Here is a 230,686-nt window from a genome sequence, read left to right as displayed (position 1 = left end):
CACGCGTTCCAGCTCTTCGGCGGACGGTGCGGTGGTTTTCAGTTGTTCCAGCAGCTTCCAGAGACCGGCCTCGGCTTGCGCCATGGTCTTTTTCTTCTGGGTGTTCGGCGTCGCCGACAGGGTAAACAGACTGTCGCCACGGGTGTAGGCGTCGTAGCTCGACGAACCGCCGGACACCAGCTCTTCGCCGCGCTCCAGTTGGGTCGGGATGCGACCGCTGTAACCGCCGTCGAGCAGTGCCGAAATCAGGCGCAGGGCGTTGACCGAACGTTTGTCTTCAGCAGTGGCGATGCTTGGCACGTTGAAGCCGAGCATCAGGCTAGGCAGTTGCGTCTGCACATGCAGGGTGATCTGCCGTTCGCCGGGTTCGGCCAGTTCCAGCGGTTGTTTTGCCGGTGGCACGTCGCGTTTGGCGATCGGTCCGAAGTAACGCTGGGCAAGGGTTTTAACTTCATCCGGCGTGACGTCGCCAACCACCACCAGTGTGGCGTTGTTTGGCACATACCAGGATTGATACCAGTGGCGTAGCTCTTCGACCTTCATCCGGTCCAGGTCAGCCATCCAGCCGATGGTCGGCGTGTGGTAGCCGCTGGCCGGGTAAGCCATTGCCTTGTAACGCTCGTAGGCCTTGGACATCGGCTTGTCGTCAGTGCGCAGGCGGCGCTCTTCCTTGATGACTTCGATTTCCTTGGCGAACTCGTCGGCCGGCAGGCGCAGATTGGCCATGCGGTCGGCTTCCAGTTCAAAGGCCACACCCAGACGGTCGCGGGCCAGTACCTGGTAATAAGCGGTGAAGTCGTCGCTGGTGAAGGCGTTCTCTTCGGCGCCGAGGTCGCGCAGGATCAGCGAGGCTTCGCCGGGGCCGGCTTTCTCGCTGCCCTTGAACATCATGTGCTCAAGGGCGTGGGACAGACCGGTCTGGCCCGGGGTTTCGTAGCTGGAGCCGACCTTGTACCAGACCTGCGACACCACCACCGGCGCGCGATGGTCTTCGCGCACGACGACCTTCAGGCCGTTATCGAGGGTGAATTCGTGAGTCGGTTGCGGGTCGGCCGCCAGGGCCGAAAGTGGCAGGCAGACTGTGCTGAGCAGCAGGCCTGCAGCGCGGCGGGCTAGAGCATTCATTCGTTTTTTAACCTGTTGGGCTGCCCGCTTGGTCTTAGCCTAGGCGGGCGAGGAGGTGCTAGGATACTGATCCGTTTTACTGGCGGCCACGCCTATCAGGCCTTTGATCAGTCGATAGGTTGTATGGGTTTCCGGCAGAAGCTTTGAGTTTGTCAGCTAAACTCTGCGTTTTCGCCGACGATGCCGTTCCAGTCCTTCGTAATAATCGACCTTTGAGGTGCCTTTGGCGCCTCGACAAAATGTTGCGCGTGAACAAGCTGGGTGAAACACAGTCTGTTCTGCATCGAATATTTATTTGCCGGGGCGCCCTTATGGCGCGTCGCTACCGTGAGATAGCCGTCCTCCATGTTTGGTTCCAACGACGACAAGAAGACCCCAGCTGCGGCTGGTGAGAAGAAAAGCCTGTTCGGATGGCTGCGTAAGAAACCGCAGGAACCCGTCGTCGAACAGCCGCCCGCGATTCCTGAGCCGGCCCCTGCGCCTGCTCCCGTAATAGAAGAAGAGCCGGCGCCGATCGTTCTGCCGATTGCCGAGCCGGTGCTGCAACCGGCGGCCGAGCCTGAGACTGAAATCCCGGTGGCTGCCGAATTGCCGCTGACCCCGGCCGCCGAACCGTGGCTGACTTTGCCAGTGGCGGAAGAGCCGGTGGCGCTGGTGGAAGAGGCCGCGTCCCATGTGACACCGCCAATTCCTGCGCCTGCCGCGTTCGTTGCCGAGGTTGCTCCGGCGCCTTTGGTTGAGCCGGTTGTCGAGCCTGCGCCGGTTGTGGCAGCGCCTGTTGCGCCAGTGTTTGCCGAGCCGGTTGCTCCAGTTGCGCCAATCATCCAGCAACCAGAGCCAGAGCCAGAGCCAGCACCCGCGCCGGTTGTCGCTGCGCCAATCGTTGCGGTCGAAGCTGCGCCCGTCGAAGTTCCGGCCGAAGCCCCGCGTACCGAGGAGACCAAAGCCGGTTTCTTCGCCCGCCTCAAGCAAGGTCTGTCGAAAACCAGCGCCAGCATCGGCGAGGGCATGGCCAGCCTGTTCCTAGGCCGCAAAACCATCGACGACGACTTGCTCGACGACCTCGAAACCCGTCTGCTGACTGCCGACGTCGGCGTCGAAGCCACTACGCAGATCATCCAGCGCCTGACCCAGAAGGTCGCTCGCAAGGAACTGGCCGACGCCGACGCGTTGTACAAATCCCTGCAGGCCGAGCTGGCTGCGATGCTCAAACCGGTCGAGCAGCCGCTGAAGATTGTTTCGCAGAACAAGCCATTCGTGATTCTGGTGGTCGGCGTCAACGGCGCCGGCAAGACCACCACCATCGGCAAACTGGCGAAGAAGCTGCAACTGGAAGGCAAGAAAGTCATGCTCGCCGCCGGTGACACCTTCCGCGCCGCCGCTGTAGAGCAATTGCAGGTCTGGGGTGAACGCAACAAGATCCCGGTGATCGCCCAGCACACCGGCGCTGATTCGGCTTCGGTGATCTTCGACGCCGTGCAAGCCGCCAAGGCCCGTGGCATCGACGTGCTGATCGCCGACACTGCTGGCCGTCTGCACACCAAAGACAACCTGATGGAAGAACTGAAAAAAGTTCGCCGGGTAATCGGCAAGCTCGACGCCGACGCGCCGCACGAAGTGCTGCTGGTGCTCGATGCCGGCACCGGCCAGAACGCCATCAACCAGGCCAAGCAATTCAACCAGACCGTCGAACTGACCGGCCTGGCGCTGACCAAGCTCGACGGCACCGCCAAGGGCGGGGTGATTTTCGCCCTGGCCAAGCAGTTTGGCTTGCCGATCCGCTACATCGGCGTCGGTGAAGGCATCGACGATTTGCGTACTTTTGAAGCCGAACCCTTTGTCCAGGCACTGTTTGCCGAGCGGGAGCGTTCATGATTCGTTTCGAACAGGTCGGTAAACGGTATCCGAACGGTCACGTCGGCTTGCATGAGCTGAGCTTTCGAGTCCGTCGTGGCGAGTTCTTGTTTGTCACCGGCCATTCTGGCGCCGGCAAATCAACGCTGTTGCGCCTGTTGCTGGCGATGGAACGTCCGACCAGCGGCAAATTGCTGCTGGCCGGGCAAGACCTGAGCACCATCAGCAATGCACAGATTCCGTTCCTGCGCCGGCAGATCGGCGTGGTGTTCCAGAATCACCAGTTGCTGTTCGATCGCACGGTGTTCAACAACGTCGCGTTGCCGCTGCAGATTCTCGGGCTGTCCAAGGCCGAGATCGCCAAGCGTGTCGACTCGGCGCTGGAGCGCGTGGCGCTGTCGGATAAAACCGATCTGTACCCCGGCGACCTGTCCACCGGTCAGCAACAGCGCGTCGGCATTGCCCGCGCCATCGTCCATCGCCCGGCCTTGCTGCTGGCGGACGAACCGACCGGTAACCTCGACCCGCGTCTGGCGGCCGAGATCATGGGCGTGTTCGAAGACATCAACCGGCTGGGCACCAGCGTGCTGATCGCGAGTCACGACCTGGCACTGATTGCGCGCATGCGTCACCGTATGCTGACCCTGCAACGTGGCCGATTGATCGGCGACGGGGAGGCTGGCGAATGAGTGCGACTCGTAGCCCCAAGGTTTCCGAGCGCGTGGCCCCCAAGGCCGCCGATCCGCAGCCGCAAAAGAAGAAAAAGCACGACGATGACGACGGCCCGGATTTCGCCACGCTGTTCCGCGCCTGGGTCGAAAGCCATCGTGCCAGTTTGCTCGACAGCCTGCGTCGTCTCGGCAAGCAGCCGATCGGCAGCTTCTTCACCTGCATGGTGATGGCCGTGGCGCTGAGCCTGCCGATGGGGTTGTCGCTGCTGCTCAACAACGTCGAGCGTCTCGGCGGTTCGTGGCAGCGGGCGGCGCAGATTTCGCTGTACCTGCAACTCGACGCCAGCCCGGAGCAGGGCGAATCGTTGCGCGAGCAGATCAAAGGCATGCCCGGCGTAGCTGATGCTGAATATGTCGGCCGCGATCAGGCGCTGGAAGAGTTCCAGCAGCAGTCCGGATTGGGCGAAGCCCTGCGCGAGCTGCCGGAAAACCCGTTGCCGGGTGTGGTGCTGGTGACCCCGAACGAGGTCGACAAGCCGACCCTGGAAGCATTAAGACAAAAACTTTCCGAGCTGCCCAAGGTACAACAGGCACAACTTGATCTAGTCTGGGTCGAGCGTCTGGCCGCCATCCTCAAGCTCGGCGATCGTTTTGTCTTCGGTCTGACGGTGTTGTTGGTTTCTGCATTACTTTTGGTGATAGGCAATACCATTCGTCTTCATATTGAAAACCGCCGCACCGAGATAGAAGTGATTAAACTCGTCGGCGGCACCGACAGCTATGTACGTCGTCCCTTCCTTTATATGGGCGCGTTGTATGGCTTCGGTGCGGGACTGCTGTCCTGGGGCGTATTGGCGTTCGGCCTGAACTGGTTGAATGATGCGGTGGTTGGACTGGCCGGCTTGTACGGCAGTGATTTCGCACTGGCCGGAGTGCCAGTTGCCGACGGTCTGTCGCTCTTGCTTGGCGCGGTGCTGTTGGGTTATATCGGTGCATGGATTGCAGTCGCACGTCATCTCAGGGAGCTGGCGCCGAAGTAGAATCTTTTTTGCGCGTGATTGGCCTTGCGGTTTTTTTGGGAACTTGTACTTGAGTTCCCGGTCAATTTTTCGCAGTGCCGAAAGGCGCGAGTTATGTAAGTCGGAGGTTTTTTCGTATGACCAATTCTTTGCAACCTGCGTACGCGTTGGTTCCAGGTGCGAACCTGGAAGCCTATGTGCACACCGTGAACAGCATTCCACTGCTGACGCCGGAGCAGGAGCGTGAACTGGCCGAGAGTCTCTACTATGAGCAGGATTTGGGGGCGGCTCGGCAGATGGTGCTCGCCCACCTGCGTTTTGTCGTACACATTGCCCGTAGCTATTCCGGCTACGGTCTGGCTCAGGCTGACCTGATCCAGGAAGGTAACGTCGGCCTGATGAAGGCTGTGAAGCGCTTCAACCCGGAAATGGGTGTGCGTCTGGTGTCGTTCGCCGTGCACTGGATCAAGGCGGAAATTCACGAGTTCATCCTGCGCAACTGGCGCATTGTGAAAGTCGCGACCACCAAGGCCCAGCGCAAGCTGTTCTTCAACCTGCGCAGTCAGAAGAAACGTCTGGCGTGGCTGAACAACGAGGAAGTCCACCGTGTGGCGGAAAGCCTCGGCGTCGAGCCGCGGGAAGTGCGCGAGATGGAAAGTCGCCTGACCGGCCACGACATGGCCTTCGACCCGGCCGCGGAAGCGGACGACGACAGCGCTTTCCAGTCGCCGGCCAACTATCTGGAAGACCACCGGTACGACCCGGCGCGTCAACTGGAAGATGCCGACTGGAGCGACAACTCCAACAGCAATCTGCACGAAGCGCTGGAAGTGCTGGACGAACGCAGCCGTGACATCCTTTACCAGCGCTGGCTGGCAGAAGAAAAAGCCACGCTGCACGACCTTGCGCAGAAGTACAACGTGTCGGCCGAGCGTATCCGTCAGCTCGAAAAGAGCGCGATGAACAAGCTCAAGTTGTCGATTGCCGCGTAACCGGCGCCTCGGCAAATAAAAACGCCCCGATCAGCAATGATCGGGGCGTTTTCGTTCAGCAGATCAAGAGATCGCAGCCTTCGGCAGCTTCTACAGGTGAAATGCAATCCTCTGTAGGAGCTGCCGAAGGCTGCGATCTTTTGCTTTATGGCGCTACTGCGCCCAGGGCGCCCGGCGCGAATCATTGAGCCCGAGCAGATAGCTCGTCCCGCCCAACTGACTCATCTGCTGGCGAATCCACCCGGCTCGGCGCGAAACATACGCTGTCGGATGGCTCGCACTCCAGACCCGTGGGTTCGGCAGGACAGCTGCCAAATAGCTTGCCTGCTGCCGGGACAGCGACTTGGCGCTTACGCCAAAGTGATGCCGGGCCGCCGCTTCAGCGCCAAATACCCCGTCATCCCACTCGACGCTGTTCAGATACACCTCAAGAATCCGCTGCTTGGGCCAGAACACCTCGATCAGCGCGGTAAACCAAGCTTCCAGACCTTTTCGCAGATAACTACGACCGGCCCACAGAAACAGGTTCTTCGACACTTGCTGGCTCAACGTACTGGCGCCGCGAATCGAGCCTCCGAGTTCGTTATGGGCCAGCGCGGCCTGGATGGCGCTGAAATCAAAGCCCCAATGCTCGGGAAACTTCTGATCCTCGCCGGCCATGACCGCCACCTTAAGATCATCGGAGATCTCATCCCACGGTTTCCAGGTGCGTTGCAGGTCAATCGGCTCGCCGTCGACCCAGGATTCGACCTTGCGCTCGACCATCAGCGCCGTGCCGGGCGGCGGCACGAAGCGAAACAACAGGACCAGCAATACGCTGCCGCCCGCGAACCAGAGCAGGGCCTTCGTGAGACGACGGAAAATTGAACGGAGCATAGAGATGGCTTGGCCGAACCCGTGGAGCGGGCCATTATACAGACCCTGCCGATCGAGTCTGACTGGAGTTCCACATGCTGCGTGGCTTTCTGATGCTGGCCGCTTTCTTTGGTTTTACCGGGGTTGCATTGGGTGCATTCGCCGCCCACGGCCTGAAAAACCGCCTGACGCCCGAGTATCTGGCGATTTTCCACACCGGCGTCACCTATCAACTGGTGCACACTTTGGCGCTGTTCGGCGTGGCGCTGCTGGCCACACAGATTCAGGGGCGGCTGGTGACCTGGGCTGGCGTTTCGTTCTCCATCGGCATTTTGTTGTTCTCCGGCAGTCTGTACCTACTGACCATCACCGGCATCAGCAAGCTTGGCATCATCACCCCGTTCGGCGGCCTGGCGTTTCTGATCGGCTGGCTGTGCCTGGGGCTGGCCGCCTGGCGGCTGAGCTGACCGGGTAGTCCATTTCACGATGAATGGCTTGGGTCGCCCCGTCTGATCGGGCTAGAATGCCAGCCCCTAAAAATGATGGCGGCCTTGCGCATGCGCATTCAGTTGAACGGCGAATCCCTTGAACTGCCCGACGGTGAAACCGTTGCGGCCCTGCTGACCCGTCTGGATCTGACCGGACGCCGGGTAGCAGTCGAACTCAATCTGGATATCGTCCCGCGCAGCCAGCATGCCGACACCACGCTCAACGACGGCGACAATGTCGAAGTCGTGCACGCCATCGGCGGCGGCTAGTCGTTCGGCCCGCAAGGGCACAGAATTCTGCAAGACCCTCACCTTTAAAGAGGATTCCCCATGAGCATCGTTCGTAGCGACAAGCCTTTTGTGCTGGCCGGTCGTACTTACCAGTCGCGTTTGCTGGTCGGTACCGGCAAGTACCGTGACATGGAAGAAACCCGCCAGGCGATCGAAGCCTCGGGTGCCGAAATCGTCACCTTCGCCGTGCGCCGCACCAACCTCGGCCAGATCGAAGGCGAGCCGAACCTGCTCGACGTGCTGTCGCCGGATCGCTACACCTTCCTGCCGAATACCGCTGGTTGCTACGACGCCATCGAAGCCGTGCGCACCTGCCGCCTGGCCCGCGAACTGCTCGACGGCCACAACCTGGTGAAGCTGGAAGTGCTGGCCGACCAGAAAACCCTGTTCCCCAACGTGATCGAAACCCTCAAGGCCGCCGAAACGCTGGTCAAGGAAGGTTTCGACGTGATGGTCTACACCAGCGATGACCCGATCATCGCCCGTCAACTCGCGGAAATCGGCTGCATCGCGGTGATGCCGCTGGCCGGTCTGATCGGTTCGGGTCTGGGGATCTGCAACCCGTACAACCTGCAGATCATCCTCGAAGAAGCCAAGATCCCGGTGTTGGTGGATGCCGGTGTCGGTACCGCTTCCGACGCTACCATTGCCATGGAGCTGGGCTGTGACGCGGTGCTGATGAATTCGGCCATCGCCCACGCCGGTCAACCGGTGATGATGGCCCAAGCCATGCAACACGCGATCGTCGCGGGCCGTCTGGCCTACCTCGCCGGCCGCATGCCGAAAAAACTCTATGCCAGCGCCTCTTCGCCGCTGGATGGTCTGATCAAGTAAGAGCCATTGATGACTGAATCGAACGACACGCCTATCCAGACGGAAGAGGGCGACGAGCGCCAACACCGCCGCATCAAGAGTTTCGTGATGCGCGCCGGGCGCATGACCGAAGGCCAGCAGAAAGGTCTGGATCAAGGCACGCCGCTGTTCGTGCTGCCATTGGCTGACGCACCGGTGGATTACGATCAGGTGTTCGGCCGCTCGGCGCCGCGCTCGCTGGAGATCGGTTTCGGCATGGGCCACTCGCTGCTGGAAATGGCTGCAGCGGCACCGGAGCAGGATTTCATCGGCGTTGAAGTTCACCGTCCGGGTGTCGGCGCGCTGCTCAATGGCGTGCTGACTCAGGGCCTGACCAACCTGCGCGTTTACGACTGCGACGCGATCGAAGTGCTCAACCGCTGCATCGCCGACAACAGCCTTGATCGCCTGATGCTGTTCTTCCCGGATCCGTGGCACAAGAGCCGTCACCACAAGCGTCGTATCGTTCAGGCGTCGTTCGCTGAACTGGTGCGCAGCAAGTTGAAGGTCGGCGGTATTCTGCACATGGCCACCGACTGGGAACCGTATGCCGAATACATGCTGGAAGTGATGAACGTCGCCCCGGGCTACCGCAACCTCGCCGAAGACGGCAAATGCGTGCCACGCCCGGCCGAACGCCCGATCACCAAGTTCGAACGCCGCGGCGAACGACTTGGCCACGGCGTATGGGACCTGAAGTTCGAAAAACTGTCCTGAGCCTTACGCAATAAAATCTGTAGATAAACCTGTGGGAGCGAGCTTGCTCGCGAATGCGATGGATCATTCAGCACTGAGTTGACTGACACCAAGTTTTCGCGAGCGAGCTCCCACAATTGTTTTCGGAGTTTGTTCAAGATTGCTGGTGATCCGCCGAAAGATCTTCGTCCCCCCCCCCACTTGTAAAGGAAGACGAGTCTTGAAAGCCCTTTTCACCTGCATGCTGTTGTTGGGTCTGCTGTTTTCAGCGGCTTGCGAGCGCGTGGTAACGCCCGATGAATACTTCGCCAGCGCGCAAAGAGTGGCCGAAAAAATCCAGCGTGACGCCGATGAGCGGATCAGGCGGGAAGGCGCCGGGGAGCCGGAACTCGCGTATACGCCGGAGCAGTTGCGCAATGCCGAAGGCGATTTTGCAGCGCTTGCAGACAATCTGAAAAAGGCCTCGGATGGCGGGCATATGCTCGCAACGTACTTGCTGGCCAACCTTCAGGACAATCCGATGTTCTCTGAGCGAACGCGGATGGAGGCCTGTGGCCTTTACCAGAAAGCCATGGATCAGGGGTTGCTGGCGGCTGCGGTGGGTTACTACCATTTATGCGACAAGGCATACGAAAGGTTTGATCTGCAAAACGCGGATCATTTGAAGTTCTTGCAGTCGCTGCAACAGTTATTGAGCAAGCCCGACGCTTATGCCCACGTCTATCCTTTGCAGGCCAAGCGTTCGCTGTGCTTCTTCGACGAGAGGGCGACCGCCGGACAGCAAGGCAAATTGGCGGCAATGCGGGCCCGCGCTGTCGCGCTGTTATTGTCAGAAGATCAATATCGGGCTGAGGCCAACTACATTCTTGCGCTGACGCGTGTAAACGAGAATGACCGTCACGACGGTCAGAATATTGCGTATCTGGACAATGCAGAAGCGTTGGGCTGTAAGGACTACTACGGGCTCAGTGCGATGATTCGAAGTGAGGTCAAAGCCAGCGCTGAATAGATGACGAACGTGTCGAGGACTACAACGTAGAGATGAAGCGCACTGGTACTTGCTCTGTTAGCCAGACGCCATTCTCGGCCTGATAGAACTTGAAACCTTGTTCCTGCATCTGCCGCGCGGCGACTTTCAGGATCACCACGGTGCCGTAGCGTTGGCCTACGGCTGAGGCGGTGGTGGTTTCTGCCGAGAGATGCACGTGGTGACGCGATCCGGGGATCAAGCCTTGCTGGTTGATCGAGTCCATGAAGCGCGTCGCCGTGCCGTGATACAGCGTTTCTGGTGGCTGCTTTTCCTCAAACTGCAGCTCCACGCTCTTGGTCGAGTGACCCTGCACGGCGCGGATCTGCTGGCCGTCCTCGGATATCGAAAAGCGTTTCTTGTCGCTGCTCGCCACGACAGTTTCGATCAGCGCGCGATCGAGAGTGCGACCGTCGCGTGCCGCGCCGCTGATCAGCGCTTCGATATTCGCCCAGCCTTCAGAGTCCAGCCTCAGGCCAATGGCCTGAGGCTCGTGGCGCAACACATAGCTGAGAAACTTGCTCGTTTCGTCCATCTGTTTCTTGCTCATGAACTTCCCTGTTTGAATTCAATGATCAGCGGCGGTCTGCGACTACGCCGATCAACACCAGCACCACCAACAGCACCGGTGCCAAGCTGTAATTGTTGAACTGGCTCAATCCCTTGATTACCCAAGGTGTGGCGTAGATCAGTGCTGCACCGCTGCCAATCAAGCACAGCAGGGCCATCAGCGGTACGCGCAGGGCGCCGGCGATGCTGCCCAAGCGTTGTTCGACCCAGCCTTTGAAGTCGGCGCCGAACAGCACCAGCAGGCAGCCGACCAGCGCCAATGCGATTTCCGAGAGGTTGCTGCGGCTCCAGCGGGAGACGGTAGCGAGCAGGTCGAGTATCAAATCCATGCGTTTTCCCTTGGGACAGAAGTTGAGGGTTGGGCTCAGTTCAGGAATTGTTGCAGCAAGTCGTTGAGGAACAGCTGTCCGCGCTCGGTGGCCGCCAGACGTGACGGTTCGACCTGCAACAGACCGCTTTGTTCTGCCGCTGCCCGGCCTTCGGCGAGGCTTTCCAGCGACAGGCCGGTGCGTTCCGGATACAGGCGCGATTCGACGCCTTCGGTCAGGCGCAAGGCGTTCATCAGGAACTCGAACGGCATCTCATCGTTGGCCAGGGCTTTCTCGCCGGCCTGGAAGCTTTTCGCCGGGTTGAGATAGTCCTTCGGCAGGCGCGTCTTCCAGGTACGCACGATGCGCCCGTCCGGATGGCTGAGTTTGCCGTGAGCGCCGGCACCGATGCCAATGAAGTCGCCGAAACTCCAATAATTGAGGTTATGCCGCGCCGGGCGACCGGGTTGGGCGTAAGCCGACACTTCGTATTGCGCGTAACCGTGCTCGGCCAGTAGCGCTTGCCCGGCCTCTTGAATGTCCCACAGCGTGTCGTCTTCCGGCAGCACCGGCGGCTGGTTCCAGAACACCGTGTTCGGCTCAAGCGTCAGCTGATACCAGGAAATGTGCGTCGGCTGCAGTTCGATGGCCTGGCGCAGATCGCTCAAGGCGTCGTCCAGCGACTGATCGGGCAAGCCGTGCATCAAGTCGAGGTTGAAGTTATCGAACCCGGCCTGCCGCGCCATGCCTGCCGCGCGTACTGCTTCGTCGCCGTTATGAATACGGCCGAGCGCCTTGAGCTTTTCCTGCTGGAAACTCTGGATACCGATCGACAGGCGATTGATCCCCAGCTTGCGGTACGCGACAAACTTCTCTTGTTCGAAGGTGCCGGGATTGGCTTCCAGAGTGATCTCGATGTCTTTGGCAAACGGAATGCGCTGCTCGACGCCTTCCAGCAAACGCCCAAGGGCTTGGGCGCTGAACAGGCTCGGTGTACCGCCACCGAAGAAAATCGAGCTGATTTCACGGCCATAAACCGCATGCAGGTCCTGATCGAGATCGGCCAGCAACGCGTCGACGTATTCCTGCTCCGGCAGCACCGGGCTGGCGGTGTGCGAGTTGAAATCGCAATACGGGCATTTGCGCACGCACCATGGGATATGGATGTACAGCGCCAGGGGCGGCAGCGTTGGCAGCGGCGCCCGAGGCGAAGAAGCGGCGCCGCCGATGATCAGCGACGACGCAAAGGGGGTGTCGGTCATTTCAGGCCCAGACGCTGGCGCAGCAGATCCATTGCACGGGCGCGGTGGCTGATCTGATTCTTGTCGGCCGGGCTCAGTTCAGCGCTGGAAACATCGCGCTCCGGCACCCAGAACAGCGGGTCGTAGCCGAAACCGTGTTCGCCGCTGGCGGCAGTCAGGATGCGTCCGTGCCACAGGCCTTCGCAGAGGATCGGCAACGGATCGTCGGCGTGACGCACCAGCGCCAGCACGCAGACGAACTGCGCGCCGCGTTCGGCTTCAGGCACGTCTTTGAGGGCGTCGAGCAGCTTGGCGTTGTTCGCCGCATCGCCCTTGCCGTCGGCATAACGCGCCGAATAGATGCCCGGTGCACCGCCGAGGAAATCCACTGCCAGACCGGAGTCGTCGGCCAGCGCCGGCAGCCCGGAAATACGTGCGGCGTTACGCGCCTTGAGGATCGCGTTCTCGACGAACGACAGACCGGTTTCCTCCGGCTCGACCTTGCTCCACTCGCCGATCGAGCGCAGTTGCACCGAGTCGCCGAGCATGGCCTGGAGTTCTTTGAGTTTGCCGGCGTTATGGCTGGCCAGTACGAGCTGCTTGAGATTCATCATTCGCCGGGGAAAAGTTCTTGGTTGAAGTTGATGGTGTCGATCTTGTCACCGGTCTGCACCTTGATTTCGAAGGTGCGGGTTTCCTGCTGAGGCACCGGGTATTGGGCGATGTAATAGATCGCACCCTGCTCGGTGACTTGCTTGAAGTTCAGCGGCACGCTCTGGCTGGTCAGGTCTTTGACCGTGCCGGTAACGTTGGCGATCAACGGTTTGCCACCCTTGATCACCGAGACGTTGATCACGCCCTGATTCTTGCTGCGGATCAGCTCGGCAGCCTTGGCGATGTCCGGCGTCAGGAAGGTGGAGTTGAAGGTGTTGTAGTGCACGGTGACATCACCGAACACTTCCTTTCGCTCGCCCTTGATGACATCGGCGGCCATCGCGCCGACGCTCAGGCAGGCAGTGATTAACAACAACGCTAAACGACCCATGATCATCCTCCTCGAAATGTCGTGGCTCAGACCGCGACCCGATGATCTGCAAGCACCGGGCTGCTGACGCGGTAGATACCAATTTCACCTAACAGATTAGGCCATAGCTTACTGGCCCACCCGTGGCGGTGCTGTTGATCCACGGCAAGCCGATCAATGACCTTCGCATCACGTTCGCGACAAAGTTCTTCAAAGTCTTCGAAGGTGCAGAAGTGGATGTTCGGCGTGTTGTACCAGGTGTACGGCAGAAACTCGGAGACCGGCATCCGCCCCTTGCTCGCCAGATACCAGCGGCAGCGCCAGTGACCGAAGTTGGGGAAGGTGATGATGCACTGACGCCCGACCCGCAGCATTTCGTCGAGGATCTTGTCCGGGTAATGCACGGCTTGCAGCGCCTGGGTCATCACCACGATGTCGAAACTGTTGCTGGCGAAGTTGCCCAGGCCTTTATCCAGATCCTGCTCGATGACGTTGACGCCTTTGGCCACGCATTGAGCGATGTTGTCGGCGTCGTTTTCCAGGCCATAACCGGTGACCTGCTTGTGGTCGCGCAGCCAGGTCAGCAACTCGCCGTCACCACAGCCCAGGTCGAGGACGCGGCTGCCGGCGGGGATCCATTCCTGGATGATTTCCAGATCAGCTCTCATGGCTTTCTCAAAACGAAATGCGGTTCATGTAATTGCCGAACGCCTGCAAATAGCGCGGGATCGGAATCAGGAAGGCGTCGTGGCCCTGCGGCGCGTCGATTTCCAGGTAGCTGACGTCTTTACGTGCTGCCATCAGCGCGTCCACCAGTTCGCGTGAACGAGCCGGGGAAAAACGCCAGTCAGTGGTGAACGACATCACGCAGAACTTGGCCGTGGCGTTCTCGAAGGTTTTCGCCAGGTTATCGTCGAAGTTCGCTGCCGGATCGAAGTAATCCAGCGCCTTGGTCATCAATAGATAGGTGTTGGCGTCGAAGCGTCCGGAGAACTCTTCGCCTTGGTAACGCAGGTAGCTTTCGACCTGGAACTCGACACTGTGGAAGTCGTAGTTGAGCTTTTCGCTCTTCAGGCCTCGGCCGAATTTCTCGCCCATGGAATCGTCGGACAGGTAGGTGATGTGCCCGACCATCCGCGCCAGCATCAGGCCGCGTTTGGGGATCACGCCCGCTTCCTGGAACGAACCGCCGTGGAATTCCGGGTCTGTAAGAATCGCCTGGCGCGCCACTTCGTTGAAGGCGATGTTCTGCGCCGACAACTTGGGGGCCGAGGCGATCGCCAGACAATGGCGCACGCGATCCGGGTAAGTGATGGTCCATTGCAGCGCCTGCATGCCGCCGAGGCTGCCGCCGATCACCGCTGCCCATTGGCCGATGCCGAGCAGGTCGGCCAGACGCGCCTGGCTGTGTACCCAGTCTTCCACGGTGAGTACCGGGAAGTCGGCACCGAACGGTTTGCCGGTCTCCGGGTTAATACTGCTCGGGCCGGTGGAACCGTTGCAGCCGCCCAGATTATTCAGGCTAACCACGAAGAATTTGCTGGTGTCGATCGGTTTGCCGGGGCCGATGCAGCTGTCCCACCAACCGGGCTTGCGGTCGTCGGGGCTGTGATAGCCAGCGGCGTGGTGATGGCCGGACAAGGCGTGGCAGATCAGCACGGCGTTGCTCGCCTGCGCGTTCAGCGTGCCGTAGGTTTCGTAGATCAGGTCATAAGCGGCCAGCGAACGGCCACAGGCCAGAGCCAGCGGTTCGCTGAAGTGCGCCGTTTGCGGCGTCACCAGACCAACAGAATCGGGGGGAAAGGCAGTTGGCATCGACCCTGCTCTCGTTGAAATGAGGCGTAAGTCTAAAGACCGGGGGGGTTAGCGGCAAGCAACGATCGGGCATGATCGTTCATTGAGCGAAGTCCCCTGTGGTGAGGGGATTTATCCCCGATGGGCTGCGTAGCAGCCCTGTAATCACTTGGCAGTGCCAAGTGATTGGGGTTGGCAACAACCAGGCGGCCGCTCCGCGACCCATCGGGGATAAATCCCCTCGCCACAGGGTGATCAGGAGCGCATCAGGTCAGGCAATTCCGGCAACTTCTTCGGCGAGCAAATCTTCACCCGCTTCTGCCGGTTCAACTCACCGCTAAGCAGACTGACCTGGCTCTTGGAAACCCCAAAAGCCTTGGCCAGAAAGCCCATCAGATACGCATTGGCCTTGCCCTCGACCGGCGGCGCGGTCAGGCGGATCTTCAGCCGATCACCATGCAACCCGGCGAAGTCATCGCTACGGGCCGCAGGTTGCAGGTGACATTCCAGAATCAGGTCGTCACCGTCCCAGCGAAACCAGCTCACATCAGCAGGCGCAAGATTTCCGGCATCATCGTCATCGCCGCGAGGTTGTTGATCACCAGCATGTCGATCAGCTTCAGCGCCAGGAACGCGAAGATCGGCGACAGGTCGAGCCCGCCGAGGCTCGGCAGGAACTTGCGGAACGGCGCCAGGGCCGGTTCGCAGATCTGGTTGACCAGCTCAGCGCCCGGGTTGTGGCTGCCCGGGGCGACCCACGACAGGATCACGCTGATGATCAGGGCGAAGAAGAATATCTTCAGAAACAGCGCGGTCACGCCGATCAGCGACCAGATAAACAGTTGCAGCGGGTTACCGGTGGTGCCGTAAGTCAGCAGCAGGGTCAGCGCCATCAACGCCAGTTGAACCAGAATTGCCAGTACCAGCGACGACATGTCCAGGCCGAACATGCTCGGGATGATCCGGCGCAGTGGCTTGAGTAGCGGCTGAGTCGCTTTGACAATGAACTGGCAAAGCGGGTTGTAGAAATTCGCCCGTACCAGTTGCAGGACGAAGCGCAGCAGTACGATCAGCAGGTACAGACTGCCGAGGGTTTGCAGCACGTAAACCGCTGCGGTGTTCAATCCAATCATTTAAGGCTCCTTATTTGCCCAGTTGTTCGGCCATTTCGGCCGAGCGGTGCGCGGCGGCGCCGAGTGCTTTTTCTACCAGGGCTTCGAAACCACCGGCCTGGAACGATTTGATTGCAGCTTCAGTAGTGCCGGCCGGCGAGGTCACGCGACGGCGCAGTTCGGCGGCATCGACGTCACTGGAAGCCGCCATGTGCGCGGCGCCCAGAGCGGTTTGCAACGTCAGTTGTTCGGCAGTTTCTTTCGGCAGACCGAGTTTGACGCCAGCGGCGGTCATGGCTTCGATCAGCAGGAAGAAATACGCAGGGCCGGATCCGGACACTGCAGTCACCGCGTCCAGTTGCTGTTCTTCGTTCAGCCACAAAGCGATGCCGACGGCGGACAGCAGCTCTTCGGCTTGCTGGCGCTGGTGGGCGGTGACTTCGCTGGTGGCGTACAAGCCGCTGACGCCCTGACGCAGCAGCGCCGGGGTGTTGGGCATGCAACGCACGATCGGCTGCTCGCCGAGCCATGCGGTCATGCTGGCGCAAGTGATGCCGGCGGCAATCGAGACCACCAGTTGATTCGGTTTCAGGCTCGGGCGAATCGCTTCGCACACGGCTTTCATTGCCTGAGGTTTGACCGCCAGGACGACGACGTCGACGCCATCGATGGCCTGGGCGTTGTCGGCAAAGGTTTCGATGCCGTGTTCGGCGCTGACTTTGGCGCGGGTTTCTTCACCCGGGTCGCTGGCGCGGATGTGCGCGGCTTCCAGACCCTTGGCCCGCAGGCCGCCGATGAGGCTGGCGGCCATGTTGCCGGCACCGATAAAGGCAATACGTGTGTCGCTCATGTCAGGTCCTTATCCAGAAATGTTCAAGATTGGGAATAGTCGCGGGCGCCGAAAAGGGCCGTACCGATACGAACCCAGGTGGCGCCCTGGGCAATGGCCGACTCGAGGTCGTGGCTCATGCCCATGGAAAGTGTGTCGAGCGGTAGATTCAGGCTGTCCTGCAAACGTTGCACGGCAGCAAAAGCGGCATCCTGTTCGGCGCGATCTTCGGTCGGCTCGGGGATCGCCATCAAACCGCGCAGTTTCAAGCGCGGCAGGGCGCTGATGGCGTTGGCCAGGGCCGGCAGGTCGTCCGGGGTGCAGCCGGACTTGCTGGCTTCACCGCTGACGTTGACCTGAATGCAGATGTTCAGTGGCGGCAGATCCGCCGGGCGCTGTTCGGACAGACGCTGGGCAATTTTCAGACGATCCACGGAATGCACCCACTCGAAATGCTCGGCGATGGCGCGAGTCTTGTTCGATTGAATGGGGCCGATGAAGTGCCAGATCAAGGGCAGGTCGGCCAGTTCGAGCTGTTTGCTCATGGCTTCCTGCAGATAGTTCTCGCCAAAGTCGCGCAGGCCGGCGGCATACGCTTCACGCAGGGCTTCGGCGGGTTTGGTCTTGCTGACCGCGAGCAACTGCACGCTGTTTTCAGTGCGCCCGGCCGCTGCGGTGGCAGCCTGGATGCGCGAACTAACCAGTTGAATGTTGTCTGCTATCGTGGACATCAAGAGGCGCCAGCGGTCTGAAGGTTCGCGGCATTCTACTGGAATTGAGGAGCGCTATGGATATCACTGAACTACTGGCCTTCAGCGCCAAACAGGGAGCTTCCGACCTGCACCTGTCGGCCGGTCTGCCGCCGATGATCCGCGTCGATGGTGATGTGCGGCGGATCAATCTGCCGGCGCTGGATCACAAGCAAGTGCACGAATTGATCTACGACATCATGAACGACACCCAGCGCGTCGACTTCGAGAAACATCTGGAAACCGACTTTTCCTTCGAAGTCCCCGGTGTCGCGCGGTTCCGGGTCAACGCTTTCAATCAGAACCGTGGTGCCGGCGCGGTATTTCGCACCATCCCGTCGAAAGTGCTGAGCATGGAAGACCTCGCCATGGGTGATGTCTTCCGCAAGATCACCGACGCCCCGCGTGGACTGGTGCTGGTCACCGGGCCGACCGGTTCCGGCAAGTCGACCACGCTGGCGGCGATGATCGATTACCTCAACACCCATCGCCATCACCACATCCTCACCATCGAAGACCCGATCGAATTCGTTCACGAATCGCGCAAATGCCTGATCAATCAGCGCGAAGTCCACCGCGATACCCGCAGTTTCGCCACCGCTTTGCGTTCAGCGCTGCGGGAAGACCCGGATGTGATTCTGGTGGGCGAGATGCGCGATCTGGAAACCATTCGCCTCGCACTGACCGCCGCGGAGACCGGGCATCTGGTGTTCGGCACGCTGCACACCACTTCGGCAGCCAAGACCATCGACCGGGTTGTGGACGTATTCCCCGGTGACGAGAAGTCGATGGTGCGCTCGATGCTGTCGGAGTCGTTGCTGGCGGTGGTGTCGCAGACGCTGATCAAGAAGATCGGCGGCGGGCGCGTGGCGGCGCACGAGATCATGCTCGGCACGTCGGCGATCCGTAACCTGATCCGCGAGGACAAGGTGGCGCAGATGTATTCGTCTATTCAGACGGGTGGGTCGTTGGGGATGCAGACACTGGACATGTGCCTGAAGGATCTGGTGACCAAGGGCTTGATCAGCCGGGAGCATGCGCGGGAGAAGGCGCGTACGCCGGATAACTTCTGAGAGAGGCGTGATCGTTCCCACGCAGAGCGTGGGGACGATCCGCGGTGTTAGCGTTGAACTACACGCAACTGCTTGCTGGCAGGTTCTTTCGGCAACACCCGCTTGGCAACCACGTAATGCTTTTGCCAATACGGCTTGTTCAGCGTATCGATGCTCACCGATTTGCCACGGCGCGGTGCGTGGATGAAGCGGTCGTTGCCCAGGTAGATGGCAACGTGGTTGACCTGACGGCTCTTGATGTTGAAGAAGATCAGGTCGCCCGGTTTCAGATCCTTGCGCTCGACTTTCTCGCCGTGGCCGCTGGCCATGGCGTTGGAGGTGCGTGGCAGGTCGAACGTGGCGTCGTTGAACGCGTATTTCACCAGACCGCTGCAGTCGAAGCCTTTACTTGGGCTACTGCCGCCCCAACGATAAGGAGTACCGAGGACGTTCACCGCGCGGCTAAGGACATTGCTGCTTTCCTTGCTCGCCATCGGTGGCACCAGCTTGCTGTTGCCCTTGCTGCTCAGCGTGGTGACTTTGCTTTGCTTGCTTTTGCTCGAAGGGGCAGAAGCATGGGATTTAGGGGTAAAGCCGTTAACGTTGGGAAGACGTTGCTCACGATTGGTGGCGTGGGCGGCCAGTGGCATTAATAGGCAAATAGTTAGCCATGTCTTGAAAAATGGTCGCATTAGGCGTGGCTCTTAAGTGGTAGCGCGCAACTTTATAACAGCTTTTTTGTCCCTTCCGAGTCCGTTGGTCGATTCAATCGGCAGGCAACGGAACCAAATAAGCGGCAAATTGACGCGATTGTCTGACAGAAGTCCGGTGCTATAAGGCTTTGACGGTTGCAACGGTAACATTTGCCATACGTCGGCTACCTGTAAAAAAGTCACAAAGAATTCAAGAATATTTATCTATCGAGTGAAACGAGGTCTTCATGAACAGCTATCAGCTACCCCGTGTGAAGGAAAAAGACACCCACAGCAAACTCATCGGTTACCTGCTGTGGATCTTCGGATTTACCGGCGCTCACCGTTTTTATTACGGCAAGCCAGTGACCGGAACGATCTGGTTCTTCACCTTCGGTTTGCTGGGCATTGGCTGGCTGATCGACGTGTTTCTGATCCCGGCGATGGATCGCGAGGCAGATTTGCGGTTTGCCGAGGGGCCGATCGAGTACAACGTAGCGTGGATTCTGCTGACGTTCCTTGGGGTGTTCGGTGTGCACCGGATGTACCAGGGAAAGTGGATCAGCGGGTTGATCTACCTGCTGACGGGCGGGTTGTTCTTTATTGGCGTGCTGTATGACTTCTGGACGCTGAATGACCAAGTGTCGGTGCGCAACATGCAGAATCGCGGCGCCTTCCAGTAAGTCTTCGCGAGCAAGCTCGCTCCCACAGGGGATTTGTGTTGTTCACAGATCCAATGTGGGAGCGAGCCTGCTCGCGAATGGGGCAACTCGGTATCAAGCCTGGTGGCTGATCCGCCCATCCACCAGGGTGTAACGAACCACACCCGGCAGACTGTGCCCAAGGAACGGGCAGTTCTCACCCTTCGACAACCAGCCTTCGCCAGCCACAGTCGACGCTTTCGGGTCGAACAGCACGATATCCGCTGCACCCCCCACCGTCAGTTTGCCCGCCGGCAGGCGCAGCGCCTCAGCCGGGCCAGCGCTCAGGCGCGCCAGCAGTGTCGGCAGATCGAGCAAGCCATCCTCAACCAGCGTCATCGCCAGCGGCAGCAGCAATTCAACGCTGCTGATGCCTGGCTCGGTCGCGCCGAACGGTGCCAGTTTGGCATCACGCTCGTGGGGTTGGTGATGGCTGGAAATCGCCGAGACCACACCGGACTTCACTGCTTCACGCAGGGCATCGCGATCCGCGCGGGTGCGCAGCGGCGGCTGGACGTGATAGAGGCTGCTGAAATCGATCAGCGCTTCGTCGGTCAGGATCAGTTGGTACAGCGCGACATCCGCCGTCACCTTCAGGCCACGGGCCTGCGCCTGAGCGATCAGGGCCACGCCGCGAGCGCTGGTCAACTGGCTGAAGTGCGCGCGCACGCCGGTTTGCTCGACCAGCAGCAGATCACGGGCCAGCGCCACGGTTTCAGCGGTTTCCGGAATGCCCGGCAGGCCGAGGAAACTGGCGACCGCGCCTTCATGGGCCAGGCCGCCTTCTGCGAGATCGTGATCCTGCGAGTTGAAGATCACCGTCAGGTCGAACGTCGCCGCGTAATCCAGCGCCCGGCACAGGGTGCGGGTGTTGCGGAAACTCTCCAGACCGTTGCCGAACGCCACACAACCGGCGTCGCGCAACGCAACCAGTTCGGCCAGTTGCTCACCGTCCAGACCTTTGCTCAGTGCGCCAATCGGGAACACCTTGGTGTTGCCGGCCTCGCGGGCGCGGTCGAGGATCAGTTCGGCCACGGCGGAGGTGTCGAGCACCGGTTTGGTTTTTGGTGGGCAGCACAGGCTGGTCACGCCGCCCGCCGCTGCCGCGCGGGTTTCGCTGGCGATGCTGCCTTTGCGGCTGTAGCCCGGCTCGCGCAGGGCGACGTTCAGATCGACCAGCCCCGGAGCGGCCACAAGGCCTGAGGCGTCGATAGTTTCTACAGCGCTGAAACCGGCCGGTGCCGCGCCGAGGGCGACGATCTTGCAGGCTTCAACGTGAATGTCGGTGATTTGATCCAGGCCGCTGCTTGGATCGATGACGCGGGCGCCGAGAATGCTGAGCTTCACTGGGCGTTCTCCTGCTCGAATTGGCGCTGGGCTGTTTGCCCGCTCATGGCCATGGACAACACAGCCATACGAATCGCGATGCCGTAAGTGACCTGATTGAGGATCACCGAGTGCGGGCCGTCGGCCACCGCCGACTCGATCTCCACGCCACGGTTGATCGGCCCCGGGTGCATGACGATGCAATCGGGCTTGGCCCCGGCCAGGCGCGCGGTGGTCAGGCCGAACAGGCGGTAGAACTCGCCTTCGCTTGGCAGCAGGCCGCCGGTCATGCGTTCACGCTGCAGGCGCAGCATGATCACCACGTCGACGTCTTTCAGGCCTTCGGTCATGTCGGTGTAAACCTTCACGCCGTATTGCTCGATGCCGATCGGCAGCAGGGTTTTCGGCGCGATCACGCGGATGTCCGGGCAGCCGAGGGTTTTCAGGGCAAGCATGTTCGAACGCGCGACCCGCGAGTGCAGGATGTCGCCGACGATGGCCACCGAGAGGTTTTCGAAACCGCCCTTGTGCCGACGGATTGTCAGCATGTCGAGCATGCCCTGCGTCGGGTGAGCGTGACGGCCGTCGCCGCCGTTGATGATCGCCACTTGTGGGCAGACATGCTCGGCGATGAAGTGCGCGGCGCCGGAATCCCCGTGACGCACGACGAACATGTCGGCGGCCATGGCTTCAAGGTTGCGCAGGGTGTCGAGCAGGGTTTCACCTTTACTCGCCGACGAAGTCGACACGTTCAGGGTGATCACGTCCGCCGACAGCCGCTGGGCCGCCAGTTCGAAGGTGGTGCGGGTGCGCGTGGAGTTTTCGAAGAACACGTTGCACACGGTCTTGCCGCGCAGCAACGGGACTTTTTTCACGGCCCGGGCTCCGACTTCGAGGAACGAGTCGGCAGTATCGAGGATTTCCGTCAGCAACTCGCGGCGCAGGCCGTCGAGCGAGAGGAAGTGGCGCAGCTGGCCCTGATCATTGAGCTGCAGCGGGCGCTTGGTATCTAGAGGCGTCATCGCGAGGGGGACTCTCAATAGGGCGGATTAAAGGGCAAAGTCTTGCAGTTCGAGCGTCAGCGGCTCGGGGCCTGACAGCTTCACGCGCTCGTGGGTGGCCAGCGACAGGGTCGCGCCCACCACGTTCGGGCGGATCGGCAGCTCGCCGGCGTCCAGGTCAAGCAGGCAGACCAGTGTCACGCTGGCCGGGCGGCCGTAGTCGAACAGTTCGTTCATGGCGGCGCGGATGGTGCGGCCGCTCATCAGTACGTCGTCGATCAGCACCAGATGCTGGCCTTCGATCTCGAAGGGCAGGGCGGACGGGCGCACTTGTGGGTGCAGGCCGTTCTGGCTGAAGTCGTCGCGGTAGAAGGAAACATCCAGCGTGCCCAGCGGCGCGTCGCTGCCCAATTCCTTGAGCAAGGCTTGCGCGACCCAGATGCCGCCAGTGCGGATGCCGATGTAACGCGGTTCGCTGATATCACGCTGTGCAAGGTGCGCCTTGAGGCGTGTCGCCATCTGGCTGATCAGATCGGCGGGATTGGGCAGGCTCATGGTTGCTCCTTCTTCGACCCGAGCCGCGTCCTGCCGGACGTGGCTGGGGGTTTAGCCAAAAGAAAAGCGCCGTAGCGCTTTTCAGAATTAAATGCAGTCAGGATTCAAACAGTGCGGTGTTTTCATCGAGCCAGCCCTGCAACAGCAGAGCGGCGGCGATGGCGTCCACTGGGTTGTCGCGGTAACTGCCCTTCTGGCCGCCGCGCACCAGACGTTCGCCCTTGGCCTCGAAAGTGGTCAGGCGTTCGTCGTGGGTATAGAAGGGCACATTGAAGCGGCCGTTGAGGCGGCGGGCGAACTTCTCGGCGCGCAGGCACATCTCGCTGGGCGTGCCGTCCATGTTCAGCGGCAGGCCAACGACGACGGCGTCGGGTTTCCATTCCTTTATAAGGGCTTCGACCTGATTCCAGTCGGGCACGCCGTTTTGTGCTTTCAAGGTGCACAGCTCGCGGGCCTGACCGGTGATCACCTGGCCGACGGCAACGCCGATCTGTTTGGTGCCGTAGTCGAAGCCGAGAATCAAGCGCAGGGCCATCAGGCGTGACCTGCCTGGCTGGTCAGCAGGTTGAGGTCGATCCCCAAGTGCCTGGCTGCCGCGTCCAGACGCAGTTCGCTGCTGGTGTTGAACAAAATGTCGGTGTCATATGGGCAGGTCAGCCAGGCGTTGTCGGCCATTTCGGCTTCCAGTTGCCCGGCTTCCCAACCGGCGTAACCGAGGGCGATCAGGCTTTTTGCCGGGCCCACGCCGTCAGCGATGGCGAACAGCACGTCCTGCGAAGTGGACAGTGCCAGGTCGCCGTCGAGCTGGGCGGTGGCCTGGAAGGTCTTGCCCGCTGGGTGCAGGACAAAACCGCGATCGGTTTGCACCGGGCCGCCAATGAAGATCGGTACATGCTGGCAGAGGCCCGGCGGATCGATGTCCGGTCGCAGTTGCTCGAGGATGTCAGCCAGATTCAACTCTTGCGGCCTGTTGACCACAATCCCCATGGCACCATTGGCCGTGTGCTCGACGATGTAGGTCAAGGTGTGGGCAAAGTTCGGGTCGGCCATGTGTGGCATGGCGATCAGGAAGTGATGCTTGAGGTAGCTGGGGCTGACGTTTTTCATGTGCGCTAGTGTGGCGTTCAAGGGGCGAACTGACAAGCTGAAGCAGCCAAAAGATCGCAGCCTTCGGCAGCTCCTGCATGGGAATGCGGGGCAATTGTAGGAGCTGCCGAAGGCTGCGATCTTTTGATCTTTCTCTTAATTGCTGGAGAGCTTGTCGCCCCTTGCGAATTTCCAGGTGCGGATGATTTCCAGTCGGTCGATATCCGATAGATCACCGGTAAACGGTGCAAATGGCGCCGCCAGTCGGACAATGCGCTGTGCCGCCTGATCCAGCAGCGGCTGCCCCGACGATTCCAGCACCAGCACCTCATACAGCGAGCCGTCGCGGTTGATCGAGACCATCAGGCGCAAATTGCCGTAGATCTGCTTGCGCCGTGCTTCTTCCGGATAATTCAGGTTGCCGATGCGCTCGACCTTCTTGCGCCAGTCGTCCTTATACCAAGCGCCTTTGTCACGCATGGTCGACGCCGCGCTCAAGCGGTGAATTCGCGGACGCTTGGCGTACAGCTGTTGTTCCTTGGCCAGTTCCGCTTCGAGGCTGGCGATGTCGCTGGACAACTGCGAGCTGTCGAACTCCGGCGCGTCGACGGTCGGTTTGACCTCGGTCTTGGTTTCTTCTTTTTTGGTCGGGGCTTTTTTCGGCTTAGGCGCGACAGTCGTCACCGCAGCCTTGGGCGCGGCTTCCTGTACTTCAGGCTTGGCGGCGGGCGGCGGCGTGACCTTTTTGACCTGGTTGTCCTGGAACGGCGCGACCTCGGTGGTCTTCGGAATCGCCTTCTTGTCCAGCGTGCCGCTGCCTTCCTGATGCTCTTGCGCGAGGAAGTCAGCCTTCTCGGGCTTCTTTTCGCTCTTGAAGGTGGCGAGGGTGATTTCCAGGGTTTTGCTGATCTGCTTGGGCTCGACCATGGTGAAGCCGACGCCCAGCAGCAGCGCCAAGTGAATCAGCGCTGCGAGAAACAGGGTAAATCCGAGGCGATCGGCCGGGCGCACGCCACGATGGGCGAGTTCTGCGGGCAGATCGGACGGGAGGGTCATGACAAGAAAACCAACATCGCGCTTTTCAGAGGCTGCGCATGATAACGCAATGTTGGTTTCACGCCTTGGGCTTCACGCTTCAAGCGACAGACTGCATGTGACACACATCAAGCTTGCGGCTTTTTGCCGGCGGCTTGCAGCTTCTTGTCGATGGCATCCATCAGCATGCCGCCGATGTCGGTGCCGAAAGCGTTGTCGATTTCGCGGATGCAGGTCGGGCTGGTTACGTTGATTTCGGTGAGGCTTTCGCCGATCACGTCCAGACCCACGAACAGCAGGCCCTTCTCGCGCAACGTCGGGCCGACCTGAGCGGCAATCCAGCGATCCTTTTCAGTCAGCGGACGCGCTTCACCACGACCACCGGCCGCGAGGTTGCCACGGGTTTCGCCCTGGGCCGGAATCCGCGCCAGGCAGTAATCCACCGGCTCGCCGTCAATCATCAGGATGCGTTTGTCGCCGTCCTTGATCGCCGGCAGGTAGGCCTGGCCCATGATCTGCTGGCCGCCGAGGGCAGTCAGGGTTTCGAGAATCACCGACAGGTTCGGATCGCCGGCACGGTGACGGAAGATCGAGGTGCCGCCCATGCCGTCCAGCGGCTTGAGGATCACGTCGCCGTGCTTGGCAGCGAATTCGCGCAGGACATCGGCGCGGCGGCTGACGATGGTCGGTGGCGTGCACTGCGGGAACAGCGTGGCGAACAGCTTTTCATTGCAGTCGCGCAGGCTTTGCGGTTTGTTGACCACCAGCACGCCGGCGGTTTCTGCCTGCTCGAGCAGGTAGGTGGAGTAGACGAACTCCATGTCGAACGGCGGATCCTTGCGCATCAGGATCACGTCCAGATCGCTCAGCAGGTTGTCCTGCTCGGCGTCCAGTTCGAACCATTTTTCCGGGTTGGCGAACACTTGCAGCGGCTTCATCCGCGCCCGTGCCTGACCTTCGGCCTGATACAGGTCGCGCTGTTCCATATAGAACAGTTCCCAGCCGCGCTTCTGCGCAGCCAGCAGCATGGCCAGCGAGCTATCCTTTTTATAGGAAATGCTGGCGATAGGGTCCATGACAATCCCGACGCGAACGCTCATTGGGTTTTCCTCGAAAATTGGCTACCGGATCGGTATGAAAAAAGTGCCGCCAGAGTGGCGCCGGGCGGGTTTGCGGTCAAGGGAAAACCCGTCGATAGATTGCATCTGGAGACTGTGCTAAAAAGGCTGCCATGCAGTGCTGGCCCTTGAACATCAAGGGTTTCCAGCCATTACTCATCGCAAAACGGACAATTTGATTCGCAAAGGCGACGGTAGAGCCCCCTTATGGAACAGCAGTCCAGCGCCTTGAAGGTCATGGTGATCGACGACTCGAAAACGATTCGCCGCACCGCTGAAACCTTGTTGAAAAATGTGGGGTGCGAAGTCATCACGGCGATCGACGGTTTCGACGCTTTGGCGAAGATCGCCGACAACCATCCCGGCATCATCTTTGTCGACATCATGATGCCGCGTCTGGATGGTTATCAGACCTGCGCTTTAATCAAGAACAACAGTGCGTTCAAGGCCACGCCGGTGATCATGCTGTCGTCCCGGGACGGGCTGTTCGACAAGGCCAAGGGGCGGATTGTCGGCTCCGATCAATTTTTGACCAAGCCTTTCAGCAAGGAAGAACTGCTCAGCGCGATCCAGGCCCATGTTCCGGGCTTTGCCGCCGCTTTGCCGCAGTAAGACACGTACAGTGACGCTCGGCCAGCGGGCCGGATGTCGACAAGAAAAATGGGGAAAACCATGGCACGTATCCTGATCGTCGATGATTCGCCGACTGAAATGTACAAACTGACCGGCATGCTGGAAAAGCACGGCCATGAAGTGCTCAAAGCCGAAAATGGCGCCGACGGCGTTGCCCTGGCCCGTCAGGAAAAACCCGACGCGGTGCTGATGGACATTGTCATGCCCGGCCTCAACGGCTTTCAGGCGACCCGTCAGTTGACCAAGGACCCTGACACCGGGCACATCCCGGTGATCATCATCACCACCAAGGATCAGGAAACCGACAAGGTCTGGGGCACCCGCCAAGGCGCCAAGGACTACCTGACCAAACCGGTCGATGAAGAGACTCTGATCAAGACCCTGAACAACGTGCTGGCCGGTTGATCGCGCGGCCATGAGCGAATCGCTGACCGCGTTCGAACTGCTCTGGCAGATTGACCAGCGCTGCCGCTTGCTCGCGGCCGACCTGCCATCGCAACCGGCGCGTCAGGATCGCTGGAGCGGTATCGGTTTTCGCCTCGGCGAACACTGGTATGTCGCGCCGATGGGCGAAGTCAGCGAAGTGCTGCACGAGCCGCGCTGCACTCAGTTGCCTGGGGTCAAACCTTGGGTCAAAGGGGTGGCTAACCTGCGTGGGCGGTTGCTGCCGATCATGGACCTGTGCGGTTTCTTCGGGCATGAGCTTTCACCGCTTCGTAAGCAGCGGCGGGTATTGGTGGTGGAGCATGGCGACGTGTTTGCCGGGCTGATGGTCGATGAGGTCTTCGGCCTGCAGCATTTCGAGCAAGACAGCTTTGAACCGCTGTCGATCAGCAAGCGCCAGGGCTCCAAGGCCGAGTTCGTCAAAGGGTACTTCCGGCGTGAGCAGAACTGGCGGGTGTTCAGCCTGTTTGCGCTGGCCAAATCCCCGGTGTTCATGAGCGTCGCAATTTAGTCGAAACACCACCCAAACCTGTGGGAGCGGGATTTGTGGTGAGGGGATTTATCCCCGATGGGTCGCGCAGCGGCCCCAAAACCTGAATTGAATCTGGGACATCGCGGGTGCAGGTTTTGGGTCGGCTTCGCCAACCATCGGGGATAAATCCCCTCGCCACAGAGCTCGTTCCCACAGTGGGCCGTTGCAGGTTTCATAGGCGAGGACCGATGACAAAAGCAAAAACAGGCAAGCCGGCGGAAGGATCGCGCAGTCGCTCGCAGATCATCGTGCTGTTCATCGCACTGATCGTGTTCATCATGCTGCTGTTTGCCAACTTCGCTTACCTCAACACCCAGGCGAACTACGACAAGCAGTACATCGGTCACGCCGGTGAGCTGCGCGTGCTGTCGCAACGCATTGCCAAGAACGCCACTGAAGCCGCCGCCGGCAAGGCTGCCGCGTTCAAGTTGCTCAGCGATGCGCGCAACGATTTCGCCCAGCGCTGGAGTTACCTGAAGAAGGGCGACCCGGCCACCGGCCTGCCCCCGGCGCCGTCGACCGTGCGCCCGGAAATGCGCGCCGTGCAGCTCGACTGGGAACGCTTGCTGAAAAACACCGACGCCATTCTCTCCAGCGAACAGACCGTGCTGTCGCTGCATCAGGTCGCCGCGACCCTGGCCGAAACCGTGCCGCAGTTGCAGATCGAATACGAAAAAGTCGTCGAGATCCTGCTCCAGCGCGGCGCTCCGGCGGCACAAGTGGCGATGGCCCAGCGCCAATCGTTGCTGGCCGAACGCATCCTCGGTGCGGTGAACACCGTGCTGGCCGGCGATGAAAACTCGCAGCAGGCTGCCGATGCGTTTGGCCGCGATGCCACTCGCTTCGGCCAAGTCCTCAACGGCATGCTTCAGGGCAACCCGGCGCTGAAGATCAGTCAGGTCGAAGACCGTGATGCCCGCGCGCGCCTGAGTGAGATTTCCGAGCTGTTCCAGTTCGTTTCCGGCTCTGTCGATGAAATCCTCGAAACCTCGCCGGAGCTGTTCAAGGTTCGCGAGTCGGCCAGCAACATCTTCAACCTCTCGCAAACCCTGCTCGACGAAGCCTCGCACCTGGCCAACCGTTTCGAAAACCTCGCGGGTGGGCGCAACACCGACACCATCGGTGGCTACGTGCTCGGCTTGCTGGCGCTGGCGTCGATCATCCTGATCGGTCTGGTCATGGTCCGCGAAACCAATCGCCAGTTGCGCGAGACCGCCGAGAAGAACGAACGCAATCAGAACGCGATCATGCGTCTGCTCGATGAAATCGAGGATCTGGCCGACGGCGACCTCACCGTGACCGCCTCGGTGACTGAAGACTTCACTGGCACCATCGCCGACTCGATCAACTATTCCGTCGATCAACTGCGCGATCTGGTGGCGACCATCAACCTCACCGCCGGCCAGGTCGCGGCGGCCGTGCAGGAAACCCAGGCCACCGCCATGCACCTGGCTCAGGCCTCGGAACATCAGGCCCAACAGATTTCCGAAGCCTCGACCGCGATCAACGATATGGCCCAGTCCATCGATCAAGTCTCGGCCAACGCCGCCGAGTCCTCGGCGGTAGCGGAGCGTTCCGTGGAAATCGCCAACAAAGGCAACGAGGTGGTGCACAACACCATCCACGGCATGGACAACATTCGCGAACAGATTCAGGACACCGCCAAACGCATCAAGCGTCTAGGCGAGTCGTCGCAGGAAATCGGCGATATCGTCAGCCTGATCGACGACATTGCCGACCAGACCAACATCCTCGCCCTCAACGCCGCGATTCAGGCGTCGATGGCCGGCGATGCCGGGCGTGGTTTTGCCGTGGTCGCCGACGAAGTACAACGGCTGGCCGAGCGCTCGTCCGCCGCCACTCGGCAGATCGAAACGCTGGTGCGGGCGATCCAGACCGACACCAACGAAGCGGTCATCTCCATGGAACAGACCACCACCGAAGTGGTGCGCGGCGCGCGGCTGGCGCAGGATGCCGGGGTGGCCCTGGAAGAAATCGAAGGCGTGTCGAAGACCCTTGCGGCGCTGATTCAGAGCATCTCCAACGCGGCGCAGCAGCAGACGACGTCGGCCGGGCAGATCTCGCTGACGATGAATGTGATCCAGCAGATCACCACGCAAACGTCGTCGGGCTCCACGGCCACCGCCGAGAGCATCGGCAACCTGACGAAAATGGCCAGTCAGTTGCGTCGTTCGGTGTCAGGGTTCACCTTGCCGGCGGCATCCGCGTCGTCGACGGATAAAGTGTGATTGGAGCGGTTATGGGTGATCGCCACGACTACGTGGCCCTCGAGTGGGTCAAAGGCGAAATTGCCGAAACGCTGAAACTGGCGCATCAGGCGATTGAAACCGTGCTCGATGATCCGCACGCATCCGGCGGGCTGGACGAGTGCCTGGCGTACATCCATCAGGTTCACGGCAGCTTGCAGATGGTCGAGTTCTACGGCGCCGCGCTGCTCGCCGAAGAAATGGAGCATCTGGTCGAAGCCTTGCAGCAGGGGCGCGTCAGCCATCGCGACGAAGCCCTGCACTTGCTGTTGCAAGCCTTGGGGCAATTACCGATCTACCTCGACCGCGTACAGAGCGCCCGCCGTGATCTTCCGCTGGTCGTGCTGCCGCTGCTCAATGATTTGCGCAGCGCTCGCGGCGAAAGCCTGCTGTCGGAAACCAGCCTGTTCAGCCCGCAACTGCCCGAGCTGCCGCCGCTTGGCGAAGAAGCGCTGGCGTTGCTGGAACCGGCAGAGCTGCCGAATGTGCTGCGCAAGTTACGCCAGATGCTGCAAATGGCGCTGGTCGGTTTGCTGCGTGAGCAGGATGACCAGACGCACCTGGCTTATCTGGCGAAAGTCTTCACCCGTCTCGAAGCGCTGAGCGGTGACGCCCCGTTAAGTCCGTTGTGGCAGGTCGCATCCGCCTTGGTCGAAGGTATGCGCGAAGGCGTGATCGCCAACAGCCCGGCACTGCGCAGCCTGTTCAAGGACGCCGACAAGGAACTCAAGCGCCTGCTCGAACAAGGCATGGCGGGCCTCAATCAGCCGCCCCCGCCAGAGCTTCTGAAAAGCCTGTTGTTCTATATTGCCAAAGCCGAACATCCCACCAGGCAGATGCTGACCATGAAAGATCGCTACTCCCTGGACGACGCCTTACCCGACAGCGCGATGGTCGATGAAGAACGCGCGCGCCTGGCCGGCCCCGACCGCGATGCGATGCGCTCGGTGCTGGCGGCATTGTGCGAAGAACTGGTGCGGGTCAAGGAACGCCTCGACCTGTTCGTGCGCAGCGACCGCCAACACACGTCGGACCTGGAAAGCCTGCTGGCGCCGTTGCGGCAGATCGCCGACACCCTCGCGGTGCTCGGTTTCGGCCAGCCGCGCAAGGTCATCATCGATCAACTGGCGGTGGTGCTCAGCCTTGTCCAAGGCCAGCGTGAACCCAACGACGCCATCCTGATGGACGTTGCCGGCGCCTTGCTCTACGTCGAAGCGACACTCGCCGGGATGGTCGGCACCGTCGAGCCGGAAAGCCCCGAAGACTCGCGCCTGCCCACCACCGACCTGACGCAGATTCATCAGATCGTGATCAAGGAAGCGCGCATCTGCTTGCAACAGGCCAAGGACATGATCGTCGACTATATCGACGCCGACTGGGACCGCCAGCAACTGCAACCGCTGCCAGAACTGCTGACTCAGGTGCGCGGGGCGCTGGCGATGATTCCGCTGAGTCGTGCGGCGAATCTGGTCGAGGCCTGCAACGGTTTCATCCGCGAACATCTGCTGCTCGATCCGCACGAACCAGGCTGGCAGCAACTGGACAACCTCGCCGACGTCATCACCAGCCTCGAGTATTACCTTGAACGCTTGAGCGATGACCCGCTGGCGCCGAGCGAACAACTGCTGGATGTCGCGCAGAAGAGCCTCGCCAGTCTCGGTTATGTTGCAAACGAAGAGGCCAATGAGCAGCCCGGCGAACAGCGTGTGCCAGTGCTCGATGACGTGCTCAGCCCCAGCGAAGCACTGGTGATGCAGGACCTGCAGGCGCTGGACGACCCGGACATCGTGCAGTCGCTGGCCGATGTGTTGGCCAGCCCGGTGCCGGCGATCAATCCGCCCGCCGTGGTCACACCCGGCAGCCTGATGCCGCCACCGGCCGATGAAGAACCGGTGGACGACGAACTGCGCGAAGTGTTCCTCGAAGAGACCGATGAGGTACTTGAGGTTCTCCACGAATACCTGCCGCGCTGGACGGCCAATCCGCAGGATCGCGCCGCGCTGACAGAGCTGCGCCGCGCCTTCCACACCTTGAAAGGCAGCGGGCGCATGGTGCGTGCGCTGATCCTCGGTGAACTGGCCTGGGCGGTGGAGAATCTGCTCAATCGCGTGCTGGAACACAGCGTCGAACCCGGCGCCGTGGTGCCGCAATTACTCACCGACACGGTGTTGCTGCTGCCGGAACTGGTCAGCGAATTCGCCACCAACAGCCAGCGTCAGCGCAGCGATGTCGATCAATTGGCGGCGCGCGCCCATGCCTTGGCCAAGGGTGACGAACCGCTGGCTGCCGAAGACGTCGATGACGTTGCGGCGCTCGATCCGCTGTTGCTGGAGATCTTCCGCAACGAAGCCGAAACCCACCTCGCCAGCCTCAACCGCTTCCTCGATCAAGCGGCCGAGCATGTTCCGCTGCCGGCCAGCGACGAGTTGCAGCGCGCTTTGCACACCCTCAAGGGCAGCGCGTCGATGGCCGGTGTGTTGCCGATTGCCGAACTGGCGGCATCGCTTGATCAATTGGCCCGAGAGTTCAAGGCCCATCAGTTGCCGCTCGATCTCGATGAAGTCGAGTTGCTGCTCGAAGCCGAAGGGCTGTTCCGTGTCGGCTTGCGCCAGCTCAAGCATGATCCGCTGGCGCCGATTGTCGGCGCGCAGTCGCTGATCAAACGCACCGATGCGCTGCTCGGCGAGCGTCTGGAAGCGATCCTCAATGCGCCGAACACTGGCCTGCGGATCAAGCACGATCCGCAACTGATCAACAACTTCCTTGCCCAAGGCATGGACATCCTGTTCGACGCCGAAAACCTTTTGCAGCGCTGGCAGCAACACCCCGGCGAACGCCAGGAACTCAGCGCGTTGCTGGATGAGCTGACCACCCTCGGTGAAGGCGCGCACTTGGCGGATCTGCTGCCGGTGGATGTTCTGTGCGAAGCCTTGCTCGATCTCTATGGCGCCGTGGAAGAAAGCAGCCTGGCGGTCAGCGACCGGTTTTTCCAGGAAGCGCAGTACGCCCACGAAGCGCTGATCAACATGCTCGACGAACTGGCCGCCGGCCAGGAAGTCACGCCGCAGCCGGAGCGCATTCGCGCCTTGCATGATCTGCTCGACGAAAGCCTCGACCCCTCGTCCATGGGCCTGATTCGCAGCGACGGCAGCCGCACCTTGAGCATCCGCGAACTGGGCGCGGCCACCGCCGAGCTTTCGCAAACCAGCGCTGCCCAGGAGCCGGACGACGAAATCGTCGAGATCTTCCTCGAAGAGGCAGTGGACATTCTCGACAGCGCCGAGCAAGCCTTGCAGCGCTGGCTGAGCGACCCGGACAACGCCGCGCCGCTGTCCTCGTTGCAGCGTGATTTGCACACCCTCAAGGGTGGTGCGCGCATGGCCGAAGTCGACGCCGTCGGCGATCTGGCCCAGGAGCTGGAAAGCCTTTACGAAGGTCTGGTCGATCGTCGCTACAGCCACAGCGAAGCCCTTGGTCGCTTGTTGCACAAGAGCCATGAGCGTTTCACCCGGCTGCTTGAGCAACTGCAAAACCATCAGCCGCTGGAGCCGGCAGAGGATCTGATCGAAGCGCTTCGGCAGGTACGCCAAGGCTCGCCGACCCCTGCCGAAACGACGCAACCTGCCGTCGATCACGAAGGTGCCGGGCACGATCCCGAGTTGCTGGAGATCTTCCTCGAAGAAGGTTTCGACATCATCGAGAACTCCGGCGCCGCGCTGCTGCGCTGGCAGGCTGAGCCGGGCAACCGTCAGGAAGTCGAAACCCTGCTGCGCGACCTGCACACCCTCAAGGGCGGCGCGCGGATGGTCGAGATCGGCCCGATCGGCGACCTCGCCCATGAGCTGGAGTACCTTTACGAAAGTCTCTCCGCCGGCTCGTTGCAAGCGTCTGGCGAATTGTTCGCGCTGGTGCAGCGCGGCCATGACCGACTGGCGCAAATGCTCGATGGCGTGCGCGCCGGGCAACCGTGTCCGCCGGCGGATCGGTTGATCAATGCGATCCAGAACTTCAGTCATCCCGTGACGCCTGAAGCGCCGCCGTTGCTGCCGCTGCCGGTTAAAACCGAGACCGCAGCACCGTCCGCCGACGCCGGCGCGGACATGGTCAAAGTCTCCGCCGAACTGCTCGACGAATTGGTCAATCTGGCCAGGGAAACCTCGATTTTCCGTGGACGCATTGAACAGCAAGTCAACGACGCGCAAGTCGCGCTCAACGAGATGGAAACCACCATCGAGCGTATGCGTGATCAGTTGCGCCGCCTCGATACGGAAACCCAGGGGCGCATCCTCAGCCGTCAGCAAGTCGACGGCGAACGCCTCGGTTACGAAGAATTCGATCCGCTGGAAATGGATCGCCATTCGCAGTTGCAGCAACTGTCGCGGGCGCTGTTCGAATCCGCCTCCGACTTGCTCGACCTGAAGGAAACCCTCGACCGCCGCAACCACGACGCCGAGAACCTGCTGCAACAACAAGGGCGAATCAACACCGAATTGCAGGAAGGCCTGATGCGCTCGCGCATGGTGCCGTTCGAACGGATGTTGCCGCGCCTCAAACGCATCGTCCGCCAGGTTGCCGAAGAGCTGAACAAAGACGTCGCTTTCGTCGTCGGCAACGCCGAAGGCGAGATGGATCGCAACGTGCTGGAGCGCATGGCCGCACCGTTGGAGCACATGCTGCGCAACGCCGTCGACCATGGTCTGGAGTCCACCGAGGTGCGGCTGGCGGCGGGGAAACCGGCGCAAGGGCAGATCAGCCTCGAGCTGTCCCGCGAGGGCGGCGACATCGTTTTCGACATCCGCGACGACGGTGCCGGTGTGCCGCTGGAAGCGGTGCGGAACAAGGCAATCAAACGTGGCTTGCTGGCGCCGGACGCCGAAATCAGCGACCGCGATGTGTTGCAGTTCATCCTCCAACCGGGGTTTTCCACCGCCGAAAAAATCACCCAGATCTCCGGGCGTGGCGTCGGCATGGACGTGGTGCATGAAGAAGTCCGCCAGTTGGGCGGCAGCATGAGCATCGACTCGGTGCCGGGGCAGGGCGTGCATTTTCGCATTCGCCTGCCGTTCACCGTGTCGGTCAACCGTGCGTTGATGGTGCAGTGTGGTGAGGATCAATACGCGATTCCGCTGAACACCATCGACGGCATCGTCCGCGTGTTGCCGAATGATCTGGATGGGCATTTCCGTCTTGATCCACCGAGCTATCAATATGGCGGCCAACGCTATGAGCTGTGCTACTTGGGCGAGCTGCTGAAAACCGCGCCACGCCCGAAACTGCTGGGCCAGAGCCTGCCGTTGCCGGTGCTGTTGGTGCAGTACAACGACCGGCGCATCGCGGTGCAGGTCGACACCATGGCAGGGACGCGCGAGATCGTGGTCAAAAGCCTCGGCGCGCAATTCGCGGCGGTGCAGGGCGTGTCCGGCGCGACGATTCTGGGCGATGGCCGGGTGGTGCTGATTCTTGATCTGCTGGCGCCGATCCGCGCGATGCAGGCACCGGTTGCGCAGTATCCGATTCAACCGGATATCGACTGCGAACCGCAGAAACCGCTGCTGGTCATGGTGGTCGACGACTCGGTCACCGTGCGCAAGGTCACCAGTCGTTTACTCGAACGCCACGGCATGAACGTGTTGACCGCCAAGGACGGTGTCGACGCCATGCTCCTGCTCGAAGAACACATGCCCGACCTGATGCTGCTCGACATCGAAATGCCGCGCATGGACGGCTTCGAAGTCGCCACTCAAGTGCGCAACGACGAGCGCCTGCAACACCTGCCGATCATCATGATCACCTCGCGCACCGGGCAAAAACACCGCGACCGCGCCATGGCCATCGGCGTCAACGACTACCTCGGCAAGCCGTATCAGGAATCGGTGCTGCTCGAAAGCATTGCCCACTGGAGCAAGAAACATGCATGAGCGCCGCCACAACGCGCGTACCAGCCAACTCACCGGGCTGCTGCTGCCGCTGGCGGATCGTAACCTGATCTTGCCCAACGTCGCGGTGGCCGAGCTGATCGACTATCAGGCCAGCGCCTTCGATCTGGATACACCGCCGTGGTATCTGGGGCGCGTCATGTGGCGCGAGCGGCAGATTCCGTTGCTGAGTTTCGAGTCGGCGTGTGGGCAGAAAGTGGTGATTGGCGAGCGAGCGCGGATTGTGATTCTCAATGCGCTGGGTGGCTTGCCGCAGCTGAAATTCATTGCGTTGCTGGTGCAGGGGATTCCTCGGTCTTACAAGCTCGATAGCCAATTGAGCTATGTCGATGTGCCGTTGTGTGCGCTGGAACAGGCGGCGGTGCAGGTGGGGGAGCAAGTGGCGAAGGTGCCGGATTTGTTAGCACTTGAGCAGTTGTTGGTGGAGGCGGGCCTGGTCCACTGATCCAGAGTTTTTAGTGGTCTGACTGGCCTCTTCGCGAGCAGGCTCGCTCCCACATTGGATCACCAGTGAACACAGATCAGGTGTACGACACAGATCCCCTGTGGGAGCGAGCCTGCTCGCGAAGAGGGCCTGAACCATTACGCTGAGCGTAATGAATCACCACCGCGCTTGATTGATGCCTCCACCCCACACGCCTAACTTAGCTCCACGACAGCGAACCCCGTGGAGTGAGCATGACAACAACAATTTCCCCCGACTCGCGCTGGACGCGGCGGCGTGACGAGAAGCAGCGTCGCCTCGACAAGGTGCGCGGGCTGGCCGACGGTGTGGTGTTGCCCACCGACAAGATCGTCGCCGCGCTCGAAGCGCTGATTCATCCCGGCGACCGAGTGGTGCTGGAGGGCAACAACCAGAAGCAGGCAGACTTCCTTTCTCGCTCGCTGGCCAAGGCTGATCCCGAGAAGCTCCACGACCTGCACATGATCATGCCCAGCGTCGGCCGCTCCGAGCACCTCGACCTGTTCGAACGCGGCATTGCCCGCAAGCTCGATTTCTCCTTCGCCGGCACCCAGAGCCTGCGTATCAGCCAGTTGCTTGAAGACGGCCTGCTGGAAATCGGCGCGATCCACACCTACATCGAACTCTACGCCCGGCTGGTGGTGGACCTGATCCCCAACGTCGTGCTCTCGGCCGGTTTCATGGCCGACCGCGCCGGCAACATCTACACCGGCCCGAGCACCGAAGACACCCCGGCGCTGATCGAACCGGCCGCGTTCAGCGACGGCATCGTCATCGTCCAGGTCAACCAGTTGGTCGACGACGTCAGCGAATTGCCCCGTGTGGATATTCCGGCATCGTGGGTCGATTTCGTCGTGGTGGCCGACAAGCCCTTCTACATCGAACCGCTGTTCACCCGCGACCCACGGCACATCAAGCCTGTCCACGTGTTGATGGCGATGATGGCGATTCGCGGGATCTACGAAAAACACAACGTGCAGTCGCTCAACCACGGCATCGGTTTCAACACAGCGGCCATCGAACTGATCCTGCCGACCTACGGCGAATCCCTCGGCCTCAAAGGCAAGATCTGCCGCAACTGGACGCTCAATCCGCACCCGACGTTGATCCCGGCGATTGAGAGCGGCTGGGTCGAAAGCGTGCATTGCTTCGGCACCGAACTGGGCATGGAAAACTACATCGCCGCGCGCCCGGACGTGTTCTTCACCGGCCGCGACGGCTCGCTACGTTCCAACCGGATGTTCTGCCAACTGGCCGGGCAATACGCGGTGGATCTGTTTATTGGCGCGACGTTGCAGGTTGATGGCGATGGCCATTCCTCGACCGTCACCCGTGGCCGTCTCGCCGGTTTCGGCGGCGCGCCGAACATGGGCCATGACCCGCGTGGCCGCCGTCACGGCACGCCGGCATGGCTGGACATGCGCCACGACGACTCGCCGCAACCGATGCTCGAACGCGGCAAGAAACTCGTGGTGCAAATGGTCGAGACCTTCCAGGAGGGCGGCAAACCGACCTTCGTCGAAACCCTCGACGCGGTGGAAGTGGCGAAGAAAAGCGGCATGCCGCTGGCGCCGATCATGATCTACGGCGACGACGTCACCCACCTGCTCACCGAAGAAGGCATCGCCTATCTGTACAAGGCGCGTTCGCTGGAAGAGCGCCAGGCGATGATCGCTGCAGTCGCCGGGGTCACCGCCATCGGCCTGCGCCACAACCCGAAAGACACCGAACGCATGCGCCGCGAAGGCTTGATTGCCTTGCCCGAAGACCTTGGCATCCGCCGCACTGACGCTACCCGCGAACTGCTGGCGGCGAAAAGCGTGGCCGATCTGGTCGAGTGGTCCGGCGGCCTCTACAACCCGCCCGCCAAATTCAGGAGCTGGTAATGCACGCACTTAACCTGCAAGCGAAACCGATTTCCCTGGCCGAGCGATTGGCGGACATGGCGGTGGATGCGTTGATCGACGAAGCGGATCTGTCGCCGAAACCGGCGCTGGTCGACCGTCGTGGCAACGGCGCGCACACCGATCTGCACTTGGGCCTGATGCACGCCTCGGCGCTGTCGTTGTGGCCGGCGTTCAAGGAGATGGCCGAAGCTGCCATTGAAGTCGGCGAGATCAATCAAACGCTGCGTGAAAGCATTGGCCGCATCGGCCGTGAAGGCGAGCAAGCGATGCTCGCGACCACCAACGGCGTGAACACTCATCGCGGTGCAATCTGGGCCTTGGGCCTGTTGGTGACCGCCGCCGCGCTCGAAGCGAAATCCACGGGCGCCAACGCCGTCACCCTGCGCGCTGCACGTCTGGCGCTGCTCGATGATCGTTTTGCACCTCGTCCGCTCAGCCACGGTGCACAAGTCGCCCTGCGTTACGGCGCTCGCGGCGCCCGAGAGGAAGCGCAACTCGGCTTCCCGTCCGTGCTGCAACGTGGCTTGCCGCAACTGAAAAAAAGCCGCACTGCCGGCCATGGCGAACAGAACGCCCGACTCGACGCCTTGCTCGCGATCATGACTGACCTGGCCGACACCTGCGTGCTCTACCGCGCCGGCGAACAAGGCCTGCTAGCCATGCAACACGGCGCGCAAGCGGTGCTTGATGCTGGCGGCAGCGCCAGCCTCAGCGGTCGCCGGCGCCTGCATGAACTCGATCAACAACTCATCGCATTGAATGCCTCGCCCGGTGGCGCCGCCGACTTGCTCGCCGCCACGCTGCTGCTCGACCGAATCGAGTGCGACGGCACCTTTCAGGGAGCGTTTTGATGGAAACCCTATCGTTTGAATTCCCCGCCGGGCAGCCGCCTCGCGGTCGGGCGCTGGTCGGTTGTGTCGGCTCGGGTGATCTGGAAGTGCTGATCGAACCGGGGCTGGCCGGCAAGTTGACGATCAACGTGCAAACCTCGGCCAACGGCGCACAGCTGCGCTGGCAGCATCTGTTTGCGCGGATGTTCGACGGCACCACGCCGCCAGCCATGGCCATCGATATCCACGATTTCGGCGCGACGCCGGGTGTGGTGCGTTTGCGCCTGGAACAAGGTTTCGAGGAGATCGGCCATGACTGACAGCGCAGCGCTTCTCCATAAACACAGCTTCGTCGAACTCGGCGCGCGGCAACGGGCGAAAGCCTTGCTTGATGCCGGCACCTTCCGCGAATTGCTCGACCCGTTTCAACGCGTCATGTCGCCGTGGCTGGAACGCCAGGGCGTGGTGCCGCAAGCCGATGACGGTGTGGTGATCGCCAAGGGCAGCCTCGACGGTTTGCCGGTGGTGATCGCGGCCATCGAAGGCGCGTTTCAGGGCGGCAGCCTTGGCGAAGTCGGCGGGGCGAAGATTGCCGGTGCACTGGAACTGGCCGCCGAGGACAACCGCAACGGCATTCCGACCCGCGCCGTATTGCTTCTGGAAACCGGCGGTGTGCGGCTGCAGGAGGCCAATCTCGGCTTGGCGGCGATTGCCGATATTCATGCGGCGATTGTCGATTTGCAGCAATACCAACCGGTGGTGGGTGTAGTGGCAGGCAGTGTTGGTTGCTTCGGCGGCATGTCGATTGCCGCTGCGCTGTGCAGCTATTTGCTGGTGACCCAGGAAGCACGCCTGGGCCTGAATGGCCCGCAGGTGATCGAGCAGGAAGCCGGGATCGAGGAATACGACTCCCGCGACCGGCCGTTTATCTGGAGCCTGACCGGTGGCGAGCAGCGTTTTGCCAGTGGCTTGGTGGATCGGTTTGCCGCCGATGATGTGGCGCAGATTCGTCAGCAGGTCGGCGAGTTGCTGCAACAAGGCTTGCCAGCGCAACCGCGAAGTCAGCGGGCCGAGTGGTTCCTGCAACGGCTGGCCAGCCTGGACACTGACAAGCAAATCGAGCCTTCGGTGGTTCGCGATCTGTATCAAGGAGAGCGCTCATGAGTGGTTATTCATTGCGCGGTTTGAACTGGTTCAACGCGTTGAGCGCGTGCGCGAAAGCTGTAGAAGGTTTGCCGCCCTCGTTGAAGGTTGCCGATGCTGAACTCGGGCGTTTTATCGCCGTGGTCGCTGACCCTGACAACCGTTTCCCCCGTGCCCGTAACGGCGAAGTCGGGTTGCTGGAAGGCTGGGGCCTGGCCAAAGCCGTCGACGATGCGATCAACGCTGACCGCGACAAACCGCAAAAGCGTCCACTGATTGCCATCGTCGATGTACCGAGCCAGGCCTACGGCCGTCGCGAAGAAGCCCTCGGCATTCATCAGGCGCTGGCCGGTGCGGCGGACAGTTATGCCCGCGCACGCCTGGCCGGGCATCCGGTGATTGCGCTGCTGGTGGGCAAAGCCATGTCCGGTGCGTTTCTCGCCCACGGCTATCAGGCCAACCGCTTGATAGCCCTGCGTGATCCCGGCGTGATGGTGCATGCGATGGGCAAAGCATCGGCGGCGCGGGTGACTTTGCGCAGCGTCGAAGAACTCGAAGCACTGGCCGCCAGCGTGCCGCCGATGGCCTATGACATCGACAGTTACGCCAGCCTCGGGCTGCTTTGGGAAACCCTGTCGGTGCAGCAGATCGAACAGCCGACAGCCGAGGATCTGACACGAGTGACCGAGTGCTTGAAGCAAGCCATCAGCGATGTCACTGGCAATGATTTGAGCGGTCGCCTCGGTGCTAAAAATCGTGAAGCGTCCAGTCGCGTGCGTGAACTGTTGAGGGCGCAGTGGTGAATACGCCTCTGGCCCACGATCTGCTCTGGGGCATGACCCCGGCGCAGCTACCGGCGGATGCGCCGCAGTGGGCAGTCGAGTCGCTCAGCGCCGGGCAACCGGTGGTGGTGCGCCGTGCGTTAAGTGCTGAGGGTTTCGTGGCAGTGGGCGTGCGCGGTGTGTTACGCGAGCAGCGCTTGGCGGCGTTCATGGCGCTTGATTCGATTGGCTGTCGTGTCAGCCCCGAGGCGCTGTGTCGGGTCGACAGTGAACGTGATCTGCCGGCCATGTGCGCCCTCAAGCAATTGCGGCCGATGCTCGATGATTGCGGTTGGATCTGGGGCGTCAGCGGCAGTGCCGGATTTGAACTGGCCAGTGGTTTTGCGGCGATGCATGAGGGCAGCGATCTCGATCTGATCCTGCGCACACCGCAACTGATGACCCGCAATCAGGCGCGCAAACTGGTGGCGCTTTTCGATCAGGCAGTGTGCCGGGTCGACATGCAATTGCAGACGCCGTTCGGCGCCGTAGCCCTGCGTGAATGGGCCAGCACTTCGGCGCGGGTGCTGCTGAAAAACGCGCATCAGGCGTGTCTGGTAGTAGACCCGTGGAACCCGCAGGAGCAGGCAGCATGAGCAGTCTGTTGGTGTTCCCCGGTCAGGGCGCACAGCAACCGGGCATGCTCCAGCGTTTGCCTCGGGAAACGTTGACCGAGGCCAGTGATGTGCTGGGTGAAGATGTCTTGCTGCTTGATTCTGCCGAAGCGCTGCGCAGTACAAGGGCAGTGCAGCTCTGCCTGCTGATCGCCGGTGTCGCGGCTTCGCGACAGTTGTTGCAGGACAGTTTGAACGCGGACTATGTCGCCGGCCTGTCCATCGGTGCTTACCCCGCAGCGGTGGTGGCCGGGGCCTTGAGCTTCAGTGATGCGCTGCATCTGGTCAGCCTGCGCGGTGAGTTGATGCAACAGGCTTATCCACAGGGCTTTGGCATGACCGCGATCATCGGTCTGCAACTGTCCACCGTCGAAACGTTGCTGGCGCAAATTCACAGCGCCGAAACGCCGGTTTATCTGGCCAATATCAATGCCGATAACCAGGTGGTGATTGCCGGCAGCGAAAAGGCGATGCAAGCGGTGGCCGAACTCGCGCGCAGCCGTGGCGCGGGTCTGGCGAAACGTCTGGCGGTCAGCGTGCCGTCGCACTGTCCGCTGCTGGTAAAACCGGCGCAAACCCTCGCCGAAGCCTTCGCCAAAGTACAACTGCAAGCCCCGAAAATCGCCTACCTGAGCGGCAGCCGCGCGCGCCCGGTAATCAAGGTCGATGCCCTGCGCGACGACCTCGCTTACAACATGTGTCGCATCGTGGATTGGCGCGGCACCGTGCAAAGCGCCTACGAGCGCGGCGTGCGGCTACAGATCGAACTGCCGCCCGGTGCGGTGCTGACCGGGCTGGCGCGCCGGGTGTTCGAGCAAGGTACCGTCACTGCCTTCGACAGTGCTCGCCTCGACACCTTGCAGGCGCTGTTGCGTGAGGAGGGAAGCCGCCGAACCTAAAACGCCGACTCAAGCTTCGAACAACAAAAACAACATTCGACGATGCACTTTGAGGACTACAACAATGATTATTTACGGTGTGGCGCTGTTGGCGATCTGTACGCTGGCAGGGGTGATCATGGGCGACATGCTCGGCGTGTTGCTGGGCGTCAAATCCAACGTCGGCGGGGTCGGCATCGCGATGATCCTGTTGATCTGCGCGCGGTTGTGGATGCAGAAACGCGGCGGCATGACCAAGGAGTGCGAGATGGGCGTCGGCTTCTGGGGCGCCATGTACATTCCGGTGGTGGTGGCGATGGCCGCGCAACAGAACGTCGTCACCGCGCTGCACGGCGGCCCGGTGGCGGTGCTGGCGGCGATCGGTTCGGTGGTGATTTGTGGTTGCACGATTGCCTTGATCAGCCGCACCCACAAGGGCGAACCGTTGCCCGACGAACCGGCGGAAATCTCCCCGGTCGGCACGCCGGTAGGGGGTCGCTGATATGTGGGATCTCATCGAAAAAGGTCTGGAACATAACGGTCTGATCACTGCCTTCGCTTTTGTCGGCGTGATCATGTGGGTGTCGGTGGTTCTCTCCAAGCGCCTGACCTTCGGACGCATTCACGGCTCGGCGATTGCCATCGTCATCGGTCTGGTGCTGGCGTGGGTCGGCGGCACCATGACGGGCGGGCAGAAAGGTTTGGCGGATCTGACGCTGTTCTCCGGCATCGGCCTGATGGGCGGGGCAATGCTGCGTGATTTCGCGATTGTTGCCACCGCGTTTGAAGTGCAGGCGACCGAGGCGAAAAAGGCCGGGATGATCGGGGTGATTGCGTTGTTGCTGGGCACGATCCTGCCGTTCATTGTCGGCGCGAGCATGGCCTGGGCGTTTGGTTATCGCGATGCGGTGAGCATGACCACCATCGGTGCTGGCGCGGTGACCTACATCGTTGGCCCGGTGACCGGTGCGGCGATTGGTGCGAGTTCGGATGTGATGGCGCTGTCGATTGCCACCGGGTTGATCAAGGCGATTCTGGTGATGGTCGGCACGCCGGTCGCGGCGCGCTGGATGGGCCTGGATAACCCGCGTTCGGCGATGGTGTTTGGCGGGTTGGCCGGGACGGTGAGTGGTGTGACTGCCGGGCTGGCGGCGACGGATCGGCGGTTGGTGCCTTATGGGGCGCTGACGGCGACGTTCCACACCGGGCTTGGGTGCCTGCTTGGGCCTTCGTTGTTGTTCTTTATTGTTCGCGCGATTGTTGGCTAGGTTCGGGTTTTGAGTCGTCTGGGCTGACGCCTTCGCGAGCAGGCTCGCTCCCACAGGGAAATGCATTCCAACTGTGGGAGCGAGCCTGCTCGCGAAGGAGACGACACGGTCTCAAGCCTGCCGATTGGCATACATCCGACACTCCGCCAGCAACGCCAGCAAATTCGGATCGCGCTCCTTGGCCTTCAGAAACACCACGCCAATGTGCTGCTGCAACCGGTACTTCTCCTGCAACGGAATCAGCTTCACCCGGTTCTCATACACCGCCGCAATCCTTCCTGGCAGCAACGCATAACCCACGCCGGAGCTGACCATGCTCAGCAGCGTGAAAATGTCGTTCACCTGCATCGCCACCTTCGGTTCGAACCCAGCCTGCTTGAACACCCGGTTACCGTCCTGATGGGTGGCGAAGCCTTGGGTCAGGGTGATGAAGGTTTCGTCGCGAACTTCTGCCAGATCGACTTCACTGCGCTGAGCGAACCTTGAGTCCGCTGGCGTGGCGAGGAAGATGTCGTCGGAGAACAGCGCAATCTGCTCGCAGTCCGGGTCGTTGATGCTGTCGTCCAGCGACACCAGGATCGCGTCCACTTCCATGTTTTTCAGCTTGTAGAGCAGGTCGATGTTCGAGCCGAGGATCAGGTCGATGTTGAGTTGGCTGCGGCGGATCTTCAGGCCCATGATCAGTTGCGGCACGGTCTTCACGGTCAGCGAATACAGCGAACCGAGTTTGAAGCGTTCAGCGGAGAACCCGGCGGCTTCGCGGGTCAGGCGCACGCTTTCGACTACGTCCTGAATCAGCTTCTGTGCGCGTTCTTCTAGCACATAGGCACTTTCCAGCGGCGTCAGGTTGCGCCCTTCGTGTTTGAACAGCGGGCAGCGCAGGGCGCTTTCCAGCGAATGAATCGCGCGGTGCACGCTGACATTGCTGGTCTGCAACTCCGCAGCGGCGCGGGCCAGATTGCCGGTGCGCATGAAGGCGAGGAACACCTCGAGTTTTTTCAGGGTCAACTCTTCGTCGATCAACATGGCGCGGACTCTTTTTTATGTCGGCCGATTGTGCACGGAAGATCAAAAGATCGCAGCCTTGGGCAGCGCCTACAGGGATCGTGTTTAACGGAAACATTGCGCTTTTACGCTCAAGGCCCGAGCCTTGCGCGCTGCGGTAACGAATTTGAGGTGAGCGATACATGTATCACGGGGAACGATTGAACGCCTGGACGCATCTGGTCGGGGCGGTGGCGGCTTTTATCGGTGGGGTGTGGATGCTGGTGATTGCCTGTCTGGATGGCAGTCCCTGGAAGATTGTCAGTGTGGCGATTTACGCCTTTACCTTGCTGGTGCTCTACAGCGCATCGACCGTGTACCACAGCGTGCGCGGGCGCAAGAAAGCGATCATGAAGAAGGTCGATCACTTTTCGATCTACCTGCTGATCGCCGGGAGTTACACGCCGTTCTGTCTGGTGACCCTGCGCGGGCCGTGGGGCTGGACGCTGTTCGGGATTGTCTGGGGGCTGGCGCTGATCGGCATTCTGCAAGAGATCAAACCGCGCTCCGAGGCGCGGATTCTGTCGATTGTGATCTACGCGGTGATGGGCTGGATTGTGCTGGTGGCGGTCAAGCCGTTATTGGCGGCACTGGGCACCACCGGCTTCGCCTGGCTGGCCACGGGCGGGGTTTTGTACACCGTGGGGATTATCTTTTTTGCCCTGGATCACCGATTGCGGCATGCGCACGGGATCTGGCATCTGTTTGTGATTGCCGGGAGCTTGCTGCACTTTGTGGCGATTATGTTTTACGTCTTGTAGACCGAGGTGCGACTAATCGCTGGCTTGCCAGCGATGGCGCCCTAGAAATCACCCCAAAGTTGCTGGGCCACCGCCAGTGCAACCACCGGCGCGGTCTCGGTACGCAACACTCGCGGTCCGAGGCGTGCAGCATGGAAACCATTGCCCCTGGCCTGCTCGACCTCGGCATCGGACAACCCACCCTCCGGCCCGATCAGGAACGCCAGTGTCGAAGGTTTTGCATGGCTCACCATCGGCTCAGCCACTGGATGCAGTACTAGCTTCAGATCAGCTTCAGTCTGCTTGATCCAGTCTGCCAACAGCACCGGCGGATGAATCACCGGCACCCGCGAGCGCCCGCATTGCTCACAAGCGCTGATCGCCACTTGGCGCCAGTGGAGCAGGCGTTTGTCGGCGCGTTCGTCCTTCAGGCGCACTTCGCAGCGCTCACTGAAGATCGGGGTGATTTCAGTGACGCCCAGTTCGGTGGCTTTCTGAATCGCCCAGTCCATTCGCTCGCCACGGGACAGGCCTTGGCCGAGGTGGATTTGCAGCGGCGATTCGATCTGACCGGCAAGTTGTTCGTCGATCTGCACGACGACGCGTTTTTTGCCGACTTCCACCAGCGATCCGCGAAACTCATGGCCGGAGCCGTCGAACATCTGCACCGCATCGCCCTCGGCCATGCGCAGCACGCGGCTGATGTAATGCGCCTGGGCTTCCGGCAATTCGTGTTGGCCGGTGCTCAGCGGGGCGTCGATAAAGAAGCGGGACAGTCTCATTTCGGGTCTCTAAAAAATGGCTCATAGTCGCTGTGGTACAGAGCTTATGTGGCGAGGGGATTTATCCCCGATGGGGCGCGGAGCGCCCCCAAAATCAGCAACCGAGTTCTTCAGTTGAAAAGTGCGATCAGGGATTGGGGCGGCTTCGCCACCCATCGGGGATGAATCCCCTCGCCACAGGGTTCTAGTCAAACCATCAATCCAATCAGCCCGGATCACGGAAACCGGGATGGAAATCTTTCGGCACCGCCACGCTGACGCTCTCACGCGTAGCGATGTCGATGCCTTCGCTGGCGACGTCGGCGAGGAAGTCGATCTGCTCCGGGGTAATCACGTAGGGCGGCAGGAAATACACCACGCTGCCCAGCGGACGCAGCAACGCGCCACGCTCCAGCGCATGCTGGAACACCTTCAAGCCGCGACGTTCCTGCCAAGGGTAGGCCTCTTTGCTGGCTTTATCCTTGACCATCTCGATGGCCAGCACCATGCCGGTCTGGCGCACTTCCGACACGTTTGGGTGGTCGACCAGATGCGCGGTGGCCGACGCCATGCGTTGGGCGAGCGCCTTGTTGTTCTCGATCACGTTGTCCTGCTCGAAGATATCCAGCGTCGCCAACGCCGCCGCACAGGCCAGCGGGTTGCCGGTGTAGCTGTGCGAGTGGAGAAAGGCGCGCAGGGTCGGATAGTCGTCGTAGAACGCGCTGTAGACCTCGTCGGTGGTCAGGCACGCCGCCAGCGGCAGATAGCCGCCGGTCAGGGCCTTGGACAGGCAGAGGAAGTCCGGACGGATGCCGGCCTGTTCACAGGCGAACATGGTGCCGGTGCGGCCAAAGCCGACGGCGATTTCGTCGTGGATCAGGTGCACGCCATAACGGTCGCAGGCTTCGCGCAGCAGCTTGAGATACACCGGGTGATACATGCGCATGCCGCCGGCGCCCTGGATCAACGGTTCGACGATCACGGCTGCAACGCTGTCGTGATTCTCAGCCAGTGTCTGTTCCATCGCCGCGAACATATTGCGCGAGTGTTCTTCCCAGCTCATGCCTTCGGGGCGCAGGTAGCAATCCGGGCTCGGCACCTTGATGGTGTCCATCAGCAGGGCTTTGTAGGTTTCGGTGAACAGCGGCACGTCACCGACTGCCATCGCCGCCATGGTCTCGCCGTGGTAGCTGTTGGTCAGGGTAACGAAGCGCTTCTTGTTTGGCTGGCCGCGATTGAGCCAGTAGTGAAAGCTCATTTTCAGCGCGACTTCGATGCAGGACGAACCGTTATCGGCGTAGAACACCCGGTTCAGGCCTTGCGGCGTCATCTTTACCAGACGCTCGGACAGCTCGATCACCGGTTGATGGCTGAAGCCGGCGAGAATCACGTGCTCCAGCTGATCGACCTGATCCTTGATGCGCTGGTTGATTCGCGGGTTGGCGTGGCCGAACACGTTGACCCACCAGGAGCTGACCGCGTCGAGGTAGCGCTTCCCTTCGAAGTCTTCGAGCCAGACGCCTTCGCCGCGCTTGATCGGGATCAGCGGCAGCTGTTCGTGGTCTTTCATCTGGGTGCAGGGATGCCACAGCACCGCGAGATCGCGTTGCATCCACTGGTTATTCAGGCCCATTTTCAGTCTCCTCGAGGCGGCTCGCGTCAGGCGCGGGCGAACAATCGCGCAAGCCTATGCAATGCATCGCGCGGGGACAACCCATTGTGTCGATTGAGCTACTTTGTATGAGCCGATAGACGTCGCTGGCGGCGTTTTGATGGCTAACGTATTCTTCGCGGTTCTTTGGGTCGTCTGACCCGCAAAACTGCTTTTTCCTATGTGTTTTCCGGAGTTCGCTGAATGTCTGTCGGTTGGCTGCGCGCCTGTGCGCTGGTGATGTTGGGGCTGTTCAGCGTTACGGCGCTGGCCAAGGATAAAACCGCAATCGTGATCGGTGGCGGCCTTTCGGGTCTGACCGCTGCTTATGAGCTGCAAAACAAAGGCTGGCAGGTGACGCTGCTGGAAGCCAAGCCAGGCATGGGCGGTCGCTCGGGCATGGCCACCAGCGAATGGATCGGCAACGACAAGACGCAGCCGGTGCTGAACAAGTACGTCTCGACCTTCAAACTGGGCACCACGCCGGCCCCGGAATTCGTGCGTACCCCGGGTTATCTGATCGACGGCGAGTATTTCTCCGCCGCTGATCTGGCGACCAAGCAACCGGCCACTGCCGATGCCTTGAAGCGCTACCAGAAAACCCTCGATGATCTGGCGCGTTCGATCGACGATCCGCAAAACCCGGCGGCGACCAGCACCCTGCACGCGCTGGACCAGATCAACGTGTCGAACTGGCTCGACAAGCAAAACCTGCCAGCCACTGCGCGCCAGTTGATCAACCAGGACATCCGCACTCACTACGACGAACCATCGCGTCTGTCGCTGTTGTATTTCGCCCAGCAGAACCGCGTCTATCGCGGCATCTCCGACCGTGACCTGCGCGCCTCGCGTCTGGTCGGCGGCAGCCAGGTGCTGGCGCAGGCCTTCGTCAAACAGATCAAGACCATCAAGACCAACTCACCGGTATCGGCCATCAGCCAGGACAAGGATGGCGTGACCGTCAAGGTCGGCAGTGTCGGTTATCAGTCCGATTACGTGGTGTTGGCCGTGCCGTTGCGTGCGCTGAGCAAGATTCAGCTGACGCCTGCGCTGGATGCCCAGCATATGGCGGCGATCAAGGGCACCAACTACGGCTGGCGCGACCAGATCATGTTGAAGTTCAAGACGCCAGTGTGGGAAAGCAAGGCGCGTATGTCCGGCGAAATCTACAGCAACGCAGGTCTGGGCATGCTCTGGATCGAGCCGGCGCTGAAGGGCGGCGCCAACGTGGTGATCAACCTGTCCGGCGACAACTCCCGTGTGATGCAGGCGTTCGGCGACAAACAGATGGTCGATCAGGTGCTGATCCGTCTGCACGCGTTTTATCCACAGGCCCGTGGCTCGTTCACCGGTTATGAAATCCGTCGCTACAGCACCGACCCGTCGATGGGCGGCGCGTACCTTGCCTACGGCCCGGGCCAGATCAGCAAGTTCTGGCGTATCTGGGAACGTCCGCTGCAACGCGTAGCGTTCGCCGGTGAACACACCGACACCTTGTACCCGGGCACGCTGGAAGGCGCTCTGCGCACTGGTCAGCGTGCGGCCACCCAGGTTGAAGATCTGGCGGCAGGCAAGTCGTTCGAACCGGCCAAAGTGGTGCCGGCCGCAGCAGCGGCAGGCGCGGCGGGTGCCGTGGCGGCGAAGAAGGGCAACTTCTTCAGCAACCTGTTTGGCGGTTCGGATGACGACAAGAAGCCAGAGCCAGCCAAGGCCCCGGAGCCGGCTCCAGCGCCAGTAACTCCAGCGCCTGCGCCAACCCCGGCACCTGCGCCAGCTCCGGTGGAAGCACCGAAACCAGCGGCCCCGGTAAAAGCCGAGCCAGCCAAGAAAGCAGCGGCCAAGCCTGCGGCGACGAAGCCGGCGGCCAAGACCGAAGCGAAAAAAGCTCCGGCCAAACCGGCGGTAAAAAAGGCTGAGCCGGCGAAGAAACCCGCGGCCAAGCCTGCTGCAACGACAGAGACCAAGGCGCAGTAAGCCTTCGCTTCAACAAAAAACGCGGCCAAATGGGCCGCGTTTTTTTTGCAATTAAACCTCCACACTTATCTCTGCTGTGCAGTCTCGAGGCTTACCTCTGCACAGGAAGTTTCCCACATAGTATTCAGAGCGAAATGATAGCGGGCACGCGATCTCAAATTTTATGCTTGGATAAATTGGAGGTGACCCGCTATGAAAATACTTACGATACTGCTCGTGTTATTGACGCTTTCCGGCTGTGCAAATGGCCGTTTTTTTCCGGGCGGATATAGTTCGGAGCTTGCTCACAAATGCAAGATAGACCCTTATAGCGCAGATTGTTTACAGCCGCCGGCTGTTCTCAAGAACTAATCGAAGATGACAGTGCCGGGCCTGTTAGAAATCCCAATCGTATACTTTCGTACCGTCCGGTAAGTTTCTCAGCCATCTTTCCTTTGGCTTTGAGCTTCGTCCTGGGGTAAAGCCAAAGCGCGCCCAGCGTGGACTGCCGGTGCGTTGATCATAGATGACCAGGTTGCCATCATCCTGAATAGTCATACATGTGTGGTACCAGAGGGATTTGTCAGTGGTGTGAGTACTTTCAGCGATCCAAAGGCGGCGTCTGGACGGATCATAAAGAAAGCCGCTATTGCTGATGACGAACTGCAGAGGATCGCGCATGCGTTTCTGATGCAAGGTTTTACTGTAAGGCTGATTTCCATCTGCCACCCAGATTAATGTTTCACCCTCCTTGATCACCAGATTTCCATCGGCCTGTAAGATCAAACGAAATCGACCGTTATCGGATTGCAGATATTGAGGCGCAGACATTGTTTGATTGGCAGGTAGTGTTGATGATCCACTTGCTTGAAACGGCGTATATCGAAGAGCCATGGTTGTATACGTGATCAATAAGTAATGGAGTCGTTATTTGATCAGGCTTGAAGGTGCAATGAGCTATACATAGTTATTGATTGAAAATTTAGCTGTTTGCGGTCTTCCGTAAAGCCGCCTGCCGAGTTCAATACCCCGTATCGCGCCTGATCAGCTAGTAAAAATCGACCAGTCTGTCCCAAGCGCGATGCGGCAAAATCGCCTTTAATCTTTCCTTAACGCATCACTTCCAGACTCTTCATCGTATTTCTCGATATTTCAAAGCGAAATTTTCCGCTTTAATTCGATAGATAACTCGCTAGTCTTGGTTCGCAGTTCTCACAGGATTTGGGCAATGCAGCTACGTAACTCTTCTTCGCGCTATGGTTGGGTCAGCATCTTCATGCACTGGGGCGTGGCGCTGGTGGTCTTCGGACTGTTCGCGCTGGGTCTGTGGATGGTTGGGCTGGATTACTACAGCAGCTGGCGCAAAGACGCGCCGGATCTACACAAGAGCATCGGTCTGGTGCTGCTGGGTGTGATGGTGTTGCGGGTGTTGTGGCGCTTTATCAGCCCACCGCCGCCAACGCTGCAAAGCTACAGCCGCATGACTCGTATCGGCGCCAGGTTCGGCCACGGGTTTCTGTATGTAGGGCTGTTCGCTGTGATGCTTGCCGGTTACCTGATTTCCACCGCAGACGGTGTCGGGATTCCGGTGTTTGGCCTGTTTGAAGTTCCTGCACTGGTTTCCGGGCTACCGGATCAGGCAGATACCGCTGGGGTGATTCATCTCTGGCTGGCGTGGGCGCTGGTAATTTTTTCCGGTCTCCATGCGTTGGCAGCATTGAAGCACCACTTTATCGATCGTGATGCGACCCTCACTCGAATGCTGGGTCGCAAAGCCTGAAGTTCAACCTCGACTCAAAGGAAAAGAAAGCATGTTGAAAAAGACTCTGGCCGCTCTGGCAATCGGTTCTGCCGTGCTGTCCGCCAACGTAATGGCCGCTGACTACACCGTCGACAAAGAAGGTCAGCACGCCTTCGTTGACTTCAAGATCAGCCACCTGGGCTACAGCTTCATCACCGGTACTTTCAAAGACATCGACGGCAAGTTCAGCTTTGACGCTGCCAAGCCTGAAGACAGCAAAATCGAGTTCAACGTCAATACCGCCAGCGTATTCACCAACCATGCCGAGCGCGACAAACACATCGCCAGCGCTGACTTCCTGGACGTGAGCAAGTTCGCCAAAGCGACCTTCGTCTCTACCAGCGTCAAGCCAACCGGCAAGAATGCCGACGGCAAGGTCACTGCTGACGTGACCGGCGACCTGACCTTTCACGGCGTGACCAAGCCAATCGTGGTCAAGGCCACTTTCCTGGGTGAAGGCAAGGATCCATGGGGCGGCTACCGTGCCGGTTTCGAAGGCACTACCAGCATCAAGCGCTCTGATTTCGGCAAGATGATGGTTCTGGGTCCACAGTCCGATAACGTCGATCTGTACATCACGTTTGAAGGTGTCAAAGCGAAATAACTTTCGCGACGGACAAAAAAATGCCCCTGATCTCGCGATCAGGGGCATTTTTTATGGCTGCGTTAAATCAGCGGTTGCGGGTCAGCAACGCTGGTTTCTCGCCGCGCGGACGGCCTGGCAGTTGATCAAGTTGCTCAGGAGTCGGGAAACGATCGGTTTTTGACTCCTTGTGAATGATCTTCGGTGCCGGGCCGCGCGGATTTTGCACGGCAGGTTCCGAACGCGGCTGGTCGTCGGTGCGAGCCGGGCGACGGTTGCGGGACTCTTCGCGACGGGCCTGGCCGTCACGTGGAGCACCGCTGCGCGGGCCGTTGCGCTTGGCCGGCGGAGTGCCGGTGGTGGCGCCATCGCTGCTGCGTGGGCCGCTTTGACGACCCTGAGGCTTACCGCTGCCGCTGCGCGGAGCACCTGCACCCGCTGTCGTGCCTTGTGCCGGAGCACCCGGACGGCGACCACGGCCCTGAGCCGGTTTGGCTTGAGGAACGTAATCAACGCGGTTACCGAAGTTATCGACATCGTCGTCGAGGAACTCGTCCGGTGCACGATCGGCAGCGGCGCGTGGCGGCTGCGATGGCTGACGCTGTTCACGGGCCGGGGTGCCTTCGCGCGGCTTCTGCTGACGGGCAGGACGCTCGCCACGTTCGCCGGCCGGTTTTTCCTTGCCCTTGTCCTTGCCTTTGTCTTTACGACCGCCGCCACCGCCGCCGCCATTCGGGCCGTCGCCGCGTGGGCCGCGAGGATTGCGCGGGTTGCGCACGTCCGGACGCTCACGCACTTCCGGCTTCTCGGCTTCAATGGTGCTCGAGTCGAAGCCCATCAGGTTGCCATCGGCAATCTTCTGCTTGGTCATGCGCTCGATGCTTTTCAGCAGCTTTTCTTCGTCCGGTGCTACCAGCGAGATCGCCTCACCCGAACGACCGGCGCGGCCAGTACGGCCGATACGGTGTACGTAATCTTCATCGACGTTCGGCAGTTCGAAGTTGACCACGTGTGGCAACTGGTCGATGTCCAGACCGCGAGCGGCGATGTCGGTCGCTACCAGAATGCGCACTTCGCCAGCCTTGAAGTCGGCCAGGGCTTTGGTGCGGGCGTTCTGGCTCTTGTTGCCGTGGATCGCCACAGCCGGCAGGCCGTGCTTGTCCAGGTACTCGGCCAGACGGTTGGCGCCGTGCTTGGTGCGGGTGAACACCAGCACCTGCTCCCAGGCGCCTGCGGTGATCAGGTGCGCCAGCAGTGCACGCTTGTGGCTGGCCGGCAGACGGAACACGCGTTGCTCGATGCGCTCGACCGTGGTGTTCGGCGGCGTCACCTCGATGCGTTCCGGGTTGTGCAGCAGTTTGCCGGCGAGGTCGGTGATGTCTTTGGAGAACGTTGCCGAGAACAGCAGGTTCTGGCGCTTGGCCGGCAGACGCGCGAGGACTTTCTTCACGTCATGGACGAAGCCCATGTCGAGCATGCGGTCGGCTTCGTCGAGCACAAGAATTTCGACGTGGGACAGATCGACGCTGCCCTGGCCGCACAGGTCGAGCAAACGACCCGGGCAAGCAACGAGGACGTCAACGCCACGGGACATGGCCTGAACCTGCGGGTTCATGCCGACGCCGCCAAAAATGCAGGCGCTGACGAATTTCAGGTCACGGGCGTAGATCTTGAAGCTCTCGTGAACCTGGGCCGCGAGTTCGCGGGTCGGGGTCAGGACCAGTACGCGTGGTTGGCGCGGGCCGTGACGCTGGGATTTGTCCGGGTGACCGTTAGGGAACAACCGCTCCAGAATCGGAAGGGCGAAACCGCCGGTTTTACCAGTACCTGTCTGAGCCGCAACCATCAGGTCGCGACCTTGCAACACGGCGGGAATGGCCCGCTGTTGCACCGGAGTAGGCTCGGTATAGCCCGCATCTTCGATGGCGCGGACTAAAGCCTCGGAGAGACCGAGGGAAGCAAAGGACATGAGTAATCCTGTTTTAGTTAGGGCTTGGCCCAATGGGAGTCTTGCCTGGCGCGAATAGCGTTTAAGAGGACGCAATCCCGTCCGGTCCTGCTGCGGTTCCGAAGGCACGTCTGGAGTGCTCGCGCGGGCTGAAAGCTGCGCTGTAGCGGGTCGAGAGGCCTGTTACGGTTCCGGGCGTCCGGGCGTGAGCCTGGCGGGAACGCCGGAGTATAACAGAGCAATCACTGCGCGCTGCTTTCCTGCTGCTCAACGGTTTTGCTGCTCGCCGAGACATTCCCCAGTGGCGTGGCTCCGGTTGGCGCTGCGCCATAACGCGCGCTCAGCTCGGCATAGGCCGGTTCACGCTTGAATCGCTTGAGCTCGGCGCCAAAACGCTGCACCAGTAAATCCATACCAGCATTGCGCCGAACCGCAAGAAATTGGCTCTGACGGCTAATGACAGTGGGGTTTTCGCTGATCTGGTCACGGATATTCAACTGATCGAGCAAATGCTGGCCGACGCGGCGATCAGTAATCAGCAAATCGATACGCCCGCGCACCAGTTTTCCGAAATTGGCTTCGTGGGTCGGCGCCGGTTCGCGGGTGAACAGAGTCGATTCGCTGAAGTCGGGGCTGTACAGATAACCCGGCGAGGTGCCGATGGTCAGGCCTTTGAGCTCTTCAAGTGTGCTGAACGGGTGCGGCCGGTCGTTGGCGTAGAACATCACGAACTCGACGTCCGACAGCGGTTCGCTGGGGTAGAGCAGGGTGGCGTCGCGCTCGTCGCTGTGAAAAATGTCCAGTGCGCCATCAGCCTGACCGGTTTCAAGCATCGACAGACAACGCTTCCACGGCAGGAATTGCCATTCGACCTCAATGCCCAGGCGCTTGAACACGATGGCCGTGGTTTCGTAGTCCAGCCCGAGGTTCTTGCCGTTCTCCTCATAGACATAAGGCGCCCACGGCTCGGTGACAATACGCAACTTCTCGCCCCGAGCGGCGAAGCTCAGGCAAGCAAAAACCAGCACGGCGAATAATTGCGTGATCAAAGGCATGGCTTGAGATTACGACGAGAAACCGCAAAGAGCCAGAAAGTGACAGCACAGGCTCTAATTCGGGGATTCAAACGCAAAAAATCGCAGCCACAACAACCCCTGTAGGAGTTGCCGAAGGCTGCGATCTTTTGATCTTGCTTGTAGCGTTTAGCGCGGCAACTTCAGGTTATTCCAGATCGCCAGGCTAGGTTCGGCCTGGTTCATGGAATAGAAGTGCAGCCCTGGTGCGCCGCCCTGAAGCAGGCGTTCGCACATTTCGCTGACGACTTGCTCGCCAAAGCGCTGAATGCTTTGGCTGTCGTCGCCGTAGGCTTCCAGTTGCTTGCGGATCCAGCGCGGGATTTCCGCACCGCAGGCATCGGAGAAGCGCGCGAGTTTGCTGTAGTTGGTGATCGGCATGATCCCCGGCACCACCGGAATATCCACGCCCAGCGCCTGCAAACGGTCGACGAAGTAGAAGTAGCTGTCGGCGTTGAAGAAGTACTGGGTGATCGCGCTGTCGGCGCCGGCGCGGGCCTTGCGCACGAAATTGGCGAGATCGTCTTCGTAATTGCGCGCCTGCGGATGCATCTCCGGGTAAGCGGCAACTTCGATGTGGAAATGATCGCCGGTTTCTTCACGAATGAATTCAACCAGTTCATTGGCGTGACGCAGCTCACCGCTGGTCATGCCCATGCCGGACGGCAGATCACCACGCAGGGCGACGATGCGCTTGATGCCGGCAGCCTTGTACTCGTTCAGCAGGCCGCGCAGGTCGTCCTTGCTGTCGCCGACGCACGACAGGTGCGGTGCGGCGGGTACTTTGACTTCGCTTTCCAGTTGCAAAACGGTGTTGAGGGTGCGATCACGGGTCGAACCACCAGCGCCATAGGTGCAGGAGAAGAAATCGGGATTGTACGTTGCCAACTGACGGGCAACGTTGAGCAGCTTTTCATGCCCAGCATCGGTCTTGGTCGGGAAGAACTCGAAGCTGTAGCGACGGTCTTGGGACATGGTCATACCCTTGGAAACACGTAAGCCGGACGCTGCACCCCTGTAGGAGCTGCCGCAGGCTGCGATCTTTGAAAATCAAAAGATCGCAGCCTGCGGCAGCTCCTACACAGAGCGGTCAGCAGCGCCAGTCAGGCAACGCGGTGCGCCAGGCACACCGCGTTGACGCTCAGCCAATCAGTAGCGGTAAGCGTGCGGCTTGAACGGGCCTTCGACGGTCACGCCGATGTAGTCAGCCTGTTGCTTGGTCAGTTGAGTGACCACGCCGCCGAAGCCGCGAACCATTTCCAGGGCCACTTCTTCGTCGAGTTTCTTCGGCAGTACTTCAACGGTCAGACGCTCGGCTTTCTGGGCTGGCGACAGGTCGGCGTACTTCTGGCCAAACAGGAAGATTTGCGCCAGCACCTGGTTGGCGAACGAACCGTCCATGATGCGGCTCGGGTGACCCGTGGCGTTGCCCAGGTTCACCAGACGGCCTTCGGCCAGCAGGATCAGGTAGTCGTCGTTCTGTGCGTCGAACGCGCCAGCACCGGTGCGGTGGATCTTGTGTACCTGTGGCTTCACTTCTTCCCATGCCCAGTTCTTGCGCATGAAAGCAGTGTCGATTTCGTTGTCGAAGTGACCGATGTTGCAGACAACAGCGCGCTTCTTCAGGGCTTTGAGCATGTTGGAGTCGCAAACATTGACGTTACCGGTGGTGGTCACGATCAGGTCGATCTTGCCCAGCAGCGCTTTGTCGATGCTTGCTTCGGAACCGTCGTTGATACCGTCGATGAACGGCGAAACCAGTTCGAAACCGTCCATGCACGCTTGCATGGCGCAGATCGGGTCAACTTCGGAAACTTTAACGATCATGCCTTCCTGACGCAGGGACTGAGCCGAGCCCTTGCCCACGTCACCGTAACCGATGACCAGCGCTTGCTTGCCGGACAGCAGGTGGTCGGTACCGCGCTTGATCGCATCGTTCAGGCTGTGACGGCAGCCGTACTTGTTGTCGTTCTTGGACTTGGTCACCGAGTCGTTGACGTTGATGGCCGGGATTTTCAGCTCGCCCTTGGCCAGCATGTCCAGCAGACGGTGTACGCCGGTGGTGGTTTCTTCGGTCACGCCGTGAACGCGATCCAGCACCTGTGGGTATTTCTTGTGCAGCAGCTCGGTCAGGTCGCCGCCGTCGTCGAGGATCATGTTGGTGTCCCATGGCTGGCCATCCTTCAGGATGGTCTGCTCCAGGCACCACTCGTACTCTTCTTCAGTTTCGCCTTTCCAGGCGAAAACCGGGATGCCGGCAGCAGCGATAGCGGCAGCAGCCTGATCCTGAGTCGAGAAAATGTTGCAGGACGACCAGCGAACTTCGGCACCCAGGGCAACCAGGGTTTCGATCAGCACGGCAGTCTGAATGGTCATGTGGATGCAGCCGAGGATCTTGGCGCCTTTCAACGGCTGTTCGCCGGCGTACTTGCGACGCAGACCCATCAGGGCCGGCATTTCCGATTCGGCGATGATGGTTTCGCGACGGCCCCAGGCAGCCAGGGACATGTCGGCAACTTTGTAATCGGTAAAATCTGCAGGCGTGGTAACAGCGCTCATGAAGAGCCTCCATTCGTAATGTATGCGAATGGGCGCCGTTGTGCGTTTAGTGTCCGGCCAAGGCCAGTCAACGCCCCATCCGAGCCTGACAGGATGAACCTGCTGCAGCGCCCCTCGGACAGGTGGCGGGAAAACGGTAGCAAGTGAAGGTTACCGTTTTGAAACGGGTGCGATTATAGCCGTCTAGACTGATCTTCCAAAGGGTTTCTGTCGGCCAAATGAAGATCGCTAATGGCGACCATAGTCGAAACCGCATGGAGCCTGACCGCTCGGTCTGCCAAGATGGCGCCCATCTTTCGGCAAACGCTCAGGAGTGAACATGAATTTCCACACCCGCAAATGGGTAAAACCCGAAGACCTGAACCCCAACGGCACCCTGTTCGGCGGTAGCCTGCTGCGCTGGATCGACGAAGAGGCGGCCATCTACGCCATCGTTCAGTTGGGCAATCAGCGCGTGGTGACCAAGTACATCTCCGAAATCAACTTCGTCAGCGCCTCGCGCCAGGGCGACATCATCGAACTGGGCATCACCGCCACCGAGTTCGGCCGCACCTCGATCACGCTGACCTGTGAAGTGCGCAACAAGATCACCCGCAAGAGCATTCTCACCGTCGAGAAAATGGTTTTCGTGAATCTGGGCGAAGACGGCTTGCCGGCACCGCACGGGCGCACGGAGATCAGGTACGTCAAAGATCAGTTCAAGGAAGATGAATCGCTCACTAACTGATATCGGCGTTGGCCTCTTCGCGAGCCTGCTCGCGAAAGCGATCTTGTAGTCGCAGAAGTTTTCCTCAGACCACTGAACAGCTGTTGACGGCGTGGGTCGTAGCTAAAAGCCCCCAACCGGTTCCCACGCCATGACCACTCCGACAGACGGCAAGACCCCCGACCTCTCGGCCAAAGAGCAACACGAAGTCGAGAAAAGCCAGCCGCCCCGCGCGGCGGTTCTGCATGAAATCATCCGCTCCCAAGGCGATCAGGAATTGGAGCGCAGCATCGCCGCACTATGGTGGTCGGCACTCGCCGCCGGCCTGACCATGGGCCTGTCGCTGATGGGGATGGGGCTGCTCACCTCGCGGTTGCCCGACGGCGACGAATTCAAGGTGATTGCCAGTTTCGGCTACTGCGCAGGCTTTCTCGCGGTGATTCTCGCCCGCCAGCAACTGTTCACCGAAAACACCCTGACTGCCGTGCTGCCAGTGATGACCAAACCGACCCTGCTCAATTTCGGCCGGCTGATCCGCCTTTGGACGGTGGTGCTGTTTGGCAATCTGTGCGGCACGATTCTGGTGGCGTACGTGATGCTGGAACTGCCGATCTTCGACACCAAGACGGATCACGCCTTTCTTGAAATCGGCCGCAAGGTCATGGAAAACCATGCCAGTCAGATGTTCGCCAAGGGCATTATTTCTGGTTGGATGATTGCCACCATGGTCTGGATGATCCCGTCCATGGAGAGCGCGAAGATGTGGATCATCATCCTCATCACCTACCTCATGGCGCTCGGCGATTTCACCCACATCGTGGTGGGTTCGGCAGAAGTGTCATATCTGGTGTTTGCCGGCGAATTGCCGTGGAGTGATTTCTGGATGGTGTTCGCCGGGCCGACCTTGGCGGGCAACATCATCGGCGGCAGTTTCATTTTTGCCCTGATCAGTCATGCACAGATCCGCAGCGAGAGCGGGGCGCCAAAGGCTGATAAACCAGACGCTGGCGAACCCCGCGACGATGATTCCGACCGCAAGACGCAATAGTTTCAGGCCTTGAATGGCGGGCTGAGCGGTTCTGTAGCCGGCTCGCTCTCAGGGGCCTTGAGCTGTCCTTCCCAACGAGCGATGACCAGCGGCGCCAAGGCGTTGCCCAACACATTGAGCGCGGTCACCGGCATGTCCATCAATCGGTAGACACCGGCGATGATGGCCACGCCTTCCACTGGCAATCCGGCGGCGGTCAGGGTGGCGGTCAGGATGATGAACATGAAGCCCGGAACCCCCGCCGCGCCTTTGGACGTCAACACCATGATCAGCACCAGCATCGCCTGATCGGCCAGACCCAGGTCGATGCCGTAGGCCTGGGCGATGAACAGCGTGCCCAGCCCGGCGAACAGTGAAGCGCCGTCGAGATTGAACGAGTAACCCAGTGGAATGACCATGCTGGTGATTGGGCGTGGCGCCCCATATCGCTCCATTTTCTCGATCAGTTGCGGCATCACCGTGGCCGAGGCGGCGCTGCTGTAAGCCAGTAGCAGCTCACTGCGGATCTCTCGCACAAGGTGGAAAAACCGGACCCCGGCCATTCGCGCCACCACTCCCAGCACGCACAGCGCGAACAGAAGTACCGCCACATAGGTGATACCAATCAGCTTGGCCAGCGGCAGCAAGGCACTGAGACCGAAACTGGCCACGGTCACCCCGATCAGGCCGAAGATCCCTATCGGCGAATAGTGCATGACCAGATGCGTGACCTTGAACATGGTGTCCGAGACTGCCTGCATCACGGCGATCAACGGTGCTTTTTGCTGCTCTGGCAGCATCGACAAGGCGCAGCCGAACAGGATGGCGAAAAACAGCACTGACAGCAGTTTGCCCTGGGACATGGCCAGCACGATGTTGTCCGGAACGATGTTGACCAGGGTGCGGCCCAGGTTCTGCGTTTCGCCCGTGCTGACCAGGCCGGACACCGGCGACTGCAGCGTGCTGCTGAAGTCGGCTCCAGCACCCGGTTGGAATACATTGCCGACGACCAGGCCGAAGACAATGGCGATGCTGGTGATCGTGAAGAAATACACCAGCGTCTTGATCCCGACTCGCCCCAGAGCCTTGGTGCTGCCTGCCCCGGCAATGCCGACTACCATGCACGCAAAGACCAGCGGTACGACGATCATCTTCATCAGTCTGATGAACAGATCGCCTGCCGGTTGCAGCAGGTTGTCGATGAACCAGAGCTTGTGTTCGGGAAACTGGTTGAGAAGGATGCCGACGATTATTCCGGCCGCCAGCCCGATCATGATGCGGGTGACAAGGCTGGTAGGTTTCCTGGTAGTCATGTTTTGCCCCTTTTTTCTTGTGTTTGTTGGGGGAAGCTCAGTGTGCGAAAAGACCGGCGAAATCCTTGAAACCCTTGACCTCAATCGGGTTGCCGCTGGGGTCGAGAAAGAACATCGTGCGCTGCTCGCCGGGTTCGCCGGCGAAGCGGATTACCGGTGGAATTTCAAAAACAGTGCCGAGGCGGTTCAGGCGCTCGGCCAACGCCAGCCACTCCTCCAGCGGCAGCACGACGCCAATGTGCGGCATCAACACTTTGTGCTCGCCGACTTGGCCGGTGCGCGTGGTGGCAAAGGGTGTGCCCACGTGCAGCGAGATCTGGTTGCCGAAAAAATCGAAGTCGACCCAGGTCTCGGTACTGCGGCCTTCGGTGCAGCCCAACACATCTCGATAAAAAGTCCGCGCCTGTTCCAGGTCGCAAACATGGTATGCAGCGTGAAAAGGTCTGTTCATGTGATGTCCCCAAGTGAAGGAGCGCTCAGGGTAAACAGACCGTGCGGCGGGGCATAACGGCTTCGCCTTGTTCTGAGCGAAAGGAAAACTTATGGATGTCAGGTTCTTGAACAGTCTGGTCGCGGTGGTTGAAGCCGGTTCGATTGCGGCGGCCGCGCGGCGAGAAAATCGCACCGCAGCAGCAATCAGTCAGCGTGTCCAGGCGCTCGAACGCGCGCTGGGTTGCACGTTACTGCTGCGTACCGCGCACGCCGCCCGGCCCTCGGACCAATGCTTGCTGATCCTGCCGAAGATCAGGGCGATCATCGAACTGGCGCAGGAGTTACACGGCGACCTGCACCACGATGGGCTGTTCGGTGAAGTGACAATCGGCGCAATTTCCACCGCGCTGACCGGCGTGTTGCCGGGCTTGATCGAGCGACTGGCGCTTTCGGCACCGGATTTAAAGCTGAAGATCACCCCCGGCGATTCAAAAAGTCTTTATGAGAAGGTGCTCGCTGGGGAGCTGGACGCGGCGATTCTGGTCAGGCCACCGTTCCAGCCGCCGAAAGCCTTGGCGCTGACTGTGCTCAAGGTCGAGCCGCTGATTCTGGTTGCCCCGGCCAGGCATGCCGGGCAGTCACTTGAAGCGCTGCTGCGCGAACATCCATTCATTCGTTATGACGCGCGCTCTTGGGGTGGGCAGATTGCCCAGCGCTACCTCGATGAACAGGTGATCGAGCCGAATGTGCTGTGCGAACTGGATGCGCTGGAGACCATCGTCATGCTGGTCGCACAGGGGATGGGCGTATCGCTGGTGCCGCAATGGGCAGGGATGGCACTGGACGGCTTGTGCGTCATGCCGGTGGGCGGCGGGCAGCGTTACACGCGGGAGTTGGTGGTGATGCATGGTTCGACACCGCACCGCCCGTTGGCGATGCGGCATCTGCTTGACCTGCTGGGCAGTGCGTCGTGAAGGACTCCGCGACGGTGCCGCGTTGAGGCGTCAGTGTGCGGGTTGCGTCACATCACCCGGCTCGTTGCGAGTCGCGTGCTTGACCAGTTTGCCGATGGTCAGACCCTGCAACAGGATCGACGACAGCACCACGATGTAGGTGATGCTCAGCAGCAGATCACGTTCCGCGCCCAGCGGCAGGGCCAGCGCCAGTGCCACCGAAACACCACCGCGCAAACCGCCCCACGTCAGGATCCGGATGGTGCCGCTCGGCACTGTGCGCCAGCGCCGCAGCAGCAGGATCGCCGGGGCCACGGTCAGCAGACGTGACAACAGAATCGCCACCGCCAGCAAACTTGCCGCTGCCACATGCAACCAGTTGAACGGCAGCAGCAACAGTTCCATACCGATCAACGCAAACAGCAGCGCGTTGAGCATGTCATCGAGCAGCTCCCAGAAGCCGTCGAGGTATTTGCGCGTCATGTCATTCATCGCCAGGTTGCGGCCCAGGTTACCGATGATCAGACCGGCGACCACCATCGCAATCGGCGCGGAGACGTGCAGCTCGGACGCCATCGCCGAACCGCCGATCACCAGTGCCAGGGTCAGCATCACTTCGATCTGGTGTTGCTCGATGCTTTTGATCATCAGGTAGACCAGATAACCGATCAGCCCACCGAACAGCACACCGCCGATGGCTTCGTGAGCGAACAGCATGGCGGTGGCGCCGACGGTCGGGGTCTCGCCGAGTTGGGCGATGCCCAGCAACACGGTGAATACCACAACCGCAGTGCCGTCGTTGAACAGTGACTCGCCGACGATCGTGGTTTTCAGTGGTTTCGACGCGTTGGCGGTACGCAATACGCCGAGCACCGCGATCGGGTCGGTCGGGGAAATCAGTGCGCCGAAAAGCAGGCAGTAGAGGAAGCTCACGTGCCAGCCGAACAGGGCAAAAATGTAATAGGCGAGGCTGCCGATCACGGCGGTGGCGATCAACACACCGAAGGTTGCCAGCAGGCCGATGGGCCAGCGGTAGCTGCGCAGGTCGTTCAGGTTGACGTGCAGGGCGCCGGCGAACAACAGGAACGAGAGCATCCAGTTCATCAGCAGATCGCCGAAGTCGATCTGGCCGATCAGTTGTTCCACGCGTTCTTCGAGGCCTGGATAGCCGAGCAGGCTCAGGCCTTGCAGCAGCAGGGAGAACAGCAGAGCGGTGACCATCACGCCGATGGTGGGTGGCAGGCCGATGAAGCGGAAATTGACGAAGGTGAGGAGGGTGGTGAGGCAGATGAAAGCGGCTACGAGTTCAAGCATCCGGGGTCCTTTGGATGAGGAGTGGAAAGACAGCGCACCGATTCTTCGGGGCAAGGGTTGGATGGGTTGATTCGGGGCGGGGACACAACTGTGTCCCCTCAGTTGGTCAGCCGCACACATTGGTGTAGGGTCAACCATAAAAATCAAGGAGTGAAACGTGTTGGCGACAGCTCTGGTGTTGGTGGCGGCGCTGTTGCATGCGGCGTGGAATACCCTGATCAAATTCAGCGCCGAACGGCTGCTGGTGGTGGCGTGCATGGACACCGTGGCGCTGCTGGTTGTCGCCATTGCGCTGCCCTTCGTGAGTTTGCCGCCTGCGCAGATCTGGCCGTGGATTCTCGCTTCGGCAGCCTTCGAGTTGCTCTATCGCTATCTGCTGATTCAGGCCTATCGGGTCGGCGACCTCGGGCTGGTCTATCCGTTGATGCGTGGTTTGTCGCCGCTGGTGGTGCTGGCGCTGACCCTGATTTTTGCCGGTGAAGTGCTGACCACGCAGCAGATCTTCGGGATCATGCTGATTCCATTCGGCATGGTTTGCCTGCTGTGGCAGGGCGGTGGCGGGAAGCATTTGCCATGGTCAATGCTGCCGGTGGTGGCGCTGATTGGCCTGTGCATCGGTAGCTACACCTACATCGATGGGCAGGCGCTGCGGCGCTGGTCGCATCCGCTGGATTATCTGGTCTGGGTCACGCTGCTCAGCGCCTGGCCGTTTCCGCTGCTGGCGTGGGTCGCCAAACGCCCGGCGTTCATGCAGTTCTGGCGTGAACAATGGAAGCTGGGGCTGACGGTCGGATTCTGCGTGTTGTTCAGCTACGCTCTGGTGCTATGGGCGATGCAGTTGGGCTCGATTGCGGAAGCGGCGGCGTTGCGCGAGATCAGTGTGATTCTGGTGGTGCTGTTCGGCATGCGCTACCTGAAAGAACCTTTTGGCCGGCCACGGCTCTTAGCCTGTGGGTTGGTGCTGATCGGCATGCTGGTGATGAAGTTCTGACCGCCCGCGAATTCTATAACTCGAAAAAAGGACGGCGTTATGACGGTGGCTCTGTGGTGTGTGTTGATCGCGATCTTCTTGCCGTATGTGTGCACGATTGTGGCCAAGGCCTCGGGCGGTTTCAGGCTGAGGGACAATCACGATCCCCGGGATTTTCTCGACAGCGTTGATGGTGTGGCCCGGCGGGCGCATGCGGCGCAACTGAACAGTTTCGAAGTGATGCCGGCGTTTGCCGTGGCGGTGATCGTCGCGCATCTGGTGGGGACTGCGGAGCTGGTGACGGTGAATGTGCTGGCGGTACTGTTTATCACCAGTCGCCTGCTGTACATCATCTGCTACCTGGCGGACTGGGCGGTTCTGCGTTCGCTGGTGTGGTTTGTGGGGATGGGGCTGATTGCTTCGTTCTTCTTTGTGTCTGTGTAGAAAAACAGGATCAAGAGATCGCCGCCTGCGGCAGCTCCTTGTATCTCGACTATCGCTCCGTCAGGAGCGATAGTTCTCGACTGATCATCGAGGGAGGGACTTGGAAGCCGTGCAGCTCCTTAGGCTTTTTGCCTGTGATGTAGATCGTGCTCCAGCCCTCCACACTCACTCGTATAGTTCGAACGGTATCTTGGGCCCGTCTCTGGCGAGAGCCCGCATTCGCAAGGTTGGACAGAGTGCAGTGATGATCGAAAACGGATTAATGGAGAAACGGTCATGTCCAATTTCGTCGGCGTCGATGTCGCTAAAAACACCTTTGATATCGCTACTCACCTGCCAAACGGCAAGCACAAAACCAAAGCCAAACTGGCTAACGACTCAAAAGGTTTCAAAGAGTTTGACGCCTGGTTGAACAAGCAGGTCGAGCCTACAGCCCTGATCGTGATGGAAGCCACCAGCGTTTATCACCTGGAACTTGCCGAGTTCGTCTACAACAAGGGTTACCAGGTCTGCGTCGTCAATCCGGCTACGACCCACGCTTACGCCGACAGCGAGCTGCGCCGGATAAAAACCGACAAAAGCGACGCCAAATTGATCGCTGACTTTGCTCGGGAAAAGGCTGAAAAGCTTCAGCTTTGGGCTCCAGAGCCGCTGAAATATCGTCAGCTAAAGGCGATGGTACGTCGCTTGGATGACCTTCAGGAAATGGAGCAAATGGAGCTCAATCGCCTGGATGTATCCGACGAAAAGGTCAAAGACTCGATCAACTCTGTGCTGCGTCACATCGAGAAAGAGATCGTTGAAACTCACAAAGCAATCAAAAAACACATCGACGATGATCCAGACATGCGCCAAATGCGCGACTTGATCGTGACCATCGACGGTATCGGCCAGAAAACCCTTGAGCGGCTGCTGGCCGAGTTGGGCGACCTGCGTAAATATGACGACCCTCGCAAGCTGGTCGCTGCCGCCGGGTTGAACCCAAAGCTGCAGGACTCGGGAAAGTTCAAAGGCAGAACAGTGATTTCGAGAATCGGATCGGCTCGCGTTCGGGCGGGTCTATACATGCCTGGGTTGGTTGCACTGAAGCACAACAAGGCAATCATCGCCATGAAGGACCGCTTGAAGGCCAACGGCAAGGCCCCCAAGCAAATCATCTGTGCAGCGATGCGCAAACTCCTACATTTTGTCTACGCCGTTCTTAAATCGGGCCAGCCATTTGACCCGAAAATTGCCCTTGCCCGATGAGGGGCAAGACGGTATCTACAGAGGACTTCGCGTTTCCCTGTAGGCGCTGCCGCAGGCTGCGATCTTTTGCTTTTATGGCTTATCTGCCACCTGCGGCACTTGCGGCAACGCCGCGCCTTTTGGCCAGAGCATCCAGATCTGCCCCTGCTGTTTCATGTCCCCGGCCAATTGCCCGGCCGCATCACCGGTGCCCCAGAACAGATCCGCACGCACCTCGCCGGCAATCGCACCGCCGGTATCCTGCGCTGCCACTGGCCGCACCAGTGCCGTGCCATCCGGGCGAGTGGTCGATAGCCACAACAGGCTGCCCAACGGAATAACCTTGCGATCCACTGCAGCGCTATAGCCGGCCGTGAGTGGCACGTTCAGCGATCCGCGCGGGCCTTCGTTGCTGTCGGGGTTACGGGTGAAGAACACGTAGCTCGGGTTGCTGCCCAGCAGTTCCGGGATGCGCGACGGGTTGGCCTTGGCCCAGTTGCTGATCGCGCCCATGGTCACGTCTTCTTTTTTCAGCTCGCCTTGCTCGACCAGCCAGCGGCCGATGGGCCGGTACGGATGGCCGTTTTGGTCGGCGTAGGCGATGCGGAGCTGTTTCCCGTCTTGTGTCTGGATCCGCCCGGAACCCTGGATCTGCAGAAACTGCAGGTTCATCGGATCGGTGAGGTAGGCCACCACCGGTGCTTTCACGCCTTTCGATTCAATGGTCGCTGAGTCGTCGTACGGCTTGAGCACCCGACCTTCCAGGCGCCCGCGCAGGCGCTTGCCTTTAAGCTCCGGATAAATGCTGTCCAGCGAAACAATGATCATGTCCTCGGGCACGCCGTAAACCGGTACGTTCGCCGTTTCGGTTGGCGTAAGGCTGCCGGGGTAGACCGGCTCGTAGTAGCCAGTGATCAGACCGTTGGGGTTGTCGTTCTCCGCGCGCAGGCCGAAGACATCAAGATTCTGTTTGAGAAAGGCGCGGATCTCGTTGGCGTTCTGCGGCACGTTGGCTGCCGCTGCGCAGGTAGTGCCCCAGACCGGATCGGCCTTGAGTCGAGTACAGGCGCTGCGCCACGAACCGAAACCGGCGACCAGATCGCTATCGGACACCGCCGGCAGTGCTTCCCACGTCGCGGTGGAATAAGTGGCCAGCGCATGGGTTTTCGGCTTGGCGCTGTCGCCACCGGTGCAGCCGGCAAGAATGGCCAGCAATGGCAGGGTCGTGATCAGTGGGTGACGCCAGGCCTTGAGACGGCTGTTCATGCAGTGATTCCTGTGCCGGTTGCCTCAGTGCTCCATGCGCTCAAGCAACCCGTATTTTTAATAGGGCTATTGGTGTTTATCGGTGACGCGGGGATACTGGCCGCCGATTTCCGTGACCTGAAGCCACCATGACTCTTAAACGTATTTCTGTTGTATTGCTGGCCTGTCTGACCTTGTCCGCCTGTGGCGGTGTCGATCCGAATTCTCCGCTGGGGCAACGCAAGGCGATCTTCAAACAGATGCTCAACACCGGCGAAGACCTGGGTGGCATGTTGCGTGGACGCATTCCATTCGACGGACCGAAATTCGCCGAGGGTGCGGTGAAACTCGATGCGCTGTCCCATGAGCCGTGGAAGCATTTTCCGCAGGTTCGCGAAGAAGATCACACCAGTGCCAAGGACGATGTCTGGCAAAAGCAGGCCCGCTTTCAGGAAATGGCTCGCAACCTTGAAGCGGCCACCGGTGAATTGGTGATCGCCAGCAAGGTTCAGCCTTACAAGGCCAGTAATCTCGGGCCTGCGGTGCAGAAAGTCGAAGATGCCTGCAGCGCTTGCCATAAAGAGTTTCGCGATCATTGAGATTTAAAAGATCGCAGCCTGCGATCTTTTGATTTTTTACTTATCGATCTGATCCAGTGCGTCCCGCAACTCTTTACGCGACTCGGCGAGCTTGTTTTTGCGCTTGTCGATCTTTTCCGGGTCGCCTCGCTTTATGGCTTTGTCGAGGTCAGCCTGGCGCTGGCTGACTTCGTGCTTGGCTTCCAGCACCTTGTTCTCGCGTTCCTTTTTTAGGCCTGCGTCGGTGCAATGTTCGGTGACCTCACGCAGAGCAGTTTCCAGGCCCGCCTGCTGATCGGCATTACCGCGCGACTTGGCCTGTTCGATCTGGTTGATGATGCCCTGCTTCTTGGCAGCGCAACCGGTCAGGCCCGGAGCATCTTCGTCGGCCATCACGGGAGCGGCCATGGCGGCGCAGAGGGTGAGCAGGGCGAGCGGTGCGAGAAATTTCATAAAAGCTCCATGTGCAAAGACAATCGGGTCGGTTGGGCACTGCGCTGTTGGAGCGCCTCAGTGGCCGACGGGTTCCCGGCGTGCCGGGATTGCATGTTCAGAAACCGTCAATTCCGGCGGCGTGTAAAGTTTCGCTCAAGGCTAGCACCTGCGGGTCGCGGAAGAATGCGCTCAATTGCGCCGCGCGACCGGGGCCGATGCCGGGTTCTGCCTGCCATTGTTCGGTGTCACGTTGTACCAGCAACTGCCACGAGTCAGGGAGTTGCGCCTGACCGGTCGGCGGTAAACCCAAGGCCTTGAGCCATTGGGCAAACGGCCGTTGGCGAGCGCTGTGAATACTGTGCATCAGGCGCGCGCTGCTGCGTTCGCCGAAGCCGGCAATGTTAGCAAGCTCTGGCTCGTCGAGGGTCAACCAATCCAGCAGGTAGTTCAGACGGCCTGTTTCGAGAAGTTTCTCCCAGGTGCCGCGACCGACATGCGGCATGGCCAGTCCTTGCTTGCCACTGAGCCAGGTCAGGCGGGCGAGAAACTGACTTTCGCAACCGGGTGTAGGTTGCCAGCAACTCAAGGCATGAAAGTCGCTGGCGCTGGGGATTTTGAGTTCCGCACGTTCAGTGCTATGCCATACAACGCTGTCGAGTCGCGGAATCGTCAGGCCGGCGAGACTGATTGCCACTTGATCGCCGGGGCGGATGTCCAGCTCCTGCCAGCGTTTGAGTGAGCCGGCGCTGACCCGTTTGATCTCCCGGTCATCGAGCATGACGGGCGTCAGTTCCAGCACCGGCGTGATGCGCCCGGTGCGACCGATCTTGAAATTCACTTTGCGCACTTCGGCCAGTGCCTGGGCAAATGGATATTTCCAGGCGATGGCCCAGTACGGCGAACGCGCCTGCCAACGCTCGGCGGATGGGCGCTGGCTCTGGCGCAAAACCACACCGTCAGTGGCGAATGGCAGGGGAGAGCGATACCAATGCTCGCGCCATTTTTGTGCCTCGACGAATTGCGGGACGGGATGGCTGTAGGGTTCTGTTGCGGCGAACCCCAGCGCCGCCAATCTCGATAACCTTTCAGGTAAGTCTGCTGGCCCTTGCGGCCAGTCCCAAACGAACAGCCCGATCCCGGCGGCTTGTTCAGCGCTCAGCGATTTGCGTCCCATCAGGCCGGCCACCGTGGCGCGGGCGTTGACGCTGCCGGCTTGAGCCTGAACATGCTCGGTCAGACGCCAATAGAGTTCGCCCTGCACGAGCAGATCCAGCGGTTGTTTCAGTCGCTGAGGAATAGCGCCGATCATGCGCGCCGACGCCGTCCAGTCCTGCCCGCTGACGCCGTCGCCGCGACTGATCGCTTGCTGCAAAAGTCCATCGCGATAAATCAGCGTCACCGCCACACCATCGACCTTGGGTTGTACCCATACCCCTTGGCGATCACGCAGCCAGGCTTGCACGGCCTCGGCTTTGTGAAGTTTATCCAGGCCGGTGTGGGCGATTGGATGGGCGACAGCGCCGGAGACCGTGCGCACAGGCTCGATCGTCGCTGGCGATTTGAAACAGCCTCGCCACTCGCTGAGCCGCACGCGCGACTGGTCGTAAAGTTCGTCGGCAATCAATGAGCGGCCTTCGCGGTGGTAGGCGTCGTCCCATTGGTCGAGCTGTTTTTGCAGAGCGGTGATTTCGCGTTGGGCTTGGGCGGGTGGCCAATTCGGGCATTCGGCGTAGGCGTTTAGAGTAGGGAGCGACAGCAGAAAAGTAATCAACAGGCGCAGCGTGGCATGCATCGTGAGCGTCCTTGCTCAAAGGGAATGCTTGAAGGCTAGGCGAGGTTTTTGAGTTGGGTCGGCGTGGTGTTTTGCGGAGTGTTTCAATGCGCAAATTGATGTCGCTCTTGCAGGCCTCTTCGCGGGCAAGCCCGCTCCCACAGGTTTATTCGTTTGGGTTCAGGAGTCGCATTTCAGGCACAAAAAAGCCCCGCACGGCGCAAACCGTGCGGGGCTTTTCATGCAGCCAGGTTATTACAGGCCGGCAGCAGTACGCAAAGCGTCGGCGCGGTCGGTTTTTTCCCAGGTGAAGGTGGTGAAGGTGTCTTCGCCAACAGTCTTGGTCTGCGAAGCACGGCCGAAGTGGCCGTAGGCTGCAGTTTCCTGGTACATCGGGTGCAGCAGGTCGAGCATGGTGGTGATCGCGTATGGACGCAGGTCGAACACTTCACGCACCAGTTTGACGATCTTGTCATCGCTGATCTTGCCGGTGCCGAAGGTGTTCAGCGAAATCGAGGTAGGCTGGGCCACACCGATCGCGTAGGAAACCTGGATCTCGCAACGCTCGGCCAGGCCGGCAGCGACGATGTTCTTGGCAACGTAACGGCCGGCGTAGGCCGCCGAACGGTCAACCTTCGATGGATCCTTGCCGGAGAACGCGCCGCCACCGTGACGGGCCATGCCGCCGTAGCTGTCGACGATGATCTTGCGACCGGTCAGACCGCAGTCACCTACCGGGCCGCCAATGATGAACTGGCCGGTCGGGTTGATGTGGAACTGGGTGTCTTTGCTCAGCAGTTCGGCCGGCAGCACGTGCTTGACGATCAGCTCCATCACGCCTTCGCGCAGGTCTTTGTACGACACTTCAGGGTTGTGCTGGGTCGACAGTACAACGGCGTCGATACCGACAACCTTGCCGCCTTCGTAACGGCAGGTCACTTGCGACTTGGCGTCCGGACGCAGCCAAGGCAGCAGACCCGATTTACGGGCTTCGGCCTGGCGCTGCACCAACTGGTGCGAGAAGGTGATCGGCGCTGGCATCAGCACTTCGGTTTCGTTGCTGGCATAGCCGAACATCAGGCCCTGGTCGCCGGCGCCCTGATCTTCAGGCTTGGCACGGTCAACGCCCTGGTTGATGTCGGGGGACTGCTTGCCGATGATGTTCATCACGCCGCAGGTGGCGCCGTCGAAGCCGACTTCGGAGCTGGTGTAGCCGATGTCGCAGATAACGTCACGAACGATCTGCTCCAGGTCAACCCAGGCGCTGGTGGTCACTTCACCGGCAACGATGGCCACGCCAGTCTTGACCAGGGTTTCCACCGCAACGCGTGCGTGTTTGTCCTGGGCAATAATGGCGTCCAGCACCGCATCGGAAATCTGGTCGGCGATTTTGTCCGGATGTCCTTCAGACACGGACTCGGAGGTGAAGAGGGAGTATTCGCTCATCTCGATGTTTTCCTGAATTTACCGATGGTGAGTGTCGCCAGCCGGTCGCTGAAAGTGGCGAACCTGGATCTGGAAACCATTACGTAAGCCTACATAGAGGCTTTCCCCGGGAACGAGTCCCGCAGCGGTGGCCCAACGGGCCAAATCGTCCTGTTCAAACCCCAACCACAGATCACCGCAGGCCTCCCTGGCCCAACTCTGGTTGTGGCTACATAACTCTGTCACGAGCAGGCTACCGCCCGGTTGCAGCAGGTCGGCCATGTGCTTGAGCGCTTCGGCCGGCGCGGCGAAATGGTGCAAGACCATATTCAGTACCACGCAATCGGCCTGAAGGCTGCTGCCGTTCAATGCATCGGCCAATTGCAGGCTGACGTTAGCCAGTCGTTCACGTTCACATACCTGACGCGCCAGTTCGAGCATCGCCGGGCTGTTGTCCAGCGCGGTTACGGTGCTGAAACGGCGCGCCAGTTCCGGCAGAAAAGCACCATCACCGGGGCCGACTTCAATGGCCGTGGCAGCGCCACTGAAGCTCAGTTTGTCGAGCAGGGCCAGCACGCTTTCGCGGTACTGCGGCAGGCCGGCAATCAAGTCTTGCTGGGCGCGGAATTTCTCCGCGACCCGGGCGAAAAAGTCCTGGCTGGCCGCAGCACGTTGCCCGTGCACTTGAGCGATGCGCGCCTGCACGGCATCCGGCAGCGCCAGATTGTCGACTTCTTCTAACAACGCTGCGTGCAACTTGCCGCCCAGCAGTTCGGTATGGGGCAGGGCGCGACGATAGAAAATCGCGTTGCCTTCACGGCGAGTTGCCACCAGCTCGGCTTGCGCCAAGACCTTGAGGTGGTGACTCATGCCGGACTGACCAATGCCGAAAATCTGTGCCAGTTCCAGTACACCAAACGAATCGTTGGCCAGCGCGCGCAATACATTCAGCCGCAACGGATCGCCGCCGGCCTTGCACAGGGCCGCCAGCTCGTCGCAATCGTCATGGCTAATGGAAGGCGCGCGTAAGTTCATGGGGCAGCAGTCTAGAGACGGGGTTAAATCCCTGCAAGAGCAATATCAAAAAGTTTTGATATTGCTCGATAGATGGCACTTCTCACGAGATGGTTAACTCTACAAACGAGCAGCGGAAAGGTTTCACCAACAGAAACCGCAGCTATCCATTGGAAAAACGCCTCTGCATGACTATCTGTCATTGCCCCGAGGCGCTCCGGTGAGGGAAAATGCCCTCCTTTTTTCCGTTCCAGTTTATTCACACCCAGGAGATCAGCGATGCCTAGCCGTCGTGAGCGTGCCAACGCCATTCGTGCCCTCAGCATGGATGCCGTGCAAAAAGCCAACAGCGGCCATCCCGGTGCCCCTATGGGTATGGCAGATATTGCCGAAGTGCTTTGGCGCGACTACCTCAAGCACAACCCGAGCAATCCATCATTCGCCGATCGTGACCGCTTCGTGCTGTCCAACGGCCATGGCTCGATGTTGATCTACTCGCTGCTGCACCTGACCGGTTACGACCTGTCGATCGAAGACCTCAAGCAGTTCCGTCAACTGCACAGCCGCACCCCGGGCCACCCGGAATTCGGCTACACCCCGGGCGTCGAGACCACCACCGGCCCGCTGGGTCAGGGTCTGGCCAACGCTGTGGGCTTCGCCCTGGCAGAAAAAGTCCTGGCGGCGCAGTTCAACCGTCCGAGCCACAACATCGTTGACCACCACACCTACGTGTTCCTGGGTGATGGCTGCATGATGGAAGGCATTTCCCACGAAGTCGCTTCTCTGGCCGGTACTTTGGGCCTGGGCAAGCTGATCGCCTTCTACGATGACAACGGTATCTCCATCGACGGCGAAGTCGAAGGCTGGTTCACCGATGACACCCCGAAGCGTTTCGAAGCCTACAACTGGCAGGTGATCCGCAACGTTGACGGTCACGACCCGGAAGAGATCAAGACCGCCATCGAAACCGCTCGCAAGAGCGCGCAGCCGACCCTGATCTGCTGCAAGACCACCATCGGTTTCGGTTCGCCGAACAAGCAGGGTAAAGAAGACTGCCACGGCGCCCCACTGGGTGACGCGGAAATCGCTCTGACCCGTCAGGCGCTGAACTGGAATCACGGCCCGTTCGAAATCCCGGCCGACATCTATGCCGAATGGGATGCCAAAGAAGCTGGCCGCGCGGTTGAAGCCGAGTGGGATCAGCGTTTCGCTGCTTACTCCGCTGCGTTCCCGACCGAAGCCAACGAACTGATCCGTCGTCTGAGCGGCGAACTGCCGTCCGACTTCTCGGAAAAAGCCTCGGCGTACATCGCTGAAGTGGCCGCCAAAGGCGAAACCATCGCCAGCCGTAAAGCCAGCCAGAACACCCTGAACGCCTTCGGCCCTTTGCTGCCGGAACTGCTTGGCGGTTCGGCTGACCTGGCCGGTTCCAACCTGACCCTGTGGAAAGGTTGCAAAGGCGTCAGCGCTGAAGATGCCAGCGGCAACTACATGTACTACGGCGTGCGCGAATTCGGCATGACCGCAATCATGAACGGCGTCACTCTGCACGGCGGCCTCGTGCCTTACGGCGCGACCTTCCTGATGTTCATGGAATACGCTCGCAACGCCGTGCGCATGTCGGCACTGATGAAGAAGCGCGTGATCCACGTCTACACCCACGACTCCATCGGTCTGGGCGAAGACGGCCCGACGCACCAGCCGATCGAGCAACTGACCAGCCTGCGCACCACGCCGAATCTCGACACCTGGCGTCCAGCCGATGCCGTTGAATCGGCGGTGGCCTGGAAAAACGCTCTGGAGCGCAAGGACGGCCCATCGGCGCTGATCTTTTCGCGTCAGAACCTGCAGCACCAAGAGCGCGATGCCGGCCAGATCGCCGACATCAGCCGCGGTGGCTATGTGTTGAAGGACTGCGCAGGCGAGCCTGAGCTGATCCTGATCTCCACCGGTTCGGAAGTGGGGCTGGCGGTTCAGGCCTACGACAAACTGACCGAGCAGGGCCGCAAGGTGCGCGTGGTTTCCATGCCATGCACCAGCGTGTTCGACGCTCAGGATGCCGGCTACAAGCAAGCCGTTCTGCCGTTGCAGGTCAGCGCACGTATCGCGATCGAAGCGGCTCACGCCGACTTCTGGTTCAAGTACGTGGGTCTGGAAGGACGCGTGATCGGTATGACCACCTACGGTGAGTCGGCGCCGGCGCCTGCGCTGTTCGAAGAATTCGGTTTTACCCTGGAAAACATCCTCGGTCAGGCTGAAGAGCTGCTGGAAGACTAAGTCGGACAGTTGCGTCGACTGAACTGACGCCTTCGCGAGCAGGCTCGCTCCCACAGGGTTATGCACTGCCCATGTGGGAGCGAGCTTGCTCGCGAAAGCGATGGTTCGGGCAACATCGCACTACCTGATTCACCACGGTAATCGAGAACCCCATGCCTCAACCGCGTCCTTACAAAGTTGCACTCAACGGCTACGGCCGGATTGGTCGTTGCGTCTTGCGTGCGTTGTTTGAGCGAGGCGAAAAGGCCGGGTTTGAAATTGTCGCGATCAACGATCTGGCCGACATGGCCAGCATCGAATACCTGACACGCTTTGACTCCACCCACGGCCGCTTTCCCGGCGAAGTGCGGGTCGAGGGCGATTGTCTGCATATTAATGGCGACTGCGTGAAGGTCCTGCGCAGTGCCACCCCCGAAGGCATCGATTGGGCGTCACTGGGCGTCGATCTGGTGCTGGAATGCTCCGGCGCTTACCACACCCGTGCCGACGGCCAGCGTTTCCTCGACGCCGGTGCGCCACGCGTGCTGTTCTCGCAGCCGATGGCCAGCGAGGCGGATGTCGACGCCACCATCGTCTACGGCGTCAATCAGGATTGCCTGACCGGCGATGAGCTGCTGGTGTCCAACGCCTCGTGCACCACCAACTGCGGCGTGCCGCTGTTGCGTCTGCTCGACAAGGCGATCGGCCTCGATTACGTGTCGATCACCACGATTCACTCGGCGATGAACGATCAGCCGGTGATCGACGCCTATCACCACGAAGACCTGCGCCGCACCCGTTCGGCGTTCCAGTCGGTGATCCCGGTGTCCACTGGTCTGGCGCGCGGTATCGAGCGCCTGCTGCCGGAACTTGCCGGGCGAATTCAGGCCAAAGCCGTACGCGTGCCGACGGTCAACGTGTCCTGCCTCGACATCACGATGCAGACCGCCACGGCGACCGACGCGAACGAGGTCAACCGGATCCTGCGCGAAGCCGCCACCAGCGGCCCGCTCAAAGGACTTTTGGCCTATACCGAATTGCCTCATGCCAGCTGTGATTTCAACCATGACCCACATTCGGCCATCGTCGATGCCAGTCAGACCCGTGTTTCCGGCCCAAAACTGGTGAACATCCTGGCCTGGTTCGACAACGAATGGGGTTTTGCCAACCGAATGCTGGACGTTGCAGACCACTATCTGCAAACAGCAACTTCAAAAAAACCGTAGGAAGTGCGACCCATGACCGTGTTGAAGATGTCCGACCTCGATCTGCAAGGTAAGCGCGTATTGATCCGCGAAGACCTCAACGTCCCAGTCAAGGACGGTGTTGTCACCAGCGACGCGCGTATCCTGGCTTCGCTGCCGACCATCAAGCTGGCCCTGGAAAAAGGTGCGGCCGTGATGGTCTGCTCGCACCTTGGCCGTCCGACCGAAGGCGAGTTCTCTGCCGAGAACAGCCTCAAGCCAGTCGCCGACTACCTGAGCAAGGCCTTGGGCCGTGAAGTGCCGCTGGTGGCCGATTACCTGGGCGGCGTTGACGTCAAGGCCGGCGACATCGTGCTGTTCGAAAACGTGCGCTTCAACAAGGGCGAGAAAAAGAACGCCGACGAGCTGGCCCAGCAATACGCCGCGCTGTGCGACGTGTTCGTGATGGACGCGTTCGGCACCGCTCACCGCGCCGAGGGTTCAACCCACGGCGTGGCCAAGTTCGCCAAAATCGCCGCCGCCGGCCCGCTGCTGGCCGCTGAACTGGATGCACTGGGCAAAGCCCTGGGTGCTCCGGCCAAGCCAATGGCTGCCATCGTTGCTGGCTCCAAGGTCTCGACCAAACTCGACGTATTGAACAGCCTGAGCCAGATCTGCGATCAACTGATCGTCGGCGGCGGCATCGCCAACACCTTCCTCGCCGCAGCCGGTCACCCGGTTGGCAAGTCGCTGTACGAGCCGGACCTGCTGGACACCGCGCGCGCCATCGCCGCCAAGGTCAGCGTGCCGCTGCCGGTCGATGTGGTGTGCGCGAAGGAATTCGCTGAAAGCGCTGAAGCCACCGTCAAGCTGATCGCTGACGTCGCTGCCGACGACATGATTCTGGATATTGGCCCGCAAACCGCAGCCAACTTCGCCGAACTGCTGAAGTCGTCGAAAACCATTCTGTGGAACGGTCCGGTCGGCGTGTTCGAATTCGACCAGTTCGGCAACGGCACCAAAGTGCTGGCCCAAGCCATTGCTGACAGTTCCGCATTCTCAATTGCTGGCGGTGGCGACACCCTGGCCGCCATCGATAAATATGGCGTGGCTGAGCAAATCTCCTACATTTCCACCGGTGGCGGCGCGTTCCTCGAATTCGTCGAAGGCAAAGTGCTGCCTGCCGTAGAAGTCCTGGAAAGCCGGGCCAAGGCCTGAGGCCGTCCGTCAGGCCAGGCAAAGGAGTGGTCACATGGTCAAGTCGTTAGCATTGTTGTTGCTGACCGGTACGCTGGCGGCCTGCGGGAGTAACCCGAAGGCCGAAGCGACACCGGCACCCAGCGAGTCGCAGAAGGGCTGTTATCAGGCCGACTGGCAGGCCGAAACCAACCCGGTGCTGAACAAGCGCTCGGGGCCGGACGGTCTGGACAAATACGAAGCGCAAACCCCGGCCAAGGAACATGGTTGTCCTTGACGGGTCTGACTCTTAACTCAGGGCTGGCGGCGTGCGCCGTCAGTCGAGGAACACGGATGAAAGGCTTGATCGCCATTGCGGCGTTGGCATTGTTGGGCGGTTGCGCGCAGTTGAACCTGTTTCAGTCGTCCGCCCCTACGGATAACTGGACCACCTGGACCTGCGACAGCCAGGCCAAAGTGCTGTGGCGTTACACCGATGCCGGCCAGAAAGAAGTCGATGTTCGACTGGGTGGCGGTGATCAGGTCTATCGCCTGAAAGAAGAGCCGGGCGCCTCGGGCACGCTGTACAGCGACGGCATGTTGGCGTTTCACATCAAGGGTAACGAAGGCCTGGTGTACTGGGTCGCTACCAATGACCTGATCGGCCGCGGCTGCAAGGCGCAGTAATTCAGAATTTGCTGTATCGAATCACCAGGCCGGGTCTCAACCCCCGATCTGCAATCACTTGAATAGCCGCCGCCGCTCCGGCAGGCTGGCACGATTAACGACCCTCAACCGGGAGAGACACACACAATGGCACTTATCAGCATGCGCCAGATGTTGGACCACGCAGCCGAATTCGGCTACGGCGTTCCAGCTTTCAACGTCAACAACCTTGAGCAGATGCGCGCCATCATGGAAGCCGCTGACAAGACTGACTCCCCGGTGATCGTCCAGGCTTCGGCCGGCGCTCGCAAATACGCCGGCGCGCCATTCCTGCGTCACCTGATCCTGGCCGCGATCGAAGAATTCCCGCACATCCCGGTGTGCATGCACCAGGACCACGGCACCAGCCCTGACGTCTGCCAGCGCTCGATCCAACTGGGCTTCAGCTCGGTGATGATGGACGGTTCCCTCGGCGAAGACGGCAAGACTCCGACCGATTACGAGTACAACGTGCGCGTTACTCAGCAAACCGTGGCCATGGCTCACGCTTGCGGCGTATCGGTTGAGGGCGAACTGGGTTGCCTGGGTTCGCTGGAAACCGGCATGGCCGGTGAAGAAGACGGCATCGGCGCTGAAGGCGTTCTGGATCACAGCCAAATGCTGACCGACCCGGAAGAAGCCGCTGACTTCGTCAAGAAGACCCAGGTTGATGCCCTGGCCATCGCCATCGGCACCAGCCACGGCGCCTACAAGTTCACCAAGCCACCTACCGGCGACGTGCTGGCCATCGACCGCATCAAGGAAATCCACAAACGCATCCCGAACACCCACCTGGTGATGCACGGTTCCTCTTCGGTTCCACAAGAGTGGCTGGCGATCATCAACCAGTACGGCGGCGACATCAAAGAAACCTACGGCGTGCCGGTTGAAGAAATCGTCGAAGGCATCAAGTACGGCGTGCGCAAGGTCAACATCGATACCGACCTGCGTCTGGCATCCACCGGCGCCATGCGTCGCCTGATGGCCACCAACCCGAGCGAATTCGACCCACGTAAATTCTTCGGCGCCACCGTGACTGCGATGCGCGATGTTTGTATCGCTCGTTATGAAGCGTTCGGCACTGCCGGTAATGCTTCGAAGATCAAACCGATCTCGTTGGAAGCGATGTACCAGCGTTATTTGAAGGGTGAGTTGAACGCTAAGGTTAACTGATTGATCACTGTTTCAGCGGTAATAAAAACCCGTCGTTAGACGGGTTTTTTGCGTTTGATAGAAGATCTCAGCTTTTTGTAAAGGTGATGTTGTAAGTTTTACCTACATTCGGGCCGCCGCGATCAACCCGAACGGTTCCGTCTAACTTCGAATAGTTTCTGTCAGGCGATCTCAAACTGATGCTGAACACGTTGTGTTCAGGGCTCCCTGCTTCTGCTCGAAGATTAAAGGATACGGCGGATTCATCCGTTAAATTTTCATACGTGAAACTTCCATTAACTTTGAAGCTAAGCCCGTAATACTCCATGCTGCCTTGGCTTATGTTGCCCGTCTGTGGATCTGAAGAAGTTATTTTAAGTGTGGCTTCATGGCTCTCGCCGGCATCGTATACGCGACCTCTATAAGTACCATTCGGGTTGATCTGGCCCATGGTATTTCTCCTTTATTTTTTGATGAGCAGTGAATGGGTTATTTTTCCATCCGTTTTTCTGATGTTTCGATCCTGAGGTTATGAGGCGGCATGTAATTCGTCACCTGTCAGAGTTGACAGGTGTAGAGATGTTTTTGCGATGAGTGGCCCGTTAAAAAGAAATAAGCATATTGTGTGGGCTGGTCAAAAAGTCTGGAAAAAGTAACTAAGCAGGAAGCGTGAAAGGGATAAATTTATTTCGTCATGATTCAGTCACTGTTATTGCGAAAGTGTGAATGCTGAGGTGAAATTCAGGATTAACTAAGCCTGAGCGCTAACCCGCTTATTCAAGAAACCCGCCGAGAGGCGGGTTTCTTGTGGATGGCTATTGAAGCATCCAATGCATCGAGATTCTGAGCTTTTGGGACTAATCGATGTTGGGTTTATTTCAAATGAGTATTACGGACTGTCAGATCTGACAGTGGACGGCCATTGGTGATGCTCACAAAATGAAACTTCACCTTGTGATGGAGTACACATCGATGGCTACTAAGGATGTAACACCAAAAGGCGCGGCACCCGGCACTCTTCCAGTTGATCCGAAACCGCAACCCGAAAACCTGATCAAATCCAGAGGTCCGGCACCTGTTAAACTTCCGAAAGACAGCAAGTAAGCCTGTCATCAGAGAACCCGCATAAATGCGGGTTCTTTTTGGGTGACTACTCCTTCAACTCAACATGATCCAGCGCCTGATTCACCGCCAGTTCACCGAGCATGACCACCTGCGCGATGCCCAGCGCTGTCTTGCGGTGCGAGGTGTCGAGCATCGCGGCGAAGTTGTTGAGCATTTCGCTGGCTGAACTCAGGGTTTCGCTAGCGTTGGCCAGCAGGGATTCGGTGTTGTACTTCGGGTTGGCGAGGTACATGGCCTCGGGTTCGTGGGTGCTGGCCATGATGGCTGCGGCGGGGTTGAGGTAGTGGTCTAGGGCGCGCTCGGCGGCGTCGTGGAATCTTTTTGAGTTGGGGGATTCGTAAGGGGATGCCGGATCTGTGACCGGCGGATGAGGCGTTGATTTGATCATTTGCTGAAAACTCCTGATGGAGCCGCTTCGCCTTCTCTACTAAAAGAAGGGTGGCAGCTGTGCGCAGGTTAGTAGACCGGGGAGTTATTCAGCATTAACCGGCGCGCCGAAGCGCCCTGCACACAGCCACCATCAAGTCAAACAGCAATAGCCGACCGATGCGCTTTGCGCATAACTGAAAAACACCTCGGGCTACTAAACCCGATCACTGGAAATCAGTGACGCGGATCAAGTTACCGATGGCCCTCCAGGCGCACAAGCCGGCGGATTCTGGCGTACCCGTAGGCAACGACGCAAGCTGTTGTAGGCATCCGGAAGTAACCGCCGACCGATCTAAACAACGCCGTTTAAATGCGGGGATTATTTGTCGTGATCGATATCGAGTTTGCTAAACGTCACCTGCCCACCCTCACTCGTGTACCCCGTATTGTCCTGCACATAAACCCCTGCCTTGAAATACAGCGGCTTGTTGCGCCACGTCGCGCTGATCTGCGAATCCCACTGATAACCCGCCGCACTTACGCCCAGTGCGCCGCCCGGGCTTAAGTGGATGAGGTAGTTGAATTCGCGATCGAGTTTGACCCCGGTGGCGAGGGTGATGACGCGGCTTTCGTCGTCATCGGGATGCATGCGAACTTTGATCACCAGGTTGCCGGTTTCGGTTTTGGTCTTGTACTGGTATTCGAGTTTGAGCATCGGCTTCTGGCTTTCATAGGCGTGGATCTGGCCGATGACGATTTTGCCGGAGCTCGGCACTTTGTTGACCGTGAGGGTCGCGCGCAGCAGGTTGTCGGCGTCGGGGTAGTACCAATTGCGCAGGGTGCCGTTGCTGTAGGTTTCGCGCAGTTCGGTGCGGGGGTAGATGGCGTTTTCGGTTTTTGACCCGGTCACCGGTGACCAGAAGAACAGGGTGCCGGTGTCGGAATGGAAGTACTGATCCTTGAAGCCTTTCACCAGTTTGGAGGTTTCGACGGTGTATGGCGGGCTGCCAACGGGAACGCTGAGGTTCCAGGTTGCGAGATCGATCATGTCGGTTCTTCCACTCAATTTTCGCTGCACGCGCGTGCCAGAAGCTCTAGCCCGCGCGTTTTGGGGCGGCCTTTATAAGCGTAGAGGGATTTTTTGTTAACCGCCGTCCGGCGGACGATTGACGTCAACATCCTGTCGAAATGCCATCTATCCCGGTTTTAGCGGGCTACAGGAGTGACCGTTAGTCGGCTAAACCTGCCATTGGTTAAATGATGGCCTGATGACAGCTACTGCTTTTGTCGATCCGCGACTAGAGTGATGGCTCAGTATGTGTACGGTTTTAACCGGAAAACCGCCTGTGGTCCCGATAAGAGAAGCAGCATGGAATGCGCGCAACCCCAGCCAGGTGAAGGCAACTCTGTCCTTTTGATCGTTGATGATTACCCTGAAAACCTGATCAGCATGCGCGCGTTGCTGCAGCGTCAGGATTGGCACGTGCTGACCGCCGCCTCCGGTTTCGAGGCGCTGAATATCCTCCTCGAACACGACGTCGATCTGGTGCTGCTGGACGTGCAGATGCCGGGCATGGACGGCTTTGAAGTCGCGCGACTGATGCGCGGCAGTCAGCGTACGCGGCTTACGCCGATCATCTTCCTCACCGCTAACGAACAGTCCCAGGACGCCGTGATCAAGGGCTACGCCAGTGGCGCGGTGGATTACCTGTTCAAACCGTTCGATCCGCAGATTCTCAAGCCCAAAGTGCAGGCGTTGCTTGAGCATCAGCGCAATCGCCGGGCCTTGCAGCGCCTGAGCCGGGATCTGGAATCCGCCCGGGCCTTCAATGCTTCGGTGCTGGATAACGCCGCCGAGGGCATTCTGGTTTTGGGCGAGGACGGCTTGATCCGCTTTGCTAATCCGGCGATCTCACGGTTGCTCAATGCGCCGGTAAAGGAGTTGGGCGGTAAGGAGTTTCTCGATTACCTGCAGAAACCGCACATTCCCGTGTGGGCCGATTCCGAATTCCGTACAAGCTATCAGCGCGGCGAAACCCTGCGGCTCCACGATGCGCTGCTGCGCACCGCGCCGGGTCAGCAGGTGCCGGTGGCGCTGTCCTGTGCGCCGTTACCTTCCGAACAACAGGCGATGGTGGTCACGGTGCTGGACATGTCGGTGGTGCGCCATCTGCATCAGCAACTGGAATTTCAGGCCGTCACCGATCCGCTGACCGGTTTACTCAACCGTCGCGGTTTCTACCAGACCGTTGAGAACCTGCTGTTGCGCGGTGAGCGCAGCGACAGCAGTTGGGTGCTGCTGTATCTGGATCTGGACGGCTTCAAACGGGTCAACGACTCCCTCGGCCATGATGCTGGCGACCGTGTGTTGCGCTGGGTGTCCGAGCAGTTGAAGGCGTGTCTGCGGCCGTTCGATATTCTCGCGCGAATGGGCGGTGATGAATTTACCGCGTTGCTGGATCTGGAGTTTCCCGAGCAGGCGGCGAAGATTGCCGAGAAACTCATCGAACGAGTGTCGATCTGTCAGCAAATCGAAGGGCTGGATATCGCGCTGGGCGCCAGTATCGGTATCGCGACATACCCTGATTGCGGATCGAATCTCGACGGTCTGCTGCGCGCCTCTGACATTGCCATGTACGAAGCCAAGCGTGCCGGGCGTCAGCAATATCGCTTTTACGATCATGAAATGAACGGCCGGGCGCGTTCGCGTCTGATGCTGGAAGAGAGCGTGCGCGCCGCCATCGAAAACCGTGATTTCAACCTGGTCTATCAACCGCAGGTAGCCATTAATAGCGGCCAGATCCGTGGGTTTGAGGCGTTGTTGCGCTGGCAGCACCCGAGCGTGGGTGATGTGCCGCCGGGTCTGTTTTTGCCGTTGCTGGAAGAGGCGCGGCTGATCAGTCGTCTCGGCAGCTGGATTTATCATCGCGGCGCCGGCCAGCGCAAAGCCTGGGAAACCTTGTTTGCCGAAGATCTGGTGCTCGGCGTGAGTTTGAGCAACACCCAGTTCAGCCTGCCGAATCTGGTCACCGAGTTACGCCAGGTCATGGAGCGGCATTCTTTGCAGCCACGGCAACTGGAGGTCGAGGTCACCGAAGAAGCCTTGATGCAAAATCCGGACGAAACCCGCAAACAGTTGCGCTTGCTGCGCAATCTCGGTGTGCGTGTGGCGCTGGATGACTTCGGCTCCGGGCCTTGTTCACTGGCGCATCTGCGCGATCTGGAACTGGACACGCTCAAGCTCGACCGGCACCTCATCGCCCGATTGCCTGATTCGTCGCGGGACGCTTCACTGGTGAGCACAGTCATCAGTCTGTGCAAGCAGTACGGTTTGCTGGTGATTGCCGAGGGTGTCGAGACCATCGAGCAATACCAATGGCTGCAAGCTCACGGCTGCGAATATGTGCAAGGCTTCCTCGTCGCGCGTCCATTGATCGCCGAGGATGCTGCCAGCTTCGCCGAGCCGTTTGACTGGAGCGCGTTGCCCGGTTGAATTCGCTACACTGGCGCACCTTTTTCGAACCGTGTCGCCCGTCCATGACTGTGTTGAAGTATCTCCAGGCCTATCCCGCGCAATTGCAGGATCAGGTGCGTCAACTGATCGCCGACGGGCGTCTGGGTGAATACCTGGATCAACGTTACTCGGGGCGGCATGACGTGCAGAGCGACAAGGCGTTGTACAGCTACGCGCTGGATCTGAAGCAGGAATACCTGCGTAATGCTCCGGCCATCGACAAAGTGCTGTTCGACAACCGCCTCGACCTGACCCACCGCGCCCTTGGTCTGCACACCACGGTTTCACGCGTGCAGGGCGGCAAGCTCAAGGCCAAGAAAGAGATTCGTATCGCCTCGCTGTTCAAGGACGCCGCACCGGACTTTCTGAAAATGATCGTGGTGCATGAGCTGGCGCACTTCAAAGAGTCGGATCACAACAAGGCGTTTTATAAATTGTGTGAGCACATGCTGCCGGGGTATCACCAGGTCGAGTTTGATCTGCGGGTGTATCTGACTTGGCGGGACATGCAATAACAACAGTCGCAACCAGGAAGGTGTGGATGGACGTAAGCAAAACCAAAAGCAGTTTCTATCGCCGCTTGTATGTGGCGTATCTGATCGACAGCGGCCTGGCTCCGAGTGTGCCGACGCTGACCGAAGTCACCGGCATGCCCCGGCGCACGGCGCAGGACACGATTGCCGCGCTGGCGGATCTGGATATCGTCTGCGAGTTCGAACAGGAAGAGGGCGCTCGCAACCATGCCGGGCGTTATCGGATTCGCGAGTGGGGGGCGATTGATCGGGGGTGGATCGAGAGGAATTTGCGGCAGATCAAAGCGGTGCTGGAATATCCCTGAATCCTGCGTTGACTGAGCTGACGCCATCGCGAGCAGGCTCGCTCCCACAGGAAAATGCATTCCAAATGTGGGAGCGAGCCTGCTCGCGAAAAGGCCCTTAAGCGCGCCGCATCCCGATATGTGGAATGTCATCCTCCAGATATTCCTCACCCGCCGCCACAAACCCGTACTTGCCGTAATACCCCTGCAAATGCGCCTGCGCCGACAGATAGATTGGCACCTGCGGCCAGTGTTTCTCAGCCTGTTTCAGCGCCTGCTCCATCATCTCGTGCCCCAGCCCTTTGCCTCGTCCTTGTGGCGCGGTGATCACGCGGCCGATGACTACGTCGCCGCCCTGGGACTCCGGGTCCAGCAGGCGCAGATACGCCATCAACTGGTCATCCTCCCAACCCATCAGGTGGTAAGTGTCGCCGTCCAGGTCCTGGCCGTCGAGGTCCGGATAGGCGCATTTCTGTTCGACCACGAACACTTCCGAGCGCAGCTTCAAAAGGGCGTAGAGCTGTTCTTTGCCCAAGTCGCTGTGATGTTTGCAGACCCATTCGATTGTCATTTTCCGATTCCTTGAACGTGTCGCCCGATACTAAGCGCAGGCGCGAAAGATGTCTGTATGGCGTAAGAGTCTGTGACAAAGGTCAAAATGCCATCATTCCTTTCTCGCACCGGTGACTTCTTTGTGTAATCTGCTGGGGAGCCCTGTGCACTGGCTGCAATGAGCTAATGTTAGGGCCTGGGTTTTGCCGGTACGGGGCCTTGGGGTTTTGACTGGAAACACGCCGGGCGTGCCGCCCGCTAAGGATTTTCAAGCATGCCGCGACTGCATCGAGCTTTTGCTTTGATCGGATTGCTCTTGCTGGCCCAAGCCGCTGCAGCCGAAAAGCTGCGGCTGGTGTTTGATATCTGGCCGCCCTTTACTGACGACACGCTGGTCAACGGCGGTCTGGCCACCGACATTGTCAGCACTGCGCTGGCTCGGGCCGGTTATGCCAGCGATTATGAGCAAGTGCCATGGGCGCGGGCGCTGCTGGGTGTCGGTGAGGGACGCTACGATGTGCTGGTCAACGCCTGGTACAACGATGAGCGCACGAAATTCGGGCAATTTTCCGGTGAGTATCTGGTTAATCGCATCCGCTTCCTCAAGCGCAAAGACACGCCGCTCGAATACAACAACTTGCAGCAACTGCACACTTATCCGATTGCCGTGGTACGCGGTTACGCCTACTCGCCGCCGTTCGATGCCGATACCGCGTTGCAGAAAGTCCCTGTGCATAACTTTGCGATGGCGGTGCGTATGCTCGCGGCGGATCGGGTCAAGCTGACGCTGGAAGATGAATATGTCGCGCGGCATTACCTGGCACGGGAATCACCGAAAGTGCGCAGTGCCGTGGAGTTTTTGCCCAAGCCGTTGAGCGAGAACAGCCTGCATATCTTGGTGAGCCTGAAGAATCCGCAGCATGAGCAGATTGTCGCGGGGTTTGATAAGGCGATTGAGGCGATGAAGGCGGATGGCAGTTATGACAAATTGCTGAGGCAGCATGGGATGTGAGGCCAGTCCGGCCACCTCAAACCTCGGCAGTGTCCTTGATTAGGTGCGCCGCCAGCGTGCGCAACGGCCCAAGCTGCCGGCAGATCAGCGCCAGTTGCGTCTGTACCAACCGCTGCCCCTCATCAATCTCATCCGGCATCTGCTCCAGCTCATTGGCCAGTGCTTCTTCTTCATCACTCTGAATCGCCACCGGCTGCTTGCTCGCCAGCCCTTGGGCGATTTCATCGATGCTCGCCGCCAGTTTCACGCCGGCACCGTCAATCAAATGTTCGCGCACATCGGCCGGCAACTGAGTCTCGCGATGCGCGCCCAGCCCTGACAGATAACTGAGCAAGGTGTGCGACAGCACCAGAAAGCGGAAACCGACATCCGCTTCCTTCCGGAAATGCCCCGGCTCCATCAGCATGTTCGCCAGCGTCGTCGACAGCGCCGCATCGGCGTTGTGCGCGTTGCGCCGGGCCAGGCGATAAGCGAGGTCGTCGCTCTTGCCGGCGGCGTATTGCTGCATGATCTGGCGCAAGTAGATGCTGTTGCAGGTCAGGGTGTTGGCCAGCACTTTGTTCAGGCGTCGACCCTGCCAGTCCGGCAGGAACAGGAACACCGTCAGGCCGGCGATCAGGCTGCCGAGCAGGGTATCGAACAGCCGTGGCAGGAACAGCCCGTAACCGTCGCCGACCTGATTGAAGCAGAACAGCACCATGATGGTGATCGCTGCCGTCGCCAGGGTGTAGCGGGTGGTGCGATTGGTAAAGAACACCACCCCGGCGGCGATGGCGAAGCACGACTGCACCAGCGGGCTCGGGAACAGATCGAACAAGGCCCACGCCACGGTCAGGCCGATGGCCGTACCGAAAATCCGCTGACCGAGTTTGCGTCGCGTCGCGCCGTAGTTCGGCTGGCAGACGAACAGCGTGGTGAGGATGATCCAGTAGCCTTGCGACGGGTGAATCAAATGCACCATGCCGTAGCCGATGCTCAACGCCAGCGGCAAACGCAGGGCGTGGCGGAACAGCAGCGAAGTCGGCGTCAGTTGTGTGCGCAGGCGAATCCACACGTCTTTCAGATTGCGTGGCGAGCGGTCGAGCAGGCTGCTGTCGGTGGCGTCGGCCAAGGCATCGGGGTTGCTCGCATCGCTGAGCAGACGGTCGAGGGTGCCGAGGTTGGCCGCCAATGCGCGCAGTGACCGCAGCAGGCCGCGCCAGGCCGGATTGCTCTGGATGCGCAGGTGTTCGAGGGAGGCGTCGAGGTCGCTCAGGGCTTCGGCGAAACTGGCGTCGTAGACGAACGGCTGGCGCATCTGGATCGATTCGGCGAGTGCCCGGCAGGCCTTGCCTTGCTGGCGCAGCAGGCGCTGGCAGCGGAACAGCACGTCGCTGTGGAAAAACGCATCGGCCAGCGCGTTGTACGGATAGTGCGAAGAGCTGGCGCGTTCGTGAATGTCCTGGGCGAGGAAATAAAGCTTCAGGTAACGGCTGACTTTCGAGCCGGGGCGACCGTTGCCGACCCGGTGCAGGATGATTTCCTTGGCGCTGTTCAATGCAGCGACCACGCGGCCATTTTGCTGGGCCAGTTCCAGGCGCCGGGCTTCGACGTCCATCTGCCGGACCGGCTCGAACAGCGAGGATTTCAGCTTCAGGTAGAACCCGAGTTCACGGAATAACCGCGCCAGACTCTGCTGCACCGGCTGATTGGAAAACATCGCCTGCCACAGCACCGAGAGCAAGCCGTACCACGCGGCGCCCGCCACCAGCAGCATCGGTTCATGCCAGAAATCGATCACCGCGCCACCGCGCTGATCGACGCCGATCATCGTGTACACGGAGAGAATCAAGGTCGCCGACGCGATCGCACCATAACGCTCACCGAGCGCACCGAGCATGGTCAGGCCGAAACTGGCCAGTGCCAGAGCGACGGCAAACACGATGGGGTAGGGGAAGAGTAATTCCACCGACAGCGCGGCGATGCTGAAACACACCAGCGTCACGGCGAGTGCGTTGAGGCGGCCCTGCCAACTGTCGTCGGTCTCGGCCAGGGCGCTGGCGATAATCCCCAGGAACAACGGGATCAGCAGCCCCATTTCATCCTGATACCAACACAGCGCCATGCTGCCGGTCAGGGCGATGAACACCCGCACGCTATAGCTGAATTTATCCAGCGCCCACAGGCGCCGCAAAGACTGACGAAACGAGGTAGAGGACATGAAGTGCGAAGGCCTTCCGAGGCGATGCCGCTAAATTGAGCCAGTAATGACGCCGACGCAATGGCGCCGATCACATCTGACAGCAAAAAGTGTTCCTTGATTGATGGGCATTGAAGGCCTGTATTGAAACTGTGGCGAGGGGATTTATCCCCGATGGGGTGCGTAGCGCCCCCAAATCTGTCACCTCAGTTTGTCAGACGGACCGCATTCAGGCTTTTTGGGGGTGCTGCACACCCCAATCGGGGATAAATCCCCTCACCACAAAAGCTCGCTCCCACAGGGTTTTGCATTGGGTTTGGATCAGACGTACTGCGCAGCCGCGTAACCCGAGGCCCAGGCCCACTGGAAGTTGAAGCCGCCCAGATGGCCGGTGACGTCGAGCACCTCGCCGATGAAGTACAGGCCAGGGCTTTTCAGCGATTCCATGGTCTTGGAGGAGACTTCGCGAGTATCGACACCACCCAGCGTAACTTCGGCGGTGCGATAACCTTCGGTGCCGGCCGGAACGACTTTCCAGCTCCCTAGCTTGTCGGCGATTTCCGCCAGCTCGGCATGGGTGTATTGCTTCATCGGTTTGGAGACGAACCAGTTGTCCGCCAGCAAACCAGCCATCTTCTTGGTGAAGATTTCACCGAGCAGGGTTTTCAGTTCGCTGTTCGGGCGTTCGGCCACTTGCTGTTGCAGCCATGTAGCCGCGTCGTGATCCGGCAGCAGATTGATCTCTACCGTGTCGCCGGATTCCCAGAACGACGAGATCTGCAAGATCGCCGGCCCACTGAGCCCGCGATGGGTGAACAGGATGTTCTCGCGAAAACTCTGGTCGTTGCAGCTCACCAGACAATCCACGGAAGTGCCGGACAGCTCCGTGCACAAGTCCTTGAGCTGATCGGTGATGGTGAACGGCACCAGGCCGGCGCGGGTCGGCAGCAGTTCGTGGCCGAACTGTTTGGCTACCTGATAACCGAAACCGGTGGCGCCTAGCGTGGGGATCGACAGACCGCCGGTGGCGATCACCAGCGACTGGCACTGGATCTGGCCGAGGGTGGTGTCGAGCAGGTAACCGCTCTCGATTTTTTCGATGGTCTGGATCGAGGTATCGAGGTGCAACTCGACGCCGACCTGATCGCACTCGTCCAGCAGCATGCCGAGGATGTCGCTGGACTTGTTATCGCAAAACAACTGGCCGAGCTTTTTCTCGTGATACGGCACGGCGTGCTTGCCGACCATGCCGATGAAATCCCACTGGGTGTAGCGTGCCAGTGCGGATTTGCAGAAGTGCGGGTTTTGCGAAAGGAAATTGCTTGGTTCGGTGTACATGTTGGTGAAATTGCAGCGACCACCGCCCGACATCAGGATTTTCTTGCCGGCCTTGTTCGCATGGTCGAGCAGCAGTACCTGACGGCCACGCCCGGCGGCGGTCAGTGCACACATCAATCCAGCGGCGCCAGCGCCAATGATCACGACTTCGGTAGAGCGCAAAACGGTGTCCTCTTGGTGGATCGCTACAAAACAAACTGTGGGAGCGAGCCTGCTCGCGAAAGCGGTGTGTCATTCAACACTGATGTCGACTGACAGATTGCATTCGCGAGCAGGCTCGCTCCCACAGGGGATCTCCTTTGGATGGAAGATTGTTTACAAGATACGCACGCGCAACGAACGGCCCTTGATCTTGCCGTCGTTCAAACGCTGCAAGGCTTGCATGGCCACGGTGCGTTCAACGGCCACGTAGGCCTGGAAATCGAAGATTGCGATCTTGCCGACCTGAGCGCCGGGAATGCCGGCGTCGCCCGTCAGAGCACCGAGGATGTCGCCCGGACGCACTTTGTCTTTACGGCCAGCGCCGATGCACAGGGTGGTCATCGGCGGCTGCAACGGGGCGAGGCCCTGGGACTTGAGGTTGTCGACCTGATCCCAGTTCAGCGGGGATTTCTGCAGTTGCTCGATGGCCTGCGCGCGGTGCGCTTCGCCCGGTGCAACGAGGCTGATCGCAATGCCTTTCTCGCCGGCACGACCGGTACGGCCAACGCGGTGAATGTGGATTTCCGAGTCGCGCGCCAGTTCGACGTTGATCACCATGTCCAGTGCATCGATGTCCAGACCACGGGCCGCAACGTCGGTGGCGACCAGTACCGAAGTACTGCGGTTGGCGAACATTGCCAGCACCTGATCGCGGTCACGCTGTTCCAGATCGCCGTGCAAGCCGACGGCGGAAATGCCTTTGGCGGTCAGGTGGTCGACGGTTTCCTGCACCTGCTGCTTGGTGAAACAGAACGCCACGCAGGAGGCCGGACGGAAGTGGTGCAGGACTTTGGTCACCACGCTCATACGGTCTTCCGGGGAAATCTCGTAGAAACGCTGCTCGATCTGCGTGTCATCGTGGAACGCTTCGGCCTTGACCGTTTGCGGGTCACGCATGAATTTCGAGGCCAGTTGCTTGATGCCCACCGGGTAAGTGGCGGAGAACAGCAGGGTCTGACGACGCTCTGGGGTTTTGACGATGATGTCTTCGATGGCGTCGTAGAAACCCATGTCGAGCATGCGGTCGGCTTCGTCGAGGATCAGCGTGTTCAGGCCATCAAGTACCAGCGAACCCTTGCGCAGATGCTGCTGAATGCGTCCCGGGGTGCCGACGATGATGTGTGCGCCGTGTTCCAGCGAAGCGATCTGCGGGCCGAACGACACGCCGCCGCACAGGGTCAGGACTTTGATGTTGTCTTCGGCACGGGCCAGACGACGGACTTCCTTGGCGACCTGGTCGGCCAGCTCACGGGTCGGGCAGATCACCAGCGCCTGGCAACCGAAGTAGCGCGGGTTGATCGGGTTGAGCAGGCCGATGCCGAATGCAGCGGTTTTGCCGCTGCCGGTTTTGGCCTGGGCGATCAGGTCCATCCCCTTGAGGATCACCGGCAAGCTCTGCGCCTGGATCGGCGTCATTTGGGCATAACCGAGGGATTCGAGGTTAGCCAGCATGGCGGCGGACAGCGGCAGAGTATTAAAAGCGGTGGCGATGGTGGTCACGGGACTGGCCTGCAAAACAAAATGTCGCGCAGTGTAGCAGCCCCGTGCCACTTTCCTCGAAAGTTCTGGACGAACAGTGATTAATGTTCGATGTGTTCTTCCGGACGTTTGGCGCGCCGGCCATCTTCTTTCGACAGTTGCGAGAAGATCGTCGCGGCGAGCATCGCCATGATTCCGACCGTCACAAAGGTCAACTGGAACGCACCCAGCACGGTTTCCACGCCATCGTTGCCGATCTCCGCCGTAAAACCGCCGAGCAATGCACCGGCGCACGCCACACCGAGACTCAACGACAACTGCGCGACCACCGACAGCAGACTGTTGCCGCTACTGGCGCTGGCGTCATCGAGGTCGATCAGGGTCACGGTGTTCATCGCGGTGAATTGCAGCGAGTTGATCGCGCCGAGCACCGCCAGCAGGCACAAGAGCAACCAGTACGGCGTCTGCTCGCTGACCAGACCCATGCTCGCCAGCATGATCCCCAGCGCCAGCGTGTTGCTGGTGAGAACGATGCGATAACCGAGGCGTTCAATCAGCGGCCGCGCCACCCACTTGGCGACCATCGCCGCAGCGGCCAGCGGCAGCATGCTCATCCCGGCTTGCGACGGTGAATAACCCAGCGCCACTTGCAGCAGCAACGGCACCAGAAACGGCAGGGCGCCGCTGCCCAGACGGGCGAACAGGTTGCCGAGAATGCCGACGGCAAATGTACGAGTCTTGAACAGCGATGGCGCGAACAATGGATTTTCGATATGCCCGGCGCGCAGCCAGTACGCCGCGAGACACGCCATGCCGCCGAACAGCAGCAACATCACCCGCAAGTGCGGCAGGTGCAGTTCGCCGAGGCCTTCCATGGCGATGGTGATGAGGATCATCGCCGAACCAAACAGCAGGAAGCCGAGACTGTCGAAACGCGTGCGCTCAGTGCCGCGCAGATCGGGAATGAATTTCCATACCGCGTAACAACCGATCACGCCCACCGGCAGGTTGATCAGGAAGATCCAGTGCCACGTCAGGTACTCCACCATCCAGCCGCCCATGGTCGGGCCGATCAGTGGGCCGAGCAGGCCGGGAATGGTGATGAAGCCCATGATCCGCACCAGTTCGGATCGCGGATAGGCACGCAGCACCACCAGTCGCCCGACTGGCAGCATCAGCGCACCGCCAAGGCCCTGAATCACCCGGGCCCCGACCAGCATGCTCAAGCTGCTCGACAGCGCGCAGAGCAGCGAGCCGAGGCTGAACAGCAGGATCGCGCCGAAGAAGATTTTCTTGGTGCCGAAGCGGTCGGCGATCCAGCCGGAAGCGGGGATCAACAACGCCACGGTGAGCATGTAGGCGATGACCACGCCTTGCATGCGTAACGGGTCTTCGGCCAGATCCCGGGCCATGGCCGGCAGGGCGGTGTTGAGGATGGTCCCGTCGAGGGACTGCATGAAGAACGCGATGGCGACGACCCACGGCAACCAGCGTGCGGTGATGGCGTCGAGAGGCGGGCGGTTGGGCATGGAACCTCTTGTGGGTTAATCCGAATTCTTGTTCTGAAATGAAACCCTGTGGTGAGGGGATTTATCCCCGATGGGGCGCGTAGCGGCCCCCGCTTTTAAAATCAAATGCGGGGGCCTGCTGCGCAGTCCATCGGGGATAAATCCCCTCGCCACAAAGCTCATTCCAACATTTGATCCCCGGTGTGCCGGGGATTTATGTTTACAGCGTTAGCGTCAATCGGCTCACCAGCGCGCCCGGCAATAGCGCCGACGAAGTATTGCGCTGGCTATACGTGCTCGCCGACAACAACATCTCGCGCTCGGCGGTCAGCGCTTCCAGCTGCGAACCGAGCAGGTTGTAAGCGCTGTCATCAAAACGCATGGTGCTGACCGGCGCCTGAATCTCGCCGTTCTCGACCCAGAAGGTTGCGAAGCGAGTCATGCCGGTGAGGCGCGCCGCCGGTTGATCCGAGAAGTTCAGGTACCACAAATTGCTGATGTACAGCCCGGTGCCCAATTGCTTGAGTATCTCCGCTTGCGACAGATCACCGGCCGCCATGTTCAACGCACTCGGTGCTTCACCGCCGCTGGCGCCGTTGGCGGTCAAGCCGTATTCGGCGGCACTGCGCGACCCGACCAATTGCTCGCCGGCCTTGCCTTCGATGATCAGCCGCAGATCGCTGCGCGGATAACCCTCGCCGGAAAACGCCGGGCTCAGTGAACCGCTGACTTTCTCATCCAGCGACACCAGTGGGCTGAATGTCTGATCGCCGGCATACAGCTTTTGCAGCGGGCTGCTTTTGCTGGCAATCGACTGTGCCGAGAAACCACCCCAGCACAACATGCCCATGATTTCTTCCAGTGCGGCGGGTGCCAGGTAAGCGCGGTACTGCCCCGGTGCCAGTGTGCGCAGCGGGCGACCGAGAAACTCAAGCTGCTCGCGGGCCTGCTGGAAACGCTTGGCGAAGCCTTCGCTGCTCCATTCGTGCCCGGCGTAGCTCGCCTTCACCGCTTCGCCATTTTCATGGAACAGGCTGAAGTCGAAATTGAAGCTGTTGGCCTGATGCCAGCCAAATGCACCCGCAGAGCTGGCGAAGCCACGGCTGATCGGGCCGGCCGCATAGAAACCGACCAGATCCAGACCTTCAGCAGCAGCGCAGATTTCTGCCACGACCTGCTCGGTGTCAGGCAGCGGATGTTCCTGGATGTTCTTGCTCTGCCAGCCGTTGTGGTTGAGCAACAGATACGGATCCTGCGGCAGCAGCGGCAGGGTTTCGCGCAGTTGATGCAGGCCTTCGGCAAGGCGTTGCAGGTCGGCTTCCTGATCACCGGACAGGGTGATGTGCAGGTCGGCGTGGCGGCCGTCGTTGATCAGTTTCAGGCCAACCTCGGCTTGTTGCACTTGCCCGGCCTGCCGCACCTTGGCGTGGTTGAAACGCACGAATGCCGAGGATTCGGCGGCGTAGCTGAGGGTGAACTGCTCGGGCTCGCGCACGCTGTCGCGCAGCCAATTGACCATGACCTTGAAGGCGTCGGACTGACTCTTCGAAATACTCATCAGGCGTCTCCCCCAAATACATCAACGTTGCTGAATACGCAGGCCGGTGAAGCGTGGCCGACGCGGATTACCTGGTTCGGTTCGCCTTTGCCGCAGTTTGGCGTGCCCAGCACCTTGACGGTGTTGGCATCGCCGACAGCGCGCAGGCTCTTCCAGAAGTGCGCGGAAATCGCCCGGTAGTTGGGGTTTTTCACCACGCCTTTGAGTTCGCCGTTTTCGATCAACTGACCCCATTCACAGCCGAACTGGAATTTGTTGCGCGCATCGTCAATCGACCACGAACGGTTGGTGCTCATCAAAATGCCGTGCTCGATGCCCTTGATCATCTGCTCAAGTGGCTGGTCGCCCGGTTCGATGTTGAGGTTGGCCATGCGGTCGATCGGCGGGCGGTTCCAGCCGCAGGCGCGGCTGTTGGCGACGCCGTCGAGCCCTGCACGGAACTGCGACAGTGCACCGCCCAATGGCCGGAGTAACAGGCCTTCGCGAATCAGGAATTGTTTGCTGGCCTTGGTGCCGTCGTCGTCATGGCCGTAGCTGGCGAGTTCTTCGGGAATACCCGGATCGAACGTCACGTTGAGCAGTTTCGAGCCGTATTGCAGGCTGCCGAAGTCGCTGGCTTTGACGAAACTGGTGCCTGCGTAATTACGTTCATCGCCGAGGATGCGGTCGAGTTCCAGCGGGTGGCCGATGGACTCGTGGATCTGCAGCATCATCTGGTCGGGCATCAGCAGCAGGTCGCGCGGGCCTTGCGGGGTGTTCGGTGCGAGCAGCAGTTGCAAGGCCTGATCGGCGACTTGCGGGCCGGCGCCGATCAGGCCGCAGCGGCTGATCACATCCGCGCCGCCCTGCTGGCCGAAGTTCTCACGGCCGAGGCTGCGGGTCTGGCTGTCGTTGCCGTCGTAGGCGGTGACGTCGAGGCTCGGGTAGACGAAGCGCTGGGCCTGGCGCAGTTCGGCGCCGGCGCTGCTCAGGTAGATCTGCTCGACGTGGGTGATGCCGATGCTCACTTCCCAATTCACCAGGCGCTCATCCTTTGGCACCGAGGCGGATTCGGCGCCGAGCAGCTCAAAGCATTCACTCAGGGACGGGAAGGGTTGGTCAAGATTGGGTGAAAAGTAATCGGCGCGGTCGCTCGAAACCGGCTGATCGCGCAGGTCGAGCAAGGCGTGGGGCTTGAGCGCCCGGGCCTGCTGTTCGGCGCGCTCAAGGGCGGCTTGCAGGCCTTGTTGCGAAAGGTCGTTGGTGGCCGCGTAGGCCTCGACACCGTTGACCCGCACCGTGAGCATCGCCCCTTCGTCGCGGCTCAGGCTCGGCGGTTCGGCAACGTTCTTGCGCACCGACAGGTACTGGCCGGACTCGCGTACATACCGCAGGGAAAAGAATTCAGCGCCCGTGCGCAAGGCAGCGAAGCGCTGCTTGAGCTGGGGGTGGAAATCGAACATTCGGGAACCTCCTTGTTATGGAGTAGCGGGGCATTGCGATTCGGCGGGGAGGGGGGAAGCGGTCGCGCGAGGTCTAGAGTAGGCCTGCGTGGGGGTAGGATCAAGTGAAGAGGGGGTGTAGGAGGATTTACTTGAAGAAGAGGGATTTGTGCTGAATGTGAGGGCCCCTTCGCGAGCAGGCTCGCTCCCACATTAAATCCTGAGCGCTCACACATTTTGTGTTCACTGGAGATCTACTGTGGGAGCGAGCCTGCTCGCGAAGGCCGCGCCTCGGTATTACGTCTTACTGAGCAACAGGCGTGATATCACGCATCGGTTTGCCCTTCACTGGCGCATCGCCCGCAACGTAGTAAGCAGCGGTGCTACGCGGCAGCGGCTGGCGGCCACGGATCTTGTCGGCGATTTTCTCGGCCATCATGATCGTCGGCGCGTTCAGGTTGCCGGTGGTGATGATCGGCATGATCGACGCATCGACCACACGCAGGCCTTGCATGCCGTGCACACGACCTTCGCCATCGACCACAGCCATCTCGTCGGTGCCCATCTTGCACGAGCAGGACGGGTGGAACGCGGTTTCGGCGTGCTCACGAATGAACTTGTCCAGCTGTTCATCAGTTTGCACGTCGATGCCCGGGCTGATTTCGCGGCCACGGAAGGCGTCCAGTGCAGGCTGTTGCATGATTTCACGGGTCAGGCGGATGCCATCGCGGAATTCCTGCCAGTCCTGCTCGGTGGCCATGTAGTTGAACAGGATGCTCGGATGCTGACGCGGATCCTTGGATTTGACCTGGATGCGACCACGGCTTGGCGAACGCATGGAACCCATGTGCGCCTGGAAACCGTGCTCTTTCACCCCGTTGCTGCCGTTGTAGTTAATCGCCACCGGCAGGAAGTGGTACTGGATGTTCGGCCATTCGAATTCCGGACGCGAACGGATGAAACCGCCGGCCTCGAACTGGTTGCTGGCGCCGATGCCGGTGCCGTTGAACAGCCATTCGGCACCGATGGCTGGCTGGTTGTACCAGAGCAGCGACGGGTACAGCGAAACCGGTTGGGTGCAAGCGTATTGCAGGTACAGCTCAAGGTGGTCCTGCAGGTTTTCACCGACGCCCGGCAGATCGTGGACGACCGGAATGTCGAGGCTTTCCAGCAGTTTCGCCGGGCCTACGCCGGAACGCTGCAGAACCTGCGGCGAAGCGATGGCGCCGGAGCACAGCAACACTTCTTTGCGCGCTTTGACTTCAACGCGTTCTTCAGCGTCGCCGACCAGGTAGCGCACGCCGACCGCACGCTTGCCTTCGAACAGGATCTTGTCGGTCAGGGCGTGGGTGACGATGGTCAGAGTCGAACGCTTTTTAGCGGTGTCGAGGTAACCACGGGCGGTGGAAGCACGACGGCCATTCGGCGTCACGGTGCGGTCCATCGGGCCGAAACCTTCCTGCTGGTAACCGTTCAGGTCTTCGGTGCGCGGGTAGCCGGCTTGTACGCCAGCTTCAACCATGGCGTGGAACAGCGGGTTGTTACCCGCCTTCGGCGTGGTCACGCTGACCGGGCCTTCGCCACCGTGGTAGTCGTTCGGGCCGATGTCGCGGGTTTCGGCTTTGCGGAAGTACGGCAGGCAGTCGAGGTACGACCAGTTTTCCAGGCCTGGCAGTTTCGCCCAGCCGTCGTAGTCCATCGCGTTGCCGCGGATGTAGCACATGCCGTTGATCAGCGAGGAACCGCCGAGGCCTTTGCCGCGACCGCATTCCATCCGGCGACCGTCCATGTGTGGCTCTGGATCGGTTTCGTAGGCCCAGTTGTAGCGACGGCCTTGCAGCGGGAACGCCAGGGCGGCCGGCATTTGCGTGCGGAAGTCTAAACGGTAGTCCGGGCCGCCTGCTTCGAGCAGCAGAACGGTGACGCCTTCGTCTTCAGTCAGACGGGTCGCCAGGGTGTTACCGGCCGAGCCGGCACCGATGATGATGTAATCGAATTCTTGGGACATTGAATGCACCCTCTTTGAAGTTGGTCAGGTCAAGATCGCCGGGACCCTGCAAAGCCTGTGGTGAGGGGATTTATCCCCGATGGGCTGCGCAGCAGTCCTGAAATCAGCGATTGAGATCTATCTGGAGAACTGCAGGGTCTGGAAGGGGGCTGCTTCGCAGCCCATCGGGGATAAATCCCCTCGCCACAATCAGAACACCGAGACGTAATCGCCCAGCTCGACCTGTACCGATTTGATGCGAGTGAAGTTGTTCAGCGAGCTGATGCCGTTCTCACGACCCACGCCCGACTGCTTGTAACCGCCCACCGGCATTTTTGCGTCGGACTCGCCCCAGGCGTTGATCCAGCAGATACCGGCTTCCAGTTGATGAATCACGCGGTGAGCGCGGTTCAGGTCTTTGGTGACGATACCGGCGGCCAGGCCGAAGTCGGTGTCGTTGGCGCGACGGATCACTTCTTCTTCGGTTTCGTAGGAGAGGATCGCCATGACCGGGCCAAAGATTTCTTCACGGACGATGGTCATGTCGTCGGTGCAATCGGTGAACACGGTCGGAGCAACGAATGCGCCTTTGGCGAACTCGCCGTCGGTCAGACGCTCGCCGCCACACAGGACGCGGGCACCTTCTTCTTTACCCTTGGCGATGTAACCCAGCACGCTTTCCATGTGCGGGAAGCTGACCAGTGGGCCGAAGTTGGTGTTTTCGTCTTCCGGGTTGCCGACGCGGATGCGCGCAACGCGCTCAACGATCTTGGCTTCGAAAGCAGCTTTCAGGTGGCTAGGCACGAATACGCGAGTACCGTTGGTGCAAACCTGACCGGAGCTGTAGAAGTTGGCCATCATCGCGGTGTCGGCAGCGCGATCGAGGTCGGCGTCGTCGAAGATGATCAGCGGGGATTTGCCGCCCAGTTCCATGGTCACGTCTTTGAGCGACGAAGCCGAAGCGCTGGCCATTACTTTCTTGCCGGTGTCGGTGCCGCCAGTGAACGAGATCTTCTCGATGCGCGGGTGCTCGGTCAGCCAAGTGCCGACTTCACGGCCGCTGCCGGTCAGAACGTTGAACACGCCATTCGGTACGCCGGCTTCGGTGTAGATCTCGGCCAGTTTCAGGGTGGTCAGCGAGGTGACTTCGCTTGGCTTGAAGATCATCGCGTTACCGGCCGCCAGGGCTGGAGCGGATTTCCACAGCGCGATCTGGATCGGGTAGTTCCACGCGCCGATACCGGCAACCACGCCCAGCGGCTCGCGACGGGTGTAGACGAAAGCGGTGTCACGCAGCGGGATCTGCTCACCTTCGATGGCGGGTACCAGGCCTGCGTAGTATTCCAGCACGTCAGCGCCGGTGACGATGTCGACGTACTTGGTTTCGGAGAAGGCTTTACCGGTGTCCAGAGTTTCCAGAGCAGCCAGTTCATCGTTGCGCTCGCGCAGGATGTCGACGGCGCGACGCAGGATGCGCGAACGCTCCATGGCGGTCATCGCGGCCCAGATTTTCTGGCCCTTTTCGGCGCTGACCACAGCACGCTCGACGTCTTCCTTGGTCGCACGTTGCACTTTGGCGAGGACTTCACCGTTCGCCGGGTTGATGGCTTCGAAGGTGGCATCGCTGCCAGCGTCGGAGTACGCGCCATCGATGTAGAGTTTTTGCAGTTCGAAACGGGCCATAGTGTCCTCGCAAGTGCATTAGTGGTTGGCGTTGACCACCGCGATGACGCTGCGGTGGCGGTTCAGGGGCCGAGCGTTTTCTCTGTGCTCTAGCTCACCTGCTTGGCCAATTGGAAATCCATGTATTCGTAAGCGATCTGTTGCGCCTGCGCCGTGTCGAAAGCGTCTCCCGACAGTGCGCCGCGCAACCACAAACCGTCGATGAGGGCTGCGAGACCCCGGGCGGCGCTGCGCGCATCTTCGAGCGGCAACACGCGGCGGAACTCGCAGCACAGGTTGGAATACAGACGGTGATCGTTGATCCGCTGCAACCTGTGCAAAGACGGCTGGTGCATGCTGGTGGCCCAGAAGGCCAGCCAGGTTTTCATTGCCGGGCCATTGACCTGGCTGGCGTCGAAGTTGCCTTCGATGATCACCTGCAGATGCGCCCGTGGGCTGCTGTCTGCCAGCGCCTGACGGCGCGCGGTGACGTTCTCGCTGAGGACATTCATCAGATACCGCATCGTGGCGGCAATCAGGCCGTTCTTGTCCTGAAAGTAATGACTGATGATGCCATTCGAGACACCGGCCAAACGGGCGATCAGCGCAATGCTGGCGTCCCCCATTCCGACCTGATCGACCGCTTGCAACGTGGCTTCGATCAGTTGTTGGCGGCGGATGGGTTGCATACCGACCTTGGGCATCTTGCACATCTCCTTAGGCCTTCCGACGGGCGATGAACGCTTATCGGATTGAGGGCCAGTCTATTTTGTTTTGATTGAACGTTCAATCAACAAAGAATAAGATCTGCGACAAATCGTCGCTGCCTACAGATATTTCCTACACGTAAGTGGCGATAAAACCGACATCCGAAAATGCTTGAAACCTGCGTGGGGCATGGCGCGGTTCGCTGTTCGATGGACGTGTTGAATGGGCAAGACGCTCAGGGCCAGGTTTCGGATGAACGTCCGCACTGCTTTGGCCACGAAAGCGATTCGCAGCGCCATTTCGGCAGGTTCGGGCTTTTTTCGGGGTGTCTTTATATCACCCGCCGGTCGGCTGCCAACTAACCGATTGGTCGGGTTCCGTGTTGCCTTGTGTTCTTCTCTCGCACTGCCTGGAGCATTTGTGCCATGAGTTCTGCCTCGCTTATAAAGACCCCGCCCGAGAAGGTGACGGTCAACGGTTGGGTGTTTTACACCTCTACCGCGCTGATTCTGTTGTTGACCGCCATTCTGATCATCGCCCCGCAAGAGGCCGGCAGATTGTTGGGTATCGCTCAGGCCTGGTTGTCGCGCAGCTTCGGCTGGTACTACATGGTGGTGATCGCCGCTTACCTGGTGTTTGTGGTGGGCCTGGCGTTTTCCTCCTACGGCAAACTCAAACTGGGCAGCAAGGACGACACCCCGGATTTCAGTTACGGCGCCTGGGCGGGGATGCTGTTCTCGTCGGGTATCGGTATTTCGCTGCTGTACTTCGGCGCATCCGAGCCACTGGATCACTACTTCAATCCGCCGGAAGGCGCAGCGGCCACCAACATGGCCGCGCGTCAGGCGGTGCAACTGACGTTCCTGCACTGGGGCCTGCACGGCTGGGCAATCTACGCACTGGTCGGTCTGGCTGTTGCTTACTTTGCCTATCGTCATAACCAGCCGCTGGCCCTGCGTTCGGCGCTGTATCCGCTGGTGGGCGAGCGTTGGGTCAAAGGCGCGGCCGGTCACGCTGTAGACGGCTTCGGCATGTTCGTGACCCTGCTGGGTCTGGTGACCAACCTGGGGATCGGCTCGCTGCAAGTGTCCTCCGGCCTGGAAAACCTGTTCGGCATGGAACACAGCAACACCAATTTGCTGATCGTGATCATCGTGATGAGCACCGTAGCGACCATCGCTGCCGTGTCCGGTGTGGAAAACGGCATCCGTCGTCTGTCCAACCTGAACATCGTGCTGTTCAGCGGTCTGCTGATTTTCGTTCTGCTGTTTGGCCCGACGCTGCACCTGCTCAACGGCTTCGTACAGAACATCGGCGATTACCTCAACGGCATCGTCCTGAAAACGTTCGACCTTTATGTGTACGAAGGCAGTGGCGAGAAATCCGAGCGCTGGATGGGCCTGTGGACTCTGTTCTACTGGGCGTGGTGGATTTCCTGGGCTCCATTCGTAGGCATGTTCATCGCGCGGATTTCCCGTGGTCGTACCGTGCGTGAACTGGTCGCCGGCGTACTGCTCATTCCGCTGGGCTTCACTCTGGCGTGGCTGTCGATCTTCGGTAACTCGGCACTGGATCTGGTGATGAACCAGGGGGCGGTTGAGTTGGGCAAGACGGCGCTGGAACAGCCGTCGATGGCGATCTATCAGTTGCTTGAGCACTACCCGGCGTCGAAAGTCGTCATCGGTGTGTCGATCTTTGTCGGTTTCGTGCTGTTCCTGACCCCGGCCGACTCCGGCGCGGTGATGATGGCGAATCTGTCGTGCAAGGGCGGCAACGTCGACGAAGATGCGCCGCACTGGCTGCGGATTTTCTGGTCGGCGGTGATCACCCTGGTGACCATCGGTCTGCTGTTCGCCGGTAACTTCGAAGCCATGCAAACCATGGTGGTGCTGGCCGGTCTGCCGTTCTCGGTGGTGTTGGTGTTCTTCATGTTTGGCCTGCACAAGGCGATGCGTCAGGACGTGCAGATTGAACAGGAGCAAGCGCAACTGGCTGAGCGCGGTCGTCGTGGTTTCAGCGAGCGTTTGACGCAACTGGATCTGCAACCGAGCCAATCGGTGGTGCAGCGTTTCATGGACAAACAGGTCAGCCCGGCGCTGGAAGATGCGGCTGCGCAAATGCGTGCGCAGGGTCTGGAAGTGCAAACGTTGTTGGGTAAATCCAAACGTTGCATGGGCGTGCGCATCGAGATGGAAGAGGGCAACCCTTTCGTTTACGAAGTGAGCCTGGATGGCTATCTGGCGACCCCGACTGAATCGATCGAGTCTGAAGAGGCGCGTCAGCGTTTCTATCGCGCCGAGGTGTATCTGCACAACGGCAGTCAGGATTACGACCTGATGGGCTTCACGCAGGATCAGATCACGCGGGATGTGCTCGATCAGTTTGAAAGCCATCGGCAGCTCCTTGGCCGGGTGTACAGCTAACGCCTGAGGTCGGCGGTGTGGTGAGTACACCGCCGAACTATTGTGGCGAGGGGATTTATCCCCGATGGGGCGCGAAGCGGCCCCAAGTCGTCAACCGCGGTCGTCCAGAACAACCGCGTTTGACGGTTTCAGGACTGCTCCGCAGCCCATCGGGGATAAATCCCCTCACCACAGGTTCTCTGTTTGCAGCTGAATATATGCACTAACAAAAACGCCGCGATCCTCTCGCGGCGTTTTTGTGTGTGGGGTGTTTAGCCCAGGTTCTTGCCCAGCAACGCGTGATACAACTCGCTGTCGCCCAGAATCCCCACCACATGATTGTTATCGTGCAGCACCAGTTTGTTGCCGGTCTGATAACGAATCTGCAATGCATCACGCATGCCGATATTCGAATCCACCAGCGTCGGCTTGCGCTCCAGCCCTTCTACCGCTTGCCCCGGTGCCCAGTTCTGCAGGTTCAGCACCGAACCGTTCTGCCGTGCACCCTTGATGGTGTTGCCTTCGGCCAGGTCCAGCCACGAGTCGCCGCCCGGATCGAGGCATACCGAACCGTTGATGCGTTTGCACTTGTCCAGCGTGCGCATCAGGCTGCGACCGCAGAGCACGTTGAGCGGATTGGTGTGCGCCACGAATGTACGCACATAGTCATCCGCCGGGTTCAGCACGATCTCTTCCGGCACGCTGTACTGGATGATCCGGCCGTCCTTCATGATCGCGATGCGGCTGCCGAGTTTCAGCGCCTCGTCGAGGTCGTGGCTCACAAACACGATGGTCTTGCTCAGCTTGCGTTGCAGTTCCAGCAGTTCGTCTTGCAGACCTTGGCGGATCAGCGGGTCGAGTGCCGAGAACGGTTCGTCCATCAGCAGAATGTCGGCGTCCATCGCCAGCGCACGGGCCAGGCCCACGCGTTGCTGCATGCCGCCGGAGAGTTCGTCAGGCTTCTTGTTGCGCCATTGGGTCAGGCCCACCAGTTCGAGTTTTTCATCGACCAGTTTCTTGCGTTCCTTCTCCGGTCGACCCTGCATTTCCAGACCGAAGCTGATGTTCTCGCGCACGGTCAGCCACGGCATCAGGGCGAACTTCTGGAACACCATGGCGATGCGTTTAGTGCGCATCATTTTCAGTTCTGCCGGGGTGCAGGAAGCGATGTCGATCTGACGGTTCTCATGCTCGACGAACAGCTTGCCGCGACTCACGGTGTTGAGACCGTTGATGCAGCGCAACAGGCTCGACTTGCCGGAACCGGACAAGCCCATCAGTACGCAGATTTCGCCTTTGTTGATGTCCAGCGTGGCTTTTTCCACACCGACAATTTGCCCGGTCTTTTTCAGAATCTCGTTACGGGTCATGCCCTGATCCAGCAGCTTGAGTGCCTCGCGTGGATCTTTGGAGAAGATTACGTCGACGTCTTCGAAGCGAATTATGCTCATGCGTCACCCCCTACTTTAGCGTCGGGTTGTTTGCAAATACGGTCGAGCATGATCGCCAGCAGTACGATCGCCAGGCCTGCTTCGAAGCCCAGGGCGATATCAGCAGTGTTCAGTGCGTTGACCACCGGTTTGCCGAGTCCGTCGGCGCCCACCAGTGCCGCGATCACCACCATCGACAGCGACAGCATGATGCACTGGGTGATGCCGGCCGCGATGCTCGGCATGGCGTGAGGCAGTTCGATCCGTGAGAGCAATTGGCGACGCGAGCAGCCGAAGGCCTTGCCGGCGTCCATCAGTTCTTGTGGGACATCGCGGATGCCCAGGTAGGTCAGGCGGATCGGCGCAGCGATGGCGAACACCACCGTGGAGATCAGGCCTGGCACCACACCCAGCCCGAAGAGGGTCAGGGTAGGAATGAGGTAAACGAAGGTCGGTACGGTCTGCATCAGATCGAGTACCGGACGCATCACTGTGTAGAACATCGGTTTGTGCGCGGCGACGATGCCCAACGGCACGCCGATGACCACGCAGACCAGGGTCGCGAACATGACCTGGGCGAGGGTTTCCATGGTTTCCTGCCAGTAGCCCAGATTGAGGATCAGCAGAAAGGACGCAATCACAAAAACAGTCAGCCCCCATTTGCGCTGGATGAAATGGGCGAGGATGGCAATGAGGCCGATCAAGACGAAAGGGTTGAACCAGGTGAGCGCAAACGTCACGCCGTGGATCATCGTTTCCAGCGTCACGGCGATGGCGTCGAAGGTGTTGGCGCCGTGTTGCGTCAACCATTCAACGAAGCCCGCGATGTACTGGCCTAAAGGTATTTTCTGATCAATCAGCATGGTAGTGAACGTCCGCATGCAAGGAAATAAACAGCCCGGACGGCCGGAGCCGTCCGGCATAAGCGATTACTGAGCAATCTTGGCTTTCACGGCCTCCAGGCCAGGTTTACCGTCAATGGTGGTCACGCCAGCGAGCCAGGTATCGAGCACTTGTGGATTCTTTTTCAGCCAGGCCTTGGCGGCCGCGTCAGGCTTCATCTTGTCGTCGAGGATGTTGCCCATCAGTTCACTTTCCATGTCGACAGTGAACTCCAGGTTCTTCAGCAACTGGCCGACGTTGCTGCACTCGGTGGCGTAGCCCTTGCGGGTGTTGGTCGCCACAGTTGCGGCACCGAAATCAGGGCCGAAGAATTCGTCACCACCAGTCAGGTACTGGATCTTGAAGCGCTTGTTCATCGGGTGCGGCGCCCAGCCGAGGAACACCACTTCGGTGCCACGCCGAGAAGCACGGTCAACCTGCGAGAGCATGCCCGCTTCGGAGGATTCGACGACTTTGAAACCGGCGGTTTTCAGGCCGAAGGCGTCCTTGTCGATCATGCTCTGGATCAGACGGTTGCCGTCGTTGCCAGGCTCGATGCCGTAGATCTTGCCGTCGAGTTCTTTCTTGAATTTGGCGATGTCGGCGAAGTCATGCAGACCTTTGTCGTACAGGGCTTGCGGCACGGCGAGCGTGTACTTGGCGCCCGTGAGGTTGGTGCGCACGGTCTCCACGGTGCCGGCTTCGCGGTAGGCCTTGATGTCGTTTTCCATGGTCGGCATCCAGTTGCCGAGGAACACGTCCATGTTCTTGCCGTCGGCCAGCGACTTGTATGTCACAGGCACGGAGATCATGGTGGTCTTGGTCTTGTAGCCGAGGGCGTTGAGAACAACGGAGGTGGTTGCGGTGGTGGCGGTGATGTCGGTCCAGCCGACATCGGAGAAGTTAACGGTACTGCACTGCGCCGGTTCTGCGGCTTGAGCCAGTAACGGCAGACTCAGCATGGCGGCCAACAACAACGACGGGGAACCTTTCATGGATGGACTCCTTGGTGTTTTTTTTGGCAGTGTTCCGACTGTGGACCACCGCACTTATAGGTTGCGGTTGGATGGCGTTCTGGAGACAGCTCTACCACGGCGCCTTGCAATCGAGTCATAACGATCATGTACCAGTGAAAATCTGACGCCTACAGGGGGCGTCGTATCCAGTACAGGGATGGTCGCATCCAGTGTCAGTGACGTCGTTTACAGCTTTTTTCAGCCCCGTTTGGCCATCTGAACCGCATAAAAACGGCGAAAACCGGGGACGAAAGCGCTACGGCGTTAGTGGGCATGAGTGCGTCGGTGTCAGACGCCGTGCGACTCGACAAAAGCCCGATGATGCCGGCATTCCGGCGGATCGCAGCTTGAGCGTAGCAGCTCCGCCAGTGGGCGCTTCACGCCCCGGACCGGCATCCTCAGGAGCTCTGCAGCAATGGCTATCAGCGTTTTCGACCTGTTCAAAATCGGCATCGGCCCTTCCAGTTCTCACACCGTCGGGCCGATGCGCGCCGCGGCATTGTTTGTCGAGTCGCTGCGCAGCAAGCACCAGTTGGAGCACGTGCGCCGCATCGAAGTGCAACTTTTCGGTTCACTGTCGGCCACCGGCATCGGTCACGGCAGCGACAACGCGGTGATCATGGGCCTGATGGGCGAGTGGCCGGACGCAATCGACCCGTCGCAGATCGGCCCGCGCATCCAGGCCTTGCGCGAAACTCACACCCTGCTCTTGGATGGTCGCCTGTCGGTACCGTTTGTCTGGGCTCGCGACATGCGCCTGATTGACGAAAACCTGCCATTCCACCCCAACGCCATGACCCTGGTTGCCGAAGGCGATCACGGTGAACTGCATCGCGACACCTACTATTCAGTCGGCGGCGGGTTTGTGGTGGATGAAGCGCAGGCGTCCAGCGGTGTGGTCGATCTGGATCGCACCGAGTTGCCTTATGACTTTTCCAGCGCCGTCGAGCTGCTGGAACTGTGCAAAAAGAACAACCTGCGCGTCGCCGAATTGATGATGGCCAACGAAAAGGTCTGGCGCAGTGAAGAAGAGATACGCGCTGGGCTGATGACGCTGTGGCGGGCGATGCAGGATTGCGTCGAGCAGGGCCTGAAACACGAGGGCATTCTGCCCGGTGGTTTGAATGTGCGGCGGCGCGCAGCGAAGTTGCATCGCAGTCTGCAAGAGTTGAACAAGCCCAATGTGATCGGCTCGACCCTGAGTGCGATGGAGTGGGTCAACCTGTTTGCCCTTGCCGTCAACGAAGAGAACGCCGCCGGCGGGCGCATGGTTACGGCGCCGACCAATGGAGCGGCGGGGATCATCCCGGCGGTGTTGCACTACTTTATGAAGTTCAGCGAAGCGGTGACTGACGCCAACGTGGTCGATTACTTGCTGGGCGCGGCGGCGGTGGGGATTCTGTGCAAGAAGAATGCTTCGATCTCCGGCGCCGAAGTCGGTTGTCAGGGCGAGGTCGGCTCAGCCTGCGCGATGGCGGCGGCGGGGCTGGCGGAGATTCTTGGCGCCACGCCCGAGCAATTATGCAACGCAGCGGAAATCGGCCTGGAACATAACCTTGGCCTGACCTGCGATCCGGTGGGCGGGCTGGTGCAAGTGCCGTGCATCGAGCGCAACGCGATTGCGGCGGTGAAAGCGATCAATGCGGCGCAGATGGCCTTGCGCGGGGATGGTCAGCATTTCATCTCGCTCGATAGAGTGATCCGCACCATGCGTGATACCGGCGCCGACATGCATGACAAATATAAAGAGACGTCGCGGGGTGGGTTGGCGGTGAGCGCAGTTGAGTGCTGAAACAGAGGTGTCCTGTGGCGAGGGGATTTATCCCCGATGGGCTGCGAAGCAGCCCCAAATCCTGAAATCAAGTTCTGCCTGACACACCATGGTGAATGGATTTACGGCCGCTACGCAGCCGGTCGGGGATAAATCCCCTCACCACAGGGATCCATGTTTGATTTGAAATTGCTGCAGGGCCTGGACCAGTCAAAACTGCTCGGTAAGTGAACACACATAACCGCAAGCGCCACCTTTTAGCGCGTCGCAATCAGATAAGAGTATTTCCCAGTTCCATCACCTGATTCGCCCCTCCTACCGTCCGTCACCCGTGCCTTGGGTGACACTCCCCGCCAACTGCGCGCAGGCCAGTTCCCACAAGTGCTACCGATTTGCTCACAGGCTACGGGGCAGGGCTTTCGCCATCGCTGATGGCACTTCGAAATACCTTTCGTCGGACGTCTCGAATAGACACGTCGCGACGTCGTTTTCAGGAGTTATTGAACGCTCATTCAATTTTAGGCATGGCAATTGCTCTGTCATAACAAAGCCCGTCTCCCGCATGAGTACGCGGCAATAACAAGAGCCTCCGCCTGAGGCCATCACCCGCTTTGTGTGAGGAGATACCGCGATGACGTCGTTCAACTCAGGGGCCCAACCCCAGAACCGTGCGCCTCAATCCATCGGCTTTCTGCTGCTGGACAATTTCACGCTGATTTCCCTGGCCTCTGCGGTAGAACCGCTACGCATGGCCAACCAATTGTCCGGTCGCGAGCTGTATCGCTGGAGCACCCTCACCGTCGATGGCGGCCAGGTGTGGGCCAGTGACGGTCTGCAAATCACCCCCGACGCCTCCATGCACAAAGCCCCGCCGCTGGACACCGTGATCGTCTGCGGCGGCATCGGCATTCAACGCACTGTTACCCGTGAACACGTCTCATGGCTGCAAAGCCAGGCGCGGCAGTCGAAGCGTCTCGGCGCCGTGTGCACCGGCAGTTGGGCGCTGGCCTGCGCCGGCCTGCTCGACGGTTTCGATTGCAGCGTGCACTGGGAATGTCTGGCGGCGATGCAGGAAGCTTTCCCGCGCGTGGCGATGAGCACTCGCCTGTTCACCCTCGACCGTAACCGGTTCACCAGCTCCGGCGGCACCGCGCCGCTGGACATGATGCTGCACCTGATCAGCCGCGATCACGGCCGTGAACTGTCCGCCGCAATCTCGGAGATGTTCGTCTACGAGCGCATCCGCAATGAGCAGGATCACCAGCGCGTGCCGCTCAAGCACATGCTCGGCACCAACCAGCCGAAGTTGCAGGAAATCGTCGCGTTGATGGAAGCGAATCTGGAAGAGCCGATCGACCTCGACGAATTGGCGGTGTACGTCGCCGTGTCGCGTCGACAGCTTGAGCGCCTGTTCCAGAAGTACCTGCACTGCTCGCCGTCACGCTACTACCTCAAGCTGCGTCTGATCCGCGCCCGGCAACTGCTCAAGCAGACACCGATGTCGATCATCGAAGTGGCTTCGGTGTGTGGTTTCGTGTCGACGCCGCACTTCTCCAAGTGCTACCGCGAATACTTCGGCATTCCGCCGCGTGACGAGCGTGTGGGTTCCAATACGACACAGCAAGTGGCGATGCTGCCGCTGCCGCAGGCGATCGTGATGTCGCCGTTGTCGGGGCCGATGTCGGCGTTGAGCCAGGCGCGGAACGAGTCGACGTTTGCCAGCGTAAGGCTCTGATCAGGATCGTTCCCACGCTCTGCGTGGGAGCGCAGCCCGGGACGCTCCGCGTCCCAAAAGGCCGAACGCGGAGCGTCCGTTGAGGCATTCCCACGCGGAGCATGGGAACGATCAGGCGATCAGTGTCAGGCGCTATGTGTCTGTTGGTACTGCGCCAATGCCGGCAACAACTGCTTATCGATGGCCTGACGCACCGCCGGCTGAATGCTTGCGCCGCTGGTGTACATGTCCTTGACCATCTTGCGCAGTTCAAACGCGCGAACGTTATCCAGCCCACGCACCGCACACTCGCAAGCCTGCTCCGCCGTGGAGCCGCTCGGCACTTGAAATCCCAATGCCTTGAGCTGGCCCAACAGGTCTTCCTGATCGATCAAATCGGCATACATCATGAGGCGAATCCTTCTTCGGCAACGGAGGTCGTGGCTCGATTCTGGTAGGCAAGGGGAGGGACGGCAAGGGCGATTTGTCGCAGTGGCCGCGACTGCTATGAACAGGTCGTTTTCGGCTAACTCGTCATAAAGGGGAGTGGGCACACTGACCTCAGCTTGCAACACGAAGGTTTGGTCACCCTCGCACGGCAGCTCCTCAACAGTACCCTCTGCCCCGATCCTGTCACGGCTGGTATCGGGGCTTTTTTTTGCGATCTAGCGTTGCAACACCAGGATGCGCGACAACAACTCATCCCGGTCGATGTAACCGCCCTGAAAGTGCCGCGCCCCGGTGCTTGGGTCAAACGCATTGCGCGCGTGCAACGTGCGGCGATTATCAAAACACCACAACTCACCTGGGCTAAGCCGCTGCATCAAGCGAAAACGCGGCTCCCGCGTCATCGCGATAAACCGCCGATAAGCCCGATACAACACCGGCATCTGTTCCACCGACGTCTCGAACGCGCCGCGCAGAAAATTCGCCATGCGAATCTCCGCGACCCGGCCCAGCGCATCCAGCGCAATGATCGGCGCCAGATAGCGATAGTCGCTATGACGATCCTTGTTGCGAAATTCTACCGGGATCTTGCACAGCGCCTGAAATGACGCAGAGTCTTCCTGGCGCAAGGCATCGGCAATCGCAAACCCGTCGACAAAAATGCTCTCGCCACCCTCAGCGTCATTCACCAGACAATGCAGAAATTGCAGCCCCGGTTGCAGCTCTCGGGTTGGCAGATCCGTGTGCAATGGCAGGTTGAAAGCGGTGTAGGCGTTGCTGTCGGCGTTGGCCTTGGATTGCACGTTGAACAGCACGCCGAAATTGCTTTCGCGGATGAAGGAAATGCGTTGCGCAATGGGTTTCAGCGAACCGGTTTCGGTGGGTACGCCGCGCACCTGAGTCAGACCAATATCACGCACGGCGAGCAGCCATTGCAGCAAAGCTGCGTTGTCGTTCATCAGCGCCGAGTAATCGAAGACCGGCAACTGCAAGTCGTTGTGCCACAGGTAAGGCTTGGGTTTGGCGGCCAGGCGTTCGGCGCGGGATTCGTCGTCATAGGCATGCGCCCGCAGCCAGCCCGGATCGAAACGGCTGAGATGGCCGTCCTGCCAGTCGATGCACAGGCAGCCTCCGGTATCGATATACGCAGCAACGGGGGCCAGATCCTGCGCCGCATCGACAATCTCGAAAAGCTGTTCGCGAGTGACGTTGTAGACGCACTGTTCACACGGGCAGTTATCCCGCAACCAGACATGATGAAACGGGCTGATGCGGCCATCGGCCCAGGCAATCGAAACGCGATCCGCCAGGCTCTGCACGCCACTCAGCGCGCTGATCAACGGATAAGTACGGAAGTCGGCAACAGCGGCAGCGGTGTTCATGGCGGCTCCTTGCGATTGGGATTTACCGGGCGGGTGGCAGGGCGATGACGCGGCCGATGTAAGCGGGGGCGGGCAGGTCGGTCTGCTCGGCGACGATGGCTTGCAGGCGGCTCAGGGTGTCGGCACTGAACGGCGCCGAACGCGGGCCGGCAAGGTCGACGTGGAGCAGCATTTGTTCGTTGCCGGCCAGTTCCTGGTCCTCTCCGACCTTATGCAGGCTGTGATAAAGGTGCAGGCGCTTGCTGTCGTGGCCGATGATTTGCGTGCGCACTTCGACGTCGGTGTCGAGCTTCACTTCATGCAGGTAATTGAGATGCAGTTCGAGGGTGAACAGCGAGTTGCCGCTGGCTTCGCGGTTGTTGCTGTCCATGCCGAGACGGTCCATCAGGGCGTCGGTGGCGTAGCTGAAGATCAGCAGGTAGAAGGCATCGCGCAGATGGCCGTTATAGTCGACCCAGTCGGGGATGATGCGGGTTTGGTAGGTGGTGAGGTGGGGCATGGTTTGGATTCCGGCAGTTGGCGGGTCGTTAGGATCAAGAGCAACCCCCTCACCCCAGCCCTCCCGAAACGTCGGACCGCCCCCAAGGGGGCGAGGGGGAAAGGGAGCTGATCGGGGGCTGTTCAGACCTTGAGTTCGGCTCGGTATTTTCAGGTCGGTGTAGCTCGAACATTCACCTCGGTCAGTCCCCTCTCCCCCCGGGAGAGGGCTAGGGTGAGGGCAGCAGTTTGAAGCGGACGCATCACTCGCTGAAACTCATCCCATGCTTCTCCTTGGTAGCTTTCACCGCCTCAAGCACCGCTAGCAAACAATCATCACGATAGCGCTCCAGCGCCGAGATGCTGCGCTCGCCAAGCTGTTCACTGGTGCCATCCACCACGTCATCGATCAACTTGTCGGTCAACTCCGGCGCCGGCAGATACGTCCACGGCAACTGCAACGCCGGGCCGAATTGCGACATGAAGTGGCGCATGCCGGCATCGCCACCCGCCAGGGTGTAAGTCAGGAAAGTGCCCATGAACGACCAGCGCAAACCGGCGCCAAAACGGATCGCATCGTCGATCTCGCCGGTAGTCGCAACGCCATCGTTGACCAGGTGTAGCGCCTCGCGCCACAACGCTTCGAGCAAGCGGTCGGCGATGAAGCCCGGAACTTCCTTGCGCACATGCAGCGGACGCATGCCGAGGGATTCGTAGACTTTCATCGCCGCTTGCACGGCTTCGGGCGCGGTGTTTTTGCCGCCGACCACTTCGACTAGCGGCAGGAGGTAAACCGGATTGAACGGATGACCGACCACACAGCGTTCCGGGTGCGTCGAACTCTCGTAAAACTCACTCGGCAACAGGCCTGAAGTACTCGATCCAATCAAAGCATTGGGCTTGGCCGCTGCGCTGATTTTGCTGTGCAGTTCCAGTTTCAGCTCCAGGCGTTCCGGGGCGCTTTCCTGAATGAAATCGGCATCGCGCACGCATTCTTCGATGGTCGCGACAAAACGCAGGCGATCTTGGGATGCGCCCGGCGCCAGGCCGCTTTTCTCCAGTGCGCCCCAGGCATTGGCCACGCGTTTGCGCAGTGCCGCTTCAGCGCCGGGCGCCGGGTCCCAGGCCACCACATCGAGGCCGTGGGCGAGGGCGCGGGCAACCCAGCCGCTGCCGATGACACCGCTGCCGAGGGCGGCGAAGGTTTTGATTTCGGTGATAAAGCTCATGGCGATTTCCTGAGAGAGTTCGGTGATCCCTGTGGAAACTCTGTTCTTGTGGCGAGGGGATTTAGCGAAACGTCGCACCGTCCCGATCGGCTGCGAAGCAGTCGTAAAACCAGCACCCTCGGTCTATCTGATGCCCCGGGTTGTCAGGTTTTGGGGCGGCTTCGCCACCCATCGGGGATAAATCCCCTCACCACAAAATTTATGTTCACAGGGGAGAAAGGGTGAGGTTTAGCCGCGCTGGGTCAGGCCCATCTTCTTGCGGCCTTCCGCCGGGGTCAGTACCCGGGCACCGAGGCGGCTGAGGATCTCGGTGGCGCGTTCGACCAATTGACCGTTGGTCGCCAGCACGCCCTTGTCCAGCCACAGGTTGTCTTCCAGGCCGACCCGAACGTTGCCGCCGAGCAACACTGCTTGCGCGGCCATCGGCATCTGCATGCGGCCGATACCAAACCCGGCCCACACCGCGTCCGCCGGCAGGTTGTCGACCATGGCTTTCATGGTGGTGGTGTCGGCCGGCGCGCCCCACGGGATGCCCAGGCACAGCTGGAACAACGGGTTGTCGAGCAAGCCTTCCTTGATCATCTGCTTGGCGAACCACAGGTGACCGGTGTCGAAAATTTCCAGTTCGGCTTTCACGCCCAGCTCGGTGATGCGCTTGGCGCCTGCCCGCAGCTGCGCCGGGGTCGAAACGTAAATGGTGTCGCCATCGCCGAAGTTGAGGGTGCCGCAATCGAGGGTGCAGATTTCCGGCAGCAATGCTTCAACGTGAGCCAGGCGAGTCAGCGGGCCGACCAGATCGGTGTTCGGGCCGAACTCCATAGGATTCTCGCCAGCGCCGATCTCCAGGTCGCCGCCCATGCCGGCGGTGAGGTTGACGATGATGTCGACGTCCGCCTCGCGGATGCGCTCCATCACTTCGCGGTACAGCGCCACGTCACGGCTGAACTTGCCGGTCTGTGGATCGCGCACATGGCAGTGCACGACGGTGGCGCCAGCCTTGGCCGCTTCCACGGCGGCTGCGGCGATCTGTTTCGGGGTGACCGGCACGTGGGGGCTCTTGGCGGTCGTGTCGCCAGCACCGGTAAGTGCGCAGGTGATGATGACGTCGTGGTTCATGAGGCGGTTTCCTTCAGGCGTGATGGGTCTGTTCGCAGCCCTTGCCGGACTGCGAAGCGATGATTCAGTGGTGGGTTATTGACTGGTCAGTTGCAGGTTTTCAGCGGCCGGTTTGCCGTCGAAAGTGGTCACACCTTCAAGCCAGCGCTGTTTGTCTTGCGGGTGATCCTTGAGCCATTGCCTGGCCGACTCAAAGGCGTCCTTGTGATCGAGCAGCGGCTGCATCATCCGGCTCTCGTCTTCGGCGGTGAACGTCAGGTTGCTCAGCAGGCGACCGATGTTCGGGCATTGTTCGGCGTATTTCGGCGACGTGACCGTCCACACCGTGGCCATGCCTTCGTTCGGGCCGAGGGCGTCGTCGCTGCCGGTGAGGTAGGTCATCTTGACGTTGACGTTCATCGGGTGCGGCGCCCAGCCAAAGAACACCACGGCCTCTTTGCGGCGCACGGCGCGATCGACGGCGGCAAGCATGCCGGCCTCGCTGGACTCGACCAACTGGAACTTGCCGAGGCCGAACTGGTTCTTGGTGATCATTGCCTTGATTTGGGTATTGGCGCCTGAACCCGGCTCGATGCCGTAGATCTTGCCGCCCAGTTCTTTCTCGAATTTGGCGATGTCGGCGAACGTCTTCAGCCCCTTGTCGGCCAGATAGGTCGGCACAGCGAGGGTGGCGCGGGCGTCTTTGAGGCTTGGTGCTTCAAGGACTTTGACCTGATTGGCATCGACGAACGGGGTGATGGTCTGGGTCATCAACGGGTTCCAGTAGCCGAGGAACAAGTCCAGACGCTGGTCGCGGATCCCGGCGAAGATGATTTGCTGGGACGCGCTGGTTTGTTTGGTGCTGTAGCCGAGGCCGTCGAGCAGCACCTGGGTCATGGCACTGGTGGCGATCACGTCGGTCCAGTTGACCACGCCCATGCGCACGTTCTGGCAAGACGCGGGTTCGGCCGCCATGACGCTGGCGCTCAAGAAAGCGGTACCGCTGAGTGCAAGAACACAGCTGCTGATCAGTCGTTTCATGTCGGGTTCCTCGGCAGGTCGTTTATTGTGAGTTCCGGCATCTGGCGTGCCGGTGATGCAAAGTTACGCAGCTATACGCCCTTGAAAGCGCACTGCGGCGACTGGCATTTGCACTGTAGCGACCTGTGCGCTTGAACGCTGACGACAATCGGCGTATCAACGATCCACGCTACCCGCCGACCGAGTGCGCACATGTCCCAGGATTTCTACTTTTTGCTGATGCCGGGGTTCTCCGCCATCGGCTTTATTTCCGCGATCGAACCGCTGCGTGTGGCCAACCGCTTTCGTGGCGAGTTGTACCGCTGGCATGTGCTGAGCGCTGACGGCGGGGCGGTGCTGGCGAGTAACGGCATGTCGGTCAACGCCGACGCAGCGCTGGAACCGCTGAAGAAAGGCGCGACGTTGTTGGTGGTGGCTGGCTTCGAACCGCTGAAGTTCGCCACGCCGACGCTGGAGCATTGGCTGCGGCGGCTGGACAACGAAGGCGTGACCCTCGGCGCCATCGACACCGGCAGTTTCGTCCTCGCCGAGGCTGGCCTGCTCGATGGTCATCGCCTGACCCTGCACTGGGAAGCCATCGACGCCTTCAAGGAATCTTATCCACAGCTCAGCGTGACCCAGGAGCTGTTCGAGATCGACCGTCGACGCATCACCTCGGCCGGTGGCACGGCGTCCATCGATCTGATGCTCGACCTGATCGCCCAGGCCCACGGCCCGCAAGTGGCGATTCAGGTCAGCGAACAGTTTGTGTTGGGGCGAATTCGTCCACGCAAAGACCATCAACGCATGGAAGTCGCCACGCGTTACGGCATCAGCAACAAGAAGCTGGTTCAGGTGATTGGCGAGATGGAACAACACAGCGAGCCGCCACTGACCACGTTGGCGTTGGCGGAATCGATCAAAGTGACCCGGCGCCAACTTGAGCGCCTGTTTCGGCTGCATCTGAACGACACGCCGAGCAATTTCTATCTGCGCTTAAGGCTGGAAAAGGCCCGGCAGCTATTACGCCAGACGGATATGAGCGTGCTGGAAGTCAGCATCGCTTGCGGTTTTGAATCGCCGTCGTATTTCACCCGCAGCTACCGGGCACGTTTCGCCCGTTGCCCGAGAGAAGACCGCCGTACCGCCAACGCCTGAATGGGTGTATACAAAACCAATGTGGGAGCGAGCCTGCTCGCGAATGCGGTGTGTCATTCAACACCAATGTCGACTGACAGATTGCATTCGCGAGCAGGCTCGCTCCCACAGTTGGTTTGTGTCGTCTGGAAGATCGGATTACTTCTTCACCAACGCCGAACACGCCGCTTTATAAGCCTCATGCTGATACTTGTTCAGCGTCCCCGGCAGCTCGAAATTGTGCTTCTTGGCCTGCGCATTAATGGTCTGCGGCGACAACAACGTCACCTCGCAGCCATCAAGCAACTGAAACACACCCTCTATCTTGAACGTGGTCGGCCCACCGGCAAACTCACCCTTCTTGCTGCGCTTCTTGATCGCAATCCGGTCAATCGAGTTCTCCCGCACAAACGACGCCACCTGCGCGGCGAAGCGTTTGACGTTGGCCGCCTCGTCGTCATCGTCGAGGGCGATTTTCTTGGTGCTGAGGGCGACGTGACTCAGGGTCGAACCGTCGAGAGCGGCCACGGCGATGATCGCTTCGCTGCCTTTGATTTCGATGCCGCAGATGTTCATGGGTGTCCCTTGATTGGCTATATGAAGTGCAGCTTACAGCGCAGACCCTCACTCCTGCCCAATCGACTCCAAAAACTCCGACCGCTCATCACTCATCCGCGCCACACAGTCATTTTGCGCAATCTTGAAGGCCTTGCTGCCTTCGGTGGCCGGGAAGGCTTCCACCGCGCAATCGGCGTCGCGGGTTTTCAGCCACTGCTGCTGGGCAGTCTTCAGCTTGGCGGTGATGTCGGCCAGCTGCGCCGGGTTCTTGCCGTACGCGGTTTGCATGCGTTCGGCGAGGCTGGCGTAGTTGTCCTTGAGCAGGTCTTCGGCGGTGGTACGGCTGTAGGTCGAGCATTCCAGGGTCTGGACGTCGCTTTCCACTGCGTCGCACGGGTTGTTGTCGGACTCTTCAGCGGCGTGTACGCCGGTCGCAATCAAAGCCAAAGCCAGGAAGATCGATTTCATTGATGTCGCCGCTCTAATCCAGTGGTGTTTCCAAGATGCGGGAGATTCTGGCTCAAGCTTGCAGGCTTGAACAGGTGGCTGGTCGGGCCGCTTGGTGACCCTTTGTCGCGGATTGACGCTTTCGGCAATTCCCCTGTCGTTTTTGCACCCGGTCGCCCCTGCACCGAGGCATATGCTGGCCCCAAAGCGCCGGCAGACGATTCGGCGCATGAATCGCCAATAAGGGGACGCCTGATGAGCCCAGCCGAATTACACGCCGACAGCATCGTTATCGACGGTCTGATCATTGCCAAATGGAACCGTGAGCTGTTCGAAGACATGCGCAAGGGCGGTCTGACGGCGGCCAACTGCACCGTGTCAGTGTGGGAAGGCTTTCAGGCGACCGTGAACAACATCGCTGCCAGCCAGAAGCTGATCCGCGAAAACAGCGACCTGGTGATGCCGGTACGCACCACCGCCGACATTCGTCGCGCCAAAGAGCAAGGCAAGACCGGCATCCTGTTCGGCTTCCAGAATGCCCACGCGTTTGAAGACCAGATCGGCTATGTCGAGGTGTTCAAGCAGCTCGGCGTCGGCATCGTGCAGATGTGCTACAACACCCAGAACCTGGTCGGCACCGGTTGCTACGAGCGTGACGGCGGCCTGTCGGGCTTCGGTCGCGAGATCGTTGCCGAGATGAACCGCGTTGGCGTGATGTGCGACCTGTCCCACGTCGGTTCCAAGACGTCCGAGGAAGTCATCCTCGAATCGAAAAAACCGGTCTGCTATTCCCACTGCCTGCCGTCGGGGCTTAAAGAGCACCCGCGCAACAAGTCCGATGAAGAGCTCAAGTTCATTGCCGACCACGGCGGTTTCGTTGGCGTGACCATGTTCGCGCCGTTCCTCGCCAAGGGCATCGATTCGACCATCGACGACTACGCCGAAGCCATCGAATACGTGATGAACATCGTTGGCGAAGATTCCATTGGCATCGGCACCGACTTCACTCAGGGCCATGGCCAGGACTTCTTCGAATACCTGACCCACGACAAGGGCTACGCCCGCCGTCTGACCAGTTTCGGCAAGATCATCAACCCGCTGGGCATCCGCACCGTCGGCGAGTTCCCGAACCTGACTGAAACCCTGCTCAAGCGTGGCCACTCCGAGCGCGTGGTACGCAAGATCATGGGCGAGAACTGGGTGAACGTCCTAAAGGACGTCTGGGGCGAATAAGCCGCTGCACTTCTGAATCCTTTCCTCCGGCCGTCCGCGCCGGGGCAACAAACCAAATTTTCTGGAGTTAAGTTTCCATGGCCAAGATCGCCCCGCAATTGCCAATCGAAGTCGACAGCGAGACCGGTGTCTGGACCTCCGACGCCCTGCCGATGCTGTACGTGCCGCGCCACTTTTTCGTCAACAACCACATGGGCATCGAAGAAGTGCTGGGCGCCGGCGCCTACGCCGAAATCCTCTACAAGGCCGGCTACAAGTCCGCCTGGCACTGGTGTGAAAAAGAAGCCGAATGCCACGGTCTGGAAGGCGTAGCGGTGTTCGAGCACTACATGAAGCGCCTGTCGCAACGCGGCTGGGGTCTGTTCAAGATCCAGGACATCGACCTCGACAAAGGCACCGCCAGCGTCAAGCTCGAACACTCGGCGTTCGTCTACGTCTACGGCAAGGTCGGGCGCAAGGTCGACTACATGTTCACCGGTTGGTTTGCCGGTGCCATGGATCAGATTCTTGAGGCTCGCGGCAGCAAGATCCGCACCGTTGCCGAGCAAGTCTACGGTGGCTCCGAAGAAGGCCACGACGACGGCCTGTTCACCGTCAAGCCGTTGTAAGTCGAGGAACCCGCCATGGCTTTCGAAGCAATGTTCCAGCCGATCCAGATCGGCAAACTGACCATCCGCAACCGCGTGCTCAGTACCGCGCACGCCGAGGTCTACGCGACCGACGGCGGTATGACCACCGATCGCTACGTCAAATATTACGAAGAGAAAGCCAAGGGCGGCATCGGCCTGGCGATTTGCGGTGGCTCCTCCAGCGTGGCCATCGACAGCCCGCAAGGCTGGTGGAAATCGGTCAACCTGGCAGACGACCGGATCATCCCGCACTTCCAGAATCTGGCCGACGCCATGCACAAGCATGGCGCCAAGATCATGATCCAGATTACCCACATGGGCCGTCGCTCGCGTTGGGACGGCGAGCACTGGCCGACCCTGCTGTCGCCGTCGGGTATCCGTGAACCGGTGCACCGCGCAACCTGCAAAACCATCGAGCCGGAAGAAATCTGGCGGGTGATCGGCAACTACGCCACCGCTGCCGCGCGGGCCAAGGCTGGCGGGCTGGACGGCGTTGAACTGTCGGCTGTGCACCAGCACATGATCGACCAGTTCTGGAGCCCGCGCGTCAACAAACGCACCGACGAATGGGGCGGCAGCTTCGAGAACCGCATGCGTTTCGGTCTGGAAGTGCTCAAGGCTGTGCGCAAGGAAGTCGGCGACGATTTCTGCGTCGGTATTCGTCTGTGCGGTGACGAGTTCCACCCGGACGGCTTGTCCCACGAAGACATGAAGCAGATCGCCAAGTATTACGACGACACCGGCATGATCGACTTCATCGGCGTGGTCGGTTCGGGTTGTGACACCCACAACACCCTGGCCAACGTTATCCCCAACATGAGTTATCCACCGGAGCCGTTCCTGCACTTGGCCGCCGGGATCAAGGAAGTGGTGAAAGCGCCGGTGCTGCACGCGCAGAACATCAAGGACCCGAACCAGGCTACGCGCATTCTGGAAGGCGGTTACGTCGACATGGTCGGCATGACCCGCGCGCATATTGCCGACCCGCACCTGATCGCCAAGATCAAGATGGGCCAGATCGACCAGATCAAACAGTGCGTCGGCGCCAACTATTGCATCGACCGTCAGTACCAAGGGCTGGATGTGCTGTGCATCCAGAACGCCGCAACGTCCCGTGAATACATGGGCGTGCCGCACATCATCGAGAAGTCCACGGGCGTCAAACGCAAAGTGGTGGTGGTCGGTGCCGGGCCTGCCGGGATGGAAGCCGCGCGTGTTGCGGCCGAGCGTGGCCACGACGTGACCTTGTTCGAGAAGAAAGACTTCATCGGCGGGCAGATCACCACGGCTTCGAAAGCACCACAGCGCGACCAGATCGCCGGCATCACCCGCTGGTTCCAGCTGGAACTGGCGCGCTTGAAAGTCGATCTGCGTCTGGGCACGGCTGCCGACGCGGCGACCATCCTCGATCTGCGTCCGGACGTAGTCGTGCTGGCGGTCGGCGGGCATCCGTTCCTTGAGCAGAACGAACACTGGGGCGCTGCTGAAGGGCTGGTGGTCAGCAGTTGGGACGTGCTCGACGGCAAGGTCGCGCCGGGCAAGAACGTGCTGGTCTACGACACCATTTGCGAGTTCACCGGGATGTCGGTTGCCGACTTCCTCGCTGACAAGGGCAGCCAGGTCGAGATCGTCACCGACGACATCAAACCGGGCGTGGCCATTGGCGGTACGTCGTTCCCGACCTACTACCGCAGCATGTACCCGAAAGAAGTGATCATGACCGGCGACATGATGCTGGAGAAGGTCTACCGCGAAGGCGACAAGCTCGTGGCGGTGCTGGAAAACGAATACACCGGCGCCAAAGAGGAGCGGGTGGTCGATCAGGTGGTGGTGGAAAACGGCGTGCGTCCGGATGAAGAGCTGTATTACGGGCTCAAGGACGGTTCGCGCAACAAGGGCCAGATCGACATCGACGCACTGTTCGCGATCAAGCCGCAGCCCTCGCTGAGCACCACGGGTGACGGCTACTTGCTGTTCCGCATCGGCGATTGCGTGGCGCAGCGTAATACCCACGCTGCGATCTACGACGCACTGCGCCTCTGCAAGGATTTCTAAGCTGCTGAACTGATCGTTCCCACGCTCTGCGTGGGAATGCCGCAATGGACGCTCCGCGTCCGCTTTGGGACGCGAAGCGTCCCGGGATGCATTCCCACGCAGAGCGTGGGAACGATCATCGAACGCCCGTGTTTCTCCAGGCTGTACTGGTGGGAGCTTCACCTATGTTGAACACCCTTCTTCCAATCCTGTTGTTCGCAGCCCTGGGCCTTGGCGTCCTCGGCGCCTTGCGGCGGGTGGCCATGTGGCGTCGGGGCCGAGCCTCGAAGGTCGATCTGATCGGTGGCCTGTTCGCCATGCCCAAGCGTTACATGGTCGACTTGCACCATGTGGTGGCGCGGGACAAATACATCGCCAACACCCACGTGGCCACGGCCGGCGGTGCGGTGGCGTCGATTGTGCTGGCGATTCTGGTGCACGGTTTCGGCCTGCATAACCGCATCCTCGGCTATGCGTTGCTGCTGATGACGGCGGTGATGTTCGTCGGCGCGATCTTCGTTTACCTGCGTCGACGTAACCCGCCGGCACGGTTGTCGAAAGGCCCGTGGATGCGCTTGCCGAAAAGCCTGCTGGCGTTCTCGGCGTCGTTCTTTCTGGTGACCTTGCCGGTGGCCGGGATCCTCCCGGAAAACTTCGGCGGCTGGATATTGGCGGTGATTCTCGGCGTCGGTGTGCTGTGGGGCGTGTCGGAATTGTTCTTCGGCATGACCTGGGGCGGGCCGATGAAACACGCCTTCGCCGGTGCCCTGCACCTGGCGTGGCACCGTCGCGCCGAGCGTTTTGGCGGTGGTCGTTCCACCGGTTTGAAGCCGCTGGACCTCAACGATCCCTCCGCGCCGCTGGGCGTGGAAAAACCCAGGGATTTCACCTGGAACCAGTTGCTCGGCTTCGACGCCTGCGTGCAGTGCGGCAAGTGCGAAGCGGCGTGCCCGGCCTTCGCTGCCGGCCAGCCGCTGAACCCGAAAAAGCTGATTCAGGACATGGTCGTCGGCCTCGCTGGCGGCACTGACGCCAACTTCGCTGGCAGTCCGTATCCGGGCAAACCGATTGGCGAGCATTCAGGTAATCCACATCAACCGATCGTTAACGGTCTGGTCGATGCCGAAACCCTGTGGTCGTGCACCACTTGCCGCGCCTGCGTCGAGGAGTGCCCGATGATGATCGAGCACGTCGACGCCATCGTCGACATGCGCCGTCACCTCACGCTGGAAAAAGGCGCGACGCCGAACAAGGGCGCCGAAGTCCTGGAAAACCTGATCGCCACCGACAACCCCGGCGGTTTCGCTCCGGGTGGGCGGATGAACTGGGCGGCGGATCTGAACCTCAATTTGCTGAGCGAAAAGAAATCCACCGACGTGCTGTTCTGGGTTGGCGACGGCGCTTTCGACATGCGCAACCAGCGCACCCTGCGTGCATTCGTCAAAGTGCTGAAAGCGGCCAAGGTCGACTTCGCGGTACTGGGTCTCGAAGAACGCGACAGCGGCGACGTAGCCCGCCGTTTGGGTGATGAAGCAACCTTCCAGTTGTTGGCCAAACGCAACATCCAGACCTTGGCCAAATACAGCTTCAACCGCATCGTTACCTGCGATCCGCACAGTTTCCATGTGCTGAAAAACGAATACGGCGCCTTTGATGGCAACTACCTGGTGCAGCATCACAGCACTTACATGGCTGAAATCATTGAGGCCGGCGCGCTCAACCTCGGTCAGCACAAAGGCAACAGCGTGACCTATCACGATCCGTGCTACCTCGGCCGCTACAACGGCGAGTACGAGGCGCCGCGTGAAGTTCTGCGCGCGCTGGGTATCGAAGTCAAAGAGATGCAACGTTCCGGCTTCCGTTCGCGCTGCTGCGGCGGCGGTGGCGGTGCGCCGATCACCGACATTCCGGGCAAGCAACGCATCCCCGACATGCGCATGGACGACATCCGCGAGACCGGCGCCGAGCTGGTGGCCGTGGGTTGTCCACAGTGCACGGCGATGCTCGAAGGCGTGGTTGAACCGCGTCCGCTGATCAAGGACATCGCCGAACTGGTGGCCGACGCCCTGCTCGAAGACGCTGCGCCAGGCAAGCCGACTACGCCGGCCAAACGTGAACCTGCGGAGGCCCACTGATGAGCGACATTATCCGCCGCGACCCGCGCGCCGAATGGATTGCGCGTAACCGTCTGCATCCATTGCACGCGGCCATGCAACCGGCGCAACACAGTTGGATGGGCCCCAATGGCGTCATCCGCAAGAACCTGCATGGCATTGGTTTTATCGGCCCCAACGGCATCAAGCGCATTGACCGCAGCGGCGCGCAGCAGGGCGGGGCGGTCAAACGCTCGGCCACGGTTGAGGTGCAACTGCCGCTGCATCAGGTGCCGGCTCCGGCGTTCTACATCAGCGTGGTGCCGGACATGGTCGGCGGCCGCTTGAGCAGCCATGATCGCGATTTGCTCGGCCTCGCCCATCAACTGGCCGGCAAGGACGGCGCGGTGTTGGCTGTGGTCTTCGGCGAGCACAAGGAAAACGCTTTCGCCACCGCAGGCGTCGATCGCTTGCTGGTGCTGGAGGGCGAGGAATTCAGCGGTTACGCACCGGAGCAGCGTGTGCAAGGTTTGCGCGCTGTGGATAACCAGTTCAACCCGCGTCACTGGCTGCTGCCGGACAGCCGCAGCGGTGGCGGTGAACTCGGTCGACGCTTTGCTGCGGCATTGGGCGAACGCCCGGCGACACGTGTGTGGCAGGTCAAGGATCAGGAATGCATCGGCCGCGCTGGCGCGGGTCTGCAGGATTTGGCGCGTCCCGTTGCGCGGTTGATTCTGGCCTCGGCCGAATGTGCGGAACCTGTCAGCGAAACCCGTCACGAAGCGCTGCCCGTGGAGTTATCCACAAGCGTCGCGCGCAGTCTGTCGCGCATTGAAGATCTAGGTGCGGTGGCAGTCGATCCGGCGGCGATTCCAATGGCCGAAGCCGAGTTCATTTTCTCCGGCGGTAACGGGGTCAAGGACTGGGCATTGTTCCACCAGACCGCTGCTGCACTCGGCGCCACCGAAGGCGCGTCGCGGGTGGCGGTGGACGACGGCTTCATGGCGCGCGACCGGCAGGTCGGCGCGTCCGGCACCTGGGTCACCGCGCGGGTGTATGTCGCCGTGGGGATTTCCGGAGCGATCCAGCACCTGCAAGGCATCGGTGCCTGCGACAAAGTCGTGGCGATCAACCTCGATCCGGGTTGCGACATGATCAAACGCGCCGACCTGTCGGTGATTGGCGAGAGCGCGGAGATTCTTCAGGCCTTGATCGCGGCGGTTGAGGCTTACCGCAACGACGCCAAGCGCGATGCGGCTTAAGGAACGGCTATGAACACAAAAATCATCAGTTTGGTTTCAATCGGCGCCCACCCGACCTCCGGCCGGCCACGCCGCGCCGAACAGGATGCCCGTGCCGTGGAGTTGGGCCTGCAACTGGCTGGGGATAACCTGCAAGTGCTGCATGCCGGCGATGTTGCGGAACCTGCATTGCGCGCCTATCTGGGCATGGGCCTTGAGCAGATGCATGTGCTGGAACAACCGGCAGGCGCCGATGCATTGCCGGCACTGACCGCGTATCTACGTGATGCCGGTGCGCAGGTCGTGCTGACCGGTAGCCAGGCTGAAACCGGTGAAGGCTCGGGGATGCTGCCTTTTCTGCTGGCCGAAGGCCTGGGCTGGCCGCTGGTGGTCGGTTTGGCCCAGGTTGAGTCGATCAATGACGGTTCGGCGCTGGTGCTGCAAGCGTTGCCGCGCGGGCAGCGGCGGCGGTTGAAGGTGCGGCTGCCGTTTCTGGCGACTGTGGATAACGCCGCACCGAAGCCTCGGCAGAGTGCGTATGGGCCGGCACGTCGCGGGGAGTTGAATGCCGAAGACGTGGAGGTGCTGGACGATGAATTGCTCGCAGTAGCGACACTGCAACCGGCCAAGCCTCGGCCGAAACGCTTGAAAGTGATCAAGGCCAAGAGTGGCGCTGATCGGATGAAGGCTGCTACGGCCAAGGCCAGTGGCGGCGGTGGGCAGGTGTTGAAAGGGGTGACTGCCCAGGCCGGGGCTGAGGCGATTCTCAAGTTGCTGATTGAGGAGGGTGTTGTCCGCTGAGGCACCGAGCATTTCCTGCGGGCGATGACATGACAGGCAGTCATTGACTGACATGTAAAGTCGTCGAATGCAGGTTGTCGAGGGTTTCAAACGCGGGTTAAAACAACGCTCAAGCCATAAGGAGTCAAGTGAATGACTGTTGAGTTTCGACCTGCGCGGCGTACGGATGCGCGTGAGATTGCCCGCTTGTTCCAGATTTCCTCGGAGGGGGCTGCGGATTACATCTGGAGTCAGTTGGCCGAGCCTGGGGAAGCGCTACTGGATGTCGGTGCACGTCGATATGCCCGCGAAGATGTCGACTTTTCTTTTCAGAACTGCCTCATCGCTGAAGCCGACGGCCGCGTCGTCGGGATGATGCACAGTTATGCCACACACGAAAATCCTGATCCGACACCCCCTACCGATCCGGTGCTGGCGCCTTACGCCGATATGGAGGTTGCGGACACGCTCTACATCTCCAGCCTGGCGCTGCACGAAGGCTGGCGTAATCAGGGCTTGGGCGTGCAGTTTCTTGAGTATGCTCAGGCGCGTGCAGAACGCTTGGCGCTCAACGGTTTGAGCCTGATCGACTATGCCGCCAATACCGGCGCAAAAAGATTTTATGAAAGGCATGGTTTCGCCATCGTCAAAACCTGTCAGGTGACGCCTCACCCAATGATCCGGGTGACGGGTGACGCCTATCTGATGCATCGTGCTTGATACCTGCGAACAACATACGGTTTGAGGCCACGTTACCCACAATCCCTGTTGGCCAATCTGTGGATAACGTGTTCGCCCATCCCTGCACCCCACGCCAATCAAGCCCTGCAAGGCGCAGATCAAAAAACAACCAGCCTAACTAACGGTTTTTCCACGCTTTTTTCGCTGGAAAACTGCGCAAGTTGCCCCCAATCTCTGTTGGCGCTTCTGTGGATAAGATGTTCGCTATCTGCTAAGCGCCTTATAGAACGTGGCTTTCAAGAGATTGGTCAAAAACTGATCAAATCGCGGATTCTCACCCGATCGCCTCTCTATAACGCCCGGTTTTTCACAGTCTTGGATGCTTTTCCACAGCACCCGCAAAGTTACCCCCGAACTCTGTTGGCGCTTCTGTGGATAACGTGTTCGCTATCCGCTACAGGCCAATTAATACGTGGCTTGTAGAGAGTTGATCAAAAAACATCCATCGCTTATCCCAAACCATGCTTCTGGATAAGTCACGTTTTTTCTTCACTTATTCACCGATGTTTTTCCAAATCATCCACAGTTGTCCCTAATTGCTGTGGGTGGCTATGTGGATAACTTGTTCGCCAAACCCTGCAAGCCCCGGCGGCTATAGTCCAAATCGCAATTGATCACATTTCATACAGTTCTAAGGCGTTGCCTTGACTTCGATTACTCCGCTGTCTTCACTGCAATGGCACAAGGACAGCCGTCACTTATCCACATCTGGTTCTGGGAGAACGCATGATGGATAGCCGTACACACCGCCCCCCACCCCATCCACGCAAGCGCACGCTACGTCGCGCCGCTAATCAGCATGCTCGTCTGTAGCGTGTAAATCCTGCCTCGATTGCTGTGCTGTCGCCGGACTCGCTCCGGAGGCCAGGTGCCCGTTCGCCCATTGATTGCAGGCAACCGCAGAGTTGCCCCCATCTGCCTGATTAGAGGAACCACCTCATGACACGGATCGCAACGCCCATCAGCGAGATCAAGGAACACTACGACGTCATTGTCATTGGCTCCGGTTATGGCGGCGGCATTGCTGCGTCGCGCCTGTCCCGGGCCGGTAAACGCGTGTGCCTGCTGGAACGCGGCCGGGAGATTCAGCCCGGCGAATACCCCAACACCGTGATTGCCGCCACCGAAGAATTGCAGGTGCATGATCCCGACGGCCATATCGGCTCGCGCACTGGATTGTTCGACCTGCATGTCAACGCTCAGCAGAACGTCGTGGTCGGTTGCGGCCTTGGCGGTACTTCGCTGATCAACGCCAACGTCGCCCTGGAGCCGGAGCCCGGCGTGTTCGATGATCCGCGCTGGCCGAAGGCAGTGCGTGAACACCGCGACACCTTGCTCAAGGACGGCTATGCCCGTGCCCGGGAAATGCTCAAGCCCAATCCTTATCCGGACACTGCACCCAATCTGCCCAAGCTCGACGCCAACAAAAAGTCCGCGGAGTACCTCAAGCAAGGCGCGCACTTTTACAAGCCGCCGATCAACGTGACCTTCGACAAGCTGCCCAATAACCTCAATCACGTCGGCGTCGAACAACTGCCGTGCAACCACTGTGGCGACTGCGTGTCGGGCTGTAACAACAAGGCCAAGAACACCACGCTGATGAACTATCTGCCGGACGCCTGGAATCACGGCGCGGAGATTTTCTGTCAGGCCGAAGTGCGGCATCTGGAGCGTGACGGTGACGGCTGGATCGTGCACTTCCAGTATCTGGACAGCGGTCGCGAGAAGTTTTCCGCGCCGACGCTGTTTGTGAAGGCCGACATCGTCGTGGTGTCCGCCGGCACACTGGGCTCCACGGAAATTCTGCTGCGCTCGCGCGACAAAGGGCTGGCGATGTCCGACCAGCTCGGCGAGAACATGAGTGGCAATGGCGATATCCTCGGTTTCGGCCACAACTGCGAGCAGACCATCAACGGCATTGGTTTCGGCGCGAATCCGGCCAAAGAGCTGCACCCGGTCGGCCCGTGCATCACCTCGATCATCGACATGCGCACCGAAGGCGACTGGCGCAGCCGGATGGTCATCGAAGAGGGTTCGATCCCCGGCGCCCTCGGTCGGCCGATGGTGCCGGCGATGGCCGGCTTCGCCGAGATGATCGGGGTGGCCACCGACGACAGTTTCAGCGGCAAGTTGAAATACAAGGAACGCGAACTCGAAAGCTTTCTGCGCGGCCCGTATTACGGCGCGCTGCACAATATGCAGACCTACCTGATCATGAGCCACGACAGCGGCCAGGGGCGGATGGTGCTGGATAACAAGGATCAACTGCGCATCGACTGGCCGGGCGTCGGCGAGCAAGAGAACTTCAAGCTCGGCAATGACCGTCTGCACCAGAGCACCAAGGCGCTCGGTGGTATCTGGGTGGAGAATCCTATCTGGACGAAGCTGCTCAAGCACAGCATCGTCTCGGTGCATCCATTGGGCGGTTGCGTAATGGGTGAGGACGCCGGACAAGGCGTGGTCAATCACAAGGGCCAGGTGTTCAGCGGCGCCAGCGGTACCGACGTTTACGCCAATCTGTACGTGACCGATGGGGCGGTGATTCCGACGTCTTTGGCGGTCAATCCACTGCTGACCATTTCTGCCGTGAGCGAGCGCAACATGGGCCTGCTCGCCGCTGACCGGGGCTGGCAGATCGACTACACGCTGCCCTCGGCACCGCGCAAACAAGTCGCGCCACCGACCCTGGGCGTGCAGTTCACCGAAACCATGAAGGGTTACTTCTCCCGGGCCTTTACCGCCGCACAAAGCACTGACCTGGAGGTCTACGAAGCGGCGGCCAAACGTGGTGAGGCAGACAATTCGCCCATCGACTTCACCCTGACCATCACCGCCAACGACATGAACCGGATGATCAAGGAGCCGGAACACGCCGCGACCATTGTCGGTACGGTGATCGCTCCGGCGTTGTCGCCAAAACCGCTGACGGCCAGCAACGGCGTGTTCAACCTGTTCGAGCAATTCGAGCAACAGGTCGATACGCGGCACATGAAGTACGACATGAAACTGACCGCCGAGGACGGCAGCGATTATTTCTTCAGTGCGTTCAAAACCGTGCCGGAAGACAACGGCGTGCTGAACATCTGGCACGACACCAGCACGCTCTACGTGACGCTGTATCGCGGGCCGGACAAGAGCGGCGAGGTAATCGGTTCGGGGGTGATGCACATCCATCCGACTGATTTCGCCAAGCAGATGACCACCATGACGGTGCTCAACGCCCGCAACGAGCGTGAGCGCATCGAAGGGCTGGCGCGTTTTGGCAAGTTCTTCGCCGGGATTCTCTGGGAAAGTTATGGCGGGGTATTTGCCGGGGATATCTACTTCAACCCTGACGCGCCGCCACGGCTGAAACGGCCGCTGGATGCGCCAATCCCGGCGGTGCATTTCTTTCCCACCGAGGATGGCGTCGAACTGCGCCTGACCCGGTATCAGGCAGGTACGAAAGGCCCGGTGATGCTGGTGCATGGTTTGGGCGTGGGTTCGAATATTTTTTCCACCGACACCATCCAGACCAACCTGCTGGAGTACCTGTGCAAGCACGATTACGACGTGTGGCTGCTGGATTTTCGCGTGAGCATTCTGCTGCCGGCGAGCAAGAAGGAATGGAACGGCGACCAGATTGCCCAGTACGACTTCAAGGCGGCCATCGCGCAGGTCCAGCAGCAAACCAAGGCGAAAGACGTGCAGTGCGTGGTGCATTGCTATGGTGCAACGACGTTCTTCATGTCGCTGCTGGCCGGTTTGCAGGGCGTGCGTTCGGTAGTGTGCTCGCAGATTGCTGCCGACACGGTGGTCGCCACTGCAACCGGGTTAAAGGCCGGTTTGCACCTGCCGGGCATGCTTGACGCCATCGGCGTCAAGTCGATGACCGCTTACGCCGACAGCAAGGAGAACTGGTTCAACAAACTCTACGACAAGGCCCTTAACGGCTACGCGCGTTTCGAAGCTCAGGGCTACTGCACCAACCCGGTGTGCCACCGCATCACCTTTATGTACGCCTCGCTGTACCGCCATGACACCCTCAACGAAACCCTGCACGACAACCTGCATGAGTTGTTCGGTGAGTCGAACATCGAGACCTTCGAGCATCTGGCGCTGATCGTGCGCAAAGGGCACTTGGTGGATTTCAAAGGCAACGATGTATACATGCCGCACTTTGATCGGTTGACCATGCCGATCTGTTTTATCAGCGGTGCTGAAAACCAGTGTTACCTGCCGGAAAGCACGCTTAAAACCTATCAGCGCTTGTGTGACCTGCACGGGCCGGAGCGTTACAGCCGGCAGGTGGTGCCGGGCTACGGCCATATCGATTGCATGTTCGGCAAGAACGCGGTGGTTGATGTGTACCCGATCATCCTTGAACACCTGGAGAAAACTGCCTTGGGTTGACACCTGTCATTGATCTTTTGTGCAGAGAAAGTCCTTTGTGGCGAGGGGATTCATCCCCGATGGGTCGCGCAGCGGCCCCAAATCAGGCCGCGCGGTGTTCCTGACAAACCGCAGGCGATAGTTTGCGACTGCTTCGCAGCCGATCGGGGATAAATCCCCTCGCCACAGGAATGGGTTCGATCCAGTTATGTACAAGGAAATGGATGACATGGACACCTACATCCGCTGGTTTCAGCGCTTCATCTGGCTAGGCATTGCAATGAACATGGTGTTCGCGATCCCCGCGCTGTTTGCGCCGGGGTTGCTGACATCGGTGGTCGGTCTGCCGCCGCAACTCTCCGATCCCTGGCTGGAAAACGCCGGGATGCTGCTCGTGGGTATCAGCGTGTTTTACATGCCCTCGGGCTTCAACGCGCCGCGCTACGTGGTGCATTCCTGGTTGTGCGTACTGACGCGGCTGATCGCCGTGGTGTTCTGGATCTACCTGATCAACACCAGCATTCAAGGCTCGGTATTCGTGCCGATGCTGATGGGCGATCTGAGCTTTTTCCTGATCCTTGGCATTTTGCTGTATCTGGGCACCACTCCCGAGAACCGGCCATGGGCGCTGCTGTGCGATGGCTGGCGCGAATGGCGGGCCGCGTGGGCGCGGCACTGGCAGAGCCACAGCTTCAAGGTCGGCACCTTTATCGTTGTGGCATTGCTGGCGTTCATCGGTTACCAGACCTGGTATCAGATGCTGCGGGTGGTGCCGGAGCAGGAATACGCCTCTGACGAAGACCACTACAAATACGCCGCCATCGGCCTCGGTATCGAAGCGCGAATCCCGTATTACCTGTTCGCCGTGCTGCCGCAGATGTGCCCGGAAAAACTACCGAAGCCCGGCGGCTGGGAAGTCTTCGGGTTTCTCTATGAGAACGGCAAGGACCTGCCGATCGGCATGGCCAAGCGGCAGATCGGCTACCCGACCGTGGAGCCGAACTGCGCGCTGTGCCACACCGGCTCCTACCGGGCAAACGCTAGCGACGTCGCCGTCAACGTGCCGAGTGCGCCGGCCAACACCCTGCAACTGCAAGCCTTTCAGTGGTACGCCTACGATTGCGCCAGCGATCCGAAATTCACCACCGACGCGGTGATGGCGGCGATCAACAGCAAATTCCAGCTGGGTTTTTTCGAACGGCTTTACAACCGCTACCTGATTATCCCGATGGCGAAAAGTGCGCTGCTCAAGCAGAAGCAGGCCTACGCCTGGCAGAAGCTGCGTCCACAACAGGGACCGGGTCGTACCGACACCTTCAACCCGACAAAAATGGTGGTATTCGGCTTCCCGGATGACTCGACCATCGGCACCGTCGACCTGCCACAGGTCTGGAACCAGAAACCGCGGGAATCGATGTACCTGCACTGGGACGGCAATAACAACAAGATCCACGAGCGCAACTACGCCGCCGCCATGGCTGTAGGCGCAACGCCGGAATCGGTACTGCCGCCAAGCTTCAACCGTGTGACCAACTGGTTGCTCGGGCGCAAGCCACCGGCCTGGCCGTGGGCGCTGGATCAGGCCAAGGTCGCTCAGGGCAAACCGATCTGGGACAACAACTGCGCCGGTTGTCATGACTTCGGTCGTGCCGACACCGGGCAAGTCACCACCAACATCGACCAGCTCGGCACCGATCCACATCGGCTGGACTCTTTCACCACGGGGCTGGTGACCGCGTTCCACACCTTCAAGAAACCGCCGTTCGACTTCGGCGCCTACCGCAAGACCCAAAGCTACAGCAACACGCCGACCGACGGCGTCTGGCTGCGCGCGCCCTACCTGCACAACGGCTCGGTACCGACCTTGTGGGACCTGCTGCAACCGCCGGAAAAACGTCCACAGGTGTTTATCACCGGCTCCGACGTCTACGACCCGCTCAATGTCGGGTTTGTCACCAGCGGCGCGCAAGCCAAAGCCTCGGCCGACTTCAAGTACGACACACGACTGGAGGGCAACCACAACAGCGGTCACCTGTATGGCACGACGCTGTCGGACGACGACAAGCGTGCGCTGATCGAATTCATGAAAACCCTGTGAGCCCTTACGGATAGAGGAATACGCCATGTCACTGGTCAGTCATTGGGAACACGAGTACGACAAGGTCAAAGTGCGCATTCACGGCTTGATCACGCGCATGGAAATGGCCTGGATGAAGCTCGTCAGCGAGCTTGAGCCACAGGAGTTTCAGGCGATTATCAAGCTGCTGCAACGCGGGCACGATCAGGCGCATTACGTGTTGAAGAACGGCGAGTTGCCGAGCGACGAACCGAGCGTGCCGTGGGAGTTGTCGCACGGCTTGTCGATCCTGCGCATCGGCAATGCCACGCCATTGCCGCAGTCGAGCGATCAACTGCAAACCCGGGTACTCAAGGACGGCAGTTTGCTCGGGTGTCGCAAGTGGGAACTGCTGGATCTGTTGTGGAGCGAGGCGCTGCTCAAATGGATCGAAAACCTGCGCCATCACGCGACCTTCGGCACCGATCCCGCCGTGGTGCAGATGGAGCGCGACGTAACCCTGGCGATTGCCGGCGACTGGGGCACCGGGCCGTTCGACAGCCATGCGCCGGCGGTATCGGTGGCCAACCAGATGCAACTGGCCCAGGCCGATTTCACTATTCACTTGGGCGATGTGTATTACGCCGGCAGCCACTCGCAGGAAGACGTCGACATGGCTGGCTGGCCGATGGGCACGCATGGCTCATTCACGCTCAACTCCAACCACGAGATGTACAGCGGCGCCCACGGCTATTTCAAGGAACTGGCCAAGCGTTTTCCGGGACAGCAGGGCACTAGCTATTTCGCGTTGATCAACGATGACTGGCTGGTGGTCGGGCTGGATTCGGCTTATGCGTCGGATGCGCTGAACCTGTACATGGACGGTACCTTGAATGAGCCGCAGATCGAATGGATGAAGGCACTGCCCAAGCGCAAAAAAATCATGGTGCTCAGTCATCACCAGGGCTTCGATATTTCCGGGCATAACAAGACTGCGCTGTATCAACCGGTGTGCGATGCACTGGGGCGTGAGCCGGATTATTGGTACTGGGGGCATCTGCATAACGGCATTGTTTACGCGCAGCAGGGCGGATTGCAGGCGCGCTGTGCCGGGCATGGGGCGATTCCGTATGGCAACGCCAGTGAGCTGGACGGGCATTCGCGGGTGCTGTGGTCGGAGACGCAGAGTGCGAAGGACCCGGCATATCCGGATCGGGTGTTGAACGGGTACGCGAAAATCAGGTTGGTGGGGGAGGAGATTTTTGAGGAGTTTATTGGTGAGGATGGCAGTGTGAGGTGGTCATCCAAGTGATGCGATGGCTGTTCTGACGCCATAGCTGGCAAGCCAGCTCCCACAGGTTTTGAGGTGATCACAACATTTGTGTACACCGCAGTACCCTGTGGGAGCTGGCTTGCCAGCGATGCTTTTAGCCTTGGACGGGCACACCTTTGAGGTAAGGGGCTGGCTCGGCGCCGAGGTTGTTCAGCAGGCGCTCGCTGTACCAATCCACAAAGTTGACCACACCAAACTCATAAGTCTTCGAGTACGGCCCAGGCTGGTATGCCGTGGAGTTGATCCCACGCTGGTTCTCTTCGGCCAAGCGACGATCCTGATCGTTGGTCGCGTCCCACACCTGGCGCATACGCTCGACGTCGTAATCCACGCCTTCCACTGCATCCTTGTGCACCAGCCACTTGGTGGTGACCATGGTTTCCTGGGCGCTGATCGGCCACACGGTGAAGACGATGATGTGGTCGCCCATGCAGTGGTTCCACGAGTGCGGCAGGTGCAGGATGCGCATCGAACCCAGGTCCGGGTTCTTGATCCGGCCCATCAGTTTGGCGCAGCCCTGTTTGCCGTCGAGGGTCATCGACACGGTGCCCTTGAGCAGCGGCATACGCACAATGCGGTTACGCAGGCCGAAACTGGCGTGGGCGTAAGGAATCTTCTCGGCTTCCCAGGCAGCGGCGGAGGCGGCGACGTGATCCTTGAACGCCTGATCGGCGCGCGGGTCGGTAACGTCGTCCCATTCCAGCAGGGTTTTCAGCAGTTCCGGGTGCGAGGCGTTGCAGTGGTAGCACTCGCGGTTGTTTTCCAGCACCAGTTTCCAGTTGGCCTTTTCCATCAAGGTGGTGGTGATCGCCACCTTGGTGTTCTCCATGTCGTACGGTTCCATGTAGTGGTTCAGCGTCGACAGGAAGTCATCGATGGCCGGCGGGCTCTCCGCCAGGCTGATAAAGATGTAGCCGCCGGCAGTCTTCACGTTCACCGGTTTGAGGCCGTACTCCTTCATGTCGAAGTCGGCGCCCATTTCGGTGCCAGCGAACAACAGGCGACCGTCCAGCTCATACGTCCACTGATGGTAATGGCAGACCAGTTTGGCGACCTTGCCCTTGTCGCTGGTGCACAGGCGCGAGCCACGGTGACGGCAGACGTTGTGGAAGGCATGGACGACGCCGTCGGCGCCACGAATGACGATAATCGGGTTCTTGCCGATCTGCAGGGTGATGTAGTTGCCCTTGGCCGGGATCTCGCAGGTCATGCCGGCGATCAACCACTCTTTCTGGAAGATCTCCTGCATGTCGATATCGAACAGCCGCTCGTCGCTGTAGAACGGTTGCGGCAGCGAGAAAGTGCGCTCACGCTCCTGCAGCATCTGTGCGGTGGCCTTGCGTGCGGGTTCCAGCGGATCGCCCAGGCTGATTTTTGCGGTGACGTCCATCGATGTGATCCTCATGGCCATCTGCGTGGCCGGCGAAAGTGGCTAATCAGGTGTGCTGTAAACGGTTGCTACGCAAGGTGTAAAGAATTCGTCTTGGTGTGAGGCGAGTGTGGGGCCGGCGCAGGCGGGAACCTTATCCATGGGCGACATGATGCAATCTGTTCCCGACGCGCAACCCCCGGCGGTTGGGGGCTGGTCGCGATAAGTATGTCAATGTCGCGGATAGGTAAACGGGCGGTTCGCGCTATACGCAGAATCGCCGACATGAGGCCGACAGTCGGCCGTGGAGAACAGCATGTCCAACAGCTTCCTGAATCCGGTCACCACCCAGACCTGGGCCAATGGCCGACACATCGTCCGTTGCGTCAAAGTCATCCAGGAAACCTGGGACGTGCGCACCTTCTGCTTTATGGCCGACCAGCCGATCCTGTTCTTCTTCAAGCCCGGGCAATTCGTGACACTGGAGCTGGAGATCGAAGGCCAGCCGATCATGCGCTCCTACACGATCTCCAGTTCGCCGTCGGTGCCGTACAGCTTTTCGGTGACGATCAAACGCGTGCCGGGCGGCAAGGTGTCCAACTGGTTGCACGACACGCTGCATGAAGGCCAGGAATTGGCCGTGCACGGGCCGGTCGGGCTGTTTAACGGTATCGACTTCCCGAGTCCTAAAGTCCTCTACCTCAGCGGCGGCGTCGGCATCACCCCGTGCATGTCGATGGCGCGCTGGTTCTACGACACCAACGCTAACGTCGACATGACGTTTATCCACAGCGCCCGTTCGCCGAAAGACATCATTTACCACCGCGAGCTGGAACACATGGCGTCGCGGATCGACAACTTCAGCCTGCACCTGATCTGCGAGAAGCATGGTCTGGGCGAGCCGTGGGCCGGGTATCGCGGCTATCTGAACCACAAGATGCTGGAACTGATGGTTCCGGACTTTCTGGAGCGCGAAGTGTTCTGCTGCGGGCCGACGCCGTACATGACGGCGGTCAAGCGCTTGCTGGAAAACGCTGGCTACGACATGTCGCGTTATCACGAAGAGTCGTTCGGTGCGACGCCACCCGAAGCGCGCGCTGATGCAGTCGAGCAAGCCGAACAGGCCGCCGACGCACCGGAAATCGATGCGGCGGATCTGCATCAGGTGGAATTCACCTCGTCCGGCAAGAGCATTCGTGTGGCGCCGGGCGAGACCGTGCATGCGGCGGCGGCCAAGCTGGGCTTGATGATCCCGAAAGCCTGCGGCATGGGGATTTGCGGGACGTGCAAAGTGCTCAAGCTGGGGGGCGAGGTGGAGATGGAGCACAACGGCGGGATTACCGAGGACGACGAGGCGGAGGGTTTCATCCTGTCGTGCTGCAGCGTGCCCAAAGGCGACGTGCGCATCGAGTTCTAAAGATTGGCGCAACTCCAATGTGGGAGCGAGCCTGCTCGCGAATGCGGTGTGTCATTCAGCATCTGCGTTGTCTGACACGGCCTATTCGCGAGCAGGCTCGCTCCCACGGAGGTTGTGTATTTCAATCTACAAACAGGTCGGGCATCAGGGTTGCATCGCTGTCCGGCTCGTAGCGGTAATGATCGAATTCAGTCACGCCCTGTTCACGCAAAATCTCCTCATCAATCAGCAACCGCCCAGTAATCTGCCGTCCGCTACTGCTCAAAATCACATGCGCCGCATCCGCCATGATCGAAGGCGTACGCGCATGCTTGAACGACTCGCGATTACCCAGCTGAAACTCGATGGCTGCCGTGGCAATCATCGTCTGCGGCCACAGCGAATTGACGCTGATGCCGAAATTGGCAAATTCCTCACTCATCCCCAGCGTCAGCATGCTCATGCCGTACTTGGTCACGGTGTAAGGGCTGTACTGGGCGAACCACTTGGTCGCCAGATTCAGTGGCGGTGACAGATTGAGAATGTGCCCGGCGGATTTCTTCAGATAGGGCAGGGCAGCCTGACTGCACAGCAGCACGGCGCGGGTGTTGATCTGGTGCATCAGGTCGAAACGCTTGAGTTCGATGTGTTGCACGCCGGTAAGTTTGATCGCCCCGGCGTTGTTCACCAGCGCATCGATGCCGCCGAAATGCTCATTGGCCTGAGCCAGCGCCTGGCGTACGGCGTCTTCATCACGCACATCCACTTGCAGGGCCAGAGCCTTTCCGCCCGCCGCCTCGACTTCCGCCGCGACGCTGTGAATGGTCCCGGGTAATTTGGCGTGAGGTTCGGCGCTCTTCGCCGCAATCACGATGTTGGCCCCATCCCTGGCGGCGCGCAGCGCAATCTCACGGCCGATGCCACGGCTGGCGCCAGTGATGAACAGGGTTTTTCCTTGTAGCGACATGCCGATGCTCCTGCTTGTTGATATGTGAGCGGAGGCTCGACAAACAATGTAGACCAAGCAGCAAACGCGGTAGGTGGGGTGTAGCTTTGTGGCGAGGGGATTTATCCCCGATGGCCTGCGCAGCAGGCCTAAAGTCTGAATCCAGTCGCTGTCAGACAGAAACTCAATGGCAGGTTTTGGGGCTGCTGCGCAGCCCATCGGGGATAAATCCCCTCACCACAGGGGATCTTATCGGCTCAAGGGATCAGTTGGACATGACTTCGCGGATATCGCGCGCCAGTTCGCGTACGCGTTCTTCTTCGGTATCCCACGAGCACATGAAGCGTGCGCCGCCCTTGCCGATGAAGGTGTAGAAGCGCCAGTTTTTCGCGGTCAGGGCCGCGATGGCCGGTTCCGAGAGTTGCAGGAACACGCCGTTGGCTTGTACCGGGAACATCAGCTCGACGCCGGGAATGTCGCTGACCAGTTCCGCCAGCAACTGCGCGCAGTGGTTGGCGTGGCGGGCGTATTTGAGCCAGGCGTCGTTTTCGAGGATGCCGACCCACGGCGCCGACAGAAAGCGCATTTTCGACGCCAGTTGCCCGGCCTGTTTGCAGCGGTAGTCGAAGTCTTCGGCCAGTTTGTGGTTGAAGAACAGGATCGCTTCACCCACCGCCATGCCGTTTTTTGTACCGCCGAAGCACAGCACGTCGACGCCGGCCTTCCAGGTCAGGTCGGCCGGCGAGCAGCCGAGGAACGCGCAGGCATTGGAGAAACGCGCGCCGTCCATGTGCAGGTGCAGGCCCAGCTCCTTGCAGGTGGCGCTGATGGCGCGGACTTCTTCCGGGGTGTAGACGCTGCCGACTTCGGTGGCTTGGGTCAGGGTGACCACGCGCGGTTTAGGGTAGTGAATGTCCTGGCGCTTGAGCGCGACTTCGCGGATCGATTCCGGTGTGATCTTGCCGTTTTCGGTACGGGCGATCAGCAGTTTCGAGCCGTTGGAGAAGAATTCCGGCGCGCCGCATTCGTCGGTTTCGACGTGGGCGGTTTCCGAGCAGATCACGCTGTGGTAACTCTGGCACAGCGACGACAGGGCCAGCGAGTTGGCGGCGGTGCCGTTGAAGGCGAAGAACACTTCGCAGTCGGTTTCGAACAGGTTGCGGAAATGATCAGCGGCGCGCGCTGTCCATTCATCGTCGCCGTAAGCGCGTTGGTGGCCGTGATTGGCCTGTTCCATGGCGGCCCAGGCTTCAGGGCAGATACCGGAGTAGTTGTCGCTGGCGAATTGTTGGCTCTTGTCGGTCATGGCCGGCTTCCGTGGTCGAGTCGCTTGTGGCGACTCGTTGGTCAATGATGGTGCGCACTTTACCGAAGATCATCCGGGGAGCACACGGGATGTCGCTGGCAGAACTCTACAAGGACACGGGCCGATTATGCACCTGAGAAAACGCGACGGCGCGCTGGATCTGCTCAAGTGGCTGGCGCTGCTGAGCATGTTGCTCGATCACCTGCGATATGTCGGCTACTCCGCCGATTGGTTGTATGTGCCGGGGCGGTTGGCGTTTCCGTGGTTCTGTCTGGCGATGGCGGCGAATCTTTCGCGTGACGGAGCGCGCCAGACTGAGTGGCGCTATTTGGGGTGGTTGGTGGTTTTCAGCGCCGTCAGCGAAATTCCCTATCGGATGTACATTCCTGATCCCGATACGTTAAACGTGATGCCGACGCTGGCGCTGAGTTTGCTGGTGGCGCGGGGCTGGCAGGATGGAGCGCTGGTTTCGCGACTGCTCGGCGCCGGCGCGTTGCTGCTTTCTGCGTTGTTCTCGGAACGGCTGATGTTCGGTTTCTTCGGTGTTTTGTTGCCGTTAGCGATTCTGCTGGTGATTCGTCGTCCGTGGTATTTCGCTGTGTTGCCGGGGCTGGTGTGCCTGGCGGCGAATCAATGGCGGGTGTTGCTCGAATCGGCGCAGTTCGGTAACGAGTTGGCAGTCTTGGGCCTCATCACCTGCCTGATTGCGCCATGGCTGGGGATGCTCCTGTTGCGACATGCCCGAACCTTCCAGCCGCCACCGATGAGGCGCTGGGCCTACGCCCTCTATCCCGCGCATTTCCTGATACTGCTCGCTCTACGTATGACCCTACAGGGGACTGTGTTCTCCGGGTGATTTCCCGCCATGTCGTAAACGCACCTTTGCGTGGCGTCCGTAGGCATTTGAGCTGTCTGCACCGGTCATACCATCGCATCAAAGGGCACGCAGGTGCCTGACCGAGACGAATGGCGCACCGCCGCCGCTGGGAGAGACGCGATGTTCAGCAAGCAAGACCAGATCCAGGGTTACGACGATGCACTGCTGGCGGCGATGAATGCCGAGGAGCAACGTCAGGAAGATCACATCGAGCTGATCGCGTCGGAGAACTACACCAGCAAACGCGTGATGCAAGCGCAGGGCAGCGGCCTCACCAACAAATACGCCGAAGGCTATCCGGGCAAGCGCTACTACGGTGGCTGCGAGCACGTGGATAAAGTCGAAGCGCTGGCCATCGAACGCGCCAAGCAACTGTTCGGCGCCGATTACGCCAACGTCCAGCCGCACTCCGGTTCTTCGGCCAACAGCGCCGTGTATCTGGCGCTGATCCAGCCGGGCGACACCATCCTCGGCATGAGCCTGGCCCACGGCGGTCACCTGACCCACGGCGCCAAAGTGTCGTCCTCGGGCAAGCTCTACAACGCCGTGCAGTACGGCATCGACACCAAGACCGGGCTGATCGATTACGACGAAGTCGAGCGTCTGGCCGTCGAGTGCAAACCGAAAATGATCGTTGCCGGTTTCTCGGCGTACTCCAAGACTCTGGATTTCCCACGCTTCCGCCAGATCGCCGACAAGGTCGGTGCGCTGTTGTTCGTCGACATGGCCCACGTCGCCGGTCTGGTTGCTGCCGGTCTCTATCCGAACCCGCTGCCTTACGCTGATGTGGTCACCACCACCACGCACAAAACCCTGCGCGGCCCACGTGGCGGGTTGATCCTGGCCAAGTCCAACGAAGAGATCGAAAAGAAACTCAACTCTGCCGTATTCCCCGGCGCTCAGGGCGGCCCGCTGATGCACGTCATCGCCGGTAAAGCCGTGTGCTTCAAGGAAGCGCTGGAGCCGGGTTTCAAGGCTTATCAGCAGCAAGTGATCGACAACGCCCAGGCCATGGCGAGCGTATTTATCAAACGTGGCTACGATGTAGTGTCCGGCGGTACCGACAACCACCTGTTCCTGGTCAGCCTGATCCGTCAGGGCCTGACCGGCAAAGACGCCGACGCCGCCCTCGGCCGCGCGCACATCACCGTCAACAAGAACGCCGTGCCGAACGATCCGCAGTCGCCGTTCGTGACGTCCGGCCTGCGCATCGGCACCCCGGCGGTGACTACGCGCGGTTTCAAAGTGACCCAGTGCGTGACGCTGGCCGGCTGGATCTGCGACATCCTCGACAACCTCGGCGATGCCGATGTCGAGGCCAATGTCGCCCAGCAGGTTTCGGCCCTGTGCGCAGACTTCCCGGTTTATCGCTGAGCGTTCTGGAGTAAATGACTATGCAACGCTATTCGGGCTTCGGCCTCTTCAAACACTCCCTCAGCCACCACGAAAACTGGCAGCGCATGTGGCGCACGCCGACGCCGAAAAAGGTCTACGACGTGGTCATCGTCGGCGGCGGCGGGCATGGTCTGGCGACGGCCTACTATTTGGCAAAAGAACACGGCATCACCAACGTCGCCGTGGTCGAGAAAGGCTGGCTGGGCGGCGGTAACACCGCGCGCAACACCACCATCGTCCGCTCCAACTACCTGTGGGATGAGTCGGCGCACCTGTACGAACACGCGATGAAATTGTGGGAAGGCCTGTCGCAGGATCTGAACTACAACGTGATGTTCTCCCAGCGTGGCGTCTACAACCTCTGCCACACCCTGCAGGACATCCGTGATTCCGAGCGTCGGGTCAGCGCCAACCGCCTCAATGGCGTCGATGGCGAACTGCTCAACGCTCAGCAAGTCGCCGACGAGATTCCGTACCTCGACTGCTCGAAAAACACCCGTTACCCGGTGCTGGGCGCAACCGTCCAGCGTCGCGGCGGCGTGGCCCGTCACGATGCCGTGGCGTGGGGCTTTGCCCGTGCCGCCGACGCCCTCGGTGTGGACTTGATCCAGCAGACCGAAGTGATCGGCTTCCGCAAGGAAAACGGCGTGTGCATTGGCGTTGAAACCAACAAAGGCTTCATCGGCGCCAAGCGCGTCGGTGTGGTCACTGCCGGCAACTCCGGGCACATGGCCAAACTCGCCGGTTTCCGTCTGCCGATCGAATCCCACCCGCTGCAAGCGCTGGTGTCCGAGCCGATCAAACCGATTATCGACAGCGTGATCATGTCCAACGCCGTGCACGGTTACATCAGCCAGTCCGACAAGGGCGACCTGGTGATCGGCGCCGGTATCGACGGCTACAACGGCTACGGCCAGCGCGGTTCGTACCCGGTGATCGAGCACACCATCCAGGCCATCGTCGAGATGTTCCCGGTGCTGTCGCGGGTACGCATGAACCGTCAGTGGGGCGGCATCGTCGACACCACGCCGGACGCCTGCCCGATCATTTCGAAAACCCCGGTACCGAACATGTTCTTCAACTGCGGTTGGGGCACCGGCGGCTTCAAGGCCACACCTGGCTCGGGCAACGTGTTTGCCGCGAGTCTGGCCAAGGGTGAAATGCACCCATTGGCTGCACCTTTCTCCATCGACCGTTTCCACAACGGTGCGTTGATCGATGAACACGGCGCTGCTGCGGTTGCCCACTAACAGGAGAAATCCCCATGTTGCATATCTTCTGTCCTCACTGCGGCGAGTTGCGCTCCGAAGAGGAATTCCACGCATCCGGTCAGGCGCACATTCCGCGCCCGCTGGACCCTGCAAGCTGTTCCGACGAGGAGTGGGGCGACTACATGTTCTTCCGTGACAACCCGCGCGGTCTGCACCACGAGCTGTGGGATCACGTCGCCGGTTGCCGTCAGTACTTCAACGTCACCCGCGACACCGTGACCTACGAGATTCTCGAAACCTACAAGATCGGCACCAAGCCGCAATTCACCGACAAGGCTGATGCTGCGAAAACAGCCACGACGGCGCTGGGAGAGAAGGTATGAGCCAGACCAATCGCCTGTCCAACGGTGGACGGATCGACCGCAACAAAGTGCTGAGCTTCACCTTCAACGGTCAGACCTACAAAGGCTTCGAGGGTGACTCGCTGGCCGCTGCGCTGATCGCCAACGGCGTCGACATCATCGGCCGCAGCTTCAAGTATTCGCGTCCACGCGGCATCTTCGCCGCTGGCGCCGAAGAGCCGAACGCCGTGCTGCAGATTGGCGCGACCGAAGCCACGCAGATCCCCAACGTGCGCGCCACGCAACAGGCGCTGTACCAAGGCCTGGTCGCCACCAGTACCAACGGCTGGCCGAACGTCAACAACGACATGATGGGCATTCTCGGCAAGGTCGGCGGCAAGCTGATGCCGCCGGGTTTCTACTACAAAACCTTCATGTACCCGCAATCGTTCTGGATGACTTACGAGAAGTACATTCGTAAGGCTGCCGGTTTGGGCCGTTCGCCGACCGAAGTCGATCCGGACACCTACGACTACATGAACCAGCACTGCGACGTGCTGATCGTCGGCGCCGGCCCTGCCGGTCTCGCCGCCGCTCTGGCGGCCGCGCGCAGCGGTGCCCGGGTGATTCTGGCTGACGAGCAGGAAGAGTTCGGCGGCAGCCTGCTTGATTCCCGCGAAAGCCTCGACGGCAAACCGGCGATGGATTGGGTTGCCAGTGTCATCGCTGAATTGAAGGACACGCCGGACGTGTTGCTGTTGCCGCGCGCCACGGTCAACGGCTACCACGACCACAACTTCCTGACCATTCACGAACGCCTCACCGATCACCTCGGCGACCGCGCACCGATCGGTCAGGTACGTCAGCGCATTCACCGTGTCCGCGCCAAGCGTGTGGTGCTGGCCACCGGCGCTTGCGAGCGTCCGCTGGTCTACGGCAACAACGACGTGCCGGGCAACATGCTCGCCGGTGCGGTCTCGACTTACGTGCGCCGTTACGGCGTGGCGCCGGGTAAAAAACTGGTGCTGTCGACCAACAACGATCACGCCTATCGCGTGGCTTTGGATTGGCTCGACGCCAGTCTGCAAGTGGTGGCCATCGCCGATGCGCGCAGCAATCCGCGCGGTGCATTGGTCGAAGAAGCCCGCGCCAAAGGCATCCGCATCCTCACCGGCAGTGCCGTGATCGAGGCCCGTGGCAGCAAGCGGGTTACCGCTGCCCGCGTCGCCGCGATTGATGTGAAGGCGCACGCCGTGACCAGCCCGGGCGAATGGCTCGACTGCGATGTGGTCGCGACTTCCGGTGGTTACAGCCCGGTGGTTCACCTGGCCTCGCACTTGGGCGGCAAGCCGACCTGGCGCGAAGACATCCTCGGTTTCATCCCGGGCGAAGCCCCGCAGAAACGCGTGTGCGTCGGTGGCATCAACGGCGTTTACGGTCTCGGCGATTCGCTGGCCGATGGTTTTGAAGGTGGCGTGCGCGCTGCCAGTGAAGCCGGCTTCGCGGCGGTCGAAGGCACGCTGCCGAAAGCCCTGAGCCGTCTCGAAGAGCCGACGCTGGCGCTGTTCCAGGTGCCGCATGAGAAGGGCACTGCCCGCGCGCCGAAGCAATTCGTTGACCTGCAAAACGACGTCACCGCCGCCGCCATAGAACTGGCGACCCGTGAAGGTTTCGAGTCGGTCGAGCACGTCAAACGCTACACCGCACTGGGCTTCGGCACCGATCAGGGCAAGCTCGGCAACGTCAACGGCTTGGCCATCGCCGCCCGTTCGTTGAACGTGACCATCCCGCAGATGGGCACCACGATGTTCCGTCCGAACTACACGCCGGTGACGTTCGGCGCCGTGGCCGGCCGGCATTGCGGGCACATCTTTGAGCCGGTTCGTTACACCGCGCTGCATCAATGGCACCTGAAAAACGGTGCCGAGTTTGAAGACGTCGGCCAGTGGAAACGTCCATGGTACTTCCCGAAAAACGGTGAAGACCTGCACGCTGCCGTGAAGCGCGAATGCAAAGCCGTGCGCGACAGCGTCGGCCTGCTCGACGCCTCGACCCTGGGCAAGATCGACATTCAAGGCCCGGATGCCCGCGAGTTCCTCAACCGCGTGTACACCAACGCCTGGACCAAGCTCGACGTGGGCAAGGCCCGTTATGGCCTGATGTGCAAAGAAGACGGCATGGTCTTCGACGACGGTGTGACGGCTTGCTTGGCCGACAACCATTTCGTCATGACCACCACCACCGGCGGCGCCGCGCGCGTCCTGCAATGGCTGGAGCTGTACCACCAGACCGAATGGCCGGACATGAAGGTGTACTTCACTTCCGTGACCGACCACTGGGCGACCATGACCCTGTCCGGCCCGAACAGCCGCAAGCTGCTCAGCGCTGTGACCGACATCGATCTGAGCAACGAAGCCTTCCCGTTCATGACCTGGAAAGAAGGTCTGGTTGGCGGTGTGCCGGCGCGGGTGTTCCGCATCTCGTTTACCGGTGAGCTGTCGTACGAAGTCAACGTGCAGGCCGACTATGCGATGGGCGTACTGGAGAAAATCGTCGAGGCCGGCAAGCAGTACAACCTGACCCCGTACGGCACTGAAACCATGCACGTTCTGCGCGCCGAGAAAGGTTTCATCATCGTCGGCCAGGATACTGACGGCTCAATGACCCCGGACGATCTGAACATGGGTTGGTGCGTCGGTCGCACCAAACCGTTCTCGTGGATCGGCCAGCGCGGCATGAACCGTGAAGATTGTGTGCGTGATCAGCGCAAACAGTTGGTAGGCCTGAAGCCGATCGATCCGACCAAATGGCTACCGGAAGGTGCGCAGTTGGTGTTCAACACCAAACAGGCGATCCCGATGACGATGGTCGGCCACGTGACCTCCAGTTATGCGCACAACTCCCTTGGCTATTCGTTTGCCATGGGCGTGGTCAAGGGCGGTCTGAAACGCCTCGGCGAGCGGGTGTTTGCACCGCTGGCCGATGGCAGCGTGATCGAGGCAGAGATTGTTTCTTCGGTGTTCTTCGATCCGAAGGGTGATCGCCAGAACATCTGACACTAATCGTTCCCACGCAGAGCGTGGGAACGATCAAGAATTCAGCAAAGGTGCTTTATGACCACAGCCAACGTGTACCAACAACGCCCGACCACCGGTGCCCGTGCCGAGTCGTCGCTGCACCATGCCGACCTCGCCAGTCTGGTCGGCAAGGGCCGCAAGAATGCCGGCGTGATCGTGCGTGAGAAAAAATTACTGGGTCACCTGACCATCCGTGGCGATGGCCACGATGCAGCGTTCGCCGCTGGCGTACACAAGGCCCTGGGCATTGAACTGCCGGGCGCCCTGAGCGTGATCGTCAAAGGTGAAACCAGCCTGCAATGGATGGGCCCGGATGAGTGGCTGCTGATCGTGCCGAGCGGCGAAGAACTCGCCGCCGAGCAGAAGCTGCGTGAAGCGCTGGGTGATCTGCACATTGCAATCGTCAACGTCAGCGGCGGCCAGCAAGTGCTCGAACTGAGCGGACCGAATGTGCGTCAGGTATTGATGAAGTCCACCAGCTACGACGTGCACCCGAACAACTTCCCGGTTGGTAAAGCCGTGGGCACGGTGTTCGCCAAGTCGCAGCTGATGATTCGTCACACCGCTGAAGACACCTGGGAACTGCTGATCCGTCGCAGCTTCTCGGATTACTGGTGGTTGTGGTTGCAGGATGCTTCGGCTGAATACGGGTTGAGCGTGCAGGCCTGACACTGAATTGCCGTCGTGCGTGCTTCTGTGGTGAGGGGATTTATCCCCGACGGGGGGCGAAGCCGCCCCAAACCAGCCACAGTGTTTATCAGGTAGATCGAATACACAGGTTTTACGACTGCTTCGCAGCCGATCGGGGATAAATCCCCTCACCACAAAAGCAGATCAGCATAGCCACAGAGTTCACTCTGCTCACAGATGTTGAAACAGGAGTCACCGCACCATGAGCCGCGCCCCAGACACATGGATTCTGACCGCCGACTGCCCCAGCGTTCTCGGCACCGTGGACGCGGTGACGCGTTTTCTGTTCGAGCAGGGTTGCTACGTCACCGAGCACCATTCCTTCGATGACCGCCTCTCCGGGCGTTTTTTCATTCGTGTGGAATTCCGCCAGCCCGACGGTTTCGACGAACAATCCTTCCGTGCCGGCCTCGCCGAACGTGGCCAGGCCTTCGGCATGATCTTCGAGCTGACCGCGCCGAACTACCGGCCAAAAGTGGTGATCATGGTCTCCAAGGCCGATCACTGCCTCAACGACTTGCTCTACCGCCAGCGCATCGGCCAGTTGTCGATGGACGTGGCTGCCGTGGTGTCCAACCACCCCGACCTCAAGCCGTTGGCCGACTGGCATCAGATTCCCTACTACCATTTCCCCCTCGATCCCAACGACAAACCGTCGCAGGAGCGTCGGGTCTTGCAGGTGATCGAAGAGTCTGGCGCCGAACTGGTGATTCTCGCTCGCTACATGCAGGTGCTGTCGCCGGAGCTGTGCCGCAAGCTCGATGGCAAAGCGATCAACATTCATCACTCACTGCTGCCGGGCTTCAAGGGCGCCAAGCCGTATCACCAGGCCTATAACAAGGGCGTGAAACTGGTGGGTGCGACCGCGCATTACATCAATAACGACCTCGATGAAGGGCCGATCATTGCCCAAGGTGTCGAGGCGGTGGATCACAGTCATTACCCGGAAGACTTGATTGCCAAGGGGCGGGATATCGAAGGTCTGACCTTGGCCCGCGCCGTTGGCTATCACATTGAGCGCAGGGTGTTTCTCAACGCTAATCGCACGGTCGTTCTTTAGATAGCTAAAAGATCGCAGCCTTCGGCAGCTCCTACAGGGGGATGCGATTCATGTAGGAGCTGCCGAAGGCTGCGATCTTTTGATTTACCGAGCATTTAACGCGCTGCCTGCCTGGGCAACGCGATTTCATAAAAACAACAGCGAGGTGAAAGCATGTCTGGCAATCGTGGTGTGGTGTATCTCGGCGCTGGCAAGGTCGAAGTACAGAAAATCGACTATCCGAAAATGCAGGACCCGCGCGGTCGCAAGATCGAGCACGGGGTCATTCTCAAAGTGGTTTCCACCAACATCTGCGGCTCCGACCAACACATGGTGCGCGGCCGTACCACGGCGCAGACCGGTCTGGTGCTGGGCCACGAGATCACCGGCGAGGTGATTGAAAAAGGCTCCGACGTCGAGAACCTGAAAATCGGCGATCTGGTCTCCGTACCGTTCAACGTGGCTTGCGGGCGCTGCCGTTCCTGCAAAGAACAACACACCGGCATCTGCCTGACCGTCAACCCGGCCCGTGCCGGTGGCGCTTACGGTTACGTCGACATGGGCGACTGGACCGGTGGCCAAGCCGAATACGTGCTGGTGCCGTACGCCGACTTCAACCTGCTGAAACTGCCGGATCGCGACAAGGCCATGGAGAAAATTCGCGACCTGACCTGCCTCTCCGACATTCTGCCGACCGGTTATCACGGTGCGGTGACTGCGGGCGTTGGCCCGGGCAGCACCGTTTACATTGCCGGCGCCGGCCCGGTCGGCCTGGCCGCCGCCGCTTCGGCGCGTCTGTTGGGTGCTGCGGTGGTGATCGTCGGCGACGTCAACACCATCCGCCTGGCCCACGCCAAGGCGCAGGGTTTCGAAATTGTCGACCTGTCCAAAGACACCCCACTGCACGAACAGATCGCCGCACTGCTGGGCGAGCCGGAAGTGGACTGTGCGGTGGATTGCGTAGGCTTCGAAGCCCGCGGCCACGGTCACGACGGGGTGAAATCCGAAGCCCCGGCCACCGTACTCAACTCGCTGATGGGCGTGGTGCGGGTCGCCGGCAAGATCGGTATTCCGGGCCTGTACGTCACCGAAGACCCGGGCGCCGTCGACGCCGCCGCGAAAATGGGCAGCCTGAGCATCCGCTTCGGTCTGGGCTGGGCCAAATCCCACAGCTTCCACACCGGGCAAACGCCCGTGATGAAGTACAACCGCCAACTGATGCAGGCGATCATGTGGGATCGCATCAACATCGCCGAAGTAGTGGGCGTGCAGGTCATCAGCCTCGATCAGGCGCCGGAAGGGTACGGCGAGTTCGATGCGGGTGTGCCGAAGAAGTTTGTGATTGATCCGCACAAGTTGTTTAGTGCGGCGTAGGTTTCACCCCTATAAGTAGGGCAGCCCTCGGGTTGCCCTTTTTTGTTTGTTATTTCGCTACCTCGAACGCGCATTTGCGGGCATCACCGTCCTTGACAGAACAGTCATCGCCGCTCCAATTCGCAGGGATGGTCGCTTTTACCGGAGTATCGTTTCTGTAACCGATCGAGGCGGCGATGTCGTCCTTGCCTTCAAATCGGCAGATAACAACTGAATTGGAACTGTCTTTGTCTTTAAGGCGTGCAGAGGTGAAGGTTAGATCTTCGGCGTCTTGAGAATGGGTCACCGAGAGAGTCGGGCACGTTGCTGCATAGGCGGTGCTCATCATAGCCGCCGAAACCAGGACACCTGCGACAATTTTCAACTTCATCATTTGTACTCCGTTACGTAATGGGAGCACCAATGTTGGCGTTGTAGGGGACTGGCGCCAACTGTCAGATCTGACAGTTTTTTAGCTTTTTTTGAGATGGTGATGAGCCTGGTAAGAAGAATCTGAGCTAATGGATTCAAAGTCAGAGCGCCGCCAACGCCCCTTGATACAACACCGGCCCCGTCGGTTTGCCCGTCGGCGAGCCACCCTTCGGCTCAAGAGTCACCGCCAACGCAACCGGCTTGCCGATCAAGACTTTCTGCGCCTCACTCAACTCAACCTTGCCCTTACCCCCCGCCGGGATCACACCCAGCGAAATCGGCTTGCCATCCGCCGGGATCGCCCACAGTTCCAGGCTGCGAGTTGGATCGATGGCGGCGAGGGTCAGCGGCTCGACTTGCAGATAATCAGCATGCGCCTCGACCTTGAGCGCCGGTTGCGCGTCGGCGCTCAGCAGGGTGGCGCGGTAGCGGGCGTCGTCGCGGTTGTACAGCGAGCCGAGGAACACCAGCACCACGATCGAACACAGCGCAGCCGTAACGCGCAGCCAGTTCCAGAACGGACGTTTTTCCGGCACGTGCAGGACTTGCGGCTCAATCCGCGCGGTAATGCCATGCCATACGCGGTCGGGCACCGGTTGCTCCGGCAGGGATTCGGTGAGGGTCGCCAGCGTATCTTGCCAGTGCGCCAGCTCGGCACGCAGTGCTGCGTCGTCGAGCAGCAATTGTTCGAAGCGTCGACGCGCAGCCGGGCTCATCAAGCCGATGGCGTAATCGGCTGCGAGGGAACGGCGCAGGGCAGGGGTCTGGTAGTTCATGATTCAAGGCACCGGCGCAGGCGTTCCATGCCCCGGCGGATCCACGACTTGACCGTGCCCAGCGGCGTGGCCAGATGCTCGGCCAGTTCGGTACACGACAGGCCCTGAAAGTAGGCCACGCTGATCGACTGGCGCTGCATGCTGTCGAGGGTTTCCAGGCAACGGTTCAGCGCCTGAGCCTCGCGGGCGCTGCTCAATTGTTCATGTGCCGAAGGACTTTCGTCCGGCAGCGCGTCCAGTTCGAGATCGCTCAGCGGCCGGTCGCGCTGTTTGCGCAGTTGGTCGATGGCCTGATTGCGGGTGATGTTGATCATCCAGGTCAGCGGCGCCGACAGATGCGCTTCGTAACGCGAGGCGTTGTTCCAGATGCGCACGAAGCTTTCCTGCAGCACTTCTTCGGCCAGATCGGGTCGGCCCATAAAGCGCAAGGCGACGCCGTGCAGGCGCGGGCCGACGCTGCGGTACAGCGTTTCGAACGCGCGACGGTCGCCCAGTGAGCACTGGGCCAACAGGTGTCGCAGCTGATCGGTGTCGGCGATGGAAATGATGAGTCTCCAGGCAAGGCGTGGGCGACAAGGACTGATCTCGGGCTGTTCACAGGCTAGTTCAGTGATGGCGCTTGTGCCATTCATCGCGGCAATTCCAGGGTTTCACGTTTTATATACGTGGCTATGCTGAAAATGGATGCGCGGGCGAGGAACATGCCGGCGGATACCCGGTCAAACCGGCAGCTTCACCGCCCATTTGACGGGTGGTTTCCACAGCGCAAGAGGATGTCTGAATGAAGATTTCACGCGGTTTTGCTTTGGCATCACTCATGACCCTGGCGGCCGGCCCGGTGTTCGCCGGTTTCAGCCTGGACGATGTGACCAAGGCAGCTTCGAGCATGCAGGGCGGCGACAAGGCTGCCGCTGCGGCACCGACCTCGGAAACCGCTGGTTTGTTGAGCGCTCTGAGTGCGCTGAACGTTACCCCGCAGCAAGCCGTGGGCGGCACCAGTGCGATGCTGGGGCTGGCGAAGAACCAGCTGAGCAGCACCGACTATTCGCAATTGGCCAAGGAAGTGCCGGGCATCGACAAACTCTCCGGCGGCGGTGGCAATCTGGCTGCGCTGAGCGGTTTGCTCGGCTCGTCGGGCAAGTCGGCCGGGCTGGAAAATGCCTTGGGCAACGTCAAGGACACCAATGACCTGAACAATGCGTTCAGCGCCTTGGGCATGGACAGCGGCATGATCGGCCAGTTTGCCCCGGTGATTCTGCAATACCTCGGTCAGCAGGGCGTTGGCGGCTCGCTGCTGAGCAGTCTGGGCGGCATCTGGGGCACTGGCACCGGTAGCTGATTCAGCCGCGCCCGCTCTTCAGTTCAGCGATGCGCTGATCTTTCTCGGTCCAGAGCTGGTTGACCCAGTTCTGGACCTTCTGGCGAAACACCGGATCGTTTTCGTAATCGCCCTGCCACAGCGCCGGGTCGAGTTCGCGGGTCTTGATGTCGATGATCACTCGCGGCACGTTGCCGCTGATCAAATCCCAGAATCCTGGAATCGTCGCCTGTGGATAAACCACGGTGACGTCGAGGATCGCATCCAGTTGTTCACCCATCGCCGCCAATACAAACGCCACGCCGCCAGCCTTGGGCTTGAGCAAGTGGCTGAACGGTGACTGTTGCTGCGCGCTTTTCGCAGCGGTGTATCGGGTGCCCTCCAGATAATTCACCACGGTCACGGGCTGACGCTTGAACAGCTCGCATGCCTGTTTGGTGATCTCCAGATCCTTGCCCGCCAGTTCCGGGTTCTTCGCCAGAAACGCCTTGGTGTAGCGCTTCATGAACGGGTAATCCAGGGCCCACCAGGCCAGGCCCAGAAACGGCACCCAGATCAGTTCTTTCTTGAGGAAGAACTTGAAGAACGGCGTGCGCCGGTTGAGGGTCTGGATCAGCGCCGGAATGTCGACCCACGACTGATGGTTGCTGACCACCAGATAAGAGGTGTCGCCGCGCAGGTTTTCGCCGCCACGAATGTCCCATTGAGTAGGAATGCACAGGCGAAAAATCAGCTTGTCGATTTCTGCCCAGGTCTCGGCAATCCACATTACCGCCCCCGACGCGTAATCACGCCAGCGCCCGGGCGCTACCAGTTTGAGCAGGGCAAAGATCATCAACGGCCCGATCAGGATCAGGGTGTTGAGCAACAGCAGCAGGGTGACGAAACAGCCGGTGAGCAGGCGGCGCATAAGCAACTCTATGAAAGCGGATGGACGCGCCATGATAAGTGGCTTCGGGCGACAGGCCAAATTTGCACTGACGAATGTTTCACTTTTGTACCGCTATGCTGCGGGTTGGATGATCGTTCCCACGCTCTGCGTGGGAACGCCGCCCGGGACGCTCCGCGTCCCTGTGACGCAGAGCGTCACTGGATGCATGCTCACGCAGAGCGTGGGAACGATCGGGTGGAACAAGGTCTAAAATCCCACGTCTGCCGCCCTCATTTTTCAAGGAAGCCCCTTACGTGAAATCCCTCCTTGCACTGTTTGCCCTCGTCGCCCTGCCAGTCATGGCCGCCGAGCCGACCCTGTACGGGCGTTACGAATACATCGCACTGCCGGAAATCGGCGGTGAAGTGCTCAAGGCCAAAATGGACACCGGCGCGCTGACCGCGTCGCTGTCGGCCAAGGACATCGAGACTTTCACCCGCGATGGCGACGACTGGGTGCGCTTCCGCCTCGGCACCAAGGACGCCAGCAACAAGGTCTACGAACACAAGGTTGCGCGCATCAGCAAGATCAAGAGCCGCTCCGATGAAGAAGACGAAGATCGCGAAGCCACCGAAGTCGCCAAGCGCCCGGTGGTCGATCTGGAGCTGTGCCTGGGCAACGTCAAGCGCACCGTGGAGGTCAACCTGACCGACCGCAGCAACTTCAACTATCCGCTGCTGATCGGTGCCAAGGCCTTGCGCGAGTTTGGCGCAGCAGTGAACCCAGCGCGGCGCTTCACCGCCGACAAACCGGACTGTTAAGCCAAGTGGTCTCATTGACGTAACGTCAGGCTTGGGGCACCGTTCGCGCACTTAACCCACGGGCTCGGACGCCATGCCTCATATCCTGATTGTCGAAGACGAAGCGGCGATTGCCGATACGCTGATATTTGCCTTGCAGGGCGAGGGGTTCACCACCACTTGGGTGAGCCTCGGCGCAGCGGCGCTGGAACATCAGCGCCAGACCCCGGCCGATCTGATCATTCTCGACATCGGCCTGCCGGACATCAGCGGTTTCGAAACCTGCAAACAGCTGCGCCGCTTCAGTGAAGTGCCGGTGCTGTTCCTCAGTGCGCGGGACGCCGAGATCGACCGTGTCGTGGGGCTTGAAATCGGTGCCGACGACTACGTGGTCAAGCCGTTCAGCCCTCGGGAAGTGGCAGCGCGGGTTCGCGCGATTCTCAAGCGCATGGCGCCACGGCCCACGGTTGAGGTGTCCTCGGCGTTGTTTCGCATCGATCCCGAGCGCGTGCAGATTGCTTATCGCGGTCAGCCTCTGAGCCTGACCCGTCACGAATTCCGCCTGCTGCAATGCCTGCTCGACCAACCGGAGCGGGTGTTCAGCCGCGAGCAATTGCTCGACGCGTTAGGTGTTGCTGCTGACGCCGGTTACGAGCGCAGCATCGACAGCCACATCAAAAGCGTGCGCGCCAAGCTGCGTCTGGTGCGTGCCGAAGCCGAGCCGATCCAGACCCATCGTGGCCTCGGTTACAGCTACAGCCCGGGGCACAGCTGATGTCGTTGGGGCTGCGGATTTTCCTGGTGTATGTGCTGTTTGTCGGCCTGACCGGTTATTTCGTGCTCAACACGGTGATGGAGGAAATCCGTCCCGGTGTGCGTCAGTCCACCGAAGAAACCCTGGTCGACACCGCCAACCTGCTGGCGGAAATCCTGCGCGACGATTTCAAGGCCGGCACCCTCAGCGAGAATCGCTGGCCCGAGTTGCTGCGCGCCTACGGCGAACGCCAGCCGCAAGCGACGATCTGGGGCCTGCCGAAGAATCAGGTCAACCATCGCATCTACGTCACCGACGCCAAGGGCCGGGTGGTGCTGGATTCCAGCGGTGTGGCGGTGGGGCAAGATTATTCGCGCTGGAATGACGTCTACCTGACTTTGCGCGGCGAATACGGCGCGCGTTCCAGCCGCAGCGATCCGGATGACCCGAGCTCGTCGGTGATGCACGTCGGCGCGCCGATCCGCGACAACGGCCTGATCATCGGCGTAGTGACCGTGGCTAAACCCAACAGCTCGCTACAGCCTTACGTTGATCGCACCGAACGGCGTTTGCTGTTTTATGGCGCCGGTCTGATTGGCCTCGGTTTGTTGTTCGGCGCCTTGCTGTCATGGTGGCTGAGCCGCGCACTGCATCGCTTGACCGGTTATGCCCAGGCCGTCAGTGAAGGCCGGCGAGTGGAAGTGCCGCACTATCGCGGTGGCGAACTTGAGCAACTGGCCACAGCGGTCGAGCAGATGCGTACGCAACTGGAAGGCAAGGCCTACGTTGAACGCTATGTGCACACGCTGACCCATGAATTGAAAAGTCCGCTGGCGGCGATTCGCGGTGCGGCGGAGTTGCTGCAGGGCGATATGTCGCCGGTTCAGCGCCTGCGCTTTGTCGGCAATATCGACAGCGAAAGTGCGCGGATGCAGCAGTTGATCGAGCGCTTGCTGAATCTGGCGCAGGTTGAGCAGCGCCAGGGTCTTGAGGAACGAGTGGCCGTGCCGCTGGCGGTGTTGGTCGATGAGTTGTTGCAGGCTCAGACCGCGCGAATCGAAGGCAAGCAGCTGCGCATTGAACAGGCGATCTCGGCGAGTCTGCTGCTGATCGGCGAGCCATTTTTGCTGCGTCAGGCGCTGGGTAATCTGCTGGAGAATGCGCTGGATTTCACCCCGGTCGAGGGGTTGCTGCGGTTCAGTGCCGAGCGGGTTGGCGAGCAAATCGAATTTCGTTTGTTCAATGAGACGGCGGCGATTCCTGACTACGCTTTGCCGCGTTTGACTGAACGCTTCTATTCATTGCCGCGCCCGGACAGTGGACGCAAAAGTACCGGACTGGGACTCAACTTCGTCGAGGAAGTGGTCAAGTTGCATGGTGGGTCGATGAGTATTCGCAATGTTGAAAATGGCGTTGAAGTGACATTGCGCTTGCCTTGAGACCGAGTCGCTGCCTTCGCGAGCAGGCTCGCTCCCACAGGTGGCGCATTCCAATTTAGGAGCGAGCCTGCTCGCGAAGGGGCCGTTGAAGTCTCCACACAATCTCCACATTCCCCCCACAAATTCCCCATACAGCCCATCCAGACTCTGCCCATCAAAACAGGGAGAGTCCCATGAACAAGAATCTGACCATAAAGCTCGGGGCCATTGCCCTGTTGATCCTGCTGTTGCTGATACCACTGCTGATGATCGACGGGGTCATCGACGAGCGCCAGCAACTGCGCGACGGCGTGCTGCAAGACATTGCCCGCAGCTCCAGTTACAGCCAGCAGATCAGCGGCCCGGTGATGGTGGTGCCGTACCGCAAAGTGATTCACAACTGGAAGCTCAACGACAAAACCAACAAGCGCTATGACGAGCCGAGCGAAGAACGCGGGCGTTTGTACTTTCTGCCGGAACGGTTCGAACTCGATGGCCAGGTACAGACCGAACTGCGCGCCCGGGGCATTTACGAAGCGCGGCTGTTCCATGCCGAGAACCGCATCAACGGCAGTTTTTCGCTGCCAGCGCAATTGGGCATCAAGGAAGACTTCGCCGATTACCAGTTCGATGCGCCGTTTCTCGCGGTCGGCATCAGCGACATTCGCGGCATCGAAAATGCCTTGAAACTGGAACTCGACGGCCAGCGCCTGGACTTCGTTCCCGGGACTCAAGTCGGCTGGCTCGGCGAGGGTGTGCGAGTGACGCTGCCGCAGCTCGACACCAGCAAAACCAACGAACTGGCGTTCGGTTTCGACCTGCGTCTGCAAGGCACCGGTTCATTGCAGGTGCTGCCGGTGGGCAAGAGCAGCAGCGTCAGCCTGACCGCCAACTGGCCGCACCCAAGCTTCATCGGCAACTTCCTGCCGGCCAAACGGGAAATCAACGACGCCGGTTTCAGCGCCGACTGGCAGACCACGTTCTTCTCCACCAACCTGCAAGACGCCATGAGCCGCTGTGTCAGCAGCAATGATTGCGATGGCTTCAATGCCCGTAGCTTCGGCGTGAGCTTCATCGACCCGGTGGATCAATATCTGAAGAGTGACCGGGCGATCAAATATGCGCTGTTGTTTATCGTCCTGACGTTCGCCGGTTTCTTCCTCTTCGAAGTGCTCAAGAGTCTGGCGGTGCACCCGGTGCAATATGCGTTGGTGGGGGTGGCGCTGGCGTTCTTTTACCTGTTGCTGCTGTCGCTGTCGGAACACATCGGGTTTGCCCTGGCGTATCTGTTGTCGGCCAGTGGTTGTGTGTTGCTGATCGGGTTCTATGTCTGCCACGTGCTGCACAGCGTGCGTCATGGCTTGAGTTTTTCGGCGGGGTTGGCGGCGTTGTATGGCCTGCTCTATGGCTTGTTGAGTGCCGAGGATTACGCGCTGCTCATGGGTTCGCTGCTGCTGTTCGGCTTGCTCGGTGTGTTTATGGTGCTGACGCGCAAACTCGATTGGTACGGTATCGGGCAGAAGCCGCAGAAGCCGCTGGAGTTTGATATCGGGGCGGTGCAATGAGCGGGCTGCGTGAGGATCAGCGGGAGGCTGAGGTGTTGGTGACGCTGATCTTTGCGTCACTGCCGCCGGAACCGAGGTGGTGCCATCGCGAGCAGGCTCACTCCCACACTGTGCATGAACACAAATCACTTGTAGGAGCGAGCCTGCTCGCGAAGAGGCCGGAACAGGCGCCGCCGTTTTAAGGCTTGGGCATGGTCGCGATCATGGACGGTCGCTGACTGACTTCAAAGAACCAGTTGGCCAGTTGTGGGTTGGCCTCACGCCAGCCCAGGTCCGGGAAGCGCAGATCGAGGTAGCCAAGTGCACACGCCACGCTGATCGCCGCTACATCGAAATGGCTGGTCAGCTCGGCAATCGCGTCTTTTTCCAGCAGGGCGAGGGCGCGACGGATCTTGTCGCGCTGGGCTTCGAGCCATTCGTCCCAGTGTTTTTCCGGTGCACGCAGCACCTGCTCGTAACGCACCATCACCGAGGCATCCATGATTCCGTCGGCCATCGAGGCCAGGGTCAGACGCCGCCAGCGGGCCGAACCGTCGCGAGGGATCAGCGGGTTGCCGACGTGTTGGTGGTCGAGGTAATCGAGGATCACGCGGCTGTCATGGATGACATTGCCGTCGGCCAAGCGCAGGGCCGGGATCTTGCCCAGCGGGTTGTCGGCGTTGAGCTCGGCACTGGGGCTGACCGGGCTGAGCACACAGTCTTGCAACGCGACGCGATCCTGCTGGCCGGTCTCGTGCAGAAACACCATCACTTTGCGTACGAACGGGGAGAGCGTGTTGTGGAACAGGGTCATGCTGGGGACGGACATTGGCAGGGTCTCGATCAGGACAGTGATGGGGCAGCATAGCCTGTCAGTGCACGAGCTCAAGCCTTGCGCCGAACCAAATGCAGGAGTGAGCCTGATCGCGATAGCGTAATGACATTTAATACCTATGTTGACTGACCCGCAGCCATCGCGAGCAGGCTCACTCCTACAGGGTTTTTCAGCTTCGCAGCAATAGACCTCTTATGGCCAGAAATGCCGGCACACCCAAGCCGATCCAACTCAGCGCATCCCAAACCCCATCCCCCAGCAACGCCGCAAACAACCCCGCCGCACTGAGTAGCGCGATCACCAGCGGCGTGCTGAACACCTTCCAGAAATTCGACTGACGCGGCTTCATGCAGAGGCCTCCGTCGTTTCCAGCACGGGCTTGGCCGCTCTGCGCCGTACTACCCACAGATACACGCCGCTGCCGAGCACGATGATTGTCAGTACATCGAGGGCGGCCCAGAGAATCTTCATCGGCATGCCGCCGTAGTCACCGAAGTGCAGCGGCTGGGACATGCCCATGGCGTCCATGTACCACGGTCGTTCCGCCACGGCGGTGACTTGCAGGGTCGTCGCGTCGATCAATACCGGCGTCAGCAGGTGAGAGGTCAAATGCGTGCCGCCCTTCATGAACACCGAGTAATGGTGCTCGCTGGAAAACCGCGTGCCGGGGAAGGCGATGAAATCCGGCTTCATGCCCGGCGCGACTTCGCCGGCAATGTCGAGCAAGCGGGTGGCCGGGGCCAGATGGGTCAGCGGTGGCGCATCGCGATAGGGCGCGATCAAGGTATTGAGCGAGTCGTTGCGCCATGCAGCGATCAGCAAGTCGGCGCAGGCGCTGATCACACCGGTCACGCCGACAACCAGCGCCCAGGTCAGCGTGACGACGCCGATCAGGTTATGCAGGTCGAGCCAGCGCAGGCGGGTGGATTTGTCCTGGCGCACGGTGCCGAACTTCAAACGGCGCATGAACGGCAGGTACAGCACCGTCCCGGAAACTATCGCCACGACAAACAACAGCCCCATGAACGCCAGCAGCAACTTGCCCGGCAACCCGGCGAACACGTCGACGTGCAGGCGCAGGATGAACAGCATCAAACCGCCGTTCGCCGAAGGCGTTTCCAGCGCTTCGCCGGTGCGGGCATCGAGCATGAAGGTGTGCGAAGAGTTGGGCTCGGTGCCGGCGGTTTTCGCCATGATCGTCAGCACGGCGTTCGGCTCATCGTCGTCGAAGCCGAAGTACTGCACGACGTCATCCGGGCGATGTTTTTCCGCTGCCTCGACCAGTTGCGCCAGATTCAGGCGCGGCGTGTCGGCCGGCATCTCGCGCACTACGGGAGCATCGCCGAGCAGGTGGTCGATTTCATGGCTGAAAATCAACGGCAGGCCGGTCAAGGCCAGCATCAGCAAAAACACGGTGCAGATCAGGCTGGTCCAGGTGTGGATGAACGACCAGCGGCGGATTGTTTTACTTTTCATTTCATGACCTTCAAAAACACCAAAGCCGTCCACGAAGGACGGCCGGGTGACATGACCTGTTTCAGCTCAATCGCTTACCACTTATAAGTGGCGCTGGCGACGACACTGCGCGTGTCGCCGTAGTAGCAGTAGAAGCTGTCGCAGGTGGAAATGTATTCCTTGTCGAACAGGTTGGTCGCGTTCAGTGCCAGCGACGCGCCCTTGAGGCTGTTGTCCAGACGGCCGAGGTCGTAATGCACGCTCGCGTCGAACACGGTGTAGGCGTCCGCCTTGCCCAGCCAGGTGTTGGCCTTGTCGCCGTAAGTGTTGCCGGTGTAACGCACGCCGGCACCGATGCCGAAGCCGTCGAGTACGCCGGTGTGCCAGGTGTAATCGGTCCACAACGACGCTTGCTGGTTGGGCATCAGTTGCAGGCGATTGCCCTTGTCGGTGCCGTTCTGCACTTCGGATTTGGCCAGGGTGTAGGCGGCGATGACTTTCAGGTTATCGGTAACGTCCGAGACCGCTTCCAGCTCAAGGCCTTTGACTTTCACTTCGCCGGTCTGGCTGGTGATCGACACGCCGTCGACGAAGGTGTTGACCGAGACGTTTTTCTGGGTGAGGTCATACACGGCGGCGCTCAACAGCGTCTTGCTGCCCGGCGGCTGGTACTTGATGCCCAGCTCCCATTGCTTGCCTTCGGTTGGCTTGAGCGAACCGGTGGAGGTAGCGTCGGCGCCCGTGGTCGGCTGGAAGGATTCGGCGTACGACAGGTACGGCACGAAGCCTGAATCGAACACATAGCTGAGTGCCGCGTTGCCGCTGAACGCCTTGTCGCGCTGGGTGTTGGTGGCGCCTGCTTTGTTGATGAATCGCGTGCTGGTGTGAACCCAGTCTTCACGGCCGCCGAGGGTCAGGCGCCATTGGTCGAGGGCCATTTGATCTTGGACGTAGAGGCCGGTCTGGTAGGTCTTCTGGTTGTAGTCGTAAAACGCTGTGGAGCGCGCCGGACGCACGATCGGCTGGCCGTAGATCGGGTTGATCACGTTGGTTTGAAGACCATCACCAAATATAGAGGTGTAGTTGGTGTTGCTGCGCTGGTGATCCAGACCCAGCAGCAAGGTGTGGCGGATATCGCCAGTGGCGAAATCGGCCTGGAAGTTGTTGTCCACGGCGAACTGGCTGATGTCTTCGTCGACGCTGGTGCTGGTACGGCCGACGTTGCCCTGATCATCCACTTCGGTGAACGGGTACGAGCCAACGGTCAGTGCCTGGAACGACAGATCCGACTTGGTGTAACGCAGGTTCTGCTTGAACTGCCACGTATCGTTCAAGCGATGTTCGAACGCGTAGCCCAGCGCGTAGTAAGTGCGGTCGTAGTATTCCCAATCCGGGTCACCCAGATTCTTGTGATGGGAAATGTCTCCCAGCGGCGACTTGATCTTGGTGCCCTGAATCGGCAGGAACTGGCTGGTGATGCCGGTATCGTCGCGGGTGAACTGGCTCAACAGGGTGAATTTGGTGTCGTCGTCGATGTTCCAGGTCAGGCTCGGCGCGATGTTGTAGCGCTTGTTGTCAACGTGGTCGACCTGAGTACCGCTGTCACGTACGACGCCGCTGATGCCATAGAGAAACTGACCCGCCTCATCGATCTTGCCGGTGCTGGCGAAGTTGATCTGGCGATGGTTGTCGCTGCCGTATTGCAGCTGAATTTCGCTGCTGGCGATGTCACTTGGACGGCGGCTGACCATATCCAGCAGGCCGCCCGGCGGGGTCTGGCCGTACACCGACGAGGCCGGGCCACGGAGCAGGGCGAGGCGGTCGAGGTTCCAGGTTTCCTGTTTCGGGTTGGCGTACACGCCTTTTGGCAGCGGCAGACCGTCGAGGAACTGGGTCGGTTCGAAGCCGCGTACGCGCAGCCAGTCCGCGCGGGTGTCGCTGCCGTAGCTGCTGGCGGTGATGCCTGGCATGTAGCGCACGGCGTCATCGAGGCTGTGCACGCCACGGTCGTCCATTTGCTGGCGGGTGGCGACGGAGATCGAGCGCGGTGCTTCGACCAGCGCGGTGTCGGTCTTGGTGCCGGCGGCGGTGCGCGTGGCGGTGTAGCCCTCGACAGGGCTCCAGGCGGTTTCCAGATTTTCCACACCGATCACCGATGTTTCCGGCAGCGCCATCACACCCTCAGGCACAGCGACCAAGGTGTAAGTGCCGGTGCTGCTTTGTTCCAGTTGCAGGCCAGTGCCTTGCAACGCTGCACGCAATGCGCCAGTGGCGTCGTACTGGCCGTTCACCGGGGCCGAGGTCTTGCCTGCCGCCAGTGACGGATTCAGCGACAGCGCGAGGCCACCCTGGCTGGCGATCTGGTTCAACGTGGTGGACAGAGGCGCGGCCGGCAGGTTGTAGACTCGCACGCTGGACGCTTGTTCAGCGGCGAACAACGGGCTGCTGATCAGCGGGGCGCCCAGAGCGATGGCGACGGCCAGCAGACTGGGGCGCAACAAGGTGTCTAGCGAACGGGACATACGGCGGCTCCTGAATGGAAACATTTCTCAATTGCCTGTGTGCCGGACGAGATCGGAAAAGTGATAGGGCTGGATGAAAATAATTTCGATTAACTGAAAGGCGAGTTGTGGCAGATGACGTCTTCGCGAGCAGGCTCGCTCCCACAGGGGTAACGCATCCCAATGTGGGAGCGAGCCTGCTCGCGAAAGCTAAAGCTCAGGCACCACATTAATCAGGTTTGGTATCAGCCTTCGCCACGGTGACCCAAAATGGCGTGTGCTGTTCGATCTGCACCGGCAGGGTCGGCAGCAGGGCGCTCAAGGCTTTATCGGTGTCGTGCAACGGGAAGCTGCCGGTAATGCGCAAGTCAGCTACTTCCGGTGCCACGCCCAAATGTCCGCGTCGATAACGCCCCAACTCGTGCACCAGATCCCCCAGTCGCGCGTTATCGACCACCAGCATCCCGCGCGTCCACGCATCGGCGCCAGGGTTGAGCGCGACAATGGCGTCCAGTCCGTCATGGCGCAGCAGCACTTGTTGGCCTTCACGCAGGATCTGTTCTTCAGGTTTCGATTGCGTATGCGCAGCGACTGCCGACTGCAACACGCTCAGGCGCGTCCCTTCTTCTTCGCGCTTGACCAGGAATCGCGTGCCCAATGCACGCATGCTGCCCTCGCGTGTTTCCACAATGAATGGCCTCGCGTCACCGTGGCCGGTTTCGACGAGGATTTCGCCTTCCTGCAAAACAATCAGGCGTTGCTTGTCATCGAAGCGCACATCCACAGCGCTGTGGGTGTTGAGATTGAGCACGGTGCCGTCGGCCAGGCGCACGGTGCGCTGTTCGCCAGTCGCAGTACGCTGATCCGCCAGCCAGTAATCCAGCGGCAGATAACGATCGCCCGCAAAAAGCGCCAGCCCCACCACCGCCACCACACTGGCCAATCCGCTGCCCAGCTTGCGCACTCGACGACGAATGCCCTCGCGTGATTGCAGCAAGGCACTGCGGGCTGGCCCTTTGGCCACGCTGAAACGCTGATCGAGCATGCCCAACTGGCGCCACGCCCGCGCATGTTCTTCATGGGCCGCGTGCCATTTGGCGAATTCCTCGCGCTCCAGCGGGCTGCTCGAATCGAGCGTCAGCTGCCAGGCAATCGCCGCGTCCAGCACATGCGCCGGCACCGGTCTGGAACTGGCCGGGCTCATGTCGGCTCACCGTACAGGGCGATGTAGCACTGACGAATCCCTTGCGCCAGATACTGGCGCACACGCGGTACCGACACGCCGAGCTTCTCGGCGATCTCGGCATGGCTGAGGCCGTCGAGGCGGTTATAAAGGAAAGCGGCGCGGGCCTTGGTCGACAGTTTGCCGAGCAGACGGTCGATGGCTTTGAGGTCTTCGAGGATCAGTTGCTGTTCTTCCACCGATGGCTGTTCGCCTTCGGGAATCAGCATCAGTTCGGTGAGGTAGGCCTGTTCCAGCGCGGCACGGCGGAAGTAATCGAACAGCAGACCCTTGGCGATCGCCACCAGGAAAGCCCGGGGCTCGCGCGGCGATGGCAGTTCATCGCGACCGAGCAGACGCACGAAGGTGTCCTGACTCAGGTCTTCGGCACGTTGCGGACACGCCACATTGCGCCGCAGCCACGCCAGCAGCCAACCGCGATGGTCGCGATACATCGCACCGACGAGCTCACTGTGAGGGCTTGGGACTGACGACACCAGACGCACCGATTGGGAAATGTTAACCAACGAGAATTGTTCGCGATTCTGGCAGAGGTGGGAATGGTTAGCAATTGGCCACTGGTCGGGTGGGAGGGACGCAGCTCCTACGGGGTTAGAAAGAGTGGGTTTGTTGCCTGCGCTTCCATTGACTCAACCGCTGCTGCAAATTCAGCGGGCTATGAATCTGCTGCCCCCGCGCCCGACTGAACAGGATCAACGCCAGCTCCGCCGTCGCCAGCGCATCGGCACTCGCATTGTGCCGCTCGAACACTTCAAGCTTGAACCAGTCGATCCACTCATCCAGCCCGGCCTCGCGAATGTTCGCCTGCGGGCACACCAGCGGTGCAATATCCGCGACATCCAGAAACGTCTGCTGCAACTTGTATCCCAAGTGCTCCTTCAGCGCCCGCCCAAGCATGTGCTGATCGAACGGCGCATGAAACGCCAGCACCGGGCTGTCACCGACAAACTCCATGAACTCCAGCAACGCCTCGGCAGGCTCGCTGCCAGCGGCAATCGCATTCGGCCCCAGCCCATGAATCAACACGCTGGGGCTGAGCTTCAATTCACGACATTGCAGCGTGCGTTCGAACTGCTGGCTGAAATCGATAGCGCCGTCCTCGATCACCACCGCGCCAATCGACAACACTCGATCCTTATTCATATTCAGCCCGGTGGTTTCCAGATCCAGCACCACCCAGCGCTGTTCGCGCAGGCTGCATTCGCCCAGTTCACTGATCGCCGGCAGCTTGGCCAGACGCTGCTGCAAATCCACCGGCACCACCGGATTGGCGGGACGCAACCACGAGAACAGGCTCATAGCTGATACCGCAGGCTCAGGCTGCTTTGCAGGCGCTGAGCCTGACGCAGGGATTCGCGCAGGATGCGTCGGTCGAGATGATTGAGACTGTCGGGATCGACACGATTGGAGTACGGCAGATTCTCCCGGGTCTGGAGTTGATGTTGCTGCATGCGGGTTTGCTGAATGAAGTGGTACGCCTCTTCATACGCCGCGCCGTCCAGTCGCTCGATGACTTCTTTTTCCACCAGTTGGCGGAAGCGTTCAAGGGTGTTGTTGCTGTCGATGCCGTTGGCCAGCGCGAGCAGGCGCGCGCCATCCACGAACGGCGTCAGGCCCTGGACTTTCAGATCCAGTGTGGCTTTTTCACCGTTCTTGCGCGCCAGCACGAACTCGCGGAAACGCCCGACCGGCGGGCGATTGCGCAAGGCGTTGTCGGCCATCATGCGCTGGAACAAACGGTTGTCGCCGACCTGTTCGAGAATTCCTCGGCGCAGTTGTGCGCAGCCCTGTTCATCACCCCAGACCACCCGCAGATCGAAATAGATGCTCGAGCCCAGCAGGTTCTCCGGCGTTGCCTCGCGAATAAACGCCGCAAAGCGCCGCGCCCACTCCGCCCGGGACAAACACAGCTCCGGGTTGCCGGCCATGATGTTGCCCTTGCACAGGGTGAAGCCGCACTGCGCCAGGCTCTGGTTGATCTGCTGCGCGATGGGCAGCAGCTTGCCGCGAATCTCCGCCGCGTGCGCGGCATCGCGGGCGTCGAACAGAATGCCGTTGTCTTGATCGGTGTGCAGCGTTTGCTCGCGCCGGCCTTCGCTGCCGAAACACAGCCAACTGAACGGCACGCCGGGGTCGCCTTTTTCGGCGAGGGTCAGTTCGATCACCCGGCACACGGTGTGATCGTTGAGCAGGGTGATGATGTGGGTGATCTGCGTCGACGACGCGCCGTGGGCGAGCATGCGTTCGACCAGTTGGCCGATCTCGCCGCGCAGGGTTACCAGTTGTTCGACGCGCTGGGCGCTGCGAATCGTGCGGGCCAGATGCACCAGATCGACCCGCTGCAAGGAAAACAGATCACGCTCGGACACCACGCCGCACAGGCGCTGATCCTTGACCAGACAAACGTGGGCGATGTGCCGTTCGGTCATGGCAATCGCCGCGTCGAAGGCGCTGTGATCCGGCGAAAGATAGAAGGGCGCACGGGTCATGTGGCGTTCAATGGCTTCGCTGAAATCGTCCACCCCTTCGGCCACCACATGGCGCAGATCTCGCAGGGTGAAAATCCCCAGCGGCGCCTTGTGCTCATCCACCGCGACGATGCTGCCGACCTGCTGCTCGTGCATCAATTTCACCGCTTCACGCAGCGGCGTTTCAGGGCTGCACGTCACCGGATGCCGCATCGCGAGCTCACCGAGGCGGGTATTCAGCGAATACTGGGTGCCGAGGGTTTCCACGGCTTTTTGCTGGACTTGCTGGTTGACCTGATCGAGCAGGCTGCTGACCCCGCGCAAGGCAAAATCGCGAAAGATGTTGGACAGGGCGAACAGTTTGATGAACGCCGGTTTGTTCAGTTGCAGGCAGAAGGTATCTTCCCCGGCCAGATGCTCGGTGCGGGTCGCTCGCTCACCCAGCAACGCGGCGAGGGGAAAGCATTCGCCGGTGGTGATTTCAAACGTGGTTTCGGTGCCACCCTTGGCCGTGTGCGGACGCTCGCCGACAACGCGGCCCTGTTTGACGATATAGAAGTGTTCAACCGGGCCATCGGCGGGTTTGATGATGCTCTCGCCCTGGCCGTAGAAGCGCAGCTGACATTGCTCCACCAGATAGGCGAGGTGGGCGTGTTCCATCTGATTGAAGGGCGGGAAGCGCTGGAGGAATTGCAGAGTGCCCTGAATGTTCTGCAACACCGCGGTTTTCCCTGCCTGGGTGAAGGCGTCCGCTTTACTCATAACCATTACCGCAGTCTTTTTCGAATTGTTGTTGTCGGATCGTTGCAGCCATGGTCGACCCCTCTGGCCGGGGTGCCCATTGGACGTAAGTCTAGGTTTGCCATGCCGTTGAGCACATTTGGGAAGAACCCTACAAAAACAGTCGGAAATTCGACCGCTCGGCTATTGGAAAAAAATCCGACGAAGTGCACATTGAAGCTCTGCCTGGCGATGTCTGACGACTGTGCCAGGTGATTGATTTGAAAACGTAGAGAACGCCATGCCCGACCACGATATTTTGAGCGACGCCGAGCGCGAAGCACTCAGCGCTGTGATGCTCGAACCTGATCTGCCTCCGCAGCGAGTCCTGATCGTCGATGACGACAAGGATGCCCGGGAGCTGCTCTCGGAGATTCTGGCGCTCGACGGCATTCGCTGCATGACCGCAGCCAGCGGTGAAACCGCACTGAAGATGTTGGCCGAGAAACCCTCGATCGGGCTGGTGATCACTGATCTGCGCATGGGCAATGTCGATGGCCTGGATCTGATTCGTCAGGTGCGTGAATCGGTAAGGGCGGCGCTGCCGATCATCATCGTTTCCGGCGATGCCGATGTAAAAGACGCCATTGCGGCGATGCACCTGAGCGTGGTGGATTTTCTGCTCAAGCCGATTGATACGGGCAAGTTGCTCGGTCTGGTCAAACACGAATTGGGTATTGAGTCTACTAGCCCCTCACCCTAGCCCTCTCCCAGAAGGAGAGGGGACTGACCGCGGTGGATGTGCAAGGTACACCGACCTGAAATTCCTCAGTCGAACTCCGGTTATGAAAAGCACAAAGATCGGCTCCCTTTCCCCCTCGCCCCCAATGGGGGAGAGGGCTGGGGTGAGGGGGATCGATCTAAAGTCCTCCACAAATCCCCCACACCGCACAAACAAAAAAGTCCTGATCTCTCGATCAGGGCTTTTTCATGTCCGGCATCTACGCAAATTTACAGGCCGTTGGCAGCCTTGAACTCGCGACGACGACGGTGCAGCACCGGCTCGGTGTAACCGTTCGGCTGTTTGGTGCCTTCGATCACCAGTTCGACCGCCGCCTGGAAGGCGATGTTGCTGTCGAAGTTCGGTGCCAGCGGGCGGTACAGCGCGTCGTTGGCGTTCTGACGATCCACCACCGGCGCCATGCGCTTGAGGCTTTCCATCACTTGCGCTTCAGTCACGATGCCGTGGCGCAGCCAGTTGGCGATGTGCTGGCTGGAGATACGCAGCGTTGCGCGGTCTTCCATCAGGCCGACGTCATTGATGTCCGGCACTTTCGAGCAACCCACGCCCTGGTCGATCCAGCGCACCACGTAACCAAGAATGCCCTGGGCGTTGTTGTCCAGTTCGTTCTTGATCTGCTCCGGCGTCCAGTTCGGATTGACTGCCAGCGGGATGGTCAGGATGTCGTCCACCGAAGCGCGGGCACGTTTGGCCAGTTCGGCCTGACGGGCGAACACGTCAACCTTGTGGTAGTGCAACGCGTGCAGCGCGGCGGCGGTCGGCGATGGAACCCAAGCGGTGTTGGCACCGGCCAGTGGATGGGCGATTTTCTGTTCGAGCATCGCGGCCATCAGGTCGGGCATCGCCCACATGCCTTTACCGATTTGCGCACGACCTTGCAGGCCGGTGCTCAGACCGATATCGACGTTCCAGTTCTCGTAGGCGCCGATCCACTTCTCGGCCTTCATGTCGGCTTTGCGCACCATCGGGCCGGCTTCCATGGAGGTGTGGATTTCGTCGCCAGTACGGTCGAGGAAACCGGTGTTGATGAATACCACGCGCTCGCTGGCTGCCTTGATGCAGGCCTTGAGGTTGACCGTGGTGCGGCGCTCCTCGTCCATGATCCCGACTTTCAGCGTGTTGCGTTTCAGGCCCAGCACGTCTTCGATGCGGCCGAACAACTCGTTGGTGAACGCCGCTTCTTCCGGGCCGTGCATCTTCGGTTTAACGATGTAGACGGAACCGGTGCGGGTGTTCTTGCGCGAGGTGTTGCCGTTGAGGTTGTGCATGGCCGCGAGGCAAGTGATCAGACCGTCGAGGATGCCTTCCGGCACTTCGTTGCCTTGGCTGTCGAGGATCGCGTCGATGGTCATCAGGTGACCGACGTTGCGCACGAACAACAGCGAGCGACCATGCAGCGTCACTTCACCGCCATCGACTGTGGTGTAGCTGCGATCCGGGTTCATGGTGCGGGTGAAGGTCTTGCCGCCCTTGGCAACTTCTTCCGACAGATCGCCCTTCATCAGGCCGAGCCAGTTACGGTAGATCACCACCTTGTCGTCGGCATCGACGGCGGCGACGGAGTCTTCGCAGTCCATGATGGTGGTCAGCGCCGCTTCCATCAGGACGTCTTTGACGCCGGCTGCGTCGGTCTGGCCGACCGGGGTGCTGGCGTCGATCTGGATTTCGAAATGCAGACCGTTGTGTTTCAGCAGGACTGCGATTGGCGCGTTGGCGTCGCCCTGGAAACCGATCAACTGAGCGTCGTCGCGCAAGCCGCTGTTGCTGCCGCCCTTGAGGGTGACAATCAGTTTGCCGTCAGCAATTTTGTAGCCGGTGGAGTCGACGTGGGAGCCGGCGGCCAGTGGCGCGGCTTCGTCGAGGAAAGCGCGGGCGAAGGCGATGACTTTATCGCCGCGCACCTTGTTGTAGCCTTTGCCTTTCTCCGCGCCACCTTCTTCGCTGATCGCGTCGGTGCCGTAGAGGGCGTCGTACAACGAACCCCAGCGGGCGTTCGAGGCGTTGAGGGCAAAGCGAGCGTTCATCACCGGTACAACAAGTTGCGGGCCGGCGGTACGGGCGATTTCGTCATCGACGTTTTGCGTCGTTGCCTGGAAATCGGCCGCTTCTGGCAGCAGATAACCGATTTCTTGCAGGAAGGCTTTGTAGGCCACGGCGTCGTGTGACTGACCGGCACGGGACTGGTGCCAGCCGTCGATACGGGCCTGGAAGTCATCGCGTTTGGCGAGTAGGGCTTTGTTCTTCGGTGCCAGGTCGTGAATGACCTTGTCGGCACCTTCCCAGAATTTTTCGGCGGTGAGGCCGGTACCGGGAATGGCTTCGTTGTTCACGAAGTCGAACAGGACTTTGGCGACCTGCAGGCCACCGACTTGAACGTGTTCAGTCATTGCTTGCCTCACTCTGCTCAGCTATTTCGCTTTTCAGCTCTTCAATTTGACAATGAAGCCTCTGGCCATTTAAACCACAAACCTTCCGACCAGTACATGCCATTGCTGGCGGCTGGGCTGGGACCAATCAACGGCTTGGGGCCTTGATGACGGGGCTTTCAGGGTTGCGAACATGCCTTGGGCAGACATCGATTCAGCGTTATGTAGTGCGTGCCGAGGCATACTACATGATGAGTTGCGCTTGTGAAAATCAGACTAATTACGTCGTTCTGCGACCACATGACGCATTGCGGTCACAGCGCGGAACGGGATGTTCTCAAAAAACCATTGGATTGTTCCAGCTAAATATAAAAAGTTGTACACATAAATGCTGTGGGGCTGCTAAGGGATAGTCCGGGTGTACCCGCTTTTGTGGTGAGGGGATTCATCGGAATGCCGCACCACCCCGATCGGCTGCGCAGCAGTCGTGAAACCTGCCTGCACGGTGTATCTGCCAGAAAGCGGGGGGCGGCTTCGCCACCCATCGGGGATAAATCCCCTCGCCACAGGTATGCGCTCACTTGGAGCATTGCTGCTCAATTCCGGGGCTTGCCTATACTTGCCCTTCGATAACAAAAGTCATGACAAGAGGGCTGCGCCATGGACCATCTCGTACTCACCGTCTTCGCTCCGGACAAGCCCGGGCAGGTCGAGCGCATCGCCCAATGCATCGCCGAACATGGCGGTAACTGGCTGGAAAGCCGCATGTCGCGGATGGCCGGGCAGTTCGCCGGGATTCTTCGAGTGGGCGTACCGGCGGAGGCTTACGACGAATTAGTCGATTCCCTACAAGCGCTGTCGGCTCACGGCATTCGTGTGTTGATCGCTGAGAGCGGGATCGAGCAATCCTGCACCTGGAAACCGATCGCCATGGAGTTGGTGGGCAATGATCGTCCGGGAATTGTTCGCGACATCACTCGGCTGCTGAGCGAGCAGGGCGTCAACCTCGAACGGCTGATAACCGAAGTGCGCCCGGCACCGATGAGCAGCGAGCCGTTGTTCCACGCCGAAGCGATTCTCGCGGTGCCGTTGACGCTGTCACTGGATGTGCTGCAATCGCGCCTGGAAACTCTGGCCGATGATTTGATGGTGGAACTGGTGTTACGCACAGACGTTTGAGCGGAGTCAGGTTATCCAGTTTAAAGGTGAGCCTGCCTGTGGATAACCTGTAGAGACTGATCGCCAGCCCACGTCGGCCGTGGCTTTGCTTGAGTTGATCAAAAAACCGCCAACATTCAGTGACTTGCGCACAAACGGCGGGGATCACGCTGTGGATAACCTTGGGAAGGAACGATGCAGGCCACGAGAACCGTGGCCTGTGAGGGTTTGTACGTTTTTTGATCAGGTGCGGCGGCGTAAACTTATCCAAGCATCGACGCTGTACACGGCCAGACCGGCCCAGATAAACATGAACGCGATCAGCGTGCTCGACGACAAGTGCTCGCCGAACAGCAGCACCGCTTGCAACAACACCAGCGTCGGTGCGATGTATTGCAGGAAGCCGATGGTGGTATAGGGCAGGTGCCGGGTGGCGGCGTTGAAGCATACCAGCGGTACCAAAGTCACAGGGCCGGCCGCTACCAGCCACCAGGCTTGCGACGTTGTCCAGAATTCCGGTTGAGCGCTTGTCGCGGTCTGATTGAACAGCAACCAGGCGATGGCGATAGGCACCAGCATCCAGGTTTCCACCACCAGCCCTGGCAACGCCTTGACCGGCGCCTGCTTGCGGATCAAGCCATAGAAACCGAAGGTCAACGCCAGCACCAGCGACACCCACGGCAGACTGCCGACCTGCCACACCTGCTGCGCCACACCGACCGCCGCCAGCCCTACCGCGAGCCACTGCATACGCCGCAGACGCTCGCCAAGAATCATCATCCCCAGCAACACGTTCACCAGCGGGTTGATGTAGTAACCGAGGCTCGCTTCAAGCATGCGCCCGTTGTTCACCGACCACACATACGTCAGCCAGTTGGCGGCGATCAGCGTGCCGCTCAACGCCAGAATCGCCAGACGCTTGGGGTTGTCGAGCAATTCGCGCAACCAGCCCGGGTGCTTCCAAACCATCAACAGCAGCGCGCCAAACAGCGCCGACCACAGCACTCGATGGATGATGATCTCGACCGCCGGCACTTCGGCGATGGCTTTGAAGTAAATCGGGAACAGGCCCCAGATGATGTAGGCACTCAGACCCAGAATGTACCCGCGACGCGGGTTGGCGGCTTGCATGCAGAATCCTTGCTTAGGCAGCTAACAAAGCAGGGATTGTAAGGAGGTTGTATAGATGTGTCGTGTCAGAAAGGAAAAAGATCGCAGCCTTCGGCAGCTCCTACAGGGGAAATGTATTCCAGGGTAGGAGCTGCCGAAGGCTGCGATCTTTTGATCTTTAATCAGAAAAGTTTCAGTGGCTCTTCATTCAGTGCCGAAAGCTGCTCACGCAACGCCAGCACCTGATCGCCCCAGTAGCGCTCAGTCCCGAACCACGGAAAGCTGTGCGGGAACGCCGGGTCATCCCAGCGCCGCGCCAGCCAGGCGCTGTAGTGCATCAGGCGCAACGCGCGTAGCGGCTCGATCAGCGCCAGTTCGCGCGGATCGAAATCGTGGAATTCGTTGTAGCCGTCCATCAGTTCCGACAATTGCCCCATGCATTCCTGCCGGTCACCGGCGAGCATCATCCAGATGTCCTGCACCGCCGGGCCCATGCGGCAGTCATCGAGGTCGACGATGTGGAACATCTCGTCGCGGCACATCATGTTGCCGGGGTGGCAGTCGCCGTGCATACGGATGTTCTGGTGCGGTGTGGCGGCGTACACATCTTCCACGCGCTTGAGCAGGTCACGGGCGACGGACTCGTAGGCCGGCAGCAGGCTTTTGGGGATGAAGTTGCCTTCGAGCAAAGTGGTCAGCGAGGCATGGCCGAAGTTTTTCACGCCCAGCGCTTCACGGTGTTCGAAGGGCTTGGTCGCGCCGACCGCATGAATGCGCCCGAGCAACTGGCCGAGGCGATACAACTGATCAAGATTGCCCGGCTCCGGCGCCCGACCGCCACGGCGGGGAAACAGGGTAAAGCGGAAGCCGGCGTGCTCGTGCAGGGTTTCGCCGTTGTGGATCAGCGGCGCGACCACCGGGATCTCGACGTCGGCCAGTTCAAAGGTGAACTTGTGTTCTTCGAGGATGGCTTCGTTGGTCCAGCGCTGCGGACGATAGAACTTGGCGATCAGCGGTTCGGAGTCTTCGATGCCGACCTGATAGACGCGGTTTTCGTAGCTGTTGAGCGCCAGAATGCGCGCATCGCTCAGGAACCCGATGCTTTCAACGGCATCGAGTACAAGGTCTGGTGTAAGGGTTTCAAACGGGTGGGCCATGCTGACTCCTGCGCGCAGCAGGCTGCCGCGTCCGGCCCAGCATGGTAGCGCAGATGGCAGCGGGGAAGTTGGTTGGTGTCTTTGCTGACGCCATCGCTGGCAAGCCAGCTCCCACATTTGGAATGCGATCCCCTGTGGGAGCGAGCCTGCTCGCGAAAGCGGTTTATCAGGCGCCGACGATCCCGCCGTCCTCACGGGTAATCGCCATCACCGAAGACCGCGGCTTGCCATTCGGCAAATGCTCAGGGAAGGTCGACCCGCCGTTCTCTCCCGGATGCTGGATCCCGACAAACAACGTCTTCTGATCCGGCGAGAAGCTGATCCCGGTCACTTCACAACCAATCGGCCCGACCAAGAACCGGCGAATCTCCCCGGTCTTTGGATCGGCGCAGAGCATCTGGTTGTTACCCATCCCGGCGAAATCCCCGGCATTGCTCGAATCGCCGTCAGTGAGAATCCACAACCGGCCAGCCTTGTCGAAGCCCAGACCATCGGGGCTGTTGAACATGTTTTGCGGGGTGATATTCGACGAACCAGCCTTCGGCGTGCCGGCATGCACGCCCGGGTTGCCGGCGACCACGAACAAATCCCATGAGAACGTCTTCGACGCATGATCGTCGCGGTCGGTGCGCCAGCGCAGAATCTGCCCATAGACGTTCTTCGCGCGCGGGTTCGGCCCGCCCACCGGTTGGCCATCCTCGCCACGTTTGGCGTTGTTGGTCAGGGTGCAATAAACCTGGCCGTCTTTCGGACTGACCACGATCCATTCCGGGCGGTCCATGCGCGTGGCGCCAACGACACTGGCAGCGAGGCGCGCGTGGATCAGCACTTCGGCCTGATCGGCGAAACTGCTGCTGGCGTCGATGCCGTTCTTGCCGTGGGTCAGTTCGATCCACTGGCCCTGGCCTTTCGGGTGGTCGGGATTGCTGTCGCCGTTATCGAACTTCGCCACGTACAGCGTGCCGTGATCGAGGATGTCGCGGTTGGCTTTGGCGTTGCGGTGGTTGATGCGGTCGCGGCTGACGAACTTGTAGATGAACTCGCCACGCTCATCGTCGCCCATGTACACCACGGCGCGGCCGTCGTCGGTTTCGGCCAGAGCAGCGTTTTCATGTTTGAAGCGGCCCAGCGCGGTGCGTTTGACCGGGGTCGATTGCGGATCGAACGGGTCGATCTCGACCACCCAGCCGTGACGGTTGAGTTCGTTAGGGTTTTTGGCCATGTCGAAGCGCGGATCAAACGGATGCCAGTTGATCTCGCGGCTGGCGGCCGAGACGCCGTAGCGTTTCTGCGCCGGGTCGAACTGCTGCTGGGCGTTGCTGCTGCCGAAGCAGTCGGTGAAGTTCTCTTCGCAGGTCAGATACGTGCCCCACGGGGTTTTACCGTTGGCGCAGTTCTGGAACGTACCGAGGACTTTTTTGCCGTGCTTGTCGGCACTGGTTTTCATCAAGTCATGGCCAGCGGCCGGGCCACCGATGCGCAGCGGCGAATTGCCGTGGATGCGACGGTTGTAGCGCGAGCCCTGGACGAACTGCCACTGACCGTTTCTGCGCTGCACTTCAATCACCGACACGCCTTCGCAGGCCAGCGCCTTGCGCACGTCTTCGGCCGATTGCGGCATGCCGCCGTGCGGGTAGAGGTAGCGGTAGTTGGTGTATTCGTTGTTGATGGCCATCAACGCGCGGTTTCTGTCGTCGGGGAATTCGAACAGGCTCATACCGTCGTTGTTGTCGCCGAACTGCACTTCCTGTGCGGCAGCGGTGCCATTGCCGCTCGGGTCGAAAGCCGGGCCGTTCTTTTGCAACGGCTGGCCCCAACTGATCAACACCGAGGATTTGTAGCCCTTGGGCAGGCTGATGACGTCGGTGGTCGCCGCCGGAATGCTCTCAAAGCCGAGCAAACGGCTGTTGCCGGCGCTGACACCCGCAGCCAGTGCGCTGCGGGTCAGCAGGTTGCCACCGAGAAACATCGCCGCGCCGCACAGCGCGCCGGCGCTGATGAAACCGCGACGGCTGAGGCCGACCATTTTTTCCAGATCAGTGGATTGGTTTTCTTCTAATAGGCTCACATCAGGCTCCCTGCTAGGTTTTGGCAGCTACCTTAATGAGCGTCGATGACGCTTTCGTTGCAGGGGCAGATTAAAGCGGTGTGCCGATCAGCACGTTGGACGGCGAAAACTGCACCTGCACCGGTTGTTCGACGGTCAGCCCGCGAGTGCGCAAATCGATCGGCTCGGCCAGCGCGCAGAGGGTGTGGCCGTTGGGCAGGGAAATACGCACTTCGCTGGGGCCGTCTTCGGCGTCGAGAATCGCTTCGATGGTGCCCTTGAGAAGATTGTGTCCGGACGTTGCCGGTTGATCGCTGGCGAGCAATTCGAGCCAGCCGGCCTTGATCAGCGCCACCACTTCGGTGCCGGTTTGTAGCTCCAGATGCAGGGTGCTGTCGTGGGTGATCTGCGCGTCAAGGCACAGGCCCTCGGCCAGTTGCAGGCGAATCAGGTCATTGCGCCCCTGGCTTTCGATCGCCACGACTTTGCCGTGCAACTGGTTGCGCGCGCTTGTGCGCAGCATCAAACGACCGAGCAGATCGAGGTCGCTGGCATCTTCAGCCGCTTCCAGCACTTGGGCCTGCAAGGCTTGCAGCTTTTGATAGAGGCGCAACACCCGCTCGCCTTCGCTGGACAGTCTGGCGCCGCCACCACCCTTGCCGCCGACCGCACGTTCGACCAGCGGTTTCTGCGCGAGGTTGTTCAGCTCATCGATAGCGTCCCACGCCGCTTTGTAACTCAGGCCTGCGCTTTTCGCAGCACGGGTGATCGAGCCCTGTTCGGCGATATGTTGCAACAGGGCAATACGCTGCGGACGGCGGACGATGTGCTGGGACAACAGGGTGGGCAGGGACATGAATGGATGCTTTTTTTGCTGTGGCTGTGGGAGTTGAAGTTGGCCGCTTGCGACGCGCGAGTCAAGCCGGACAAAGATCCCTGTAGGAGTGAGCCTGCTCGCGATAGCGGTGGATCAGCCACCATGGATGTTGGCAGTGATGACGCTATCGCGAGCAGGCTCACTCCCACAGGGAGTTGCAGTGTTCTCAAGTCAGGTGGCATCACCCGGTTTTGGAGTGCGGGCCAGGCAATACACGTCGACTCTTGCAGCGCCCGCATCCCTTAGCAATCGAGCGAGAGCGCGGGTGGTCGCTCCAGTGGTCAGCACATCATCAATCAACGCCAGATGCCGGCCTTTGACGTCTGCATCCGGCGCCAGGGCGAAGGCACTACGCAGATTTTGCTTGCGCGCCTTGGCATCGAGTTCCTGCTGGGCGTTGGTGTCCTTGATTCTTCGCAGTACGTTTTCCTCGCACGGCAAATCCAACTGCCGGCTCAACCACCGCGCCAACATCGCCGCTTGATTGAACCCACGCTGACGCAGACGTTTGCTGGCCAGTGGCACCGGCAACAACATATCCGGGCGCGGCAAATCTTCATCGAAGCGATATAGCAGGTATTGTCCGAGAACGTCGGCGAGCAGGTGACCAAACGGCCATTTTGCGTTGTGTTTAAAACGCGTAATCAAACTGTCCACCGGGAAGCCATAAAGCCACGGCACGGCGACCTGTTCGAACGCCGGCGGCTCTAGCAGGCACTCGCCACAGGTCAGGCCCGCTGCGGGAAGTGGCAGGGCGCAGGTCTGACAGTGGTCGCCGAGCCAGGGCAATTCGGTTTCACAGGGGACGCAGATTGGCGTTTCTGCATCTACCGGTTCATCGCACAGCAAACAGGTCTGTACGTTTTTTAAACAGATGTAAACCTGTCCTTCGTATCGTGGTTGACAGCGCATGACTCTTCCTTAAATATGCCGAACATCCGTGTAGCGCCTGTGGGTATTCCGTTTACCCACACGCCAGCCAAGCATAACCAAGGAATTACCCATGAGCGCGAGCACCACCGCCACCCTGCGTCACGATTGGTCATTGGCCGAAGTCAAAGCACTCTTCGTACAGCCATTCAACGACTTGCTGTTTCAGGCTCAGACGGTGCACCGCGCCCATTTCAACGCCAACCGCGTTCAGGTTTCCACACTGCTATCGATCAAGACCGGCGCCTGCCCGGAAGACTGCAAATACTGTCCGCAGTCCGGTCACTACAACACTGGCCTGGAAAAAGAAAAGTTGATGGAAGTGCAGAAAGTCCTCGAAGAGGCTGCCCGCGCCAAAGCCATCGGCTCGACCCGTTTCTGCATGGGCGCGGCGTGGAAACATCCGTCGGCCAAAGACATGCCTTACGTGCTGAAGATGGTTGAAGGCGTGAAAGCCATGGGCCTGGAAACCTGCATGACCCTCGGACGTCTCGATCAGGACCAGACCGAAGCGCTGGCCAAGGCCGGTCTTGATTACTACAACCACAACCTCGACACCTCGCCTGAGTTCTACGGCAGCATCATCACCACCCGCACTTACAGCGAGCGCCTGCAAACCCTGGCCTACGTGCGTGAGTCGGGGATGAAGATCTGCTCCGGCGGCATTCTCGGCATGGGCGAGTCGCTCGATGACCGCGCCAATCTGCTGATCCAGTTGGCCAACCTGCCGGAGCATCCGGAATCGGTGCCGATCAACATGCTGGTGAAAGTCGCCGGTACGCCGCTGGAAAATGCCGAAGACATCGACCCGTTCGACTTCATCCGCATGCTCGCCGTGGCGCGCATCCTCATGCCGCAATCCCATGTGCGCCTGTCCGCCGGCCGCGAAGCGATGAACGAACAAATGCAAGCCCTGGCGTTTTTCGCCGGTGCCAACTCGATTTTCTACGGCGACAAGTTGCTGACCACCGCCAACCCGCAGGCGGACAAGGACATGCAACTGTTCGCGCGCCTGGGCATTCAACCGGAAGCCCGCGAAGAACATGCCGATGAGGTGCATCAGGCTGCCATCGAGCAGGCGTTGGTGGAGCAGAAGAGCAGCGAGCAGTTTTATAACGCCGCGGTGTGAATTTTTTGATGCGATACAAACCCCTGTAGGAGCTGCCGCAGGCTGCGATCTTTTGATTTGGTTTTAAAAACCAAAGTCAAAAGATCGCAGCCTGCGGCAGCTCCTACAGGAGGATATTTTTCAAATTGTGAGGCCTGCATGTCTTTCGATCTCGCCGCACGCCTTGCTGCCCGCCGTGCCGAAAATCTCTACCGGCAGCGACCGCTGCTCGAATCCCCCCAAGGACCTGAAGTAGTGGTCGACGGTCAGCCGTTGCTGGCGTTCTGCAATAACGACTACCTGGGCCTGGCCAATCACCCGCAAGTCATCGAAGCCTGGCGCGCCGGAGCCGAACGCTGGGGTGTGGGTGGTGGTGCGTCGCATCTGGTGATCGGCCACAGCGGCCCGCATCACGCCTTGGAAGAAGCGCTGGCCGATCTCACCGGTCGCCCGCGTGCGCTGCTGTTTACCACCGGTTACATGGCCAACCTCGGCGCGGTCACTGCGCTGGTCGGGCAGGGCGACACGGTGCTGGAAGACCGGCTCAATCATGCCTCGTTGCTGGATGCCGGGTTGTTGTCCGGCGCACGCTTCAATCGTTACCTGCACAACGATGCCGACAGTCTGGCCAAGCGTCTTGAGAAAGCTACCGGCAATACATTAGTAGTCACCGACGGCGTGTTCAGCATGGACGGCGATATTGCCGATTTGCCGGCGCTGGCCCGTGAGGCCAAGGCCAAAGGCGCGTGGCTGATGGTCGACGATGCCCATGGTTTCGGCCCGCTGGGCGCCAATGGCGGCGGCATCGTCGAGCACTTCGGCTTGAGCCAGGACGATGTGCCGGTGCTGGTCGGCACCCTCGGCAAAGCCTTCGGCACGGCCGGCGCGTTTGTCGCCGGCAGTGAAGAGCTGATCGAAAGCCTGATCCAGTTCGCTCGGCCCTACATCTACACCACCAGCCAGCCGCCGGCACTGGCCTGCGCAACGCTGAAAAGCCTTGAGTTGCTGCGCGGCGAACATTGGCGACGCGAGCATTTGCAGACGTTGATCCGGCAGTTCCGCCACGGCGCCGAACAGATCGGTCTGGAGCTGATGGACAGCTTCACGCCGATCCAGCCGATCATGATCGGCGACGCTGGTCGCGCGGTGCGTCTGTCGCAAATGCTGCGTGAGCGTGGGCTGATGGTCACTGCAATCCGTCCGCCGACCGTACCCGCCGGCAGTGCGCGACTGCGGGTGACCCTGACCGCCGCCCACAGCGAGGCGCAGGTACAGCTATTGTTGGAAGGACTGGCCGATTGCTTTGCCCAACTGTCGTCGGAGCCAAGCCATGCGTGATCGCCTGATTCTGCTGCCCGGCTGGGGCCTCGGTGTTTCGCCGATGGAACCCTTGGCCGCCGCATTGCAAGGCCTCGACGAACACCTGCATGTCGAGATAGAGCCGTTGCCGGAGCTCGATTCCAGTGACCTGCGAGACTGGCTCGATGAACTTGACGAGCGCATTCCTCAAGACGTCTGGCTCGGTGGCTGGTCGCTGGGCGGCATGCTCGCCTCCGAACTGGCGTCGCGCCGTGGCGAACGTTGCTGTGGGTTGCTGACGCTGGCGAGCAATCCTTCTTTTGTCGCTCATGAGCAGTGGTCGAGCGCGATGCCTGGCGAGACTTTCGATGCGTTTCTCGCCGGTTGCACTGCCGATCCACGGCTGACCCTCAAACGGTTTTCGCTGCTGTGTGCCCAAGGCGCGCAAGACCCGCGTGGCTTGTCACGGCTGTTACTTGGCGCTGCTCCCAGTGCGGCGCCGGCAACACTGATGGCCGGGCTGGAGCTGCTCGCGCAACTGGACACGCGCGAAGCCCTGCAGGCGTTTCGCGGCCCGCAGTTGCATCTGTTCGCCGGGCAGGACGGATTGGTGCCGGCAGAGGCGGCGGGCGAATTGTTCGCCCTATTGCCGGATATCGAAATTGGTCTGATCGAACAGGCCAGCCATGCGTTTCTTCTGGAAGACCCCCATGGAGTGGCGGGTGCAATCCAGGCTTTTTTACATGAGTGCGGTGATGACTGATTTGTCCCTTGTTGCGCTGCCCGGTGGCTTGCCTGACAAGCGCCAGGTCGCGGCCTCTTTCTCCCGCGCGGCGGCCAGCTACGACAGTGTCGCCGAGTTGCAACGTGATGTCGGTACACAGTTGCTGCAGCGCTTGCCGATGGATTTTGTACCGGCGCGTTGGCTGGATATGGGTTGCGGCACCGGTTATTTCACTCGCACATTGGCCGAGCATTTTGCCGATGGACAAGGGCTGGCGCTGGATATCGCCGAGGGCATGCTTGACCACGCCCGTCCGTTGGGCGGCGCTGAGCATTTCATCGCCGGTGATGCGGAACGTCTGCCGTTGCAGGATTCGACCTGCGATTTGATCTTCTCTAGCTTGGCGGTGCAGTGGTGTGCGGATTTTGATGCGGTGCTCAGCGAAGCTTTTCGCGTGCTGAAACCGGGCGGTGTTTTCGCGTTTGCTAGTCTTTGTGTTGGAACGTTGTACGAATTGCGTGACAGCTGGCGTCAGGTCGATGGCCTGGTACACGTCAACCGCTTCCGCGAGTTCGCCCGTTATGAACAGTTGTGTGCGGCCAGTGGTTTGCGCACAGTGAGTCTGGAGAAGCAGGCGCATGTGCTGCATTACCACGATGTGCGCAGTCTGACCCATGAATTGAAGGCATTGGGTGCGCACAATCTGAACCCCGGGCGCCCGGGTGGATTGACCGGGCGGGCGCGGATTCTGGGACTGGTCGAGGCTTACGAGCAATTCCGTCAGGCACAGGGACTGCCGGCGACTTATCAAGTGGTTTATGCCGTGTTGGAGAAACCCGTATGAGCGCAGCCTATTTCATCACCGGAACGGACACCGACGTCGGCAAAACCACCGTCGCTGCTGGATTACTGCACGCGGCGCGCTCGGCAGGCTTGAGTACAGCGGCGGGCAAACCGGTCGCCTCCGGTTGCGAAGTCACGCCCAAGGGTTTGCGTAACGCCGATGCGTTGGCGCTGTTGGCCGAGTGCTCATTGTCACTGAGTTATCAGCAGGTCAATCCGGTTGCGTTCGAACCGGCGATTGCGCCGCATCTGGCGGCGCGCGAGGCGGGTGTCGCGCTGACGGTGCAATCGTTGTTGGCGCCGATGCGCGAGATTCTGGCGATGAATGCCGATTTCACTTTGATCGAAGGCGCGGGTGGCTGGCGGGTGCCGCTGGCGGATCAGGATAATCTTTCGGATCTGGCCATTGCGCTGAAGCTGCCGGTGATTCTGGTGGTCGGCGTGCGGTTGGGTTGCATCAGTCATGCGCTGCTGACGGCCGAGGCGATTGCCCGGGATGGCCTGCAACTGGCGGGTTGGGTGGCGAATATCATCGATCCGAAGACATCGCGACTGGAGGAAAACCTGGCAACACTGGCCGAGCGGATTCCGGCGCCGTGCCTGGGGCGGGTGCCGAAATTGAAAGCGATGAGCGCTGAGGCCGTGGCTGAACATTTGCAACTGGATCTGCTCGACTAAGCTTTTAACTATGAACAGGCACTGTGCCATTAGTGTTTTTGACGGGTGTTTTTCTGGCGCCTCTTGTTCAATGGCGGCAATTGATCCTTCCCAAGGATGAGAACTGTTATGGAAATCTCCGGTAACACAGCTTTTTATGCGGGTTTGAGCTCCATTCAGACCGGGCAGAATCGCGTCGATCAGGCAGCCAGCCAGATCGCCAATAACACCATCGAACGTTCAGTCACCAGCCAGTCTTCCGAAGTACAGGTTGATCGTCTGCGTGGCGTGGATCGCAGCCAGCAGTCAGATTTGGCCAGTAACATGGTCGAGATGTCTCAGGGCAAGATTCAGGCAGAGCTGGGTGTGAAAGTCGCCAAAGCATCCGATGAAATGCTTGGCACGATTATCGACACGTTCGCCTGATTTTTTAAGCTCCGTGCATGTTAAACGCCGCGCCTTGTCGCGGCGTTTTTCGTTCTAAGTCCTTCTCTCTCAACTAATCTTTATTTATCGCCCCGTGGCTCGTTCGAGCCCATGGCGGTTTGTTGTGTCCGGCGTTTGAAAAATGCGATGACGAACGGCAAAAGATCGACGCTTGACAAGATTTCGGCGTAAACGTATGTTTCAAACAACTGTTTGACCGTCACAACAAATCAACACGGTCGTTCATTCCCGGTTACATCAGCAGAGGTTTATCGCTATGCCTGACTACAAGGCCCCCTTGCGTGATATTCGCTTCGTTCGTGACGAACTGCTCGGCTACGAAGCGCACTATCAGAGCCTCCCGGCTTGCGCAGACGCAACTCCGGACATGGTTGACGCCATTCTCGAAGAAGGCGCCAAGTTTTGTGAGCAGGTACTGGCGCCGCTGAACCGCGTGGGCGACATCGAAGGGTGCACCTGGAGCGAGTCCGGCGTGAAAACCCCGACTGGCTTCAAAGAGGCTTACAAGCAATTCGTTGAAGGCGGCTGGCCAAGCCTTGCCCATGACGTCGAGCACGGCGGTCAAGGTCTGCCTGAGTCGCTGGGTCTGGCGGTCAGCGAAATGGTTGGCGAAGCCAACTGGTCGTGGGGCATGTACCCAGGCCTGTCGCACGGCGCGATGAACACCATTTCCGAGCACGGCACCCCTGAGCAGCAAGAAGCCTATCTGACCAAACTGGTTTCCGGCGAGTGGACCGGCACCATGTGCCTGACCGAACCGCACTGCGGCACCGACCTGGGCATGCTGCGCACCAAGGCCGAACCTCAGGCCGACGGTTCCTACAAAGTTTCCGGCACCAAGATCTTCATCTCGGCCGGTGAACACGACATGGCCGACAACATCGTCCACATCGTACTGGCCCGCCTGCCGGACGCACCGGCTGGCACCAAAGGCATTTCCCTGTTCATCGTTCCAAAGTTCATGCCGAATGCCGATGGTACCGTTGGTGCGCGCAATGCTGTGACCTGCGGTTCGCTGGAACACAAGATGGGCATCCACGGCAACGCTACTTGCGTTATGAACTTCGACGGCGCCACCGGTTACCTGATCGGCCCGGCGAACAAAGGTCTGAACTGCATGTTCACCTTTATGAACACCGCACGTCTGGGCACCGCGCTGCAAGGTCTGGCCCACGCCGAAATCGGCTTCCAGGGCGGCCTGAAATACGCTCGCGATCGTCTGCAAATGCGCTCCCTGACTGGCCCGAAAGCGCCGGACAAAGCCGCTGACCCGATCATCGTGCACCCTGACGTACGCCGCATGCTGTTGACCATGAAGGCATTCGCCGAAGGCAACCGTGCGATGGTGTACTTCACCGCCAAACAGGTCGATATCGTCAAATACGGCGTGGACGAAGAAGAGAAGAAGAAAGCCGACGCACTGCTGGCCTTCATGACTCCAATCGCCAAAGCGTTCATGACCGAAGTCGGTTTCGAAGCCGCCAACCACGGCGTACAGATCTACGGCGGCCACGGCTTCATCGCCGAGTGGGGCATGGAGCAGAACGTCCGCGACAGTCGCATTTCGATGCTGTACGAAGGCACCACCGGCATTCAGGCACTCGACCTGCTTGGCCGTAAGGTGTTGATGACTCAAGGCGAGGCTCTGAAAGGCTTCACCAAGATCGTCCACAAGTTCTGCCAGACCAACGAAGGCAACGAAGCCGTCCAGGAATTCGTTACTCCGCTGGCTGCACTGAACAAAGAATGGGGCGAGCTGACCATGAAGGTCGGTATGGCTGCCATGAAAGATCGCGAAGAAGTCGGCGCGGCCTCCGTGGACTACCTGATGTACTCCGGTTACGCCTGCCTGGCCTACTTCTGGGCCGACATGGCGCGTCTGGCAGCCGAGAAGCTGGCAGAAGGCACTGGCGATGCGGCGTTCTACACCGCCAAGCTGCAAACCGCGCGCTTCTACTTCCAGCGCATCCTGCCGCGTACCCGTACACACGTGGCAACCATGCTGTCGGGCGCCAACAACCTGATGGACATGAAAGAAGAAGACTTCGCACTGGGCTACTAAGTCCCAGGGATGTTTTCACAGCCGCTGTTCCTTCGGGGACAGCGGCTTTTTCATGCCTGATGAAATATTGTTTAAGCGATGAAAATTCCCCACTAAAACGCTAAGAAAAGCGGTTTTCCTGCCGTTAAAGAGGCTTCGATGTGACGCACGTCACACCGCATGTGCTTAACTGCTCAAAATGCAGGCACAATGCCATCTTTTGCCGGGTCGGAGTCCTACCCCTTGCCGCGTTCTTCCGCTGTACGTTTCAGCCATTTCATACCTTCACTGCTGTTGTTGCTCGCGGGGTTGGCGGCTGCGTACGTCAAAGACCTCAACGTGTTTTTCACGTCCCTGTTTAACGTACTGCCCACTCTGGTGTTGTTGTTGGGCGGTGCTTACTGCGCGGTTTACCGACGTCAGCGTGAGCTGTTTCTGATGCTCACGGTGTACATCGCCTACTTTCTGCTCGATACCCAGACCGACTATTACCGCGACAACGGCAAAGTGCGCGAAGACGCCGCCGTGGTGTTCCATCTCGTCTGTCTGCTGCTGCCGTTGTTATTCGGGTTATTCGCCGCGTGGCAGGAGCGCACCCACCTGTTTCAGGACATGGTCGCCCGGTTCGCCGTGCTGCTGGCGTTCGGCAGCGTGGCGCTGGGGCTTGAGCAAAGTTACCCACAGGCGCTGCTGATGTGGCTTTCGGAGATCCGCTGGCCGGCGCTGCACGGCGCGTGGATGAGCCTGATCCAGTTGTCTTATCCCGTTTTTATCTCGGCATTCCTGCTGTTGGCGTGGCAATACTGGCGCAACCCGCGTCCGTTGCACGCGGCGCAATTGGTCGGGTTGCTCGGCGTGTTCTGGATGCTGCCGAAAACCTTCATCCTGCCGTTTACCCTGAACATCATGTGCAGCCAGGTGATGTTGATGATCGCCGCCGCCGTTGCACACGAGGCTTATCAAATGGCCTTCCGCGACGAACTCACCGGTCTGCCGGGACGTCGCGCGCTCAACGAACGTATGCAGCGTCTGGGCCGCAACTATGTGCTGGCGATGAGTGATGTCGATCACTTCAAGAAATTCAACGACACCCACGGCCACGATGTCGGTGACCAGGTGCTGCGTCTGGTCGCCAGCAAACTCTCCAAAATCAGTGGAGGCGGTAGGGCGTATCGCTATGGCGGTGAGGAATTCGCCCTGGTGTTTGCAGGCAAAACCCTTGAGGAGTGCATGCCGCACTTGGAGGTAATCCGCGAGTCGATCGCGTCCTACAACATTCAACTGCGCAACCAGGAAAACCGCCCGCAGGACGATCAGCAAGGTCGTCAGCGTCGCGCAGGTTCCGGTGCTTCCAGCGTTTCGGTCACTGTCAGTATCGGCGTCGCCGAACGGATAGAGCAGCGCAACCCCGAACAAGTCCTCAAGTCCGCGGACGAGGCGCTCTACAGCGCCAAGGGCGCGGGGCGTAACTGCGTGGTGGCGTTCGGGCAAAACCGCCGTGGCGCGGTGCGCATGGACTCCGCCGCAGGTTGAGTGATGACGGCGCATTCAGCGTCTGGACAGTGATTGTGGGGCGTGGTGCCCGGCAGTAGGTTGGAGAAATCTGCTGACGGAGAAGCCACCATGCCCGACTACAAAGCTCCCCTGCGCGACATGCGCTTTCTGATCGACCACGTCTTCGACTTCCACGGCAACTACGCCGCCCTCGGCGCCCACGACGCCAGCCCGGACATGATCAACGCGATCCTCGAAGAGGGCGCCAAGTTTTGTGAGAACGTTCTGGCACCGCTCAATCGTAGCGGTGACGAAGAGGGCTGCCATTTCGACAACGGTGTGGTGACAACGCCTACAGGCTTCAAGCAAGCCTTCGCACAATACGTCGAGGGCGGCTGGCATGGTCTGGCAGCGGATCCGACCTACGGTGGCCAAGGTCTGCCGAGTTCGCTGGGGCTGGTGATCAGCGAAATGGTCGGCTCCAGCAACACCTCCTGGGGCATGTATCCGGGCCTGACCCACGGTGCGATGTCGGCGATACACGCCCACGGCACCGAAGATCAGAAAACCACTTACCTGAGCAAACTCACGGCCGGCCAATGGACCGGCACCATGTGCCTGACCGAAGCCCATTGCGGCACTGATCTGGGCATCATCAAGACCCGCGCCGTGCCTCAAGCCGACGGCAGTTACGCGGTCACCGGCAGCAAGATTTTCATCTCTGCCGGCGAGCACGACATGAGCGACAACATTATCCATCTGGTGTTGGCCAAGCTGCCGGACGCGCCGGCGGGCACCAAGGGGATTTCACTGTTCATCGTGCCGAAATTCCTCCCGGATGCTGTGGGCGAGGCGGGTGAACGCAACGGCGTTTCCTGCGGCTCGATCGAACACAAGATGGGCATCAAGGCTTCAGCTACTTGCGTGTTGAACTTCGACGGCGCCAAAGGATTTCTGATCGGCGAGCCGAATAAAGGCCTGAACTGCATGTTCACCATGATGAACCACGCGCGGCTCGGCACCGGCATGCAGGGTTTGTGTCTGGGTGAAGCGAGTTTCCAGGGCGCGATCAAATACGCCAACGACCGTTTGCAGATGCGTGCCCTGACCGGTGCCAAAGCCCCGGACAAACCGGCCGACCCAATCATCGTTCACCCCGACGTGCGGCGCATGCTGCTGACCATGAAAGCCTTCAACGAAGGCAACCGCGCGCTGACTTACTTTACCGCTCAACTGCTCGATACCGCGCACCTGAACAGTGATGCCGATGCGCGTCAGGAGGCCGAAGACTTGCTGGCGTTCCTCACGCCGATCTGCAAGGCCTTCATGACCGACACCGGGCTGGAAGTGACCAACCACGGCATGCAGGTGTTCGGCGGGCATGGCTTCATTCGTGAATGGGGCATGGAACAGTTGGTTCGCGATTGTCGGATTGCGCCGATCTACGAAGGCACCAACGGTATTCAGGCGCTTGATCTGCTCGGGCGCAAAGTGCTCGGCAGTCAGGGCAAGCTACTGCGCGGTTTCACCAAAATCGTCCACAAGTTCTGCGCGGCGAATGCCGGGCATGCGCAACTAGGCAGTTTTGTTACGCAGCTCAACGACCTCAACCAGCAGTGGGGCGACCTGACCATGAAGGTCGGCATGGCGGCGATGAAGAATCCGGACGAAGTCGGTGCCGCATCGGTGGATTACCTGATGTACAGCGGCTACATCATCCTCGGTTATCTGTGGTTGCGCATGGCGCTGGTGGCGCAGGCGCAACTGGAGGCGGGCGAGGGCGATGGGGATTTCTGTCGGGGCAAACTGGCGACGTGCGAGTTTTACTTCAAGCGGTTGCTGCCAAGAACGGCTGCGCACCGTGCGGCGATTGAGGCGGGGAGTGATTGCTTGATGAAGCTGCCGGCCGAAATGTTTGCGCTTTAAGGAAGATCAAAAGATCGCAGCCTGCGGCAGCTCCTACACGGGATCGCGTTTTACCTGTAGGAGCTGGCGAAGGCTGCGATTTTTCTGGTGACTAAAAATAACAAATCAGTCACCGGTTGACCCTATGTGTCGCAAAAGTTGTTGGGGTACACTCGGCCTCAATGAAAACACCCTTCCACGAATACCTGTTTAGATCTTGCGAGGTTTGCCATGGCTGACTACAAAGCGCCGCTGCGCGATATGCGCTTCGTCCTCAATGAAGTGTTCGAAGTCGCCAAACTCTGGGCCGAACTGCCGGCGCTGGCCGAGACTGTCGACGCCGAGACCGTTGAAGCGATTCTCGAAGAGGCCGGCAAGGTCACCAGCAAAAGCATCGCGCCCCTGAGCCGTGCGGCAGACGAAGAAGGTTGCCGCTGGGCCGACGGAGCCGTCACCACGCCGGCCGGTTTCCCACAGGCTTATCAGACTTACGCTGAAGGCGGTTGGGTCGGTGTTGGCGGTGATCCGCAATACGGTGGCATGGGCATGCCCAAAGCCGTTTCGGCCCAGGTCGAAGAAATGGTCAACTCCGCCAGCCTGTCCTTCGGTCTGTACCCGATGCTGACTGCCGGCGCCTGCCTGTCGATCAACGCCCACGCCAGCGAAGAGCTGAAAGCCGCGTACCTGCCGAACATGTACGCCGGCGTCTGGGCCGGTTCCATGTGCCTGACCGAGCCGCACGCCGGCACCGACCTGGGCATTATTCGCACCAAGGCCGAGCCTCAGGCCGATGGTTCCTACAAGGTCAGCGGCACCAAGATCTTCATCACTGGTGGCGAACACGACCTTACGGAAAACATCATTCATCTGGTTTTGGCCAAGCTGCCTGACGCACCGGCCGGCCCGAAAGGTATTTCGCTGTTCCTGGTGCCGAAGTTCATGGTCAATGCCGACGGCAGCCTGGGCGCGCGCAATCCGGCGAACTGCGGTTCTATCGAACACAAGATGGGTATCCAGGCATCCGCCACCTGCGTGATGAACTTCGATGAAGCGGTCGGTTATCTGGTTGGTGAGCCGAACAAGGGTCTCGCCGCGATGTTCACCATGATGAACTACGAGCGTCTGGGCGTCGGCATTCAGGGCCTGGCCACTGGCGAGCGCTCCTATCAGAACGCCGTCGAATACGCGCGCGACCGTCTGCAAAGCCGTTCGCCAACTGGCGCGCAGAACAAAGACAAAGTCGCTGACCCGATCATCGTCCACCCGGACGTGCGGCGCATGCTGCTGACCATGAAAGCCTCGAACGAAGGTGGCCGTGCATTTTCCACCTACGTGGCGATGCAACTCGACACCGCCAAGTTCAGCGAAGATGCGACCACGCGTAAGCGTGCTGAAGATCTGGTCGCCTTGCTGACGCCGGTGGCCAAGGCGTTCCTGACCGATCTGGGTCTGGAAACCACCGTCCACGGCCAGCAGATTTTCGGCGGCCACGGTTACATCCGCGAGTGGGGCCAAGAGCAATTGGTGCGTGATGTGCGCATCACGCAGATCTATGAAGGCACCAACGGTATTCAGGCGCTGGACTTGGTGGGGCGCAAGATCGTCGGCAGCGGCGGCGCGTACTACCAACTGTTCGCCGACGAGATCCGCCACTTTACCGCTACGGCGAGTGCTGATCTGGGTGAATTCACCAAGCCGCTGAACGACGCTGTCGATACCCTCGACGAGTTGACGGCGTGGCTGCTGGATCGGGCGAAAAACAATCCGAACGAAATCGGCGCAGCCTCGGTCGAATATTTGCAAGCGTTTGGTTACACCGCTTATGCCTACATGTGGGCACTGATGGCCAAAGCCGCGTTCGGCAAGGAATCGCAGGAAGATTTCTATGCTAGCAAGCTCGGCACCGCGCGCTTCTATTTCGCCCGTCTGCTGCCGCGCATTCACTCGTTGAGCGCGTCGGTGAAGGCTGGTAGCGAGTCGTTGTTCCTTCTGGATGCAGCGCAATTCTGATGCGATGACGTGATGTAAGCATTCGCTTACATCACGTGCTGCTGTTCTCCCATATGCGCGGATTGGATCCACGGCTAATCTACATTTCATGGACGTCGCGCAGGAAGCGCAAAGCAACAACAGGGACACGTAGGATTCTGCCAGGGTGGCGGAGTGAAATGGATGTCAGGGAAACAGTCTGCAAAGCCCCGCTTCGGCGGGGTTTTCTTTTGTCTGCAGAAAAGTTTTCAGGCCCGGGAATCCAGCGGCGGCGCGCCCTTGAGCGGTTTCTCTTCGCGCCCCATCACTTCTTCCAGCAATGTCCGCAGCAACGCCAAAGACGCCTGCTGACGTTGTACGTCGCGACACACCAAGCCCACCTTCAGCGGTACCCGTGGTTCGCTCAACGGTTTCCAGAGCAAATCCTCATCGTCGTATTCTTTTTGCGATTGGCCGGGCAGCACTGTTGCCAGTTTGGTGTGCGGCAAACTGTCGAGAATCCCCACCATATTGTTCAGCTCTGCCTGCACCTGCGGGCGCCGACCGAGGCTGGTCAATTGAGCCTGCCAGATCTGGCGAATCTGAAACTCTTCTCCGAGCAGCAACATCGGCAATTCGGCAGCCTGTCGGATCGAGACTTTCTTGAATTCACGCAACGGATGATCCGCCGGGATGACCAGCGTGAGCTCATCTTCATACAGCAGCACACCATGCAGCCCGGGCTGACGCGGCGGCAGATAGCTGATGCCGATATCCAGTGAGCCATTGAGCAGGCGCCGCTCGATCTCCAGCCCCGTCAGTTCATAGATCTGCACAACCAGATGCGGTTGCGCCTTGCGCACCCGCTCAAGCATTTGCGGGACGAGGCTGGTGTGCACCGTTTGCAGCACACCGATTGCCAACGTGCGCAGTGCCTGGCCCTTGAAGTTGCCCAACGCCTCCCGGGCCCGTTGCAAACCATCGAGCAATGGCAACGCGTGGTTGTACAACGTATGGGCGGCGAGGGTCGGCAGAAGGCGTTTGCTGCTGCGTTCGAACAGAGTGACATCGAGGTTCTGTTCGAGCTGGCGGATCTGCTGCGAGAGTGCCGGTTGCGAGATCGACAGGCGTTCGGCGGCCCGCCCGACATGACCTTCTTCGTAGACCGCGACGAAATAACGCAGTTGTTTGAAATCCATAAGTAATGCTTATCGAAAATGCTGGGAAATCGAAATGGCCCGGAGCCGTCAGTGCGCCTAGTCTAACCGCAATCACAAGGCTTACAGGGCCAGAGAGCGCGATGAATAGCGTTTGCTTCGACAGTGTTTGCATAGGCAGTTCAAAAAACCTCAAACGAGGTTTTTTCCAATGAATCTGTTCAGTTTGCGCCGCCCGGTGCCGAGTCTGGATGACCTCGCTTTCGAGGCCGATCAGCCTGCTGCTGGTGACAGCCTGAACGCCGAGCGGCTGATGCCCAGCGTCGAGCGGCCGCAACAGGTCTTCGTTCGTGGGCAGGGTTCCTGATTGTGGGACAGCAACGACCGCGCTTATCTCGACTTCTCTCAGGCCGGCGGCGCCAACAGCCTCGGTCACAGTCCGTCGGCGCTGGTCAAAGCCATCGCCAGTCAGGCCCAGGCGCTGATCAATCCGGGTTTCAATCTGCACAATCGCGGCATGCTCAGCCTCGCCGAACGCCTGTGTGCGAGCACCTCCAGCGATCAGGCTTATCTGCTCAACAGCGGCAGCGAAGCCTGTGAAGCGGCGATCAAACTGGCGCGCAAGTGGGGTCAACTGCATCGCGGCGGCGCCTCGCGGATCATCGTTGCGAAGCAGGGCTGCCACGGCCGTAGTCTGGCGACGATCTCGGCGTCGGACAGTGCGAACCTGCCCAACCGCTTCGCGCCGTTGTTGCCTGGCTTCGATCTGGTGCCATTCAACGATTTGCCGGCAATGCATGCTGCAGTGGATGCGCAAACCGTAGCGATCATGCTTGAACCGATCCAGAGCGATGCCGGCGTCATTCCCGCCACCGAGCATTACCTCAAAGGCGTCGAGCGTTTGTGCCGTGAGCTGGGCATCCTGTTGATCCTCGATGAAGTGCAGACCGGCATCGGGCGATGCGGCACCTTGCTCGCGGAACAGGCCTACGGTGTACACGCCGATATCGTCGTGCTCGGCAAAGGTCTCGGAGGTGGCGTGCCATTGGCGGCGCTGCTGGCGCGAGGCAAGGCGTGTTGTTTCGACGCCGGCGAACTGGGTGGCACCCATCATGGCAATGCGCTGATGACAGCTGCAGGGTTGGTGGTGCTCGACAGCGTGCAGGACCGGACTTTTCTCGAACAGGTTAGAGAAAACGGCCAGCACCTGTGCGAAGGTCTGGCGCGATTGGCCCACCGTTACGGCCACGGTGAACTGCGCGGTCAAGGTCTGTTCTGGGGACTGAGCCTGTCAGACGACTCTGCAGTTGCTGTCATCAATGCCGCACTGCACGAAGGCCTGCTGCTCAACGCCCCGCAAGCCAACTGCCTGCGTTTCACCCCGGCACTCACCGTCAGCAAAACCAATATCGATGAAATGCTCCTGCGTCTGGCCCGTGCCTTTTCCCGCGTGCGCACTGCGCAACTGCAATGCCGTAAAGGGATTGCCGTCTGATCCGAAACGTCCCACCCGAATTGAAGAACCGTCTCGCGGTATAACGCACGCCCCACGCCTGATTCTTTTGGCGTGGGGCGTTTTTTTGTGTGGGGTAGTGGCGAACAAATGGCGATAGCACTGAACCCTGACGAACGGCAAATGTCGATTAGCTTGTATGGCTCAAGTGAGCCAACCCCCAATCAGGAGCTGACCCATGGATTTCATTCGTATCATCATCGCCATTCTGTTGCCGCCACTGGGTGTGTTTCTGCAGGTCGGGTTCGGCGGGGCGTTTTGGCTGAACATTCTGCTGACGTTGTGTGGCTACATTCCGGGGATCGTGCATGCGGTGTACATCATCGCCAAGCGTTGAGTTCTGCAGCGCCAGATAGATTGCCTTCGCGAGCAGGCTCGCTCCCACACTGGATCTGTGTCGTTCACAAATCCCCTGTGGGAGCGAGCCTGCTCGCGAACGGGACACCGCTAATTCTGTGTCAACGTTAGCCCCATCACCCGCCGATAAAACAACCACTCCTGTTCCAGCGCATGCGCCTGATTCACCGCGCGGCGGAAGCCGTGGCGTTCATCGGCGTAGTAATGCGCCTCGACCGGAATGCCGTTCTGCTCCAGCGCCGTGACCATGTCGCGGGTCTGTTGCGGTACGACGACGGCATCCAGTTCACCCTGAAAGAAAATCACCGGCACGCGAATATTGCTCGCGTGCAATAGCGGAGTGCGAGCGGCGTAACGTTCGGCGTCTTGCTCGGGATCGCCGATCAGCCAGTCGAGGTAGTCGCCTTCAAACTTGTGCGTGGCTCGGGCAAGGGCCACCGGATCGCTGACGCCATAAAGGCTGGCGCCCGCACGAAACACCTGATGGAACGCCAGGGCGCACAGCGTCGTGTAACCGCCCGCGCTGCCGCCCCGAATAAATGCGCGATCACCATCGACCATGCCACGCTCGGCGAGATACGCCACCACCGCGCAGGCATCTTCGACGTCGACGTCACCCCAGCTCAAATGCAACGCCTGTCGATAGTCGCGGCCATAACCGCTGCTGCCGCGATAGTTGAGGTCGGCCACGGCGAAGCCGCGTTGCGTCCAGTACTGGATGCGCGGGTCGAGCATCGGGTAGCAGGCTGAAGTCGGGCCGCCATGAATGAACACCACCAGCGGCGGTTTCGCCTCGCCGCTCATGGCCGGATAAAAGAACCCGTGGGCCTCGCCCGCAACGCTGGGGTAACGCAGGGTTTGCGGGCGGCTGATGCGTTCGGCGGGCAACGGTGCAACACCGCCGGCCAGCACTTTGACTGCGCGGGATACGCGATCAATGGCGATCACCGCTGAAGGACTGATCGGCGACGCGGCGATGCAATAGATGAATTGCTGATCCAGTGCCAGATGACGAAAGCGGCTGTAGTCGCCGGTAAAGTCTTCGCCGTCGAGCGCCAAACGCCCAAAACCACCCTCGCTCCAACTGGCCAGGTAAGACTCACCAACGGGCAGCCAGGTGCAACCGCCTAGCTGCCAAGGCGCGGGTCCATGATCGGCTTCAGCACTTGGCAAAGGCTGAAGGCCATTCGATGTATCAATCCACGGTTGCCAGAATCCGCCACGATCGGTCAGACAATACAAACGGCCTTCAGCATCGAAACGCGGCTGTTGAATGGATTCCTCAAATTGTTCGCCCGCCACGCAACGGGGCGCCGAAAAATCACCTTCGGCCACCATCAACCGAGTCGACGTCCAGGGCTGATGCGGGCGGCTCCACTCGATCCACGCCAGACGCTGGCCATCAGGACTTACCGTCGGTGCGGCGTAAAAGTCCGCCCCTTCGGCCAGCAGATGACGCTTGCCGTCAGCCAGATCAATCGCCACCAGCCGATGCGTGTCGTGTTGTTCCTCAACCGCCAACACCTGGCCATCGGCAAAATGCAGATCGCCATAACGGCACTCGCCCGACGTCAGCGCCTCAGGCTCGCCATCCAGCGTTTGCCGATACAGTTGCTGATCCGCCTCGCCGACGAAAACTACCCCGTCAGGCGTCAGACAAAACGCGCCACCGCCATATTCGTACACCCGACTGCGCACGCTGAAACCGGCCGGCGTCAGACATTTCGCCACGCCGTCACGCCAGTGCCAGATCCGGCACGCGGCATCTTCGGGACGATATTCATTCCAGAACAAACCGTTGGCACCGAGCTGCAGTTCGGCGAAATCCATCCCGGCGGCGACGGCTTGAGCGGCGCTGAAAGGCTCAGCCTTTAGCGATGAGGCGTGAGTTTCGTTCATTACGGAAGGCCAGTTGTTCGATGGTTTGAGTAGCGTGTTCGGCTTCCTCGCGGGCCTTGAGAATCACGCCGTGCTGTTCGGATTTGCTGCACACCGGGTCAGCGTTGCTCGCGTCCCCCGTGAGCATGAACGCCTGGCAGCGACAGCCGCCGAAGTCCTTTTCTTTCTCGTCGCAGGAGCGGCAAGGCTCGGGCATCCAGTCGTAACCGCGAAAGCGGTTGAAGCCGAACGAGTCGTACCAGATGTGCTGCATGCTGTGGTCGCGCACGTTGGGAAATTGCACGGGCAGCTGTCGGGCGCCATGACAGGGCAGGGCAGTGCCGTCCGGGGTGACTGTCAGAAAGATGCTGCCCCAGCCGTTCATGCAGGCTTTCGGGCGTTCTTCGTAGTAGTCCGGGGTGACGAAAATCAGCTTGCACGGATGCCCTTCGGCTTCCAGTTTGGCGCGGTATTCGTTGGTGATGCGTTCGGCGCGCACCAGCTGTTCCTTGGTCGGCAACAGACCGACTCGGTTGAGCTGCGCCCAGCCGTAGAACTGGCAGGTGGCGAGTTCGACGAAATCCGCCTCGAGCGCAATGCACAGCTCGATGATGCGGTCGATCTTGTCGATGTTGTGCCGATGAGTGACGAAGTTGAGCACCATCGGATAGCCGTGGGCCTTCACCGCACGGGCCATTTCCAGCTTCTGCGCGAAAGCCTTTTTCGAGCCGGCGAGCAGGTTGTTCACTTGCTCGTCACTGGCCTGAAAACTGATCTGGATGTGATCGAGACCAGCCTTCTTGAAGTCGCTGATTTTCTGTTCGGTGAGGCCGATGCCCGAGGTGATCAGGTTGGTGTAGAAGCCCAGTTTGCGAGCTTCAGCAATCAGCTCGGCAAGATCCTGGCGCACCAGCGGCTCACCACCGGAAAAGCCCAGTTGCGCCGCGCCCATCTCTCGCGCCTCGCGGAATACCTTGATCCACTGCTCGGTGCTCAGCTCTTTGCCCTGCTCGGCAAAATCCAGTGGATTGGAGCAGTACGGGCATTGCAGCGGGCAGCGGTAAGTCAGCTCGGCGAGCAACCACAGCGGCAGGCCGACCTCAGGCTTGGGCGGCACTTTTTCCGATGAATCAGGCAAGTTCGATCCAGTGCTGCGCACGGGCAACCTCCATGAATTGCTCGATGTCTTCACCGAGTTCAGGCACGCCGGGGAACTGTTTGTCGAGTTCGGCAATGATCGCCGCGACATCGCGCTCACCGTCGATCAAACCGCCGATCAGCGCAGCGCTTTCGTTGAGTTTGATCATGCCTTCGGGGTACAGCAGCACGTGGCCTTTTTGCGCCGGTTCGTACTGGTAACGGTAGCCGGTACGCCAGGTCGGGGACTTGCTGCGATCGAAACTCATAAGGTGATTCCTTTATGCCAGACCCGTTGTTCGGTCACGCTGTGGTACGGAGGGCGGTTCAGCTCGTAGGCCATGCTCATGGCGTCGAGCATGCTCCAAAGGATGTCCAGTTTGAACTGGAGAATTTCCAGCATGCGCTCCTGGCCATCGCGCGTCTTGTAGTGCTCCAGCGTGATCGCCAAGCCATGCTCGACATCGCGGCGCGCCTGACCGAGGCGGGTGCGGAAATATTCGTAACCGGCCGGGTCGATCCACGGGTAATGCTGCGGCCAGCTATCGAGGCGCGACTGGTGGATCTGCGGCGCGAACAGTTCGGTCAACGAGCTGCTGGCAGCTTCCTGCCAACTGGCGCGGCGGGCGAAGTTGACGTAGGCATCGACGGCGAAGCGTACGCCGGGCAGCACCAGTTCCTGGGAGCGCAATTGATCCGGGTCGAGGCCGACCGCTTGACCCAGGCGCAGCCAGGCTTCGATGCCGCCGTCTTCACCCGGGGCGCCGTCGTGGTCGAGCAAGCGCTGAATCCACTCGCGACGGATTTCGCGATCCGGGCAGTTGGCGAGGATCGCCGCGTCTTTCAGGGGAATGTTCACCTGATAGTAGAAGCGGTTGGCGACCCAGCCCTGAATCTGTTCGCGGGTTGCGCGGCCCTGATACATCGCCACGTGGTACGGGTGATGGATGTGGTAGTAGGCGCCTTTGGCGCGCAGGGCCGCTTCGAATTCTGCGGGGGACATCGGTTGGTCGGTCATTGCGGTTCTCCGGGGAACAACCCTAGAAATCTTTTTTGTTTGCACTGGCCTCTTCGCGAGCAGGCTCGCTCCCACAGGTTGATCGCATTCCAATGTGGGAGCGAGCCTGCTCGCGAAGGGGGTCTCAAAGGCTTACAGCACAATACTCATGCCGTCATACGCCACTTCAACATCACGCCGCGCCAGTTCTGCGCGCTCCGGCGAATCCTCGTCGAGGATCGGGTTGGTGTTGTTGATGTGGATAAGCACCTTGCGTTGCTCGGGAAGCTGTTCCAGCACTTCGAGCATGCCGCCAGGGCCGTTCTGCGCCAGATGGCCCATCTCGCGACCGGTGCGAGTGCCGACGCCACGGCGCTGCATTTCATCGTCGTCCCACATTGTGCCGTCCACCAGCACGCAATCGCTGCCGGCCATGATTTCCAGCAGTGGCGCGTCCACCTTGCCCAGGCCCGGCGCATAGAACAGCTTGCCGCCGGTACTCAGGTCTTCGACGATCAGGCCGATGTTGTCGCCCGGATGCGGATCGAAGCGGTGCGGCGAGTACGGCGGCGCGGCACTGCGCAATGGCAGGGGAGTGAAACGCAGGTTCGGGCACGCAGCGACGGTGAAGCTTTGATCGAGTTCGATACGGTTCCAGTCCAGCCCACCGTTCCAGTGTTTGAGCATGGTGAACAGCGGGAAACCGGTGCTCAGGTCTTCGTGAACCATGTCCGTGCACCAGACCTGATGCGGGCAGCCTTCGCGCAGGCTGAGCAGGCCCGTGGTGTGGTCGATCTGGCTATCCATCAGGATGATCGCGCTGATACCGGTATCGCGCAGCGCACGGCCCGGTTGCATCGGAGCGAAGTTCTGCAGTTGCGCGCGGATGTCTGGCGAGGCGTTGCACAGCACCCAGTTCACGCCGTCATCGGAAATCGCGATGGACGATTGAGTGCGGGCCTTGGCATTCAGGCTGCCGTCGCGAAAACCGGCGCAATTGACGCAGTTGCAATTCCACTGCGGAAAACCGCCACCGGCGGCCGAACCCAGAATCTGGACGAACATGAACGCTCCATCATTTCAACGCTGAAAATAAAACGCCCCGGCGAGCCGAGGCGTTGCACTGCAAGTCTGCGTGGGCAGAACTCAGCGGCTGGCGAAGTACATGGTGACTTCGAAGCCGATACGCAGGTCGGTGTAAGCCGGTTTTGTCCAGGACATAGGGTGTCTCCTTCGGGTGGGTGGGATAGCGCTGTCCATAGGTATAGTCCACGGCAGCGCAGGGATGTTCCAAATAGTTAGGCGGCTATGTTACTCAAAATTTCAACACGATTGCCTGTGAATCTTTGAGAAAGCTCCTTGCAGCCTGAGTAATGATCAGTTTGCCGCTTGCCATGGTTCGCCGGGCATAGCGTCGCTGGCAAGGCAGAGCCAGCCACCTTCGGCGTTGTTTAAGCGCTGTGCGGCTGCCAGCAATGCCGGACGATCCAGTTGGCCAATCGCGGCGAACAATTGCGGCAGATAATCCGACGAATGGTCCGCGAGTCTGGCCTGCCACAGCAGTTCGGCGGAGTCTTTGGTCGACAGATTTGTGTCATTGAACTGATCGATTAGCGATTGGTGTTGTTGGCTGAGACTGGCGTCATCCAGGGTTTCAATCAGCGCCGGAATGCCTTGGAGGAATTGCTGAATTTGCCCGAGCAATGCTTCCGGTGTGGCTGTTGGCGATTGCACGCCGAACAGCAACCCGGTCTGCCCGTGCATTTGCCGCACACCACTGAACACCGCGTAACCCAACTGCAATTCGACGCGCAGGCGCTGATAGAACGGCGTCTGGCACAGTTGCGCCAGCAGGCGCCATGCAGCTTCGTCGGCGATTTCGCGGCTGGCGGTCGGGCAGAACAGCAGCAGCGAGTGTTCGCTGGACGCGGTGTCGATGTGGCTCCACAGGTGTTGGCCGTTGATGGTCGACGGAGCAGGCAATTGATTATCAGGGATGCCAGGAATACGGCTCAGGGCCAGCCCCATGGCAGATTGGGTTTGCGCGCTGAGGCCTAGCGCCAGGCCATCCCAGCGGGAAGTTGTCCACAGATGTTTGGCATCGGCGCAAGTTGGCGTTGAGGCCAAACAATGTACCGGCAGCGCCTTGAGCAACTGGCGGATCGGCATCAACGGCGTTTCTGGCTCGCCTCGCACGGCATCGGCGTCAATTTGCGTCAGACATTTCAGCGCGTGCTCCAGGACGATGGGTATCGGCTCTTGCAGGCCGGTGAGTTTCAGCAGCCATTGATTGCCGGTTGTGCCGAGCGACAACTCGACCCCGGCCTGACGTGCGTCGTCCTGAGTTTCCCGAAGGCTGCGATGCAGTTGCGCTTGCAGGTCAGCATTGGCTGCTGCCTCCAATTGCCAGCGCAGATAAATCGCGCCTTCATCACCGTTGTCCGGCAATGCCTGACTGAACTGCATGGGCGAGTGTTCGCGACGGCCGCGCGAACGATCCTGAGCAAACGTGCGCAACCCACGGTGGGCGCTGGTCTGGCCACGGATCAATCCGGCGTTGGCCAGTGGTTCATTCGCACGCAAGAACGGATTGGCTTCAGGCAGGCGCCAGTGGCTGCTGAAGTTATCCACAGTGCCGATTTCACCAAGGATTTGCTTGAGGGCCGACACGCCGGCGTCGGTCAGGCCACTTTCGAGCCGTTCGATATCGATACGCGCCAGCTGCAACGCGCCGCTGACTTGCTGCTGACGCTGAAGCAGGGCTGCGTATTCCTTACGCAGCGGCGCCCAATCCTGCCGTGCAAAGAAACTCAGCCAATCGCGCACTTGTTCGCCAATCGCGCTCAACGATCCGGCAGGCGCGCTGAACTGCAGATGCAACAAGGCTTGCCGGGAGAAGTGATACAGCGGCGCTGCTTTCAAGCTGTCGGCCAGATTTCCGGCCTGTAAGTACGCGAGCAAACCACCCGGTTTGGCGCTGTTGAGCCAATGACAGAGAAACGCCATTGCCTCGGCAGAGGCGTCGGGCAACGCGTCGAAGGCAAACAACAGATTGCAGTACTGCTCGCCGACCTGTTGATAACTTTTCACCGCCAATGGCGAGGTGGCTGCCTGCGGCGTTTTATCCCCAACCGGCAGCATCGCAGCAAATTGCTCTGCCAAGCTGCGCAACTCTTCAACACGCTGCGGCCCAACCAGGCTCAGGGTCATTTGCGCGGTGCGATAGAAGCGCTGATGGAAATCTGTCAGCGCCAGCTGAAACGACGGTTGCTCGACTTGCAGCGTGTCGCGGTTCCCAGCGTGAAAACCGCGCAACGGATGTTCCGCCGACAATCCCTCGTACAACGCAAACTGCCGCTGAGCCGTCGGATCTTGCGACCAGGCGACGAATTCCGCCTGCAACACTTCCCGTTCCCGCAACTGATCGTCCGGATTCATACGCGGGTTGGCGAGCATGTCCGACAGACGTTCAAGCCCTGCACCGAAAGACTGCGTCGGCAACTCAAAGAAAAAGTCCGTGGTGCGCTCCCGAGTGCTGGCATTCACCTGCCCGCCATGACGCTGCACGTAGGCCATCAGCCCTTCATTCGCAGGAAAACGCTCAGTACCGAGAAACAGCAAATGCTCGAGGAAGTGCGCCAGCCCCGGCCACGCCAACGGCACATCATGGCTGCCAGCGGCCACCCGTAAGGCGGCGGCGCTGCGCTTGAGTTCCGGTACATGACGCAGGGTCACGCGCAAGCCATTGGCCAGGGTTTCAGTGTGGGGACGAGGGTGGGTCGGCGCGGGCATGGGCACTTCCAGAACAGTGAAGTGCCAATGCTAGCGGATTAGCGCTTGTTCAGCGCGCCGTAAAGCTCGGGGCGACGGTCGCTGAGGTAGCGATTAGCTGCACGGGAGTCGACCATCAACTGCCGATCGAGCTCGCCGACGATCAGCGCTTCATCCAGTCCGGCCTGAGCAATACGGCTGCCGTCCGGCGCAGCGATACTGCTTTGCCCGCAATAGTGGATATCGCCTTCATGGCCGCAGTAGTTGGCGTAGGCCACGTAGCATTGGTTTTCGAAGGCGCGTGAGCGGACGGTGACGTCAGCGACGAAATCGAACGGGATCATGTTCGCCGTCGGCACCAGAATCAGCTCGGCGCCTGCCAGGGCCAGACGTCGGGTGTTTTCCGGGAATTCCAGGTCGTAGCAGATCAGGAAACCGAGCTTCCAGCCATTGAGTTCAACCACGGGAAATGCGTCTTCGCCGGGGCTGAACATCGACCGATCCAGATCGCCGAACAGATGCGTCTTGCGGTAATTGCACAGGCGTTCGCCGTGCGAGTCGATCAACTGCACGGCGTTGTAGATCTGCCCGTCAGCAGTACGCTCGGGGTATCCGTAAACAATCGCCAGGCCGGCAGACTTGGCGATCCGGCCGATCTGCTGAGCCCATTCACCGTTGTAAACCTCGGCCAAAGTGCTGACCGCCTCGGCGCCGATGTTGTAGCCGGTCATGAACATTTCCGGCAGCACCAGCAGGTCGGCGCCCTTGGCCTCCATCGCCAACTGATGCAGGCGTTGCAGGTTGGCGGCGGGGTCCAGTGGCAGCGGCGGACATTGGTAAAGGGCTACACGCATCAGGGATTCCTCTTACTCGGGCAGGGCGATAGGGCCGATGTCTTTGAACACATCACCCGGGCCCGGGTTCTCTTTATGTGTAGAACCGCCGAAATGTTTCATGATCCCCCACACCGCGTTGAGCGACGTCTGCACCGCGCCCTCAACCCACGCCGGCGTCCACGACACGTCGTCGCCGGCGATGAAAATCCCGCGTTGCTCAGCGGGCATGTCGTCCTGCATGAAGTGCGCGTACATCCGCTGGTTGTAGCGATAGTGGCCGGGCAGGGCGCCCTTGAACGCACCGAGGAAGTGCGGGTCGGCTTCCCACGAGACGGTGATCGGATCGCCGATGATCCGCGCGGCGATGTCGACTTTCGGGTAGATCTTCTTCAACGCGTTCAACGCCAGTTCCACGCGTTTTTCCACCGGGTGCGGGAGCATCTTCAACGCATCGCTCATCCACGAGTACGACAGGCAGATCACCCCCGGCTTGTCGTCGCCGTTGTCGAACAGATAGGTGCCACGGGTCAGGCGATCGGTGAGGGTCATGCTCATCAGGTCGCGGCCGGTTTCCGGATCCTTGTCCTTCCAGAACGGCCGGTCGACCATCACGAAAGTTTTCGACGATTGCATGTAGCGAGTACGGTCCAGCGCCATCCACATCTTTTGCGAGAACAGGGTTTCGTCGCATTCGATCTGCGTGGTCAGCAGCCAGCTCTGGCAAGTGGTCAGCACGGCGGCGTATTCGCGGGTGTCACCGTTGTTGTCGGTGACGGCGAAGCGGCCATCGGGGGCGTGGGCGATTTTCTTCACCCCGGAGCGCGGCGCGCCACGGTGCAGGGATTTCAGGCTGGTGCCTTCTGGCCAGTGCACGCAGCGTTCCGGCACATGACGCCAAATGCCTTGCGGCACTTGTTCCACGCCGCCGACCACCAGGTGCTGATGATCGTCGCAGTTGGTCATCACTACGCGGAAGATTTCCAGCATTGAGTTGGGGAAGTCAGAGTCCCAGCCGCCGGTGCCGAACCCCACCTGACCGAACACTTCGCGGTGATGGAACGACAGTTTGGCGAAGGCTTTGGAAGTGGCGACGAAATCGTAGAACGTGCGGTCGTCCCACAGCGGCACGAGGGTGTTCCACAGCTCTTTCAGGCGCGGTACATCGCGATCGCGGATGGCTTGCTGGATATCCGCGAACTGCGAGCCAGCTTCCAGTGCGTCTGCCCAGGCGTCAGCCACTTCCTGAAACAGTGCAGGAAGATCCGCCAGTTTCTGTGCGTAATGGGTTTTGCCTTCCAGATCGATCACGGTGCTGCCGGAGGCCGGCGTCAACGGGTTGGGGAAGGGCTTGGTTTCGAGTCCGAGTTTGTCGACGTAGTGATAAAACGCGGTGGACGATACCGGGAAACGCATGCCGCCGAGTTCAGCGACGATACCGTCTGTGCCGTTGAATGCCTGGGAACGCAGACGGCCACCGAGTTTGGAAGCCTCGTACACCACCGGTTTCAAGCCAAGCTTCATCAGTTCGTAGGCGGCGACAAGTCCGGCAATGCCTGCGCCGACAATCGCCACTTCGGCACCATGATTATGTTCAGGAATGCTGCCGAGACCGGCCGGGTGTTCGATCCAGTCGTCAAAGCCGAACGGGAAGTCCGGGCCAAAAATGGTGATTGGCTTCTTACCGTCTGCAGGATGGCGATTGTTCTTGTTCATGGCTGACCTTGCTGGCGACCCGACGCGGAATACGCGTCTGAGTATAGGAAAAGATGCCAGCCATTCTAGGGAGCGTAGAACACGTTAATAAGACGCAAAGTGTCGTCGTTTTGCCATTATTTTGATCAAAGTGACGATTCATGGCTTCATTTCGATCACTGTAGGAGCCAGCCTGCTGGCGATGAGGCCCTCTCAGCCACGTGTGATCAAACCGGCTGTCCCCGATCAATCTTGCTGCTCAGGATGATCGAAGTCGTCGTCTTCTCCACCCCATCCACACTCCCGATCTGATCCAGCAACTGATCCAGTTGCTCTGGCGAATCGGTACGTAACCACGCCACATAGTCAAACTCGCCACTCACCGCACACAACTGCTGCACCTGCGCCATCGCACTCAAGCGGCGCAACACCTCTTTGCCAGAACGCGGCTGCACCTTGATCCCGACATACGCCTGCAACCCGCCATCAACCACGCGTTGCCCCAAACGCACGCCATAACCGGTGATCACTTTGGCCTTTTCCAGCCGTGCAAGCCGCGACGTCACGGTGGTGCGGGCGATGCCCAACTGCCGGGCGAGCATGGCCACGCTTTCGCGGGCGTTGATTTGCAGGGCGGCGATCAACTGGCGGTCGATTTCGTCAAGCGCGGGTGGGCGGATGTCTGGCAAGGGGTGCTCCATGGGGCGCGGGTCTCAGACTTGGCATGTTACAGGCTCAACCAGTGAATCGCTTGCGAGCGGATAATCGAATGGTTTTGTAACCCTCAAGAATTTTTTCGCCCGCTCCAAATGCCTTGAATACATGCAATCCAAAAATGGGTTGACTTGCCAGGTGTCTTTATCAAAAATACCGACAAGAGCGCGAAATCTGCTGCCTTGCAGGGCTTTAGCAGACGTAGGTACCTCAGCGATGCTGCAACATCGGTGTAAGGTGAGACCTCTTCATCCCATTTCCTGAGGATGCCAATATCAGGATTCAAATACTCAAGGGCAGCCTCATAGCTGCCCTTTTTCTTTGTCTTCAAGAACGTATCGCTTGTATAAAAGTTTGCCTTGGCGATGCTTGTTCATTGCTCTGGCCGGCGCATGCATGAAGTTCCAGAGAACATGTCCGTTTCTGACATCGACCACGACGAGCATGTCATTTTTTGCCTCGTAGGCGTTGATGAATGCCAACCGATATTCGCCGTTATCGTAAAGAATTCGCCAAACTTCGAAAGGTCCAGTTAGCGTATCGATAGCATGTCGGACATACCGCTCTCGAGAGTCTGGGCGTTTTTCGACAATATGGGCGAGCTTGTCTCTCCTGACCGCAATGTTTCCGATGGGTGTGAGGATGGTGATAGCCAGTAATGCCTCGTCGACGAAACCAAAGTAAGCCAAGAGAATTTTCAGGGCTCCGTCTGCGTCTTCAGCTCTTTTTATCTCATCGATTGCGGCTGAGCGAAGCTCCCTGGCCAGCGTTCGCAGATCGGGTAAAGCAAGGTCGATCCATGTCTGCTGGCCAGCCGCTTCCTTTATCAGTGGCGCTGCAGTCACAATCATGAAAGTAATCCCGGGCGAATAACGGCGTCCGGAGGTTACTTCTTCGGATTAAAAACCAACAAGGTAGAAAACTGAATGAAAACATAGCTTCGGAAAACTCCTACAGAACCCGGGGTTATCTTCCGAAAATATACCCACAGCGAGAGTGAATCGACGACGAGCAAACTCGAAAAAGCTACGCGGATACTCGGCTTATTTCGATGAAGTTTGTTTTGGATAGCTAATGACCTTCACCACATCATCAATTACCGCTTTGCTCATCGCCGTGAGGAAATAAGCGCCCCAGGCATAACGGTCGGTTTTTTTGTCGTAGGCGGCGTCTTCAGCGAAGGCTTTGACCAGAAACAGCAGGTCGGAGGCTTGAGACAGGGCATCGCCAATCGGGACGCCGGCGCTGACATGGAAGAGGGGTTGGTTGGAGCAGTAGATGAAGGGGGTGAGGCCGATTGTTGTCAGGTCTGAAGGGTGGGGCAGTTTTGTTTCAGTCATAGTCTTACTCCTGGTATGAGGAGCCGCCACCATCTCTTCCATTGATATGGGTGACAGCTGTGCGCAGGTTGGAAACCGGGAAACCGAACCAATGAAACCGGCACGTCCGAGGACGTCCCACGCACAGCCGCCATAACTTTGATCACAAGTCTGGATGCTGTCGGTTTCGATTTCATCGGGTTTCCAAGCCCGGCCGCTGATGAGCAGCGACGTCTTGAGAGTATCCCGTCAAAGAAAAGCCCAACAAGCTCCAAACCGCCTCAAACCACAGCTTCGGAACTTGCCTACAGCCTTCGCGGAAGTCGTCCTGCGAAGTCAAACCGTACCAAACCATCACCCAAGAAAAAGCCGCGCATTAAGCGCGGCTTTCAATTTGGTGGGCCCACACGGACTTGAACCGTGGACCAAAGGATTATGAGTCCTCTGCTCTAACCAACTGAGCTATAGGCCCTCAGTAGGCCGCGGATTATAGCGACGGTTTCTCGGCTGTGCTATCCGAAAAATCCGATACGGCAATACGCAGAAACGTTGCGGCGAATTCTTCCGGCGGTAGCGGCAGGCTGACGATGTAGCCCTGGATCTGTTCGCAGCCTTCGGCGGCAAGGAATTGTTGTTGTGCCTGGGTCTCCACGCCTTCGGCGATCACGGTGAATTGCATGCTCCGGCCCAGGGCGATGATGGCGCGGACAATCGCCGCGTCGTGGGGGTCGTCGGGCAGTCCGCGGACGAAAGACTGGTCGATTTTGAGGATGTCCAGCGGCAGGCGTTTGAGGTAACTGAGTGAGGAATAGCCGGTGCCGAAGTCGTCGATGGCCAGTTGCACACCGAGGTGTTTGAGCTGGTGCAACACCGCCAGGGCCTCTTCGGCCTGACTCATGATGAAATTCTCGGTAATTTCCAGTTGCAGTAAATCCGGCCTGAGGCGGTTTTCCTTGAGCAGTTGCTCGATGCGCCCGAGCAGATTCGGCTGGCGCAGTTGGGCGCCGGCGAGGTTGACCGACAGCGGCCCGAGGCTTTCGTAGATCTGGTTCCATTCGAACATCTGTCGGCAGGCGGTCTCCAGCACCCAATCGCCGATCTGCAAAATCATTCCGTTTTCTTCGGCCAGTGGGATGAAGTGCTCCGGCGGCACATCGCCAAATGTCGGATGACGCCAGCGGATCAGCGCTTCGGCGCCGACCAGGCTGTGGTCGTCGAGGCTTATTTTCGGTTGGTAGTAGAGGCGCAATTCGTCACGTTCGATGGCCCGGCGGAGCTCGTGCTCCAGTGCCACGCGTTCGCTGGCCTGGGCGGTGAGGTCGCGGGTGTAACTCTCGACGCGGTTGCGGCCCTTGGCTTTGGAGCGATACATCGCCGCATCGGCGTTTTTCACCAAGGTGGCCACGTCACAACCGTCGCGCGGGTACAGGCTGGTGCCGATGCTCGCGCTGATGAAAAACTCGTGCTCGCCAGCCTGGAACGGTGCGCCGAAACAGTTGAGCAGTTTTAGTGCGATGTTGTCGGCATCGCTGGCTTGCTGCAGGCCGGGCAGCAGAATAATGAATTCGTCGCCGCCCAGTCGGGCGACGGTGTCGATGTCACGCAACTGTTCTTTCAGGCGCACGGCGATGCCTTTGAGCAGCAGGTCGCCAACCGGATGGCCGAGGCTGTCGTTGATGTGCTTGAAGCGATCGAGGTCGAGAAACAGCACTGCGCCCTGACCGCCATTCTCCTGCTGACCGTTCAGTGCCATCAGCAAGCGGCTTTCGAACAGCGTGCGGTTCGGCAGGCCAGTGAGCGGGTCGTGGTGAGCCTGATAGTCGAGTTTGGCCTGCGCGTGTTTGAGGCTGGAGATGTCGGCGAACACCGCGACAAAGTGGGTGATGAATTTGTCGCGGTTGCGCACGGCACTGATGGTCAGCCAACTCGGGTACAGCTCGCCGTTCTTGCGCCGGTTGGAAATTTCGCCTTGCCAGTGGCCTTCGTCGGTCAGTTGGTGCCACATCGCGGCATAAAATGCGCTGTCGTGCAGCCCCGAGGCGAGCAGGCGCGGGGTGTGGCCGAGGGCTTCGCTTTCGCTGTAACCGGTGATTTCAGTGAAGGCCCGATTGACCGCGCTGATGTGCTGCTGGGTATCGGTGATCAACACGCCTTCGGCGGTGCTCTCGAATACGGTCGCGGCCTGTTGCAGCTTTTCCTGCATCAGGTGGCGTTCGGTGATGTCGCGGGCGATGGTCAGCATGCAGTCTTCTTCGCCGATCGGCAGCGGGCGGCTGGATACTTCGCAGAGCCGAATCTGCCCGTCGCTGCGGCGGATATGGCAGGTGAAATCGCGGACGAAACCATCGCGGTGCAACAGGTCGAGCATCTGTTTGCGTTCGTTGAGGTTGACCCAGATTCCCAGATCCAGCGTCGAACGATCCACCGACATGGCGCTATTGAACCCGGTGATGCGGCTGAAACCTTCGTTGACCTCCAGCAATAAGCCGTCGTTCTGGCGCGACAGCAGCAAGCCGTCCGGCGAGGCATGAAATGCCTTGGCGAATTTCTCTTCCGAGGTTTGCAGTTGCTGTTGGGTTTCTTTGAGCTGGGTGATGTCGCGCACGACCACGACCAACGCTGGCGTGGTGTCGAGGTCGAACGGTTCGGCGGAAATCAGGCCGGTGAACACTTGGCCATTATTGCGACGAAAGGGCATCTCCAGGTTGCGGATGCTGCCGGCCTGCAAACGCTGCAACAGCCCCGGACCCACGCCGGGTATGCCCCAGATATTCAGGTCGGTGGCGGTCTGGCCGATGACGTCTTCGGCTTTGAGGCCGATCTGTTCTTCAAAGGCTTTGTTGACCTCCAGCAGACAGCCGTCGGACAAGCGCGCGATCACCAGGATGTCCGGACATTGCTGGAATACCGACGCGAACTTCTGCTCCGACAGGCGCAGCGCTTCTTCGGTGCGCTTGGTTTCGCTGATGTCGATCATCAACCCGCGCATCACCGGTTCATGACCGTGTTCGATCAGGCTGACGATGTCTCGCACCCACAGACAGCGACCATCTGCGGTGATCACCCGGTAATCGAGGCTGTGATCGCGCCCGGCCAGTACTTCGTGATCGCAGAAGCTCTGGGCGCGGGTCAGGTCCGCCGGGTGAATGATGTTGCGCCAGAAGCCCGGAATCAGCCAATGCGACAGTGGATAACCGAGCAGGTCCTCTGCGTGCGGCGACACATAGCTGTAAGTGAAGTCACTCATCCGCGCTTCCCACGCGATGGCGGACAGGCTCTCCACGAGGCCCCGATAGTGGTACTCGCTGCTGCGCAGTTCCTGTTCGAGGTCGATGCGTCGCGCAATCTCTGAGCTCAGGCGCCGGTTGATGCGGATCACCACGGCCAGCACGATCATCAGTAGCAGCAGGCCGGGCAGGCCATAAACAAGCAGATCATTCCAGAATGTCCGATGGTCGAGGACGTTGCCGACCCAGTGTTCTTGAATACTGCTGATTTCAGCAGGGGTCATGTCTGCCAGAACTTTGTCCAGAATGCCCACCAGCATCTTGTTATCGCGCGGTACGGCCATCGCCAGTTGATAGCGATACGGGGTTTCGCCGCTGACGTAGAGGCCGTCGAGCTTGAGTTGGCGAAGGCTCCAGACGCTAGAGGCGAGGTCGCCGACCACCGCGTCCACTTCGTCGGTCGCCAGTGCCTGCAAGGCTGAGCTGACGTTGGGCATGGCGACCAGATTCAGGTCAGGGTGGTGGGTACGCAGGAGTTCATGGGGCGCGTAGTTTTCGACCACGGCGATCTTCAGGCCGTACAGATCGTCAAGTTTGCGCGGTTGCGCGCCACCGATGTGCGCGAGGATGACGATCGGGAAGTCGAGGTAGGGCCGGGTAAACGACAGGTAGGTCTGGCGCTCGGGTGTGGACATGATCCCCGGCAGCAAGTCGATCTTGCCCTGTTTGACCTGCTCCAGTACCACCGTCCAACTCACTGGCTCGATGGGCGTAAGTTTGATCGCCAGTCGCTGGCGTATCACGTCGATATAGTCAGCCGCCAGGCCCTGATAGCGGGCCTGGTCGTCGCGAAACTCGAAGGGCGGCCACGACGCATCTACACCCAGTTTCAAGTCCGGGTGAGCCGCCAGCCAGCTACGTTCTTCATCGGTCAGAGTCAGCGCGTCAGCCGTTGCGGTCCAGATCATCAGTGACAGCAAAAAAAGCACGGACGCCAGTCTGGGCATAACGCTCTCGTTATGGCACGGGGGTGATTGTTTCGAGTGTAGACGGGGTATGCGGGGGAGGGGTGGTGCGAGGAATTTAATCTGCCATATAAACAAAACCCCCGGCCTGGGCCGGGGGTTCTGGTATCACTCGTCGAGGAAGGAGCGCAGATGCTCGCTTCGCGTCGGGTGGCGCAGCTTGCGCAGCGCCTTGGCTTCGATCTGACGGATCCGCTCACGCGTTACGTCAAACTGTTTGCCCACTTCTTCGAGCGTATGGTCGGTGTTCATGTCGATACCGAAACGCATGCGCAGTACCTTGGCTTCACGGGCAGTGAGGCCGGACAGGACTTCGCGAGTCGCTTCTTTCAGACTCTCGACAGTGGCGACATCGATTGGCGACTGCATGGTCGAGTCTTCGATGAAGTCACCCAGATGGGAGTCTTCGTCATCACCGATCGGGGTTTCCATGGAGATCGGCTCTTTAGCGATCTTCAATACCTTACGGATCTTGTCCTCAGGCATTTCCATGCGTTCGCCCAGCTCTTCCGGGGTCGGTTCGCGACCCATTTCCTGCAACATCTGCCGGGAAATGCGGTTGAGCTTGTTGATCGTCTCGATCATGTGCACCGGAATACGGATGGTGCGGGCCTGGTCGGCGATCGAGCGAGTGATCGCCTGACGGATCCACCAGGTGGCATAAGTCGAGAACTTGTAACCACGACGGTATTCGAACTTGTCCACCGCTTTCATCAGACCGATGTTGCCTTCCTGGATCAGATCGAGGAATTGCAGGCCGCGGTTGGTGTACTTCTTGGCGATCGAGATCACCAGACGCAAGTTCGCTTCAACCATCTCTTTCTTCGCGCGGCGGGCCTTGGCCTCACCGATCGACATGCGACGGTTGATGTCCTTGATCTCAGCGATGGTCAAACCGGTTTCGGTTTCCAGCGCCGTCAGCTTCTGCTGGCAACGGATGATATCCGGCTGAACACGGCCAATGGCTTCGGCGTACTTGCTCTTGCCTTTGGCCAGAGCGTCGGACCAGCTTTCGTCGACTTCGTTGCCCGGGAACTGACGCAGGAAATCGGCGCGTGGCATACGTGCATCACGTACGCACAGTTGCATGATCGCGCGCTCTTGCTGACGCAGACGATCCAGGGCACTGCGAACACGCTCGACCAGGCCTTCGAATTGCTTCGGTACCAGTTTGATCGGCATGAACAGCTCGGCCAGAGCCAGCAACTCGGCAATCGCTGCCTTGTTGCTGCGGCCGTGCTTTTTCAGCGCCTTGCGGGTGATTTCCATCTGATCGGACACAGCGCCGAAACGCTGGGCAGCGATGACCGGATCCGGACCGCTTTCGGCTTCTTCTTCGTCATCGGAAGATTCGGCTTCGTCGTCGTCCTCGGCGTCGTCAGCCTTGACGGCTTTCGGATCGACCGGCGGCGGCACTTCTGCCGCAGGCGGCGCAATGCCGTCGTCCGGGTCGATATAACCGCTCAGGACGTCGGACAGGCGGCCACCTTCGGTGGTGACGCGAGTGTACTCGGAGAGAATGTGGTCAACCGTGCCAGGGAAGTGCGCGATTGCGCTCATCACTTCACGGATACCCTCTTCGATACGCTTGGCGATTTCGATTTCGCCTTCACGAGTCAGAAGCTCGACCGTACCCATTTCACGCATGTACATGCGCACAGGGTCAGTGGTGCGACCGATATCGGTCTCCACCGCTGCCAGCGCGGCTGCTGCTTCTTCCGCAGCGGCCTCGTCGGTATCGGCGTCGGCCAACATAAGGGCGTCCGCATCCGGAGCACTCTCGTGTACGGGGATCCCCATGTCGTTAATCATGCGGATGATGTCTTCCACCTGCTCAGGATCTGAAATATCCTCGGGCAGGTGGTCGTTGACCTCGGCGTAAGTCAGATACTTCTGCTCACGACCCAGTTTGATCAACTCAATAATACGAGACTGCTGTTGCGCTTTTCCGGACATAACACCCTATCCACTGAAGGTCTTGGCGGGCAAAAAACAAGCCGAGGATTATACCTGAGCTATGACCTCACGCGCCAGTTGAGGTCGGGTTTGATGCGGAAACATTGCGACTTAGAAGGTCGCGCAGTTGATTTTTCTCTTCAATACTCAGTTCGCTTTGACGCGCTTTCCTGAGCAACTGTTCCAGATTTCGCTCGCGTTGGCGGGCTGACAAGCTAGTAATGGTGTCGAAAAACTGTTGTTCAAGGTTATCTCCATCAATCAGCCATTCCTTTTCTGCCAGCGCCTTGAGCAATCGGCCCTGTTCAGTGCCGTGCCATCGCGCGATCAGTTGAAATGAGTTTAGCTTGGGATTCTTCTGTACGGCTTCGAGCAGCGCTACCAGCAGCTGCGCGTTGGTCTGATTTTCGTCCGCTATGTGCCCGGCGTCTTCGACGCGCTCGGCCAATTGCGGGTGATGAAGCAGTGTGCGCAGTGCCGTCAGGGTTGGCGACTCGACGCCAATCGGCGTCCGTGGACGCTGCTGATCGCGATCGCCGCCACGCTTGCCGTTCTTGTCCCAGGGTTTCTTGTCCCATTTCTTGCCGCCGGCGCCGGGTTTCTTCGGCGTCCATTCCTGCTGCGGCACGTACAAATCCTGTGACTGCGGCTGATGGTAGTCGCTGTAGTCCGGCATTGCGTCGTAATCGATGCTCGGATCATAGGCGGGCGGTGCTTCCTGCGGCGCGCTTTGAGCGAGCTGGCTGACGGTTTCACTGCTCAGGCCGGTGATTTCGGTCAGGCGCTGACGCATCAGGATGCGCAGGTTGGCGCCCGGCACTTTGTCGATCAGCGGTGCGGCGAGGGTGGCCATGTGGGCCTTGCCTTCGAGCGAGCGCGGGTCGGCTTCTTCGGTCAGTTGCTGGAAGAAATAATCTGCCAGCGGCTGCGCATGCTGATTGATTCGGGCCTTGAACGCATCGGTGCCTTCGGCGCGAACCAGGGTGTCCGGGTCTTCGCCTTCAGGCAGAAACAGGAATCGCGCACGGCGCCCGTCTTGCAGGCATGGAAGTGTTGCCTCCAGCGCGCGCCATGCGGCGTTGCGGCCAGCCTGGTCGCCGTCGAAGCAGAACAATACGTTCGGAACGACGCGGAACAGACGTTTTAAATGTTCTTCGCTGGTCGCGGTGCCCAGCGTCGCGACGGCATTGCGCAAGCCCTGTTGGGCGAGGGCGATGACGTCCATGTAGCCCTCGACGACGATGATTTCGTCGAGGTTTCGGTTGTTCTTGCGCGCTTCATAGAGGCCGTAAAGTTCCTGGCCTTTATGGAAAACCGGAGTTTCCGGCGAGTTCAGGTACTTCGGCTTGTCATCGCCCAGCACGCGGCCACCGAAAGCGATGATGCGCCCGCGCGTGTCGCGGATCGGGAACATCACGCGATCGCGGAAGCGGTCATAGCGTTTGCCGGTTTCGGCGTTCTCGATCAGCAAGCCGGCGTCGACCATGGCCTTCTGTTGCAAAGTGTCGCTGCTTAAGTGTTTGAACAGGTTGTCCCAGCCGGGTGGCGCAAAGCCGAGGCCGAAATCCCGAGCGATCTCGCCAGTCAGGCCGCGGCCCTTGAGGTAATCCACCGCAGCTTTGCGCGATGGGTGGCTCTTGAGTGCCTGCCGATAAAAGTCGGCGGCTGCAGTGAGCAAAGGGTATAGCGGCGAATCGGTCGGTTGTCGCGGTTTGTGCGCGCGGCCGCTTTCTTCGCGGGGGATTTCCATGCCGGCGGCTTTCGCCAGATCTTCGACTGCCTGGGGGAAGTCCAGGTTGTCGTGGTCCATGAGGAAGCCGAGGGCATTACCGCCAGCGCCGCAACCGAAGCAGTAATAGAACTGCTTGTCGGGGCTGACGCTGAAAGACGGGGTTTTCTCTTTGTGAAACGGGCAGCAGGCGGTGTAGTTTTTGCCTGCTTTTTTTAGCTGCACACGCGAGCTGACCACGTCGACGATGTCGGTGCGGTTCAGGAGGTCGTCAATAAAGCTCTGGGGAATCAGCCCGGCCATCGCGTTCTCGTCGTCTGCGCTGTAATGAGTCCGATGCGAAGGGCGGCCGGACGCGGGTCGTTGTTTGAAGCACGCAAAATGTGCGGCTCGACCGGTGTCGTCTGCATAATCGCTGTCGGGAAGTGTATCTGCCGAAAATCCACTGACGTTAGTACCAATCAGCCTTCGACTATTTGAAAGTGTTGCGCTGAATCCGCTGACGGCCGGTTAATGGCCTCGGATAGCTCAATAAAGCGGGCACGCATGCAGGTGCCTTGGGCTGATCGTCGTGAGAGGAATCAGTGGGTGTGCTCGTCAGTAGCCTTTAAAGGCTCGTCAGAAAAGACGTGCACCGCTGGCAAAAGAGCCAGGTCTGACGCGTGAAGCAGATTTGTCTTGGTCGCATGTGCGGCTTTGACGGTGAAGCATCAAGCGTTTTACGCAAATGCCATTAGCCCGGCTGAGAGCCGGGCTTAGGCAAGAAGCTTGCTACGAACGTCTGTGTATTAGTACAGACGAACGGCGCGGCGCTGTTCGCGCTGAACTTTCTTGGCGTGACGCTTAACAGCGGCTGCTGCTTTACGCTTACGCTCAGAAGTTGGCTTCTCGTAAAATTCGCGGCTACGAACTTCAGCCAGTACACCGGCTTTTTCGCAGGAGCGCTTGAAACGACGCAGAGCTACGTCGAAGGGTTCGTTCTCTTTAACTTTGACGGCTGGCATCCAGAGCTACCTTCATTCATTACCGGGGTCAACATCCTCGCGGCAAAAGAGCACTTGAAGACGTCGGTTTTTAAGGGTTGCGGATGTTAACCCCTCATCGCTCGGAATGCAAAGCCTCTGATCGAAAACCGCTGGCCGGGGCATCACGCGGCGACTATTATGCGCGCCTTCGAAGTCAGCCTAAACAAGGCGCAAACCCATGCTAGTACTGGGATTAGAAACCTCCTGCGACGAAACCGGCGTCGCATTATACGACAGTGAACGCGGCCTGCTGGCCGACGCACTGTTCAGTCAGATCGACCTGCATCGCGTGTATGGCGGTGTGGTGCCTGAGCTGGCCTCACGTGACCACGTCAAGCGCATGCTGCCCTTGATTCGTCAGGTGTTGGCCGAGGCTGACCGTGTGCCGACCGAGATCGATGCGATCGCTTATACCGCGGGTCCTGGCCTGGTTGGCGCTCTGCTGGTTGGTGCTTCCTGTGCTCAGGCGCTGGCGTTTGCCTGGGGCATTCCGGCACTCGGCGTGCATCATATGGAAGGTCACTTGTTGGCACCTATGCTGGAGCCAAAACCACCGGAATTCCCGTTCGTCGCTTTGTTGGTCTCCGGCGGTCATACGCAGCTTGTTCAGGTCGATGGCATCGGCCAATACACCTTGCTTGGCGAGACGCTCGACGATGCTGCCGGCGAAGCGTTCGACAAAACCGCGAAGATGATGGGCCTCAATTACCCAGGCGGACCGGAAATTGCCAAGCTGGCGGAGAAGGGCGCTGCAGGACGTTTTACTTTTCCGCGTCCGATGTGTGATCGCCCTGGGCTGGATTTCAGCTTCAGCGGTCTGAAAACCTTCGCCCTCAACACCTGGCAGCAGTGCGTCAGCGCCGGGGACGACAGCGAGCAAGCCCGTTGCGACATCGCGCTGGCGTTCCAGCAGGCCGTGGTGGAGACTTTGACCATCAAGTGCAAGCGTGCCCTGAAACAGGCGGGCATGAAGCGTCTGGTCATCGCGGGTGGCGTCAGCGCAAACAAGGCTTTGCGTGTTTCGCTGGAGAAAATGCTCGGCGACATGAAGGGCGATGTGTTTTACGCCCGTCCCGAGTTCTGCACCGACAATGGCGCGATGATCGCGTTTGCCGGTTGCCAGCGTTTGCAGGCCGGTCAGCAGGAAAGTCTGGCGATCAGCGTGCAGGCGCGCTGGCCGATGGAGCAGTTGTCGGCGTTGTAATGGGCAGTGCGGAAGGCCGGCATTTAAAAATGCCGTTCGCGCCCGGCAAACAGGTCGCGTAGATTGCCGCGGTGGCGCCAGACGATCAGTAGCGTCAAGGCGCTCATCGGCAGCAAAGCCTTTGGCTCTTGCCAGGCGAGCAGCGGCAGGGTCAGTGGCGTGGCGATCAGCGCCGCCAGTGAGCTGGTACGGGTCAGGTAAAACGTTAGCAGCCATGCGCACACCGCTAACAGCGCAGCCGGCGGATACAGGCCCAGCAGCATGCCGGCGGCAGTGGCGACGCCTTTGCCGCCGCGAAAGCGGAAGTACAGCGGGAACAGGTGACCGATCACGGCGCATACGCCTATCCAGGCCTGATCCTGCAGCGAAAGGCCGACAGCCGATGCGATCAGCACCGGCAGCAAGCCTTTGCACAGATCACCCAGCAGGGTCAGGATCGCGAGTTTGCGGCCGGCCAGGCGCAGCATGTTGGTAGCTCCGGCATTACCCGAGCCACTCATTCGCGGATCCGGGTTTCCGGTCAGGCGGCTGAGCAAAATGGCGAAGGACAGAGAGCCGAGCAGGTAGGCGAGAGTCGCCAGTAACCAAAACATGCTAACTATTCCGGGCGAGGACGCCCTGATTCTAACGGCGCATTGCGCCCTTGTCGTGCAGCGGAGAAAAGTGCTTGGACAGAGTGTTTATCGAGGGCCTGGAAGTTGACACCGTGATTGGTGCCTACGACTGGGAGCGCGGCATCCGACAGTGCCTGCGTCTTGATCTGAGCTTCGCCTGGGACAATCGCCCGGCCGCCGCCGGTGACGACCTGACCCTGGCGCTCGATTACGCCAGCGTTTCCACGCGCATCCAGGCCTTTGCCGAGCAGGCGCAGTATCAACTGGTCGAGACTTTCGCCGAGCGCCTGGTCGAAGTGCTGATGACTGAATTCAACATCACCTGGGTGCGTTTGAAGCTGACCAAGCCCGGCGCCGTGCCGGCTGCCAAGGGTGGTGTGGGCGTGGAGATCGAGCGCGGATGTCGCTGACTCAGGTGTATCTCGGGCTTGGTAGCAATATCGAGCGTGAAACCCATTTGTGCGCCGGTCTTGATGCATTGGCGACGTTTCTGGTGGATATCCGTTGTTCGGCGGTGTTCGAAAGCCAGCCGGTGGGGATCAAGAGTGGGCCGTTCTTCAACTTTGTGGTGTCGGCGTATACCGACCTGCCGTTGATAGAGCTGGATCGGCGCTTGAAATTCATCGAGGCGGATAACGGTCGCTATGCGCCGGATCGCAAGGGGTTGCCGCTGGACATCGACGTGCTGCTGTACGGCGATCTGGTGGGAAACTTCGACGGATTGGTCCTGCCGCGAGCCGAAATTCTGAAAAATGCTTTTGTGTTGTGGCCGCTGTCGCTGATTGCGCCGGATCGGGTGCATCCCGGTGTGGGAAAAAGCTTCGCCACGCTGTGGGCGGAGGCGCAGATTGATCAGGTGTTGGCGCCGGTGGGGTTTGAGTGGCGAGGGGAGCAGCTCACACCTCTGAATCTTTAAAAGCAAAAGATCGCAGCCTTCGGCAGCTCCTAAACAGGGATTCCCGTTTCCATGTAGGCGCTGCCATAGGCTGCGGTCTTTTGATCTTGCTTCAAGCGTTTTCTTTGTAAGCCTTCAACGCCTTGAGCCGTTCACGTTTGAGCGCTTCGCCCAGATCCGGGCCTTTGAATCCCTTCTCCAGCAATGGCTGCACCGGTACGCCGCGCGCAGCATTCGCCGCGCCGCGCAAATAATCCGCCTGTGGATAACTTCTCTGCTCCAGACCTTTGCGCCCGCGTGCATCCATCTCGCACGCGGCAATAAATTCCTCAAAGCGCTGGGGCCGACGATACACATCAAAGCTCTGCAACAATTCCAGCAGCGTTGAAGCCTTCAACTCCAGGGCGCGGTGGCCATGGGTGTGATATTGACAAACCAGTAGCGCCAATTCCTGACAGTCCTTCGGCGCCTTGAAGCGCTCGTTGACCGCTTTGATCAGCTTCAGTCCCTTATGCTCATGGGCAATGTGTCGCGGCCATTCCTCTTCTGGCGTCAGCCCCTTGCCGAGATCATGCAGCAGGCACGCCCAGCGAACGGTCAGCGGTTGTTTGTACAGCGCTGATTGCTCCAGCACGCTGAGGGTGTGGATGCCGCTGTCGATTTCCGGATGATGGATTTCCGGTTGAGGCACGCCGAACAGAGCGTCGACTTCCGGCATCAGTACTTTCAGCGCGCCGCAATCACGCAGTACCTGAATGAACACCTGAGGCTGATCCTCCATCAACGCGCGGGAGATTTCTTTCCAGCTGCGCTCAGCCGTCAAAGCTTCCAGTTCGCCGGACTCACTGAGTTGGCTCATCAGTTCCAGTGTCTCTGGTGCGACGGTAAAACCGAGCCCTGCATAGCGAGCGGCAAAGCGGGCAACACGCAATACTCGGAGGGGATCTTCGGCGAATGCCGGGGATACGTGACGCAGAACCCGATCCTCAAGATCGCGCTGGCCATGATAAGGATCGGTCAGATTGTGCTGATCGTCCTCGGCCATGGCGTTGATGGTCAGGTCGCGGCGGATCAGGTCTTCTTCAAGCGTAACTTCGGGGCTGGCGTGAAAGGTGAAACCGCCGTAGCCGCGACCGCTTTTGCGCTCGGTGCGGGCGAGGGCGTATTCCTCGCCACTTTTCGGATGAAGAAATACCGGGAAGTCCGCACCCACCGGACGAAACCCCTTGGCAAGCATCTCGTCAGCAGTAGCGCCTACTACCACCCAGTCGATATCAGTGACCGGTTTGCCCAGCAAGCGATCACGCACCGCGCCGCCGACCTTATAAATCTGCATAAAAAACCTCCGTTGGCCCGACAGGATAACCCTTGCGTCGGACTTTCGGAGGCCAGAACCGGATCAAAGATGAATGACGGCCAGATCGAGCCGACCGTAATCCCCTTCGCTGTGTTCACTGCGTGGCGGTACGTGATGGGTTTTCATGACCTGGTCGCCTTGCAGGGTTTCCAGATGAATGTCGAAGCCCCACAAACGATGCAAGTGTTTCAGGACTTCTTCGGTGGAGTCGCCCAATGGTTTGCGATCGTGTTGCTGGTGACGCAGGGTCAATGAGCGGTCGCCGCGACGGTCGATGCTGTAGATCTGCACGTTGGGTTCGCGATTGCCGAGGTTGTACTGCGCTGCCAGGGTTTCGCGGATGATTCGGTAGCCGGTTTCGTCATGGATCGCCGGTACCAGCAGATCATCCTTTTGATCGTCATCGAGGATGCTGAACAGTTTCAGGTCGCGGATCACCTTTGGTGACAGGTACTGCAGGATGAAGCTCTCGTCCTTGAAGCTGCTCATGGCGAACTTGATGCTCGACAGCCAGTCGGTCCCGGCGATTTCCGGGAACCAGTGACGGTCTTCCTCGGTGGGCTCTTCGCACATGCGCCGGATGTCGCGGTACATGGCAAAGCCGAGCGCGTAGGGGTTGATGCCGCTGTAGTAGGGGCTGTCGAAACCAGGCTGGAACACCACGCTGGTATGGGACGTCAGGAATTCCATCATGAAACCGTCGGTGACCAGGCCTTCGTCGTACAGGTCATTCATCAGCGTGTAGTGCCAGAACGTCGCCCAGCCTTCGTTCATCACCTGGGTCTGGCGCTGTGGATAAAAATACTGGGCGATCTTGCGCACAATCCGCACGATTTCCCGCTGCCACGGCTCGAGCAATGGCGCGTGCTTCTCGATGAAGTACAGGATGTTTTCCTGCGGCTCGGCCGGGAAGCGCGCATTGTCCTTGTCGCTGTATTTGTCTGCGCCTTTTGGAATGGTGCGCCACAGGTCGTTGATCTGCTTCTGCAGATGTTCTTCGCGATCTTTCTGCCGCCGCCGTTCCTCCTCGGCGGAAATCGGGTAGGGGCGTTTATAGCGGTCGACACCGTAGTTCATCAACGCATGGCAGGAGTCGAGCAAATCCTCGACTGCATCGATGCCGTGGCGCTCCTCGCATTGCATGATGTACTGCTTGGCGAACACCAGATAATCGATGATCGAACTGGCGTCGGTCCAGGTGCGAAACAGGTAATTGCCCTTGAAGAAGCTGTTGTGACCGTAGCACGCGTGGGCCACCACCAGCGCCTGCATGCAGATGGTGTTCTCTTCCATCAGATAGGCGATGCAGGGGTCCGAGTTGATCACGATCTCGTACGCCAGCCCCATTTGTCCGCGGCTGTAGGATTTCTCGGTGCTGAGGAAGTGTTTGCCGTAGGACCAGTGGTGGTAGCCCAGCGGCATGCCCACCGAGGCGTAAGCATCCATCATTTGCTCGGCGGTGATGACTTCAATCTGGTTGGGGTAGGTATCCAGCGCATAGCCGGCCGCGATACGGGCGATTTCGCGGTCGTAGGTCTGGATCAGCTCGAACGTCCATTCGGAGCCGGTGGAAATGGGTTGGCGTTTCTGCTCTTTGGCGGTCATGTCACTAACCTGCGCTGGAAGAGTTCACGGAAGACCGGATAGATATCCCCGGCCGAGACCAGTTGCTGCTGGGCAAACGTGTCGGAAAAGGCTTCGGCGATGCGTTCGTATTCGTACCAGAGGGCTTGGTGTTCGCGCGGGGTGATCTCCACGTAAGTGTAGTACTGCACAAACGGCATGATCTGGTTGATGAGGATGTCGCGGCAGATTGGCGAGTCGTCGTTCCAGTTGTCGCCGTCGGAAGCCTGAGCCGCATAGATGTTCCACTCGTTGCTGGGATAACGCTCGGCCATGATCTCCTGCATCAGTTTCAGGGCGCTGGAAACGATGGTCCCGCCGGTTTCCCGTGAATAGAAAAACTCCTCTTCGTCCACTTCCCGGGCGCTGGTGTGGTGACGGATGAACACCACGTCGATCTTGTCGTAGTTCCGCTTCAGGAACAGGTACAGCAGGATGAAAAAGCGCTTGGCAATGTCCTTGGTCGCCTGGGTCATGGAGCCTGAGACGTCCATCAGGCAGAACATCACTGCTTTGGAACTTGGATTGGGCTGCTTGATCAGCAGGTTGTATTTCAAGTCGAAGGTATCGAGGAAGGGTACGCGATGAATGCGCGCGCTGAGTTTTTCGATCTCTGCCTCGAGTTCCTGAATATCGCCGAAGTTGTCAGGCTCTTCACGCTTGATGCGCGCCAGTTCTTCTTTGGCTTCACGCAGTTTCGCGCGGCTGCTGCCCGACAGGGCGATACGCCGTGCGTGGGCTGAGCGCAGGGTGCGGATGATGTTGATGCGCGAAGGGTTGCCTTCGTTGCTGATCCCCGCGCGCACGGTTTTGAAGGTGTCGGTGCCGCTCAGGTTGCGTTTCACCAGGTTCGGCAGTTCGAGGTCTTCGAACATGAATTCTAGAAATTCTTCCTGGGTGATCTGGAAGACAAACTCATCCATGCCTTCACCGGAGTTGCCGGCCTTGCCCGGTCCGCGTCCGCCGCCGCCTCCCGGTGGGCGGGCGATGTGTTCGCCGGCAGTGAATTCCTTGTTGCCAGGATGAACCACGGTCTGCTTGCCGCCACGGCCGTGGTGAAGCACCGGTTCGTCGATGTCGCGACCGGGAATGCTGATCTGTTCGCCGTGTTCCATATCCGTGATGGAGCGCCGGCTGACCGCCTCTTCGACAGCCTTCTTGATGTGGTCACGGTAACGCCGCAGGAAACGCTGGCGGTTCACCGTGCTCTTGTTCTTGCCATTGAGACGTCGGTCGATCACATAGCTCATACGTGGCCCTCCGGGCAGCTTCAAGTTGTGAGCTGCAAGCTGCAAGTAGACGCCATTGCCCGAACGTCAGGCTCATGCGCTTTTTTCTTGCAGCTCGTAGCTGTTAGCTTGCAGCTGCTTCACTGCGATTTCCGGACCCGTAGGTACCATTCGGACAGAAGCCTTACCTGTTTGTCGGTGTAGCCGCGTTCGACCATTCGTGTAACGAAGTCGTTGTGCTTCTGCTGATCCTCTTTGCTCGCCTTGGCGTTGAAGCTGATGACCGGCAGCAGATCTTCGGTGTTCGAGAACATTTTCTTCTCGATGACCACCCGCAGTTTTTCGTAGCTGAGCCAGGTCGGGTTCTTGCCGTTGTTGTTGGCCCGGGCGCGCAGTACGAAGTTGACGATCTCGTTGCGGAAGTCCTTCGGATTGCTGATGCCGGCCGGTTTTTCGATTTTCTCCAGTTCTTCGTTCAGCGCGACGCGGTTGAGGATTTCGCCAGTTTCCGGATCGCGGTACTCCTGATCCTGAATCCAGAAATCCGCGTACAGCACGTAGCGGTCGAAGATGTTCTGGCCGTATTCGCTGTAAGACTCCAGGTACGCGGTCTGGATCTCCTTGCCAATGAATTCGATATAACGCGGTGCCAGGTATTCCTTCAGGTAGCGCAGATAACGTTCGCGGGTTTCAGCCTGGAACTGTTCCTGCTCGATCTGCTGCTCCAAGACATAGAGCAAGTGCACCGGGTTGGCGGCGATTTCATGTGGATCAAAGTTGAATACTTTGGAGAGGATCTTGAACGCGAAGCGGGTCGACAGGCCGTTCATGCCTTCATCTACACCTGCCGAGTCGCGGTATTCCTGAATCGACTTGGCTTTAGGGTCGGTGTCCTTGAGGTTCTCACCGTCGTATACGCGCATCTTCGAATAGATATTGGAGTTTTCCGGCTCCTTGAGGCGCGACAACACGGTGAACTGCGCGAGCATCTTCAAGGTATCTGGCGCGCAGTGGGCCTTGGCCAGGGAGCTGTTGAACAGCAGTTTGTCGTAGATCTTCACTTCATCGCTGACCCGCAGGCAGTACGGCACCTTGACGATGTAGATTCGGTCGATGAAGGCCTCGTTGTTCTTGTTGTTACGGAAGGTGTGCCATTCCGATTCGTTGGAGTGCGCCAGCAGAATACCGGTGAACGGAATCGCGCCTAGACCTTCAGTACTGTTGTAGTTGCCTTCCTGGGTTGCGGTCAGCAATGGGTGCAGCACCTTGATCGGTGCCTTGAACATTTCGACGAATTCCATCAGGCCCTGGTTGGCCCGGCACAGCGCACCGGAATAGCTGTAGGCATCGGCGTCGTTCTGTGGGTATTCCTCGAGTTTGCGGATGTCGACCTTGCCGACCAGTGCGGAGATGTCCTGGTTGTTCTCGTCACCTGGCTCAGTCTTGGCCACGGCGATCTGATTGAGGATCGACGGATACAGTTTGACCACGCGAAACTGACTGATGTCGCCACCGAATTCGGCCAGGCGCTTGGTCGCCCATGGCGACATGATGGTGTTCAGGTAGCGCCGAGGAATGCCGAAGTCTTCCTCAAGGATCGCGCCATCTTCGGTGGCATTGAACAGACCCAATGGCGACTCGAATACCGGCGAACCTTTGATCGCGTAGAAAGGGACTTTCTCGATCAGTTGTTTCAGCTTCTCGGCCAGGGACGATTTACCACCGCCGACGGGGCCGAGCAGATAGAGGATTTGTTTCTTCTCTTCCAGGCCTTGGGCGGCGTGGCGGAAATACGAGACGATCTGGTCGATGCATTCTTCCATCCCGTGGAAGTCTTCAAAGGCCGGATAGCGACGGATCACCTTGTTGGAGAAGATGCGCGACAGCCTGGAGTTGGTCGAGGTGTCGAGCAGTTCCGGTTCGCCGATGGCCAGCAATAGACGCTCGGCGGCGGAAACATAAGCGCTGCGGTCTTTCTTGCACAGCTCCAGGTACTCTTGCAGCGAGAGTTCTTCCTGGCGTGTAGATTCGAAGCGTTGTTGGAAGTGGCTAAAGATACTCATGACGTCACCTCGCTCGATACGTGGAGCCGACGCCGGATCACTCAGTCGATGCTGGCAAGCAGCCGCTGTGGCCACTTGTTTACCCCCCAGAACACTTTCGCGGTCGACAACCTTGAAAGTCACTCCCGATGACCCGTGCGCCGGTGTACCGGCTCTCCCCTGATTTGGATGGCCTGGGCTTAAGGATAGTTGGGAATTCGGGAGGTAAAGGCGAGATACGTAATTAGTTGTGGCAGACCGTTCGTCTGCCGTGCGCAGGCCCGCGGAAGCCGGGGCCTGCGCATGACAAAAAAATTATTCGGAGGTGCCTTGCGCAGTTTCCGAAGGGTAAGTCGTACGCCAGAGCTCGAAGCCGCCATCCATGCTGTAGACGTCGGAGAAGCCCTGACTGATCAGGTAGGCTGCGGCACTTTGGCTGGAGTTGCCGTGATAGCAGACTACGACAGTCGGTGCGTCGAGGTCAGCGGCACGGATGAAATCCGAGATGGAAACGTTATCCAGATGCCTGGAGCCGGCGATATGCAGTGCGGCGTAGGTTTGCGGGTCACGTACATCGACCACCACGGCGCCTTGCTCACGCAGGGCCTGGGCCTGTTCCGGGGGGATTCGTTTGAATTCGCTCATGGCGGGTTCCTGTAGCTCGGCTGAAAGCACAGTCTAACGCAGGGCGTTGACCGGCAAAGTTTCGGGGGTAGGTGGTGCGACTGTCGGTGCTAAGCCACCGTGCTCATCGCATTTGCACGACACGCGTTCGCCGCTGTCGACGTTCATCAGGGTCAGGCTGCCGCCCCAGACACAACCGGTGTCCAGCGCCGAAATGCCAGGCTCATGGATATTGCCTTCCAGAGCAGCCCAATGGCCAAAGATGATCCGCAGGCCCCGGGTCTTGCGCTCCTTGTGCTGGAACCACGGTTTGTAGCCGGGCGGCGCAGTATCGAGGCCTTCTTTGCTTTTGAGGTCGAGCTTGCCCTCGGCGGTGCAGAAACGCATGCGGGTGAAATAGTTGGTGATGACTCGTAGACGGGAGACGCCTTTAAGGTTGTTGTCCCATTTCGACGGCTCATTGCCATACATCCCGTCAAGGAAGGCGGGAAGCAGGTTTTCATCGCGCAAAGCAGTTTCAACTTCAGCGGCGCATTTCAAGGCGCGGCGCAGTGACCATTGCGGCGGGATGCCGGCGTGAACCATGGCGACATCGCGCATCTCGTCGTAGTGCATCAGCTTCTGCTGGCGCAGCCACTCCATCAGTACGGGGCCGTCAGGGGCTTCGATGATTTCGCGCAGGGTGTCGGACTTCTTCAAACGCTCGATATGTTTACTGGCCGCCAGCAGATGCAGATCATGGTTGCCGAGCACGCAGATCAGCGACTCACGCATGCCATAGAGCAAACGCAGGGTTTCCAGAGACTGCGGGCCGCGGTTGACCAGATCGCCCACCAGCCAGAGCCGATCAAGCTTCGGATCGAAAGCGACTTGCTTGAGCAGGCACTTGAGCGGCTCGAGGCAACCTTGCAGGTCACCGACGGCATACGTCGCCATCAGTGCAAGGCTCCGGGGACGGCGAGGCGGAAGGGTTTGATGATGGCATCGAAATGCTTGCCGTCGTCGGCGACCATTTCGTAGGTGCCCTGCATGGTGCCGACCTTGGTGGTCATCACCGTGCCGCTGCTGTAGGTGTGCTCACCGCCAGATTTGATCAGCGGCTGCTGACCCACGACACCGGCGCCGCGCACTTCTTCGACATGCCCATCACCATCGGTGATCACCCAGTGCCGCGAGATCAGCCGGGCAGGGAGCTCGCCATTGTTTTGCACGGTGATGGTGTAGGCGAACGCGAAGCGGTTGTGCTCGGGTTGCGATTGGTCTGCCAGATAGTGGGTAACGACGCGGACATCGACGTGGTAACGGGAATCGGACATGCAAGGGGCCTTAAACGAAGCGGAACGCGGGGCGTAGCTGATGGGGAATCAGTCTAGGCAAGTATCGGGCAGTAAACCAGAGTGGCGTCCTGCCCGATAGCGTTCATCGCCGGTCAGTCGGCGGCGGGAGTTTCCGGGACTTGTTCGCTGAGCTTGTCGGCCAGGCGCACGAAGGCAGCCAGATCCAGTTGCTCCGGGCGCAGACTGCCATCGACGCCTGCAGCTTCGATCTCGGCGTTGCTCATCAATTGCTTGAGCGTGTTGCGCAGGGTCTTGCGGCGCTGGTTGAACGCTTCACGCACAACGCGCTCGAGCAGGCGATGATCCTTGGCCGGGTGCGGCAGCACTGCGTGTGGCACCAGACGGACGATGGCCGAATCCACTTTCGGCGGTGGATTGAACGCGCCCGGGCCAACGTTGAACAGGTGCTCTACGCGGCAATGGTACTGAACCATGATCGATAGGCGACCCCAGTCACCACCGCCGGGGCCTGCGGCCAGACGCTCGACCACTTCCTTCTGCAACATGAAGTGCATGTCGCGAATGATGCCGGCGTTGTTCAGCAGGTGAAAAATCAGCGGTGTGGAGATGTTGTACGGCAGGTTGCCGACGACGCGCAGGCTGTTCGGCGCGGCGTTGAGTGTGTTGAAGTCGAACTTCAGCGCATCGCCCTGATGCAGGTTGAAGTTGCTCTTGCCGGCAAATTGCTGGTTGAGGATCGGGATCAGGTCCTTGTCCAGTTCCACCACGTCGAGTTGCGCACCGGAGTTGAGCAGACCGGCGGTCAGTGCGCCCTGGCCCGGGCCGATTTCCAGCAGGCGGTCTTCGGACTTGGCGCTGATGGAGCGCAGGATGCGGTCGATAACGCCGGCATCGTGCAGGAAGTTCTGGCCAAAGCGTTTGCGCGCCTTGTGTTGGTATTGCTCGGTCATAAACGGGTCTCGGCCATCTGATAGGCGGTTTCCAGGGCGACTTGCAGGCTTCCGGTATCGATCTTGCCGCTGCCGGCCAGATCCAGGGCGGTGCCGTGGTCGACCGAAGTGCGGATGATCGGCAGGCCAAGGGTCACGTTGACGGCGGCGCCGAAGCCTTTGTACTTCAGCACGGGCAGGCCCTGGTCGTGGTACATCGCCAGCACTGCGTCGCAGTGCTCCAGATATTTGGGGGTAAACAGAGTGTCGGCAGGCAGCGGGCCACGAAGGTCCATGCCCTCGCCGCGCAGGCGCTCTAAGGTGGGTTCGATGATGTCGATTTCTTCATGGCCCAGGTGTCCGCCTTCACCGGCGTGCGGGTTGAGTCCGCACACCAGGATGCGTGGCCGGGCAATGCCGAATTTTTCTTGCAGGTCGGCGTGCAGAATGCGCGTGACCCGCTCCAGCCGCTCCGGTGTGATTGCATCGGCAATCTCGCGCAACGGCAGGTGGGTGGTGACCAGTGCAACGCGCAAACCGCGAGTGGCGAGCATCATCACCACTTGTGCGGTGTGGGTCAGATCAGCCAGGAATTCCGTGTGCCCGGAGAACGCGATGCCCGACTCGTTGATCACGCCTTTGTGTACTGGAGCGGTGATCATCCCGGCGAAGTCGCCGTTCAGACAACCGTTACCGGCGCGGGTCAGGGTTTCGAGGACGAACGGGGCATTGGCCTTGTCCAGTTGCCCGGCGACCACAGGGGCGCTGAGCGGTGTGTCCCAGACGTAAAGACTGTTCGCGGGCGCCGGCGCGACCGGCCAGTGATCGGGCCCGACGTCGAGCAGATTGACAGCCAGCCCCAACTGCGCGGCCCGCTCAAGGAGCAGGTCGCGGCTGGTGATGGCAATCAGGGGATGAGGCTGGGCTTGCGAGGCGAGCAGCAGGCATAGGTCGGGACCGATGCCGGCTGGTTCGCCGGGTGTCAGCGCGAAACGCTTGGGTTTCACTGCGCTGCCTGGTCTGCACCAGGGAGTTTGATCTCTACGTACGCTTCGTCACGGATCTGACGCAGCCAGGTTTGCAGCTCTTCGTCGTATTTGCGGTTACGCAGTACGGTCATGGCCTGCTGTTCGCGAGCCTGTTCGGTGCTGTCGGTGGCGCGACGGCCAAGGACTTCCAGAACATGCCAGCCGTATTGAGTCTGGAACGGCTTGGACAGCTGACCTTGTGGGGTCTTGGCCATCACTTCGCGGAATTCCGGCACCAATACGTTCGGGTCGATCCAGTTCAGGTCGCCGCCGTTGAGGGCAGAACCCGGGTCTTCGGAGTAGCTTTTCGCCAGGGTGGCGAAATCTTCGCCTGCCACGATGCGCTCATACAACGACTGAACCAGGGCTTTGGTCTTGGCTTCGTCGCGGATCGGGCTCGGCTTGACCAGGATGTGGCGCACATGCACTTCATCACGGGTCTGGGCTTCGCCACCGCGCTTGGCCAACAGCTTCAGGATGATGAAACCGCCTGGAGTGCGTGCCGGCTGAGTCACGTCTCCGACTGCCATGCTGCTCAACTCGCGATCGAACGGTGGTGGCAGTTGAGCAGCTTTACGCCAGCCCATGTCGCCGCCTTCCAGTGCGTTGTCGCTGGCGGATTTGGCCACGGCCAATTGACCGAAGTCGGCACCTTGCTTGAGCTGCTGGTAAACCTCCATGGCCTGACGCGCAGCATTCTGAATCGCTTCAGAGTTGGCGCTTTCCGGGGTCGGGATCAGGATGTTGGCCAGGTGCAGTTCTTCGGACAGTTGCATCTTGCCCAGGTCGGAAGCGAGGAAGTTCTTCACTTCCTGCTCGGACACCTGAATGCGTTCGGCAACACGGCGCTGACGCACACGGCTGATGATCATCTCGCGACGGATCTGGTCACGGGCGTCGTCGTAAGACAGGCCATCGCGAGCCAGGGCGGCGCGGAACTGGTCAATAGTCATGTTGTTGCGCTGTGCGATGGTGCCGACAGCCTGGTTCAGTTCTTCATCGGTGATACGAATGCCGGAACGTTCGCCGATCTGCAATTGCAGGTTTTCGACGATCAAGCGTTCGAGCACCTGCTGATCCAGTACGCCTGGAGGTGGCGAGCCGCCGCCACGCTTGGCGATGGTCTGCTGAACTTCCTGGACGCGCTGGTCCAGTTGGCTCTGCATGACCACGTCGTTGTCGACGATCGCTACCACTTTATCGATGGACTGTACTGCGGCGTTGGCCGCAGTACCCAGGAACAACGCGCCCAGCATCAGCGGGCGCAGACAATCAGAAAGCTTGGTCTTCACGTTCACGATAACCTTGAATGCCTTTGTCGAGGAAGCTCTCTACCTTGGCGCCAGTGAGGCCACCGAGTCCCTTCAGAACAATTTGGAGGAAGACGCCATGGTCGCCTTTTTCGTTTTGCGGAGCTTCCTGACTGAACTCGTCATAGGAAACCCAGTAACGGTTGATCAGGCGCAGTTTCCAGCAGCAGTTGTCGTACTCGAAACCACCGAAGGCTTCCAGGGTACGGTTACGGTTGTAGTCGTACTGCCAGCGGCTGATAGCGTTCCACTGTGGAACGATCGGCCAGATGACCGAGAAGTCATGCTGCTGGATCTTGTAGTAGTCCTTCACGTAGCCAGGCGTGCCCGGCGTGCCGTAGTCACCACCACCCACCGACCATTTACCGGTGTTCTGGTCGTAACGAACCTGGTCATTGCGATAGCGATAGCCGGCGTTGATGACCTTGTTCGGGTTGTCTTCAGGCTGGTAGTGGAACATCGCACTGCCGGAACGTGGGCTGCGGCTGTCCGGATCCCAGTTGTAGTCGGCCGTGGTGCGCCAATCGCGGTTCCAGCGGTATTCGTATTCCAGTGCGTAAGGCGAGACGTTGGATTTCGCATCGTCACGGGTTTTTGCATCGATACCTGGCAGTTGAACTTCGCGATCCTTGAAGTACAGGGCCTGGCCGACGCTGATGCGTTGACGTTCGAAACCGTCGTCTTCGATCCAGCGACTGGTTACGCCCAGCGACAGCTTGTTCTCGTCACCGACACGGTCGGCACCGGAGAAGCGGTTGTCACGGAACAGCGAGGAGTAGTTGAACGTGGTTTCGCTGGTGTCGAATACCGGGATATCGGTCTGGTCTTTCTCAGGTACATAGAGATAGAACAGGCGTGGTTCCAGGGTCTGGCGGTAGTTTTTGCCGAAGAACGACGTGTTGCGGTCGAAGTACAGGCCGCTGTCGATGCTGGCGATTGGTACGCCGCGGTTTTGATTGCTGCCAAACTCGCCGCCGACGTAGTCAGTACCTGCCGCAGTTGCTGCATTCTGCTGGGCGACGATCTGCGACTTGCCGGTACCGTCCAGATCCAGTTGATACTGGGTGTACTGATACTTGAGCGATGGCTTTAAGAAGCCATAGGTCCAGTTCATTGGCAGACTTACACCGGGCTTCAGATTCAATCGGTCGCCGTTAGCGCGTGCCAGGCCTGTAACGTTTGTATCCAGGCGCGGTGACGCAGTGCCATTTTCGTCGATGAAGTTGCCGGTTTTCAGATCACGATCAAACCGCACAAGCTCGGTCTCGTAATCGAAATTCAACCCTTCCGGATGATACGGCAGCTGACCATTGAAGGTGATCTGCGGCAGACGGCCATACGGTGTGATGTTCGAAACGGTCGCCAACTGGTACTGCTGAGCATTCAAGCGAGCGGTGTAGCTGTCACCACGATAGGTAACCGCGCCCTGCTGATTCACGAAGTCGCTGGACTTCACACCAATCTGATCGGTCTGCAGATCCTGGAAGTAATACGGATCGCTGATCTTGGTGTAGTCAACTTCGGTCAGCACGCGGGAGTCGAGACCACCCTTGTGCTGCCAGTTGTACATGTAGCGGGTTTTTTCGTAGTCGGTCTGCTTGCTGCGTTCGGTGTCGTCATCGTTCAGGTACGCAGCGCCGAACTGGCCTTCGCTGGACTTGGTCAGGTAACGGAACTCGCCTTCCACCAACATGCCGCGCTTGCTCATGTAACGCGGGTACAACGTGGCATCGTAGTTAGGCGCCAGGTTGAAGTAGTACGGTGTGACCAGCATGAAGCCGGTATCGGTGCCGGTGCCGATGGTCGGCGGCAGGAAGCCCGACTGGCGACGGTCATCGATCGGGAAGTAGATGTATGGCGTGTAAAGGATCGGAATGTCTTTTACGCGCAGCGTCACGTTAGTCGCGGTACCGAAGCCGGTGGCCGGGTTCAAGGTGATGTTGTTGCCCTTGAGCTGCCAGGCGTTGCTGTTCGGTTCGCACGTGGTGTACGTGCCGTCCTTGAGACGGATGATCGCGTTTTCCGCACGCTTGGCGTACAGCGCGTTACCGCGAATGCGCGACTTGTGCATCACGTATTCAGCGTTATCGACCTTGGCTTCACCGGTGTCGAGCTGCACATCGGCGTGGTCGCCGACGATCAGTGCGCCGTTGTCGCGGATACGTACATCGCCATTGAGTTCGGCGCGGCTCTCGGCCTGGTACAGGCTGGCCTCGTCGGACTCGACCTGCATGCTGCCCTGACGCAGGACGACATCACCGGCCAGCGTACCGACTTGATCATCGGTGTTATAGCGCGAAGCTTTTGCGCCGATAAAGGTCGGAGCATCGCTTTTATTCGTCTTGTCATTCATGCCAGGACGAATCGGTTCGATATAAGCACCAGAGCAGTAAGGACCCGTCTCGGCCAATTGGGCGGCGGTGAGCTTCTCGCGCGGAACCCAGTCGAGGTGACTGAAGTCTTCGCTACGGGATTTCAAACCACGGCCTTTGGCTTCGGTGACCAGCGCTGGCTTGGCGCCAGTGTCGGCAACCGAACCCTTGTCGCTCGGGGCTTCGCCGGTGGCGCTGACGGCACTGCCGTCATGCACTGGACGCGGAGGCAATGCAGCCGCCGGCGTCTTGGGCGCACAGTCCCAACCACCCGAAGCCGAGACGGAGCAGTCATACTGCTCGGCGGCAACAACGAATTGACTGGCCAGAGGTTGCATAGCCAGCAGACTGCCGGTTACCAACAACGGAAATTTTTTACGAAACGCGGGGGATTTCAATGCCATCTTATTAGTCCGGGCTTCCTGCGTGCCATCTGCCCGCGGTGGTGGGCCGCACGCCTCTCGATGGTCTGAAAAAGATGCTGGATAATAAAGCATGACCCGCTTGACGGCTAGCGCCGTCGGAGACCCTTGCAATGCCTGACCAAGATGTACGCTTGCAACACCTGAAAGT

At 59.9% G+C, this 230,686-nt stretch carries 205 protein-coding genes, 1 tRNA gene, 1 pseudogene and 1 riboswitch (2 of these 208 cut by a window edge); of the genes and pseudogenes, 93 read left to right on the top strand and 114 right to left on the bottom strand.

Annotation, left to right across the window (positions count from 1 at the left end; translation table 11 throughout):
• Both ACA069_RS26900 and ACA069_RS26895 read right to left on the bottom strand, forming a co-directional pair.
• Positions 1-1,125, bottom strand: partial view of a M16 family metallopeptidase gene (locus ACA069_RS26900; RefSeq protein WP_489879315.1) — the 5' portion only. Its footprint begins 231 nt before the window's first position; only the first 1,125 of its 1,356 coding nucleotides appear in the window; its start codon is at positions 1,123-1,125; the stop codon falls past the left edge of the window.
• A 152-nt stretch (positions 1,126-1,277) separates the two neighbouring features.
• Positions 1,278-1,472, bottom strand: a complete 195-nt coding sequence (locus tag ACA069_RS26895) for a hypothetical protein (protein WP_187679046.1) — start codon at positions 1,470-1,472, stop codon at positions 1,278-1,280.
• On the opposite strand from ACA069_RS26895, the gene ftsY reads away from it, so the two are divergent.
• From ftsY to rpoH, 4 genes are all read left to right on the top strand, one after another.
• Complete coding sequence (gene ftsY, locus ACA069_RS26890) at positions 1,471-3,000, top strand: signal recognition particle-docking protein FtsY (RefSeq protein ID WP_497615529.1); 1,530 nt, start codon at positions 1,471-1,473, stop codon at positions 2,998-3,000. The two genes, ACA069_RS26895 and ftsY, sit on opposite strands and share 2 nt — an antisense overlap.
• Positions 2,997-3,668, top strand: a complete 672-nt coding sequence (gene ftsE / locus ACA069_RS26885; protein WP_008065082.1) for a cell division ATP-binding protein FtsE — start codon at positions 2,997-2,999, stop codon at positions 3,666-3,668. Before ftsY ends, ftsE begins: the two co-directional genes overlap by 4 nt.
• Positions 3,665-4,690, top strand: coding sequence for a permease-like cell division protein FtsX (ftsX, locus tag ACA069_RS26880; RefSeq protein WP_187679044.1), 1,026 nt, complete (start codon positions 3,665-3,667; stop codon positions 4,688-4,690). The genes ftsE and ftsX overlap by 4 nt, the downstream gene beginning before the upstream one ends.
• 116 nt (positions 4,691-4,806) lie before the next feature.
• Positions 4,807-5,661: an RNA polymerase sigma factor RpoH gene (gene rpoH / locus ACA069_RS26875; protein ID WP_007913617.1), complete on the top strand. Its 855-nt coding sequence runs from the start codon at positions 4,807-4,809 to the stop codon at positions 5,659-5,661.
• Positions 5,662-5,814: 153 nt separating this feature from the next.
• Here rpoH and mtgA read toward each other — a convergent pair whose 3' ends face one another.
• Positions 5,815-6,537, bottom strand: coding sequence for a monofunctional biosynthetic peptidoglycan transglycosylase (gene mtgA, locus ACA069_RS26870; RefSeq protein ID WP_187679043.1), 723 nt, complete (start codon positions 6,535-6,537; stop codon positions 5,815-5,817).
• A gap of 74 nt (positions 6,538-6,611) precedes the next feature.
• On the opposite strand from mtgA, the gene ACA069_RS26865 reads away from it, so the two are divergent.
• The 5 genes from ACA069_RS26865 (at position 6,612) to ACA069_RS26845 (ending at position 9,852) form a co-directional block, all read left to right on the top strand.
• Positions 6,612-6,983 (top strand): DUF423 domain-containing protein, encoded by a 372-nt coding sequence (locus ACA069_RS26865; protein WP_401269382.1) that lies wholly within the window; start codon positions 6,612-6,614, stop codon positions 6,981-6,983.
• Between the two features lie 90 nt (positions 6,984-7,073).
• Positions 7,074-7,274: a sulfur carrier protein ThiS gene (gene thiS / locus ACA069_RS26860; RefSeq protein WP_167394879.1), complete on the top strand. Its 201-nt coding sequence runs from the start codon at positions 7,074-7,076 to the stop codon at positions 7,272-7,274.
• Between the two features lie 60 nt (positions 7,275-7,334).
• The gene (locus ACA069_RS26855; RefSeq protein WP_042561554.1) at positions 7,335-8,129 is read left to right on the top strand and encodes a thiazole synthase; all 795 of its coding nucleotides are present in this window, start codon (positions 7,335-7,337) and stop codon (positions 8,127-8,129) included.
• Between the two features lie 9 nt (positions 8,130-8,138).
• Positions 8,139-8,864 carry a tRNA (guanosine(46)-N7)-methyltransferase TrmB gene (gene trmB / locus ACA069_RS26850; RefSeq protein WP_497615528.1) on the top strand — a complete coding sequence of 242 codons (726 nt, stop codon included), beginning with the start codon at positions 8,139-8,141 and terminating at the stop codon, positions 8,862-8,864.
• A gap of 199 nt (positions 8,865-9,063) precedes the next feature.
• Positions 9,064-9,852 (top strand): hypothetical protein, encoded by a 789-nt coding sequence (locus ACA069_RS26845; RefSeq protein ID WP_489879319.1) that lies wholly within the window; start codon positions 9,064-9,066, stop codon positions 9,850-9,852.
• Positions 9,853-9,871: 19 nt separating this feature from the next.
• Here the strand turns inward: ACA069_RS26845 and ACA069_RS26840 are convergent, their stop codons facing one another.
• The 11 genes from ACA069_RS26840 to ACA069_RS26790 form a co-directional block, all read right to left on the bottom strand.
• Positions 9,872-10,420: an RNA 2'-phosphotransferase gene (locus ACA069_RS26840; protein WP_401269376.1), complete on the bottom strand. Its 549-nt coding sequence runs from the start codon at positions 10,418-10,420 to the stop codon at positions 9,872-9,874.
• Positions 10,421-10,445: 25 nt separating this feature from the next.
• The gene (locus ACA069_RS26835; protein WP_008083808.1) at positions 10,446-10,769 is read right to left on the bottom strand and encodes a DUF3392 domain-containing protein; all 324 of its coding nucleotides are present in this window, start codon (positions 10,767-10,769) and stop codon (positions 10,446-10,448) included.
• Between the two features lie 35 nt (positions 10,770-10,804).
• Positions 10,805-12,010, bottom strand: a complete 1,206-nt coding sequence (hemW, locus tag ACA069_RS26830; protein ID WP_489879321.1) for a radical SAM family heme chaperone HemW — start codon at positions 12,008-12,010, stop codon at positions 10,805-10,807.
• Positions 12,007-12,603, bottom strand: a complete 597-nt coding sequence (gene rdgB / locus ACA069_RS26825; RefSeq protein WP_095186987.1) for an RdgB/HAM1 family non-canonical purine NTP pyrophosphatase — start codon at positions 12,601-12,603, stop codon at positions 12,007-12,009. The genes hemW and rdgB overlap by 4 nt, the downstream gene beginning before the upstream one ends.
• The gene (locus ACA069_RS26820; RefSeq protein ID WP_187679038.1) at positions 12,600-13,034 is read right to left on the bottom strand and encodes a DUF4426 domain-containing protein; all 435 of its coding nucleotides are present in this window, start codon (positions 13,032-13,034) and stop codon (positions 12,600-12,602) included. Before ACA069_RS26820 ends, rdgB begins: the two co-directional genes overlap by 4 nt.
• A gap of 26 nt (positions 13,035-13,060) precedes the next feature.
• Complete coding sequence (metW, locus tag ACA069_RS26815; protein ID WP_095186989.1) at positions 13,061-13,681, bottom strand: methionine biosynthesis protein MetW; 621 nt, start codon at positions 13,679-13,681, stop codon at positions 13,061-13,063.
• Between the two features lie 7 nt (positions 13,682-13,688).
• The gene (gene metX, locus ACA069_RS26810) at positions 13,689-14,828 is read right to left on the bottom strand and encodes a homoserine O-succinyltransferase MetX (protein WP_497615527.1); all 1,140 of its coding nucleotides are present in this window, start codon (positions 14,826-14,828) and stop codon (positions 13,689-13,691) included.
• Positions 14,829-15,062: 234 nt separating this feature from the next.
• On the bottom strand, positions 15,063-15,353 hold the full coding sequence (locus ACA069_RS26805) for a DUF167 domain-containing protein (RefSeq protein ID WP_401269367.1): 291 nt from the start codon (positions 15,351-15,353) through the stop codon (positions 15,063-15,065).
• Entirely contained in the window at positions 15,350-15,940 is a 591-nt protein-coding gene (locus ACA069_RS26800; RefSeq protein ID WP_187679035.1) for a YggT family protein, read from the bottom strand. Before ACA069_RS26800 ends, ACA069_RS26805 begins: the two co-directional genes overlap by 4 nt.
• A gap of 10 nt (positions 15,941-15,950) precedes the next feature.
• Positions 15,951-16,769: a pyrroline-5-carboxylate reductase gene (gene proC / locus ACA069_RS26795; protein WP_497615526.1), complete on the bottom strand. Its 819-nt coding sequence runs from the start codon at positions 16,767-16,769 to the stop codon at positions 15,951-15,953.
• A 23-nt stretch (positions 16,770-16,792) separates the two neighbouring features.
• Positions 16,793-17,479 (bottom strand): YggS family pyridoxal phosphate-dependent enzyme, encoded by a 687-nt coding sequence (locus ACA069_RS26790; RefSeq protein WP_497615525.1) that lies wholly within the window; start codon positions 17,477-17,479, stop codon positions 16,793-16,795.
• Between the two features lie 56 nt (positions 17,480-17,535).
• Here ACA069_RS26790 and ACA069_RS26785 point away from each other — a divergent pair, with 56 nt between their 5' ends.
• Positions 17,536-18,570, top strand: a complete 1,035-nt coding sequence (locus ACA069_RS26785) for a type IV pilus twitching motility protein PilT (protein WP_187679032.1) — start codon at positions 17,536-17,538, stop codon at positions 18,568-18,570.
• A gap of 47 nt (positions 18,571-18,617) precedes the next feature.
• On the opposite strand, the gene ACA069_RS26780 is transcribed toward ACA069_RS26785, so the two are convergent.
• The gene (locus tag ACA069_RS26780; RefSeq protein ID WP_187679031.1) at positions 18,618-19,241 is read right to left on the bottom strand and encodes a C40 family peptidase; all 624 of its coding nucleotides are present in this window, start codon (positions 19,239-19,241) and stop codon (positions 18,618-18,620) included.
• A gap of 248 nt (positions 19,242-19,489) precedes the next feature.
• Between ACA069_RS26780 and ACA069_RS26775 the strand changes: the two genes are divergently transcribed.
• Positions 19,490-19,924 carry an NINE protein gene (locus ACA069_RS26775; protein ID WP_187679030.1) on the top strand — a complete coding sequence of 145 codons (435 nt, stop codon included), beginning with the start codon at positions 19,490-19,492 and terminating at the stop codon, positions 19,922-19,924.
• Positions 19,925-20,017: 93 nt separating this feature from the next.
• Here the strand turns inward: ACA069_RS26775 and ACA069_RS26770 are convergent, their stop codons facing one another.
• From ACA069_RS26770 to gshB, 7 genes are all read right to left on the bottom strand, one after another.
• Positions 20,018-21,289: a dihydroorotase gene (locus ACA069_RS26770; RefSeq protein WP_497615524.1), complete on the bottom strand. Its 1,272-nt coding sequence runs from the start codon at positions 21,287-21,289 to the stop codon at positions 20,018-20,020.
• Positions 21,286-22,290, bottom strand: a complete 1,005-nt coding sequence (locus ACA069_RS26765) for an aspartate carbamoyltransferase catalytic subunit (protein WP_007913665.1) — start codon at positions 22,288-22,290, stop codon at positions 21,286-21,288. Before ACA069_RS26765 ends, ACA069_RS26770 begins: the two co-directional genes overlap by 4 nt.
• 27 nt (positions 22,291-22,317) lie before the next feature.
• Entirely contained in the window at positions 22,318-22,824 is a 507-nt protein-coding gene (gene pyrR / locus ACA069_RS26760) for a bifunctional pyr operon transcriptional regulator/uracil phosphoribosyltransferase PyrR (RefSeq protein ID WP_187679028.1), read from the bottom strand.
• Between the two features lie 97 nt (positions 22,825-22,921).
• Positions 22,922-23,359 carry a Holliday junction resolvase RuvX gene (gene ruvX / locus ACA069_RS26755; protein ID WP_008077844.1) on the bottom strand — a complete coding sequence of 146 codons (438 nt, stop codon included), beginning with the start codon at positions 23,357-23,359 and terminating at the stop codon, positions 22,922-22,924.
• Positions 23,359-23,931 carry a YqgE/AlgH family protein gene (locus ACA069_RS26750; RefSeq protein WP_100846946.1) on the bottom strand — a complete coding sequence of 191 codons (573 nt, stop codon included), beginning with the start codon at positions 23,929-23,931 and terminating at the stop codon, positions 23,359-23,361. The genes ruvX and ACA069_RS26750 overlap by 1 nt, the downstream gene beginning before the upstream one ends.
• Before the next feature lie 135 nt (positions 23,932-24,066).
• Positions 24,067-24,966 (bottom strand): energy transducer TonB, encoded by a 900-nt coding sequence (locus ACA069_RS26745; RefSeq protein WP_008077848.1) that lies wholly within the window; start codon positions 24,964-24,966, stop codon positions 24,067-24,069.
• A 107-nt stretch (positions 24,967-25,073) separates the two neighbouring features.
• Positions 25,074-26,045 (bottom strand): glutathione synthase, encoded by a 972-nt coding sequence (gene gshB, locus ACA069_RS26740; protein ID WP_489879325.1) that lies wholly within the window; start codon positions 26,043-26,045, stop codon positions 25,074-25,076.
• A gap of 225 nt (positions 26,046-26,270) precedes the next feature.
• On the opposite strand from gshB, the gene pilG reads away from it, so the two are divergent.
• From pilG to madM, 15 genes are all read left to right on the top strand, one after another.
• On the top strand, positions 26,271-26,675 hold the full coding sequence (gene pilG, locus ACA069_RS26735) for a twitching motility response regulator PilG (RefSeq protein ID WP_187679026.1): 405 nt from the start codon (positions 26,271-26,273) through the stop codon (positions 26,673-26,675).
• Between the two features lie 60 nt (positions 26,676-26,735).
• Positions 26,736-27,101: a twitching motility response regulator PilH gene (gene pilH / locus ACA069_RS26730; RefSeq protein ID WP_027926574.1), complete on the top strand. Its 366-nt coding sequence runs from the start codon at positions 26,736-26,738 to the stop codon at positions 27,099-27,101.
• 10 nt (positions 27,102-27,111) lie between these two features.
• Entirely contained in the window at positions 27,112-27,651 is a 540-nt protein-coding gene (locus ACA069_RS26725; protein WP_187679025.1) for a chemotaxis protein CheW, read from the top strand.
• A 209-nt stretch (positions 27,652-27,860) separates the two neighbouring features.
• Positions 27,861-29,921, top strand: a complete 2,061-nt coding sequence (locus tag ACA069_RS26720) for a methyl-accepting chemotaxis protein (protein WP_497615523.1) — start codon at positions 27,861-27,863, stop codon at positions 29,919-29,921.
• A gap of 11 nt (positions 29,922-29,932) precedes the next feature.
• Complete coding sequence (locus tag ACA069_RS26715; protein WP_497615522.1) at positions 29,933-35,857, top strand: hybrid sensor histidine kinase/response regulator; 5,925 nt, start codon at positions 29,933-29,935, stop codon at positions 35,855-35,857.
• Complete coding sequence (locus tag ACA069_RS26710; protein WP_489879327.1) at positions 35,850-36,320, top strand: chemotaxis protein CheW; 471 nt, start codon at positions 35,850-35,852, stop codon at positions 36,318-36,320. Before ACA069_RS26715 ends, ACA069_RS26710 begins: the two co-directional genes overlap by 8 nt.
• A gap of 233 nt (positions 36,321-36,553) precedes the next feature.
• Positions 36,554-38,224 carry a malonate decarboxylase subunit alpha gene (gene mdcA / locus ACA069_RS26705; RefSeq protein ID WP_401269338.1) on the top strand — a complete coding sequence of 557 codons (1,671 nt, stop codon included), beginning with the start codon at positions 36,554-36,556 and terminating at the stop codon, positions 38,222-38,224.
• Positions 38,224-39,096, top strand: a complete 873-nt coding sequence (locus tag ACA069_RS26700) for a triphosphoribosyl-dephospho-CoA synthase (protein ID WP_497615521.1) — start codon at positions 38,224-38,226, stop codon at positions 39,094-39,096. The genes mdcA and ACA069_RS26700 overlap by 1 nt, the downstream gene beginning before the upstream one ends.
• The gene (locus tag ACA069_RS26695; RefSeq protein ID WP_497615520.1) at positions 39,096-39,395 is read left to right on the top strand and encodes a malonate decarboxylase subunit delta; all 300 of its coding nucleotides are present in this window, start codon (positions 39,096-39,098) and stop codon (positions 39,393-39,395) included. The genes ACA069_RS26700 and ACA069_RS26695 overlap by 1 nt, the downstream gene beginning before the upstream one ends.
• Positions 39,388-40,239, top strand: coding sequence for a biotin-independent malonate decarboxylase subunit beta (locus ACA069_RS26690; protein ID WP_497615519.1), 852 nt, complete (start codon positions 39,388-39,390; stop codon positions 40,237-40,239). Before ACA069_RS26695 ends, ACA069_RS26690 begins: the two co-directional genes overlap by 8 nt.
• Positions 40,236-41,021: a biotin-independent malonate decarboxylase subunit gamma gene (gene mdcE, locus ACA069_RS26685; protein WP_497615518.1), complete on the top strand. Its 786-nt coding sequence runs from the start codon at positions 40,236-40,238 to the stop codon at positions 41,019-41,021. The genes ACA069_RS26690 and mdcE overlap by 4 nt, the downstream gene beginning before the upstream one ends.
• Positions 41,015-41,635 (top strand): malonate decarboxylase holo-ACP synthase, encoded by a 621-nt coding sequence (locus ACA069_RS26680; protein WP_497615517.1) that lies wholly within the window; start codon positions 41,015-41,017, stop codon positions 41,633-41,635. Before mdcE ends, ACA069_RS26680 begins: the two co-directional genes overlap by 7 nt.
• The gene (mdcH, locus tag ACA069_RS26675; protein WP_497615516.1) at positions 41,632-42,552 is read left to right on the top strand and encodes a malonate decarboxylase subunit epsilon; all 921 of its coding nucleotides are present in this window, start codon (positions 41,632-41,634) and stop codon (positions 42,550-42,552) included. The genes ACA069_RS26680 and mdcH overlap by 4 nt, the downstream gene beginning before the upstream one ends.
• 64 nt (positions 42,553-42,616) lie before the next feature.
• Positions 42,617-43,033, top strand: a complete 417-nt coding sequence (gene madL / locus ACA069_RS26670) for a malonate transporter subunit MadL (RefSeq protein WP_401269322.1) — start codon at positions 42,617-42,619, stop codon at positions 43,031-43,033.
• Between the two features lies 1 nt (position 43,034).
• Positions 43,035-43,799 carry a malonate transporter subunit MadM gene (gene madM, locus ACA069_RS26665; RefSeq protein ID WP_401269319.1) on the top strand — a complete coding sequence of 255 codons (765 nt, stop codon included), beginning with the start codon at positions 43,035-43,037 and terminating at the stop codon, positions 43,797-43,799.
• Positions 43,800-43,910: 111 nt separating this feature from the next.
• On the opposite strand, the gene ACA069_RS26660 is transcribed toward madM, so the two are convergent.
• Positions 43,911-44,825, bottom strand: a complete 915-nt coding sequence (locus tag ACA069_RS26660) for a LysR family transcriptional regulator (protein WP_497615515.1) — start codon at positions 44,823-44,825, stop codon at positions 43,911-43,913.
• Between the two features lie 161 nt (positions 44,826-44,986).
• On the opposite strand from ACA069_RS26660, the gene trhA reads away from it, so the two are divergent.
• The gene (gene trhA / locus ACA069_RS26655) at positions 44,987-45,604 is read left to right on the top strand and encodes a PAQR family membrane homeostasis protein TrhA (protein WP_489879333.1); all 618 of its coding nucleotides are present in this window, start codon (positions 44,987-44,989) and stop codon (positions 45,602-45,604) included.
• A 41-nt stretch (positions 45,605-45,645) separates the two neighbouring features.
• Here the strand turns inward: trhA and ACA069_RS26650 are convergent, their stop codons facing one another.
• On the bottom strand, positions 45,646-46,365 hold the full coding sequence (locus ACA069_RS26650; protein WP_497615514.1) for a 16S rRNA (uracil(1498)-N(3))-methyltransferase: 720 nt from the start codon (positions 46,363-46,365) through the stop codon (positions 45,646-45,648).
• Positions 46,366-46,570: 205 nt separating this feature from the next.
• Positions 46,571-47,977 (bottom strand): adenosylmethionine--8-amino-7-oxononanoate transaminase, encoded by a 1,407-nt coding sequence (locus ACA069_RS26645; RefSeq protein ID WP_401269311.1) that lies wholly within the window; start codon positions 47,975-47,977, stop codon positions 46,571-46,573.
• Between the two features lie 222 nt (positions 47,978-48,199).
• Between ACA069_RS26645 and ACA069_RS26640 the strand changes: the two genes are divergently transcribed.
• Positions 48,200-49,969: a flavin monoamine oxidase family protein gene (locus ACA069_RS26640; protein WP_497615513.1), complete on the top strand. Its 1,770-nt coding sequence runs from the start codon at positions 48,200-48,202 to the stop codon at positions 49,967-49,969.
• A 375-nt stretch (positions 49,970-50,344) separates the two neighbouring features.
• On the opposite strand, the gene ACA069_RS26635 is transcribed toward ACA069_RS26640, so the two are convergent.
• Positions 50,345-50,842: a hypothetical protein gene (locus tag ACA069_RS26635; RefSeq protein ID WP_401269308.1), complete on the bottom strand. Its 498-nt coding sequence runs from the start codon at positions 50,840-50,842 to the stop codon at positions 50,345-50,347.
• Positions 50,843-51,176: 334 nt separating this feature from the next.
• Here ACA069_RS26635 and ACA069_RS26630 point away from each other — a divergent pair, with 334 nt between their 5' ends.
• Both ACA069_RS26630 and ACA069_RS26625 read left to right on the top strand, forming a co-directional pair.
• The gene (locus ACA069_RS26630) at positions 51,177-51,728 is read left to right on the top strand and encodes a cytochrome b (RefSeq protein ID WP_401269305.1); all 552 of its coding nucleotides are present in this window, start codon (positions 51,177-51,179) and stop codon (positions 51,726-51,728) included.
• 31 nt (positions 51,729-51,759) lie between these two features.
• Positions 51,760-52,353, top strand: coding sequence for a YceI family protein (locus tag ACA069_RS26625; RefSeq protein WP_401269302.1), 594 nt, complete (start codon positions 51,760-51,762; stop codon positions 52,351-52,353).
• A 67-nt stretch (positions 52,354-52,420) separates the two neighbouring features.
• Here the strand turns inward: ACA069_RS26625 and rhlE2 are convergent, their stop codons facing one another.
• The 4 genes from rhlE2 to ahcY all read right to left on the bottom strand — a co-directional run bounded on the left by rhlE2 (position 52,421) and on the right by ahcY (position 57,912).
• Positions 52,421-54,301, bottom strand: a complete 1,881-nt coding sequence (gene rhlE2, locus ACA069_RS26620) for an RNA helicase RhlE2 (RefSeq protein WP_401269299.1) — start codon at positions 54,299-54,301, stop codon at positions 52,421-52,423.
• A 221-nt stretch (positions 54,302-54,522) separates the two neighbouring features.
• Positions 54,523-55,335: a substrate-binding periplasmic protein gene (locus ACA069_RS26615; protein WP_187679007.1), complete on the bottom strand. Its 813-nt coding sequence runs from the start codon at positions 55,333-55,335 to the stop codon at positions 54,523-54,525.
• Positions 55,336-55,482: 147 nt separating this feature from the next.
• Positions 55,483-56,328: a methylenetetrahydrofolate reductase [NAD(P)H] gene (gene metF / locus ACA069_RS26610; protein ID WP_003229047.1), complete on the bottom strand. Its 846-nt coding sequence runs from the start codon at positions 56,326-56,328 to the stop codon at positions 55,483-55,485.
• Positions 56,329-56,502: 174 nt separating this feature from the next.
• The gene (gene ahcY, locus ACA069_RS26605) at positions 56,503-57,912 is read right to left on the bottom strand and encodes an adenosylhomocysteinase (RefSeq protein WP_187679716.1); all 1,410 of its coding nucleotides are present in this window, start codon (positions 57,910-57,912) and stop codon (positions 56,503-56,505) included.
• Positions 57,913-57,935: 23 nt separating this feature from the next.
• Positions 57,936-58,034, bottom strand: a riboswitch (S-adenosyl-L-homocysteine riboswitch).
• 197 nt (positions 58,035-58,231) lie between these two features.
• Here ahcY and ACA069_RS26600 point away from each other — a divergent pair.
• Both ACA069_RS26600 and ACA069_RS26595 read left to right on the top strand, forming a co-directional pair.
• Entirely contained in the window at positions 58,232-58,639 is a 408-nt protein-coding gene (locus ACA069_RS26600) for an acyl-CoA thioesterase (protein WP_095187025.1), read from the top strand.
• 130 nt (positions 58,640-58,769) lie between these two features.
• Positions 58,770-59,666: a formate/nitrite transporter family protein gene (locus ACA069_RS26595; RefSeq protein ID WP_497615512.1), complete on the top strand. Its 897-nt coding sequence runs from the start codon at positions 58,770-58,772 to the stop codon at positions 59,664-59,666.
• 2 nt (positions 59,667-59,668) lie between these two features.
• Here ACA069_RS26595 and ACA069_RS26590 read toward each other — a convergent pair whose 3' ends face one another.
• On the bottom strand, positions 59,669-60,958 hold the full coding sequence (locus ACA069_RS26590; protein WP_497615511.1) for a cation:dicarboxylate symporter family transporter: 1,290 nt from the start codon (positions 60,956-60,958) through the stop codon (positions 59,669-59,671).
• Between the two features lie 37 nt (positions 60,959-60,995).
• Entirely contained in the window at positions 60,996-61,409 is a 414-nt protein-coding gene (locus ACA069_RS26585; RefSeq protein ID WP_187679713.1) for a VOC family protein, read from the bottom strand.
• 91 nt (positions 61,410-61,500) lie between these two features.
• On the opposite strand from ACA069_RS26585, the gene ACA069_RS26580 reads away from it, so the two are divergent.
• Entirely contained in the window at positions 61,501-62,364 is an 864-nt protein-coding gene (locus tag ACA069_RS26580; protein WP_401272044.1) for a LysR family transcriptional regulator, read from the top strand.
• Positions 62,365-62,394: 30 nt separating this feature from the next.
• Here the strand turns inward: ACA069_RS26580 and ACA069_RS26575 are convergent, their stop codons facing one another.
• The gene (locus ACA069_RS26575; protein ID WP_187679711.1) at positions 62,395-63,657 is read right to left on the bottom strand and encodes a cation:proton antiporter; all 1,263 of its coding nucleotides are present in this window, start codon (positions 63,655-63,657) and stop codon (positions 62,395-62,397) included.
• Between the two features lie 157 nt (positions 63,658-63,814).
• Between ACA069_RS26575 and ACA069_RS26570 the strand changes: the two genes are divergently transcribed.
• The 3 genes from ACA069_RS26570 (at position 63,815) to ACA069_RS26560 (ending at position 66,319) form a co-directional block, all read left to right on the top strand.
• Positions 63,815-64,648, top strand: a complete 834-nt coding sequence (locus ACA069_RS26570) for an EamA family transporter (RefSeq protein WP_401272043.1) — start codon at positions 63,815-63,817, stop codon at positions 64,646-64,648.
• Positions 64,649-64,687: 39 nt separating this feature from the next.
• Positions 64,688-65,071, top strand: coding sequence for an MAPEG family protein (locus ACA069_RS26565; protein WP_401272042.1), 384 nt, complete (start codon positions 64,688-64,690; stop codon positions 65,069-65,071).
• Positions 65,072-65,347: 276 nt separating this feature from the next.
• The gene (locus tag ACA069_RS26560; RefSeq protein WP_497615510.1) at positions 65,348-66,319 is read left to right on the top strand and encodes an IS110 family RNA-guided transposase; all 972 of its coding nucleotides are present in this window, start codon (positions 65,348-65,350) and stop codon (positions 66,317-66,319) included.
• A 72-nt stretch (positions 66,320-66,391) separates the two neighbouring features.
• Here ACA069_RS26560 and mltA read toward each other — a convergent pair whose 3' ends face one another.
• Positions 66,392-67,564, bottom strand: a complete 1,173-nt coding sequence (mltA, locus tag ACA069_RS26555) for a murein transglycosylase A (protein WP_497615509.1) — start codon at positions 67,562-67,564, stop codon at positions 66,392-66,394.
• 128 nt (positions 67,565-67,692) lie between these two features.
• On the opposite strand from mltA, the gene ACA069_RS26550 reads away from it, so the two are divergent.
• Positions 67,693-68,142 (top strand): c-type cytochrome, encoded by a 450-nt coding sequence (locus tag ACA069_RS26550; RefSeq protein ID WP_187679707.1) that lies wholly within the window; start codon positions 67,693-67,695, stop codon positions 68,140-68,142.
• Positions 68,143-68,178: 36 nt separating this feature from the next.
• Here ACA069_RS26550 and ACA069_RS26545 read toward each other — a convergent pair whose 3' ends face one another.
• The 5 genes from ACA069_RS26545 to ACA069_RS26525 all read right to left on the bottom strand — a co-directional run bounded on the left by ACA069_RS26545 (position 68,179) and on the right by ACA069_RS26525 (position 73,029).
• On the bottom strand, positions 68,179-68,574 hold the full coding sequence (locus ACA069_RS26545) for a DUF1090 domain-containing protein (protein WP_401272041.1): 396 nt from the start codon (positions 68,572-68,574) through the stop codon (positions 68,179-68,181).
• A 97-nt stretch (positions 68,575-68,671) separates the two neighbouring features.
• A complete protein-coding gene (gene ligB, locus ACA069_RS26540) occupies positions 68,672-70,348 on the bottom strand; it encodes an NAD-dependent DNA ligase LigB (protein WP_497615508.1) in 1,677 nt (558 codons plus the stop codon).
• A gap of 234 nt (positions 70,349-70,582) precedes the next feature.
• Positions 70,583-71,773, bottom strand: coding sequence for a methionine adenosyltransferase (gene metK, locus ACA069_RS26535; protein ID WP_497615507.1), 1,191 nt, complete (start codon positions 71,771-71,773; stop codon positions 70,583-70,585).
• 18 nt (positions 71,774-71,791) lie between these two features.
• Positions 71,792-72,787, bottom strand: a complete 996-nt coding sequence (locus ACA069_RS26530; protein ID WP_489879340.1) for an ArsR/SmtB family transcription factor — start codon at positions 72,785-72,787, stop codon at positions 71,792-71,794.
• Between the two features lie 23 nt (positions 72,788-72,810).
• Positions 72,811-73,029, bottom strand: a complete 219-nt coding sequence (locus tag ACA069_RS26525; protein ID WP_401271795.1) for a hypothetical protein — start codon at positions 73,027-73,029, stop codon at positions 72,811-72,813.
• Between the two features lie 16 nt (positions 73,030-73,045).
• On the opposite strand from ACA069_RS26525, the gene tkt reads away from it, so the two are divergent.
• The 6 genes from tkt (at position 73,046) to fba (ending at position 79,260) form a co-directional block, all read left to right on the top strand.
• Positions 73,046-75,043 carry a transketolase gene (gene tkt, locus ACA069_RS26520; protein ID WP_489879341.1) on the top strand — a complete coding sequence of 666 codons (1,998 nt, stop codon included), beginning with the start codon at positions 73,046-73,048 and terminating at the stop codon, positions 75,041-75,043.
• A gap of 152 nt (positions 75,044-75,195) precedes the next feature.
• Positions 75,196-76,248, top strand: coding sequence for an erythrose-4-phosphate dehydrogenase (gene epd, locus ACA069_RS26515; RefSeq protein WP_187679700.1), 1,053 nt, complete (start codon positions 75,196-75,198; stop codon positions 76,246-76,248).
• Positions 76,249-76,260: 12 nt separating this feature from the next.
• Complete coding sequence (locus ACA069_RS26510) at positions 76,261-77,424, top strand: phosphoglycerate kinase (RefSeq protein ID WP_187679699.1); 1,164 nt, start codon at positions 76,261-76,263, stop codon at positions 77,422-77,424.
• A gap of 34 nt (positions 77,425-77,458) precedes the next feature.
• The gene (locus ACA069_RS26505; protein WP_187679698.1) at positions 77,459-77,680 is read left to right on the top strand and encodes a hypothetical protein; all 222 of its coding nucleotides are present in this window, start codon (positions 77,459-77,461) and stop codon (positions 77,678-77,680) included.
• Positions 77,681-77,736: 56 nt separating this feature from the next.
• Entirely contained in the window at positions 77,737-78,069 is a 333-nt protein-coding gene (locus tag ACA069_RS26500) for an MliC family protein (protein ID WP_187679697.1), read from the top strand.
• A gap of 126 nt (positions 78,070-78,195) precedes the next feature.
• Positions 78,196-79,260 carry a class II fructose-bisphosphate aldolase gene (fba, locus tag ACA069_RS26495; protein ID WP_003177554.1) on the top strand — a complete coding sequence of 355 codons (1,065 nt, stop codon included), beginning with the start codon at positions 78,196-78,198 and terminating at the stop codon, positions 79,258-79,260.
• A 67-nt stretch (positions 79,261-79,327) separates the two neighbouring features.
• On the opposite strand, the gene ACA069_RS26490 is transcribed toward fba, so the two are convergent.
• The 3 genes from ACA069_RS26490 to ACA069_RS26480 all read right to left on the bottom strand — a co-directional run bounded on the left by ACA069_RS26490 (position 79,328) and on the right by ACA069_RS26480 (position 81,781).
• Positions 79,328-79,690 carry a hypothetical protein gene (locus ACA069_RS26490; protein ID WP_489879343.1) on the bottom strand — a complete coding sequence of 121 codons (363 nt, stop codon included), beginning with the start codon at positions 79,688-79,690 and terminating at the stop codon, positions 79,328-79,330.
• Between the two features lie 699 nt (positions 79,691-80,389).
• The gene (locus ACA069_RS26485; protein WP_489879344.1) at positions 80,390-80,752 is read right to left on the bottom strand and encodes a DUF6124 family protein; all 363 of its coding nucleotides are present in this window, start codon (positions 80,750-80,752) and stop codon (positions 80,390-80,392) included.
• Between the two features lie 360 nt (positions 80,753-81,112).
• On the bottom strand, positions 81,113-81,781 hold the full coding sequence (locus ACA069_RS26480) for a polysaccharide lyase family 7 protein (RefSeq protein ID WP_187679692.1): 669 nt from the start codon (positions 81,779-81,781) through the stop codon (positions 81,113-81,115).
• Positions 81,782-82,102: 321 nt separating this feature from the next.
• Here ACA069_RS26480 and ACA069_RS26475 point away from each other — a divergent pair, with 321 nt between their 5' ends.
• Genes ACA069_RS26475 through ACA069_RS26465 form a run of 3 tightly spaced genes read left to right on the top strand, consistent with a single transcriptional unit; the run spans position 82,103 to position 85,085 of the window.
• Positions 82,103-84,226 carry a putative bifunctional diguanylate cyclase/phosphodiesterase gene (locus ACA069_RS26475; protein ID WP_497615506.1) on the top strand — a complete coding sequence of 708 codons (2,124 nt, stop codon included), beginning with the start codon at positions 82,103-82,105 and terminating at the stop codon, positions 84,224-84,226.
• Between the two features lie 44 nt (positions 84,227-84,270).
• Positions 84,271-84,762, top strand: a complete 492-nt coding sequence (locus ACA069_RS26470) for a M48 metallopeptidase family protein (protein ID WP_123532475.1) — start codon at positions 84,271-84,273, stop codon at positions 84,760-84,762.
• Between the two features lie 26 nt (positions 84,763-84,788).
• Positions 84,789-85,085: a winged helix-turn-helix domain-containing protein gene (locus ACA069_RS26465; protein ID WP_007913779.1), complete on the top strand. Its 297-nt coding sequence runs from the start codon at positions 84,789-84,791 to the stop codon at positions 85,083-85,085.
• 97 nt (positions 85,086-85,182) lie between these two features.
• Here the strand turns inward: ACA069_RS26465 and ACA069_RS26460 are convergent, their stop codons facing one another.
• Positions 85,183-85,635 carry a GNAT family N-acetyltransferase gene (locus ACA069_RS26460; protein WP_401271788.1) on the bottom strand — a complete coding sequence of 151 codons (453 nt, stop codon included), beginning with the start codon at positions 85,633-85,635 and terminating at the stop codon, positions 85,183-85,185.
• A gap of 255 nt (positions 85,636-85,890) precedes the next feature.
• On the opposite strand from ACA069_RS26460, the gene ACA069_RS26455 reads away from it, so the two are divergent.
• The gene (locus ACA069_RS26455) at positions 85,891-86,628 is read left to right on the top strand and encodes a substrate-binding periplasmic protein (RefSeq protein ID WP_401271787.1); all 738 of its coding nucleotides are present in this window, start codon (positions 85,891-85,893) and stop codon (positions 86,626-86,628) included.
• Positions 86,629-86,644: 16 nt separating this feature from the next.
• Here ACA069_RS26455 and yccS read toward each other — a convergent pair whose 3' ends face one another.
• The 9 genes from yccS to betI form a co-directional block, all read right to left on the bottom strand.
• Positions 86,645-88,828, bottom strand: a complete 2,184-nt coding sequence (gene yccS, locus ACA069_RS26450) for a YccS family putative transporter (protein WP_497615505.1) — start codon at positions 88,826-88,828, stop codon at positions 86,645-86,647.
• A 300-nt stretch (positions 88,829-89,128) separates the two neighbouring features.
• Positions 89,129-90,307, bottom strand: a complete 1,179-nt coding sequence (locus ACA069_RS26445; RefSeq protein ID WP_497615504.1) for a BaiN/RdsA family NAD(P)/FAD-dependent oxidoreductase — start codon at positions 90,305-90,307, stop codon at positions 89,129-89,131.
• Positions 90,308-90,460: 153 nt separating this feature from the next.
• Positions 90,461-91,846: an ATP-dependent RNA helicase DbpA gene (gene dbpA / locus ACA069_RS26440; RefSeq protein ID WP_187679685.1), complete on the bottom strand. Its 1,386-nt coding sequence runs from the start codon at positions 91,844-91,846 to the stop codon at positions 90,461-90,463.
• An 80-nt stretch (positions 91,847-91,926) separates the two neighbouring features.
• Positions 91,927-93,354, bottom strand: a complete 1,428-nt coding sequence (gene mdtD, locus ACA069_RS26435) for a multidrug transporter subunit MdtD (protein ID WP_497615503.1) — start codon at positions 93,352-93,354, stop codon at positions 91,927-91,929.
• 199 nt (positions 93,355-93,553) lie between these two features.
• The gene (locus ACA069_RS26430) at positions 93,554-94,891 is read right to left on the bottom strand and encodes a TldD/PmbA family protein (protein ID WP_187679683.1); all 1,338 of its coding nucleotides are present in this window, start codon (positions 94,889-94,891) and stop codon (positions 93,554-93,556) included.
• Positions 94,891-96,333 (bottom strand): TldD/PmbA family protein, encoded by a 1,443-nt coding sequence (locus tag ACA069_RS26425; RefSeq protein WP_401271783.1) that lies wholly within the window; start codon positions 96,331-96,333, stop codon positions 94,891-94,893. Before ACA069_RS26425 ends, ACA069_RS26430 begins: the two co-directional genes overlap by 1 nt.
• A 283-nt stretch (positions 96,334-96,616) precedes the next feature.
• Positions 96,617-98,320 (bottom strand): choline dehydrogenase, encoded by a 1,704-nt coding sequence (betA, locus tag ACA069_RS26420; protein WP_187679681.1) that lies wholly within the window; start codon positions 98,318-98,320, stop codon positions 96,617-96,619.
• 189 nt (positions 98,321-98,509) lie between these two features.
• Positions 98,510-99,982, bottom strand: a complete 1,473-nt coding sequence (gene betB / locus ACA069_RS26415; protein ID WP_187679680.1) for a betaine-aldehyde dehydrogenase — start codon at positions 99,980-99,982, stop codon at positions 98,510-98,512.
• Between the two features lie 89 nt (positions 99,983-100,071).
• Positions 100,072-100,665 carry a transcriptional regulator BetI gene (betI, locus tag ACA069_RS26410; protein WP_025108530.1) on the bottom strand — a complete coding sequence of 198 codons (594 nt, stop codon included), beginning with the start codon at positions 100,663-100,665 and terminating at the stop codon, positions 100,072-100,074.
• A gap of 486 nt (positions 100,666-101,151) precedes the next feature.
• On the opposite strand from betI, the gene ACA069_RS26405 reads away from it, so the two are divergent.
• Positions 101,152-103,092: a BCCT family transporter gene (locus tag ACA069_RS26405; protein ID WP_497618311.1), complete on the top strand. Its 1,941-nt coding sequence runs from the start codon at positions 101,152-101,154 to the stop codon at positions 103,090-103,092.
• Between the two features lie 251 nt (positions 103,093-103,343).
• Here ACA069_RS26405 and choV read toward each other — a convergent pair whose 3' ends face one another.
• The 3 genes from choV to ACA069_RS26390 all read right to left on the bottom strand — a co-directional run bounded on the left by choV (position 103,344) and on the right by ACA069_RS26390 (position 106,378).
• Positions 103,344-104,522 (bottom strand): choline ABC transporter ATP-binding protein, encoded by a 1,179-nt coding sequence (gene choV / locus ACA069_RS26400; protein WP_016772804.1) that lies wholly within the window; start codon positions 104,520-104,522, stop codon positions 103,344-103,346.
• Complete coding sequence (choW, locus tag ACA069_RS26395) at positions 104,519-105,364, bottom strand: choline ABC transporter permease subunit (protein ID WP_497615502.1); 846 nt, start codon at positions 105,362-105,364, stop codon at positions 104,519-104,521. Before choW ends, choV begins: the two co-directional genes overlap by 4 nt.
• Positions 105,365-105,430: 66 nt before the next feature.
• A complete protein-coding gene (locus ACA069_RS26390) occupies positions 105,431-106,378 on the bottom strand; it encodes a choline ABC transporter substrate-binding protein (protein ID WP_187679676.1) in 948 nt (315 codons plus the stop codon).
• 436 nt (positions 106,379-106,814) lie between these two features.
• Here ACA069_RS26390 and ACA069_RS26385 point away from each other — a divergent pair, with 436 nt between their 5' ends.
• Together ACA069_RS26385 and gbdR are read left to right on the top strand one after the other, a co-directional pair.
• A complete protein-coding gene (locus ACA069_RS26385) occupies positions 106,815-108,191 on the top strand; it encodes an L-serine ammonia-lyase (protein WP_401270921.1) in 1,377 nt (458 codons plus the stop codon).
• A 610-nt stretch (positions 108,192-108,801) separates the two neighbouring features.
• Entirely contained in the window at positions 108,802-109,905 is a 1,104-nt protein-coding gene (gene gbdR / locus ACA069_RS26380; RefSeq protein ID WP_007949927.1) for a choline metabolism transcriptional regulator GbdR, read from the top strand.
• A 125-nt stretch (positions 109,906-110,030) separates the two neighbouring features.
• Here gbdR and ACA069_RS26375 read toward each other — a convergent pair whose 3' ends face one another.
• The 6 genes from ACA069_RS26375 to ACA069_RS26350 form a co-directional block, all read right to left on the bottom strand.
• Positions 110,031-110,294, bottom strand: a complete 264-nt coding sequence (locus tag ACA069_RS26375; protein WP_103304375.1) for a hypothetical protein — start codon at positions 110,292-110,294, stop codon at positions 110,031-110,033.
• A gap of 255 nt (positions 110,295-110,549) precedes the next feature.
• Positions 110,550-111,713, bottom strand: a complete 1,164-nt coding sequence (locus ACA069_RS26370; RefSeq protein WP_497615501.1) for a gamma-butyrobetaine dioxygenase — start codon at positions 111,711-111,713, stop codon at positions 110,550-110,552.
• A 22-nt stretch (positions 111,714-111,735) separates the two neighbouring features.
• Positions 111,736-112,212 carry a thioesterase family protein gene (locus ACA069_RS26365; RefSeq protein WP_187679672.1) on the bottom strand — a complete coding sequence of 159 codons (477 nt, stop codon included), beginning with the start codon at positions 112,210-112,212 and terminating at the stop codon, positions 111,736-111,738.
• Positions 112,213-112,453: 241 nt separating this feature from the next.
• The gene (locus ACA069_RS26360; RefSeq protein WP_187679671.1) at positions 112,454-113,419 is read right to left on the bottom strand and encodes an L-carnitine dehydrogenase; all 966 of its coding nucleotides are present in this window, start codon (positions 113,417-113,419) and stop codon (positions 112,454-112,456) included.
• A gap of 228 nt (positions 113,420-113,647) precedes the next feature.
• Complete coding sequence (gene cdhC / locus ACA069_RS26355; RefSeq protein WP_093429893.1) at positions 113,648-114,535, bottom strand: 3-dehydrocarnitine:acetyl-CoA trimethylamine transferase CdhC; 888 nt, start codon at positions 114,533-114,535, stop codon at positions 113,648-113,650.
• A gap of 75 nt (positions 114,536-114,610) precedes the next feature.
• Positions 114,611-115,555 (bottom strand): choline ABC transporter substrate-binding protein, encoded by a 945-nt coding sequence (locus tag ACA069_RS26350; RefSeq protein WP_497615500.1) that lies wholly within the window; start codon positions 115,553-115,555, stop codon positions 114,611-114,613.
• Positions 115,556-115,747: 192 nt separating this feature from the next.
• Here ACA069_RS26350 and ACA069_RS26345 point away from each other — a divergent pair, with 192 nt between their 5' ends.
• Positions 115,748-116,692: a GlxA family transcriptional regulator gene (locus tag ACA069_RS26345; RefSeq protein WP_497615499.1), complete on the top strand. Its 945-nt coding sequence runs from the start codon at positions 115,748-115,750 to the stop codon at positions 116,690-116,692.
• A gap of 138 nt (positions 116,693-116,830) precedes the next feature.
• On the opposite strand, the gene ACA069_RS26340 is transcribed toward ACA069_RS26345, so the two are convergent.
• Together ACA069_RS26340 and ACA069_RS26335 are read right to left on the bottom strand one after the other, a co-directional pair.
• Positions 116,831-117,247, bottom strand: coding sequence for a DUF3010 family protein (locus ACA069_RS26340; RefSeq protein WP_103304488.1), 417 nt, complete (start codon positions 117,245-117,247; stop codon positions 116,831-116,833).
• Between the two features lie 48 nt (positions 117,248-117,295).
• Positions 117,296-117,697, bottom strand: coding sequence for a lysozyme inhibitor LprI family protein (locus ACA069_RS26335; protein WP_489879355.1), 402 nt, complete (start codon positions 117,695-117,697; stop codon positions 117,296-117,298).
• Positions 117,698-117,931: 234 nt separating this feature from the next.
• Here ACA069_RS26335 and ACA069_RS26330 point away from each other — a divergent pair, with 234 nt between their 5' ends.
• From ACA069_RS26330 to ACA069_RS26285, 10 genes are all read left to right on the top strand, one after another.
• A complete protein-coding gene (locus ACA069_RS26330) occupies positions 117,932-118,909 on the top strand; it encodes a dipeptidase (protein ID WP_194935229.1) in 978 nt (325 codons plus the stop codon).
• A 77-nt stretch (positions 118,910-118,986) separates the two neighbouring features.
• Positions 118,987-119,517 carry a DUF5943 domain-containing protein gene (locus tag ACA069_RS26325; protein ID WP_497615498.1) on the top strand — a complete coding sequence of 177 codons (531 nt, stop codon included), beginning with the start codon at positions 118,987-118,989 and terminating at the stop codon, positions 119,515-119,517.
• Between the two features lie 15 nt (positions 119,518-119,532).
• Positions 119,533-121,593: a dimethylglycine demethylation protein DgcA gene (gene dgcA / locus ACA069_RS26320; protein WP_401270901.1), complete on the top strand. Its 2,061-nt coding sequence runs from the start codon at positions 119,533-119,535 to the stop codon at positions 121,591-121,593.
• Positions 121,594-121,757: 164 nt separating this feature from the next.
• Positions 121,758-123,707, top strand: a complete 1,950-nt coding sequence (gene dgcB / locus ACA069_RS26315; RefSeq protein WP_497615497.1) for a dimethylglycine demethylation protein DgcB — start codon at positions 121,758-121,760, stop codon at positions 123,705-123,707.
• Positions 123,707-124,927: an electron transfer flavoprotein subunit alpha gene (gene etfA, locus ACA069_RS26310; RefSeq protein ID WP_401270896.1), complete on the top strand. Its 1,221-nt coding sequence runs from the start codon at positions 123,707-123,709 to the stop codon at positions 124,925-124,927. Before dgcB ends, etfA begins: the two co-directional genes overlap by 1 nt.
• A 9-nt stretch (positions 124,928-124,936) precedes the next feature.
• The gene (etfB, locus tag ACA069_RS26305; RefSeq protein WP_401270893.1) at positions 124,937-125,707 is read left to right on the top strand and encodes an electron transfer flavoprotein subunit beta; all 771 of its coding nucleotides are present in this window, start codon (positions 124,937-124,939) and stop codon (positions 125,705-125,707) included.
• Between the two features lie 132 nt (positions 125,708-125,839).
• Positions 125,840-126,406 (top strand): GNAT family N-acetyltransferase, encoded by a 567-nt coding sequence (locus ACA069_RS26300; RefSeq protein WP_489879358.1) that lies wholly within the window; start codon positions 125,840-125,842, stop codon positions 126,404-126,406.
• A gap of 960 nt (positions 126,407-127,366) precedes the next feature.
• Complete coding sequence (locus tag ACA069_RS26295) at positions 127,367-130,819, top strand: alpha/beta fold hydrolase (protein ID WP_497615496.1); 3,453 nt, start codon at positions 127,367-127,369, stop codon at positions 130,817-130,819.
• Positions 130,820-131,027: 208 nt separating this feature from the next.
• Complete coding sequence (locus ACA069_RS26290) at positions 131,028-132,896, top strand: c-type cytochrome (protein WP_489879360.1); 1,869 nt, start codon at positions 131,028-131,030, stop codon at positions 132,894-132,896.
• A 25-nt stretch (positions 132,897-132,921) separates the two neighbouring features.
• Entirely contained in the window at positions 132,922-134,166 is a 1,245-nt protein-coding gene (locus tag ACA069_RS26285; protein WP_401270885.1) for a metallophosphoesterase family protein, read from the top strand.
• A gap of 115 nt (positions 134,167-134,281) precedes the next feature.
• Here ACA069_RS26285 and gbca read toward each other — a convergent pair whose 3' ends face one another.
• The gene (gene gbca, locus ACA069_RS26280) at positions 134,282-135,577 is read right to left on the bottom strand and encodes a glycine betaine monooxygenase oxygenase subunit (RefSeq protein ID WP_497615495.1); all 1,296 of its coding nucleotides are present in this window, start codon (positions 135,575-135,577) and stop codon (positions 134,282-134,284) included.
• Between the two features lie 295 nt (positions 135,578-135,872).
• Here gbca and gbcB point away from each other — a divergent pair, with 295 nt between their 5' ends.
• Positions 135,873-136,973, top strand: a complete 1,101-nt coding sequence (gene gbcB, locus ACA069_RS26275; RefSeq protein WP_401270880.1) for a glycine betaine monooxygenase reductase subunit — start codon at positions 135,873-135,875, stop codon at positions 136,971-136,973.
• Positions 136,974-137,094: 121 nt separating this feature from the next.
• Here the strand turns inward: gbcB and ACA069_RS26270 are convergent, their stop codons facing one another.
• Both ACA069_RS26270 and ACA069_RS26265 read right to left on the bottom strand, forming a co-directional pair.
• Positions 137,095-137,919 carry an SDR family oxidoreductase gene (locus ACA069_RS26270; protein ID WP_187679654.1) on the bottom strand — a complete coding sequence of 275 codons (825 nt, stop codon included), beginning with the start codon at positions 137,917-137,919 and terminating at the stop codon, positions 137,095-137,097.
• 244 nt (positions 137,920-138,163) lie between these two features.
• Positions 138,164-139,204 carry a threonine aldolase family protein gene (locus tag ACA069_RS26265; RefSeq protein ID WP_305440202.1) on the bottom strand — a complete coding sequence of 347 codons (1,041 nt, stop codon included), beginning with the start codon at positions 139,202-139,204 and terminating at the stop codon, positions 138,164-138,166.
• Between the two features lie 127 nt (positions 139,205-139,331).
• On the opposite strand from ACA069_RS26265, the gene ACA069_RS26260 reads away from it, so the two are divergent.
• The 8 genes from ACA069_RS26260 to fdhA all read left to right on the top strand — a co-directional run bounded on the left by ACA069_RS26260 (position 139,332) and on the right by fdhA (position 149,208).
• Positions 139,332-140,060, top strand: coding sequence for a TraX family protein (locus tag ACA069_RS26260; RefSeq protein ID WP_497615494.1), 729 nt, complete (start codon positions 139,332-139,334; stop codon positions 140,058-140,060).
• Positions 140,061-140,201: 141 nt separating this feature from the next.
• Positions 140,202-141,455 carry a serine hydroxymethyltransferase gene (gene glyA, locus ACA069_RS26255; RefSeq protein WP_187679650.1) on the top strand — a complete coding sequence of 418 codons (1,254 nt, stop codon included), beginning with the start codon at positions 140,202-140,204 and terminating at the stop codon, positions 141,453-141,455.
• 20 nt (positions 141,456-141,475) lie between these two features.
• Positions 141,476-142,726: a sarcosine oxidase subunit beta gene (locus tag ACA069_RS26250; protein ID WP_095187127.1), complete on the top strand. Its 1,251-nt coding sequence runs from the start codon at positions 141,476-141,478 to the stop codon at positions 142,724-142,726.
• Between the two features lie 14 nt (positions 142,727-142,740).
• Positions 142,741-143,070 (top strand): sarcosine oxidase subunit delta, encoded by a 330-nt coding sequence (locus ACA069_RS26245; protein WP_187679649.1) that lies wholly within the window; start codon positions 142,741-142,743, stop codon positions 143,068-143,070.
• Complete coding sequence (locus tag ACA069_RS26240) at positions 143,067-146,084, top strand: sarcosine oxidase subunit alpha (protein ID WP_187679648.1); 3,018 nt, start codon at positions 143,067-143,069, stop codon at positions 146,082-146,084. The genes ACA069_RS26245 and ACA069_RS26240 overlap by 4 nt, the downstream gene beginning before the upstream one ends.
• A gap of 57 nt (positions 146,085-146,141) precedes the next feature.
• Positions 146,142-146,774, top strand: coding sequence for a sarcosine oxidase subunit gamma (locus tag ACA069_RS26235; RefSeq protein ID WP_401268209.1), 633 nt, complete (start codon positions 146,142-146,144; stop codon positions 146,772-146,774).
• Between the two features lie 223 nt (positions 146,775-146,997).
• Entirely contained in the window at positions 146,998-147,855 is an 858-nt protein-coding gene (purU, locus tag ACA069_RS26230; protein WP_187679646.1) for a formyltetrahydrofolate deformylase, read from the top strand.
• 153 nt (positions 147,856-148,008) lie between these two features.
• On the top strand, positions 148,009-149,208 hold the full coding sequence (fdhA, locus tag ACA069_RS26225; protein WP_497615493.1) for a formaldehyde dehydrogenase, glutathione-independent: 1,200 nt from the start codon (positions 148,009-148,011) through the stop codon (positions 149,206-149,208).
• Positions 149,209-149,257: 49 nt separating this feature from the next.
• Here the strand turns inward: fdhA and ACA069_RS26220 are convergent, their stop codons facing one another.
• From ACA069_RS26220 to ACA069_RS26210, 3 genes are all read right to left on the bottom strand, one after another.
• Positions 149,258-149,581 (bottom strand): hypothetical protein, encoded by a 324-nt coding sequence (locus tag ACA069_RS26220; protein ID WP_489879364.1) that lies wholly within the window; start codon positions 149,579-149,581, stop codon positions 149,258-149,260.
• Positions 149,582-149,720: 139 nt separating this feature from the next.
• On the bottom strand, positions 149,721-150,395 hold the full coding sequence (locus tag ACA069_RS26215; RefSeq protein WP_401268202.1) for an anti-sigma factor: 675 nt from the start codon (positions 150,393-150,395) through the stop codon (positions 149,721-149,723).
• Positions 150,392-151,027 (bottom strand): sigma-70 family RNA polymerase sigma factor, encoded by a 636-nt coding sequence (locus ACA069_RS26210; RefSeq protein WP_401268199.1) that lies wholly within the window; start codon positions 151,025-151,027, stop codon positions 150,392-150,394. Before ACA069_RS26210 ends, ACA069_RS26215 begins: the two co-directional genes overlap by 4 nt.
• A gap of 149 nt (positions 151,028-151,176) precedes the next feature.
• Between ACA069_RS26210 and ACA069_RS26205 the strand changes: the two genes are divergently transcribed.
• Positions 151,177-151,734, top strand: coding sequence for a DUF2780 domain-containing protein (locus tag ACA069_RS26205; RefSeq protein ID WP_497615492.1), 558 nt, complete (start codon positions 151,177-151,179; stop codon positions 151,732-151,734).
• Between the two features lies 1 nt (position 151,735).
• On the opposite strand, the gene yihG is transcribed toward ACA069_RS26205, so the two are convergent.
• On the bottom strand, positions 151,736-152,623 hold the full coding sequence (gene yihG / locus ACA069_RS26200) for a 1-acylglycerol-3-phosphate O-acyltransferase, YihG family (RefSeq protein WP_497615491.1): 888 nt from the start codon (positions 152,621-152,623) through the stop codon (positions 151,736-151,738).
• Positions 152,624-152,898: 275 nt separating this feature from the next.
• Here yihG and rloA2 point away from each other — a divergent pair, with 275 nt between their 5' ends.
• The 4 genes from rloA2 to creD all read left to right on the top strand — a co-directional run bounded on the left by rloA2 (position 152,899) and on the right by creD (position 157,121).
• A complete protein-coding gene (gene rloA2 / locus ACA069_RS26195; RefSeq protein WP_187680766.1) occupies positions 152,899-153,405 on the top strand; it encodes a retropepsin-like aspartic peptidase RloA2 in 507 nt (168 codons plus the stop codon).
• 73 nt (positions 153,406-153,478) lie between these two features.
• On the top strand, positions 153,479-154,159 hold the full coding sequence (gene creB / locus ACA069_RS26190) for a two-component system response regulator CreB (RefSeq protein WP_401268192.1): 681 nt from the start codon (positions 153,479-153,481) through the stop codon (positions 154,157-154,159).
• Positions 154,159-155,577, top strand: a complete 1,419-nt coding sequence (gene creC, locus ACA069_RS26185) for a two-component system sensor histidine kinase CreC (protein WP_497615490.1) — start codon at positions 154,159-154,161, stop codon at positions 155,575-155,577. The genes creB and creC overlap by 1 nt, the downstream gene beginning before the upstream one ends.
• A 173-nt stretch (positions 155,578-155,750) precedes the next feature.
• Positions 155,751-157,121, top strand: a complete 1,371-nt coding sequence (gene creD / locus ACA069_RS26180) for a cell envelope integrity protein CreD (protein ID WP_497615489.1) — start codon at positions 155,751-155,753, stop codon at positions 157,119-157,121.
• Between the two features lie 178 nt (positions 157,122-157,299).
• Here creD and ACA069_RS26175 read toward each other — a convergent pair whose 3' ends face one another.
• The 8 genes from ACA069_RS26175 to ACA069_RS26140 all read right to left on the bottom strand — a co-directional run bounded on the left by ACA069_RS26175 (position 157,300) and on the right by ACA069_RS26140 (position 166,370).
• Positions 157,300-157,929, bottom strand: coding sequence for a glutathione S-transferase (locus tag ACA069_RS26175; RefSeq protein WP_497615488.1), 630 nt, complete (start codon positions 157,927-157,929; stop codon positions 157,300-157,302).
• A gap of 175 nt (positions 157,930-158,104) precedes the next feature.
• Positions 158,105-158,284 (bottom strand): hypothetical protein, encoded by a 180-nt coding sequence (locus ACA069_RS26170; protein ID WP_401268181.1) that lies wholly within the window; start codon positions 158,282-158,284, stop codon positions 158,105-158,107.
• A complete protein-coding gene (locus ACA069_RS26165; RefSeq protein WP_497615487.1) occupies positions 158,281-159,411 on the bottom strand; it encodes a PepSY-associated TM helix domain-containing protein in 1,131 nt (376 codons plus the stop codon). The genes ACA069_RS26170 and ACA069_RS26165 overlap by 4 nt, the downstream gene beginning before the upstream one ends.
• Before the next feature lie 74 nt (positions 159,412-159,485).
• Positions 159,486-161,912 (bottom strand): TonB-dependent siderophore receptor, encoded by a 2,427-nt coding sequence (locus tag ACA069_RS26160; RefSeq protein ID WP_497615486.1) that lies wholly within the window; start codon positions 161,910-161,912, stop codon positions 159,486-159,488.
• Positions 161,913-162,120: 208 nt separating this feature from the next.
• Positions 162,121-163,095 carry a FecR domain-containing protein gene (locus ACA069_RS26155; RefSeq protein ID WP_489879372.1) on the bottom strand — a complete coding sequence of 325 codons (975 nt, stop codon included), beginning with the start codon at positions 163,093-163,095 and terminating at the stop codon, positions 162,121-162,123.
• Positions 163,092-163,568: an RNA polymerase sigma factor gene (locus ACA069_RS26150; protein WP_222944273.1), complete on the bottom strand. Its 477-nt coding sequence runs from the start codon at positions 163,566-163,568 to the stop codon at positions 163,092-163,094. Before ACA069_RS26150 ends, ACA069_RS26155 begins: the two co-directional genes overlap by 4 nt.
• A gap of 157 nt (positions 163,569-163,725) precedes the next feature.
• Positions 163,726-164,433 carry a 3'-5' exonuclease gene (locus ACA069_RS26145; protein ID WP_497615485.1) on the bottom strand — a complete coding sequence of 236 codons (708 nt, stop codon included), beginning with the start codon at positions 164,431-164,433 and terminating at the stop codon, positions 163,726-163,728.
• Complete coding sequence (locus tag ACA069_RS26140) at positions 164,430-166,370, bottom strand: DUF294 nucleotidyltransferase-like domain-containing protein (RefSeq protein WP_497615484.1); 1,941 nt, start codon at positions 166,368-166,370, stop codon at positions 164,430-164,432. The genes ACA069_RS26145 and ACA069_RS26140 overlap by 4 nt, the downstream gene beginning before the upstream one ends.
• A 253-nt stretch (positions 166,371-166,623) precedes the next feature.
• Between ACA069_RS26140 and ACA069_RS26135 the strand changes: the two genes are divergently transcribed.
• On the top strand, positions 166,624-167,085 hold the full coding sequence (locus ACA069_RS26135; RefSeq protein ID WP_401268167.1) for a response regulator: 462 nt from the start codon (positions 166,624-166,626) through the stop codon (positions 167,083-167,085).
• A 248-nt stretch (positions 167,086-167,333) separates the two neighbouring features.
• Here the strand turns inward: ACA069_RS26135 and ACA069_RS26130 are convergent, their stop codons facing one another.
• Positions 167,334-169,511 (bottom strand): malate synthase G, encoded by a 2,178-nt coding sequence (locus ACA069_RS26130; protein WP_401268164.1) that lies wholly within the window; start codon positions 169,509-169,511, stop codon positions 167,334-167,336.
• A 639-nt stretch (positions 169,512-170,150) separates the two neighbouring features.
• On the opposite strand from ACA069_RS26130, the gene ACA069_RS26125 reads away from it, so the two are divergent.
• Positions 170,151-170,669, top strand: coding sequence for a glycine cleavage system transcriptional repressor (locus ACA069_RS26125; RefSeq protein WP_187680780.1), 519 nt, complete (start codon positions 170,151-170,153; stop codon positions 170,667-170,669).
• 222 nt (positions 170,670-170,891) lie between these two features.
• On the opposite strand, the gene rarD is transcribed toward ACA069_RS26125, so the two are convergent.
• The 5 genes from rarD to ACA069_RS26100 form a co-directional block, all read right to left on the bottom strand.
• A complete protein-coding gene (rarD, locus tag ACA069_RS26120; protein ID WP_187680781.1) occupies positions 170,892-171,779 on the bottom strand; it encodes an EamA family transporter RarD in 888 nt (295 codons plus the stop codon).
• A 161-nt stretch (positions 171,780-171,940) separates the two neighbouring features.
• Positions 171,941-172,915, bottom strand: a complete 975-nt coding sequence (locus tag ACA069_RS26115; RefSeq protein ID WP_187680782.1) for a serine/threonine protein kinase — start codon at positions 172,913-172,915, stop codon at positions 171,941-171,943.
• Between the two features lie 166 nt (positions 172,916-173,081).
• The gene (locus ACA069_RS26110) at positions 173,082-174,983 is read right to left on the bottom strand and encodes a PhoX family protein (RefSeq protein ID WP_497615483.1); all 1,902 of its coding nucleotides are present in this window, start codon (positions 174,981-174,983) and stop codon (positions 173,082-173,084) included.
• 70 nt (positions 174,984-175,053) lie between these two features.
• On the bottom strand, positions 175,054-175,818 hold the full coding sequence (locus tag ACA069_RS26105; RefSeq protein WP_497615482.1) for a TOBE domain-containing protein: 765 nt from the start codon (positions 175,816-175,818) through the stop codon (positions 175,054-175,056).
• A 192-nt stretch (positions 175,819-176,010) separates the two neighbouring features.
• Positions 176,011-176,751, bottom strand: a complete 741-nt coding sequence (locus ACA069_RS26100) for a ComFC family protein (RefSeq protein ID WP_489879378.1) — start codon at positions 176,749-176,751, stop codon at positions 176,011-176,013.
• Between the two features lie 91 nt (positions 176,752-176,842).
• On the opposite strand from ACA069_RS26100, the gene bioB reads away from it, so the two are divergent.
• From bioB to ACA069_RS26050, 10 genes are all read left to right on the top strand, one after another.
• Positions 176,843-177,898 carry a biotin synthase BioB gene (bioB, locus tag ACA069_RS26095; RefSeq protein WP_064388191.1) on the top strand — a complete coding sequence of 352 codons (1,056 nt, stop codon included), beginning with the start codon at positions 176,843-176,845 and terminating at the stop codon, positions 177,896-177,898.
• A 138-nt stretch (positions 177,899-178,036) separates the two neighbouring features.
• Entirely contained in the window at positions 178,037-179,215 is a 1,179-nt protein-coding gene (gene bioF / locus ACA069_RS26090) for an 8-amino-7-oxononanoate synthase (RefSeq protein WP_401268156.1), read from the top strand.
• Positions 179,208-179,939, top strand: a complete 732-nt coding sequence (locus ACA069_RS26085) for an alpha/beta fold hydrolase (protein ID WP_497615481.1) — start codon at positions 179,208-179,210, stop codon at positions 179,937-179,939. Before bioF ends, ACA069_RS26085 begins: the two co-directional genes overlap by 8 nt.
• A complete protein-coding gene (gene bioC / locus ACA069_RS26080) occupies positions 179,932-180,744 on the top strand; it encodes a malonyl-ACP O-methyltransferase BioC (protein ID WP_497615480.1) in 813 nt (270 codons plus the stop codon). The genes ACA069_RS26085 and bioC overlap by 8 nt, the downstream gene beginning before the upstream one ends.
• A complete protein-coding gene (gene bioD, locus ACA069_RS26075) occupies positions 180,741-181,421 on the top strand; it encodes a dethiobiotin synthase (protein ID WP_497615479.1) in 681 nt (226 codons plus the stop codon). The genes bioC and bioD overlap by 4 nt, the downstream gene beginning before the upstream one ends.
• Positions 181,422-181,529: 108 nt before the next feature.
• Positions 181,530-181,826: a pyrroloquinoline quinone biosynthesis protein PqqE gene (locus ACA069_RS26070; RefSeq protein ID WP_187680790.1), complete on the top strand. Its 297-nt coding sequence runs from the start codon at positions 181,530-181,532 to the stop codon at positions 181,824-181,826.
• A gap of 277 nt (positions 181,827-182,103) precedes the next feature.
• Positions 182,104-183,909 (top strand): phenylacyl-CoA dehydrogenase, encoded by a 1,806-nt coding sequence (locus ACA069_RS26065; RefSeq protein ID WP_187680791.1) that lies wholly within the window; start codon positions 182,104-182,106, stop codon positions 183,907-183,909.
• A 222-nt stretch (positions 183,910-184,131) separates the two neighbouring features.
• On the top strand, positions 184,132-185,421 hold the full coding sequence (locus ACA069_RS26060; RefSeq protein ID WP_187680792.1) for a GGDEF domain-containing protein: 1,290 nt from the start codon (positions 184,132-184,134) through the stop codon (positions 185,419-185,421).
• Positions 185,422-185,511: 90 nt separating this feature from the next.
• A complete protein-coding gene (locus ACA069_RS26055; RefSeq protein ID WP_497615478.1) occupies positions 185,512-187,308 on the top strand; it encodes an acyl-CoA dehydrogenase C-terminal domain-containing protein in 1,797 nt (598 codons plus the stop codon).
• 210 nt (positions 187,309-187,518) lie between these two features.
• A complete protein-coding gene (locus ACA069_RS26050; protein WP_497615477.1) occupies positions 187,519-189,297 on the top strand; it encodes an acyl-CoA dehydrogenase C-terminal domain-containing protein in 1,779 nt (592 codons plus the stop codon).
• Between the two features lie 227 nt (positions 189,298-189,524).
• Here ACA069_RS26050 and ACA069_RS26045 read toward each other — a convergent pair whose 3' ends face one another.
• On the bottom strand, positions 189,525-190,454 hold the full coding sequence (locus tag ACA069_RS26045; RefSeq protein ID WP_187680795.1) for a LysR family transcriptional regulator: 930 nt from the start codon (positions 190,452-190,454) through the stop codon (positions 189,525-189,527).
• 169 nt (positions 190,455-190,623) lie between these two features.
• On the opposite strand from ACA069_RS26045, the pseudogene ACA069_RS26040 reads away from it, so the two are divergent.
• Positions 190,624-191,907: pseudogene (locus ACA069_RS26040) on the top strand (aspartate aminotransferase family protein).
• A 196-nt stretch (positions 191,908-192,103) separates the two neighbouring features.
• Complete coding sequence (locus tag ACA069_RS26035; RefSeq protein ID WP_003228885.1) at positions 192,104-192,262, top strand: YqaE/Pmp3 family membrane protein; 159 nt, start codon at positions 192,104-192,106, stop codon at positions 192,260-192,262.
• A 110-nt stretch (positions 192,263-192,372) separates the two neighbouring features.
• On the opposite strand, the gene ACA069_RS26030 is transcribed toward ACA069_RS26035, so the two are convergent.
• The 17 genes from ACA069_RS26030 to rpsU form a co-directional block, all read right to left on the bottom strand.
• Positions 192,373-194,181: a S9 family peptidase gene (locus ACA069_RS26030; RefSeq protein ID WP_497615476.1), complete on the bottom strand. Its 1,809-nt coding sequence runs from the start codon at positions 194,179-194,181 to the stop codon at positions 192,373-192,375.
• A complete protein-coding gene (gene pqqE, locus ACA069_RS26025) occupies positions 194,147-195,319 on the bottom strand; it encodes a pyrroloquinoline quinone biosynthesis protein PqqE (RefSeq protein ID WP_497615475.1) in 1,173 nt (390 codons plus the stop codon). Before pqqE ends, ACA069_RS26030 begins: the two co-directional genes overlap by 35 nt.
• A complete protein-coding gene (gene pqqD, locus ACA069_RS26020) occupies positions 195,291-195,566 on the bottom strand; it encodes a pyrroloquinoline quinone biosynthesis peptide chaperone PqqD (RefSeq protein ID WP_497615474.1) in 276 nt (91 codons plus the stop codon). The genes pqqE and pqqD overlap by 29 nt, the downstream gene beginning before the upstream one ends.
• Entirely contained in the window at positions 195,563-196,315 is a 753-nt protein-coding gene (gene pqqC, locus ACA069_RS26015; RefSeq protein ID WP_497615473.1) for a pyrroloquinoline-quinone synthase PqqC, read from the bottom strand. Before pqqC ends, pqqD begins: the two co-directional genes overlap by 4 nt.
• 132 nt (positions 196,316-196,447) lie before the next feature.
• Positions 196,448-197,359: a pyrroloquinoline quinone biosynthesis protein PqqB gene (pqqB, locus tag ACA069_RS26010; RefSeq protein ID WP_497615472.1), complete on the bottom strand. Its 912-nt coding sequence runs from the start codon at positions 197,357-197,359 to the stop codon at positions 196,448-196,450.
• Positions 197,360-197,440: 81 nt separating this feature from the next.
• On the bottom strand, positions 197,441-197,515 hold the full coding sequence (gene pqqA / locus ACA069_RS26005; RefSeq protein ID WP_003422658.1) for a pyrroloquinoline quinone precursor peptide PqqA: 75 nt from the start codon (positions 197,513-197,515) through the stop codon (positions 197,441-197,443).
• Between the two features lie 156 nt (positions 197,516-197,671).
• Positions 197,672-200,086, bottom strand: coding sequence for a pyrroloquinoline quinone biosynthesis protein PqqF (gene pqqF / locus ACA069_RS26000; protein ID WP_497615471.1), 2,415 nt, complete (start codon positions 200,084-200,086; stop codon positions 197,672-197,674).
• 38 nt (positions 200,087-200,124) lie between these two features.
• Complete coding sequence (locus ACA069_RS25995) at positions 200,125-200,919, bottom strand: carbon-nitrogen hydrolase family protein (protein ID WP_401268128.1); 795 nt, start codon at positions 200,917-200,919, stop codon at positions 200,125-200,127.
• Between the two features lie 12 nt (positions 200,920-200,931).
• Positions 200,932-202,614 (bottom strand): flavin monoamine oxidase family protein, encoded by a 1,683-nt coding sequence (locus tag ACA069_RS25990; RefSeq protein ID WP_187680848.1) that lies wholly within the window; start codon positions 202,612-202,614, stop codon positions 200,932-200,934.
• Positions 202,615-202,820: 206 nt separating this feature from the next.
• A complete protein-coding gene (locus ACA069_RS25985) occupies positions 202,821-203,282 on the bottom strand; it encodes an Lrp/AsnC family transcriptional regulator (protein ID WP_187680847.1) in 462 nt (153 codons plus the stop codon).
• 327 nt (positions 203,283-203,609) lie between these two features.
• A complete protein-coding gene (locus tag ACA069_RS25980; protein ID WP_187680846.1) occupies positions 203,610-204,158 on the bottom strand; it encodes a PBECR2 nuclease fold domain-containing protein in 549 nt (182 codons plus the stop codon).
• A gap of 192 nt (positions 204,159-204,350) precedes the next feature.
• Positions 204,351-204,647, bottom strand: a complete 297-nt coding sequence (locus ACA069_RS25975) for a DUF3077 domain-containing protein (RefSeq protein ID WP_497615470.1) — start codon at positions 204,645-204,647, stop codon at positions 204,351-204,353.
• A gap of 374 nt (positions 204,648-205,021) precedes the next feature.
• Positions 205,022-205,098 (bottom strand) — tRNA-Ile (locus ACA069_RS25970).
• Positions 205,099-205,113: 15 nt separating this feature from the next.
• Positions 205,114-208,860 carry an EAL domain-containing protein gene (locus ACA069_RS25965; RefSeq protein WP_497615469.1) on the bottom strand — a complete coding sequence of 1,249 codons (3,747 nt, stop codon included), beginning with the start codon at positions 208,858-208,860 and terminating at the stop codon, positions 205,114-205,116.
• Positions 208,861-208,986: 126 nt separating this feature from the next.
• A complete protein-coding gene (rpoD, locus tag ACA069_RS25960) occupies positions 208,987-210,834 on the bottom strand; it encodes an RNA polymerase sigma factor RpoD (RefSeq protein ID WP_187680843.1) in 1,848 nt (615 codons plus the stop codon).
• Positions 210,835-210,901: 67 nt separating this feature from the next.
• On the bottom strand, positions 210,902-212,866 hold the full coding sequence (gene dnaG / locus ACA069_RS25955; protein ID WP_497615468.1) for a DNA primase: 1,965 nt from the start codon (positions 212,864-212,866) through the stop codon (positions 210,902-210,904).
• Positions 212,867-213,351: 485 nt separating this feature from the next.
• The gene (gene rpsU, locus ACA069_RS25950) at positions 213,352-213,567 is read right to left on the bottom strand and encodes a 30S ribosomal protein S21 (RefSeq protein WP_002551877.1); all 216 of its coding nucleotides are present in this window, start codon (positions 213,565-213,567) and stop codon (positions 213,352-213,354) included.
• A 199-nt stretch (positions 213,568-213,766) separates the two neighbouring features.
• Between rpsU and tsaD the strand changes: the two genes are divergently transcribed.
• The gene (gene tsaD, locus ACA069_RS25945) at positions 213,767-214,792 is read left to right on the top strand and encodes a tRNA (adenosine(37)-N6)-threonylcarbamoyltransferase complex transferase subunit TsaD (RefSeq protein WP_187680841.1); all 1,026 of its coding nucleotides are present in this window, start codon (positions 213,767-213,769) and stop codon (positions 214,790-214,792) included.
• 23 nt (positions 214,793-214,815) lie between these two features.
• Here the strand turns inward: tsaD and plsY are convergent, their stop codons facing one another.
• Positions 214,816-215,385: a glycerol-3-phosphate 1-O-acyltransferase PlsY gene (plsY, locus tag ACA069_RS25940; RefSeq protein WP_187680840.1), complete on the bottom strand. Its 570-nt coding sequence runs from the start codon at positions 215,383-215,385 to the stop codon at positions 214,816-214,818.
• 74 nt (positions 215,386-215,459) lie between these two features.
• Here plsY and folB point away from each other — a divergent pair, with 74 nt between their 5' ends.
• Together folB and folK are read left to right on the top strand one after the other, a co-directional pair.
• Entirely contained in the window at positions 215,460-215,816 is a 357-nt protein-coding gene (gene folB, locus ACA069_RS25935; RefSeq protein ID WP_401270118.1) for a dihydroneopterin aldolase, read from the top strand.
• Positions 215,807-216,322, top strand: coding sequence for a 2-amino-4-hydroxy-6-hydroxymethyldihydropteridine diphosphokinase (gene folK / locus ACA069_RS25930; protein ID WP_497615467.1), 516 nt, complete (start codon positions 215,807-215,809; stop codon positions 216,320-216,322). The genes folB and folK overlap by 10 nt, the downstream gene beginning before the upstream one ends.
• A gap of 91 nt (positions 216,323-216,413) precedes the next feature.
• Here the strand turns inward: folK and ACA069_RS25925 are convergent, their stop codons facing one another.
• The 11 genes from ACA069_RS25925 to ACA069_RS25875 form a co-directional block, all read right to left on the bottom strand.
• Entirely contained in the window at positions 216,414-217,637 is a 1,224-nt protein-coding gene (locus ACA069_RS25925; protein ID WP_497615466.1) for a multifunctional CCA addition/repair protein, read from the bottom strand.
• Between the two features lie 63 nt (positions 217,638-217,700).
• Positions 217,701-219,263: a SpoVR family protein gene (locus tag ACA069_RS25920; RefSeq protein ID WP_497615465.1), complete on the bottom strand. Its 1,563-nt coding sequence runs from the start codon at positions 219,261-219,263 to the stop codon at positions 217,701-217,703.
• A complete protein-coding gene (locus tag ACA069_RS25915) occupies positions 219,260-220,531 on the bottom strand; it encodes a YeaH/YhbH family protein (protein WP_187680836.1) in 1,272 nt (423 codons plus the stop codon). Before ACA069_RS25915 ends, ACA069_RS25920 begins: the two co-directional genes overlap by 4 nt.
• 119 nt (positions 220,532-220,650) lie before the next feature.
• Positions 220,651-222,573 carry a PrkA family serine protein kinase gene (locus ACA069_RS25910; RefSeq protein WP_007910115.1) on the bottom strand — a complete coding sequence of 641 codons (1,923 nt, stop codon included), beginning with the start codon at positions 222,571-222,573 and terminating at the stop codon, positions 220,651-220,653.
• A 294-nt stretch (positions 222,574-222,867) separates the two neighbouring features.
• On the bottom strand, positions 222,868-223,197 hold the full coding sequence (glpE, locus tag ACA069_RS25905; RefSeq protein ID WP_187680835.1) for a thiosulfate sulfurtransferase GlpE: 330 nt from the start codon (positions 223,195-223,197) through the stop codon (positions 222,868-222,870).
• Between the two features lie 33 nt (positions 223,198-223,230).
• Positions 223,231-224,112, bottom strand: a complete 882-nt coding sequence (locus tag ACA069_RS25900; RefSeq protein WP_401270112.1) for a symmetrical bis(5'-nucleosyl)-tetraphosphatase — start codon at positions 224,110-224,112, stop codon at positions 223,231-223,233.
• Positions 224,112-224,492 (bottom strand): Co2+/Mg2+ efflux facilitator ApaG/CorD, encoded by a 381-nt coding sequence (gene apaG, locus ACA069_RS25895; protein WP_401270109.1) that lies wholly within the window; start codon positions 224,490-224,492, stop codon positions 224,112-224,114. Before apaG ends, ACA069_RS25900 begins: the two co-directional genes overlap by 1 nt.
• Before the next feature lie 113 nt (positions 224,493-224,605).
• Positions 224,606-225,424 carry a 16S rRNA (adenine(1518)-N(6)/adenine(1519)-N(6))-dimethyltransferase RsmA gene (gene rsmA / locus ACA069_RS25890; RefSeq protein WP_187680832.1) on the bottom strand — a complete coding sequence of 273 codons (819 nt, stop codon included), beginning with the start codon at positions 225,422-225,424 and terminating at the stop codon, positions 224,606-224,608.
• The gene (gene pdxA / locus ACA069_RS25885) at positions 225,421-226,410 is read right to left on the bottom strand and encodes a 4-hydroxythreonine-4-phosphate dehydrogenase PdxA (RefSeq protein WP_497615464.1); all 990 of its coding nucleotides are present in this window, start codon (positions 226,408-226,410) and stop codon (positions 225,421-225,423) included. The genes rsmA and pdxA overlap by 4 nt, the downstream gene beginning before the upstream one ends.
• On the bottom strand, positions 226,407-227,723 hold the full coding sequence (gene surA / locus ACA069_RS25880) for a peptidylprolyl isomerase SurA (RefSeq protein ID WP_410458020.1): 1,317 nt from the start codon (positions 227,721-227,723) through the stop codon (positions 226,407-226,409). The genes pdxA and surA overlap by 4 nt, the downstream gene beginning before the upstream one ends.
• Positions 227,704-230,517 (bottom strand): LPS-assembly protein LptD, encoded by a 2,814-nt coding sequence (locus ACA069_RS25875; RefSeq protein WP_497615463.1) that lies wholly within the window; start codon positions 230,515-230,517, stop codon positions 227,704-227,706. The genes surA and ACA069_RS25875 overlap by 20 nt, the downstream gene beginning before the upstream one ends.
• A gap of 131 nt (positions 230,518-230,648) precedes the next feature.
• Between ACA069_RS25875 and ACA069_RS25870 the strand changes: the two genes are divergently transcribed.
• Positions 230,649-230,686, top strand: partial view of an aminoglycoside phosphotransferase family protein gene (locus ACA069_RS25870; RefSeq protein ID WP_497615462.1) — the 5' end (the start) only. Its footprint extends 982 nt past the window's final position; the window shows 38 of its 1,020 coding nt (coding positions 1-38); its start codon is at positions 230,649-230,651; the stop codon falls past the right edge of the window.

Source organism: Pseudomonas sp. LBUM1652 (assembly GCF_059716105.1).
Note: the sequence above shows the minus strand (reverse complement) of the source record. Positions and strands in the feature narration are given on the sequence as shown.

Bases quoted from the DNA above. Each gene is read 5' to 3' on its own strand.
- ftsY (WP_497615529.1), top strand. From the start codon at position 1,471: ATGTTTGGTTCCAACGACGACAAGAAGACCCCAGCTGCGGCTGGTGAG.
- ACA069_RS26895 (WP_187679046.1), bottom strand. From the start codon at position 1,472: ATGGAGGACGGCTATCTCACGGTAGCGACGCGCCATAAGGGCGCCCCG.
- ftsE (WP_008065082.1), top strand. From the start codon at position 2,997: ATGATTCGTTTCGAACAGGTCGGTAAACGGTATCCGAACGGTCACGTC.
- ftsX (WP_187679044.1), top strand. From the start codon at position 3,665: ATGAGTGCGACTCGTAGCCCCAAGGTTTCCGAGCGCGTGGCCCCCAAG.
- rpoH (WP_007913617.1), top strand. From the start codon at position 4,807: ATGACCAATTCTTTGCAACCTGCGTACGCGTTGGTTCCAGGTGCGAAC.
- mtgA (WP_187679043.1), bottom strand. From the start codon at position 6,537: ATGCTCCGTTCAATTTTCCGTCGTCTCACGAAGGCCCTGCTCTGGTTC.
- ACA069_RS26865 (WP_401269382.1), top strand. From the start codon at position 6,612: ATGCTGCGTGGCTTTCTGATGCTGGCCGCTTTCTTTGGTTTTACCGGG.
- thiS (WP_167394879.1), top strand. From the start codon at position 7,074: ATGCGCATTCAGTTGAACGGCGAATCCCTTGAACTGCCCGACGGTGAA.
- ACA069_RS26855 (WP_042561554.1), top strand. From the start codon at position 7,335: ATGAGCATCGTTCGTAGCGACAAGCCTTTTGTGCTGGCCGGTCGTACT.
- trmB (WP_497615528.1), top strand. From the start codon at position 8,139: ATGACTGAATCGAACGACACGCCTATCCAGACGGAAGAGGGCGACGAG.
- ACA069_RS26840 (WP_401269376.1), bottom strand. From the start codon at position 10,420: ATGAGCAAGAAACAGATGGACGAAACGAGCAAGTTTCTCAGCTATGTG.
- ACA069_RS26835 (WP_008083808.1), bottom strand. From the start codon at position 10,769: ATGGATTTGATACTCGACCTGCTCGCTACCGTCTCCCGCTGGAGCCGC.
- hemW (WP_489879321.1), bottom strand. From the start codon at position 12,010: ATGACCGACACCCCCTTTGCGTCGTCGCTGATCATCGGCGGCGCCGCT.
- rdgB (WP_095186987.1), bottom strand. From the start codon at position 12,603: ATGATGAATCTCAAGCAGCTCGTACTGGCCAGCCATAACGCCGGCAAA.
- ACA069_RS26820 (WP_187679038.1), bottom strand. From the start codon at position 13,034: ATGGGTCGTTTAGCGTTGTTGTTAATCACTGCCTGCCTGAGCGTCGGC.
- metW (WP_095186989.1), bottom strand. From the start codon at position 13,681: ATGAGAGCTGATCTGGAAATCATCCAGGAATGGATCCCCGCCGGCAGC.
- metX (WP_497615527.1), bottom strand. From the start codon at position 14,828: ATGCCAACTGCCTTTCCCCCCGATTCTGTTGGTCTGGTGACGCCGCAA.
- ACA069_RS26800 (WP_187679035.1), bottom strand. From the start codon at position 15,940: ATGATTGGATTGAACACCGCAGCGGTTTACGTGCTGCAAACCCTCGGC.
- proC (WP_497615526.1), bottom strand. From the start codon at position 16,769: ATGAGCGACACACGTATTGCCTTTATCGGTGCCGGCAACATGGCCGCC.
- ACA069_RS26790 (WP_497615525.1), bottom strand. From the start codon at position 17,479: ATGTCCACGATAGCAGACAACATTCAACTGGTTAGTTCGCGCATCCAG.
- ACA069_RS26785 (WP_187679032.1), top strand. From the start codon at position 17,536: ATGGATATCACTGAACTACTGGCCTTCAGCGCCAAACAGGGAGCTTCC.
- ACA069_RS26780 (WP_187679031.1), bottom strand. From the start codon at position 19,241: ATGCGACCATTTTTCAAGACATGGCTAACTATTTGCCTATTAATGCCA.
- ACA069_RS26775 (WP_187679030.1), top strand. From the start codon at position 19,490: ATGAACAGCTATCAGCTACCCCGTGTGAAGGAAAAAGACACCCACAGC.
- ACA069_RS26765 (WP_007913665.1), bottom strand. From the start codon at position 22,290: ATGACGCCTCTAGATACCAAGCGCCCGCTGCAGCTCAATGATCAGGGC.
- pyrR (WP_187679028.1), bottom strand. From the start codon at position 22,824: ATGAGCCTGCCCAATCCCGCCGATCTGATCAGCCAGATGGCGACACGC.
- ruvX (WP_008077844.1), bottom strand. From the start codon at position 23,359: ATGGCCCTGCGCTTGATTCTCGGCTTCGACTACGGCACCAAACAGATC.
- ACA069_RS26750 (WP_100846946.1), bottom strand. From the start codon at position 23,931: ATGAAAAACGTCAGCCCCAGCTACCTCAAGCATCACTTCCTGATCGCC.
- ACA069_RS26745 (WP_008077848.1), bottom strand. From the start codon at position 24,966: ATGACCCTCCCGTCCGATCTGCCCGCAGAACTCGCCCATCGTGGCGTG.
- gshB (WP_489879325.1), bottom strand. From the start codon at position 26,045: ATGAGCGTTCGCGTCGGGATTGTCATGGACCCTATCGCCAGCATTTCC.
- pilG (WP_187679026.1), top strand. From the start codon at position 26,271: ATGGAACAGCAGTCCAGCGCCTTGAAGGTCATGGTGATCGACGACTCG.
- pilH (WP_027926574.1), top strand. From the start codon at position 26,736: ATGGCACGTATCCTGATCGTCGATGATTCGCCGACTGAAATGTACAAA.
- ACA069_RS26725 (WP_187679025.1), top strand. From the start codon at position 27,112: ATGAGCGAATCGCTGACCGCGTTCGAACTGCTCTGGCAGATTGACCAG.
- ACA069_RS26720 (WP_497615523.1), top strand. From the start codon at position 27,861: ATGACAAAAGCAAAAACAGGCAAGCCGGCGGAAGGATCGCGCAGTCGC.
- ACA069_RS26715 (WP_497615522.1), top strand. From the start codon at position 29,933: ATGGGTGATCGCCACGACTACGTGGCCCTCGAGTGGGTCAAAGGCGAA.
- ACA069_RS26710 (WP_489879327.1), top strand. From the start codon at position 35,850: ATGCATGAGCGCCGCCACAACGCGCGTACCAGCCAACTCACCGGGCTG.
- mdcA (WP_401269338.1), top strand. From the start codon at position 36,554: ATGACAACAACAATTTCCCCCGACTCGCGCTGGACGCGGCGGCGTGAC.
- ACA069_RS26700 (WP_497615521.1), top strand. From the start codon at position 38,224: ATGCACGCACTTAACCTGCAAGCGAAACCGATTTCCCTGGCCGAGCGA.
- ACA069_RS26695 (WP_497615520.1), top strand. From the start codon at position 39,096: ATGGAAACCCTATCGTTTGAATTCCCCGCCGGGCAGCCGCCTCGCGGT.
- ACA069_RS26690 (WP_497615519.1), top strand. From the start codon at position 39,388: ATGACTGACAGCGCAGCGCTTCTCCATAAACACAGCTTCGTCGAACTC.
- mdcE (WP_497615518.1), top strand. From the start codon at position 40,236: ATGAGTGGTTATTCATTGCGCGGTTTGAACTGGTTCAACGCGTTGAGC.
- mdcH (WP_497615516.1), top strand. From the start codon at position 41,632: ATGAGCAGTCTGTTGGTGTTCCCCGGTCAGGGCGCACAGCAACCGGGC.
- madL (WP_401269322.1), top strand. From the start codon at position 42,617: ATGATTATTTACGGTGTGGCGCTGTTGGCGATCTGTACGCTGGCAGGG.
- madM (WP_401269319.1), top strand. From the start codon at position 43,035: ATGTGGGATCTCATCGAAAAAGGTCTGGAACATAACGGTCTGATCACT.
- ACA069_RS26660 (WP_497615515.1), bottom strand. From the start codon at position 44,825: ATGTTGATCGACGAAGAGTTGACCCTGAAAAAACTCGAGGTGTTCCTC.
- trhA (WP_489879333.1), top strand. From the start codon at position 44,987: ATGTATCACGGGGAACGATTGAACGCCTGGACGCATCTGGTCGGGGCG.
- ACA069_RS26650 (WP_497615514.1), bottom strand. From the start codon at position 46,365: ATGAGACTGTCCCGCTTCTTTATCGACGCCCCGCTGAGCACCGGCCAA.
- ACA069_RS26645 (WP_401269311.1), bottom strand. From the start codon at position 47,977: ATGGGCCTGAATAACCAGTGGATGCAACGCGATCTCGCGGTGCTGTGG.
- ACA069_RS26640 (WP_497615513.1), top strand. From the start codon at position 48,200: ATGTCTGTCGGTTGGCTGCGCGCCTGTGCGCTGGTGATGTTGGGGCTG.
- ACA069_RS26635 (WP_401269308.1), bottom strand. From the start codon at position 50,842: ATGGCTCTTCGATATACGCCGTTTCAAGCAAGTGGATCATCAACACTA.
- ACA069_RS26630 (WP_401269305.1), top strand. From the start codon at position 51,177: ATGCAGCTACGTAACTCTTCTTCGCGCTATGGTTGGGTCAGCATCTTC.
- ACA069_RS26625 (WP_401269302.1), top strand. From the start codon at position 51,760: ATGTTGAAAAAGACTCTGGCCGCTCTGGCAATCGGTTCTGCCGTGCTG.
- rhlE2 (WP_401269299.1), bottom strand. From the start codon at position 54,301: ATGTCCTTTGCTTCCCTCGGTCTCTCCGAGGCTTTAGTCCGCGCCATC.
- ACA069_RS26615 (WP_187679007.1), bottom strand. From the start codon at position 55,335: ATGCCTTTGATCACGCAATTATTCGCCGTGCTGGTTTTTGCTTGCCTG.
- metF (WP_003229047.1), bottom strand. From the start codon at position 56,328: ATGTCCCAAGACCGTCGCTACAGCTTCGAGTTCTTCCCGACCAAGACC.
- ahcY (WP_187679716.1), bottom strand. From the start codon at position 57,912: ATGAGCGCTGTTACCACGCCTGCAGATTTTACCGATTACAAAGTTGCC.
- ACA069_RS26600 (WP_095187025.1), top strand. From the start codon at position 58,232: ATGAATTTCCACACCCGCAAATGGGTAAAACCCGAAGACCTGAACCCC.
- ACA069_RS26595 (WP_497615512.1), top strand. From the start codon at position 58,770: ATGACCACTCCGACAGACGGCAAGACCCCCGACCTCTCGGCCAAAGAG.
- ACA069_RS26590 (WP_497615511.1), bottom strand. From the start codon at position 60,958: ATGACTACCAGGAAACCTACCAGCCTTGTCACCCGCATCATGATCGGG.
- ACA069_RS26585 (WP_187679713.1), bottom strand. From the start codon at position 61,409: ATGAACAGACCTTTTCACGCTGCATACCATGTTTGCGACCTGGAACAG.
- ACA069_RS26580 (WP_401272044.1), top strand. From the start codon at position 61,501: ATGGATGTCAGGTTCTTGAACAGTCTGGTCGCGGTGGTTGAAGCCGGT.
- ACA069_RS26575 (WP_187679711.1), bottom strand. From the start codon at position 63,657: ATGCTTGAACTCGTAGCCGCTTTCATCTGCCTCACCACCCTCCTCACC.
- ACA069_RS26565 (WP_401272042.1), top strand. From the start codon at position 64,688: ATGACGGTGGCTCTGTGGTGTGTGTTGATCGCGATCTTCTTGCCGTAT.
- ACA069_RS26560 (WP_497615510.1), top strand. From the start codon at position 65,348: ATGTCCAATTTCGTCGGCGTCGATGTCGCTAAAAACACCTTTGATATC.
- mltA (WP_497615509.1), bottom strand. From the start codon at position 67,564: ATGAACAGCCGTCTCAAGGCCTGGCGTCACCCACTGATCACGACCCTG.
- ACA069_RS26550 (WP_187679707.1), top strand. From the start codon at position 67,693: ATGACTCTTAAACGTATTTCTGTTGTATTGCTGGCCTGTCTGACCTTG.
- ACA069_RS26545 (WP_401272041.1), bottom strand. From the start codon at position 68,574: ATGAAATTTCTCGCACCGCTCGCCCTGCTCACCCTCTGCGCCGCCATG.
- ligB (WP_497615508.1), bottom strand. From the start codon at position 70,348: ATGCATGCCACGCTGCGCCTGTTGATTACTTTTCTGCTGTCGCTCCCT.
- metK (WP_497615507.1), bottom strand. From the start codon at position 71,773: ATGAGCGAATACTCCCTCTTCACCTCCGAGTCCGTGTCTGAAGGACAT.
- ACA069_RS26530 (WP_489879340.1), bottom strand. From the start codon at position 72,787: ATGAACTTACGCGCGCCTTCCATTAGCCATGACGATTGCGACGAGCTG.
- tkt (WP_489879341.1), top strand. From the start codon at position 73,046: ATGCCTAGCCGTCGTGAGCGTGCCAACGCCATTCGTGCCCTCAGCATG.
- epd (WP_187679700.1), top strand. From the start codon at position 75,196: ATGCCTCAACCGCGTCCTTACAAAGTTGCACTCAACGGCTACGGCCGG.
- ACA069_RS26510 (WP_187679699.1), top strand. From the start codon at position 76,261: ATGACCGTGTTGAAGATGTCCGACCTCGATCTGCAAGGTAAGCGCGTA.
- ACA069_RS26505 (WP_187679698.1), top strand. From the start codon at position 77,459: ATGGTCAAGTCGTTAGCATTGTTGTTGCTGACCGGTACGCTGGCGGCC.
- ACA069_RS26500 (WP_187679697.1), top strand. From the start codon at position 77,737: ATGAAAGGCTTGATCGCCATTGCGGCGTTGGCATTGTTGGGCGGTTGC.
- fba (WP_003177554.1), top strand. From the start codon at position 78,196: ATGGCACTTATCAGCATGCGCCAGATGTTGGACCACGCAGCCGAATTC.
- ACA069_RS26490 (WP_489879343.1), bottom strand. From the start codon at position 79,690: ATGGGCCAGATCAACCCGAATGGTACTTATAGAGGTCGCGTATACGAT.
- ACA069_RS26485 (WP_489879344.1), bottom strand. From the start codon at position 80,752: ATGATCAAATCAACGCCTCATCCGCCGGTCACAGATCCGGCATCCCCT.
- ACA069_RS26480 (WP_187679692.1), bottom strand. From the start codon at position 81,781: ATGATCGATCTCGCAACCTGGAACCTCAGCGTTCCCGTTGGCAGCCCG.
- ACA069_RS26475 (WP_497615506.1), top strand. From the start codon at position 82,103: ATGGAATGCGCGCAACCCCAGCCAGGTGAAGGCAACTCTGTCCTTTTG.
- ACA069_RS26470 (WP_123532475.1), top strand. From the start codon at position 84,271: ATGACTGTGTTGAAGTATCTCCAGGCCTATCCCGCGCAATTGCAGGAT.
- ACA069_RS26465 (WP_007913779.1), top strand. From the start codon at position 84,789: ATGGACGTAAGCAAAACCAAAAGCAGTTTCTATCGCCGCTTGTATGTG.
- ACA069_RS26460 (WP_401271788.1), bottom strand. From the start codon at position 85,635: ATGACAATCGAATGGGTCTGCAAACATCACAGCGACTTGGGCAAAGAA.
- ACA069_RS26455 (WP_401271787.1), top strand. From the start codon at position 85,891: ATGCCGCGACTGCATCGAGCTTTTGCTTTGATCGGATTGCTCTTGCTG.
- yccS (WP_497615505.1), bottom strand. From the start codon at position 88,828: ATGTCCTCTACCTCGTTTCGTCAGTCTTTGCGGCGCCTGTGGGCGCTG.
- mdtD (WP_497615503.1), bottom strand. From the start codon at position 93,354: ATGCCCAACCGCCCGCCTCTCGACGCCATCACCGCACGCTGGTTGCCG.
- ACA069_RS26430 (WP_187679683.1), bottom strand. From the start codon at position 94,891: ATGAGTATTTCGAAGAGTCAGTCCGACGCCTTCAAGGTCATGGTCAAT.
- ACA069_RS26425 (WP_401271783.1), bottom strand. From the start codon at position 96,333: ATGTTCGATTTCCACCCCCAGCTCAAGCAGCGCTTCGCTGCCTTGCGC.
- betA (WP_187679681.1), bottom strand. From the start codon at position 98,320: ATGTCCCAAGAATTCGATTACATCATCATCGGTGCCGGCTCGGCCGGT.
- betB (WP_187679680.1), bottom strand. From the start codon at position 99,982: ATGGCCCGTTTCGAACTGCAAAAACTCTACATCGATGGCGCGTACTCC.
- betI (WP_025108530.1), bottom strand. From the start codon at position 100,665: ATGCCCAAGGTCGGTATGCAACCCATCCGCCGCCAACAACTGATCGAA.
- choV (WP_016772804.1), bottom strand. From the start codon at position 104,522: ATGAGCATAATTCGCTTCGAAGACGTCGACGTAATCTTCTCCAAAGAT.
- choW (WP_497615502.1), bottom strand. From the start codon at position 105,364: ATGCTGATTGATCAGAAAATACCTTTAGGCCAGTACATCGCGGGCTTC.
- ACA069_RS26390 (WP_187679676.1), bottom strand. From the start codon at position 106,378: ATGAAAGGTTCCCCGTCGTTGTTGTTGGCCGCCATGCTGAGTCTGCCG.
- ACA069_RS26385 (WP_401270921.1), top strand. From the start codon at position 106,815: ATGGCTATCAGCGTTTTCGACCTGTTCAAAATCGGCATCGGCCCTTCC.
- gbdR (WP_007949927.1), top strand. From the start codon at position 108,802: ATGACGTCGTTCAACTCAGGGGCCCAACCCCAGAACCGTGCGCCTCAA.
- ACA069_RS26375 (WP_103304375.1), bottom strand. From the start codon at position 110,294: ATGATGTATGCCGATTTGATCGATCAGGAAGACCTGTTGGGCCAGCTC.
- ACA069_RS26370 (WP_497615501.1), bottom strand. From the start codon at position 111,713: ATGAACACCGCTGCCGCTGTTGCCGACTTCCGTACTTATCCGTTGATC.
- ACA069_RS26365 (WP_187679672.1), bottom strand. From the start codon at position 112,212: ATGCCCCACCTCACCACCTACCAAACCCGCATCATCCCCGACTGGGTC.
- ACA069_RS26360 (WP_187679671.1), bottom strand. From the start codon at position 113,419: ATGAGCTTTATCACCGAAATCAAAACCTTCGCCGCCCTCGGCAGCGGT.
- cdhC (WP_093429893.1), bottom strand. From the start codon at position 114,535: ATGAACCACGACGTCATCATCACCTGCGCACTTACCGGTGCTGGCGAC.
- ACA069_RS26350 (WP_497615500.1), bottom strand. From the start codon at position 115,555: ATGAAACGACTGATCAGCAGCTGTGTTCTTGCACTCAGCGGTACCGCT.
- ACA069_RS26345 (WP_497615499.1), top strand. From the start codon at position 115,748: ATGTCCCAGGATTTCTACTTTTTGCTGATGCCGGGGTTCTCCGCCATC.
- ACA069_RS26340 (WP_103304488.1), bottom strand. From the start codon at position 117,247: ATGAACATCTGCGGCATCGAAATCAAAGGCAGCGAAGCGATCATCGCC.
- ACA069_RS26335 (WP_489879355.1), bottom strand. From the start codon at position 117,697: ATGAAATCGATCTTCCTGGCTTTGGCTTTGATTGCGACCGGCGTACAC.
- ACA069_RS26330 (WP_194935229.1), top strand. From the start codon at position 117,932: ATGAGCCCAGCCGAATTACACGCCGACAGCATCGTTATCGACGGTCTG.
- ACA069_RS26325 (WP_497615498.1), top strand. From the start codon at position 118,987: ATGGCCAAGATCGCCCCGCAATTGCCAATCGAAGTCGACAGCGAGACC.
- dgcA (WP_401270901.1), top strand. From the start codon at position 119,533: ATGGCTTTCGAAGCAATGTTCCAGCCGATCCAGATCGGCAAACTGACC.
- dgcB (WP_497615497.1), top strand. From the start codon at position 121,758: ATGTTGAACACCCTTCTTCCAATCCTGTTGTTCGCAGCCCTGGGCCTT.
- etfA (WP_401270896.1), top strand. From the start codon at position 123,707: ATGAGCGACATTATCCGCCGCGACCCGCGCGCCGAATGGATTGCGCGT.
- etfB (WP_401270893.1), top strand. From the start codon at position 124,937: ATGAACACAAAAATCATCAGTTTGGTTTCAATCGGCGCCCACCCGACC.
- ACA069_RS26300 (WP_489879358.1), top strand. From the start codon at position 125,840: ATGACTGTTGAGTTTCGACCTGCGCGGCGTACGGATGCGCGTGAGATT.
- ACA069_RS26295 (WP_497615496.1), top strand. From the start codon at position 127,367: ATGACACGGATCGCAACGCCCATCAGCGAGATCAAGGAACACTACGAC.
- ACA069_RS26290 (WP_489879360.1), top strand. From the start codon at position 131,028: ATGGACACCTACATCCGCTGGTTTCAGCGCTTCATCTGGCTAGGCATT.
- ACA069_RS26285 (WP_401270885.1), top strand. From the start codon at position 132,922: ATGTCACTGGTCAGTCATTGGGAACACGAGTACGACAAGGTCAAAGTG.
- gbca (WP_497615495.1), bottom strand. From the start codon at position 135,577: ATGGACGTCACCGCAAAAATCAGCCTGGGCGATCCGCTGGAACCCGCA.
- gbcB (WP_401270880.1), top strand. From the start codon at position 135,873: ATGTCCAACAGCTTCCTGAATCCGGTCACCACCCAGACCTGGGCCAAT.
- ACA069_RS26270 (WP_187679654.1), bottom strand. From the start codon at position 137,919: ATGTCGCTACAAGGAAAAACCCTGTTCATCACTGGCGCCAGCCGTGGC.
- ACA069_RS26265 (WP_305440202.1), bottom strand. From the start codon at position 139,204: ATGACCGACAAGAGCCAACAATTCGCCAGCGACAACTACTCCGGTATC.
- ACA069_RS26260 (WP_497615494.1), top strand. From the start codon at position 139,332: ATGCACCTGAGAAAACGCGACGGCGCGCTGGATCTGCTCAAGTGGCTG.
- glyA (WP_187679650.1), top strand. From the start codon at position 140,202: ATGTTCAGCAAGCAAGACCAGATCCAGGGTTACGACGATGCACTGCTG.
- ACA069_RS26250 (WP_095187127.1), top strand. From the start codon at position 141,476: ATGCAACGCTATTCGGGCTTCGGCCTCTTCAAACACTCCCTCAGCCAC.
- ACA069_RS26245 (WP_187679649.1), top strand. From the start codon at position 142,741: ATGTTGCATATCTTCTGTCCTCACTGCGGCGAGTTGCGCTCCGAAGAG.
- ACA069_RS26240 (WP_187679648.1), top strand. From the start codon at position 143,067: ATGAGCCAGACCAATCGCCTGTCCAACGGTGGACGGATCGACCGCAAC.
- ACA069_RS26235 (WP_401268209.1), top strand. From the start codon at position 146,142: ATGACCACAGCCAACGTGTACCAACAACGCCCGACCACCGGTGCCCGT.
- purU (WP_187679646.1), top strand. From the start codon at position 146,998: ATGAGCCGCGCCCCAGACACATGGATTCTGACCGCCGACTGCCCCAGC.
- fdhA (WP_497615493.1), top strand. From the start codon at position 148,009: ATGTCTGGCAATCGTGGTGTGGTGTATCTCGGCGCTGGCAAGGTCGAA.
- ACA069_RS26220 (WP_489879364.1), bottom strand. From the start codon at position 149,581: ATGATGAAGTTGAAAATTGTCGCAGGTGTCCTGGTTTCGGCGGCTATG.
- ACA069_RS26215 (WP_401268202.1), bottom strand. From the start codon at position 150,395: ATGAACTACCAGACCCCTGCCCTGCGCCGTTCCCTCGCAGCCGATTAC.
- ACA069_RS26210 (WP_401268199.1), bottom strand. From the start codon at position 151,027: ATGAATGGCACAAGCGCCATCACTGAACTAGCCTGTGAACAGCCCGAG.
- ACA069_RS26205 (WP_497615492.1), top strand. From the start codon at position 151,177: ATGAAGATTTCACGCGGTTTTGCTTTGGCATCACTCATGACCCTGGCG.
- yihG (WP_497615491.1), bottom strand. From the start codon at position 152,623: ATGCGCCGCCTGCTCACCGGCTGTTTCGTCACCCTGCTGCTGTTGCTC.
- creB (WP_401268192.1), top strand. From the start codon at position 153,479: ATGCCTCATATCCTGATTGTCGAAGACGAAGCGGCGATTGCCGATACG.
- creC (WP_497615490.1), top strand. From the start codon at position 154,159: ATGTCGTTGGGGCTGCGGATTTTCCTGGTGTATGTGCTGTTTGTCGGC.
- creD (WP_497615489.1), top strand. From the start codon at position 155,751: ATGAACAAGAATCTGACCATAAAGCTCGGGGCCATTGCCCTGTTGATC.
- ACA069_RS26175 (WP_497615488.1), bottom strand. From the start codon at position 157,929: ATGTCCGTCCCCAGCATGACCCTGTTCCACAACACGCTCTCCCCGTTC.
- ACA069_RS26170 (WP_401268181.1), bottom strand. From the start codon at position 158,284: ATGAAGCCGCGTCAGTCGAATTTCTGGAAGGTGTTCAGCACGCCGCTG.
- ACA069_RS26165 (WP_497615487.1), bottom strand. From the start codon at position 159,411: ATGAAAAGTAAAACAATCCGCCGCTGGTCGTTCATCCACACCTGGACC.
- ACA069_RS26160 (WP_497615486.1), bottom strand. From the start codon at position 161,912: ATGTCCCGTTCGCTAGACACCTTGTTGCGCCCCAGTCTGCTGGCCGTC.
- ACA069_RS26155 (WP_489879372.1), bottom strand. From the start codon at position 163,095: ATGAGCCCGGCCAGTTCCAGACCGGTGCCGGCGCATGTGCTGGACGCG.
- ACA069_RS26150 (WP_222944273.1), bottom strand. From the start codon at position 163,568: ATGTATCGCGACCATCGCGGTTGGCTGCTGGCGTGGCTGCGGCGCAAT.
- ACA069_RS26145 (WP_497615485.1), bottom strand. From the start codon at position 164,433: ATGAGCCTGTTCTCGTGGTTGCGTCCCGCCAATCCGGTGGTGCCGGTG.
- ACA069_RS26140 (WP_497615484.1), bottom strand. From the start codon at position 166,370: ATGGTTATGAGTAAAGCGGACGCCTTCACCCAGGCAGGGAAAACCGCG.
- ACA069_RS26135 (WP_401268167.1), top strand. From the start codon at position 166,624: ATGCCCGACCACGATATTTTGAGCGACGCCGAGCGCGAAGCACTCAGC.
- ACA069_RS26130 (WP_401268164.1), bottom strand. From the start codon at position 169,511: ATGACTGAACACGTTCAAGTCGGTGGCCTGCAGGTCGCCAAAGTCCTG.
- ACA069_RS26125 (WP_187680780.1), top strand. From the start codon at position 170,151: ATGGACCATCTCGTACTCACCGTCTTCGCTCCGGACAAGCCCGGGCAG.
- rarD (WP_187680781.1), bottom strand. From the start codon at position 171,779: ATGCAAGCCGCCAACCCGCGTCGCGGGTACATTCTGGGTCTGAGTGCC.
- ACA069_RS26115 (WP_187680782.1), bottom strand. From the start codon at position 172,915: ATGGCCCACCCGTTTGAAACCCTTACACCAGACCTTGTACTCGATGCC.
- ACA069_RS26105 (WP_497615482.1), bottom strand. From the start codon at position 175,818: ATGTCCCTGCCCACCCTGTTGTCCCAGCACATCGTCCGCCGTCCGCAG.
- ACA069_RS26100 (WP_489879378.1), bottom strand. From the start codon at position 176,751: ATGCGCTGTCAACCACGATACGAAGGACAGGTTTACATCTGTTTAAAA.
- bioB (WP_064388191.1), top strand. From the start codon at position 176,843: ATGAGCGCGAGCACCACCGCCACCCTGCGTCACGATTGGTCATTGGCC.
- bioF (WP_401268156.1), top strand. From the start codon at position 178,037: ATGTCTTTCGATCTCGCCGCACGCCTTGCTGCCCGCCGTGCCGAAAAT.
- ACA069_RS26085 (WP_497615481.1), top strand. From the start codon at position 179,208: ATGCGTGATCGCCTGATTCTGCTGCCCGGCTGGGGCCTCGGTGTTTCG.
- bioC (WP_497615480.1), top strand. From the start codon at position 179,932: ATGACTGATTTGTCCCTTGTTGCGCTGCCCGGTGGCTTGCCTGACAAG.
- bioD (WP_497615479.1), top strand. From the start codon at position 180,741: ATGAGCGCAGCCTATTTCATCACCGGAACGGACACCGACGTCGGCAAA.
- ACA069_RS26070 (WP_187680790.1), top strand. From the start codon at position 181,530: ATGGAAATCTCCGGTAACACAGCTTTTTATGCGGGTTTGAGCTCCATT.
- ACA069_RS26065 (WP_187680791.1), top strand. From the start codon at position 182,104: ATGCCTGACTACAAGGCCCCCTTGCGTGATATTCGCTTCGTTCGTGAC.
- ACA069_RS26055 (WP_497615478.1), top strand. From the start codon at position 185,512: ATGCCCGACTACAAAGCTCCCCTGCGCGACATGCGCTTTCTGATCGAC.
- ACA069_RS26050 (WP_497615477.1), top strand. From the start codon at position 187,519: ATGGCTGACTACAAAGCGCCGCTGCGCGATATGCGCTTCGTCCTCAAT.
- ACA069_RS26045 (WP_187680795.1), bottom strand. From the start codon at position 190,454: ATGGATTTCAAACAACTGCGTTATTTCGTCGCGGTCTACGAAGAAGGT.
- ACA069_RS26035 (WP_003228885.1), top strand. From the start codon at position 192,104: ATGGATTTCATTCGTATCATCATCGCCATTCTGTTGCCGCCACTGGGT.
- ACA069_RS26030 (WP_497615476.1), bottom strand. From the start codon at position 194,181: ATGAACGAAACTCACGCCTCATCGCTAAAGGCTGAGCCTTTCAGCGCC.
- pqqD (WP_497615474.1), bottom strand. From the start codon at position 195,566: ATGAGTTTCGATCGCAGCAAGTCCCCGACCTGGCGTACCGGCTACCGT.
- pqqC (WP_497615473.1), bottom strand. From the start codon at position 196,315: ATGACCGACCAACCGATGTCCCCCGCAGAATTCGAAGCGGCCCTGCGC.
- pqqB (WP_497615472.1), bottom strand. From the start codon at position 197,359: ATGTTCGTCCAGATTCTGGGTTCGGCCGCCGGTGGCGGTTTTCCGCAG.
- pqqF (WP_497615471.1), bottom strand. From the start codon at position 200,086: ATGCCCGCGCCGACCCACCCTCGTCCCCACACTGAAACCCTGGCCAAT.
- ACA069_RS25995 (WP_401268128.1), bottom strand. From the start codon at position 200,919: ATGCGTGTAGCCCTTTACCAATGTCCGCCGCTGCCACTGGACCCCGCC.
- ACA069_RS25990 (WP_187680848.1), bottom strand. From the start codon at position 202,614: ATGAACAAGAACAATCGCCATCCTGCAGACGGTAAGAAGCCAATCACC.
- ACA069_RS25980 (WP_187680846.1), bottom strand. From the start codon at position 204,158: ATGATTGTGACTGCAGCGCCACTGATAAAGGAAGCGGCTGGCCAGCAG.
- ACA069_RS25975 (WP_497615470.1), bottom strand. From the start codon at position 204,647: ATGACTGAAACAAAACTGCCCCACCCTTCAGACCTGACAACAATCGGC.
- ACA069_RS25965 (WP_497615469.1), bottom strand. From the start codon at position 208,860: ATGCCCAGACTGGCGTCCGTGCTTTTTTTGCTGTCACTGATGATCTGG.
- rpoD (WP_187680843.1), bottom strand. From the start codon at position 210,834: ATGTCCGGAAAAGCGCAACAGCAGTCTCGTATTATTGAGTTGATCAAA.
- dnaG (WP_497615468.1), bottom strand. From the start codon at position 212,866: ATGGCCGGGCTGATTCCCCAGAGCTTTATTGACGACCTCCTGAACCGC.
- rpsU (WP_002551877.1), bottom strand. From the start codon at position 213,567: ATGCCAGCCGTCAAAGTTAAAGAGAACGAACCCTTCGACGTAGCTCTG.
- tsaD (WP_187680841.1), top strand. From the start codon at position 213,767: ATGCTAGTACTGGGATTAGAAACCTCCTGCGACGAAACCGGCGTCGCA.
- plsY (WP_187680840.1), bottom strand. From the start codon at position 215,385: ATGTTTTGGTTACTGGCGACTCTCGCCTACCTGCTCGGCTCTCTGTCC.
- folK (WP_497615467.1), top strand. From the start codon at position 215,807: ATGTCGCTGACTCAGGTGTATCTCGGGCTTGGTAGCAATATCGAGCGT.
- ACA069_RS25925 (WP_497615466.1), bottom strand. From the start codon at position 217,637: ATGCAGATTTATAAGGTCGGCGGCGCGGTGCGTGATCGCTTGCTGGGC.
- ACA069_RS25920 (WP_497615465.1), bottom strand. From the start codon at position 219,263: ATGACCGCCAAAGAGCAGAAACGCCAACCCATTTCCACCGGCTCCGAA.
- ACA069_RS25915 (WP_187680836.1), bottom strand. From the start codon at position 220,531: ATGAGCTATGTGATCGACCGACGTCTCAATGGCAAGAACAAGAGCACG.
- ACA069_RS25910 (WP_007910115.1), bottom strand. From the start codon at position 222,573: ATGAGTATCTTTAGCCACTTCCAACAACGCTTCGAATCTACACGCCAG.
- glpE (WP_187680835.1), bottom strand. From the start codon at position 223,197: ATGAGCGAATTCAAACGAATCCCCCCGGAACAGGCCCAGGCCCTGCGT.
- ACA069_RS25900 (WP_401270112.1), bottom strand. From the start codon at position 224,112: ATGGCGACGTATGCCGTCGGTGACCTGCAAGGTTGCCTCGAGCCGCTC.
- apaG (WP_401270109.1), bottom strand. From the start codon at position 224,492: ATGTCCGATTCCCGTTACCACGTCGATGTCCGCGTCGTTACCCACTAT.
- rsmA (WP_187680832.1), bottom strand. From the start codon at position 225,424: ATGACCGAGCAATACCAACACAAGGCGCGCAAACGCTTTGGCCAGAAC.
- ACA069_RS25875 (WP_497615463.1), bottom strand. From the start codon at position 230,517: ATGGCATTGAAATCCCCCGCGTTTCGTAAAAAATTTCCGTTGTTGGTA.